General features: G+C 63.3%; 217 protein-coding genes, 11 tRNA genes and 6 pseudogenes (1 of these 234 cut by a window edge). 163 read left to right on the top strand and 71 right to left on the bottom strand.

All coding sequences use genetic code 11. The features are described from left to right. The 4 genes from KYK29_RS11760 to KYK29_RS11745 form a co-directional block, all read left to right on the top strand. A protein-coding gene (locus tag KYK29_RS11760) for a type I polyketide synthase (RefSeq protein WP_254691081.1) crosses the window boundary here: on the top strand, positions 1–1,565 show its 3' portion. The gene continues 5,824 nt to the left of window position 1, outside the view; 1,565 of the gene's 7,389 nt are visible here — the last part of the coding sequence; its start codon lies off the left edge, out of view; the stop codon is at positions 1,563–1,565. Then, the gene (locus tag KYK29_RS11755) at positions 1,562–2,956 is read left to right on the top strand and encodes an aminotransferase class I/II-fold pyridoxal phosphate-dependent enzyme (RefSeq protein WP_254691080.1); all 1,395 of its coding nucleotides are present in this window, start codon (positions 1,562–1,564) and stop codon (positions 2,954–2,956) included. The genes KYK29_RS11760 and KYK29_RS11755 overlap by 4 nt, the downstream gene beginning before the upstream one ends. A gap of 8 nt (positions 2,957–2,964) precedes the next feature. Next, positions 2,965–3,756 (top strand): SDR family NAD(P)-dependent oxidoreductase, encoded by a 792-nt coding sequence (locus KYK29_RS11750; RefSeq protein WP_254691079.1) that lies wholly within the window; start codon positions 2,965–2,967, stop codon positions 3,754–3,756. Positions 3,757–3,999: 243 nt separating this feature from the next. Further along, complete coding sequence (locus KYK29_RS11745; RefSeq protein ID WP_254691078.1) at positions 4,000–4,320, top strand: hypothetical protein; 321 nt, start codon at positions 4,000–4,002, stop codon at positions 4,318–4,320. Between the two features lie 91 nt (positions 4,321–4,411). Here KYK29_RS11745 and KYK29_RS11740 read toward each other — a convergent pair. Beyond that, positions 4,412–4,487 (bottom strand) — tRNA-Val (locus KYK29_RS11740). Between the two features lie 242 nt (positions 4,488–4,729). Here KYK29_RS11740 and KYK29_RS11735 point away from each other — a divergent pair. The 25 genes from KYK29_RS11735 (at position 4,730) to dnaE (ending at position 32,277) form a co-directional block, all read left to right on the top strand. After that, positions 4,730–4,806: transfer RNA gene (locus tag KYK29_RS11735), tRNA-Asp, on the top strand. Positions 4,807–4,851: 45 nt separating this feature from the next. Continuing rightward, positions 4,852–4,928: transfer RNA gene (locus tag KYK29_RS11730), tRNA-Asp, on the top strand. A 466-nt stretch (positions 4,929–5,394) separates the two neighbouring features. Further along, positions 5,395–5,760, top strand: coding sequence for an NADH-quinone oxidoreductase subunit A (locus KYK29_RS11725; RefSeq protein ID WP_254691077.1), 366 nt, complete (start codon positions 5,395–5,397; stop codon positions 5,758–5,760). Beyond that, positions 5,751–6,332 carry a NuoB/complex I 20 kDa subunit family protein gene (locus tag KYK29_RS11720; RefSeq protein ID WP_254691076.1) on the top strand — a complete coding sequence of 194 codons (582 nt, stop codon included), beginning with the start codon at positions 5,751–5,753 and terminating at the stop codon, positions 6,330–6,332. The genes KYK29_RS11725 and KYK29_RS11720 overlap by 10 nt, the downstream gene beginning before the upstream one ends. A gap of 17 nt (positions 6,333–6,349) precedes the next feature. Continuing rightward, positions 6,350–6,955 (top strand): NADH-quinone oxidoreductase subunit C, encoded by a 606-nt coding sequence (locus KYK29_RS11715; RefSeq protein WP_254691075.1) that lies wholly within the window; start codon positions 6,350–6,352, stop codon positions 6,953–6,955. A gap of 50 nt (positions 6,956–7,005) precedes the next feature. Beyond that, on the top strand, positions 7,006–8,196 hold the full coding sequence (locus KYK29_RS11710) for an NADH-quinone oxidoreductase subunit D (RefSeq protein ID WP_254691074.1): 1,191 nt from the start codon (positions 7,006–7,008) through the stop codon (positions 8,194–8,196). Continuing rightward, positions 8,196–8,438 (top strand): hypothetical protein, encoded by a 243-nt coding sequence (locus KYK29_RS11705; RefSeq protein ID WP_254691073.1) that lies wholly within the window; start codon positions 8,196–8,198, stop codon positions 8,436–8,438. The genes KYK29_RS11710 and KYK29_RS11705 overlap by 1 nt, the downstream gene beginning before the upstream one ends. Positions 8,439–8,454: 16 nt before the next feature. Continuing rightward, complete coding sequence (locus KYK29_RS11700; protein ID WP_254691072.1) at positions 8,455–9,558, top strand: NADH-quinone oxidoreductase subunit E; 1,104 nt, start codon at positions 8,455–8,457, stop codon at positions 9,556–9,558. 11 nt (positions 9,559–9,569) lie between these two features. Next, entirely contained in the window at positions 9,570–10,874 is a 1,305-nt protein-coding gene (nuoF, locus tag KYK29_RS11695; protein WP_254691071.1) for an NADH-quinone oxidoreductase subunit NuoF, read from the top strand. A 174-nt stretch (positions 10,875–11,048) separates the two neighbouring features. After that, the gene (nuoG, locus tag KYK29_RS11690) at positions 11,049–13,127 is read left to right on the top strand and encodes an NADH-quinone oxidoreductase subunit NuoG (protein ID WP_254691070.1); all 2,079 of its coding nucleotides are present in this window, start codon (positions 11,049–11,051) and stop codon (positions 13,125–13,127) included. Between the two features lie 20 nt (positions 13,128–13,147). Then, entirely contained in the window at positions 13,148–14,194 is a 1,047-nt protein-coding gene (gene nuoH, locus KYK29_RS11685) for an NADH-quinone oxidoreductase subunit NuoH (protein WP_254691069.1), read from the top strand. Positions 14,195–14,231: 37 nt separating this feature from the next. Continuing rightward, entirely contained in the window at positions 14,232–14,723 is a 492-nt protein-coding gene (gene nuoI / locus KYK29_RS11680) for an NADH-quinone oxidoreductase subunit NuoI (protein WP_254691068.1), read from the top strand. 115 nt (positions 14,724–14,838) lie between these two features. After that, entirely contained in the window at positions 14,839–15,453 is a 615-nt protein-coding gene (locus KYK29_RS11675; RefSeq protein WP_254691067.1) for an NADH-quinone oxidoreductase subunit J, read from the top strand. A 26-nt stretch (positions 15,454–15,479) separates the two neighbouring features. Continuing rightward, a complete protein-coding gene (nuoK, locus tag KYK29_RS11670; RefSeq protein ID WP_254691066.1) occupies positions 15,480–15,788 on the top strand; it encodes an NADH-quinone oxidoreductase subunit NuoK in 309 nt (102 codons plus the stop codon). Between the two features lie 7 nt (positions 15,789–15,795). After that, the gene (gene nuoL / locus KYK29_RS11665; RefSeq protein ID WP_254691065.1) at positions 15,796–17,793 is read left to right on the top strand and encodes an NADH-quinone oxidoreductase subunit L; all 1,998 of its coding nucleotides are present in this window, start codon (positions 15,796–15,798) and stop codon (positions 17,791–17,793) included. Beyond that, on the top strand, positions 17,793–19,304 hold the full coding sequence (locus KYK29_RS11660; protein ID WP_254691064.1) for an NADH-quinone oxidoreductase subunit M: 1,512 nt from the start codon (positions 17,793–17,795) through the stop codon (positions 19,302–19,304). The genes nuoL and KYK29_RS11660 overlap by 1 nt, the downstream gene beginning before the upstream one ends. A gap of 18 nt (positions 19,305–19,322) precedes the next feature. Further along, the gene (nuoN, locus tag KYK29_RS11655) at positions 19,323–20,765 is read left to right on the top strand and encodes an NADH-quinone oxidoreductase subunit NuoN (protein ID WP_254691063.1); all 1,443 of its coding nucleotides are present in this window, start codon (positions 19,323–19,325) and stop codon (positions 20,763–20,765) included. A 23-nt stretch (positions 20,766–20,788) separates the two neighbouring features. After that, positions 20,789–21,529, top strand: a complete 741-nt coding sequence (locus KYK29_RS11650; protein WP_254691062.1) for a biotin--[acetyl-CoA-carboxylase] ligase — start codon at positions 20,789–20,791, stop codon at positions 21,527–21,529. A gap of 15 nt (positions 21,530–21,544) precedes the next feature. After that, entirely contained in the window at positions 21,545–23,212 is a 1,668-nt protein-coding gene (locus KYK29_RS11645) for a ribonuclease J (RefSeq protein ID WP_254691061.1), read from the top strand. Between the two features lie 52 nt (positions 23,213–23,264). Further along, on the top strand, positions 23,265–23,669 hold the full coding sequence (gene mce, locus KYK29_RS11640; protein ID WP_254691060.1) for a methylmalonyl-CoA epimerase: 405 nt from the start codon (positions 23,265–23,267) through the stop codon (positions 23,667–23,669). 207 nt (positions 23,670–23,876) lie between these two features. Then, positions 23,877–24,146: a DUF1467 family protein gene (locus KYK29_RS11635; RefSeq protein WP_254691277.1), complete on the top strand. Its 270-nt coding sequence runs from the start codon at positions 23,877–23,879 to the stop codon at positions 24,144–24,146. Between the two features lie 696 nt (positions 24,147–24,842). After that, on the top strand, positions 24,843–26,171 hold the full coding sequence (gene proS, locus KYK29_RS11630) for a proline--tRNA ligase (RefSeq protein WP_254691059.1): 1,329 nt from the start codon (positions 24,843–24,845) through the stop codon (positions 26,169–26,171). 34 nt (positions 26,172–26,205) lie between these two features. After that, entirely contained in the window at positions 26,206–27,513 is a 1,308-nt protein-coding gene (locus tag KYK29_RS11625) for a lipoprotein-releasing ABC transporter permease subunit (protein ID WP_254691058.1), read from the top strand. A 13-nt stretch (positions 27,514–27,526) separates the two neighbouring features. Continuing rightward, positions 27,527–28,213, top strand: a complete 687-nt coding sequence (locus KYK29_RS11620) for an ABC transporter ATP-binding protein (protein ID WP_254691057.1) — start codon at positions 27,527–27,529, stop codon at positions 28,211–28,213. Between the two features lie 566 nt (positions 28,214–28,779). Beyond that, on the top strand, positions 28,780–32,277 hold the full coding sequence (gene dnaE, locus KYK29_RS11615) for a DNA polymerase III subunit alpha (RefSeq protein WP_254691056.1): 3,498 nt from the start codon (positions 28,780–28,782) through the stop codon (positions 32,275–32,277). Between the two features lie 29 nt (positions 32,278–32,306). On the opposite strand, the gene KYK29_RS11610 is transcribed toward dnaE, so the two are convergent. The 3 genes from KYK29_RS11610 to KYK29_RS11600 all read right to left on the bottom strand — a co-directional run bounded on the left by KYK29_RS11610 (position 32,307) and on the right by KYK29_RS11600 (position 35,449). Further along, the gene (locus KYK29_RS11610) at positions 32,307–33,611 is read right to left on the bottom strand and encodes a L,D-transpeptidase family protein (protein WP_254691055.1); all 1,305 of its coding nucleotides are present in this window, start codon (positions 33,609–33,611) and stop codon (positions 32,307–32,309) included. A 108-nt stretch (positions 33,612–33,719) separates the two neighbouring features. Further along, positions 33,720–35,033, bottom strand: coding sequence for a DNA polymerase IV (locus tag KYK29_RS11605; protein WP_254691054.1), 1,314 nt, complete (start codon positions 35,031–35,033; stop codon positions 33,720–33,722). A gap of 116 nt (positions 35,034–35,149) precedes the next feature. Continuing rightward, on the bottom strand, positions 35,150–35,449 hold the full coding sequence (locus tag KYK29_RS11600) for a DUF3572 domain-containing protein (protein ID WP_254691053.1): 300 nt from the start codon (positions 35,447–35,449) through the stop codon (positions 35,150–35,152). 142 nt (positions 35,450–35,591) lie between these two features. On the opposite strand from KYK29_RS11600, the gene KYK29_RS11595 reads away from it, so the two are divergent. Both KYK29_RS11595 and KYK29_RS11590 read left to right on the top strand, forming a co-directional pair. After that, positions 35,592–35,963 carry a response regulator gene (locus KYK29_RS11595; protein ID WP_065694149.1) on the top strand — a complete coding sequence of 124 codons (372 nt, stop codon included), beginning with the start codon at positions 35,592–35,594 and terminating at the stop codon, positions 35,961–35,963. Positions 35,964–35,979: 16 nt separating this feature from the next. Then, on the top strand, positions 35,980–37,401 hold the full coding sequence (locus KYK29_RS11590) for a PleD family two-component system response regulator (RefSeq protein WP_254691052.1): 1,422 nt from the start codon (positions 35,980–35,982) through the stop codon (positions 37,399–37,401). 671 nt (positions 37,402–38,072) lie between these two features. Here KYK29_RS11590 and rpmG read toward each other — a convergent pair. The 10 genes from rpmG to KYK29_RS11535 form a co-directional block, all read right to left on the bottom strand. Next, positions 38,073–38,240, bottom strand: a complete 168-nt coding sequence (rpmG, locus tag KYK29_RS11585; RefSeq protein ID WP_254691051.1) for a 50S ribosomal protein L33 — start codon at positions 38,238–38,240, stop codon at positions 38,073–38,075. 92 nt (positions 38,241–38,332) lie between these two features. After that, entirely contained in the window at positions 38,333–39,517 is a 1,185-nt protein-coding gene (locus KYK29_RS11580; protein WP_254691050.1) for an MFS transporter, read from the bottom strand. Positions 39,518–39,530: 13 nt separating this feature from the next. Beyond that, positions 39,531–40,190, bottom strand: coding sequence for an NUDIX hydrolase (locus KYK29_RS11575; RefSeq protein ID WP_254691049.1), 660 nt, complete (start codon positions 40,188–40,190; stop codon positions 39,531–39,533). Next, complete coding sequence (locus tag KYK29_RS11570; protein WP_254691048.1) at positions 40,187–40,657, bottom strand: DUF983 domain-containing protein; 471 nt, start codon at positions 40,655–40,657, stop codon at positions 40,187–40,189. Before KYK29_RS11570 ends, KYK29_RS11575 begins: the two co-directional genes overlap by 4 nt. 90 nt (positions 40,658–40,747) lie before the next feature. Then, positions 40,748–43,099 (bottom strand): ribonuclease R, encoded by a 2,352-nt coding sequence (gene rnr / locus KYK29_RS11565; RefSeq protein ID WP_254691047.1) that lies wholly within the window; start codon positions 43,097–43,099, stop codon positions 40,748–40,750. 4 nt (positions 43,100–43,103) lie between these two features. After that, positions 43,104–45,743, bottom strand: coding sequence for a type I DNA topoisomerase (gene topA, locus KYK29_RS11560; protein WP_254691046.1), 2,640 nt, complete (start codon positions 45,741–45,743; stop codon positions 43,104–43,106). Positions 45,744–46,185: 442 nt separating this feature from the next. Further along, complete coding sequence (gene dprA / locus KYK29_RS11550) at positions 46,186–47,337, bottom strand: DNA-processing protein DprA (RefSeq protein ID WP_254691044.1); 1,152 nt, start codon at positions 47,335–47,337, stop codon at positions 46,186–46,188. A 14-nt stretch (positions 47,338–47,351) separates the two neighbouring features. Next, a complete protein-coding gene (gene plsY / locus KYK29_RS11545; protein ID WP_254691043.1) occupies positions 47,352–47,966 on the bottom strand; it encodes a glycerol-3-phosphate 1-O-acyltransferase PlsY in 615 nt (204 codons plus the stop codon). Between the two features lie 52 nt (positions 47,967–48,018). Next, positions 48,019–49,311 carry a dihydroorotase gene (locus KYK29_RS11540; RefSeq protein ID WP_254691042.1) on the bottom strand — a complete coding sequence of 431 codons (1,293 nt, stop codon included), beginning with the start codon at positions 49,309–49,311 and terminating at the stop codon, positions 48,019–48,021. Next, a complete protein-coding gene (locus KYK29_RS11535; protein WP_254691041.1) occupies positions 49,308–50,249 on the bottom strand; it encodes an aspartate carbamoyltransferase catalytic subunit in 942 nt (313 codons plus the stop codon). Before KYK29_RS11535 ends, KYK29_RS11540 begins: the two co-directional genes overlap by 4 nt. A gap of 186 nt (positions 50,250–50,435) precedes the next feature. On the opposite strand from KYK29_RS11535, the gene KYK29_RS11530 reads away from it, so the two are divergent. The 3 genes from KYK29_RS11530 to KYK29_RS11520 all read left to right on the top strand — a co-directional run bounded on the left by KYK29_RS11530 (position 50,436) and on the right by KYK29_RS11520 (position 52,711). Next, positions 50,436–52,088, top strand: coding sequence for an acyl-CoA dehydrogenase family protein (locus tag KYK29_RS11530; RefSeq protein WP_254691040.1), 1,653 nt, complete (start codon positions 50,436–50,438; stop codon positions 52,086–52,088). A 144-nt stretch (positions 52,089–52,232) separates the two neighbouring features. Further along, positions 52,233–52,382 (top strand): hypothetical protein, encoded by a 150-nt coding sequence (locus KYK29_RS11525; protein WP_254691039.1) that lies wholly within the window; start codon positions 52,233–52,235, stop codon positions 52,380–52,382. Next, positions 52,379–52,711, top strand: a complete 333-nt coding sequence (locus KYK29_RS11520) for a DUF6105 family protein (RefSeq protein WP_254691038.1) — start codon at positions 52,379–52,381, stop codon at positions 52,709–52,711. Before KYK29_RS11525 ends, KYK29_RS11520 begins: the two co-directional genes overlap by 4 nt. Here the strand turns inward: KYK29_RS11520 and ruvX are convergent. Continuing rightward, positions 52,651–53,142 carry a Holliday junction resolvase RuvX gene (ruvX, locus tag KYK29_RS11515; RefSeq protein WP_254691037.1) on the bottom strand — a complete coding sequence of 164 codons (492 nt, stop codon included), beginning with the start codon at positions 53,140–53,142 and terminating at the stop codon, positions 52,651–52,653. The genes KYK29_RS11520 and ruvX overlap by 61 nt on opposite strands. A gap of 25 nt (positions 53,143–53,167) precedes the next feature. After that, a complete protein-coding gene (locus KYK29_RS11510; RefSeq protein ID WP_254691036.1) occupies positions 53,168–53,464 on the bottom strand; it encodes an alkylphosphonate utilization protein in 297 nt (98 codons plus the stop codon). A gap of 144 nt (positions 53,465–53,608) precedes the next feature. On the opposite strand from KYK29_RS11510, the gene KYK29_RS11505 reads away from it, so the two are divergent. From KYK29_RS11505 to KYK29_RS11470, 8 genes are all read left to right on the top strand, one after another. Then, positions 53,609–54,313, top strand: a complete 705-nt coding sequence (locus KYK29_RS11505) for a metal-dependent hydrolase (protein ID WP_254691035.1) — start codon at positions 53,609–53,611, stop codon at positions 54,311–54,313. Positions 54,314–54,417: 104 nt separating this feature from the next. After that, on the top strand, positions 54,418–54,705 hold the full coding sequence (gatC, locus tag KYK29_RS11500; protein WP_254691034.1) for an Asp-tRNA(Asn)/Glu-tRNA(Gln) amidotransferase subunit GatC: 288 nt from the start codon (positions 54,418–54,420) through the stop codon (positions 54,703–54,705). Positions 54,706–54,855: 150 nt separating this feature from the next. Then, positions 54,856–56,337: an Asp-tRNA(Asn)/Glu-tRNA(Gln) amidotransferase subunit GatA gene (gene gatA, locus KYK29_RS11495; RefSeq protein ID WP_254691033.1), complete on the top strand. Its 1,482-nt coding sequence runs from the start codon at positions 54,856–54,858 to the stop codon at positions 56,335–56,337. Between the two features lie 43 nt (positions 56,338–56,380). Next, positions 56,381–56,893, top strand: coding sequence for a GNAT family N-acetyltransferase (locus KYK29_RS11490; RefSeq protein ID WP_254691032.1), 513 nt, complete (start codon positions 56,381–56,383; stop codon positions 56,891–56,893). Positions 56,894–56,978: 85 nt separating this feature from the next. Then, a complete protein-coding gene (gene gatB, locus KYK29_RS11485) occupies positions 56,979–58,481 on the top strand; it encodes an Asp-tRNA(Asn)/Glu-tRNA(Gln) amidotransferase subunit GatB (protein ID WP_254691031.1) in 1,503 nt (500 codons plus the stop codon). A 63-nt stretch (positions 58,482–58,544) separates the two neighbouring features. Further along, on the top strand, positions 58,545–59,045 hold the full coding sequence (locus KYK29_RS11480) for a GNAT family N-acetyltransferase (protein WP_254691030.1): 501 nt from the start codon (positions 58,545–58,547) through the stop codon (positions 59,043–59,045). Between the two features lie 126 nt (positions 59,046–59,171). Then, positions 59,172–59,567, top strand: coding sequence for an NADH:ubiquinone oxidoreductase subunit NDUFA12 (locus tag KYK29_RS11475; RefSeq protein ID WP_254691029.1), 396 nt, complete (start codon positions 59,172–59,174; stop codon positions 59,565–59,567). A gap of 145 nt (positions 59,568–59,712) precedes the next feature. Further along, positions 59,713–60,084, top strand: coding sequence for a DUF2155 domain-containing protein (locus KYK29_RS11470; RefSeq protein WP_254691276.1), 372 nt, complete (start codon positions 59,713–59,715; stop codon positions 60,082–60,084). A 55-nt stretch (positions 60,085–60,139) separates the two neighbouring features. On the opposite strand, the gene aat is transcribed toward KYK29_RS11470, so the two are convergent. The 5 genes from aat to KYK29_RS11445 form a co-directional block, all read right to left on the bottom strand. Continuing rightward, complete coding sequence (aat, locus tag KYK29_RS11465; RefSeq protein ID WP_254691028.1) at positions 60,140–60,757, bottom strand: leucyl/phenylalanyl-tRNA--protein transferase; 618 nt, start codon at positions 60,755–60,757, stop codon at positions 60,140–60,142. A 15-nt stretch (positions 60,758–60,772) separates the two neighbouring features. Beyond that, positions 60,773–62,116, bottom strand: coding sequence for an acetyl-CoA carboxylase biotin carboxylase subunit (accC, locus tag KYK29_RS11460; protein WP_254691027.1), 1,344 nt, complete (start codon positions 62,114–62,116; stop codon positions 60,773–60,775). A 10-nt stretch (positions 62,117–62,126) separates the two neighbouring features. Then, a complete protein-coding gene (accB, locus tag KYK29_RS11455; RefSeq protein ID WP_254691026.1) occupies positions 62,127–62,591 on the bottom strand; it encodes an acetyl-CoA carboxylase biotin carboxyl carrier protein in 465 nt (154 codons plus the stop codon). Positions 62,592–62,614: 23 nt separating this feature from the next. Next, positions 62,615–63,055, bottom strand: a complete 441-nt coding sequence (aroQ, locus tag KYK29_RS11450; RefSeq protein WP_254691025.1) for a type II 3-dehydroquinate dehydratase — start codon at positions 63,053–63,055, stop codon at positions 62,615–62,617. A gap of 159 nt (positions 63,056–63,214) precedes the next feature. Beyond that, complete coding sequence (locus tag KYK29_RS11445; RefSeq protein WP_254691024.1) at positions 63,215–63,973, bottom strand: DsbA family protein; 759 nt, start codon at positions 63,971–63,973, stop codon at positions 63,215–63,217. A 274-nt stretch (positions 63,974–64,247) separates the two neighbouring features. Between KYK29_RS11445 and KYK29_RS11440 the strand changes: the two genes are divergently transcribed. Next, entirely contained in the window at positions 64,248–65,402 is a 1,155-nt protein-coding gene (locus tag KYK29_RS11440) for a pyridoxal phosphate-dependent aminotransferase (RefSeq protein WP_254691023.1), read from the top strand. Positions 65,403–65,480: 78 nt separating this feature from the next. Here KYK29_RS11440 and KYK29_RS11435 read toward each other — a convergent pair whose 3' ends face one another. After that, complete coding sequence (locus KYK29_RS11435; protein WP_254691022.1) at positions 65,481–68,483, bottom strand: ribonuclease E/G; 3,003 nt, start codon at positions 68,481–68,483, stop codon at positions 65,481–65,483. Between the two features lie 640 nt (positions 68,484–69,123). On the opposite strand from KYK29_RS11435, the gene KYK29_RS11430 reads away from it, so the two are divergent. The 3 genes from KYK29_RS11430 (at position 69,124) to prfB (ending at position 74,302) form a co-directional block, all read left to right on the top strand. Beyond that, positions 69,124–70,359 (top strand): N-acetylmuramoyl-L-alanine amidase, encoded by a 1,236-nt coding sequence (locus tag KYK29_RS11430; RefSeq protein ID WP_254691275.1) that lies wholly within the window; start codon positions 69,124–69,126, stop codon positions 70,357–70,359. Positions 70,360–70,617: 258 nt separating this feature from the next. Continuing rightward, positions 70,618–73,071: a penicillin-binding protein 1A gene (locus KYK29_RS11425; RefSeq protein ID WP_254691021.1), complete on the top strand. Its 2,454-nt coding sequence runs from the start codon at positions 70,618–70,620 to the stop codon at positions 73,069–73,071. Between the two features lie 99 nt (positions 73,072–73,170). Then, a protein-coding gene (prfB, locus tag KYK29_RS11420) for a peptide chain release factor 2 (protein WP_254691020.1) occupies positions 73,171–74,302 on the top strand; the annotation gives its coding sequence in 2 pieces (ribosomal slippage) (positions 73,171–73,239 and positions 73,241–74,302; 1,131 coding nt in all). An 89-nt stretch (positions 74,303–74,391) separates the two neighbouring features. Here the strand turns inward: prfB and KYK29_RS11415 are convergent. Together KYK29_RS11415 and KYK29_RS11410 are read right to left on the bottom strand one after the other, a co-directional pair. Continuing rightward, positions 74,392–74,874 carry a hypothetical protein gene (locus KYK29_RS11415; protein WP_254691274.1) on the bottom strand — a complete coding sequence of 161 codons (483 nt, stop codon included), beginning with the start codon at positions 74,872–74,874 and terminating at the stop codon, positions 74,392–74,394. A gap of 55 nt (positions 74,875–74,929) precedes the next feature. Then, complete coding sequence (locus KYK29_RS11410; RefSeq protein WP_254691019.1) at positions 74,930–75,703, bottom strand: NAD kinase; 774 nt, start codon at positions 75,701–75,703, stop codon at positions 74,930–74,932. A gap of 132 nt (positions 75,704–75,835) precedes the next feature. On the opposite strand from KYK29_RS11410, the gene KYK29_RS11405 reads away from it, so the two are divergent. After that, positions 75,836–76,087: a BON domain-containing protein gene (locus tag KYK29_RS11405; RefSeq protein WP_254691018.1), complete on the top strand. Its 252-nt coding sequence runs from the start codon at positions 75,836–75,838 to the stop codon at positions 76,085–76,087. 81 nt (positions 76,088–76,168) lie between these two features. Here KYK29_RS11405 and KYK29_RS11400 read toward each other — a convergent pair. Together KYK29_RS11400 and KYK29_RS11395 are read right to left on the bottom strand one after the other, a co-directional pair. Beyond that, positions 76,169–76,244, bottom strand: a tRNA-Thr gene (locus KYK29_RS11400). A 54-nt stretch (positions 76,245–76,298) separates the two neighbouring features. After that, positions 76,299–77,246: a LysR family transcriptional regulator gene (locus KYK29_RS11395; RefSeq protein ID WP_254691017.1), complete on the bottom strand. Its 948-nt coding sequence runs from the start codon at positions 77,244–77,246 to the stop codon at positions 76,299–76,301. A gap of 294 nt (positions 77,247–77,540) precedes the next feature. On the opposite strand from KYK29_RS11395, the gene KYK29_RS11390 reads away from it, so the two are divergent. Beyond that, entirely contained in the window at positions 77,541–78,164 is a 624-nt protein-coding gene (locus tag KYK29_RS11390) for an FMN-dependent NADH-azoreductase (protein ID WP_254691016.1), read from the top strand. Between the two features lie 75 nt (positions 78,165–78,239). On the opposite strand, the gene KYK29_RS11385 is transcribed toward KYK29_RS11390, so the two are convergent. After that, positions 78,240–79,124, bottom strand: a complete 885-nt coding sequence (locus tag KYK29_RS11385) for a TrmH family RNA methyltransferase (protein ID WP_254691015.1) — start codon at positions 79,122–79,124, stop codon at positions 78,240–78,242. A gap of 207 nt (positions 79,125–79,331) precedes the next feature. Here KYK29_RS11385 and KYK29_RS11380 point away from each other — a divergent pair. The 14 genes from KYK29_RS11380 (at position 79,332) to KYK29_RS11315 (ending at position 95,673) form a co-directional block, all read left to right on the top strand. Next, a tRNA-Tyr gene (locus tag KYK29_RS11380) sits at positions 79,332–79,416 on the top strand. 24 nt (positions 79,417–79,440) lie between these two features. Beyond that, positions 79,441–79,514, top strand: a tRNA-Gly gene (locus tag KYK29_RS11375). A 159-nt stretch (positions 79,515–79,673) separates the two neighbouring features. Continuing rightward, positions 79,674–79,958, top strand: a complete 285-nt coding sequence (locus KYK29_RS11370) for a hypothetical protein (RefSeq protein ID WP_254691014.1) — start codon at positions 79,674–79,676, stop codon at positions 79,956–79,958. A gap of 223 nt (positions 79,959–80,181) precedes the next feature. Further along, a complete protein-coding gene (tuf, locus tag KYK29_RS11365; protein WP_254691001.1) occupies positions 80,182–81,357 on the top strand; it encodes an elongation factor Tu in 1,176 nt (391 codons plus the stop codon). Positions 81,358–81,728: 371 nt separating this feature from the next. Continuing rightward, positions 81,729–81,804, top strand: a tRNA-Trp gene (locus KYK29_RS11360). A 189-nt stretch (positions 81,805–81,993) separates the two neighbouring features. Further along, positions 81,994–82,194 (top strand): preprotein translocase subunit SecE, encoded by a 201-nt coding sequence (secE, locus tag KYK29_RS11355; RefSeq protein WP_254691013.1) that lies wholly within the window; start codon positions 81,994–81,996, stop codon positions 82,192–82,194. Between the two features lie 16 nt (positions 82,195–82,210). After that, positions 82,211–82,741 (top strand): transcription termination/antitermination protein NusG, encoded by a 531-nt coding sequence (gene nusG, locus KYK29_RS11350; protein ID WP_254691012.1) that lies wholly within the window; start codon positions 82,211–82,213, stop codon positions 82,739–82,741. Between the two features lie 200 nt (positions 82,742–82,941). Continuing rightward, positions 82,942–83,373 (top strand): 50S ribosomal protein L11, encoded by a 432-nt coding sequence (gene rplK, locus KYK29_RS11345; RefSeq protein WP_254691011.1) that lies wholly within the window; start codon positions 82,942–82,944, stop codon positions 83,371–83,373. A gap of 2 nt (positions 83,374–83,375) precedes the next feature. After that, positions 83,376–84,074 carry a 50S ribosomal protein L1 gene (gene rplA, locus KYK29_RS11340; protein ID WP_254691010.1) on the top strand — a complete coding sequence of 233 codons (699 nt, stop codon included), beginning with the start codon at positions 83,376–83,378 and terminating at the stop codon, positions 84,072–84,074. Between the two features lie 341 nt (positions 84,075–84,415). Beyond that, positions 84,416–84,934, top strand: a complete 519-nt coding sequence (gene rplJ, locus KYK29_RS11335; RefSeq protein WP_254691009.1) for a 50S ribosomal protein L10 — start codon at positions 84,416–84,418, stop codon at positions 84,932–84,934. 60 nt (positions 84,935–84,994) lie between these two features. Further along, on the top strand, positions 84,995–85,372 hold the full coding sequence (gene rplL / locus KYK29_RS11330; protein ID WP_254691008.1) for a 50S ribosomal protein L7/L12: 378 nt from the start codon (positions 84,995–84,997) through the stop codon (positions 85,370–85,372). A 257-nt stretch (positions 85,373–85,629) separates the two neighbouring features. Continuing rightward, positions 85,630–89,772, top strand: a complete 4,143-nt coding sequence (rpoB, locus tag KYK29_RS11325) for a DNA-directed RNA polymerase subunit beta (protein ID WP_254691007.1) — start codon at positions 85,630–85,632, stop codon at positions 89,770–89,772. Positions 89,773–89,984: 212 nt separating this feature from the next. Next, a complete protein-coding gene (rpoC, locus tag KYK29_RS11320; protein ID WP_254691006.1) occupies positions 89,985–94,196 on the top strand; it encodes a DNA-directed RNA polymerase subunit beta' in 4,212 nt (1,403 codons plus the stop codon). A 106-nt stretch (positions 94,197–94,302) separates the two neighbouring features. Beyond that, on the top strand, positions 94,303–95,673 hold the full coding sequence (locus KYK29_RS11315; RefSeq protein ID WP_254691005.1) for an IS1182 family transposase: 1,371 nt from the start codon (positions 94,303–94,305) through the stop codon (positions 95,671–95,673). Positions 95,674–95,865: 192 nt separating this feature from the next. Here the strand turns inward: KYK29_RS11315 and KYK29_RS11310 are convergent, their stop codons facing one another. Beyond that, a complete protein-coding gene (locus KYK29_RS11310; RefSeq protein WP_254691004.1) occupies positions 95,866–96,165 on the bottom strand; it encodes a transcriptional regulator in 300 nt (99 codons plus the stop codon). Between the two features lie 560 nt (positions 96,166–96,725). Between KYK29_RS11310 and rpsL the strand changes: the two genes are divergently transcribed. The 31 genes from rpsL to rplQ all read left to right on the top strand — a co-directional run bounded on the left by rpsL (position 96,726) and on the right by rplQ (position 116,184). Continuing rightward, positions 96,726–97,097, top strand: a complete 372-nt coding sequence (gene rpsL, locus KYK29_RS11305; RefSeq protein ID WP_003507760.1) for a 30S ribosomal protein S12 — start codon at positions 96,726–96,728, stop codon at positions 97,095–97,097. A 55-nt stretch (positions 97,098–97,152) separates the two neighbouring features. Next, a complete protein-coding gene (rpsG, locus tag KYK29_RS11300; protein WP_254691003.1) occupies positions 97,153–97,623 on the top strand; it encodes a 30S ribosomal protein S7 in 471 nt (156 codons plus the stop codon). Between the two features lie 32 nt (positions 97,624–97,655). Continuing rightward, the gene (fusA, locus tag KYK29_RS11295; RefSeq protein WP_254691002.1) at positions 97,656–99,755 is read left to right on the top strand and encodes an elongation factor G; all 2,100 of its coding nucleotides are present in this window, start codon (positions 97,656–97,658) and stop codon (positions 99,753–99,755) included. Between the two features lie 66 nt (positions 99,756–99,821). Then, complete coding sequence (tuf, locus tag KYK29_RS11290; protein ID WP_254691001.1) at positions 99,822–100,997, top strand: elongation factor Tu; 1,176 nt, start codon at positions 99,822–99,824, stop codon at positions 100,995–100,997. 154 nt (positions 100,998–101,151) lie between these two features. Beyond that, positions 101,152–101,460, top strand: coding sequence for a 30S ribosomal protein S10 (rpsJ, locus tag KYK29_RS11285; protein WP_003507767.1), 309 nt, complete (start codon positions 101,152–101,154; stop codon positions 101,458–101,460). Positions 101,461–101,627: 167 nt separating this feature from the next. Then, positions 101,628–102,311 carry a 50S ribosomal protein L3 gene (gene rplC / locus KYK29_RS11280; RefSeq protein ID WP_254691000.1) on the top strand — a complete coding sequence of 228 codons (684 nt, stop codon included), beginning with the start codon at positions 101,628–101,630 and terminating at the stop codon, positions 102,309–102,311. 12 nt (positions 102,312–102,323) lie between these two features. Beyond that, positions 102,324–102,944: a 50S ribosomal protein L4 gene (gene rplD, locus KYK29_RS11275; RefSeq protein WP_254690999.1), complete on the top strand. Its 621-nt coding sequence runs from the start codon at positions 102,324–102,326 to the stop codon at positions 102,942–102,944. Continuing rightward, the gene (locus tag KYK29_RS11270) at positions 102,941–103,234 is read left to right on the top strand and encodes a 50S ribosomal protein L23 (protein WP_254690998.1); all 294 of its coding nucleotides are present in this window, start codon (positions 102,941–102,943) and stop codon (positions 103,232–103,234) included. The genes rplD and KYK29_RS11270 overlap by 4 nt, the downstream gene beginning before the upstream one ends. 38 nt (positions 103,235–103,272) lie before the next feature. Further along, positions 103,273–104,109: a 50S ribosomal protein L2 gene (rplB, locus tag KYK29_RS11265; protein WP_254690997.1), complete on the top strand. Its 837-nt coding sequence runs from the start codon at positions 103,273–103,275 to the stop codon at positions 104,107–104,109. Positions 104,110–104,124: 15 nt separating this feature from the next. After that, a complete protein-coding gene (rpsS, locus tag KYK29_RS11260; protein WP_254690996.1) occupies positions 104,125–104,403 on the top strand; it encodes a 30S ribosomal protein S19 in 279 nt (92 codons plus the stop codon). Positions 104,404–104,405: 2 nt separating this feature from the next. After that, positions 104,406–104,795 (top strand): 50S ribosomal protein L22, encoded by a 390-nt coding sequence (gene rplV / locus KYK29_RS11255; protein WP_254690995.1) that lies wholly within the window; start codon positions 104,406–104,408, stop codon positions 104,793–104,795. Further along, positions 104,795–105,526, top strand: a complete 732-nt coding sequence (gene rpsC / locus KYK29_RS11250; protein WP_254690994.1) for a 30S ribosomal protein S3 — start codon at positions 104,795–104,797, stop codon at positions 105,524–105,526. The genes rplV and rpsC overlap by 1 nt, the downstream gene beginning before the upstream one ends. A 38-nt stretch (positions 105,527–105,564) precedes the next feature. Then, the gene (gene rplP / locus KYK29_RS11245; RefSeq protein ID WP_254690993.1) at positions 105,565–105,978 is read left to right on the top strand and encodes a 50S ribosomal protein L16; all 414 of its coding nucleotides are present in this window, start codon (positions 105,565–105,567) and stop codon (positions 105,976–105,978) included. 12 nt (positions 105,979–105,990) lie between these two features. After that, positions 105,991–106,191 (top strand): 50S ribosomal protein L29, encoded by a 201-nt coding sequence (gene rpmC, locus KYK29_RS11240; RefSeq protein WP_254690992.1) that lies wholly within the window; start codon positions 105,991–105,993, stop codon positions 106,189–106,191. 12 nt (positions 106,192–106,203) lie between these two features. Further along, complete coding sequence (gene rpsQ / locus KYK29_RS11235) at positions 106,204–106,440, top strand: 30S ribosomal protein S17 (protein WP_254690991.1); 237 nt, start codon at positions 106,204–106,206, stop codon at positions 106,438–106,440. Between the two features lie 250 nt (positions 106,441–106,690). Further along, the gene (rplN, locus tag KYK29_RS11230; protein ID WP_006728677.1) at positions 106,691–107,059 is read left to right on the top strand and encodes a 50S ribosomal protein L14; all 369 of its coding nucleotides are present in this window, start codon (positions 106,691–106,693) and stop codon (positions 107,057–107,059) included. Positions 107,060–107,072: 13 nt separating this feature from the next. Further along, entirely contained in the window at positions 107,073–107,384 is a 312-nt protein-coding gene (gene rplX, locus KYK29_RS11225; RefSeq protein ID WP_254690990.1) for a 50S ribosomal protein L24, read from the top strand. Next, entirely contained in the window at positions 107,377–107,934 is a 558-nt protein-coding gene (gene rplE / locus KYK29_RS11220; protein ID WP_254690989.1) for a 50S ribosomal protein L5, read from the top strand. The genes rplX and rplE overlap by 8 nt, the downstream gene beginning before the upstream one ends. Positions 107,935–107,968: 34 nt before the next feature. Beyond that, positions 107,969–108,274: a 30S ribosomal protein S14 gene (gene rpsN, locus KYK29_RS11215; protein WP_254690988.1), complete on the top strand. Its 306-nt coding sequence runs from the start codon at positions 107,969–107,971 to the stop codon at positions 108,272–108,274. Between the two features lie 12 nt (positions 108,275–108,286). Further along, positions 108,287–108,685 carry a 30S ribosomal protein S8 gene (rpsH, locus tag KYK29_RS11210; protein ID WP_254690987.1) on the top strand — a complete coding sequence of 133 codons (399 nt, stop codon included), beginning with the start codon at positions 108,287–108,289 and terminating at the stop codon, positions 108,683–108,685. Positions 108,686–108,727: 42 nt separating this feature from the next. Further along, entirely contained in the window at positions 108,728–109,261 is a 534-nt protein-coding gene (rplF, locus tag KYK29_RS11205; RefSeq protein ID WP_254690986.1) for a 50S ribosomal protein L6, read from the top strand. Between the two features lie 12 nt (positions 109,262–109,273). Further along, positions 109,274–109,636: a 50S ribosomal protein L18 gene (gene rplR / locus KYK29_RS11200; RefSeq protein WP_254690985.1), complete on the top strand. Its 363-nt coding sequence runs from the start codon at positions 109,274–109,276 to the stop codon at positions 109,634–109,636. Positions 109,637–109,764: 128 nt separating this feature from the next. Then, positions 109,765–110,334, top strand: a complete 570-nt coding sequence (gene rpsE, locus KYK29_RS11195; RefSeq protein WP_254690984.1) for a 30S ribosomal protein S5 — start codon at positions 109,765–109,767, stop codon at positions 110,332–110,334. A gap of 13 nt (positions 110,335–110,347) precedes the next feature. Then, complete coding sequence (gene rpmD / locus KYK29_RS11190; RefSeq protein WP_254690983.1) at positions 110,348–110,551, top strand: 50S ribosomal protein L30; 204 nt, start codon at positions 110,348–110,350, stop codon at positions 110,549–110,551. A 13-nt stretch (positions 110,552–110,564) separates the two neighbouring features. Continuing rightward, positions 110,565–111,041, top strand: a complete 477-nt coding sequence (gene rplO, locus KYK29_RS11185; protein ID WP_254690982.1) for a 50S ribosomal protein L15 — start codon at positions 110,565–110,567, stop codon at positions 111,039–111,041. 310 nt (positions 111,042–111,351) lie between these two features. Beyond that, positions 111,352–112,692, top strand: coding sequence for a preprotein translocase subunit SecY (gene secY, locus KYK29_RS11180; protein WP_254690981.1), 1,341 nt, complete (start codon positions 111,352–111,354; stop codon positions 112,690–112,692). After that, positions 112,689–113,267: an adenylate kinase gene (locus KYK29_RS11175; protein ID WP_254690980.1), complete on the top strand. Its 579-nt coding sequence runs from the start codon at positions 112,689–112,691 to the stop codon at positions 113,265–113,267. The genes secY and KYK29_RS11175 overlap by 4 nt, the downstream gene beginning before the upstream one ends. Before the next feature lie 234 nt (positions 113,268–113,501). After that, positions 113,502–113,870 carry a 30S ribosomal protein S13 gene (gene rpsM / locus KYK29_RS11170; protein WP_254690979.1) on the top strand — a complete coding sequence of 123 codons (369 nt, stop codon included), beginning with the start codon at positions 113,502–113,504 and terminating at the stop codon, positions 113,868–113,870. A 251-nt stretch (positions 113,871–114,121) separates the two neighbouring features. Beyond that, entirely contained in the window at positions 114,122–114,511 is a 390-nt protein-coding gene (gene rpsK / locus KYK29_RS11165) for a 30S ribosomal protein S11 (protein ID WP_023513823.1), read from the top strand. 102 nt (positions 114,512–114,613) lie between these two features. Then, entirely contained in the window at positions 114,614–115,624 is a 1,011-nt protein-coding gene (locus KYK29_RS11160) for a DNA-directed RNA polymerase subunit alpha (RefSeq protein ID WP_254690978.1), read from the top strand. Positions 115,625–115,761: 137 nt separating this feature from the next. Further along, positions 115,762–116,184: a 50S ribosomal protein L17 gene (gene rplQ, locus KYK29_RS11155; RefSeq protein WP_254690977.1), complete on the top strand. Its 423-nt coding sequence runs from the start codon at positions 115,762–115,764 to the stop codon at positions 116,182–116,184. A gap of 105 nt (positions 116,185–116,289) precedes the next feature. Here the strand turns inward: rplQ and msrQ are convergent, their stop codons facing one another. Both msrQ and msrP read right to left on the bottom strand, forming a co-directional pair. Beyond that, complete coding sequence (msrQ, locus tag KYK29_RS11150; protein ID WP_254690976.1) at positions 116,290–116,934, bottom strand: protein-methionine-sulfoxide reductase heme-binding subunit MsrQ; 645 nt, start codon at positions 116,932–116,934, stop codon at positions 116,290–116,292. Continuing rightward, positions 116,934–117,869, bottom strand: coding sequence for a protein-methionine-sulfoxide reductase catalytic subunit MsrP (gene msrP, locus KYK29_RS11145; RefSeq protein WP_254690975.1), 936 nt, complete (start codon positions 117,867–117,869; stop codon positions 116,934–116,936). Before msrP ends, msrQ begins: the two co-directional genes overlap by 1 nt. Before the next feature lie 195 nt (positions 117,870–118,064). Between msrP and KYK29_RS11140 the strand changes: the two genes are divergently transcribed. Together KYK29_RS11140 and KYK29_RS11135 are read left to right on the top strand one after the other, a co-directional pair. Next, positions 118,065–119,465: a DegQ family serine endoprotease gene (locus tag KYK29_RS11140; protein ID WP_254690974.1), complete on the top strand. Its 1,401-nt coding sequence runs from the start codon at positions 118,065–118,067 to the stop codon at positions 119,463–119,465. Beyond that, complete coding sequence (locus KYK29_RS11135) at positions 119,462–120,769, top strand: replication-associated recombination protein A (RefSeq protein WP_254690973.1); 1,308 nt, start codon at positions 119,462–119,464, stop codon at positions 120,767–120,769. The genes KYK29_RS11140 and KYK29_RS11135 overlap by 4 nt, the downstream gene beginning before the upstream one ends. A gap of 207 nt (positions 120,770–120,976) precedes the next feature. On the opposite strand, the gene KYK29_RS11130 is transcribed toward KYK29_RS11135, so the two are convergent. From KYK29_RS11130 to KYK29_RS11105, 6 genes are all read right to left on the bottom strand, one after another. Further along, positions 120,977–121,618, bottom strand: coding sequence for an alpha/beta hydrolase family protein (locus KYK29_RS11130; RefSeq protein WP_254690972.1), 642 nt, complete (start codon positions 121,616–121,618; stop codon positions 120,977–120,979). Continuing rightward, complete coding sequence (locus KYK29_RS11125; protein ID WP_254690971.1) at positions 121,615–121,842, bottom strand: hypothetical protein; 228 nt, start codon at positions 121,840–121,842, stop codon at positions 121,615–121,617. Before KYK29_RS11125 ends, KYK29_RS11130 begins: the two co-directional genes overlap by 4 nt. A gap of 219 nt (positions 121,843–122,061) precedes the next feature. Then, complete coding sequence (locus tag KYK29_RS11120) at positions 122,062–125,868, bottom strand: vitamin B12-dependent ribonucleotide reductase (protein ID WP_254690970.1); 3,807 nt, start codon at positions 125,866–125,868, stop codon at positions 122,062–122,064. Between the two features lie 640 nt (positions 125,869–126,508). Continuing rightward, a complete protein-coding gene (gene gpt, locus KYK29_RS11115) occupies positions 126,509–127,006 on the bottom strand; it encodes a xanthine phosphoribosyltransferase (protein WP_254690969.1) in 498 nt (165 codons plus the stop codon). 212 nt (positions 127,007–127,218) lie between these two features. Next, entirely contained in the window at positions 127,219–128,061 is an 843-nt protein-coding gene (locus KYK29_RS11110; RefSeq protein ID WP_254690968.1) for a universal stress protein, read from the bottom strand. Positions 128,062–128,127: 66 nt separating this feature from the next. Next, entirely contained in the window at positions 128,128–128,883 is a 756-nt protein-coding gene (locus KYK29_RS11105; RefSeq protein WP_254690967.1) for a competence/damage-inducible protein A, read from the bottom strand. A 161-nt stretch (positions 128,884–129,044) separates the two neighbouring features. Between KYK29_RS11105 and wrbA the strand changes: the two genes are divergently transcribed. From wrbA to KYK29_RS11090, 3 genes are all read left to right on the top strand, one after another. Further along, positions 129,045–129,644 carry an NAD(P)H:quinone oxidoreductase type IV gene (gene wrbA, locus KYK29_RS11100; protein ID WP_254690966.1) on the top strand — a complete coding sequence of 200 codons (600 nt, stop codon included), beginning with the start codon at positions 129,045–129,047 and terminating at the stop codon, positions 129,642–129,644. 191 nt (positions 129,645–129,835) lie between these two features. Beyond that, a tRNA-Leu gene (locus KYK29_RS11095) sits at positions 129,836–129,921 on the top strand. A 425-nt stretch (positions 129,922–130,346) separates the two neighbouring features. Then, positions 130,347–131,369, top strand: coding sequence for a GNAT family N-acetyltransferase (locus KYK29_RS11090; RefSeq protein WP_254690965.1), 1,023 nt, complete (start codon positions 130,347–130,349; stop codon positions 131,367–131,369). A gap of 168 nt (positions 131,370–131,537) precedes the next feature. Here the strand turns inward: KYK29_RS11090 and KYK29_RS11085 are convergent, their stop codons facing one another. Beyond that, on the bottom strand, positions 131,538–132,119 hold the full coding sequence (locus KYK29_RS11085) for a hypothetical protein (protein WP_254690964.1): 582 nt from the start codon (positions 132,117–132,119) through the stop codon (positions 131,538–131,540). A gap of 69 nt (positions 132,120–132,188) precedes the next feature. Then, positions 132,189–133,643 (bottom strand): TrkH family potassium uptake protein, encoded by a 1,455-nt coding sequence (locus KYK29_RS11080; protein ID WP_254690963.1) that lies wholly within the window; start codon positions 133,641–133,643, stop codon positions 132,189–132,191. Positions 133,644–133,780: 137 nt separating this feature from the next. Here KYK29_RS11080 and ilvA point away from each other — a divergent pair, with 137 nt between their 5' ends. From ilvA to KYK29_RS11065, 3 genes are all read left to right on the top strand, one after another. Then, entirely contained in the window at positions 133,781–135,028 is a 1,248-nt protein-coding gene (gene ilvA / locus KYK29_RS11075) for a threonine ammonia-lyase (RefSeq protein ID WP_254690962.1), read from the top strand. A gap of 154 nt (positions 135,029–135,182) precedes the next feature. After that, positions 135,183–135,500, top strand: a complete 318-nt coding sequence (locus KYK29_RS11070; RefSeq protein ID WP_254690961.1) for an HlyU family transcriptional regulator — start codon at positions 135,183–135,185, stop codon at positions 135,498–135,500. 133 nt (positions 135,501–135,633) lie between these two features. Continuing rightward, on the top strand, positions 135,634–136,905 hold the full coding sequence (locus KYK29_RS11065; RefSeq protein ID WP_254690960.1) for a GGDEF domain-containing protein: 1,272 nt from the start codon (positions 135,634–135,636) through the stop codon (positions 136,903–136,905). 162 nt (positions 136,906–137,067) lie between these two features. On the opposite strand, the gene KYK29_RS11060 is transcribed toward KYK29_RS11065, so the two are convergent. The 6 genes from KYK29_RS11060 to KYK29_RS11035 all read right to left on the bottom strand — a co-directional run bounded on the left by KYK29_RS11060 (position 137,068) and on the right by KYK29_RS11035 (position 142,162). Then, entirely contained in the window at positions 137,068–138,090 is a 1,023-nt protein-coding gene (locus KYK29_RS11060) for an aminoglycoside phosphotransferase/kinase family protein (protein WP_254690959.1), read from the bottom strand. Between the two features lie 173 nt (positions 138,091–138,263). Continuing rightward, positions 138,264–138,815 carry an OmpA family protein gene (locus KYK29_RS11055; protein WP_254690958.1) on the bottom strand — a complete coding sequence of 184 codons (552 nt, stop codon included), beginning with the start codon at positions 138,813–138,815 and terminating at the stop codon, positions 138,264–138,266. Between the two features lie 97 nt (positions 138,816–138,912). Continuing rightward, complete coding sequence (locus KYK29_RS11050; protein WP_254690957.1) at positions 138,913–139,503, bottom strand: GNAT family N-acetyltransferase; 591 nt, start codon at positions 139,501–139,503, stop codon at positions 138,913–138,915. Continuing rightward, entirely contained in the window at positions 139,500–140,360 is an 861-nt protein-coding gene (gene sseA / locus KYK29_RS11045) for a 3-mercaptopyruvate sulfurtransferase (RefSeq protein WP_254690956.1), read from the bottom strand. The genes KYK29_RS11050 and sseA overlap by 4 nt, the downstream gene beginning before the upstream one ends. A gap of 11 nt (positions 140,361–140,371) precedes the next feature. Continuing rightward, a complete protein-coding gene (locus tag KYK29_RS11040; protein WP_254690955.1) occupies positions 140,372–141,115 on the bottom strand; it encodes an alanyl-tRNA editing protein in 744 nt (247 codons plus the stop codon). 6 nt (positions 141,116–141,121) lie between these two features. Continuing rightward, positions 141,122–142,162, bottom strand: coding sequence for a cysteine synthase A (locus KYK29_RS11035; protein ID WP_254690954.1), 1,041 nt, complete (start codon positions 142,160–142,162; stop codon positions 141,122–141,124). Positions 142,163–142,509: 347 nt separating this feature from the next. Here KYK29_RS11035 and KYK29_RS11030 point away from each other — a divergent pair, with 347 nt between their 5' ends. Beyond that, positions 142,510–142,719 carry a hypothetical protein gene (locus tag KYK29_RS11030; protein WP_254690953.1) on the top strand — a complete coding sequence of 70 codons (210 nt, stop codon included), beginning with the start codon at positions 142,510–142,512 and terminating at the stop codon, positions 142,717–142,719. A gap of 93 nt (positions 142,720–142,812) precedes the next feature. Here KYK29_RS11030 and KYK29_RS11025 read toward each other — a convergent pair. Then, a tRNA-Asn gene (locus KYK29_RS11025) sits at positions 142,813–142,887 on the bottom strand. 164 nt (positions 142,888–143,051) lie between these two features. Between KYK29_RS11025 and KYK29_RS11020 the strand changes: the two genes are divergently transcribed. The 3 genes from KYK29_RS11020 (at position 143,052) to KYK29_RS11010 (ending at position 144,093) form a co-directional block, all read left to right on the top strand. After that, entirely contained in the window at positions 143,052–143,333 is a 282-nt protein-coding gene (locus KYK29_RS11020; protein WP_254690952.1) for a hypothetical protein, read from the top strand. 81 nt (positions 143,334–143,414) lie between these two features. After that, positions 143,415–143,894, top strand: coding sequence for a DUF2938 domain-containing protein (locus KYK29_RS11015; RefSeq protein ID WP_254690951.1), 480 nt, complete (start codon positions 143,415–143,417; stop codon positions 143,892–143,894). A 125-nt stretch (positions 143,895–144,019) separates the two neighbouring features. Beyond that, positions 144,020–144,093 (top strand) — tRNA-Cys (locus KYK29_RS11010). Between the two features lie 104 nt (positions 144,094–144,197). Here the strand turns inward: KYK29_RS11010 and exbD are convergent. Both exbD and exbB read right to left on the bottom strand, forming a co-directional pair. After that, positions 144,198–144,629 (bottom strand): TonB system transport protein ExbD, encoded by a 432-nt coding sequence (exbD, locus tag KYK29_RS11005; RefSeq protein WP_254690950.1) that lies wholly within the window; start codon positions 144,627–144,629, stop codon positions 144,198–144,200. 4 nt (positions 144,630–144,633) lie between these two features. Next, a complete protein-coding gene (gene exbB, locus KYK29_RS11000) occupies positions 144,634–145,674 on the bottom strand; it encodes a tonB-system energizer ExbB (protein WP_254690949.1) in 1,041 nt (346 codons plus the stop codon). 310 nt (positions 145,675–145,984) lie between these two features. Here exbB and KYK29_RS10995 point away from each other — a divergent pair, with 310 nt between their 5' ends. From KYK29_RS10995 to exoR, 6 genes are all read left to right on the top strand, one after another. Beyond that, a complete protein-coding gene (locus KYK29_RS10995) occupies positions 145,985–146,635 on the top strand; it encodes a protein-L-isoaspartate O-methyltransferase family protein (RefSeq protein ID WP_254691273.1) in 651 nt (216 codons plus the stop codon). Between the two features lie 97 nt (positions 146,636–146,732). After that, positions 146,733–148,130, top strand: coding sequence for a TolC family outer membrane protein (locus KYK29_RS10990; protein ID WP_437437248.1), 1,398 nt, complete (start codon positions 146,733–146,735; stop codon positions 148,128–148,130). Positions 148,131–148,281: 151 nt separating this feature from the next. Then, complete coding sequence (locus KYK29_RS10985) at positions 148,282–148,986, top strand: PopZ family protein (RefSeq protein WP_254690948.1); 705 nt, start codon at positions 148,282–148,284, stop codon at positions 148,984–148,986. Positions 148,987–149,127: 141 nt separating this feature from the next. Further along, positions 149,128–151,971, top strand: coding sequence for a valine--tRNA ligase (locus KYK29_RS10980; RefSeq protein WP_254690947.1), 2,844 nt, complete (start codon positions 149,128–149,130; stop codon positions 151,969–151,971). Positions 151,972–152,237: 266 nt separating this feature from the next. Beyond that, a complete protein-coding gene (locus tag KYK29_RS10975; RefSeq protein ID WP_254690946.1) occupies positions 152,238–153,401 on the top strand; it encodes an outer membrane protein transport protein in 1,164 nt (387 codons plus the stop codon). Between the two features lie 339 nt (positions 153,402–153,740). After that, positions 153,741–154,541: an exopolysaccharide production regulator ExoR gene (gene exoR / locus KYK29_RS10970; RefSeq protein ID WP_254690945.1), complete on the top strand. Its 801-nt coding sequence runs from the start codon at positions 153,741–153,743 to the stop codon at positions 154,539–154,541. A 10-nt stretch (positions 154,542–154,551) separates the two neighbouring features. On the opposite strand, the gene xth is transcribed toward exoR, so the two are convergent. Together xth and erpA are read right to left on the bottom strand one after the other, a co-directional pair. Beyond that, on the bottom strand, positions 154,552–155,343 hold the full coding sequence (gene xth / locus KYK29_RS10965; protein WP_254691272.1) for an exodeoxyribonuclease III: 792 nt from the start codon (positions 155,341–155,343) through the stop codon (positions 154,552–154,554). 39 nt (positions 155,344–155,382) lie between these two features. Continuing rightward, positions 155,383–155,715 carry an iron-sulfur cluster insertion protein ErpA gene (erpA, locus tag KYK29_RS10960; protein WP_254690944.1) on the bottom strand — a complete coding sequence of 111 codons (333 nt, stop codon included), beginning with the start codon at positions 155,713–155,715 and terminating at the stop codon, positions 155,383–155,385. A 216-nt stretch (positions 155,716–155,931) separates the two neighbouring features. Between erpA and KYK29_RS10955 the strand changes: the two genes are divergently transcribed. The 15 genes from KYK29_RS10955 (at position 155,932) to KYK29_RS10885 (ending at position 172,985) form a co-directional block, all read left to right on the top strand. Then, positions 155,932–157,149, top strand: coding sequence for a deoxyguanosinetriphosphate triphosphohydrolase (locus KYK29_RS10955; protein ID WP_254690943.1), 1,218 nt, complete (start codon positions 155,932–155,934; stop codon positions 157,147–157,149). 68 nt (positions 157,150–157,217) lie between these two features. Continuing rightward, positions 157,218–158,978, top strand: coding sequence for an arginine--tRNA ligase (gene argS / locus KYK29_RS10950; protein ID WP_254690942.1), 1,761 nt, complete (start codon positions 157,218–157,220; stop codon positions 158,976–158,978). Positions 158,979–159,041: 63 nt separating this feature from the next. Continuing rightward, positions 159,042–161,981 carry an SPOR domain-containing protein gene (locus tag KYK29_RS10945; RefSeq protein WP_254690941.1) on the top strand — a complete coding sequence of 980 codons (2,940 nt, stop codon included), beginning with the start codon at positions 159,042–159,044 and terminating at the stop codon, positions 161,979–161,981. 151 nt (positions 161,982–162,132) lie between these two features. Beyond that, complete coding sequence (gene nagZ / locus KYK29_RS10940) at positions 162,133–163,152, top strand: beta-N-acetylhexosaminidase (protein ID WP_254690940.1); 1,020 nt, start codon at positions 162,133–162,135, stop codon at positions 163,150–163,152. Between the two features lie 171 nt (positions 163,153–163,323). After that, a complete protein-coding gene (locus KYK29_RS10935; protein WP_254691271.1) occupies positions 163,324–164,133 on the top strand; it encodes a segregation and condensation protein A in 810 nt (269 codons plus the stop codon). Then, complete coding sequence (gene scpB / locus KYK29_RS10930; RefSeq protein ID WP_437437247.1) at positions 164,105–164,839, top strand: SMC-Scp complex subunit ScpB; 735 nt, start codon at positions 164,105–164,107, stop codon at positions 164,837–164,839. Before KYK29_RS10935 ends, scpB begins: the two co-directional genes overlap by 29 nt. A gap of 59 nt (positions 164,840–164,898) precedes the next feature. Next, positions 164,899–166,011 (top strand): ABC transporter ATP-binding protein, encoded by a 1,113-nt coding sequence (locus KYK29_RS10925; protein WP_254690939.1) that lies wholly within the window; start codon positions 164,899–164,901, stop codon positions 166,009–166,011. A gap of 32 nt (positions 166,012–166,043) precedes the next feature. Then, a complete protein-coding gene (locus tag KYK29_RS10920; RefSeq protein WP_254690938.1) occupies positions 166,044–166,235 on the top strand; it encodes a twin-arginine translocase TatA/TatE family subunit in 192 nt (63 codons plus the stop codon). Positions 166,236–166,284: 49 nt separating this feature from the next. Continuing rightward, positions 166,285–166,968, top strand: a complete 684-nt coding sequence (gene tatB / locus KYK29_RS10915; protein ID WP_254690937.1) for a Sec-independent protein translocase protein TatB — start codon at positions 166,285–166,287, stop codon at positions 166,966–166,968. Next, a complete protein-coding gene (gene tatC / locus KYK29_RS10910; protein WP_254690936.1) occupies positions 166,965–167,801 on the top strand; it encodes a twin-arginine translocase subunit TatC in 837 nt (278 codons plus the stop codon). Before tatB ends, tatC begins: the two co-directional genes overlap by 4 nt. Positions 167,802–167,863: 62 nt before the next feature. Continuing rightward, positions 167,864–169,147, top strand: a complete 1,284-nt coding sequence (gene serS / locus KYK29_RS10905) for a serine--tRNA ligase (protein ID WP_254690935.1) — start codon at positions 167,864–167,866, stop codon at positions 169,145–169,147. Between the two features lie 21 nt (positions 169,148–169,168). Next, positions 169,169–169,939, top strand: coding sequence for a 5'/3'-nucleotidase SurE (gene surE, locus KYK29_RS10900; RefSeq protein WP_254690934.1), 771 nt, complete (start codon positions 169,169–169,171; stop codon positions 169,937–169,939). Continuing rightward, complete coding sequence (locus KYK29_RS10895) at positions 169,936–170,589, top strand: protein-L-isoaspartate(D-aspartate) O-methyltransferase (RefSeq protein WP_254690933.1); 654 nt, start codon at positions 169,936–169,938, stop codon at positions 170,587–170,589. The genes surE and KYK29_RS10895 overlap by 4 nt, the downstream gene beginning before the upstream one ends. Before the next feature lie 156 nt (positions 170,590–170,745). Then, on the top strand, positions 170,746–171,288 hold the full coding sequence (locus KYK29_RS10890; protein WP_254690932.1) for a hypothetical protein: 543 nt from the start codon (positions 170,746–170,748) through the stop codon (positions 171,286–171,288). 149 nt (positions 171,289–171,437) lie between these two features. Then, a complete protein-coding gene (locus KYK29_RS10885; RefSeq protein WP_254690931.1) occupies positions 171,438–172,985 on the top strand; it encodes a peptidoglycan DD-metalloendopeptidase family protein in 1,548 nt (515 codons plus the stop codon). A gap of 38 nt (positions 172,986–173,023) precedes the next feature. Here the strand turns inward: KYK29_RS10885 and KYK29_RS10880 are convergent, their stop codons facing one another. Next, positions 173,024–173,893 carry an ATP-binding protein gene (locus KYK29_RS10880; protein ID WP_254690930.1) on the bottom strand — a complete coding sequence of 290 codons (870 nt, stop codon included), beginning with the start codon at positions 173,891–173,893 and terminating at the stop codon, positions 173,024–173,026. A 176-nt stretch (positions 173,894–174,069) separates the two neighbouring features. Here KYK29_RS10880 and yajC point away from each other — a divergent pair, with 176 nt between their 5' ends. From yajC to KYK29_RS10855, 5 genes are all read left to right on the top strand, one after another. Further along, positions 174,070–174,402 (top strand): preprotein translocase subunit YajC, encoded by a 333-nt coding sequence (gene yajC, locus KYK29_RS10875; protein ID WP_254691269.1) that lies wholly within the window; start codon positions 174,070–174,072, stop codon positions 174,400–174,402. Between the two features lie 94 nt (positions 174,403–174,496). Beyond that, positions 174,497–176,989 (top strand): protein translocase subunit SecD, encoded by a 2,493-nt coding sequence (gene secD, locus KYK29_RS10870; RefSeq protein WP_254690929.1) that lies wholly within the window; start codon positions 174,497–174,499, stop codon positions 176,987–176,989. Next, positions 176,982–177,368 (top strand): Mth938-like domain-containing protein, encoded by a 387-nt coding sequence (locus KYK29_RS10865; protein ID WP_254690928.1) that lies wholly within the window; start codon positions 176,982–176,984, stop codon positions 177,366–177,368. Before secD ends, KYK29_RS10865 begins: the two co-directional genes overlap by 8 nt. Positions 177,369–177,386: 18 nt before the next feature. Next, entirely contained in the window at positions 177,387–178,244 is an 858-nt protein-coding gene (locus KYK29_RS10860) for a phytoene/squalene synthase family protein (RefSeq protein WP_254690927.1), read from the top strand. Positions 178,245–178,473: 229 nt separating this feature from the next. Further along, positions 178,474–178,896: a hypothetical protein gene (locus tag KYK29_RS10855; protein WP_254690926.1), complete on the top strand. Its 423-nt coding sequence runs from the start codon at positions 178,474–178,476 to the stop codon at positions 178,894–178,896. Positions 178,897–178,912: 16 nt separating this feature from the next. On the opposite strand, the gene trmFO is transcribed toward KYK29_RS10855, so the two are convergent. The 3 genes from trmFO to KYK29_RS10840 form a co-directional block, all read right to left on the bottom strand. Continuing rightward, positions 178,913–180,322 (bottom strand): methylenetetrahydrofolate--tRNA-(uracil(54)-C(5))-methyltransferase (FADH(2)-oxidizing) TrmFO, encoded by a 1,410-nt coding sequence (gene trmFO / locus KYK29_RS10850; RefSeq protein ID WP_254690925.1) that lies wholly within the window; start codon positions 180,320–180,322, stop codon positions 178,913–178,915. A gap of 131 nt (positions 180,323–180,453) precedes the next feature. Next, positions 180,454–180,597, bottom strand: a complete 144-nt coding sequence (locus KYK29_RS10845) for a DUF1127 domain-containing protein (protein WP_254690924.1) — start codon at positions 180,595–180,597, stop codon at positions 180,454–180,456. A 336-nt stretch (positions 180,598–180,933) separates the two neighbouring features. Then, complete coding sequence (locus KYK29_RS10840) at positions 180,934–181,077, bottom strand: DUF1127 domain-containing protein (protein ID WP_254690923.1); 144 nt, start codon at positions 181,075–181,077, stop codon at positions 180,934–180,936. A gap of 737 nt (positions 181,078–181,814) precedes the next feature. Here KYK29_RS10840 and KYK29_RS10835 point away from each other — a divergent pair. The 4 genes from KYK29_RS10835 (at position 181,815) to tig (ending at position 185,483) form a co-directional block, all read left to right on the top strand. Continuing rightward, positions 181,815–182,918 carry a DUF2157 domain-containing protein gene (locus KYK29_RS10835; protein ID WP_254690922.1) on the top strand — a complete coding sequence of 368 codons (1,104 nt, stop codon included), beginning with the start codon at positions 181,815–181,817 and terminating at the stop codon, positions 182,916–182,918. Between the two features lie 2 nt (positions 182,919–182,920). Then, positions 182,921–183,508, top strand: a complete 588-nt coding sequence (locus KYK29_RS10830) for a GDYXXLXY domain-containing protein (RefSeq protein ID WP_254690921.1) — start codon at positions 182,921–182,923, stop codon at positions 183,506–183,508. 131 nt (positions 183,509–183,639) lie between these two features. Further along, a tRNA-Leu gene (locus KYK29_RS10825) sits at positions 183,640–183,724 on the top strand. Between the two features lie 277 nt (positions 183,725–184,001). Beyond that, positions 184,002–185,483: a trigger factor gene (gene tig, locus KYK29_RS10820; RefSeq protein WP_254690920.1), complete on the top strand. Its 1,482-nt coding sequence runs from the start codon at positions 184,002–184,004 to the stop codon at positions 185,481–185,483. 99 nt (positions 185,484–185,582) lie between these two features. On the opposite strand, the gene sthA is transcribed toward tig, so the two are convergent. The 4 genes and pseudogenes from sthA to KYK29_RS10800 form a co-directional block, all read right to left on the bottom strand. Beyond that, positions 185,583–186,989 (bottom strand): Si-specific NAD(P)(+) transhydrogenase, encoded by a 1,407-nt coding sequence (gene sthA, locus KYK29_RS10815; RefSeq protein ID WP_254690919.1) that lies wholly within the window; start codon positions 186,987–186,989, stop codon positions 185,583–185,585. Between the two features lie 133 nt (positions 186,990–187,122). Further along, a pseudogene (locus KYK29_RS10810) lies at positions 187,123–187,287 on the bottom strand (JAB domain-containing protein); the annotation flags it as partial. Positions 187,288–187,390: 103 nt separating this feature from the next. Then, positions 187,391–187,618, bottom strand: coding sequence for a helix-turn-helix transcriptional regulator (locus KYK29_RS10805; protein WP_254690918.1), 228 nt, complete (start codon positions 187,616–187,618; stop codon positions 187,391–187,393). A gap of 265 nt (positions 187,619–187,883) precedes the next feature. Further along, positions 187,884–188,012: pseudogene (locus tag KYK29_RS10800) on the bottom strand (transposase); the annotation flags it as partial. 227 nt (positions 188,013–188,239) lie between these two features. On the opposite strand from KYK29_RS10800, the gene KYK29_RS10795 reads away from it, so the two are divergent. From KYK29_RS10795 to KYK29_RS10765, 7 genes are all read left to right on the top strand, one after another. Continuing rightward, positions 188,240–188,836, top strand: coding sequence for a TetR/AcrR family transcriptional regulator (locus KYK29_RS10795; protein ID WP_254690917.1), 597 nt, complete (start codon positions 188,240–188,242; stop codon positions 188,834–188,836). A 3-nt stretch (positions 188,837–188,839) separates the two neighbouring features. Next, complete coding sequence (locus KYK29_RS10790) at positions 188,840–189,985, top strand: efflux RND transporter periplasmic adaptor subunit (RefSeq protein ID WP_254690916.1); 1,146 nt, start codon at positions 188,840–188,842, stop codon at positions 189,983–189,985. After that, entirely contained in the window at positions 189,982–191,115 is a 1,134-nt protein-coding gene (locus tag KYK29_RS10785; RefSeq protein WP_254690915.1) for an ABC transporter permease, read from the top strand. Before KYK29_RS10790 ends, KYK29_RS10785 begins: the two co-directional genes overlap by 4 nt. A gap of 5 nt (positions 191,116–191,120) precedes the next feature. Then, a complete protein-coding gene (locus KYK29_RS10780; protein ID WP_254690914.1) occupies positions 191,121–191,813 on the top strand; it encodes an ABC transporter ATP-binding protein in 693 nt (230 codons plus the stop codon). Positions 191,814–191,827: 14 nt separating this feature from the next. Continuing rightward, entirely contained in the window at positions 191,828–192,208 is a 381-nt protein-coding gene (locus KYK29_RS10775; protein WP_254690913.1) for a hypothetical protein, read from the top strand. 416 nt (positions 192,209–192,624) lie between these two features. Next, the gene (locus KYK29_RS10770; RefSeq protein WP_254690912.1) at positions 192,625–193,320 is read left to right on the top strand and encodes a VIT1/CCC1 transporter family protein; all 696 of its coding nucleotides are present in this window, start codon (positions 192,625–192,627) and stop codon (positions 193,318–193,320) included. A 2-nt stretch (positions 193,321–193,322) separates the two neighbouring features. Beyond that, the gene (locus tag KYK29_RS10765) at positions 193,323–195,314 is read left to right on the top strand and encodes a heavy metal translocating P-type ATPase (protein WP_254690911.1); all 1,992 of its coding nucleotides are present in this window, start codon (positions 193,323–193,325) and stop codon (positions 195,312–195,314) included. A gap of 29 nt (positions 195,315–195,343) precedes the next feature. On the opposite strand, the gene KYK29_RS10760 is transcribed toward KYK29_RS10765, so the two are convergent. Beyond that, positions 195,344–196,603 carry an MgtC/SapB family protein gene (locus KYK29_RS10760; RefSeq protein WP_254690910.1) on the bottom strand — a complete coding sequence of 420 codons (1,260 nt, stop codon included), beginning with the start codon at positions 196,601–196,603 and terminating at the stop codon, positions 195,344–195,346. 384 nt (positions 196,604–196,987) lie between these two features. Here KYK29_RS10760 and KYK29_RS10755 point away from each other — a divergent pair, with 384 nt between their 5' ends. Next, positions 196,988–197,293: a PepSY domain-containing protein gene (locus tag KYK29_RS10755; RefSeq protein WP_367880989.1), complete on the top strand. Its 306-nt coding sequence runs from the start codon at positions 196,988–196,990 to the stop codon at positions 197,291–197,293. Positions 197,294–197,399: 106 nt separating this feature from the next. Here the strand turns inward: KYK29_RS10755 and KYK29_RS10750 are convergent, their stop codons facing one another. Beyond that, a complete protein-coding gene (locus KYK29_RS10750; RefSeq protein ID WP_254690909.1) occupies positions 197,400–198,731 on the bottom strand; it encodes a sensor histidine kinase in 1,332 nt (443 codons plus the stop codon). Then, on the bottom strand, positions 198,728–199,387 hold the full coding sequence (locus tag KYK29_RS10745; protein WP_254690908.1) for a response regulator transcription factor: 660 nt from the start codon (positions 199,385–199,387) through the stop codon (positions 198,728–198,730). Before KYK29_RS10745 ends, KYK29_RS10750 begins: the two co-directional genes overlap by 4 nt. Positions 199,388–199,529: 142 nt before the next feature. Between KYK29_RS10745 and KYK29_RS10740 the strand changes: the two genes are divergently transcribed. From KYK29_RS10740 to istB, 9 genes and pseudogenes are all read left to right on the top strand, one after another. Further along, a complete protein-coding gene (locus tag KYK29_RS10740; protein ID WP_254690907.1) occupies positions 199,530–199,925 on the top strand; it encodes a PepSY domain-containing protein in 396 nt (131 codons plus the stop codon). Positions 199,926–199,968: 43 nt separating this feature from the next. Further along, complete coding sequence (locus tag KYK29_RS10735) at positions 199,969–200,481, top strand: cytochrome b (protein ID WP_254690906.1); 513 nt, start codon at positions 199,969–199,971, stop codon at positions 200,479–200,481. Beyond that, positions 200,482–200,814, top strand: coding sequence for a DUF6920 family protein (locus KYK29_RS22570; protein WP_367880988.1), 333 nt, complete (start codon positions 200,482–200,484; stop codon positions 200,812–200,814). It begins immediately after the preceding gene. A gap of 263 nt (positions 200,815–201,077) precedes the next feature. Further along, positions 201,078–201,548: a DUF2271 domain-containing protein gene (locus KYK29_RS10730; protein ID WP_254690905.1), complete on the top strand. Its 471-nt coding sequence runs from the start codon at positions 201,078–201,080 to the stop codon at positions 201,546–201,548. 12 nt (positions 201,549–201,560) lie between these two features. Next, positions 201,561–203,767 (top strand): annotated as a pseudogene (locus KYK29_RS10725) (PepSY domain-containing protein). Next, positions 203,748–204,725 carry an FAD:protein FMN transferase gene (locus KYK29_RS10720; RefSeq protein WP_254690904.1) on the top strand — a complete coding sequence of 326 codons (978 nt, stop codon included), beginning with the start codon at positions 203,748–203,750 and terminating at the stop codon, positions 204,723–204,725. Before KYK29_RS10725 ends, KYK29_RS10720 begins: the two are co-directional and overlap by 20 nt. A gap of 108 nt (positions 204,726–204,833) precedes the next feature. Further along, a complete protein-coding gene (locus KYK29_RS10715; RefSeq protein WP_254690903.1) occupies positions 204,834–205,022 on the top strand; it encodes a hypothetical protein in 189 nt (62 codons plus the stop codon). 78 nt (positions 205,023–205,100) lie between these two features. Continuing rightward, positions 205,101–206,594: pseudogene (istA, locus tag KYK29_RS10710) on the top strand (IS21 family transposase). Beyond that, complete coding sequence (istB, locus tag KYK29_RS10705) at positions 206,591–207,361, top strand: IS21-like element helper ATPase IstB (protein ID WP_254690902.1); 771 nt, start codon at positions 206,591–206,593, stop codon at positions 207,359–207,361. The pseudogene istA and the gene istB overlap by 4 nt, the downstream one beginning before the upstream one ends. Positions 207,362–207,922: 561 nt before the next feature. On the opposite strand, the gene KYK29_RS10700 is transcribed toward istB, so the two are convergent. After that, complete coding sequence (locus tag KYK29_RS10700) at positions 207,923–208,153, bottom strand: helix-turn-helix domain-containing protein (protein ID WP_112670460.1); 231 nt, start codon at positions 208,151–208,153, stop codon at positions 207,923–207,925. Positions 208,154–208,466: 313 nt separating this feature from the next. Here KYK29_RS10700 and KYK29_RS10695 point away from each other — a divergent pair. From KYK29_RS10695 to KYK29_RS22490, 3 genes and pseudogenes are all read left to right on the top strand, one after another. Continuing rightward, positions 208,467–208,697: pseudogene (locus KYK29_RS10695) on the top strand (DUF3363 domain-containing protein); the annotation flags it as partial. Beyond that, positions 208,685–208,954 (top strand): autotransporter domain-containing protein, encoded by a 270-nt coding sequence (locus tag KYK29_RS10690; protein ID WP_112670219.1) that lies wholly within the window; start codon positions 208,685–208,687, stop codon positions 208,952–208,954. The pseudogene KYK29_RS10695 and the gene KYK29_RS10690, both read left to right, overlap by 13 nt. Positions 208,955–209,043: 89 nt before the next feature. After that, complete coding sequence (locus KYK29_RS22490; protein ID WP_281735983.1) at positions 209,044–209,172, top strand: hypothetical protein; 129 nt, start codon at positions 209,044–209,046, stop codon at positions 209,170–209,172. 276 nt (positions 209,173–209,448) lie between these two features. On the opposite strand, the gene KYK29_RS10685 is transcribed toward KYK29_RS22490, so the two are convergent. The 5 genes from KYK29_RS10685 to KYK29_RS10665 all read right to left on the bottom strand — a co-directional run bounded on the left by KYK29_RS10685 (position 209,449) and on the right by KYK29_RS10665 (position 214,040). Continuing rightward, a complete protein-coding gene (locus KYK29_RS10685; protein ID WP_254690901.1) occupies positions 209,449–210,102 on the bottom strand; it encodes a CPBP family intramembrane glutamic endopeptidase in 654 nt (217 codons plus the stop codon). Positions 210,103–210,116: 14 nt separating this feature from the next. Next, positions 210,117–210,404 (bottom strand): hypothetical protein, encoded by a 288-nt coding sequence (locus tag KYK29_RS10680; RefSeq protein WP_254690900.1) that lies wholly within the window; start codon positions 210,402–210,404, stop codon positions 210,117–210,119. Positions 210,405–210,646: 242 nt separating this feature from the next. Beyond that, a complete protein-coding gene (locus tag KYK29_RS10675) occupies positions 210,647–211,726 on the bottom strand; it encodes a response regulator (RefSeq protein ID WP_254690899.1) in 1,080 nt (359 codons plus the stop codon). Continuing rightward, entirely contained in the window at positions 211,723–213,504 is a 1,782-nt protein-coding gene (locus KYK29_RS10670; RefSeq protein ID WP_254690898.1) for a sensor histidine kinase, read from the bottom strand. Before KYK29_RS10670 ends, KYK29_RS10675 begins: the two co-directional genes overlap by 4 nt. Further along, on the bottom strand, positions 213,501–214,040 hold the full coding sequence (locus KYK29_RS10665; protein WP_254690897.1) for a putative pterin-binding protein: 540 nt from the start codon (positions 214,038–214,040) through the stop codon (positions 213,501–213,503). The genes KYK29_RS10670 and KYK29_RS10665 overlap by 4 nt, the downstream gene beginning before the upstream one ends. Before the next feature lie 207 nt (positions 214,041–214,247). Here KYK29_RS10665 and KYK29_RS10660 point away from each other — a divergent pair, with 207 nt between their 5' ends. From KYK29_RS10660 to KYK29_RS10625, 8 genes are all read left to right on the top strand, one after another. Beyond that, positions 214,248–214,586 carry a hypothetical protein gene (locus KYK29_RS10660; RefSeq protein WP_254690896.1) on the top strand — a complete coding sequence of 113 codons (339 nt, stop codon included), beginning with the start codon at positions 214,248–214,250 and terminating at the stop codon, positions 214,584–214,586. Between the two features lie 11 nt (positions 214,587–214,597). Then, positions 214,598–215,083 (top strand): hypothetical protein, encoded by a 486-nt coding sequence (locus tag KYK29_RS10655; protein WP_254690895.1) that lies wholly within the window; start codon positions 214,598–214,600, stop codon positions 215,081–215,083. Positions 215,084–215,512: 429 nt separating this feature from the next. Then, positions 215,513–219,889, top strand: a complete 4,377-nt coding sequence (locus KYK29_RS10650) for an autotransporter outer membrane beta-barrel domain-containing protein (RefSeq protein ID WP_254690894.1) — start codon at positions 215,513–215,515, stop codon at positions 219,887–219,889. Positions 219,890–219,963: 74 nt separating this feature from the next. After that, positions 219,964–220,311, top strand: a complete 348-nt coding sequence (locus KYK29_RS10645) for a hypothetical protein (protein ID WP_254690893.1) — start codon at positions 219,964–219,966, stop codon at positions 220,309–220,311. 9 nt (positions 220,312–220,320) lie between these two features. Next, positions 220,321–220,725: a globin family protein gene (locus tag KYK29_RS10640; protein ID WP_112670197.1), complete on the top strand. Its 405-nt coding sequence runs from the start codon at positions 220,321–220,323 to the stop codon at positions 220,723–220,725. A gap of 71 nt (positions 220,726–220,796) precedes the next feature. After that, complete coding sequence (locus tag KYK29_RS10635; protein ID WP_254690892.1) at positions 220,797–221,597, top strand: SapC family protein; 801 nt, start codon at positions 220,797–220,799, stop codon at positions 221,595–221,597. Continuing rightward, positions 221,594–222,250, top strand: a complete 657-nt coding sequence (locus tag KYK29_RS10630; protein WP_254690891.1) for an invasion associated locus B family protein — start codon at positions 221,594–221,596, stop codon at positions 222,248–222,250. Before KYK29_RS10635 ends, KYK29_RS10630 begins: the two co-directional genes overlap by 4 nt. Positions 222,251–222,269: 19 nt before the next feature. Then, the gene (locus KYK29_RS10625; protein ID WP_254690890.1) at positions 222,270–223,226 is read left to right on the top strand and encodes a LysR family transcriptional regulator; all 957 of its coding nucleotides are present in this window, start codon (positions 222,270–222,272) and stop codon (positions 223,224–223,226) included. On the opposite strand, the gene KYK29_RS10620 is transcribed toward KYK29_RS10625, so the two are convergent. The 5 genes and pseudogenes from KYK29_RS10620 to KYK29_RS10600 all read right to left on the bottom strand — a co-directional run. Beyond that, positions 223,159–223,395 carry a DUF2274 domain-containing protein gene (locus tag KYK29_RS10620; RefSeq protein ID WP_254690889.1) on the bottom strand — a complete coding sequence of 79 codons (237 nt, stop codon included), beginning with the start codon at positions 223,393–223,395 and terminating at the stop codon, positions 223,159–223,161. The two genes, KYK29_RS10625 and KYK29_RS10620, sit on opposite strands and share 68 nt — an antisense overlap. A 2-nt stretch (positions 223,396–223,397) precedes the next feature. Continuing rightward, positions 223,398–224,549, bottom strand: coding sequence for a TraB/TrbI/VirB10 family type IV secretion system protein (locus KYK29_RS10615; RefSeq protein ID WP_254690888.1), 1,152 nt, complete (start codon positions 224,547–224,549; stop codon positions 223,398–223,400). Then, positions 224,546–225,505 carry a P-type conjugative transfer protein TrbG gene (gene trbG / locus KYK29_RS10610; protein WP_254690887.1) on the bottom strand — a complete coding sequence of 320 codons (960 nt, stop codon included), beginning with the start codon at positions 225,503–225,505 and terminating at the stop codon, positions 224,546–224,548. Before trbG ends, KYK29_RS10615 begins: the two co-directional genes overlap by 4 nt. Beyond that, positions 225,502–226,191 carry a conjugal transfer protein TrbF gene (gene trbF, locus KYK29_RS10605; RefSeq protein WP_254690886.1) on the bottom strand — a complete coding sequence of 230 codons (690 nt, stop codon included), beginning with the start codon at positions 226,189–226,191 and terminating at the stop codon, positions 225,502–225,504. Before trbF ends, trbG begins: the two co-directional genes overlap by 4 nt. Next, positions 226,188–226,609: pseudogene (locus KYK29_RS10600) on the bottom strand (P-type conjugative transfer protein TrbL); the annotation flags it as partial. The pseudogene KYK29_RS10600 and the gene trbF, both read right to left, overlap by 4 nt.

Below are 226,609 nucleotides of genomic sequence, written 5' to 3'. Positions count from 1 at the left end.
TGTTTTCCGATGCGATGGAACGCAGCATCGAACTGGTGAAGCCGTTCGGCCGTTTCCTGGAACTCGGCAAGCGGGATTATTATGCCGACCGCAAGATCGGCCTCAGGCCGTTTCGCCGTAACGTCAGCTATTTCGGCATCGACGCCGACCAGTTGCCGCTGCATGCGCCGGAACTCACCCGCTCGATCTTCGAGGCGCTGGGCGAGCGTTTCGCGGCGGGCGAATTGCGGGCGCTGCCCTATCGCGCCTTCGACCACGGCGAGATCGCCGATGCGTTCCGGCTGATGCAGAATGCCGGCCATATCGGCAAGATCGTGCTCCTGCCGCCGAAGCCTGGCCGCGACGCGGTGGAGCGTGCGCCGGGAAGAGCGCTCTCCTTCCCGGCGACGGGGGTGCATGTCGTGGTGGGCGGCATCGGCGGATTCGGTCTTGCCGCCGCCGAATGGATCGTGGCGCGCGGCGCAAGGCGCATCGCGCTGGTGACCCGCCGCGGCGTTGCCGACGAGGAAACGCTTGCCGCCGTCAAGCGCTGGAATGAGGCGGGCGTCGCGTCCAGCCTGCATGCCTGCGATATCACCGATGCGCGGGCTCTCGATGGCCTGCTTTCGGCGTTGCGCCGCGAAGGCCCGATCGCCGGCGTCCTTCATGCGGCGATGGTGCTCGACGATGCCCTGCTGCCGAACCTGACGGAAGAACGGTTCCGCGCGGTCATCGACGTCAAGGCTCGCGGTGCGGACGCCCTCGACAAGGCGACGCGCGGCGACAAGCTCGACTATTTCATCCTGTTTTCCTCGGCGACGACGATGGTCGGCAATCCGGGACAGGGCAATTATGTCGCCGCGAACGGCTATCTGGAGGGACTTGCCCGCCGCCGCCGCGCGGAGGGACTGCCGGCGCTCGCCGTCGCGTTCGGCGCGATCTCGGACAAGGGCTATCTCTCGCGCAACGACGAGGTCAACGAACTGCTCGCCCGCCGTATCGGCAATACCGCGATGAAGGCTGCCACCGCGCTTGCCATGGTCGAGGCGCATATGCGCGCCGATCCCGGCACGGTGGAGGCCGGTGTTTTCGTCTGCTCGCCGATCGACTGGGCCGCGGCGCGAAATCTCGCCGTGGTCGGCACGCCGCTCTTCGAGGTGCTGCTGCGGCAGGCCGGAAGTGCCGGCAGCGGCGGAAGCGGCGAGACGATCGATCTTCTGGCGCTGGTCGCCGACAAGGGGGAGGCCGGGGCGCTGAGCGCCCTCTACCAGCTCGTCGCCTCGGAAATGGCGGCGATCCTGCGGGTGCCGGTCGATACGCTGTCGCGCGACAAGATTCTCAAGGATGTCGGTCTCGACAGTCTGATGGCCGTCGAACTCGGGCTCGGTTTCAAGGAAAAGACCGGATTCGATATTCCCCTGACGAGCGTGGGGGAGACGACGACCATCGAACATGTCGTGCGAAAGCTCTACGAAAAGGTTGCCCGTTCGAGCGGCGAGGATCAGGATGAGGACGATGTCGGCGATGTCGAGGCGCTCGCCGAACAGCATATGGGTTCCACGTCCAGAAGCTCCGGGGCACGATGACAGACAGGGATGAAATCTCGGCCGCCCGCATGGCGCGCGGCCGCAAGGAGGCGTTGCTGGAAAAGATGCGGGGCATCGCGCCCGGCGGTCTGCGCAACGGCGTGTCGCTCGGTCCCGCCGAGCGTTCCGTGCCGCGTTTCGAGGATCTGCCGGAATACAAGCAGGTCCGCATGCAGCAGATCGCCAGCGAGACCGTCGGCATCGGCAACCCGTTCTATCGCACCCACGATATCGCCGCCGGCGCGGTGACCCGGATCGACGACCGCGAGCTGATAAATTTCGCCTCCTACGACTATCTCGGCACCAACCGGCATCCCGCCGTCCACACGCAGGTGGTCGATGCGCTGGAACGTTACGGGGTTTCCGCCTCGGCAAGCCGCCTCGTTGCGGGCGAACGGCCGGTGCATGCGGAACTGGAGCAGCGAATCGCAGCCTTTTACGGCGTGGAGGCGGCCGTTGTCTTCGTCAGCGGCTATCTGACGAATGTGACCGCCATCAGCACGCTTCTCGGCCCGGAAGACCTCGTCATTCACGACGAGCTGATCCACAACAGCGCGCTTGCCGGCATCAAGCTGTCGGGTGCTGCGCGACGTTTCTTCCGTCACAACGACATGGCCCAGCTGGAGGAGCTGCTTGCCGGCTTCTCCGGCAAGTTCCGGCGTACGATGGTCATCGTCGAGGGGATCTACTCGATGGACGGTGACGTGGCCGATCTGCCGCGGCTGGCCGAGTTGCGCAAGCGCTTCGGCTTCTGGCTGATGGTGGACGAGGCGCATGCGCTCGGCGTTCTCGGCGCGACGGGGCGGGGCACCCATGAACATTTCGGCATAGACCCGACCGAGGTCGATATCTGGATGGGAACGCTGTCCAAGACCACGTCGAGCTGCGGCGGTTATGTGGCCGGCGGCGAGGCCTTGGCGACGGTGCTCAAGGCGGCGGCCGGCGGTTTCGTCTATAGCGTCGGCCTGCCGCCGGCGCTGGCCGCGGGGGCTTCGGCCAGCCTCGACCTTCTCGCCGCCGAACCGGAACGGGTGACGCGCCTTCGCGACAACGGCCGCCGGTTCCTGGAACTGGCGCGCGAAGCGGGGCTGGATACGGGCCTGAGCGAAGGCCATTCGGTGGTGCCCGTCATCGTCGGCGACTCGCTGCGCGCGGTGCGCCTGTCGAATGACCTGCTGGCCGCGGGCGTCAATGTTCTGCCGATCATTCACCCGGCCGTGCCCGAGGGGCAGGCGCGCCTGCGCTTTTTCATCACCAGCGAGCATACGCAGGAGCAGATCGGCAAGGCGGTGCGGCTGACGGCGGATATCCTCAAGACGCTCGAGCGGGAGAATTTCGGCATCGCCTCGGTCGATCCGGGAGTGATCGCCCGCCTTCTGTCCGGCCAGTAGTCGCAGCCATGCGGCACGTTCTCGTCACCGGCGGGTCGAGCGGCATAGGGCTGGCGATCGCATCCATTCTGCTTTCGCGCGGCGAGCGGGTGACGCTTCTGGCGCGCGACGGTGCGCGCCTTGCCGCCGCTGCGACATCGCTTGCCGCTGAGGCCGGCGGCTCCGAACGGATCCATACCGTCCAGGCGGACGTCACGGATGCGGCAAGCGTTGCCGCCGCCCTCGACGCCGCCGTTGCCCGAGCCGGGCCGGTGGAGGCGCTGGTCGCTTCGGCCGGCATTGTCGAGCCCGCGCTGTTCGACGCCCAGCCGGCCGTGGATTTCGAGCGTCAGATCGCCGTCAATCTGCTCGGCGTCGCAAACAGCGTGCGGGCGGTGCTGCCCGCCATGTACGGGAAGGGGAGCGGTCGCGTCGCCATCGTCTCCTCAGGCGCGGGACTGATCGGAATCCCGGGCTACAGCGCCTATTGCGCCTCGAAATTCGCCTTGCGGGGCTTTGCGGCGGCGCTGCGCGCCGAAGCCGCGCCGAGAGGCGTGACGGTCTCGATCAGTTTTCCCCCCGATACGGTGACGCCGCAATATGAACGCGAAATCCGGCAGCGTCCGCCGGAAGCGGCGGAACTCATGGGCCGGCTGCGGCCATGGCCGGCCGGGAAGGTGGGGCGGGCGATCGTTGGCGGCATGGATCGGGGCCGGCGCGAGGTCCACTTCGGTGTCGCCCTGCGCGTCGTCGGTTATTTCGGGCCGATGGTTTCCGCCTATTTCGACGTACGGCGCGGTCTTTCGCGCCGTTCACGCTGAAACCCGCAGCCGTCCGCGGTCAGTCCTGCATGGCCAGCAGGATGAGCGGGATGCTGGTCGCCAGCGTCATTCCGGTCAGCAGTGCGAGAAAGCGGGTGAACACATAGATTGCGAGCCGATCATGCATATCCGAACCCTCCTATCGACAGAACCGAGGATGACAGGGTTGTATTTTCCAAAGATTAACGTGAAAGCGCCCCGAAGGGTTGCATCGGCTCGACGCGAATCGGGGAGGATCCGGCAATGACGATCGACTGGATGTATATTCAGGACCACTTCGACTGGCTTGGCCATATGGTGGAGGGGCTGGTGATGGCCGGTGTTGTCATGCTGATCGCCCGGCCGCTCTATCGCTGGCGCGTGGCGGCGATCATCGGCCTCGCCTTCGCCATGGGGCATTTTCACGGCCGGGAGAAGCGTGATTACGAGGTGTCCGTCCACATGGCGCCGCCGCATCTCGACGGCTACCGCATGTGGGACTGGAATTTCGACCAGATGACCGATTTCTGGCCCACCGCCCTGTTGCTGATGGTCATCCTGTTCTTCGTCGCCAGGCGACGATGACGATCCGAACGGATCGCCTTGCGACGCCGGATGGACACCTGTCGGCATAACGACGCGGGGCGGAGGAACCGTATATCGATTTCGGGGGGAATGGTGGGCGATGACGGACTCGAACCGCCGACATCCTCGGTGTAAACGAGGCGCTCTACCAACTGAGCTAATCGCCCGCTCGACTTGGTGGCCGTGATCTATGCGGAACCGATTGAAACCGCAAGAGGCAAATGTAAAATATTTTGGCATTTTCGAGTGTTGGCGTGGAGATAGGCGGGACCGGGAAACATTTCGAACGCCTTCACGGATTTGTCTTGAAACCTGCTTGACACCCAATCGCGAACCCCGTAGTTAGCCGCTCATCGGGCGGTTCGGCCACCCGAGACGGATGCTTCGGCGTCCGGACGTTTTCGAGAGTGCGGGTGTAGCTCAGTCGGTTAGAGTGCCGGCCTGTCACGCCGGAGGTCGCGGGTTCGAGCCCCGTCACTCGCGCCATCTCGAAACGCCGGCGACGACGTCCAGCCCCACGGGGCGCAATGCGCGGGTGTAGCTCAGTCGGTTAGAGTGCCGGCCTGTCACGCCGGAGGTCGCGGGTTCGAGCCCCGTCACTCGCGCCATTTCAATGTTTGCCCCATATCCGTATGCTTGAAGGCATCTGCCTGTAATTCCGAAAGAAATGCGCCCCTCCCGCAGGCTCTGCCGATTCCCGGTGAAGGAGGCAAGGGAAGGGGCGGCGTCCGGTGTTCGGGCTGTGAAGGGCCGCATTCTGGCCGGCGACCTATGCTGAAACGGTATGTCTGCTATGCCCGCCGGATGGGGCCGGCGTTTGCGCATGGCAGGGAGGCGGACGGAGATACGTTTTCTGCCGCAGTATCGCGATTTTACGGCTCAAATGGCCTGTTCTTCCGGAATTTGGCCGAATTGTGCAAACAGTCTGGTGATTGCGGCGAAAGCCGGACTAAGTCTTGCACAGCGGCGCTCACTGCGCTAACCACTCGGGCGTTGCAACATACTTTTTTCGGCTTGCGGGCTTATCGACCATCGGTGTTTCGACCGTACCCACCGCGAGCAGGATGGACGCCAATGCTTGAACTTCTCGGATCCTATGTCCCGATCGCAATCTTCATCGGTATCGCGCTGGTCATCGGCCTTGCGCTGCTGATCGCGCCGTTCGCCGTCGCCCACAAGGCGCCCGACTCGGAAAAGCTGTCGGCCTACGAATGCGGCTTCAACGCGTTCGACGACGCGCGCATGAAGTTCGACATCCGTTTCTATCTGGTGTCGATCCTCTTCATCATCTTCGACCTCGAAGTGGCGTTCCTGTTCCCCTGGGCGGTTTCGTTCGGGGATATGGGCTGGTTCGGCTTCTGGTCCATGATGGTCTTCCTTTTCGTGCTGACCATCGGCTTTATCTATGAATGGAAGAAGGGAGCGCTCGAATGGGAGTAGCTCGATCCAACACGACGCTCGTCGCGCCGCAGCCGAAGGGGATCATCGATCCGCGCACCGGCAAGCCGGCCGGCAGCGATGACGCCTTCTTCGGCGGGATCAACGACGAACTCGCCGACAAGGGGTTTCTGGTCACCTCCACGGACGAGCTCATCACCTGGGCGCGCACCGGTTCGCTGATGTGGATGACGTTCGGTCTTGCCTGCTGTGCGGTCGAGATGATGCAGGTGTCCATGCCGCGTTACGACGTGGAGCGCTTCGGCTTCGCCCCGCGCGCCAGCCCGCGCCAGTCGGACGTGATGATCGTGGCGGGAACGCTGACGAACAAGATGGCCCCGGCCTTGCGCAAGGTCTATGACCAGATGCCGGAGCCGCGCTACGTCATCTCGATGGGGTCCTGCGCCAACGGCGGCGGCTACTATCACTATTCCTATTCGGTGGTGCGCGGCTGTGACCGCGTGGTGCCGGTCGACATCTATGTGCCGGGCTGTCCTCCCACGGCGGAAGCGCTGCTTTACGGCGTGCTTCTGCTGCAGAAGAAGATCCGCCGGACCGGCACGATCGAACGCTAGGGCAGGGGACCAAGGATATGAACGAAGCCCTTCAGGAGCTTTCCTCCCATATCAGCGAAGCGGCCTGCGGCCTCATTGTCTCCGCCTCCTTCGCGTTCGATGAACTGACGCTTCACACGGACGCCGCCCGGGTGGTCGATCTTCTGACCTTCCTGCGCGACGACGTCCAGTGCGGTTTCGTCAATCTGATCGATGTCTGCGGCGTCGACTGGCCGACCCGCCCGGAGCGTTTCGATGTCGTCTACCATCTGCTTTCGCCGCGCCTGAATCTCCGGGTCCGGGTGAAGCTTTCGACGAGCGAGGATGTTCCCGTGCCGTCGATTTTCGGGGTCTATCCCGGCGCCGACTGGTTCGAGCGCGAGGCCTACGACATGTACGGCATCCTGTTCACCGGGCATCCGGACCTGCGCCGTATCCTGACGGACTACGGTTTCGAGGGCTATCCCCTGCGCAAGGATTTTCCGACCACCGGTTTCGTCGAGGTGCGCTATGACGACGAGGTCAAGCGCGTGGTCTACGAACCCGTCGAACTGAAGCAGGAATTCCGCAACTTCGACTTCCTCTCGCCGTGGGAGGGCACGGACTACGTGCTTCCGGGCGACGAGAAGGCGAAGACGAACTGATTTTGGGTCGGGCGGGCCTCATCCGGGCGCCGACCTCTGGAGCAAGCGGTATGAACGAGCACAACGTTCGCAATTTCAACATCAACTTCGGGCCGCAGCACCCGGCGGCGCACGGCGTGCTGCGCCTCGTGCTCGAACTCGACGGCGAAATCGTCGAGCGCGTCGACCCGCATATCGGGCTCTTGCATCGCGGCACGGAAAAGCTGATCGAGACGAAGACCTATCTCCAGGCCGTGCCCTATTTCGACCGCCTCGACTATGTCGCGCCGATGAATCAGGAACATGCCTTCGCGCTGGCTGTCGAAAAGCTGACGGGCACGGAGGTTCCCATCCGCGGCCAGCTTATCCGCGTTCTCTATTCGGAGATCGGCCGGATCCTCTCGCATCTGCTCAACGTCACGACCCAGGCCATGGACGTCGGCGCGCTGACGCCGCCGCTCTGGGGCTTCGAGGAGCGCGAGAAGCTGATGGTGTTCTACGAGCGCGCCTGTGGCGCACGCATGCATGCGGCCTATTTCCGTCCCGGTGGCGTGCATCAGGACCTGCCGCACCAGCTCGTCGAGGATATCGGCAACTGGATCGATCCTTTCCTCAAGACCGTCGACGATATCGAGGTCCTGCTGACCGACAACCGCATCTTCAAGCAGCGCAACGTCGATATCGGCGTCGTGACGCTCGACGAGGCCTGGGCCTGGGGTTTCTCCGGCGTCATGGTGCGCGGCTCGGGCGCGGCCTGGGACCTGCGTCGCGCGCAGCCCTACGAGTGCTATTCGGAACTGGATTTCGATATTCCGATCGGCAAGAACGGCGACTGTTATGATCGCTACCTGATCCGCATCATCGAGATGCGCGAATCCGCGAAGATCATGCGCCAGTGCGTCGACCGCCTTCTTGGCGACGCCAGGGTGGGGCCGGTCTCCTCTCTCGACGGCAAGATGGTGCCCCCGAAGCGCGGCGACATGAAGCGCTCGATGGAGGCGCTGATCCATCACTTCAAGCTCTATACCGAGGGTTACCACGTGCCGGCCGGCGAGGTTTACGCGGCCGTGGAGGCGCCCAAGGGCGAATTCGGCGTCTATCTCGTGGCCGATGGCACCAACAAACCCTATCGCTGCAAGATCCGCGCGCCGGGCTATGCCCACTTGCAGGCCATGGACTTCATCTGTCGCGGGCACCAGCTCGCCGACGTATCGGCGATCCTGGGCTCCCTCGACATCGTGTTCGGTGAGGTGGACCGCTGATGCCGAAGCTGATCGCCGTCTTCACAGGAGCGCTTCTCGTCGCCTCTGCCGCCCATGCGCAGCAGTCGGGCAGCGATCCCGTGAACGCGTTTACGGTCGGCGAACTGGTCAGCCAGGGGTTCGAGATCAAGGCGGCTGCGCCGAACGGCAACCGCTATGTGGTATTCATGCAGAATGACAAGTCGGCCTACGCCTGCGAGTTCGTCACCGTGACGACGACGCGGTGCAGGCAGATCAACTGAGACAAGGCGCTACAGAATGTCCGTTCGTCGACTAGCCGAAGACAGTATCCAGCCCGCAGGCTTCGCCTTCAACGCGGAGAACGCCGCCTGGGCCGAGGCAACGATCAAGAAATATCCGGAGGGCCGCGAGCAATCCGCGGTCATTCCGCTCTTGATGCGCGCGCAGGAACAGGACGGCTGGGTCACGCGGGCGGCCATCGAGGCGATCGCCGATCTCCTCGGCATGGCCTATATCCGCGTTCTGGAGGTCGCGACCTTCTATACGCAGTTCCAGCTTGCTCCCGTCGGCACCCGCGCCCATGTGCAGGTTTGCGGCACGACGCCCTGCATGCTGCGCGGCGCGGAAGATCTCATCAATCTCTGCAAGAAGCGCATCCACCCCGATCCACTTCATCTCAACGAGGGGGGAACGCTCTCTTGGGAAGAGGTGGAATGTCAGGGCGCCTGCGTCAACGCGCCGATGGTGATGATTTTCAAGGACGCTTACGAGGACCTGACGCCGGAACAGCTCGAACATATCATCGACCGTTTCGAGGCCGGAAAAGGCGATGAAATCACGCCCGGCCCGCAGATCGACCGGATATACTCCGCGCCGGTCGGCGGCCCGACGACCCTGACGGACGCTGGCACGAAGAAGGCTCCCGCGAAGGCGAACGGCGGCGATCCCGCCATCGTCCCGCCGTCCAATGCGGCCAGGCCGAAGACGGATGCCGATGAGACCGACCCGACGCTGAAAACACCGGCGACGGCCAAAGCCGAGGCCGCGGCCAATGCCGAGGCGAAGGGGGACACCCGCGCCGAGGGCGGCGCGCAGGAGGCCCGCGAAAAGCCGTCGCTCGACGACAAGAACCGCCCCGCCGGCATCGCCCGGCCTGCCGCGATCGACGATCTGAAGCTGGTTTCCGGCATCGGCCCGAAGATCGAGGGTATCCTGCACGAACTCGGCATCTTCACCTTCGCGCAGATCGCCGCGTGGAAGAAGGCGGAGCGTGACTGGGTGGACGGCTATCTGAACTTCCGGGGCCGCATCGAGCGGGACGACTGGGTAAGGCAGGCCAAGGCGCTGGCCAAGGGCGGCGAAGCGGAATACATCCGCGTTTTCGGCAAGAAGCCGCGGTAACGAGGTGAACCATGCTTAAGGATCAGGATCGCATCTTCACCAATATCTATGGCCTGAAGGACAAATCCCTGAAGGGCGCGATGGCGCGCGGTCATTGGGACGGCACCAAGCAGCTCCTGGAGAAGGGCCGCGACTGGATCATCAACGAGGTCAAGGCGTCGGGCCTGCGCGGCCGCGGCGGCGCCGGCTTCCCGACCGGGCTGAAATGGTCCTTCATGCCGAAGGAAAGCGACGGCCGGCCGCACTATCTCGTGGTCAATGCCGACGAGTCCGAACCCGGCACCTGCAAGGACCGCGACATCATGCGCCACGATCCGCATACGCTGATCGAGGGCTGCGTCGTCGCCTCCTTCGCCATGGGCGCGCATGCCGCCTACATCTATGTGCGCGGCGAGTTCATCCGCGAGCGCGAGGCGCTCCAGGCGGCGATCGACGAATGTTATGACGCCGGTCTTCTCGGGAAGAACAACAAGCTCGGCTATGATATCGATATCGTCGTTCATCACGGTGCGGGCGCCTATATCTGCGGCGAGGAGACTGCGCTGCTCGAAAGCCTCGAAGGCAAGAAGGGCCAGCCGCGCCTGAAGCCGCCGTTCCCAGCCAACATGGGGCTCTACGGCTGCCCGACGACGGTCAACAACGTCGAATCGATTGCCGTGACGCCGACCATCCTGCGGCGCGGGGCGGCCTGGTACACCAGCTTCGGCCGGCAGAACAACCACGGCACCAAGCTCTATTCGATCTCCGGGCACGTCAATCGGCCCTGCACGGTCGAGGAGGCGATGTCCATCCCGTTCCACGAATTGATCGACAAGCATTGCGGCGGCATTCGCGGCGGCTGGGACAACCTGCTTGCCGTCATTCCGGGCGGCTCGTCGGTTCCCTGCGTTCCGGGCGCCGAGATGAAGGACGCGATCATGGACTATGACGGGCTGCGCGAGCTTGGCTCCGGCCTCGGCACCGCCGCCGTCATCGTCATGGACAAGTCGACCGATATCGTGAAGGCGATCTGGCGTATCTCGGCCTTCTACAAGCACGAGAGCTGCGGTCAGTGCACGCCGTGCCGCGAAGGCACCGGCTGGATGATGCGGGTGATGGAGCGGATGGTGAAGGGCAATGCGCAGAAGCGCGAGATCGACATGCTCTTTGCGGTCTCCAAGCAGATCGAGGGGCATACGATCTGCGCGCTCGGCGATGCCGCCGCCTGGCCGATCCAGGGCCTGATCCGGCATTTCCGTCCGGAGATGGAAAAGCGCATCGACCAGTATACCGCCAATGCCACGGCGCATGGCGCGGTGCTGGAGGCGGCGGAGTAAGACGCCGGTCATGGGCACAGGGGCGAAGCCCCAAGGTCATGGGCAGGGGTAAAGCCCCGGGGCCCGGCAGGAAAAAAGGTTTGGCGGCGGCGAAAGGGGATAGCCCCGATGCGCCGCCGGACAGAATGGCGCTGGCGAAACGCAGTGGTCTGCGCGGATAGCGGGAAAGCGGATATGGCAAAGCTGAAAGTCGACGGAAAAGAAATCGAAGTCCCGGATCACTTCACGCTGCTTCAGGCGTGCGAGGAGGCCGGCGCCGAGGTTCCGCGCTTCTGTTTCCACGAGCGGCTGTCGGTTGCCGGCAATTGCCGCATGTGCCTTGTGGAGGTGAAGGGCGGCCCGCCGAAGCCGGCGGCGTCCTGCGCCATGGGCGTGCGCGATCTCCGTCCCGGCCCGAACGGCGAACTGCCGGAAGTCTTCACGACCACGCCGATGGTCAAGAAGGCGCGCGAAGGCGTGATGGAGTTCCTGCTGATCAACCATCCGCTCGATTGCCCGATCTGCGATCAGGGCGGCGAATGCGACCTTCAGGACCAGGCGATGGCCTACGGTATCGACTCGTCGCGCTTCCACGAGAACAAGCGGGCGGTCGAGGACAAATATATCGGTCCGCTGGTCAAGACGATCATGACGCGCTGCATTCACTGCACGCGCTGCGTCCGCTTCACGACCGAAGTGGGGGGCATCACCGAGCTTGGCCTGATCGGCCGGGGCGAGGATGCCGAAATCACCACCTATCTCGAACAGGCGATGACCTCCGAATTGCAGGGCAACGTGGTCGATCTCTGCCCGGTCGGCGCGCTGACCTCCAAGCCGTTCGCCTTCACGGCCCGGCCGTGGGAACTGGTCAAGACCGAATCGATCGACGTCATGGACGCGGTCGGCTCCGCGATCCGCGTCGATACCCGTGGCCGCGAGGTCATGCGCGTCCTGCCGCGCATCAATGAGGAGATCAACGAAGAGTGGATCTCCGACAAGACGCGCTACATCTGGGACGGCCTGAAGACGCAGCGTCTGGACCGGCCATACGTCCGCAGGGACGGCCGCTTGCAGCCGTCGTCCTGGGCCGAAGCCTTCGGGGCGATCAAGGCCGCCGTCGCGGCGACGTCCGGCGACAGGATCGGCGCTATCGCCGGCGACCTCGCCTCGGTCGAGGAAATGTTCGCGCTGCGTGAACTGATGGGCGCTCTCGGTTCGAAGAACATCGATTGCCGCCAGGACGGAACCGCCCTGACGCCGGCGCTCGGCCGCGCCAGCTACATTTTCAATCCGACCATCGCCGGCATCGAGGACGCGGATGCGCTGCTCATCGTCGGCGCCAATCCGCGTATCGAGGCTGCGGTGCTCAACGCCCGTATCCGCAAGCGCTGGCGCATGGGCGGTTTCCCGATCGGCCTGATCGGCGAGCCGGGCGAACTGCGCTACAGTTACGATTATCTCGGCGCCGGTCCCGAAACGCTTTCCGGCCTTGTCGACGGTTCTCTCTCCTTCGCCGAGACGCTGAAGAAGGCCGAACGGCCGATGATCCTCGTCGGCCAGGGCGCGCTTGTCCGTCGCGACGGCGCTGCCGTCCTGTCGGCAGTCGCGCGGCTTGCCGAAAATGTCGGCGCCGTCACGGCGGACTGGAACGGCCTGGCTGTCCTGCATACGGCCGCCGCGCGCGTCGGCGGCCTCGATCTCGGCTTCGTGCCGGGAGAGGGGGGGCTTGCCGCGGCCGACATGCTGACGGGAACGGATGTCCTCTTCCTTCTGGGCGCGGACGAGATGGATTTCTCCGCCAAATCCGCCTTCACGGTCTACATCGGTTCGCATGGCGACAATGCCGCCCATGTGGCGGACGTCATCCTGCCCGGTGCGACCTATACGGAAAAGTCCGGCCTCTGGGTCAATACCGAAGGCCGCGTCCAGATGGGCAACCGCGCCGGCTTCGCGCCGGGCGACGCGCGCGAGGACTGGGCGATCGTCCGGGCGCTTTCCGATGTGCTCGGCAGAAAGCTTCCCTTCGATTCGCTTGCCGAACTTCGTGCGGCGCTCTATGCCGCGCATCCGCATTTTGCGGCCACCGACGAGATTGCGCCCGGCGATCCGGCCGATCTTTCCGCGCTTGCGAAAAAAGGCGGGAAGATGGACGATTCCGGGTTTGCGTCTCCCATCAAAGACTTCTATTTGACGAACCCGATAGCGCGCGCCTCCGCGGTCATGGCCGAATGCTCGGCGCTGGCCCGCAGCAGTTTCAAGGCCGCGGCGGAATGAGCGCGAGGGAATAAGGCATTATGGACGCTTTCATTTCGACCTACGTTTGGCCGGGCCTGATCATCGTCGCGCAGTCGCTGTTGCTGCTGGTCGCGTTGCTGGTCTTCATCGCCTACGTTCTTCTCGCCGACCGCAAGATCTGGGCGGCCGTCCAGCTTCGCCGCGGTCCGAACGTCGTCGGCCCCTGGGGGCTGTTCCAGTCCTTCGCGGACCTCTTGAAGTTCGTCTTCAAGGAACCGGTGATACCGGCCGGCGCCAACAAGACGATCTTCCTGCTTGCGCCGCTGGTCTCGGTGACGCTGGCGCTCGCCACCTGGGCGGTGGTTCCGCTCAACGAAGGCTGGGTGATCGCCAATATCAACGTCGGCATTCTCTATATCTTCGCCATCTCCTCGCTCGAGGTCTATGGCATCATCATGGGCGGCTGGGCGTCGAACTCGAAATATCCGTTCCTCGGGGCGTTGCGTTCGGCGGCGCAGATGGTGTCCTACGAAGTCTCGATCGGCTTCGTCATCGTCACCGTTCTTCTCTGCGTCGGCTCGCTGAACCTGACGGATATCGTCCTTTCGCAAAACGATGGTCTCGGCACCCGTCTCGGCCTGCCGCCGTCGTTCCTCGACTGGCACTGGCTGGCGCTGTTCCCGATGTTCATCGTGTTCTTCATCTCGGCGCTTGCCGAGACGAACCGGCCGCCCTTCGATCTGCCGGAAGCGGAATCCGAACTGGTTGCCGGCTTCATGGTGGAATACGGCTCGACCCCCTACATGATGTTCATGCTGGGCGAATATGCCGCCATCTGCCTGATGTGCGCGATGACCACCATCCTGTTTCTCGGCGGATGGCTGCCGCCGGTCGATTTCTGGCTCTTCAACTGGGTGCCGGGCATCGTCTGGTTCGTCCTCAAGTCGTCGATGGTGTTCTTCATGTTCGCTATGGTGAAGGCTTTCGTGCCGCGCTACCGCTACGACCAGCTCATGCGCCTCGGCTGGAAGGTCTTCCTGCCGCTGTCCATCGCCATGGTCGTGATCGTCGCATTCGTGCTGAAACTGACGGGGTGGTCCGCATGAGCGCCGGCCTGTCATTCAGCGGCATTGGAGTTTAAGCATGGCTAGTCTTTCGCAGGCCGTAAATTCGTTGTTCCTCAAGGAATTTGTCGCGGCGTTCGCCTTGTCGATGCGTTATTTCTTCCGCCCGAAGGCAACGCTGAACTATCCCTTCGAAAAGGGCCCGGTCTCGCCGCGGTTCCGGGGCGAGCACGCCCTGCGCCGGTATCCGAACGGCGAGGAGCGCTGCATCGCCTGCAAGCTCTGCGAGGCGATCTGTCCGGCTCAGGCGATCACCATCGAGGCCGGTCCGCGCCGTAACGACGGCACGCGGCGCACGGTGCGCTACGACATCGATATGGTGAAGTGCATCTATTGCGGCTTCTGCCAGGAGGCATGCCCGGTCGACGCCATTGTCGAGGGACCGAACTTTGAGTTCGCGACCGAGACGCGCGAGGAGCTTTACTACGACAAGCAGCGGCTGCTCGACAACGGCGACCGGTGGGAGCGGGAGATCGCCCGCAACATCGCTATGGATTCGCCCTACCGCTGATCGGCGGGGCGGCGCAACGGTTAGGCATGTGCCTGGTGGCGTAGGGCTGCCAGGCTTCGACGGGAAGGGCGCGCGAAGGCGCGGGTTCGCCCGGGGAAGACGAAAAGGCACCGATATGGGTCTGCAGGCTCTATTTTTCTATCTCTTCGCCTTCGTGGCGGTGGCGTCCGCCTTCATGGTGATTGCGGCCCGGAACCCGGTCTACTCCGTGCTGTTCCTGATCCTCACCTTCTTCAACGCAGCCGGGCTCTTCCTGCTGACCGGCGCCGAATTCCTGGCGATGATCCTGCTGGTCGTCTATGTCGGCGCGGTGGCGGTGCTCTTCCTCTTCGTGGTGATGATGCTCGACATCGACTTCGCCGCGCTGCGGGCCGGAGCTCTCGAATATGCGCCGGTCGGCGCGCTGGTCGGCATCATCCTGGCCGTCGAACTGCTGGTGGTGATCGGCGGCTCGACGCTTTCGCCGGAGATCGCCCGCAACTCGGCGATGCCGATCCCGCCGATCTCCGAACGCACCAATACGGCCGCCCTCGGCGACATTCTCTATACGCATTACATCTATTTCTTCCAGTTGGCGGGCCTCGTGCTGCTGGTCGCGATGATCGGCGCCATCGTGCTGACGTTGCGCCACCGCCCGAACATCAAGCGCCAGGACATTCCCAGGCAGGTCGCCCGCAGGCCGGCCGACGCCGTCGAGGTGGTCAAGGTCAAGCCGGGCCAGGGCATCTAAGGCAGGGCGGAGCAAGGATAAACATCATGGAAATCACCATTTCCCACTACCTCACCGTCAGCGCCATCCTCTTCATGCTCGGCGTGTTCGGAATTTTCCTGAACCGCAAGAACGTCATCGTCATCCTGATGTCGGTCGAATTGATCCTGCTGTCGGTCAATATCAACATGGTCGCGTTTTCCGCCTTCCTGAACGATATGGTCGGGCAGGTCTTCGCGCTGTTCATTCTGACCGTTGCGGCTGCGGAAGCGGCCATCGGTCTTGCAATACTCGTCGTCTTCTATCGTAACCGTGGTTCGATCGCCGTCGAAGACGTCAATATGATGAAGGGCTGATCGGGTCATGGATACCATCATCAAGGCAATCGTCTTCCTTCCGCTGATCGGCTTTCTCATCGCCGGTCTCGGCGGAAACGCCATCGGCGCGAAGGCGTCCGAATATGTCACCTCCGGCTTCATGATCGTCGCCAGCGTGCTGTCCTGGATCGTGTTCTTCCACGTCGCGCTCGGCGAAACGGAGATGATCAAGGTGAGCGTGCTGCGCTGGATCCAGTCCGGCGGCCTCGACGTCGAATGGGCCTTCCGGGTCGATACGCTGACGGCCGTCATGCTGGTCGTCGTCAACACGGTCTCGACGCTCGTCCACGTCTATTCGATCGGCTACATGCACCACGATCCGCATCGGCCGCGCTTCTTCGCCTATCTGTCGCTCTTCACCTTCGCCATGCTCATGCTGGTGACGTCGGACAACCTTCTTCAGATGTTCTTCGGCTGGGAAGGCGTCGGGCTGGCGTCCTATCTGCTGATCGGCTTCTGGTACAAGAAGCCGTCCGCCTGCGCCGCGGCGATGAAGGCCTTCATCGTCAACCGCGTCGGCGACTTCGGCTTTCTTCTCGGAATTTCCGCCATCTTCGTGCTGTTCGGCTCGATCAACCTCGAAACGATCTTCGCGACGGCCGCCACCTATCTGCCGGCCGAAGGGGCTGCGGACGCCGCCGATCCGGTGATCACGCTGTTCGGCCTGTCGCTGTCCAAATCGGGGGCGATCACCGGCGCATGCCTGCTGCTCTTCATGGGCGCGATGGGCAAGTCGGCGCAGTTCCTGCTGCACACCTGGCTGCCCGACGCCATGGAGGGGCCGACCCCGGTTTCGGCCCTGATCCATGCCGCGACCATGGTCACCGCCGGCGTCTTCCTCGTCGCCCGCATGTCGCCGATCTTCGAACTGTCGCAGGACGCCCTGGTGGTCGTCACGCTGATCGGCGCGATCACCGCCTTCTTCGCGGCGACGGTCGGCCTCGTGCAGAACGACATCAAGCGCGTCATCGCCTATTCGACCTGCTCGCAGCTCGGTTACATGTTCGTGGCGCTCGGCATCGGCGCCTACGGCGCGGCCGTCTTCCACCTGTTCACGCACGCCTTCTTCAAGGCGCTGCTGTTCCTGGGCGCAGGTTCGGTGATCCACGCCGTCGACGGCGAGCAGGACATGCGCCACATGGGCGGCCTCAGGAAGCATATCCCGGCCACCTTCTGGATGATGACGATCGGCACGCTGGCGCTGACCGGCGTCGGCATCCCGGGCACGGCCATCGGCTTCGCCGGCTTCTTCTCGAAGGACGCGATCATCGAGAGCGCCTTCGCCTCGCACAGCGCCGTGGCCGGTTTCGCCTTCACGCTGCTGGTGATCGCCGCGCTTTTCACCAGCTTCTATTCCTGGCGTCTGGTCTTCCTGACTTTCTTCGGAAAGCCGCGCGCCTCTGCGGATGTCATGCATCATGTGCATGAATCGCCGGCCGTCATGCTGGTGCCGCTCTACATTCTCGGCGTGGGCGCGGTGCTTGCAGGCGTCCTCTTCGTGGAATATTTCTACGGCCACGACTACGACGCATTCTGGCAGGGCGCTCTCTTCACGCTGCCCGACAACCATCTGGTTCACGAGTTCCACAATGTGCCGCTGTGGGTGAAATGGAGCCCCTTCGTCGCCATGGCGATCGGTTTCGTCACCGCCTGGTACATGTACATCCGTTCCCCGGAGACGCCGAAATATCTCGCCGGCCAGCACCGCGGCCTCTACCTCTTCCTGCTCAACAAGTGGTATTTCGACGAACTCTACGATTTTCTCTTCGTTCGTCAGGCCAAGCGGCTCGGCAGGTTCCTCTGGAAGAAGGGTGACGGCTCGATCATCGACGGCTTCGGCCCGAACGGGGTCGCCGCCCGGGTCATGGACGTTACCGGCCGCGTCGTTCGCCTTCAGACCGGTTATCTCTACCACTACGCCTTCGCGATGCTGCTCGGTATTGCAGCACTCGTTACCTGGATGATGCTCGGGAGTTCGATGTGATGACCGATTGGCCTATTCTTTCCGCGGTCACCTTTCTCCCGCTCGTCGGTGTGGCGCTTCTGCTGCTGACCCGCGAGGATAGCCCCTATGGGCGCCGCAATATCCTGAACGTCTCCCTGCTGACGACGGTTTTCACCTTCGTGCTGTCGCTCTTCATCTGGATCGGGTTCGACAATGCGGATCCGGGCTTCCAGATGGTCGAGAAGCACGCCTGGCTCGGCACGGGTATTTCCTACCATCTGGGCGTCGACGGCATCTCCATGCTGTTCGTCATCCTGTCGACCTTCCTCATGCCGTTCTGCGTCTTGGCGAGCTGGGAGACCGTCCGGACGCGCCTCAGGGAATACATGATCGCCTTCCTGCTGCTGGAAGTGTTCATGGTCGGCGTGTTCGTCTCGCTGGATATCGTGCTTTTCTACGTGTTCTTCGAAGCCGGTCTCATCCCGATGTTCATCATCATCGGCGTCTGGGGCGGCAAGGACCGCGTCTATGCGAGCTACAAGTTCTTCCTTTATACGCTGCTCGGATCGGTGCTGATGCTGCTCGCCATCATGGCGATGTACTGGCAGTCCGGAACGACCGATATCCGCGAATTGCTCGCCTATGACTTCCCGGCGAACATGCAGACCTGGCTATGGCTCGCTTTCTTCGCGTCCTTCGCGGTGAAGATGCCGATGTGGCCGGTGCATACCTGGCTTCCGGATGCGCACGTTCAGGCGCCGACGGCGGGGTCGGTCATCCTGGCCGGCGTGATGCTGAAGCTCGGCGGTTACGGCTTCATCCGTTTCTCGCTCGCCATGTTCCCGCTGGCGTCGGACTATTTCGCTCCCTTCGTCTTCGCGCTGTCGATCGTCGCCATCATCTACACCTCGCTGGTCGCGATGATGCAGGACGACATGAAGAAGCTGATCGCCTATTCGTCGGTCGCGCACATGGGCTATGTCACCATGGGGATTTTCGCGGCGAACGTTCAGGGCGTCCAGGGCGCGCTGTTCCAGATGCTGTCGCATGGCATCGTGTCCGGCGCGCTGTTCCTCTGCGTCGGCGTGATCTACGATCGCCTGCATACCCGCGAGATCGCGGCCTATGGCGGCCTCGTCAGCAATATGCCGAAATATGCGGTGGCTCTGATGGTCTTCACCATGGCGAACGTCGGCCTGCCGGGAACCTCGGGCTTCGTCGGCGAATTCATGACGCTGCTCGGCGTCTTCCGCGCCAACACCTGGGTCGCGCTCTTCGCCGCCACCGGCGTCATCCTGTCGGCGGCCTATGCGCTCTGGCTCTATCGCCGGGTGATCTTCGGCGGCCTGGAGAAGGAAAGCCTCAAGGCGCTTCTCGATCTTTCTCCGCGCGAGAAGCTGATCCTCTATCCGATGGTGATCCTGACGATCTTCTTCGGTGTCTATCCGGCGCCGGTGTTCGATGCCACGGCGGCTTCCGTCGATGCGTTGCTCAACCACTATTCCGCGGCTCTGCAGGCAGCGCAGTCCATTGCGCTTTCGGCGAACTGACGACGGGACTTGAAGAACATGACTGCTGATACAATCCTCGCCAGCCTTCAGCTCTCGACGCCGGAGATCATCCTCGCCGTCGGCGCCCTGGTCCTGCTGATGATCGGTGTTTTCTCGGGCGAGAGGTCCGGGACGACGGTTGCAGGCCTTGCGGTGGCGCTGCTTGTCATCTCCGGCCTCTGGCTGGTAACCGTGACGGGGGAGGGAGAAGCCTATGCGGGCGCCTTCGTCTCCGACCCCTTCGCCAAGTTCATGAAGGTGCTGGCGCTGATCGGCTCGATCACCGCCATGGTGATGACCGTCGGCAATGCGCGCTCCGACCAGCTCGACCAGTTCGAGTTCCCGGTGCTGATCGTGCTGGCCACGCTCGGCATGCTGCTGCTGATCTCGGCGAATGACCTGATCGCCCTTTACCTTTCGCTGGAGCTCCAGTCGCTCGCCCTCTACGTCGTGGCCGCCATCAATCGCGACAGCGTCCGCTCCACGGAGGCCGGCCTGAAGTATTTCGTGCTCGGCGCTCTTTCCTCCGGTCTCCTGCTTTACGGCATGTCGCTCGTCTACGGTTTCACGGGGCATACCGGCTTCCAGGAAATCGCCGCGGCGCTGACCGCCGAAGGGCGCTCGCTCGGCCTGGTCTTCGGTCTCGTCTTCGTGCTCGCCGGCTTGGCTTTCAAGATTTCCGCAGTGCCGTTCCACATGTGGACACCGGACGTCTACGAAGGCGCGCCGACCCCGGTCACGGCGTTCTTCTCCGCCGCGCCCAAGGTGGCGGCCATGGCCATGATGGTGCGCATCGTCATCGAGGCGTTCGAACCGATCGTCGCCGACTGGCAGCAGGTCATCGTTTTCATCTCGATCGCCTCGATGGTGCTGGGCGCCTTCGGTGCGATCGGTCAGCGCAACATCAAGCGCATGATGGCCTATTCCTCGATCGGCCACATGGGCTATGCGCTGGTGGGGCTGTCCAGCGGCTCGATGGCCGGCGTGCGCGGCGTTGCGCTCTATATGCTGGTCTATATGGTCATGACGCTCGGCGCCTTCGCGTGCATCATCGCCATGCGCCGCAAGGAGGGCGAGAGCGTCGAGAATATCGACGACCTCGCAGGCCTCGCCTCCACCAATCCCTTCATGGCGACGGCGATGACGGTGGTCATGTTCTCGCTGGCCGGCATTCCGCCGCTCGGCGGCTTCTTCGCCAAATACTTCGTGTTCATGGCGGCGATCGAGGCGCATCTCTATGCACTGGCCATCATCGGCGTGCTGGCCTCGGTGGTCGGCGCCTACTACTACCTGCGGGTGGTGAAGGTGATGTGGTTTGACGAGGCGGCCGGCGAGTTCGACCGCACGTCCGGCGAAATCAAGCTGGTTCTCGGGCTGAGCGCGCTGTTCCTCGCCGGTTATGTCGTCGTCGGCGGGCCGGTCGGGGCAGCGGCGGAAGCCGCAGCCAGGACGTTCTTTTGACCGCGCCGGAACGCGCGAGACGGATGTCGCTCGACGATTTCCGGCATGAGGCGCTCACCGACGTGGGCTCGACCAATACGGAATGCCTGGAGCGCGCCCGCAAGGGCGCGCTTTCCGGTCTCTGGATCACGGCGGAACGCCAGACCGGCGGCCGTGGCCGCCGCGGGCGGGCGTGGTCTTCCGAGCCCGGCAATCTCTATGCCTCCCTGCTCCTGATCGATCCTGCGCCGCCCGAGCGGCTCGGCTCCCTGCCGCTTGCCGTGGCCGTGGCGTTGCAGGCCGCGGTGTCGCGCGTCCTGCCGCTCGGTGCCCCGCCGGTCGTCATCAAGTGGCCGAACGACCTGCTGATCGAGCGGAGCAAGATCAGCGGCATTCTGATCGAGGGCGAAATCCTGCCGGACGGCCGTCAGGCGGTGGTGATCGGCTGCGGCATCAATATGGCGTTCGCGCCGGAAAACGGGCTTTACCCGCTGGCGCGGCTGCGCGACTTCGGCGCGAACGCGGCGCCTGAGGAGCTTTTCGCCCATCTCTTCCGCGATATGGCGGATGTGCTTGCGCTATGGGACGGCGGCCGCGGCGTCGCGGCGATCGTCGAGCGCTGGCGGGCGGCTGCGGGCGGGATCGGCGAGAAGATCGTTGTCAATCTGTCCGACCGCTCTATTTCCGGGCGTTTCGCGGGAATTGATGATACAGGACTCCTGACGCTCGAGCGGGATGGCGGAGGAACACAACTCATAGCCGCCGGCGACGTTTTCTTTACATAGGACAGATTGAACGTAATGACGAAGCAAGACGAACTCGTGTTCCTGCCGCTTGGTGGCGTCGGCGAAATCGGCATGAATCTGGCGCTTTACGGTTATGGCCCGAAGGCGAAGCGCCAATGGATCATGGTCGATTGCGGCGTGACCTTTCCCGGGCCGGAACTGCCGGGCGTCGACCTCGTTCTTCCCGATATCCGCTTTCTCGCGGAGGAGCGGAAAAATCTGAAGGGCATCGTGATCACCCATGCCCATGAAGATCATTACGGCGCGCTGAACGACCTTTGGCCCGGCCTGAACGTGCCCGTCTATGCTTCGCCGTTCACGGCCGGCATGCTGGAAGCCAAGCGCGATTACGAGCGCAGCCGCACGGAAATCCCCGTCACCATCTTCAAACAGGGCGACCGCATCAACCTCGGCCCGTTCGAGATCGAGGCCATCGGGGTCAATCACTCGATCCCCGAACCGATGTCGCTGGCGATCCGGACGCCGCTCGGCACGGTCGTCCATACCGGCGACTGGAAGATCGACCTCGATCCCTCGCTCGGGCCGTTGACGGACGAGCAGCGTTTCCGCCAGCTCGGCGAGGAGGGCGTTCTGGCCCTCGTTTGCGACAGCACCAACGCGGTGCGCGACGGGATTTCGCCTTCCGAACACGAGGTTTCGGAAAGCCTGCGTAAGGTTATCGAAGCCGCCGAGGGGCGGGTGGGGATCACCACCTTCTCCTCCAATGTGGGACGCATACGCTCTATCGCCCAGGCGGCGGAGGCCGCCGGCCGCGAAGTGCTGCTGCTCGGCAGTTCGATGAAGCGCGTCACTGCGGTTGCGCGCGATATCGGCCTGATGGAGGGGATCAAGCCTTTCATCGCCGAGGACGAGTTCAGCTATACGCCGCGAGACAAGATCGTCGTCATCCTGACGGGCAGCCAGGGCGAGCCGCGCGCCGCGCTTGCCAAGATCGCCCGCGACGAGATGCGCAATGTCGCCTTTTCCGATGGCGACACGATCATCTTTTCCTCGCGCGCCATTCCCGGCAACGAGAAGGCGATCAACGACATCCGGAACGGGCTTGTCGAACAGGGTATCCATGTGATCACCGACGCGGAGGCGCTGGTGCATGTGTCCGGCCACCCGCGCCGGAATGAGTTGCAGCAGATGTACGATTGGGTGCGGCCGAACATGGTTGTCCCGGTGCACGGGGAGGCGGTGCATCTGACCGCGCATGCGGAACTGGCCAGCCAATCCGGAATCGCGGACGTTCCTCGGGTCAGAAACGGCGATATGCTGAAGCTGGCGCCGGGCGCGCCGGAAGTGATCGACGAGGCGCCGCACGGGCGGATATTCAAGGACGGCCGTCTGATCGGTGATTATGACGAGATGGGCATCGGCGAGCGGCGTAAGCTTGCTTTCGTCGGTCATGTCGCCGTCCACGTCGTGCTCGACGGCCGTTACGATTTTCGCGACGATCCGGAGGTGGAGCCCTTTGGCCTGCCGCGGTTCGACGACGAGGGCGAGGATATGGCCGATACGCTCTACGACGCCGTTCTCGGAGCCGTGGAAAGCATTCCGCGCGCGCGCCGCAAGGATCTGGCGACGGTAAGGGAGGCGATCCGCCGCGCGGTCCGCTCCACCGCCAACGAGATCTGGGGTAAAAAGCCGATCGTCACGGTTTTCCTGACGAAAACCTGATGGCGGCCACCGGCTTCCGGCCGGGGCTGAAAATGGAAGGGGACCGGGAACGATGATCGGCAAGGTCAATCACATCGCTATCGCCGTTCCGGACCTTCCGGCGGCGGTCGCAATCTATCGCGATATGCTCGGGGCCCCGGTCTCCCAGCCGCAGCCGCTGCCCGATCATGGTGTAACCGTTGTTTTCGTGGAATTGCCGAATACAAAGGTGGAGCTTCTGGAGCCGCTTGGCGGGTCATCGCCCATCGCGGCCTTTCTGGAAAAGGCGCCGGCCGGGGGGATACATCATATCTGCTATGAAGTGGATGATATTCTCGCCGCTCGCGATCGCCTGGCGGCGGCCGGCGCACGCGTTCTGGGCGACGGCAATCCGAAGATCGGCGCGCACGGCAGGCCGGTCCTGTTCCTGCATCCCAAGGATTTTTGTGGCACGCTCATCGAACTGGAGCAGGTGTGACAGCAGGCCGCGCGCCCGGCCGGTTTGAACTGGCGCACCGGCTGGGCTAAAGCAACTTCCAGCCGACGCGTGATCGCTTCGGCGCCGGACGATGCGTTGAAAGCAGCAATCCGGAGCATTTTCCGTGAACCGGAGTCCGCGGAAAATATTCTGAAAGAAGCGGAGCCGACCGGCTGGCGTCCGGATCCCCGAGAGGACCATCAATCCATGCAGATTTTCTCCCATGTGGCCGTCTATTTCATCTTCTGGTGGCTTACTCTCTTCGCGGTCCTGCCCTTCGGCTTGCGCACCCAGGCGGAAGCTGACGATGTCGTGCCCGGCACGACCGAAAGTGCGCCGGCGCGTTTTCGCGGCAAGCGCGTGTTCGTCTGGACGACCGTCGTTTCGGCGGCGGTCTACCTGCTGTGGTATGTTCTCTCGGCACGTCTCGGTTACAATATCGACTCCATCCCGGAGTTCATCCCGCGGTTCGACTGACGCGGGGACACACGACCTTCCTGCCTGCGATGAGCATATCGTTCCTGCCGTCCCGGAAAATCGGGAACGGATATTGCGTGCGCGTGGGGAAGCCATGATGGCGCCGGCCCGGGCGCACAACGATGTCCGGCTTGTTGGAAAGCAAGGCGGGAACGGGGATCACGCGAATTGTGGCGGAATGCCGGTCCTGCGCGTCTTTGACGCATGGATTTATCGTCTGCACGAGATATAGGGGAGCGCCCAGGCAAAAGGCAAAAAAAAACAAGGCGTAAAGGCCTTGTTTTAAGGTATCGCGTGATCCATATCCGTTACCGGCGGCGGCGACTGAAGCGCGCCAAAGATCCAATCCTCCCAAGACTTGACCGCGAAATTGGCGGAAATTTGTCCATCCCGCCTATTTTGTGGGCTGAAACTAGCCCAAACTGTGGGCGTTGTCACCCGCTTTTTTGCAATTTTGCGACAGTGGAATAAAATTTTTTCGTTGACATGCCTGCGGCCATTGGTCTCTCCGCCGCCCGCTCCTGCCGTCTTCACGCAAGAGTGAAGGTTCCGCGCCGCCCCGGGGGCGGTCGCCCCGGTTTTCCGGCGCTGTGTTGCGGGTTTCCTTCCCGTGACGAAGCGTTTATGAACGCTTGAAAATCAACGTCAGTGCGCCGATTCCCCGGAAGCGGCAAACAGGTCAGTTCGGAACCCGTCATGCGCCTTTCCCGCTTCTTTTTGCCCATCCTCAAGGAAAATCCCAAGGAGGCCGAAATCGTCTCGCATCGGCTGATGCTGCGTGCGGGCATGATCAAGCAGCAATCCCAGGGCATCTACAGCTGGTTGCCGCTCGGCAAGCGCGTGCTGGACAAGGTGAACGCGGTCATTCGCGAGGAGCAGAACCGCTCCGGCGCTATCGAACTCCTGATGCCGACGCTGCAATCGGCGGAGCTTTGGCAGGAAAGCGGCCGCTACGACGCCTATGGCAAGGAGATGCTGCGCATCAAGGACCGTCAGGATCGCGCGATGCTCTACGGTCCGACGAACGAGGAGATGATCACCGACATCTTCCGCTCCTATGTGCGGTCCTACAAGGATCTCCCGCTCAATCTCTACCATATCCAGCTCAAGTTCCGTGACGAGATCCGCCCGCGCTTCGGCACGATGCGCTCGCGCGAGTTCCTGATGAAGGACGCCTATTCCTTCGACCTGAGCCGCGAAGGGGCCGAGCACGCCTATAACCGCATGTTCGCGGCCTATCTGCGCACCTTCTCGCGCCTTGGCCTTCAGGCCATTCCGATGCGCGCCGATACCGGCCCGATCGGCGGCAATCTCAGCCATGAATTCATCATTCTCGCCGATACCGGCGAGTCCGAGGTCTTCTGCCACAAGGATTTTCTCACGTTCGGCGTGCCGGGCGAGGATACCGACTTCGAGGATGTCGCCGGCCTTCAGGCGATCTTCGACAAATGGACCTCCCGCTACGCCGCGACGTCCGAAATGCACGATGCGGCGGCCTTCGAAGCCGTGCCGGAAGGCGATCGCGTCTCCGCCCGGGGCATCGAGGTCGGCCATATTTTCTATTTCGGCACGAAATATTCCGAAGTCATGGGCGCGAAGGTGCAGGGACCCGACGGCAAGGAGCATGCCGTCCACATGGGTTCCTACGGTATCGGGCCGACCCGCCTTGTTCCCGCCATCATCGAAGCATCGCATGACGAGAACGGGATTATCTGGCCGAAGGCGGTGGCCCCCTTCGACGTGACGGTGATCAACATGAAGACCGGTGACGCCGCCTGCGACGCGGCCTGTGAAAAGCTCTATGGCGCCTTGACCCGGGCCGGCATCGATACGCTCTATGACGATACCGACGAGCGGGCGGGCGCGAAATTCGCTACCGCCGATCTGATCGGCGTGCCGGTGCAGGTGATCGCGGGGCCCCGTTCCGTCGCCGCCGGCGAGATCGAGATCAAGGACCGCAAGACCGGCGCGCGCGAAACCCTGACCATCGAGGCGGCGATCAACCGCCTTGCCTCCGGCAATTGAGCGGGCGCAGGCGCGCCTTGTAACGGGAGAAACCATGGCTGACGCAGCGAGCGGTGATACCGCAGCCTCTTCGCAGGGTTTCGCGAAAAGCCGCCCGTTTTCCGCTTTCGAGCGCATGGTGGCCTGGCGCTACCTGCGCTCGCGGCGCAAGGAGGCGTTCATTTCGGTGATCGCCGGCTTTTCCTTCATCGGCATCATGCTGGGCGTGGCGACGCTCATCATCGTCATGGCGGTGATGAACGGCTTCCGGACCGAATTGATCTCGCGCATCCTCGGCATCAACGGCCATATGATCGTGCAGCCTATCGACAGCCCGCTCAACGATTACACGGCGCTTGCCGATCGGCTGTCGGCGGTGGCCGGCGTCAGGCTGGCCATCCCGCTGGTCGAGGGGCAGACGCTTGCCTCCGGAACGGCGGGGGCGGGGACCGGCGCGCTGGTGCGCGGCATCCGGCCTGACGATCTGGCCCGCCTGAAGACCGTCTCGGACCATATCAAGGACGGCGATCTCGTCGGCTTTGCCGCCGGATCCGGCGTCGCCATCGGCGCGCGCATGGCCGAGGCGCTGGGGCTTGGCGCCGGCGGGCAGATCACGCTGGTCGCACCCGACGGCGATGTGACGCCGCTCGGGGTCAATCCGCGCGTGAAGACCTATACGGTCTCGGCGATCTTCGAGATCGGCATGTCGGAATATGACGCCTCGATCATCTATATGCCGCTGGAGGAGGCGCAGCTCTATTTCAACAGCGAAGGCGTCGTGCAGTCGATCGAGCTTTTCATCGATAATCCCGACGCCGTCGATCAGTTGCGCCAGCCGGTCGAGGCCGCGGCGGAGCGGCAGGTCTTCATCACCGACTGGCGCCAGCGCAACCGCACCTTCTTCTCGGCGCTGGAGGTGGAGCGGAACGTCATGTTCATGATCCTGACGCTGATCGTGCTGGTGGCGGCGCTGAACATCATTTCCGGCCTCATCATGCTGGTGAAGGACAAGGGCAGCGATATCGCCATCCTGCGCACCATGGGGGCGACCTCCGGTTCGATCATGCGTATCTTCTTCATGACGGGAGCGGCCATCGGCACGGTCGGCACCTTCGCCGGCGTGCTGCTCGGCGTCGTCGTCTGCCTCAATGTCGAGTCGATCCGCCAGTTCTTCTCCTGGATTTCCGGAACGACGCTGTTCAATCCGGAACTCTATTTCCTGAGCCAGCTTCCCGCCGACATGAATGCCGGAGAGACGCTCTCCGTCGTCCTGATGGCGCTGGCGCTTTCCTTCCTTGCGACGATCTTCCCCGCCTGGCGCGCGTCCAAGCTCGATCCCGTCCAGGCGCTTCGCTACGAATAGGAACCCTCATCGAATGAACGCGCGCGTGGCATTGCAGCTTACCGGCATCGAACGGCATTACGGCCAGGGCGAGACGCTTCTCACCATTCTCAAGGGAGCGGACTTCACGCTGCGCAGCGGCGAGACCGTGGCGCTCGTCGCGCCATCGGGCACCGGCAAGTCGACCCTGCTGCACATCGCCGGTCTCCTGGAGAAGCCGGATGCCGGCGAGGTGCTGGTCAACGGTCATCCATGCGCCGGGCTTGGCGATGACGAGCGAACGGCGATCCGCCGCGGCGAGATCGGTTTCGTGTATCAGTTCCATCATCTGCTGCCGGAATTCAGCGCGCTTGAGAACATCATGATGCCGCAGCTCATCGCGGGCCTTTCCCGGGCCGAGGCCGAGGAGCGCGCGGCCCAGCTTCTCGATTACATGCGGATCGGTCATCGCGGGAGCCACCGTCCGGCGGAGCTTTCGGGCGGCGAGCAGCAACGCGTCGCCATCGCCCGCGCCGTCGCCAATGCGCCGCTGGTGCTGCTGGCCGACGAGCCGACGGGCAACCTCGACCCGGAAACGGCCGGCTATGTCTTCGAGGCACTGGAGGCGCTGGCGCGGCAATCGGGCCTTGCCGCCCTCATCGCCACCCATAACCACGAACTGGCCAGGCTGATGGACCGCCGGGTCACGCTCGAGGACGGCTCCATCCGCGAACTTCCGTAAGGATTTTCCGTGCGAAACCAGCGTATTGGCGCGGTTTCCGGATTCATTTCGAAAACAGGGCGATCGATAGGACGGCCATCCCCCTCGGCGAGACGGTCGCCGGGCGCTGTCGCACGCCTTTCACCTGCAACGGAATCTGGCCGCGTCTCGAATCGGCGCGTCATGCGTTCCCACAGCTTGCCTGCTTCCCCCGATCCTCGACGAGCCACATCGCCGCCGCTGGCGGTTCCGTTCCGCTGGCGCATAGCGCGCCGCCTCCAACCCGCCCGCCTGTCCTGACGGCGCGGAAAGGCGATTGACGAACGAACAAAAATAGAACATACTGAGAACATAGATAGAAAGGGAGCCGTTAATGACCGATTTTCTTCGTGATCTTGCAGCCTTCACCTCCATGGCCATGTTCGTCGCCAGCTTTTCCATGATCATCTTCGGGATGTGAGCCGCCGTGTGCGCCGCAACGCGCTTACCGGCTTGCGGCGTGGAAATCGGGGTCAACCGCGCCTGACCGCTGGACTTTGCCGTACCGAATCCGCTTAAGCTTCCCCTTCGTGTCGGAAGGAAGAAAAATGGCGGAAAAGGTGATCGGGGCGGTATCGGGGCAGGCGGCGCAGATGCCTCAGTTCGTGCACCTGCGGGTTCATTCGGCCTATTCGCTGCTCGAGGGCGCGCTGCCGATCAAGAAGATCATCGCCAAGGCGACGGCCGACGCCCAGCCGGCGATCGCCATCACCGACACCAACAATCTTTTTGCCGCGCTCGAATTCTCGCAGAAGGCGGCGGGCGAAGGCATTCAGCCGCTGATCGGCTGCCAGTTGTCGATCGACATGCAGGACGAGGGCGAAGGGGAGCGTCGCAGCCATCAGGCGCATCTGGCGAAACTGCCCTCCCTCGTGCTCCTGGCGGCAACCGGCGAGGGCTACGCCCGGCTCGTCGAACTGGTGAGCCGCGCCTATCTTCTGGGCGAGGGGACGCAATCGGCCCGGATTTCGTTGGGTTGGCTCGACGAGGTCGGCACGGAAGGGCTGATCGCCCTCACGGGCGCGGCCGGCGGGCCGGTCGACATGGCCTTTCACGCCGGCCATCCGGCGGCGGCGACGGCGCGGCTGCGCGCCCTGAAACGCCTTTTTGGCGACCGCCTCTATGTGGAATTGCAGCGGCACGGCCGTTACGACCGGCAGCACGAGCAGCGCATGGTGGACCTGGCCTATGCGGAGGAGGTGCCGCTGGTCGCCACCAACGAGCCCTTTTTCCCCGCGCCGGAGGATTACGAGGCGCATGACGCGCTGATGGCGGTCGCGCACAACGCCATGGTTTCCGACGACAGCCGCTTCCGGCTGTCGCCGGAGCACTATCTGAAAAGCCGCCGGGAAATGGCGGACCTCTTCGCGGACTTGCCGGAGGCGCTGGACAATACGGTGGAGATCGCGCAGCGCTGCTCCTTCGTGCTGGAGACGCGCAAGCCCATCCTGCCGCGCTTCACCGGCGCGACCGACGACGGCGAGGCGGCCGAACAGGCCGAGGTGGCGGAACTGCGCCGCCAGGCGGTGGAGGGACTGGAAAGCCGCATGAGCCTGCTCGGCCTTTCGCCCGGCTATACGCAAGAGGATTATCGCGAGCGGCTGGAGTTCGAACTCAGCGTCATCGAGCGCATGAAGTTCCCCGGTTATTTTCTCATCGTCGCCGACTTCATCAAATGGGCGAAACAGCACAATATCCCGGTCGGGCCGGGCCGTGGTTCCGGCGCGGGCTCGCTCGTCGCCTATGCGCTGACCATCACCGATGTCGACCCCTTGCGCTTCTCGCTGCTGTTCGAGCGCTTCCTCAACCCCGAGCGCGTCTCGATGCCGGACTTCGACATCGATTTCTGCCAGGAGCGCCGGGAAGAGGTGATCCGCTACGTGCAGGGCAAATACGGCCGCGAGCAGGTGGCGCAGATCATAACCTTCGGTTCCTTGCAGGCGCGCGCGGCGCTGCGCGACGTCGGCCGGGTGCTGGAAATGCCCTACGGTCAGGTCGACAAGATCTGCAAGCTCGTGCCGAACAATCCGGCCAATCCGACGCCGCTCCACAAGGCGATCGAGGAGGAGCCGAAGCTTCAGGAGGAAGCGGAAAAGGAGCCGGTCGTCGCGCGGCTGCTCGACATCGCCCAGAAGATCGAGGGGCTCTACCGTCACGCCTCGACGCATGCCGCCGGCATCGTGATCGGCGACCGCCCGCTGTCGCAGCTCGTGCCGATGTATCGGGATCCGCGATCCGACATGCCCGTCACCCAGTTCAACATGAAATGGGTCGAGCAGGCGGGACTGGTGAAATTCGACTTCCTCGGCCTCAAGACGCTGACGGTGCTGAAGACGGCCGTCGATTTCATCCGCAAGCGCGATATCGAAGTGACGCTGGAGAGCCTGCCGCTCGACGACCGGCTCACCTACGAGATGCTGTCGCGCGGCGAGACGGTCGGCGTGTTCCAGGTGGAAAGCGCCGGCATGCGCAAGGCGCTGATCGGCATGCGGCCGGACTGCATCGAGGATATCATCGCGCTGGTGGCGCTTTACCGGCCGGGGCCGATGGAGAACATCCCGGTCTACAACGCCCGCAAACACGGCGAGGAGGAGGTGGAGTCGATCCATCCGATGATCGATCACCTGCTCAAGGAGACGCAGGGCGTCATCGTCTATCAGGAACAGGTGATGCAGATCGCCCAGGTTCTCTCCGGTTATTCGCTCGGCGAGGCCGACCTGCTGCGCCGTGCGATGGGCAAGAAGATCAAGGCGGAGATGGACCAGCAGCGCGCGCGCTTCGTCGAAGGCGCCGTCAGGAACGGCGTCTCCAAGCCGCAGGCCGACCTGATCTTCGACCTGCTCGCCAAATTCGCCAACTACGGCTTCAACAAGTCGCATGCCGCCGCCTATGCCATCGTCTCCTATCAGACAGCCTATCTGAAGGCGCATTACCCGGTGGAGTTCCTCGCCGCGTCGATGACCTACGATATGTCGAACACCGACAAGCTGAACGATTTCCGGCAGGATGCCGGCCGTCTCGGTATTCAGGTCGTCCCGCCTTCGGTACAGACGTCCTTCGCCCATTTCGAGACCGGCGCGAGCTGCATCTATTATGCGCTCGCCGCCATCAAGGGCGTCGGCGAGGCGGCCGTCCAGCACATCGTCGACATGCGCGGCGACAAGCCCTTCGAAAGCCTGGAGGATTTCTGCCTGCGCATCGACCCGAAGTTCATCAACCGGCGGGTGTTTGAAAGCCTGATCGCCGCCGGCGCCTTCGACTGCTTCGGTCACGACCGGGCGGCGCTGGTCGCCGGTCTCGACCGGCTGCTCGGCTATGCCCAGCGCGCGCAGGAAAACAAGACGAGCGGCCAAAGCGATATGTTCGGGGCGGGAGCCGCCACCGGGCCGGAAGTGATCACCCTGCCGTCCTATACGCCATGGCTGGCGTCCGAAAAGCTGCATCGCGAATTCCAGGTCCTCGGCTTCTATCTTTCCGCCCATCCGCTCGATACCTATGCGACGATGCTCGCCAGGATGCGGGTGCAGACCTTCGCCGATTTCTCGGTGGCCGTGAAGCGCGGCGCGACGGCGGGGCGGCTTGCCGGAACGGTGACCTCGAAGCAGGAACGCAAGACCCGCACCGGCAACAAGATGGGCATCGTCGCCTTCTCGGACGCCTCCGGCCAGTTCGAGGCCGTGCTGTTTTCGGAGATGCTGCACCAGTATCGCGACCTGCTGGAACCCGGAAAATCGCTGGTGATGACGGTCCAGGCGGAAGAGCGGCCGGAAGGCATCGGCCTGCGCATCCAGACGCTGCGTTCGCTGGAGGAGGAATCACTGCAAAGCCAGAAGGCCTTGCGCGTCTATGTACGGGATTCCGGCCCGCTGCGCTCCATTTCGGCGCATCTCAACACCAAGGGCGACGGCCTCGTGTCCTTTATCGTCATCAAGGACAACGGCCAGCGGGAAATCGAGGTGGAACTCGGTGAACGATATCGTATTTCCAATGAAATCGCCGCCGCCATGCGTTCGGCGGCAGGCGTTCTGGACGTGGAACTGGTGTGACGGGCGCTGCCGGCCGGCCGGCGCAGGGGTCAGTTCACGGCGACGATCGACGATGCCTTCCGGCGCTTCTTGCCGGCCGGCGGCGTGGCGGCTTTTCCGGCAATCTCGCGGGTGACGGTGATAAAGTCGGTGCCCGCGCCGGTTTCCTGGCCGAGGCCGGTATCGGAGATCGACAGCGATGCGCCCTCGCTCAACAGGGCGGAAACGCGAATGCGGATGTCGGCCGGAATATCCAGCCTGTCCAGAACCGCCGCCAGCGCGTCCCCGGCTTCGGCATCGGCGGGCGTCTCGATGCCGAGGCGCTTCATCGTTGCGGGTGAAAGATCGTTTCGCAGCGTGACGCCGTACCAGTCGGCGCTGCCCTTGACGGTATCGACGTTGCGAGCCAGCAGGAAATGCGTGCCGAGCGCGATTTGCGGCGCATCGATGGTGAGGGGAACGTCGAGAACCGGCTCGAATTTCCGGCGGACGAGCAGGCGGCCGTGCGGCGGCATGCCTTTTCCGGCCCGTGCGTAGACGGCGGCGATCAGGTCCGGCGTGATCATGCCGTCCGCCTTGCGGTTTTCCGCCTCCTGGAAAGCACGGATCGCGGCACTTGTCCGCCGTCCGTGCAGACCGTCCGCCACGCCGGTCTCGTAACCGAGCGTGCTCAGCAGTGTTTGCAGTTCGCGCAGGCTCTCGCGTTCGCCGGCCCGGGTGATCAGGATGCGGACCGGTGCCTGCCGTTCCGGGTGGGCGGTCGGCTCCGGTTTGTCGGGCACATGGTTCGACATCGCGACCTCGACGCTTTCCTGACCTTCATCCGGGAAGGCGGGGCGAAGACTGGCGTCGGACAAGAGTTCCTGCTCGGGGGCGAGGGCGGCGGGTTCGAACAGCTTTGCGTGGGTGACGCGCTGCGGTGCGGTTTCCCGGTCGGTGACAAGCACATGGCCACCCCGTTGCGTCAGGTTGAAAAGCGTCTTTGCGAAATCGTGCGGCATACGCACGCAGCCGTGCGAGGCCGGATGGGCGGGAACGCTGCTGGATGCATGCAGGGCTATTCCCGACCAGGTCAGCCGCTGCATGAACGGCATCGGTGCATTGTTGTAGATATTGGAGAAATGCTTCCGCTTCTTTTCGAGGATGGAAAAGATACCGGTCGGCGTCGCATGGCCGGCCTTTCCCGTCGATACGCGGGAATGGGCCACGACGGTTGCGCCGTCATAGACCTTCAGTTCCTGCCGGTCGCGGGAGACCATGATCTGTAGCGGGCCTTCGAGTGTCGCGGCCAGCGCCGTGCTGGAGCCGAGCATCAGGGCAAGAAGGCCCATCCCCGTGACGAGGCGAAACGTCATGTCGTCCATCCGTACGCAATACAAAACGACCGCAACTGTGGCGCAACGGATTTAAGGAAGATTTTACAGGCCGATGGAAATGCACGCCCGATGCGGCCCTGCCGGACGTCACTTTTTCGTGAGGGTGGATATCTGCGGAGGAGGGCGTTTGCCGAATGTATAGCCGGTTTCCACGCTCGCCTTGCCGAATTTGTCGCGCAGCGTATTTACTGCGGCTTCGGCCGCCGCCCGGCGCGCCGCCTGCGGGTCGACGAGATCCGGAGGATCGGCGCGGGCCGGATCGGCCAGATCCGAGACGCCGATGCCCAGCAGGCGGAAGCGGGTGCCGTCCGTTTCCCGGCTGAGGAGTTCCACGCCGGTCCGGAAGATGCGGTCGGCGAGCATGGTCGGATCTTCGAGCTTGCGGTTGCGGGTCCGGGTCCGGAAGTCGGCTGTTTTCAGCTTCAGCACCACGGTCTGGCCGGCGATGCCGGACTTGCGCAGCCGTAGCGCCACCTTCTCGCTCAGCCGCCGCAGATGGATCACCAGTTCGTCCTGGCTGGAGATATCCTCGAGGAAGGTTATTTCGGCCGAAACGCTCTTTGCCGGTTCATCGGGATGGACCGCACGGTCGTCATCGCCGCGCGACAGATGATAGAGCCGCTTGCCCATGGAGCCGTAGCGGCGCATCAGGTCCGTTTCCTCCATGGTCTGCAATTGCCCGATGGTGCGGATGCCATCGCGCTCCAGCGTCTCGGCAAAGGCCTTTCCGACCCCCCAGATCATCCGCACGGACTTGTCCTGGAGAAAGGCGAGCGCCTCGGCCCGGCCGATCACGGAAAAACCGCGCGGTTTGCGCAGGTCCGACGCCACCTTGGCGAGGAACTTGCAATAGGAGAGGCCGATGGAGATCGTTATGCCGATCTCCTGCTCCACGCGCACGGCGAAGCGGGCAAGGACGCGGGCCGGCGGATCGTGGTGCAGGCGTTCCGTTCCCCTTAGTTCCAGAAAGGCTTCGTCGATGGACAGCGGTTGGACCAGCGGTGTCAGTTCCTGCATCATCGTTCGTATCTCGCGCCCGACGCGCGCGTATTTTTCCATGTTGGGCTTGATGACGATGGCGTCGGGGCAGGCTTCCAGCGCCTTGAACATCGGCATGGCGGAACGTACGCCCTGAATGCGCGCCACGTAGCAGGCCGTGGAAACCACGCCGCGCTTGCCGCCGCCGATGATCACCGGCTTGTCGGCCAGTTCCGGATTGTCGCGCTTCTCGATGGCGGCATAGAAGGCGTCGCAATCGATATGGGCCAGTGTCAGCGCATGAAGTTCGTCATGATAAAGCAGCCGCGGGCTGCCGCACGCCCGACACCGGCGCAAGCCGGAAACCTGCCCGGACAGGCAGTCGCGGCAAAAACCGTCAGGACGCGTTTCGTCGTTGCGCATGGCCGGAACAAATATTGAACATCGCGAACCTAACGCCTATGTTGATGAGTCTCAAGAGCGGCGCAAGGAGAAGCCGTGACGAATTGTTCATCGGTGAAATGGCGAATGCGGGTTTTTCAGCCGTCATGGATCGCCGGCGGCCCCATAAGCAGGCCATGCGCCTGCACGACGGTTTCGGGCGTGGTGCCGCTTGCCGCGCAGAAGGCCAGCAGCGTCGGCTCGTGGCCCATGAGGAAGTCGAGGAGGCCCGCCAGAAAACCGGGATCGTCCACCGCGGTGCGGACGTCGGAAGGCAGGACGCCGGTCAGGGCCAGGAAGCGCGAGAGCAGTTCCGGCTCGCCGGCAAGCCAGCCGAGAACCGCGATTGCCGTGGCCTCGGCCTCCTGGAGGCGTGATGTATCTTTTTGACGGTTCATATCCTCATCCAGGGAATTTTTACCATTTAATCAACCAAATGACGCTAGCGTCAGCGGTGATCGGGCCGGGTGATTTCGGCTTTTCGGCAACTTATCTGTCTGACAGAACGTTGCAAGCCGGAACAAGGGACGGGGACGAGCAATGCCGAAACAGGTAATGATTGTCGAGGACAACGAGCTGAACATGAAGCTCTTCCGGGATCTTATCGAAGCCTCCGGCTATACGACGATCCAGACGAGGAACGGGATGGAAGCCCTTGAACTGGCGCGCAAATATCGCCCGGACCTGATCCTCATGGACATCCAGCTTCCCGAGGTCTCCGGCCTCGAGGTCACCAAATGGCTGAAGGAAGACGACGAGCTTCACGTCATCCCGGTGATCGCGGTGACGGCCTTCGCGATGAAGGGCGATGAGGAGCGGATCCGGCAGGGCGGCTGCGAGGCCTATGTCTCCAAGCCGATCTCCGTCCCGAAATTCATTGAGACCATCAAGACCTATCTCGGCGACGCGTGATGCGGGGGCGGGGGGCATGACAGCACGAATTCTTGTCGTCGACGACATACCGGCCAATGTGAAACTGCTGGAAGCGCGGCTTCTCGCCGAGTATTTCGATGTCCTGACGGCCGATAACGGGCAGGCTGCCCTTTCGATCTGCGATAGCACGCAGGTCGATCTGATCCTGCTCGATATCATGATGCCGGGCATGGACGGTTTCGAAGTCTGCGAGCGGCTGAAGGGCAATCCGCGCACGGCGCATATCCCGGTTGTCATGGTGACGGCGCTCGACCAGCCTTCCGATCGGGTGCGGGGCCTCAAGGCCGGCGCCGACGACTTTCTCACCAAGCCGGTCAATGACCTGCAACTGCTGTCGCGTGTGAGAAGCCTCGTGCGTCTCAAGACGCTGTCCGACGAATTGCGCGTGCGCGCGGCGACGGCGCACACGCTTTCCATCGACCATGCGCTCGACGGCGCGATGGGTGACGAACCGGGCAACGTCCTGCTCGTCGACGGGCGCGGTTCCTCGCAGGAGCGGATCGTCCGCGCGCTGAGACCGATCGCCGAGGTCGCCTGCATGTCCGATCCGCAGGCGGCGCTGTTTCATGCAGCGGAAAGCAATTACGAACTGGTGATCGTCAATGCCAATTTCGAAGATTACGATCCGCTCAGGCTGTGCTCGCAGCTGCGCTCGCTGGAGCGGACCCGCTTCCTTCCGGTCCTGCTGATCGCCGAGCAGGGCGACGACCAGATGATCGTGCGGGCACTGGATCTCGGCGTCACGGACTATCTGGTGCGGCCGATCGATCCCAATGAGCTATTGGCGCGCAGCCTCGCGCAGCTCCGCCGCAAGCGCTACAATGATCGCCTGCGCGCGAGCGTCCGCGAATCGATCGAACTGGCGGTCACCGATGGCCTGACGGGGCTGCACAACCGCCGTTACCTCGATACGCATCTTAAGCTGCTGGTCGACCGCGCCTCCGCCCGTGGCCGTCCGCTGTCGATCTGCATGGCGGATATCGACCGCTTCAAGGCGGTGAACGATACCCACGGACATGACGCCGGCGACGCGGTGCTCAAGGACTTCGCCAATCGCGTTCGCTCTGCCGTGCGCGGGGCCGATCTCGCCTGCCGTTACGGCGGTGAGGAATTCGTGCTGGTGCTGCCCGACACATCGCCCGATATGGCGCTGGTCGTCGCCGAACGGTTGCGCGTGCTGGTGGAGGAACAGCCCTTTCTGCTGCCGGGAACGGCCGGGGCGCTGTCCGTCACGGCCTCGCTCGGGATCGCCACGCTCTCGCACGATGGCGACACGCCCGGCAGCCTGCTGAAGCGGGCGGATCTGGCTCTTTATGAAGCCAAGCGCAGCGGCCGTAACCGGGTGATCGCCGCATCCTTGCCGGTTTCCCACGAAATGGCGCTGGCCGCGCCGGCCTTATCCACAAGCGCGCGTTAATCTTCCACGAGCGGGCGGGGATCAGCCTGCACCTCAGGGATGCGTTTTCGGAACCGGCTTCGAGGCGGGTTGCCGACACGACGCACACTTTAGAGAAATTCCAGTATATTCAACCGGATGCACGCCCCGGTCTATCAGGAAAAGCGATCGGATTGCAGCCGGCGCGGCGATGATTGCGCCTGGCGGCGGTCTGGTGCGGTCGGACGCGTCCCGGTGCGTGCGGAGAAGGCCGGTCGCAATGGCTGGCAAAAATCATTGGCCGATTAACTATATGCTGGAGAACCCTCGCCCCGACAGTTAAGAAAACGTTGATTTTTTTTCCGTTTGGCGCGATGCTCCAAAAAAGGGCGAAAGAAAACCCTAATACAACCGGTTACCCCATGATGCTAGGTCCGCCGCATCTCCTGGGTCGTGGGGTCGGTCGGCTGGCTTCGAATACGCGGAATCCTCGTGCCGCCTTCGTGGCTGGTCGGCCCCCATTCGACGCCGCTCCCTTCGCCGGGGAGCGGCGTTTTCCATTTGCGCGGCGAACGTCGCGTGACGTCATTCTACCGATTCTGTGAAAACCGGGACTGCTAGCTTCGGCCTTCGGCGCATCTTCACGAATCACAAAAGAAAAAGGCGCCGGACGTTTCCGTCCTGCGCCTTTTCGAAAACCATTGGGTCAAGGATTACTTGATCTTGGCTTCCTTGAACTCGACGTGCTTCTTGACGACCGGATCATACTTGGTCTTGGTCATCTTTTCGGTCATCGTACGGCTGTTCTTGGAGGTCACGTAAAAGAAACCGGTGTCGGCCGTCGACAGCAGCTTGATCTTGATGGTGGTAGCCTTGGCCATGGTCGTTCTGCCTTTATGAAAAACGAAGCCGTGGGCAGCACTGCGAGCCACGGCTTAAATCTGGCCGGAAACTACAAATCACGTCCGAAAAGTCAAGCCTGTTTCGGCCGGAAAACCATGCGGCCGAGAGAAAGTAGCACATAAGCGCCGAAGAAGCCGGCAATCACCCAGGCGAAGCCGTCGTTACCCGCCATGTCCATGGCCGCGCCCATGGCTTGCGGCCCGATGACGGTGCCGACGGCGTAACAGAAGATGAAGGCGGCGTTCGCCGCAGCGAGATCGGCGCCGGACAGCCGCGCCCCGAGATGGCTGAGGCCGACCGTATAGAGGCCCGCCACGCATCCGCCCCAGAAGAACAGCACCACCGCCATGGTCAGCCAGCCCTGCGACAGTGTCGGCAACGCCAGTGCGCCGGCCAGCCCGATCACCGACAGGCCGGTCAGCATCCGCCGCCGGTCGCGTATGTGGTCGGAGAGCATGCCGAGCGGGATCTGGAAGACGACATTACCGAGGCCCATCACGGTGAGCAGCAAGGCCGCCTGTTGCTCGGTGAATCCGGCGCGGGTGGCGTAGATCGGCAGGAGCGCCATGCCGCCCACCGCAACCGCGCCGAAGACGAAGACCGCCGCCGTCGCTGTCGGAACGAGAAGGATGTAGCGCATGAAATGCAGCTGCGGTTTTTCCTCGATTCTCGGGCTCTCGCGCCGCGCGCCGAAAACCGGCGCGCAGGCGAGGAGGATGATGATGGCGCCCACGGCGAAGGGCAGGAAGCCGTCGCTGCCGAGCAGGGAGAAGAGCAGGGGGCCGGCGGCGAAGCCGAGTGCCAGAACGGTGGCGTATATGCCGAGCACGAACCCGCGCCGCGACGGCGGGGCGGCCGCGTTGATCCAGAACTCCGACAGGATGAAAAGCATCGAGGTCGCGCCGTGGAACAGGATGCGCAGGGGAAACCACAACCAGAAATTCTCGATGTAGTAGAAGCCGAGTCCGCTTATCGCCGAGACGAGAATGGCGGCGATCATCGTGGTGGCCGTGCCCCAGACATGGGCGATCCGGGCGGTGAAGGGCGCGGCGAGCATCGCCGCGATCCCGGCCATGGCGGAATTGACGCCGATCAGTGTGGAGGAGATGCCCCGCTTCTCCATGATGAGGGCGAGAAGGGGAAGGCCGAGGCCGATGGCGATGCCGACAGCCGAGATGGCGGATATCGCCGCGATGAGCGAGGGCCAGTGGATGGAGTCCGCTGCGCCGGATCCGCCGGAATGCGGCTTGGTCATGGAGCCTTGATCCTCAAAGGAGTTCCCGCAGGAAGCGTCCGCGCCGCGTGTGATAGAGCGGCGCCGGTCTTCCGAAGGGTAACGACGGATCTTCCTGAATGCTTTTTCGCAGCTCTTCAAGGATCATCAGGGTGATGTCCGGCATGTTTATGCCGCCATGGTCGAAAACATCCATCCAGCGGAGGTCTTCCAGTTCGTGGCTCGCCGTCGCGCTGGCGGGATCGACGTCGGCGTCATCGGTAAAAAGGGTGAAGAACCGGGTATCGTAGCGACGCGGATAACCGGCGGGGGTGATGGCGCGGGCGAGGAAACGCAAGCGCGAGAGATCCGGCCGGAAGGGAAGCGGGGTATCCGCTAGTTCTTGCGCGCCGACGCTGATTCCGGCTTCCTCGTAGAGTTCGCGCAGCGCCGCGACGCCGAGGGCGCGCAATCGCGCCGGAGAGCAGCGGGCGCCGGCGCGGCTGGCCAGCCGCTCGTGCGCCAGCGGATGCAGCGGCCCGGAAACGGGAACGAGCCGGTCCGTCGCGTCGCGACGGCCGCCGGGAAAGACATAGACGTCGGGCATGAAGACGTGACGGCTGCTGCGACGGCCGATGAGCACGCGCATGTCACCGCCCGTTCGATCGACCAGCAGCACGGAAGCGGCGTCCACCGGCCGGATGGCTGTCGTCATGCGGCGGAATCGTTGAGCGCCGCATTCTCGGACGCATTTTCCGGCCGTTGGTCGAAACCGTGCATTCTCATGGCCCATTGCAGGCCGATGACCCCTCCCTTGACGGGTTGGAGCATCAGGAGGGAAAGAATCAGCGTGATCGGCACCCATATGGCCAGATGCTGCCAGGTGCTGAGCGACCAGGTCAGGTCGGTCGCCATATAGGCGGCGACGACGACATGCCCCACAAGCGTGATGACGAGATAGGGCGGCAGGTCGTCGGCGCGCTGATGGGTGTAATCCTCGCCGCAGGCGGCGCAATGATGGACGGACTTCACATAGGCGCGGAAGAGGCGGCCGGTGCCGCAGGCCGGGCAACGGTTGAGCAGGCCACGCTTGATGGCCCGTCCGACGGGGCGCTCGTTGCGGATCGGCGCGTCCTCGCTGCCGAATTGCAGCGCATCTGCGGATACATCATTGGTTTGCATGGCCCTCTTCCTTCCTGCCGCCGGGGACCCGGCCTTTCTGTTCCTGCGGTTCCGGATGCAAAAGCGTTTCACACTTTTGCTGGAAATGCTCTAGCGTCTGCCGCGCGGCGCCCGGGTTCCTGCGTGCCGCCGCGGCCCATTCCGGTCCCGCCGGCCGGACTTGTGGAAGGAGCGCATGGCCGTCGGCATCTTGCGCCCCTCGCTGATCACGTCGAAACGAAGCGCACCGGCAAACGGAACCGCTTCGGCCAGCCGCACACGGACGTCGTCGCCGAGCCGGAAGCCCATGCCGGTCTTTTCTCCCGCCAGAGCCTGATGCGCCTCGTCGTAGATATAGTAATCGTTTCCTACGCTGGATATAGGCACGAAACCGTCCGCGCCATAGTCGGGCAAAGCGACAAAAAGTCCCGCCTTGGTGACGCCCGAAACGCGGCCGTCGAACTCCTCGCCGATGCGGCCGGCCAGATGATGGGCGATCAGCCGGTCGACGGTCTCCCGTTCGGCGGCCATCGCGCGCCGCTCGAAGGTGGATATCTCTGCGGCGATATCCTCCAGCCGGGCTTCCTCCTCCAGCGTCATGCCGCCTTCGCCGAGCCCCAGCGAGGACACCAGCGCCCGGTGCACGATGAGGTCGGCATAGCGGCGGATCGGCGAGGTGAAATGCGCGTATTTCATCAGGTTGAGGCCGAAATGACCGATATTCTCCGGCGTGTAGATCGCCTGGCTCTGGGAGCGCAGCACCATTTCCGAGACCATTTGCTCATAGGGCTTGCCCTTGGCCCTGGCGAGAATGCCGTTGAAATGATTGGAGCGGAGGTTGCCGCTCCTGATCATGGCGATCTCCAGCGTGTGGAGAAATTCCCTGAGCGTTTCCTGCTTGGCGAGCGAGGGGGCGTCATGGACGCGGTAGACCAGCGGCTGCCGGCGCGTTTCCAGCGTCTCGGCGGCGGCGACATTGGCCTGGATCATCATTTCCTCGATCAGCCGGTGCGCGTCGAGGCGGGGCGGCACGAAGACCCGGTCGACGGTGCCGTCGGACTTCAGCAGGAGCTTGCGCTCCGGCAGGTCGAGTTCCAGCGGCTGGCGGCGCGTGCGGCCGATGCCGAGAATGCGATAGGCCTCCCAAAGCGGCTTCAGCACCGTTTCGAGGATCGGGCCTGTCCTGTCGTTAGGCGCGCCGTCGATCGCCGCCTGCGCCTCTCCGTAGGAGAGCTTGACGGCGCTCTTCATCATGATGCGGTGGAAGCTGTGGCTTGCCTTGCGGCCGTCCTTCGAGAAGACCATGCGGACTGCCAGAGCCGGCCGGTCCACGCCTTCGCGAAGCGAGCAGAGGTCGTTTGAGATGCGCTCCGGCAGCATCGGCACGACGCGGTCGGGAAAATAGACGGAATTGCCGCGCTTCAGCGCTTCGCGGTCGAGCGCCGATCCCGGCCGCACGTAATAGCTGACGTCGGCGATGGCGACCGTGACGATCACGCCGCCCGGATTGTCGGGGGAGGGATCCGGTTCGGCATGCACGGCGTCGTCGTGATCCTTCGCATCGGCCGGGTCGATCGTGATGAGCGGCAGGCTGCGCCAGTCCTCGCGATGCGCCATGGAGGCGGAGCCGAGCGCTTCGGCTTCCTGCAATACCGTGTCGGGAAAGATGTAGGGAATGCCGTGGGAATGGATGGCGATCATCGAGAGCGCCTTTTCCGACGCCACCGATCCGATCACCGACTTGATCTGGGCGCGCGGAAGTCCGTAGCGCCCGATGCGAACGACGTCGATCTCCACCAGGTCGCCGTCCCTGGCGTCGGCGGTGAACGCGGGGTCCACGTCCATTTCCTGGCCGCGCCGGTCGATCGGCAGGATGCGTCCGCCGCCGCCCTCAAGCGGCCGATAGACGCCCATGCCGGCATTCTTGCGCTTGTCGAGAACTTTTATCACCCGCGCCGTATAGGCGGGGCCGCCGCGATCCCGGGCGGGAAATATCTTTGCCAGGATCCGGTCGCCGAGGCCGGCGACGGGCCCTTTGTCGCGCCGTCCGGCGGTGGGCTGGCGGATCGTCACGGCGGGGGCGACGCCGTTGTCCTCCGGCCATTCGGCTGGCCGGCCGACCAGTTCGCCGTCGACGTCTCGGGTGGTGATGTCGAGCACCGCGACCGGCGGCAACGCGCCCGGCCGGACCAGCGACTTGCGCCGCTTTTCAAGCAGGCCTTCCTCCTCGAAGGCTTTCAGCAGGGCCTTGAGTTCGACCCGGGCCTCGCCTTTCAGGCCGAAGGCCTTCGCAAGCTCGCGCTTGGACGCCTGTTCGGGATTGTCGGCGATGAACTTCAGCAGCACGTCGCGCGGCGGCACGACGCCGTGGATGATCGGCGGCCTGGCTTCCGTCGTTCTGTCGCGCCCCGCGCGGCCGGCCCTGTTTGCGTGTCCCGTCCGGTCGCGTGGAGGTCTCGTCATGTCGTCAGGCCTTTTTCGCCTTGGCGGCGGCCTTGGCCGGGGCTTTCGCCTTTGCCTTGGGTTTGGCGGCAGCCTTGGGTTTGGCGGCCTTGGCCGGGGCTTTCGCCTTGCCGCCCTTCGCGCTCTTGCCTGCCTTGGCGGCGATCAGCTCCAGGGCTTCCTCCAGCGTGACGCTGTCGACGTCCTTGCCCTTGGGCAGCGTCGCATTGACCTTGCCCCAGTTGGCATAGGGGCCGTAGCGGCCGTCGCGCAGCGTCACCGCTCCGCCGTCCGGATGGTCTCCGAGCGTTTTCAGCGCGGCCGGCGTGGAGCGGCCGCGGCCGCCGCCTTTCGACTGTTTGTCGGCGATCACCGAAACGGCGCGGTTGAGGCCGATCGAGAAGACGTCCTCGACGGTTTCCAGATTGGCGTAGCTGCCGTCATGAAGCAGGAAGGGCCCGTAGCGGCCGATGCTGGCGGAGATCATCTTGCCGCTCTCCGGATGCGCGCCGATATCGCGCGGCAGCGAAAGCAGAGCCACGGCTTTCTCATGGTCGATGCTTGCCGGTTCCCATCCCTTGGGCAGGCTCGCCCGTTTGGCCTCCTTGCCCTCGCCGCGCTGGACATAGGGACCGAAGCGGCCGGAGCGCAGCGTGATGTCTTCGCCGGTGTGCGGATCCTTGCCGAGGTTCTGCGGCTCGTTTGCCGCGCCGGCCTCGCCATCCGCCGAACCGTCGGCCGACAGCTGGCGGGTATAGTTGCATTCCGGATAATTGGAACAACCGACGAAGGCGCCGAACTTGCCGAGCTTGAGGGACAGCTTGCCGGTGCCGCAGACCTGGCAGAGACGCGGATCGGAGCCATCCTCTCGCTTGGGGAAGACGAGCGGGGCGAGCACCTCGTTGAGCGCGTCGAGCACATTGGTGACACGCAGTTCCTTGGTGTCTTCGATCTGGGCGAAGAAGTCCTTCCAGAAATCGCGCAGCACCTGCTTCCAGTCGAGTTCGCCCGCGGAAATCTTGTCGAGCTTCTCCTCCAGATCGGCGGTGAAATCATATTCGACGTAGCGGGTGAAGAAGCTTTCGAGGAAGGCGGTGACGAGCCGGCCCTTGGCTTCGGGAATGAGCTTGCGCTTGTCGATGGTGATATATTCGCGGTCGCGCAGGGTCGCGAGCGTCGCGGCGTAGGTCGACGGGCGGCCGATGCCGAGTTCTTCCATCTTCTTGATCAGCGAGGCTTCCGAATAGCGCGGCGGCGGTTCCGTGAAATGCTGTGTGGCGTTGATTTTGTCCTTGGCCAGCGCTTCCTTCGCGACGATCTCCGGCAGGCGGCCGTCCTCGTCGCCTTCGTCGGCCTGTTCGCCGTCTTCCTTCTGGTCCGTATAGGCGGCGATGAAGCCGTCGAAGCGAATGACCGAACCGGTGGCGCGCAGGCCGGCTTTCCGGCCGCCGTTGTCGGCATCGATCTCGACGGTCGTCCGCTCGATCTCGGCGGACGCCATCTGGCTGGCGATGGCGCGCTTCCAGACCAGATCGTAGAGCCGAAGCTGATCGGAATCGAGGAATCGCCTGACCTGATCCGGCGTGCGATCGAAGGAGGTCGGGCGGATCGCCTCATGGGCCTCCTGGGCGTTCTTCGCCTTGGTGGAGTAGAAGCGGGCCTTCTCCGGAACGTAGCGCGGGCCGAACTGCTCGGCCACCGCCTTGCGGGCGGCGTCGATCGCCTCGGGCGCCATCTGTACGCCGTCGGTTCGCATATAGGTGATGAGACCGACCGTCTCGCCGCCGATGTCGGTGCCCTCATAAAGGCGCTGGGCCACCTGCATGGTGCGTGAGGCGGAAAAGCCGAGCTTGGAGGACGCCGCCTGTTGCAGGGTGGAGGTGGTGAAGGGCGGTGCGGGGTTGCGCTTCGTCGGCTTCGCCTCGACGCTTTCGACGCGATAGACCGCGCCTTCCAGCAGGGCCTTCAGGCGGTTCGCTTCCTCGCCGTTGCCGATCGCCCGCGGCTGGAGCCGCTTTCCGTCGGCGGAGGTCAGGCGGGCCTCGAACAGGTCGCCGCGCGGCGTTTTCAGCAGCGCGGAAAGATTCCAGTATTCCTCCGAGACGAACCGTTCGATTTCCCCTTCGCGGTCGCAGACGAGGCGCAACGCGACCGACTGAACGCGCCCGGCCGAACGTGCGCCCGGCAGCTTGCGCCACAGGACCGGAGACAGGTTGAAGCCGACGAGATAATCGAGCGCCCGGCGGGCGAGATAGGCGTCCACCAATGCGATATCGATATCGCGCGGATTTCTCATCGCATCGAGAACGGCCGCCTTCGTGATGGCGTTGAAAACCACCCGCTTGACCGGCTTGTCGCCAAGGACGCGCTTCTTCTTCAGCAGGTCGAGCACATGCCAGGAGATCGCTTCGCCTTCGCGATCGGGGTCGGTTGCGAGGAAGAGGCCATCGGAGGATTTTACCGCGTCGGCGATTTCCTTCATCCGCTTGGCGGATGCGCTGTCGACCTCCCAGGACATGTCGAAGTCCTCGTCCGGGCGCACCGATCCGTTCTTGGCCGGCAGGTCGCGCACATGGCCGAAGGAGGCAAGCACCTTGTAGCCGGGGCCGAGATATTTGTTGATCGTCTTGGCCTTGGCAGGCGATTCCACAACTACAACATTCATCGCAATTCTCTGATGCCGGACGCCACAACCGGTCCGGGGAAGGCGGAAACAGGCGTTCCGCCGCTGGATCTCGATCCGACATGAACAGGGAAAGCGTTCGGGTCAAGGGGGAGGGGTGAAATAAGTCCTTTGCAACGGGCTGCAACTTATAAGGGTTGCATTGAAACTTGCAATTATAGATAAAGGATGTATCGTTTGTGCGGTGTGAAACGCAATCCATCAGGGTGGATTTTCAGACGATTCAACCGGGGGTGATATGAGCCAGAATAGGGTGAGGCCCGCTCCTCCTTCGTTCAGTGCTTCGGAAAACATAGCCTATGTACGCCAGATGCTCGGTGAATTGCGTAAGATCTGCCAGAACGAAGGAGCGGACATGTTGAGCTATCTCATCGAGATGGCCTATCTGGAGGCGGGGGAAATTCAGGCCGGCATAAAGCCCCTTTCAGTCCGGCGCGAGGGAAACCCGTCCGCCGGGATGCCGGTTCAGGCGGCCCGCAAGATCAAGCTCTAGCAGGACGAGATAGACGGTGGCCGCGGCAATTTCAGTCTCGCGGATGATGTCGTCTATCTCGGTCGGAACAGGCCCCAGTCCGCCTGCGATCCGCTCGCGCTCGTTGTCGGACGGCGGCAGGCTGAGGGCCGGGGTCTCGTTTTCCGGCGGTTCATCGGCCTGGGCCGGCGCGCCGAACAGATCGGGTTCGCAGAGCGGACGCAGGCTTTCCAGAACGTCCTCCGGTCTGGTGGTGATCGTCGCGCCGTCCTTGAGCAGGTTGTTGGTTCCCTCCGAGCGCGGATCGAGCGGCGAGCCCGGTACGGCAAAGACCAGCCGGCCGAAATCGGCGGCGTTGCGCGCGGTGATCAGCGAGCCGGAGCGCGCCGCCGCCTCGATCACCACGAGGCCGAGCGCTATGCCGGCGATCAGCCGGTTGCGGCGGGGAAAGTCCCGGGCGCGCGGCTCCCAGCCGAAGGGCATCTCGCTGATCGCCAGCCCCGGGCCGTCGACCATCTCTTCCAGAAGCGCGATGTTTTCGGGGGGATAGGGGCGGTCCAGTCCGCCCGCCATGGCGGCGATCGTCCCGGTGCTCAGGCTCGCCCTGTGCGCTGCCGCATCGATGCCGCGGGCAAGGCCCGAAACGATGACGAAGCCGCCGCGGCCGATATCGCGGGAAATCAGCCCGGCAAATTTCATGCCGGCGATCGAGGCGTTGCGTGCGCCGACCACGCCAACGGCCGGGGCGGTGGCCACACCGCGATCGCCCTTGACGGCGAGAAGCGGGGGCGCGCCGTGGATAAGCCGCAGGAACGGCGGATAGTCAGGCTCGCCGATCCCGACGAAAGCCGCGCCGTGGCGGCGGGCGGCGTCCATCTCCCGTTCCGCCTCGTCGAGGCCCGCCACGCGGATGCCGCGCCGTGCGCCGCCGCGCCGCGAGAGTTCCGGCAGCATCTCCAGCGCGGTTTCCGCGCTGCCGCAATGGTTGATGAGTTCCCGGAAGGTCGCCGGCCCGACGTTATCGCTGCGGATGAGACGCAGCCAGGCGATTTTCTGCCTCTCCGTCAGCGCAATGCCCCGTGTCCTTGCGCTGCGCTGATCCATGGCCGTCCCCGGGGCTATCCCCTGTCGCCGATCCTGCTCTCGTCGCCGGCAAGCAGGCGGCTGATGTTTTTCCGGTGTTTCCACCAGGTGATGAGGGTGAGAACCGCGAAAAGGAGTGCGGTCTTCTCGTTGCCCGTCAGCCACAATACAACCGGAGACGCTGCCGTTGCAACCAGGGCGGAAAGCGAGGAGTAGCGGCTGAGCCAGGCGACGCCGATCCAGATCGCGGCGAAGACGGCGGCGACCAGCGGTGCAAGGCCAAGCAGCAGGCCGACATAGGTCGCGACACCCTTTCCGCCCCTGAACCCGAGCCAGACGGGAAAGAGATGCCCGAGGAAAGCGGCGAGCCCGGCGGCAAGCCCGGCTTCAAGGCCCCAGCAAAGGCCGATCGCCGTCGCGGCGGTGCCCTTGAGGGCGTCCAGCAGAAGGGTTGCCGCCGCCAGCTTGCGGTTGCCGGTGCGCAGGACATTGGTCGCACCGATATTGCCGGAGCCGATCTTGCGCACATCGCCGAGCCCCGCCACGCGGGTCAGGATGAGCCCGAAGGGAATGGAGCCGAGCAGGTAGCCGAAGACAAGGGCGATGAACGTCGGCAGCGCCGCGAGCTGCCATGTGAAGATATCGGACACGTCGTTCCCCCAATCCGTCCATTCTGCGTTTGGCTGTCGTGGACCCGCTCGTTCAGCCCAGCGCGTACACCCGTTTGCCGCCAACATAGGTATGAACCGCGCGTCCCGTAAAGCGGGCGTCCTCGAAAGGCGTGTTCTTGGAACGGGACAGGATGGTGTCCTTCGTGGCGAGCCAGGGTTCTTCGAGGTCGATCAGCACGATATCGGCGGGTGCGCCGGGGCAAAGCCTTCCGGCGTCGAGCCCGAAGATCGTCGCCGGCCGGGTCGACAGCGCATTGATGAGGCGCATCAGCGGCACCTCGCCGCTGTGATATAGCCGCAACGCCGCCGCCAGCAGGCTTTCCAGCCCGATCGCCCCGTCCGCGGCATCCGCGAAGGGCAGGCGCTTGGTGTCGACATCCTGCGGGTCATGCGAGGAGACGATGATGTCGATTTCACCGCGCGCCAGCGCATCGACCATCGCCTTGCGGTCGTCCTCGCCGCGCAGCGGCGGCGAAAGCTTGAAGAAGGTGCGATATTCGCCGATGTCGTTTTCGTTGAGCGACAGGTGGTTGATGGAGATGCCGCAGGTGACGTTCGCGCCGCGCGCGCGGGCGATGCGTACGGCCTCCGCCGACTCGGGCACGGAGATCTGTGCGGCGTGATAGGCCGCGCCCGTGAGGCCGGCAAGGCGCAGGTCCCGCTCCAGCGGGATCAGTTCGGCCTCGCGCGGCGTGCCGGAAAGGCCGAGCCAGCTTGCCAGCAGCCCCTCGTTCATCACGCCGCCCGCGCCCAGGTGCCTGTCGCGCGTTTCGAGCGCGATCACGCCGTCGAACTCGCGGGCATAGGTCATGGCGCGGCGCAGCAGCTGCGCATTGTGGATGGCTTTGCGACCATTGGTGAAGGCGACGGCGCCGGCCGCCTTCAACAGACCGAACTCCGTCATTTCCTCGCCCGCAAGGCCCCTGGTGAGGGCGGCGGCCGGGTGGATATTGACGATGGCCTTGTCGCGCGCCGTCTTCAGCACGAATTCCACGAGCGCGATATCGTCGATCGCCGGCGCGGTGTCGGGCATCATGATGAAGGTGGTGACGCCGCCGGCGGCGGCGGCCCGCGAGGCCGATTCGATCGTCTCGCGATGCTCCGCGCCGGGCTCGCCGACGAAGACGCGTGCGTCGACCAGTCCGGGAGCGGCGACCAGCCCGGTGCAATCGACGATGTCCGCGCCTTCCGGCGCGCCCTGGTTCAAGGCGCCCGCCCCGGCGGCGGCGATCCGGCCGTTCTCGATGACGATGGCGCCCGCCTCGTCGAGATCGCGCGACGGGTCGAGGATGCGCAGGTTCCTGAGGACGGTCGTGCGGGTCATGCGCGAAGCTCCGGGTTACGGGAAAGGAGGAGTGTTTCCATCACCGCCATGCGCACCGCGACGCCCATTTCGACCTGCTGCTCGATCACGCTTTGCGGACCGTCGGCAATGTCGGAGGCAATCTCGACGCCGCGGTTCATGGGGCCGGGATGCATGACCAGCGCATCGTCCCTGGCCGCCTTCAGCTTCTCCGCGTCGAGGCCGTAGTAATGGAAATATTCGCGCACCGAAGGCACGAAGGCGCCGGACATGCGTTCGCGCTGGAGACGAAGCATCATGACGACGTCGGCGTCCTTCAGTCCCTCTTTCATGGAGTGGCAGACCTCCGCGCCCATCTGCGCGATCCCGCTTGGCAGGAGCGTGGCCGGGGCGACGACCCTGACCCGTGCGCCCATGGCGTTGAGCAGCAGGATATTGGAGCGGGCGACGCGCGAATGCAGCACGTCGCCGCAGATGGCGACGATGATGCGCGACAGCTTGCCCCGGGCGCGGCGGATCGTCAGCGCGTCGAGGAGCGCCTGGGTCGGGTGCTCGTGCTGGCCGTCGCCGGCGTTGACGACGGAACAGGAGACTTTCTGCGAAAGAAGCGCTGCCGCGCCGGCGGAGGAATGGCGCACCACCAGAACGTCCGGATGCATGGCGTTCAGGGTCATGGCGGTGTCGATCAGGGTCTCGCCCTTCTTCACCGAGGAATTGCCGACGGACATGTTCATCACGTCCGCGCCGAGCCGCTTGCCGGCCAGTTCGAACGAGGCCTGCGTGCGCGTCGAGGCTTCGAAGAACAGGTTGATCTGGGTGAGCCCGCGCAGCGTCGCGGTTTTCTTTTCGCGCTGACGGGAGATTTTGACCGCCTCGTCGGCGCGGTCGAGCAGGTGGGTGATTTCCTGCTCGGTCAGGCCCTTGATGCCGAGAAGGTGGCGATGCGGAAAGAGGTCCATCGGGGGCTCCGCCTCAACTGTCGTGGATATGCGGGCTCTCCATAGAACCTCGCCTTCGCCGCGGCAAGGTGAAGACGGCAGCTTTGCGACATTCCTGCTCCTTGCCCCACGCTTTTGTGAAGCCGGCGGGCGCGGGCGGGCGCGAGACCCGTTTCGCCGGCTGCGGATTTGGGCTAGAACCCCTTCATGACTCGCGACAGCCGCACCGAAAAGAAACTTGCCGATCTCAACCAGCCGCCGCTCTGGTCGGGCATCAACGCCTATCGTTCCGACCCGCTGGTGGTCGATGCGACCGACGCCATGCCCAAGTCCTTGCGCGACGATTTCGAGCTTATCGGCCGCTATGCGACATCGCCGGAGGCGCAGGAACTGGCGCGCATGGCCAATCAGGGCGTGCCGCAGCTTCGCACGCACGGGCCGCGCGGCGAGCGCATCGACGTGGTGGATTTCCATCCCGCATGGCATGCGCTGATGCGCCGGTCGATGGCGAACGGCCTGCATTCCTCGCTGTGGGAAAACCTTCCCGACGAACGGGGCAGGGCGCACAAGGCGCGCGCGGTGCGCTTCTATCTCACGGCGCAGCTCGAATGCGGCCACCTCTGCCCGCTGACCATGACCAGTGCGTCCGCCGCCGCGCTTTCGGCTTCGCCGCAGGTGCAGCGCGAGTGGGGCGTGAAGATCCTGTCGCGGAAATACGATTCGGCCAACAAGCCGGCCATGCAGAAGAGCGCCATCACCATCGGCATGGGGATGACCGAGAAGCAGGGCGGGACGGATGTGCGCGCCAATACGTCGACGGCCGAGCGCGTGAGCGAGGGCATCTACCGGCTGTCCGGGCACAAGTGGTTCATGTCGGCGCCGATGAGCGACGGTTTCGTCATGCTGGCGCAGACCCGCCAAGGCGTCGGCTGTTTCCTCGTGCCGCGTCTTCTGGAGGACGGCTCGACCAACGGCCTGCGTTTCCAGCGCCTGAAGGACAAGATCGGCAACCGTTCCAACGCCTCTTCCGAGGTCGAGTTCTCCGATACGTTCGGCTTCCTGCTCGGCGCGCCCGATGCCGGCGTCCGCACGATCCTCGACATGGTGACGCTGACGCGTCTCGACTGCGCGCTGGCTTCCGCCGGCATCATGCGGGCCTCGCTTGCCGAGGCGGTGCATCATACGCGCGGCCGCCAGGTTTTCGGCAGGGCGCTGGTCGCCCAGCCGATCATGACGCGCGTGCTGGCCGACATGGCGCTGGATGTCGCCGCCGCCACGGCGCTCGCCTTTCGCCTTGCCGAATCGTTCGACCGGGCGCGCGACAGCGCGGAGGAGGCGGCCTACGCCCGCATCATGACGCCGGTCACGAAATACTGGTGCTGCAAGATCGCCCCGGCGCTGATCTACGAGGCGATGGAATGCATCGGCGGCAGCGGCTATGTCGAGGAACGGCCGATCGCCCGCCACTATCGCGAGGCTCCCGTCAACGCCATCTGGGAAGGATCCGGCAACGTCATGGCGCTCGACGTCCTGCGCGTTCTTGGCCATGGCCGCGACCACTTCGATCAGCTTTTCGCCATGCTGGCGCGCGATCTCGGGCCGGCCGGAAAGAAGACGGTGGACGTCCTGCGGGCCGCGCTGTCGCTGTGCGAGCGCGACGAGGGCGCCGCGCGCCTGCTCGTCGAGCAGCTGGCGCTGGCGGCGGCGGCGGCGGAACTCTACCGGATCGGTGCCGGCCGGATCGCCGACGCCTTCCTCGAAACGCGGCTCGCCTCCGGCTGGCGCTCGACCTATGGCATGCTCGATTCGCGTTTCGATTCCGCCTATATCGTCGATCTTCTTTATCCGCCGGTCCGATAGATCCTCTTGCGGGGGTAGCGTCCGCAGCCGGCGGGCGTGTGGAAATTAACCTTAACGAATGGTTTACGTTGCGCCCGCGCGGTTAACGCGACACTCTTTCTTCACGTCACGCAACCCTGTGAAGAAAGTACCCGGATGGCCAGAATGGCCCGTATATCGGTCATGACGACCCTTTTCGCCTCTTTGGCGCTGGATATCACGGTGCCGCTCCTCGTTCTTTCGGCGGGGCTGGCGGTGAGCGCGGCGGTCTTCGTCGTCGGCGACTTCATGACGCTGAGCCGGAGGGCGGCATGAAGTGGTTCCTCTTCCTCTGGGCGATGCCGGTCGCCTTTCTGGGCGGCTGGTACGGCCTGTCCTATTACGACATGAACTTCGGCTTCTTCATGCTGACGCGCGAGACGCATGATCTGGTGTTTCGGATCTACGGCAATATTCTGGGCATCCCGCCGCAGGACCTGCCGCCGTTGGTCGCGCGCGCGATCGTCGTCGACAGTTTCCTGGTGCTCGGCCTCATCGTCTTCCGCCGTCGCCGGAAGATCGCCGCCTGGTGGCGGGAACGCCGTCAGGCGTCGTCGTCCTCGGCCGTCGCCGCGAGCAGGGACAGTCTGTCAAGCGCACCCTGAAGGATGAAGGAGGCGGCCGCCGAATCGATCCGCTCGGCCCGCTTCCTCCGCGATACGTCCATCTCGATCAGTGTGCGCTCGGCGGCGACCGTCGAAAGCCGCTCGTCCCAGAAGGTGAAGGGAATATCGGTCTTCTCCGCCATCGAGCGGACGAAGGCGCGGGTGGCCTGGACGCGCGGGCCGGAAGAGCCGTCCATATTGACCGGCAGGCCGATCACGAAGGCAACGATCCGTTCGCGGGCCGCAAAGGCCAGCAGGGCCTCGGCATCCTGCGTGAACTTCACCCGTTTCAGCACCGGCCGCGGTGTGGCGAGCCGCCGCCCGAGATCGGAAACCGACAGCCCGATGGTCTTGGTGCCGAGGTCGAGGCCGGCGATCGGTTGGCCGGGCCTAAGGACCCCGGCCAGTTCTTCCAGCGTCAGTGTCGTCATGAACGGAGCCTTGCGTGGACGAGGGTCAGCGCTTGCGCACGAATTCGGTGCGTAGCACCAGCCCCCTGATCGTATCATGGCGGCAGTCGATTTCCTCGGGATTGTCGGTGAGGCGTATCGAGCGGATCACCGTGCCCTGCTTCAGCGTCTGGCCGGCGCCCTTCACCTTCAGGTCCTTGACGAGGACCACCGAATCGCCGTCGGCAAGCGTGTTGCCGGCGGCGTCGCGCACCGTATTCTGCGCCGCGCGTTCGGCAGCGATTTCCGAAGCCGGGCGCCATTCGCCGGTCGCTTCGTCGTAAACATAGTCGTCGTCGCTCATGATCTCTCCTCACATGGTCGGCGGCGGCCGGCCGGGGCCGGCGTTGCTTGGTTTGGAACGTTCCGCTTATAACGATCCGGCCGCGGATGGAAACGCCCTTCGCCTGCTCTATAATGTCTCGCGAGGACAAACAGGAGACCATCCATGAAAATTACCTGGCTCGGCCATTCCGCCTTCCGCATCGAAACCGCGAAAGCCAGGATCCTGATCGATCCCTTCTTCACGGGCAATCCGGCCTTCGACGAATCGACCCGCAAGGATGCGGTGGCGGATCTGACGCATGTTCTGCTCACCCACGGCCATGGCGACCACGTCGGGGACACGATCCGGATCGCCGGGGAGACCGGCGCGACGGTGCTCGCCAATGCGGATCTGGCCGCCTGGCTCGGTTCGAAAGGGGTGGAGAACGTCGACATGGGCAATACCGGCGGCACGGTCCACTATGACGGATTTTCCACCACCTTCGTCAATGCGCTGCATTCTTCCGCCCAGATCACCGAGGACGGCGTCTCCCATTCGCTCGGCAACGCCAACGGCCTCGTGCTGCATATCGAGGACGAGCCGACGCTCTACCACATGGGCGATACCGATATCTTCTCCGATATGGGCCTGATCAACGAACTGCACCAGCCGGAGATCGGCCTCGTGCCGATCGGCGACCGCTTCACCATGGGCGGTGCGGTGGCGGCGCTCGCCTGCCAGCGCTTCTTCTCCTTCCGCACGATCATCCCCTGCCATTACGGCTCCTTCGGCATCATCGAGAAGACCGCCGACACATTCCTTGCCGCCATGGACGGGAATTCGTCGAAGGTGGAGGTTCCGCGCGTCGGAGATACGCTCCTGCGCTGAACCGGCAGAAAACGGAAGGGATGGCGCAATCCGGGCACTCCCCCGTTGCGCCCCCTCGGCTTGGTCAGTATAGCGGAGAGGAAATTTCCGATCGGAGACCATTCATGTCCGTAGATATCGACACCGTGAAACGCGTCGCGCGTCTTGCCCGCATCGCTGTCAGCGAGGAGGAGGCGAGCCGCATGACTGGCGAACTGAACGGCATCCTCGGCTTCGTCGAGCAGCTTTCCGAAGTGAATATCGAGGGCGTCGAGCCCATGACCTCGGTTATGCCCATGGCGATGCGGGAGCGCCGGGACGTCGTCGCCGACGGCGGAATTGCCGACGATATCGTCGCCAATGCGCCGGTTTCCGACCGCAACTTCTTCCTGGTTCCCAAGGTGGTCGAGTAAAGCGTCAAAACCGCCTCAAAGCATTTCCAGCAAAAGTGTGAAACGGTTTTGCGTCCGGAAATGCGGCTAAGACAAAGAGATGGAGCGGTTCTGCCGAACCTGTGAAAACCGGAACCGCTCCAGAGCCGACCGTATTCGAAAGAAGTCCCCATGACCGACCTCACCCGCCTGACCATCGCCGAAGCGCGCGAAAAACTTGCCGCAAGAGAGATCACCGCCGTCGAACTGACGGACGCCTATCTGGCCGCCATCGACAGCGCGAATGCATCGCTCAACGCCTATGTCGCCCCGACGCCCGAAAAGGCGCGGGAGATGGCGAAGGCTTCCGACGCCCGTATCGCCGCCGGCAAGGCGGGGGCGCTTGAGGGCATCCCGCTCGGCATCAAGGATCTGTTCGCCACCGAGGGCGTCCATACCCAGGCTTGCAGTCATATTCTCGACGGCTTCGAGCCGCGCTACGAATCGACCGTCACGCAGAACCTCTGGAACGACGGCGCGGTCATGCTCGGCAAGCTGAACATGGACGAATTCGCCATGGGGTCGTCCAACGAGACCTCCTATTACGGGCCTGTCCGCAACCCCTGGCGCGCTGCGGGTTCCGACGCCGATCTCGTGGCCGGCGGCTCCTCCGGCGGTTCGGCCGCCGCCGTCGCGGCCTTCCTCTGCGCCGGTGCGACGGCGACCGACACCGGCGGCTCCATCCGCCAGCCGGCCGCCTATACCGGCACTGTCGGCATCAAGCCGACCTACGGGCGCTGCTCGCGCTGGGGCATCGTCGCCTATGCCTCCTCCCTCGATCAGGCCGGGCCGATCGCCCGCGACGTGCGCGACGCGGCGATCCTGCTCAAGTCCATGGCGAGCGTCGACGAGAAGGACACGACCTCCGTCGATCTGCCCGTTCCCGATTACGAAGCCGCCATCGGCCAGTCGATCCGGGGCATGAAGATCGGCATTCCGAAGGAGTACCGTCTCGACGGCATGCCTGAGGAAATCGAGGCGCTCTGGCGTCAGGGCATCGCATGGCTGAAGGAGGCCGGGGCGGAAATCGTCGATATCTCGCTGCCGCATACGACCTACGCCCTGCCGACCTATTACATCATCTCGCCGGCGGAGGCATCGTCGAACCTCGCCCGTTACGACGGTGTGCGCTATGGTCTGCGCGTCGACGGCGACGATATCGTCGACATGTACGAAAAGACCCGCGCGGCGGGGTTCGGCATGGAGGTCAAGCGCCGGATCCTGATCGGCACCTATGTCCTTTCGGCGGGCTATTACGACGCTTATTACGTCCGTGCGCAAAAGGTCCGCACGCTGATCAAGCGCGATTTCGATCTCGCCTTCGCAGCGGGCGTCGATGCGATCCTGACGCCGGCGACGCCGTCGTCGGCCTTCGCCATCGCCGACGAGGCTCTCGCCGCCGATCCGGTGAAGATGTACCTGAACGATATCTTCACGGTGACCGTGAACATGGCCGGCCTGCCCGGCATTTCGGTTCCCGCCGGCCTCGACGGCAAGGGGCTGCCGCTCGGTCTTCAGCTGATCGGCCGGCCCTTCGGGGAGGAAACCCTTTTCCGGACGGCCCATGTCATCGAGCAGGCCGCCGGCCGCTTTTCTCCGGCGAAGTGGTGGTAGCAAAGCGCATCGGGGCCAGAGGGCGCCAGCGGGGTCCGGCGTCATGATCGTCACCCGCAACGCGCGCGCGGACGATGTTCCCCTGCTGGTCGCGATCGGCATTGCGGCCTGGGCGCAGGCCGCAGCCGGCGTTACCGACCTTGCGGCGTTGCGGGAAAACGCGCTGCTTGCCTTCCGCCGTTTTCTCGTCGATCACTGGTTGCAGGTCACCGTGGCCGAACAGTCGGGCGTGATCGCCGGCTGGGGCGCGCGCGAGGCGCTAGACGACGAGATCACCGATCTTTGGGTCGATCCAGGCCGGCAGGGCGCAGGGGTCGGCGGTGCGCTGCTCGGCGCGCTGGAGGCGGATATCGCGGCGGCCGGTCACGACGCCGTGCGCCTCCAGACCCATGCCCGCAACGAGGCCGCCGTCCGCTTCTTCCGCAATCGGGATTATCAGGTGCATTGGCTGTCGGTCGCGTGGTCCGCCCGTCTCGACCGGGATATCGAATCGATCGGCCTGCGCCGCTGGTTGCGCCAGGAGCGCACGGACGGATACGGACCCGGCGGCTTCTGAGACGGAGGGACCGGCAAAGCCTTGCACGCGCCGGCCATATGTTCTACCGAAGCAGGCAAATCCGAAGCTTTCCAAAGAGCATCCCATGACCCTCGTCGACGTCCGCACTCCCGATCCGAAACGTTTGATTCCCGGCGCAACTGGCGACTGGGAAGTGATCATCGGCATGGAGGTGCATGCGCAGGTTCTTTCCAGTTCCAAGCTTTTCTCCGGCGCGTCGACCGAATTCGGCAAGGCTCCCAACGCCAATGTCTCGCTGGTCGACGCCGCCATGCCCGGCATGCTGCCGGTCATCAACGAGGAATGCGTGAAACAGGCGGTGCGCACCGGTCTCGGCCTGAAGGCTGAGATCAATCATCGCTCGATCTTCGACCGCAAGAACTATTTTTATCCGGACCTGCCGCAGGGCTACCAGATTTCCCAGTTCAAGGACCCGATTGTCGGGGAGGGCAAGATCGTGATCTCGCTCGGCCCGGATCGTCAGGGGCACTTCGAGGATATCGAGATCGGCATCGAGCGGCTGCATCTGGAGCAGGACGCCGGCAAGTCGATGCACGACCAGCATCCGACGATGTCCTATGTCGATCTCAACCGGTCGGGCGTGGCGCTGATGGAGATCGTCTCCAAGCCGGATATGCGCTCGTCGGACGAGGCCAAGGCCTATATGACGAAGCTGCGCTCCATCGTGCGCTATCTCGGCACCTGCGACGGCAATATGGACGAAGGTTCCATGCGCGCCGACGTCAACGTCTCGGTGCGCCGTCCGGGCGAGCCCTTCGGCACGCGTTGCGAGATCAAGAACGTCAACTCCATCCGTTTCATCGGTCAGGCAATCGAATATGAAGCCCGCCGCCAGATCGGCATTCTGGAGGATGGCGGCGTCATCGATCAGGAAACCCGTCTTTTCGATCCCGGCAAGGGCGAGACGCGCTCCATGCGCTCGAAGGAAGACGCGCATGATTATCGGTATTTCCCCGATCCGGATCTCCTGCCGCTGGAATTCGACAATGAATTCGTCGGCAGGCTGCTTGCCGACCTGCCGGAACTGCCGGACGACAAGAAGACCCGCTTCGTCAAGGATCTCGGCCTTTCCGTCTATGACGCCTCGGTGCTCGTTTCGGAAAAGGCGATTGCCGACTATTACGAGGTCGTGGCCGCCGGACGCGACGGCAAGATTGCCGCCAACTGGGTTATCAACGACTTGCTGGGCGCCTTGAACAAAGACGGCAAAGCCATTGAAGAGACTCCGGTTTCCCCGGCCCAGCTCGGCGGTATCATCGACCTGATCAAGGACGGGACGATTTCAGGCAAGATCGCCAAGGATCTGTTCGAAATCGTCTGGAACGAGGGTGGCGACCCGGCAGCGATCGTCGAGGCGCGAGGCATGAAGCAGGTGACGGACACCGGCGCGATCGAAAAGGCGGTGGACGAGATCATCGCCGCCAACCCCGAACAGGTCGAGAAGGTCAAGGCGAAGCCGGCGCTTGCCGGCTGGTTCGTCGGCCAGGTGATGAAGGCGACGGGCGGAAAGGCCAATCCGCAGGCTGTCCAGACGCTCGTCAAGACCAAGCTCGGTATCGACGAGTAGCGGACGCCGGGCAAGCCTGCGGCGTGCTTTTCGCCGCAAGCCGCATCAACGAAAGGCCCTTCCATGTTCTTTGTCCGTACGGCGTCGCAACCCGATCTGGCGAAGGTCAGTGTGCTTCTGGCGGAGACATGGCACGCCAGTTACGATGCGCTTTACGGTGCGGAGAAGGTGAGCGCGGTCGTCGCCCGCTGGTATTCAGTGCCGGCGTTGAAAGCGCGGCTCGACCGGAAAGATGGAGAATTCGTCGTCGCCGACAACGGCGTCGAGATCACCGGCATGGGCTATGCCGCACCCTTGAAGGGCGAGGCGAAGACCATTTTCCTGCATCAGCTCTATGTGTCGCCAAAATACCAGAGGCAGGGGATCGGCCGGGACATCTTCGCGGAACTCGAAACCTGCTTTCCCGACGCCAGCGCCATGCGGTTGGAGGTCGATCCGCGCAACCCCGCAGCGATCGCCTTCTATATCGCCCACGGCTTCGTCAAGGTCGGAGAGGCGCGGCATAGCGTGGACGATTTTTCCGATGTGCCGCTACATGTATACGAAAAGCCGCTGGCCGTCTGAGAGGGGACGAAAAGGCGCGGGGGCAGGCGGCGGAAACGCTGGACATTCCGGACACGCCGCGCCATAAGCGGGGGAAATTCCGTCGCGGGTCCCGTGCCCGCGCGATCATGCCAAGGACACGCGCCCATGAGCCTTCTCACGCAGATCTTCACCTGGTGGAACGGTCAGACGATCGGGACCCGCTTCCATACCTGGCGTTTCGGAACCCGGGTCGGCCAGGACGAATTCGGCAACGTCTATTACCAGGGCGGCAAGGATTCCGAGGGGCGCACGCGCCGCTGGGTCGTTTATAAGGGCTATGCCGACGCCTCCGCCATCGCGGCCGAATGGCACGGCTGGATGCACCACCGCACGGACGTGCCGCCGGTCGATGAGCGCTACGAGGCGCGCGAGTGGCAGAAAGCGCATCGCCCCAATGCAACCGGAACCGCGCAGGCCTACCGTCCGCCGGGTTCCATCGCCGCCGCCGGCGAACGCCCGCGGGTGACCGGCGATTATAACGCCTGGACGCCGGGTAACTGACACCGATTTGGCCACATTTCGCCGGTAGCGCTGACAGCCCGGCGTCGCGTCGGTACGGATCGCAGGAGACGGCTTGATGACATTCGGGATTTCGCTGGTCAACGCCGGAAGACGGCTTCTTCCGGCCGTTCTCGCCGTGGCGGCGATGACCGCCCTGCCGGCGGTCTCGGATGCCGCGCGGATCGAGAATCCCGTCGCCGTCTTCTCCGGCATCGACAAGATCACGGGCCGCATCACCAGCTTCGACGTCTATGTCGGAGAAACGGTGCAGTTCGGCGCGCTTCAGGTCACGCCGCGCGTCTGCTACAGCCGCGACGATACGGAAGCGCAGAAGATCACCAGCTTTATCGAGGTCGACGAGATTACCCTCGACCGCAAGATCCGCCGCATCTTCACCGGCTGGATGTTCGCCGACAGCCCGGGCCTGAATGCGGTCGAGCACCCCGTCTATGACGTGTGGCTCACCGAATGCAAGGCAACGTCGGATGTGCCGCCGCCGGACGATACGGCGGAATAGGCGGGCTCTTTCTTTTCCGTAGACCCCGAGGGGCGATGACGCTGGTTGCCGCCGCTCAGAACGGCAGATGCGGCGAGGCGACCGCATTGGCCAGAAGATCCTCGTAATCGGCCTTCGGAACGTCGATGGCGCCGAACGTCTTGAGATGCTCGGTGGTGAACTGCGTGTCGAGCAGCCGGAATCCCCGCGCCTTCAGCCTTTCGACCAGATGGACGAGGCAGATCTTGGAGGCGTCGGTGCGGCGGGAAAACATGCTTTCCCCGAAGAATGCCGCGCCGAGCGACACGCCGTAAAGCCCGCCGACCAGTTCGTCGCCCTCGAAGGCCTCCACGGAATGCGCGTGGCCGAGGCGGTGCAGCGTGGAATAAAGCGATCTGATCGGCGTGTTGATCCAGGTCGTGGGACGGTTGGGCGCCGCCGCCGCGCAGGCGGCGATCACCGCGTCGAAGGCGGTGTCGAAGCGGATATCGAAAGGCTTCCGGCGGATCGTCCGGGCGAGGCTGCGGGGAACATGGAACCCGTCGAGCGGAATGATCCCGCGCATATCCGGATCGACCCAGAAGAGTTCCGGGTCGTCCGCCGAATCGGCCATCGGGAAGAGCCCGATGGAATAGGCGCGCAGCAGAAGCTCCGGCGTGATCTCCGGGTTCCGTCTGCGCCGCCGCCCTGCCATCGCGAGCCGACCTCCTCAGGCGCTGGTTCTGGCCAGATAGTCTTCCAGCCAGTGGATGTCATAGTCGCCGTTGGCGATGTCCTGATTGGCGATCAGGTCCTGAAACAGCGGCAGGGTCGTCTTGATGCCGTCGATGACGAATTCGTCGAGCACCCGCCGCAGCCGCATCATGCACTCGACGCGCGTGCGCCCGTGCACGATCAGCTTGCCGATGAGGCTGTCGTAATAGGGGGGGATGCGATAGCCCTGATAGGCGCCCGAATCGACACGCACGCCAAGCCCGCCCGGCGCATGGAAATGGGTGATCGTGCCCGGTGAGGGAACGAAGGTGCGCGGGTCTTCCGCATTGATGCGGCATTCGATGGCATGGCCGGAAAAGACCACATCCTCCTGGCGGACGGACAGGCCGGCGCCCGAAGCGACGCGGATCTGTTCATGCACCAGGTCGATGCCGGTGATGGCTTCGGTGATCGGATGCTCCACCTGCAGGCGGGTATTCATCTCGATGAAATAGAATTCGCCGTTCTCGTAGAGAAACTCGACCGTGCCGGCGCCGCGATACTTCAGCTTCTTCATGGCGTCGGCGCAGATCTGACCGATCCTCATGCGCTGTTCGACATTCAGGGCAGGGGAATTGGCTTCCTCCCAGACCTTCTGGTGGCGGCGCTGCAAGGAGCAGTCGCGTTCGCCGAGGTGGATGGCGTCGCCTTCGCCGTCACCGATCACCTGCACTTCGATATGGCGGGGCTTGCCGAGATATTTTTCCATGTAGACGGCATCGTTGCCGAAGGCGGCCAGCGCCTCGGAGCGGGCGGTGGAGACCGCTTCCTCCAGATCGGCTTCGGTTTTCGCCACCTTCATGCCGCGTCCGCCGCCGCCGGCGGTGGCCTTGATCAGCACGGGAAAGCCGATCTCCCGGGCGATCTCGAGCGCGTTTTCCGGCAGGACCTCGCCGTCGGAACCGGGCACCACGGGGATGCCGAGTTCCTCCGCCGTCTTCTTGGCGGTGATCTTGTCGCCCATGATGCGGATATGTTCGGCCGTCGGGCCGATGAAGGTGATGCCGTGGGCGTCGAGGATTTCGGCGAACTTGGCGTTTTCCGAAAGGAAGCCGTAGCCCGGATGCACGGCGTCGGCGCCGGTGATCTCGCAGGCCGCGACGATCTGATGGATGTTGAGATAGCTTTCGCGCGACGGCGGCGGGCCGATGCAGACGCTTTCGTCGGCAAGGCGGACGTGCATGGCGTCGGCGTCGGCCGTCGAATGCACGGCAACCGTGGCGATGCCCAGCTCCTTGCAGGCCCGAAGGACCCGGAGCGCGATCTCGCCGCGATTGGCAATGAGGATTTTGGAGATCATCTGTCCCGCCTTATTCGATAACAATCATCGGCTCGCCGTATTCGACCGGAGCGGCGTCCTCGATCAGGATCTCCGTGACCTTGCCCGAGCGCGGCGCGGGAATCTGGTTCATGGTCTTCATGGCTTCGATGATGAGGATGGTTTGCCCCTCCTTGACGATCGAGCCGACTTCCACGAAGGAACGGGCGCCGGGAGCCGGAGCGAGATAGGCGGTGCCCACCATCGGCGCGGTCACGGCGTTCTTGTTGTTGCGGGCGTCGGCTGCGGGGACGGCGGCCGGTGCGGCTGCGGCCGGCGGCGGGGCGGCGAAGGAAGCGGTCACGGGCGCCTGCATGTATTGCGGCGTGCCGGCGCGGGAGACGCGGATGCGCAGATCGTCCTGCTCCACTTCGATTTCGGTCAGGTCGGTCTCGTTGAGGATATTGGCGAGATCGCGGATCAGGACCTGATCGATGCCTTGTTTCTTGTCAGCCATGGGAAATGAGCCTCTTGTTCTTGTTATCGCGTGATGGATGAAAGCGCCTGGAGCGCAAGGATGTAGCTATGCGCGCCGAAGCCGCAGATGACACCCCTGACCGCCGGCGCGATCATCGATCTGTGACGGAATTCCTCGCGGGCGTGCACATTGGAAAGGTGCACTTCGATCACCGGTACGCCCACGGCGCGGATGGCGTCGTGCAGCGCGACGGACGTGTGCGTATAGGCGGCGGCATTGATGGCGACGCCGATGGCGTTGTCTCCAGCCTCATGGATCCAGCCGATGAGGTCGCCCTCGTGGTTCGACTGGCGGAAATCGACGGCGAAACCCAGTTTCTCTCCTTCGGTCCGGCAAAGCGCCTCGATATCGGCAAGGGTCTGGCTTCCATAGATGCCGGGTTCGCGTTTGCCGAGCGCGTTCAGATTGGGACCGTTGAGCACGAAGACGGTGGAGGATACCATTCGAAATTCCGCAAGCTGGATAGACGATTACCTATAGACCGGTGGTTCCCGCAGGGAAAGCCCCAAGCGTGCGGCGGCGTCGCGTGCCGACGCGGTCTGTCCACAAGTGGCGGCCACCTGCGCCCGCTCCGGCGGGGCCGGGTGGAATTGTGCCGACGTTCAGCAGCTCGCCTCGCCGCAGGCCCGGATATTGGCGATCTTTTCCTCCAGTTCCTCGGCGCCGACCGCCCCGAAGACCGTCTCGCGGCCGATGACATAGGACGGCGTGCCGGTGATGCCGAGGTCGTTGGCGAGCGAATAGGCCTCGCGTACGGCGTCGTCATGCGGTCTTTCCTGCATCGTCTTGCGGATCTCCGCTTCGTCGAGACCTAGGCCGACGGCCACCGCAATCGAGCTTTCCTCCGAGGCGCGGCCTTCGCTGCCCAGGAGGGCGCGATGAAACGCGCCGTATTTTTCCGGCGCGATGTCGCGAACGGCGGCGCTGACCTTGTGGGCGGCAAGCGAATCGGGGCCGAGAATCGGCAGTTCCTTCAGCACGAAGCGGACGTTCTTGTCCTTCTTCAGGATTTCCTCCATGTCGGAGAGCGCCCGCTTGCAGTAGCCGCAGTTGTAGTCGAAGAACTCGACGACGGTAACGTCGCCGTCGGGATTTCCAAGAGCGATATCGTGATCCGAAGCGAAGATCGCCTTCTGGTTGTCGGCAATGCTCTGCCCGGCCTTGGCCAGTTGCTCCTGCTGCTGTTTGTGTTGCAGGGCCTCCTGCGCCTCGAGCAGGATTTCCGGGTTTTCCAGAATGTATTCGCGGATGAAGTCGCCCATTTCCTTCTTTTGCATGTCGTCGAGCGCGAGCGCGGGAAGGGGGGCTGCGGCGGCGATGGAGAGCGCGGCGGAGACCGTCAGCAATGTCCGGAAATTCATGTCTTACCTGTCCTCGACGAGTAGCGTTGCGTCCAACTGTCATTTCGCCCCGGTGACGTCAATCCGGGCGCTGGCGTTTCCGCAACCTTAGAAGCGCGAGGGTGCAAACGATAGGGCAAAAGCGGCGGATTTTCGACCGATGCGGGTCATCGGGGAGGAGGGCGGCGAAGAGGGCGGCAGCGGCGACACTTGATCTTGCCCCCGTCCTTGCCGCAAAACCACCGCACGCTTTCGCCCGGTCTCCTTCCGGGCGCGACTTCGAAACGGAACGGATATGATGAGACTTTCAAAACGCGGCGCCGTCGAGCCCTTCCACGCAATGGACGTACTGGCGGAGGCGACGAAGCGGCGGGCGGCGGGCCGGCCGGTCATTTCGATGGCGGTGGGCCAGCCGGTCCATTCCGCGCCGCAGGTTGCGCTTCAAGCCGCGCGCGCGGCGCTTGACCACGGACGTATCGGCTATACGGATGCGCTCGGACTGCTGTCGTTGCGGCGCGCCATCGCCGGTTTCTACCGCGCCAGGCACGGTATCGAGATCGATCCCGGCCGCATCGCGATCACGACCGGTTCCTCTGCCGGCTTCAACCTTGCTTTTCTCGCCCTGTTCGATGCGGGCGACCGCGTGGCGATCGCCCGGCCGGGCTATCCGGCCTATCGCAATATACTGGCCGCGCTCGGCATCGAGACGGTGGAGATCGAGGTGAATGCCGAAAACGGCTTCACGCTGACGCCCGAGGCGCTCGAAAAGGCCGCCGCCGACCATGGCCGTATCCACGGTGTGTTGCTGGCAAGTCCCGCCAACCCGACCGGCACCGTGACACGCCGGGAAAACCTTGCCGCGCTCTCAGGCTATTGCCGCAATAACGACATCGCCTTCATCTCCGATGAGATCTATCACGGCCTTACCTTCGTCGGTGAAGAAGCGACGGCGCTCTCCTTCGGCGAGGACGCCGTGGTGATCAATTCCTTCTCGAAATATTATTGCATGACCGGGTGGCGCATCGGCTGGATGGTGCTGCCGGCGGCGCTGGTGCGGTCCGTCGAACGGATTGCCCAGAGCCTCTATATCTCCGCGCCGGAACTGTCGCAGATCGCGGCCGAGGCGGCGCTCGGGGCGGCCGGGGAACTCGATGTCCATCGCGACGCCTATCGACGCAATCGCGATCTTCTCGCCGAGCGCCTGCCGGTGCTGGGCTTCACCGTCGCCTCGCCGATGGACGGCGCGTTCTACGCCTATGTCAACGTTGCCCGCTTCACCAATGACAGCATGGACTTTGCCCGCCGGATGCTGGCGGAAATCGATGTCGCGGCCACCCCCGGCCTCGATTTCGACCCGGGCGACGGTCACCATGCGCTGCGCTTTTCCTATGCCGGTTCCCATGAGGAAATGAACGAGGCGGTCGACCGTATCGCAGCCTGGCTGCGCTGATCTCGTCCGGCCGGACGACAGAAAAAGGCCCGCCGATGGGTATCGGCGGGCCTTTCTGCTGTCTGCGTGTCGCCTGCCTCAGAAGAAGCCGCGACGCTGCCACCATCCGCCGCGCTTCGGCTTCTCCGGTTCTGCGTCCGGCTCGGCTTTCTGCTCGGCGGACGAGGTCACCACCGGTTCCGATGCAATCTGCGAGATGTCGCGATTGGCGCGGACGGGCTTCTGCGGCTCGTCGAGAGCGGCGGCTGCCGTCTCGACATCCGGCTCGACCGGCGCGGCTTCGCCTTCCAGCGCCTGTTCGATGACAGGCTCCGGCGCAGCCTCGATCTCGGCGCGCGCGACGGCGTCGGTCGCCGTTTCCTCGGTCACGGCCTTGCGGCTGCGACGAGGGCGCTTCGGCTTGGCCTCCGCCTCGGCTGCCGGAGCGTCGGCGGCGGCTTCGCCGGCGGGAGCATCGCTTGCTGGAGTCCCGGTGGCGGCTTGCGGCTGCTCTTGCGCAATCTCCCCGTCGATCGCCGGCTCGCTGTCCCCGGCGGGGGCTTCGTTCCCGTCGGCGTCCGCGGTGTCGTCGGAGCTCCCGTTTTCCCCGGAGTCAGCGTCGTCGGCTTCCGCCGTCATCTCGTCTTCCGGCCGGTTGCGGCGGCCGCCACGCTTGCCGCGGCGGCGGCGCTTGCGACGGGGCTCGTCGGTTTCGGAGCCGTTGGCGGATGCGTCCTCGCCATTGTCGTCTTCGCCATCCGTGCTTTCGTCGTCGTCCAGCGTATCGACGTCACCGGCCTGCTCGCCACCGAAGGAGGCGGTATCGGCGCCGTCGTCACCGTCGCGTCCGCGTCCGCGACGACGCCGGCGCCGCTTGCGCTTGCGACCGTTGTCGTCGCCGTTGCCATTGCCATTGCCGGAGGCCTGCGCCGCCGGCCGGGCTTCGGCCTCTTCCTCGTCGATCTCTTCCTCGAACACGACGTCGTCGTCTTCCGGTTCAGGTTCGAAATGGACGATCTGCTCGATCTTGACCGGATTTTCCACCGGCTCGCCCCGATCCACGGCGAAATGCTGCGCGCCGACATGCGCGTCCGCCTCGATGATGATCTGGACGCCGAACCGGGCCTCGTAGTCGGTGATCGTGCCGCGCTTGTGGTTAAGCAGGTAGAGCGCGATATCCGGCGTGGTGCGGACCGTGATGTTATGGGTGGTGTTCTTGAGCAGATATTCCTCGATGCCGCGCAACACATGCAGCGCAACGGAAGACTGCGAGCGGATATGACCCGTGCCGTTGCAGTGGGGGCAGGTCTGCATCGTCGATTCGAGCACCGAGGCGCGAATGCGCTGGCGCGACATTTCGAGCAGGCCGAAATGCGAGATGCGGCCGACCTGGATGCGGGCGCGGTCGTTCTTGAGGTGATCCTTGAGGCGCTTCTCGACCGCACGGTTGTTGCGCTTCTCCTCCATATCGATGAAGTCGATGACGACAAGGCCGGCGAGGTCGCGCAGCCGGAGCTGGCGCGCCACTTCTTCCGCGGCTTCGAGGTTCGTCTGGAGGGCGGTCTCCTCGATGGACTGCTCGCGCGTCGAGCGGCCGGAGTTGACGTCGATCGCGACGAGCGCCTCGGTCTGGTTGATGATGAGGTAGCCGCCGGATTTCAGCGTCACCTGCGGTTGCAGCATGCGATCGAGCTGCGCCTCGATGCCGGAGCGCGAGAAGATCGGATGGACGTCGCGATAGGGCTGCACGACCTTCGCATGGCTCGGCATCAGCATGCGCATGAAAGCTTTCGCTTCCTTGTAGCCTTCCTCGCCGGCCACGACGATTTCGCCGATGTCCTTGTTATAGAGGTCGCGGATCGACCGCTTGATGAGCGAGCCTTCCTCATAGACGAGGCACGGCGCGGTCGAATTCAGCGTCAGCGTGCGGACGTTTTCCCACAGGCGCATGAGATATTCGAAGTCGCGCTTGATCTCGACCTTGGTGCGGTTGGCGCCGGCGGTGCGAAGGATCACGCCCATGCCCTGCGGAACCTCGAGGCTGCGGGCGATCTCCTTGAGACGCTTGCGGTCCTGCACATTGGTGATCTTGCGGGAAATGCCGCCGCCGCGCGCCGTGTTCGGCATGAGCACCGAATAGCGGCCGGCAAGCGAAAGATAGGTGGTCAGCGCCGCGCCCTTGTTGCCGCGCTCTTCCTTGGCGACCTGCACGAGCAGGATCTGGCGGCGCTTGATGACTTCCTGGATGCGGTACTGCTTGCGCGGCTTGCGCACCACGCGGTCCGGAACCTCTTCCATCGCGTCTTCCGCGCCGACGGATTCGATGACTTCCTTTTCGTCGCCGCCGTGATCGTGATCATCGTCGTCGCTGTCGTCGTCATCGCCATTGTCGTCTGCCGGTTCGCGCGGCCCGGCGGGTTCGGAAATCTCGTCCGTGTCCACGGCGGCGGCCATCGCCCCGCCGGGTGTTTCGTCGTCGCTGCCGCCTTCCGACGCCGGCGCGCTTTCGGTGGCCTCGGGCGCATCTTCGACCTTCGCCTTGGCCCGGCGGGTGCGGCGCGGCTTCTTCGCCGGCTCTTCCACGGACGGCGCGACCTCGGCCTCGGCCTCGGCAGGCGACGCCTCCGCCGCGCTTTCGGCCGCTGTCTCGGAGACTGCGGCTGCCGGTTCTGCCGGTTCTGCCGGAAGTTCCTCCGCTACGGGAGCAGCAGCCTCGACGGCGGCGGGCCCGGCCGTTTCGGCGTGAGCGCCTGCATCGTCATCGGAAACGTCCGTTCCGGTTTCCACCGGTTCGATATCGTCGTCGTGACGATGCTCTTCCGCCTCGGCCTTCAACAGGGCCTGACGATCGGCAAGCGGGATCTGGTAATAGTCGGGATGGATTTCCGCGAAGGCCAGGAAGCCGTGGCGGTTGCCGCCGTAATCGACGAAGGCCGCCTGAAGCGACGGTTCGACGCGTGTCACCTTGGCGAGATAGATATTGCCGCGGATCTGCTTCTTGTATTGGGATTCGAAGTCGAATTCTTCTATGCGGTTCCCGCGTACGACGACAACGCGCGTCTCCTCGGCGTGAGACGCGTCGATAAGCATTTTTTCTGCCATTTAGATTGTGCTCCTCGACGCAAGCGCATTCCGTCTGGCGAAAGGTCCCCCGAAAGGGACGAGCCGGAACGATAAGGGGCTGCGTCGAATAAATAAGTTCCCGCCGGGCACGGATGCGCCAGCAGCGACCAGACCGAAGCAGGGGCGAAAGCCGCCCGGCATCTGCTACCGTCTGGATAAAGCCGCTGTGACAACATCAACGTCCACGCGAAAATGCCAATGCCATAGACCTGTCCGGTCCGATGAAGTTGCCCCGGAAAGGGGCGGGCGGCGGAAAACCGCCCTGACTGTTCCGGCCACCGCCGGATTACGCGATTCAATCGGCTGGAAGAAAGCGGTTCGACGGCGGATGAAGGCCCGTTTCGGCGCCAAGTCCCGGGGAAGGTGGCGTCCCGAGGAAGGTGGCTGCCTGGTCGGACGATTCTATCCCGTCCAATCTTTCTTTCCGGACATGTTTTTATGGCCTATATGTCACAATGGCAAGGGAAAAGCCAAAGGTGTCATAATATTGATGAATTTGCTCCGATGTTTGTGGCGCGCCGGTCCGGCGACGACCGGTTAACCATAGGGGCGCATTCGCGGGCGTTGTCGCGCGTCGCGTCGCGCCATCTCCACCTTTTCGAACGGGCTTGACGTGCTGATGATATTCCCTCCGACCGGTCTTCTGCGCCGCGCCGCCGTTGCGGTCTTCGTCTGGCTGTTGTGCTGGGGAACGGTCTTTGCCGCCGCGCCGGAGGCGGACCGGCCGCTGCTGGCGTTCGCCGCGCGTGTCGCCGGCGACGATGCCCGCACGCGGCTCGTCATTGATTTCGACAGGAAGCCGGACTTCCAGGTGCATTACGTCGCCAATCCGTATCGGGTGCTGGTCGATCTGCCGGAAACCGATTTCGCGATGGAGGAAGACCAGCTGGCGGCGCGCGGCATCTTTGCCGATATACGCTACGGCACGATGGCCGCCGGTCGCTCGCGGATCGTGCTGACGGCGGAACGACCCGTAGCCGTCGCGCTCGCCGAGGTGCAGCAGGAGGATGGAGCCTCGACCTTCCGCCTGGTGATCGACGCGGCGATCGTCACCGACCAGGTCTTCCAGGAACATCTCGACAAACAGACATGGCGCAAGGCGGAGGCGGCGGCGCAGGAGACCGCGCCGCTGATGCTGCCCGCAGCCGGGGCGAATCGGGGACCCTTCGTCGTCGCCGTCGACGCCGGCCACGGCGGCATCGACAATGGCGCGACCGGCGCTTCCAGCAAGACGGTGGAAAAGGACATCACGCTGGCCTTTGCCCGCAAACTTGCCGACGCGTTGAATGCCCTTCCCGACACCCGCGCCGTCCTCACCCGCGACAAGGATGAATTCCTGTCGCTTTCCCAGCGCGTGCAGCTTGCGCGCAGCGAGGGGGCGAACCTGCTTGTCTCGGTTCACGCCGACACCCTGCGCCAGAAGGATATCCGCGGCGCGACGGTCTACACCATTTCCGACAAGGCATCGGACAGTCTCGCCGCCCGTCTTGCGGAGCGCGAGAACCTTTCGGACCAGATCGCCGGCATCTCGCTCGACAGCGAGCCGGCGGAGGTCGCCGATATCCTGATCGATCTCGCCCGCCGCGAGACGCAGGCCTTTTCCATCAGCGTCGCCCGCGAGGTGGTGCGCACCTTCGAAGGCGAGGTGCTGCTGATCAACAACCCCCATCGTCACGCCGGTTTCCGGGTGTTGACCGCGCCGGATGTGCCCTCGGTGTTGCTGGAACTCGGTTTCCTCTCGAACAAGGAGGACGAGAAGCTTCTGGTCGATCCCGACTGGCAGAAAAAGGTGGCCGGTCTCATCGCCAAGGCGGTCGAGCGCTACCGCCTGTCCGTCGTGTCGAATGGCGGCTGAGCGGGGCGGCGACGGACCTTCCCGTCTTTGCCGCGCTGTGCTGGAAAAGTGACAACCGGCGCCATTGTGCGGTGGTCAGGGGCCGACGCTTGCGCTAAGCCCTATTTTCCTCACATTCCGAACGCTAGACGGGTGTGAAAATCGATAGATGAGTCTATGACGTCGAGCGTTTCGGCGGGGCATGTCTGCCGGCTTGAGGGCAGGCCCGGCGGCAATGTTCACCATAATCACTATATTTAAGGCATCGGTACGCGGCTCATGGTCAGATTGATTGGATATTTTTTCGGGATCGGCGCAGTTTTCTTCCTCGTCGTTGCGGGGGCGGTCGCGCTTTATCTCGGAAGTGTCGCAAAGGACCTGCCCGACTACGAGGTGCTGAACAATTACGCGCCGCCGGTGACGACACGGGTCCATGCCGGCAACGGCGCGCTGATGGCCGAATATGCGCGTGAACGCCGCCTCTATCTGCCTATCCAGGCCATCCCGGATCGGGTGAAGGCCGCTTTCCTTTCGGCCGAGGACAAGAATTTCTACCAGCATCCCGGCGTCGATGTGACCGGCCTGTTCCGCGCCATCGTGGTCAATATCCAGAACATGGGTTCGGGCCGCCGCCCGGTCGGCGCTTCGACGATCACCCAGCAGGTCGCCAAGAATTTCCTCCTGACCTCCGACCAGACCATCGACCGCAAGGTCAAGGAGGCGATCCTCTCCTTCCGCATCGAACAGGCCTATTCCAAGGATCGCATCCTCGAACTCTATCTGAACGAGATCTTCTTCGGGCTGAATTCCTACGGCATCGCCGGGGCCGCGCTCACCTATTTCGACAAGTCCGTCACCGAGCTTTCGCTGGCCGAGACGGCCTATCTCGCCGCCTTGCCGAAGGGACCGTCGAACTACCATCCGTTCCGCCGTGTCGAGGCGGCGATCGAGCGCCGCAACTGGGTGATCGACCGGATGACGGAGAACGGCTACGTTTCGGCGAGCGAGGGCGCGGACGCCAAGAAACAGCCGCTCGGCGTCACCCCCCGTCATCGCGGCTCCTATCTCTTCGCATCCGAATTCTTCGCGGAGGAGGTTCGCCGCCAGATCATCGAGCGTTATGGCGACAATGCGCTTTACGAGGGCGGGCTTTCGGTGCGTACGTCGCTTGATCCCCGTCTCCAGGTGGCCGCGCGCAAGACCCTCCAGCGGGGGCTGCTGAATTACGACGAGCGGCGCGGCTTCCACGGCCCGATCGAGACGATCGAGATCGGTGGCGACTGGGGCGTGGAGCTTGCAAAGGTCAACGCCTATTCGGACGTGCCGGAATGGAAGCTCGCCGCCGTTCTTGCGGTGGACGACCGGGGGGTCGACATCGGACTCCAGCCCCGCAAGGAGGCTTCGGGCAAGGTCGTGGCGGATCGGGTGACCGGCCGCATCGACGCCAAGAACATGACCTGGGCCTACCGCTCGGCCAAGGGGGACCGCAAGACGACGAAAACGCCGGTCGGCGTGCTGAATGCCGGCGATGTGGTCTATGTCGAGCCGACGAACGACGGGGAGGGCTCCTATCGTCTGCGTCAGCCGCCGAAGGTTCAGGGCGGCCTCGTCGCCATGGACCCGCATACGGGGCGTGTCCTCGCCATGGTCGGCGGTTTTTCCTTCGCGCAGTCGGAGTTCAACCGCGCGACCCAGGCGATGCGTCAACCGGGTTCGTCTTTCAAGCCCTTCGTCTACGCCGCCGCGCTCGACAACGGCTATACGCCGGCCTCCGTGGTGATGGATGCGCCTTTCGAGATCGTTTCGGGCGGTCAGGTCTGGCGGCCGCAGAACTACGGCGGCGGCTCGGCCGGCCCCTCGACGCTGCGGCTCGGCATCGAGCGTTCGCGCAACCTCATGACGGTCCGGCTCGCCAACGACATGGGCATGAACCTCGTCGCCGAATATGCGGAGCGCTTCGGTATCTACGACAAGATGCTGCCGGTTCTCGCCATGTCGCTCGGCTCGGGCGAAACGACGGTGCTGCGGATGGTGTCGGCCTATTCCGTGCTGGCCAATGGCGGCAAGCAGATCAAGCCGTCGCTGATCGACCGCATCCAGGACCGCTACGGCAAGACGATCTTCCGCCATGAGGAGCGGGCCTGCGAGAATTGCAACGCCAACGACTGGGAGCACCAGGAAGAGCCGGTGCTGATCGACAACCGCGAACAGGTCCTCGATCCGATGACGGCCTATCAGATCACCTCCATGATGGAGGGCGCCGTCACCCGCGGTACGGCCGCCGGCAAGATCAAGGTCGATCGCCCGGTTGCCGGCAAGACCGGCACGACCAACGATGAGAAGGACGCCTGGTTCGTCGGTTATACGCCGGATCTCGTCGCGGGCCTCTATCTTGGTTTCGACAGTCCCGCGCCGCTCGGTCGCGGCGCCACGGGCGGCTCGCTCGCCGCACCGATCTTCAACGAGTTCCTGCAACTGGCGGTCGAAGGCACCAGGCCGACGAAATTCATCATCCCCGAGGGGATGAAGCTCATTCCCGTCAATCGCAAGACGGGCATGCAGGCCGAGGCGGGCGACCCGGATACGATCATGGAAGCCTTCAAGCCCGGCACCGGCCCGGCGGACATCTTCTCGGTCATCGGCGGCGACGATTACGCCACGCCGGAGGAAATCCTGCGCAATTCGCCCCAGGCCAATCAGGCGATCACCGGCGGCAGCGGCGGCCTGTTCTGACCGCTTTCCATTGTTTTGCGGGCGGACACGGGGCTTTACATCCGCGTCCGCCCTGACTATTTCACGGCCACCCGAAAATCAGCAGCGAAGAAAGCGGACATGCGAGCGGAAATCGAGAATGTCGTCGACGAAATCAAGCAGGCCATAAGCCTGCTGAGGAGGCATCTTTGACTGGGACCAGGCGATAAGACGACTGGACTGGTTGAACAACAAGGCCGAGGATCCCAACCTGTGGAACGACCCGCAGGAGGCGCAGAAGCTGATGCGCGAGCGTCAGCAGCTCGACGAGGGCATCGCCGGCGTCAAGGCGATCGAGCAGCAGCTCAGGGATAATATCGAACTCATCGGGCTCGGTGAGGAAGAGGGCGACGACGATATCGTCTCGGAAGCCGAGGAAGCGCTGAAGGCGCTCAGGACCGAGGCCGCGCGCAAGCAGGTCGAGGCCATGCTTTCCGGCGAGGCCGACGGCAACGATACCTATCTTGAAGTCCATTCCGGCGCCGGCGGCACCGAAAGCCAGGACTGGGCGAACATGCTGCTGCGCATGTACACCCGCTGGGCGGAGCGCTCCGGTTTCAAGGTGGAACTGCTGGAAGTCCACGACGGAGAAGAGGCCGGCATCAAGTCGGCGACGATCCTCGTCAAGGGGCATAACGCCTATGGCTGGCTGAAGACCGAATCGGGCGTGCACCGGCTGGTGCGTATCTCGCCCTATGACAGCAATGCCCGCCGCCACACGTCGTTTTCCTCGATCTGGATCTATCCGGTGGTCGACGATTCGATCAATGTCGAGGTTAACGAGAGCGATTGCCGCATCGATACCTACCGCTCGTCCGGCGCGGGTGGCCAGCACGTCAATACGACCGATTCGGCGGTGCGCATCACGCATATTCCGACGGGAATCGTCGTCGCCTGCCAGCAGGAACGCTCCCAGCACAAGAACCGGGCCAAGGCCTGGGACATGCTGCGCGCGCGCCTTTACGAGGCGGAACTGAAGAAGCGCGAGGAAGCGGCCAACGCCGAATCGGCCTCGAAGACCGATATCGGCTGGGGCCACCAGATTCGTTCCTATGTGCTTCAGCCGTACCAGCTCGTGAAGGACCTGCGCACCGGTGTCGAAAGCACTGCGCCGTCCGACGTTCTGGATGGAGATCTGGACGAGTTCATGGAAGCCGCCCTGGCGCATCGCGTCAACGGCGGCAGCGGCGCCGCGGTCGACGACCTGGCCTGATCTCGCTCCAGACCGAACGACAGGCGGGCGCTTCGGCGCCCGTTTGCATTTCGGGAGCGCCGGTCTCCCCGGACGGAAATCCCGTCCGTTCAGTTGGTCGCCCGCTCGACCCGGATCTCGCCGAGATCGTCGATCAGCACGGTCCAGCTTTCCGGCTCGACCGTTTGCGGATCCGTCTTGAGATAGACGGTGGCGAAGAGCCCGGCCTGCCGGGTGATGCCGGTGGAATTCTCCGGACGGATATCCGTGACATAGGGCTTCATGGCCGAAAACTCCTCCAGCACGGTGGAGGAGGTGATGGACGGCCCTTCGGGCGTCGCCTCGATCTGCTGGAGATGCACTTCAGCCGTGCCGTCCGGCTGGCGTTCGGCGATGAGCTTGTAATAGCCGCGCCGCATCGCCGATGGCTGATCGGCTTCGCTCTCGCCATCCGTCTCGTCCGGCTCCTCCCAGAAGCCGGTGCTGACGACGAAGATGACGGATGCCGGCACGGGGGAATTCTCCTGCGCCGTCGCCGGGGCGGAGAGGACGGGCAGGGCGGCAAGCGCGGCAAGCAGCAGGAGACGGATCATGGCGGAACGGACTTTCTCGTCGGGTCGGCAGGAGCGGCGGGCTGCCGCCATGGCTTCAATGATCGAATTGTTCGGCAAGAATACGATCCGACCAGGAATGATCCGGATCCGACAGGATCCGGGCTTCGGTATCGCGCGATTCGGCGATATGGACGCTGGTCACGGATTTCACTTCCGTATTGTCGGCAACGGCGTTGACCGGCCGTTTCTCCGCCTCCAGCACTTCGATGTCTACGGTCACCTTGTTGGGCAGCAGCGCGCCGCGCCAGCGGCGCGGACGGAACGGGCTGACCGGCGTCATGGCGAGCAGCGGTGCTTCCAGCGGCAGGATCGGGCCGTGCGCGGAGAGATTATAGGCGGTCGAGCCCGCGGGAGTGGCCAGCAGCAGGCCGTCGCAGATGAGTTCCTCCAGACGCACCCGCCCGTCGACGCTCACGCGCAGCTTGGCGGCCTGATAGGACTGCCGGAACACATAGATCTCGTTGATCGCCAGCGCGCGCCGCCTCTGGCCGCTGACGTCCTCCGTGATCATTTCCAGCGGACGGAACGCATTTTCGATGGACCCGGCGATGCGCTCCAGGAGGTTCGTGCTGTCATAACGGTTCATCAGGAAGCCGACGGAGCCGCGATTCATGCCGTAGACGGGCTTGCCGGAATTCATGGTGGTATGCAGCGTCTGCAGCATGAAGCCGTCGCCGCCGAGCGCCACGATGATATCGGCCTGCTCGGGATCGGCATTGCCGTAGATGCCGATCAGTTCCTGCCGGGCTTCCTGCGCTTCGTACGTCTGGGAGGCGACGAAGGAAATGGATTTGAAGTCTCGCGTCATCCCGCCGGTCCGCATCCTCTTGCAAGCGTCGCCTGTCCCGGCGGATCATGCGGAGATATTCGCCATTTGCAACAGGAACTTAGTTCCGCCCATCGGCATTCTCCCTGAAACAATAAAATTCGGGAGGGCACGATGAGCGGAGCCGGTTATCCGGGCGGGCCGTTTGGCGCTCGCGGCGACGGGCTCAGGGCGTCCCTCGTCGCGGCCATCGCCTATGATCCGATCTGTTCCGGCTCGCGGATCGAAGTTTCACTGGAGCCGCAAGCGGTTGTCCTGTCCGGTTTCGCCACGCCGGAAGCCGCGCAGAGGGCGCGGGAGATCGTTCTGTCCATCGTCGGACCGATCTCGATCTGGGATCGCATGATCTGGCTTCATCCGCCCTGAGAACGCAACCGGTGCGACGGTTTCCCTGACAGCCAAAGCGAGGCTGCCGGTTGCGATAAGTCTCTGAAACCAGGGAATTTTTGGTGCCCCCACCAGGACTCGAACCCGGGACCCCCTGATTACAAATCAGGTGCTCTACCAACTGAGCTATAAGGGCGCTCCGACAGGGAGTTATCATAAATCGGGCGGCTGTAAAGGGAAAAAGGCCGGGTCAGATGGACCAGTCGGCCGACAGCAGCGAGGCGACGGCCATTTCCTGGCAGCGTTGCATGGAGCGGGGCAGATATTTGGCGAGGTAGTCGATCAGCGCCCGCACCGCCGGCAGCATGCCGTGCCGGGACGTGAAAACCGCATGGACCGTCGCCTCGGTCGAGGACCATTCCGGCAGGACCGGCGAAAGCAGCCCGGCGCGAAAGCCCCGTTCGACGATGATGTCCGGCAACAGCGCAAGGCCGATACCGGCGACGGCGGCGCGCTCCAGAATGGTGAAATCCGAACAGGTGAGCACGGGATCGTGCGGAATGTCGCGGGCCTCGCCATCCGCGTTGACGAGCGTCCAGGTCGGCTTCGACCTGTTTTCCTGCATGGAGAGCGTGGGCAGGCGGGAGATCGCATCGAAGGTGACAGGGCCATGTCGATCGAGGAACTGCGGGCTTGCGGCCAGATAGCGGCGCGTCCCGCCAAAGCGGCGCACCACCAGCGACTGGTCCATCTCGTAGCCCTCGCGCACCCGCAGCGCGATGTCGATCCTCTCCTCGATGAGATCCACCGGCCGGCCGGTGACGATGACGGACAGCCTGACTTGCGGATGGCTCTTCATGAAGGCCGGCAGGATATCCGCCACCGCCGGCGCGAAACCCGGCGGCACGGCGATGCGGACCGTACCGGTCGGCTCGGCCTTCGCCACCGCCACCACCGCTTCGGCCGCCTCGACGCCCGCCAGCACCGCCTCGCAGCGTTCGTAGAAGGCCTGGCCGACATCCGTGATGTTCAGCTTGCGCGTGGAGCGCTCGATGAGCCGCACGCCAAGGCGCTGTTCCAGCGTCGCGATCCGCTTGCTGATCCTCGACTTCGGTATGCCGAGCGCCTTGGCCGCCGCCGTGAAGCCATGATGGCGCACCACGGCTGCATAAAGCGCAAGATCGTTGAGGTCCTGCATGTCCGGTCTCCTGTTCGGCCCGTCTCAGAGCGCCTGACAAAACCTCATGGGATCGGCTGGCCGGTTCTTCTCGTCGCCCGCCGTGTCGTCAATCCTCAGCCGATGCCTCCGGCATCGACGGCGGTCGGGTCCTTGCAGGCGAACGAAAATCCTTCGGCTATTCTCCGCCCGGAGGTTTTGTCAGCTACTCTTATTGTTTCCTGTAGGAAACGGTCAATTGGATATTTGCCGTCTTATAATGCGATTGTTTTTGTAACATATGCGGTGCACCACAACCCAAAACAGGTGCATTTCATGAAGACCCTCCATATCGATTCCGGAATTCTCGGAGAAAACTCCGTGTCCCGCCGCCTTACTGCAGCGGCGGTGGCGCAGTTGCGCGCGGAGAATTCCGAAATGACCGTCCTCTATCGGGATCTCGTCGCCCGTCCGCTTGCCCATTTGTCGGGTACGCACCTCGCTGCGGCCAACGCGCCGGCGGCGGAGGTGGACGCGGACACGGCGGCCGATGTCGCCGAAAGCCATGCCGTGCTTGAGGAGTTCCTGGCGGCGGATACGATCGTCATCGGCGCCCCCATGTATAATTTCTCCCTGCCGAGCCAGCTCAAGGCGTGGATCGACCGCATCGCCGTCGCCGGAAAGACCTTCCGCTATACGGCGGACGGGCCGGAGGGGCTGGCGAAGGGCAAGCGGGTGATCATCCTTTCCACCCGTGGCGGCCTTTACAGCGTCGGCCCGGCCTCCGCGATGGACCATCAGGAGAGCTACCTTCGCACGGTTTTCGGCTTCATCGGGATCGATGACGTGCAGATCGTGCGCGCTGAGGGGTTGAACCTGAGCGCCGATTCGAAACTGGCGGCGATTTCCGAGGCCGAGCGCGTCATCTCGGGCGCCGAACCCATGAAGCAGACCGGCTGATCGCCGGTCGGGCGGCGATGTGGCCGGACAGGCCGCTCCGTCCCGTGGGCCGATCCGCCTTGCGCGCGGGTCGTCTCAGCCGGTGGCTTCCGCCAGGAAACGGCGCGAGGCGTAAAGGGCGATCGCCGCCGCATTCGAGACGTTGAGGGACTTGATGGCGCCCGGCATGTCGAGCCGGGCGAGCGCCTTGCAGGTCGCGCGCGTCTTCTGGCGCAGGCCCTTGCCCTCCGAGCCCATGACGAGGGCGATTCGCTTGCCCGAAAGCGTGCCTTCGAGCGGCGCCGGCCCTTCCGAATCGAGCCCGACGGTCAGGAAGCCGAGCCGGTGGAGTTCCTCCAGCGCTTCGGCCAGATTGGTGATCTGGATATAGGGAATGAGTTCCAGCGCGCCGGAGGCCGTCTTGGCGAGCACGCCCGATTCGGCCGGTGAGTGGCGTTGCGTCGTGATGACCCCGCCGGCGTTGAAGGCGACAGCCGAGCGCATGATGGCGCCGACGTTGTGCGGGTCGGTCACCTGGTCGAGGACGAGGAGCAGGGGGCTGTCCTTCAGCGCCTCCAGCCGGCGAACGGGCAGGGGGCGCGTTTCCAGCATCACTCCCTGATGGATCGCCTCGGGACCGAGCGCCCGGTCGAGATCCGACGGCAAGACGCTTTCGACCGGATAGGGCAGCGTTGCGGGATCGGGCAGGCCGAGCCGCTGGGCGGCATTCAGCGTCACCGAAAGGCGGAGGATCTCGCGCTCGGGATTGTCGAGCGCCGCCCGGACCGTATGCAGCCCGTAGAGGCGCACCTCATCGGCAGCGACGGCCGGCGCCTTCCAGTTTTCTGCCTGCTTGCGGCGGCGGTCGTCCCGGGGCGTGGGAATCTCGCCGCGTTCGCGCCGCTGGTCGCGGTACGTACGGCGCAGCTTGGCGTAATGGGTGTCCTTGGCGGAGCGGCCGCCGGTCTCGTCCTTGCTCATGCAGACCTTATAACGGTCCTTGCGGGCGGCGCAAATGCCGACATGCGCCGGCGCTGTCGCCGCTTTGTGTTTTTCCCATATTTTTCCGTAGCCTCGTGTTGACAGGATGATTTCGTCCGGTCATATACCGCGCCAGATCGAAGACACCGGGGCTCACGGCAGCGGCTCTTCCGATCGATGCCTGGTCGCTTGGTCCCGACGAAATATGGAGGGATGCCCGAGTGGTTAAAGGGGACGGACTGTAAATCCGTTGGCTTCGCCTACGTTGGTTCAAATCCAACTCCCTCCACCATTTCGTCAGCAGGATCAAAGACCCGCGGGTATAGCTCAATGGTAGAGCAGCAGCCTTCCAAGCTGAATACGCGGGTTCGATTCCCGCTACCCGCTCCAACAAACTCCCTTCTTGTCGCTGCTATCCATCCCGTCGTCGGGCGATGGTTTTTCCGCAGGGGCGATGATAGGCTTTTGCGTCTATCGTCCTGATCGGTCCATGCTTGCGGAACCATTTGTCCACGCGCGGAGTTGCTGGCGATCTGACAGGAGAAACGGATGCGACAGATCGGAAACCTCTTGCTTCTCGCGGGTGCCCTCATGCTCGCCGGCTGTGTGGCGTCGACGTCCTCGCCGGTTCTGGAGCCGATCCCGGGAAGCATCACCTATAATGGCCAGCCCCGCACGAAGCTGACGAAATCCCCCGTCGGCAGCACGTTCGAGCATCGTTTCACCGCTCCTGTCGGGCGGGAGTATGTCGAGCGCTACCGGATTCGTCCGGATCGGTCGCTGGAGATCATTTCCCGGCGCCGGATTGATATCATCCCCGGTTTCTACCGCTAGAGGGCAGGGGCGCCGGTCCTGCCGGGCGGCCGTGTTTCGCCGGGGTGTCGCCCCGGGAAAGCGATTCGGAAGCGTGGTGTTTTGGAAAATCCGGCCCGACGCCACGCGTTTGCGGCGGATTTTCCCGCGCATTAAGGCTTGCGCATTCTTTTCGAAAGCCTTAAACGGCTGCCAAACCGGAAAGGCCGGTTAGCCTATTGTTCGTTCACAGGAATTAAAAGACATGGCAAAAGGTAAATTCGAGCGCACGAAGCCTCACGTAAACATCGGCACGATCGGCCACGTCGACCATGGCAAGACGTCGACGACGGCTGCGATCACGAAGTTCTTCGGCGAGTTCAAGGCGTATGAGCAGATCGACGCAGCGCCGGAAGAGAAGGCTCGCGGGATCACGATTTCGACGTCGCACGTCGAATACGAGACGCCGAACCGCCACTATGCGCATGTCGACTGCCCCGGCCACGCCGACTATGTGAAGAACATGATCACCGGCGCGGCGCAGATGGACGGCGCGATCCTGGTGGTTTCGGCCGCCGACGGCCCGATGCCGCAGACGCGCGAGCACATTCTCCTGGCCCGCCAGGTCGGCGTTCCGGCGATCGTGGTGTTCCTGAACAAGGTCGACCAGGTCGACGACGCCGAGCTTCTGGAGCTTGTCGAGCTCGAGGTTCGCGAACTGCTGTCGTCCTACGAATTCCCGGGCGACGACGTTCCGATCATCAAGGGTTCGGCGCTTGCCGCGCTTGAAGGCTCGAACAAGGAAATCGGCGAAGACGCGATCCGCGCGCTGATGGCGGCCGTCGACGAATACATCCCGACGCCGGAGCGTCCGATCGACCAGCCGTTCCTGATGCCGATCGAGGACGTGTTCTCGATCTCGGGCCGCGGCACGGTTGTGACGGGCCGCGTCGAGCGTGGCATCGTCAAGGTCGGCGAGGAAATCGAGATCGTCGGTATCCGTCCGACGACGAAGACGACCTGCACGGGCGTCGAGATGTTCCGCAAGCTGCTCGACCAGGGCCAGGCCGGCGACAACATCGGCGCGCTGCTTCGCGGCGTCGGCCGTGAAGGCGTCGAGCGCGGGCAGATCCTGTGCAAGCCGGGTTCGGTCAAGCCGCACAAGAAGTTCAAGGCGGAAGCCTACATCCTGACGAAGGAAGAAGGCGGCCGTCATACGCCGTTCTTCACGAACTACCGTCCGCAGTTCTACTTCCGCACGACGGACGTGACGGGGATCGTTACGCTTCCGGAAGGCACGGAAATGGTGATGCCGGGCGACAACGTGACGGTCGACGTGGAGCTGATCGTTCCGATCGCGATGGAAGAAAAGCTGCGCTTCGCCATCCGCGAAGGCGGCCGCACCGTCGGCGCCGGCATCGTCGCTTCGATCGTCGAGTGACGATCGAAGTGCGGTGATGCCGCACGTCTGCCGACGGAAACAGGAATGTGCAAATGGCGCGTGAGCGCGATTTGCACGCGGCGCCGGCATCGTCGCTTCGATCGTCGAGTAAGCAGCAGGCCGGCTAAGGCCGCTGTTACGAACAAGGCCCCTGCGGGAAACCGCGGGGGCTTTTTTATATTCCTTCCGGTTTCCGGGGGCCGCGAAAAGACGGGGCAGGGGAGCGCTTCCGGGTGTTGGTCCGGGCCTTTGCCGAAAGGACTGACTTATTACGGAAAATGCGCGTTTCGCACTTGCCAAGCGCCGCGGCGCGCCGTAAAGACGCCATGCCTTGGCTGGCGGCGGCGGTTCGTCTTCTCCGGTCTGGTCATAGGGGTATAGCTCAGTTGGTAGAGCGGCGGTCTCCAAAACCGCAGGTCGGGGGTTCGAGCCCCTCTGCCCCTGCCATCCGGCCGGTCAGCGCGGGAAGCGTGCAGCGGCGGTCGACGTGGCATGGCGGAAGCATCCGCCTAAATTCATGAAAAGCCCGGTTGCCCCTTGTGGAAATACGAATCGGGCTTTATGTAGGGCACAACAGACACGCGGTGCGTGGGGCTGAGATTTCAGCTTTACGCGCCGTAATGGCGTGGGCATTCAATGGCATCTAAAACGAATCCGATAGCGTTTCTCCAGCAGGTTCGCTCTGAAACGTCGAAAGTGACCTGGCCGTCGCGGCGTGAGACGATGATCTCCACCATCATGGTTCTGGTCATGGCTTTTCTCGCCGCGCTGTTTTTCTTTGCGTCGGACCAGTTGATCGGCTGGGTGATCGGGCTCGTCCTGAACGTCGGCGCGTGATTGGTTGGAGATGAACATGGCTTCGCGTTGGTACATCGTCCACGCCTATTCGAATTTCGAGAAGAAGGTCGCCGAGGATATCGAGAACAAGGCCCGCCAGAAGGGTCTCGATCATCTCTTCGAGAAGATTCTCGTTCCGACCGAGAAGGTCGTCGAGATCCGTCGCGGCCGCAAGGTGGATTCCGAGCGCAAGTTCTTCCCCGGCTACGTGCTGGTGCGGGCGAACCTGACGGATGAGGTCTATCACTTGATCAAGACCACGCCGCGCGTCACGGGTTTCCTCGGTTCGGACAACAAGCCGGTTCCGATCCCGGATTCGGAAGCCGAGCGTATCCTGTCGCAGGTCCAGGACGGCGTCGAGCGGCCGAAGCCCTCGGTCTCCTTCGAGATCGGAGAGCAGGTCCGGGTGTCCGACGGTCCCTTCGCCTCATTCAACGGCATCGTTCAGGATGTCGACGAGGAGCGTTCGCGGCTCAAGGTGGAGGTGTCGATCTTCGGTCGCGCCACGCCCGTGGAATTGGAATACAGCCAGGTCGAGAAGACCTGATCCGCTGGTGGGCGGCGCTATGGCGCCGCCGCCGGGAATTCGGCGTCTCCGGGCGCCGGTGGCGGTGATCCGCCAATCGCGTGGAAGGCCGGGCGACCTTCAAGCCGGGCGTGCCGGCCGTACCACGCAACCGCAGCCGCCGGCCTTCTGGTCGGCATCGAGGGCCGGGCGACCGGCCGCACAGTGAAAGGCAGAGAGAAATGGCTAAGAAAGTAGCAGGCCAGCTCAAGCTGCAGGTAAACGCCGGCGCGGCAAATCCGTCGCCGCCGATCGGACCTGCGCTCGGTCAGCGTGGCATCAACATCATGGAATTCTGCAAGGCGTTCAATGCCGCCACGCAGGAAATGGAAAAGGGAATGCCGATCCCGGTCGTCATCACCTATTACCAGGACAAGTCCTTCACCTTCATCATGAAGCAGCCGCCGATGACGTATCTGCTGAAGAAGGAAGCGAAGATCCAGTCCGGCTCGAAGACGCCGGGCAAGGGCGCGGCGATCGGCACGATCACCAGGGCCCAGGTCAAGACGATCGCCGAAGCAAAGATGAAGGATCTCAACGCCGCCGATATCGAAGGCGCAATGGCGATGGTCGAGGGCTCCGCCCGCGCCATGGGCCTGGAAGTGGTAGGTTGACCATGGCCAAAATCGCAAAGCGTATTCAGAAGACCCGTGAAGGCGTGGATCCGGTCAGGCTCTACGACATTTCCGAGGCTATCGCGCTCGTCAAGGAACGCGCCACCGCCAAGTTCGATGAAACCGTCGAAGTCGCCATGAACCTCGGGGTTGACCCGCGCCATGCCGACCAGATGGTTCGCGGCGTCGTCAATCTGCCGAACGGCACGGGCCGCGACGTTCGCGTCGCCGTTTTCGCCCGTGGCGCCAAGGCGGACGAAGCCAAGGCTGCCGGCGCGGATATCGTCGGTGCGGAAGACCTGCTCGAAATCGTCCAGGGCGGCAAGATCGATTTCGATCGTTGCATCGCCACGCCGGACATGATGCCGCTGGTCGGTCGTCTCGGCAAGGTTCTCGGCCCCCGCGGCATGATGCCGAACCCGAAGGTCGGCACGGTGACCATGGATGTCGCCGGCGCCGTCAAGGCGTCCAAGGGCGGCGCCGTCGAGTTCCGCGTCGAGAAGGCCGGTATCGTCCATGCGGGCGTCGGCAAGGCTTCCTTCGACGCCAAGGCGCTTGAAGAGAACATCAAGGCTTTCGCCGATGCCGTCATCAAGGCGAAGCCGACCGGCGCGAAGGGCAACTACGTCAAGCGTGTCGCCATTTCGTCCACGATGGGACCGGGCGTCAAGATCGACCTGGCGACGCTCACCGTCGCCTGATCGTGGTCCGGCCCCGACCGGAGCACGTATAGAATTCCCGGCCTTCGGGCCGGGGATTTCCGGGGCAACCCGGAACTCCTGTCCGAGATTGCAGGTGGTTATCCCTTAATCACTTTGCCTGCATGAGACGGGTAAGACCCGCAATTCAGGCGTCGGATGACGCGGAATTCGGTTCGAACCTACCTTGCCTTGTGCCGCGGCTTTGCAGAAAGCCGAGCGCGAGGGGACAGGATCCTCGAGCGTCGCTCGGGATCTTCCGATCAGGCGGATCCCTGGCGGCAAAGGCAAACCCGGCAGGTCCCCCGTGAGTTTTCACGGATCCTGCCAACTGGAGATAGGCAGTGGAAAGAGCGGAAAAACGCGAATTCGTCACGGAGCTGAACGGGGTCTTCAAGGCTTCCGGCTCGGTTGTCGTGGCCCGCTATGCCGGTATCACCGTTTCGCAGATGAACGATCTTCGTTCGAAGATGCGTGCTGCGGGCGGTACCGTCAAGGTCGCGAAGAACCGCCTGGCCAAAATCGCCCTTCAGGGTACGGAGTCGGAAGGGATGTCTGATCTCTTCCAGGGTCAGACGCTGATCGCTTACAGCGACGACCCGATCACGGCTCCCAAGGTTGCCATGGATTTCGCCAAGACCAACGACAAGCTCGTTGTTCTCGGCGGCGCCATGGGCTCGACCACGCTCGACGCGGAAGCTGTCAAGTCGCTTGCGACGCTGCCTTCGCTCGACGAGCTTCGCGCAAAGCTTCTGGGCCTGCTTGCAGCCCCGGCAACGCGCGTCGCCACGGTCACGGCCGCACCGGCAAGCCAGCTTGCCCGCGTGTTCGCAGCCTACGCCAAGAAGGACGAAGCCGCTTGAGGCGGTTTTTCGCTGTAAATCAGAAATACCAGTTCGAACCGAATATAAGGACTTAAGAAAATGGCTGATCTCGCAAAGATCGTTGAAGAACTCTCGTCGCTGACCGTTCTGGAAGCTGCTGAGCTTTCCAAGCTTCTCGAAGAGAAGTGGGGCGTTTCGGCTGCTGCTCCGGTCGCCGTTGCCGCTGCTGGCGGTGGCGCTGCTCCGGCTGCTGCCGAAGAAGAAAAGACCGAGTTCGACGTTATCCTGGTGGACGCTGGCGCCAACAAGATCAACGTCATCAAGGAAGTCCGCGCCATCACCGGTCTTGGCCTCAAGGAAGCCAAGGATCTCGTCGAAGGCGCGCCGAAGGCGGTCAAGGAAGCTGTTTCCAAGGCCGAAGCCGCTGACCTCAAGAAGAAGCTTGAGGACGCCGGCGCCAAGGTCGACGTCAAGTAATACCGGAATGCGCTGGGGGAGGGCTTCGGTCCTCTCCCTTCGACGCTTCCAGCGAACTGATTACCCAAAAGCCGCGAAAACCGGCTTTTGGGTAATGGGTTCTTCAAGAGGATGGTCTTCCGCCAGGCGAATGTGGCAATCCGGCCCGTCGCCCGGCTGGCGAGACGAGTTTGAACCAACCCATTGATCGACGGGATCGCCTGGCCAGCGAACCCCGTCCGTTGCAGGCCCGGATGCAAAAATTTGAAGGAGCGACGATGGCTCAGACCCTTTCGTTTAACGGTCGCAGGCGCGTACGCAAGTTTTTTGGTAAAATCCCCGAAGTCGCGGAGATGCCGAACCTCATCGAGGTTCAGAAGGCGTCCTACGACCAGTTCCTGATGGTTGAAGAGCCCGCCGGCGGACGTCCGGACGAGGGCCTTCAGTCGGTTTTCAAGTCGGTTTTCCCGATCACCGACTTTTCCGGCGCATCCATGCTGGAATTCGTTTCCTACGAGTTCGAACAGCCGAAGTTCGACGTCGAGGAATGCCGCCAGCGCGACCTGACCTACGCCGCTCCCCTCAAGGTGACGCTGCGCCTCATCGTGTTCGATATCGACGAGGATACGGGCGCGAAGTCCGTCAAGGACATCAAGGAGCAGAACGTCTACATGGGCGACATGCCGCTCATGACGGACAACGGCACCTTTATCGTCAATGGCACCGAGCGCGTCATCGTCTCGCAGATGCACCGTTCGCCGGGCGTTTTCTTCGATCACGACAAGGGCAAGAGCCATTCCTCCGGCAAGCTGCTCTTTGCCGCCCGCGTCATCCCCTATCGCGGCTCCTGGCTGGACATCGAGTTCGACGCCAAGGACATCGTGCATGCCCGCATCGACCGCCGCCGCAAGATCCCCGCGACGTCGCTGCTGATGGCGCTCGGCATGGACGGCGAGGAAATCCTCTCGACCTTCTATACGCAGTCGCTCTACGAGCGTGACGGCGAAGGCTGGCGCGTTCCCTTCAACGCGGATGCGCTGAAGGGCCAGAAGGCCATTTCCGATCTCATCGACGCCGACACCGGCGAAGTGGTCGTCGAATCCGGCAAGAAGCTCACGCCGCGCCTGCTGCGCCAGCTCTCCGAGAAGGGCCTGAAGGCTCTCAAGGCGACCGACGACGACCTTTACGGCAACTATCTGGCGGAAGACCTCGTCAACAGCGAGACCGGCGAGGTCTACCTCGAAGCCGGCGACGAAATCGACGAGAAGACGCTGCCGGTCATTCTGACGGGCGGCCTCACGCAGCTTCCGATCCTCGATATCGACCATATCAATATCGGCGCCTACATCCGCAACACACTTGCCGCCGACAAGAACCAGAATCGTCAGGACGCGCTGTTCGACATCTACCGCGTCATGCGTCCGGGCGAGCCGCCGACCATGGAATCGGCGGAAGCCATGTTCAACACGCTGTTCTTCGATCCGGAGCGCTACGATCTTTCGGCCGTCGGCCGGGTGAAGATGAACATGCGTCTGGATGTCGACGCCGCGGACACCGTCCGCACGCTTCGCAAGGAGGATATTCTTGCGGTCGTGCGGATGCTGGTCGACCTGCGTGACGGCAAGGGCGAGATCGACGACATCGACAACCTCGGCAACCGGCGCGTGCGTTCGGTCGGCGAGCTGATGGAAAACCAGTATCGTCTCGGCCTCCTGCGCATGGAGCGCGCGATCAAGGAACGCATGTCCTCGATCGAGATCGACACGGTCATGCCGCAGGACCTGATCAATGCGAAGCCGGCGGCCGCCGCCGTGCGGGAGTTCTTCGGCTCCTCGCAGCTTTCGCAGTTCATGGACCAGGTGAACCCGCTTTCGGAAATCACCCACAAGCGCCGTCTTTCGGCTCTCGGCCCGGGCGGTCTGACCCGTGAGCGCGCAGGCTTCGAAGTCCGCGACGTTCACCCGACCCACTACGGCCGCATTTGCCCGATCGAGACGCCGGAAGGCCCGAACATCGGCCTGATCAACTCGCTTGCAACCTTCGCCCGCGTCAACAAGTACGGCTTCATCGAAAGCCCGTACCGCAAGATCGACGAGGGCAGGGTGACGAACGACGTGGTCTATCTCTCCGCCATGGAAGAGGCCAAGTACCATGTCGCGCAGGCCAACTCGATCCTGAACGACGACGGCTCCTTCGCCGAGGAATTCGTCGTCTGCCGGCACTCCGGCGAAGTCATGCTGGCGCCGCGCGACCAGATCAACCTGATGGACGTTTCGCCGAAGCAGCTCGTTTCGGTCGCGGCGGCGCTCATTCCGTTCCTTGAGAACGACGACGCCAACCGCGCGCTCATGGGGTCGAACATGCAGCGTCAGGCCGTCCCGCTCCTGCGGGCGGAAGCCCCCTTCGTCGGCACCGGCATGGAGCCGGTCGTGGCCCGCGATTCGGGCGCGGCGATCGCCGCCCGCCGCGGCGGCGTCGTCGACCAGGTCGATGCGACCCGTATCGTTATCCGCGCCACCGAGGACCTCGACCCGTCGAAGTCCGGCGTCGATATCTATCGCTTGCAGAAGTTCCAGCGTTCCAACCAGAACACCTGCGTCAACCAGCGCCCGCTGCTCAACGTCGGCGACGTGATCAACAAGGGTGACATCATCGCGGACGGTCCGTCGACCGACCTCGGCGACCTGGCGCTCGGCCGCAACGCGCTGGTCGCGTTCATGCCGTGGAACGGCTACAACTACGAGGACTCGATCCTTCTGTCCGAGCGCATCGTGAGTGATGACGTCTTCACCTCGATCCATATCGAGGAGTTCGAGGTCATGGCCCGCGACACCAAGCTCGGACCGGAGGAAATCACGCGCGACATTCCGAACGTTTCGGAAGAAGCGCTGAAGAACCTCGATGAAGCGGGCATCGTCTATATCGGCGCGGAAGTGCAGCCGGGTGACATTCTCGTCGGCAAGATCACGCCGAAGGGCGAAAGTCCGATGACGCCGGAAGAAAAGCTTCTGCGCGCCATCTTCGGCGAAAAGGCCTCCGACGTGCGCGACACGTCCATGCGCATGCCGCCCGGCACCTTCGGCACGATCGTCGAGGTTCGCGTCTTCAACCGCCACGGCGTGGAGAAGGACGAACGCGCGATGGCGATCGAGCGCGAGGAGATCGAGCGTCTGGCGAAGGACCGGGACGACGAGCAGGCGATCCTCGACCGTAACGTCTACGGCCGTCTGATCGACATGCTGCGCGGCCATGTTGCCGTCGCCGGCCCCAAGGGCTTCAAGAAGGGCACGGAACTGTCCAACGCCGTCGTCTCCGAATATCCCCGCTCGCAGTGGTGGATGTTCGCCGTCGAGGACGAGAAGGTCCAGGGCGAGATCGAGGCGCTTCGCGGCCAGTACGACGAATCCAAGTCGCGCCTTGAGCAGCGCTTCATGGACAAGGTCGAGAAGGTCCAGCGTGGCGACGAGATGCCTCCGGGCGTCATGAAGATGGTCAAGGTCTTCGTTGCCGTCAAACGCAAGATCCAGCCCGGCGACAAGATGGCCGGCCGTCACGGCAACAAGGGCGTCGTCTCCCGCATCGTTCCGGTCGAGGACATGCCGTTCCTTGAAGACGGCACCCATGTCGATGTCGTTCTCAATCCGCTCGGCGTGCCGTCACGCATGAACGTCGGCCAGATTCTGGAGACGCACCTCGGCTGGGCCTGCGCCGGCATGGGCAGGCAGATCGGCGAGATGCTCGACGCCTATAAGGCGGGTGGCGACATCAAGCCGCTGCGCGAGACGCTGGATCACGTCATGGGTTCGGGCGCCAAGGGCGAGCCGATCAAGGACTATGACGACGACTCCATCCTTCGCCTTGCGGAACAGACCCGCGGCGGCGTTTCGATCGCCACTCCGGTCTTCGACGGCGCCATCGAGAAGGACGTCAACGAGATGCTCGAGATCGCCGGCCTCAATGTCACCGGCCAGTCGACGCTCTATGACGGCCGCACCGGCGACGCCTTCGACCGCCAGGTCACGGTCGGCTACATCTACATGCTGAAGCTGAACCACCTCGTGGACGACAAGATCCATGCCCGTTCGATCGGTCCCTACTCGCTCGTTACCCAGCAGCCGCTGGGCGGCAAGGCGCAGTTCGGCGGCCAGCGCTTCGGGGAAATGGAGGTCTGGGCGCTCGAAGCCTACGGCGCCGCCTACACGTTGCAGGAAATGCTGACCGTGAAGTCGGACGACGTGGCGGGCCGCACCAAGGTCTATGAGGCGATCGTTCGTGGCGACGACACGTTCGAGGCGGGCATTCCGGAGAGCTTCAACGTTCTCGTCAAGGAAATGCGCTCCCTCGGCCTGTCGGTCGAACTCGAGAACTCCAAGGTCGACCAGGCGGCGGAAGCCGGCCAGCTTCCCGACGCGGCGGAATAAGCCTGACTAGGGTGCGCGCCCGAAAGGCGCGCACCGTTTCCGCCTCCGCCAGATCATCGGCGCGGGGCGGCTCATCCGTTTCAGGCAGCCTTGCGGCACCCGGGTATCGCCGCAATCGCTTGCTAGGAGCAATTCCAGGAAAAGTGCGTAGCGGTTTTCCGTCCGGAATTGCGTCAGACAAAAGAGGGCTTAGGCCCACGAAGGAGATAGGCATGAACCAAGAGGTCATGAACCTTTTCAACCCGCAGGTGCCTGCGCAGACGTTCGATTCCATCCGGATCTCGATCGCGTCTCCCGAGAAGATTCTTTCCTGGTCCTATGGTGAGATCAAGAAGCCGGAGACGATCAACTACCGCACGTTCAAGCCGGAACGCGACGGTCTCTTCTGCGCCCGCATCTTCGGCCCGATCAAGGACTACGAGTGCCTGTGCGGCAAGTACAAGCGCATGAAGTACAAGGGCATCATCTGCGAAAAGTGCGGCGTCGAAGTCACGCTGTCGCGCGTTCGCCGCGAGCGCATGGGCCATATCGAACTGGCCGCGCCCGTCGCCCATATCTGGTTCCTGAAGTCGCTGCCGTCGCGCATCGCGACGCTGCTCGACATGACGCTGAAGGATGTCGAGCGGGTTCTCTATTTCGAGAACTACATCGTCACGGAGCCGGGCCTGACCGCGCTCAAGGAGAACCAGCTTCTCTCCGAAGAAGAATATATGATCGCCGTCGACGAATACGGCGAGGACCAGTTCACGGCGATGATCGGCGCCGAGGCCATCTATGAGATGCTGGCCTCGATGCAGCTCGACAAGATCGCCGGCGATCTGCGTGCGGAGCTTGCCGACACGACGTCCGAACTGAAGCAGAAGAAGCTGATGAAGCGGCTGAAGATCGTCGAGAACTTCATCGATTCCGGCAATCGTCCCGAGTGGATGATCATGAAGGTCGTTCCGGTGATCCCGCCGGACCTGCGCCCGCTGGTTCCCCTGGACGGCGGCCGCTTCGCCACGTCGGACCTCAACGATCTCTACCGCCGCGTCATCAACCGCAACAATCGTCTGAAGCGGCTGATCGAACTGCGCGCGCCGGGCATCATCATCCGCAACGAGAAGCGCATGCTTCAGGAATCGGTTGATGCGCTCTTCGACAACGGCCGCCGCGGCCGCGTCATCACCGGCGCCAACAAGCGCCCGCTGAAGTCGTTGTCCGATATGCTCAAGGGCAAGCAGGGCCGCTTCCGCCAGAACCTGCTCGGCAAGCGCGTCGATTACTCCGGCCGTTCGGTCATCGTGACCGGTCCCGAGCTGAAGCTGCATCAGTGCGGCCTGCCCAAGAAGATGGCGCTCGAGCTGTTCAAGCCGTTCATCTACGCCCGCCTCGACGCGAAGGGTTTCTCCTCGACCGTCAAGCAGGCCAAGAAGCTGGTCGAGAAGGAAAAGCCGGAAGTCTGGGATATCCTCGACGAGGTGATCCGGGAACATCCGGTGCTGCTCAACCGTGCGCCGACGCTGCACCGCCTGGGCATCCAGGCCTTCGAACCGATCCTGGTGGAAGGCAAGGCGATCCAGCTGCACCCGCTCGTCTGCACGGCCTTCAACGCCGACTTCGACGGCGACCAGATGGCCGTTCACGTTCCGCTTTCGCTGGAAGCGCAGCTTGAAGCCCGCGTGCTGATGATGTCGACGAACAACATCCTGCATCCGGCGAACGGCGCACCGATCATCGTGCCGTCGCAGGACATGGTGCTCGGCCTCTACTACCTGTCGATCATGAACCAGAACGAGCCAGGCGAGGGCATGGCCTTCTCCGACATGGGCGAATTGCACCACGCGCTGGAAAACAAGATCGTCACGCTGCATTCGAAGATCAAGGGCCGCTACAAGACCGTGGACGCCGAGGGCAAGCCCGTTTCCGGCATCTACGAGACGACGCCCGGCCGCATGATCATCGGCGAGCTTCTGCCGCGCGACCCGAACGTTCCGTTCGATGTCTGCAACCAGGAGATGACCAAGAAGAACATCTCCAAGATGATCGACACGGTCTACCGCCATTGCGGCCAGAAGGACACGGTCATCTTCTGCGACCGCATCATGCAGCTCGGCTTCACCAATGCCTGCAAGGCCGGCATCTCCTTCGGCAAGGATGACATGGTCATTCCGGACGCCAAGGCGAAGATCGTCGGGGATACCGAAAATCTGGTGAAGGAATACGAGCAGCAGTACAACGACGGCCTGATCACCCAGGGCGAGAAGTACAACAAGGTCGTCGACGCCTGGGGCAAGGCCACCGAGAAGGTCGCGGAAGAAATGATGGCCCGCATCAAGGCCGTCGAATTCGACCCCGAGACCGGCCGCCAGAAGCCGATGAACTCGATCTATATGATGTCGCACTCCGGCGCCCGCGGTTCTCCGAACCAGATGCGCCAGCTCGGCGGCATGCGCGGCCTGATGGCCAAGCCCTCGGGCGAGATCATCGAGACGCCGATCATCTCGAACTTCAAGGAAGGCCTGACCGTGAACGAGTACTTCAACTCGACGCACGGCGCCCGCAAGGGTCTGGCGGACACCGCCTTGAAGACTGCGAACTCGGGTTACCTGACCCGCCGTCTCGTCGACGTCGCGCAGGACTGCATCGTCACGCATGTCGATTGCGGCACCGAGCGGGGCCTCACCATGACGGCGATCGTCGACGCCGGCCAGGTGGTGGCGTCGATCGGCCAGCGCGTGCTCGGCCGTACGGCTCTCGACGACATCCTGCATCCGATTTCGGGCGAGCTGATCGCTCCGGCCGGCAAGATGATCGAAGAGGCGCAGGTCGTCGAAATCGAGAAGGCCGGCATCCAGTCGGTCCGGATCCGTTCGGCGCTGACCTGCGAGATCCAGACGGGCGTTTGCGGCGTCTGCTACGGCCGCGACCTTGCGCGCGGCACGCCGGTCAATATCGGCGAGGCTGTCGGCGTCATCGCCGCGCAGTCCATCGGCGAGCCGGGCACCCAGCTCACCATGCGCACCTTCCACCTGGGCGGCACGGCGACCGTGGTCGACCAGTCGTTCCTGGAAGCCTCCTACGAGGGGACGGTGCAGATCAAGAACCGCAACATGCTGCGCAACTCCGACGGCGTGCTCGTGGCGATGGGCCGTAACATGGCGGTCCAGATCCTCGACGAGCGTGGCGTGGAGCGGTCCTCGCAGCGCGTCGCCTATGGTTCGAAGATCTTCGTCGACGACGGCGATACGGTGAAGCGCGGCCAGCGACTGGCCGAGTGGGACCCCTATACCCGCCCGATGATGACGGAAGTGGAAGGCACCGTGGAATTCGAGGACGTCGTCGACGGTATCTCGGTTCTGGAGACCACGGACGAATCCACCGGCATCACCAAGCGTTCGGTCATCGACTGGCGCTCGACGCCGCGCGGCGCCGATCTCAAGCCGGCGATCGTCATCAAGGACAAGAGCGGCGCGGTCGCCAAGCTGGCGCGTGGCGGTGAAGCCCGCTTCCTGCTGTCGGTCGACGCCATTCTGTCGGTCGAGCCGGGCCACAAGGTCTCGCAGGGCGACGTGCTGGCCCGTTCGCCGCTGGAAAGCGCCAAGACCAAGGACATCACCGGCGGTCTGCCGCGTGTTGCCGAACTGTTCGAGGCACGCCGTCCGAAGGATCATGCGGTCATCGCCGAAATCGATGGCACGGTTCGCTTCGGTCGCGACTACAAGAACAAGCGGCGTATCGCGATCGAGCCGGCGGAAGACGGTGTCGAACCGGTCGAGTACCTGATTCCGAAGGGCAAGCCCTTCCATCTTCAGGACGGCGACTACATCGAGAAGGGCGACTATATCCTCGACGGCAACCCCGCGCCGCACGACATCCTGGCGATCAAGGGCGTGGAAGCGCTGGCTTCCTACCTCGTCAACGAGATCCAGGAAGTCTACCGGTTGCAGGGCGTGGTGATCAACGACAAGCACATCGAGGTGATCGTTCGCCAGATGTTGCAGAAGGTCGAGATCACGGATGCCGGCGATTCGACGTATATCGTCGGCGACAATGTCGACCGCATCGAACTGGATGACGTCAACGACGCTCTGATCGAGGAAGGCAAGAAGCCGGCCGTCGGCGATCCCGTCCTGCTCGGCATCACGAAGGCATCGCTCCAGACCCCGTCGTTCATCTCGGCGGCGTCCTTCCAGGAGACCACGAAGGTTCTCACGGAAGCTGCGATTGCCGGCAAGACCGACGGTCTTCAGGGCCTCAAGGAGAACGTCATCGTCGGCCGCCTGATTCCGGCCGGAACCGGTGGCACCATGACCCAGATCCGCCGGATCGCCACGGCGCGCGACGAGATGATCCTCGACGAGCGCCGCAAGTCGACCGGCGCGGGCGTCGCCACCCCGATGCTGGCGGAACTGGCCGGCAGCGAGAATGCGCCGGCCGAATAGGCCGGAGCGATCTTCCGACAAATGAAAAAGCCGCCCGACAAAACCGGGCGGCTCAGACTGCTGACAAACCCCTAGCTTTGGCTAGGGGTTTTTGATTCACTGGGTCATGTTGAAGAAACCCAGCCCCGCACAGACCGCTCTCGAGATGGTGACACTCGATGGTTTGGTGCCGAAGGATCATCTGCTTCGCAAGATCGACGCGGTGATCGATTTTTCGTTCATTCATGATCGGGTTGCGGGGCTCTATTGCGCCGACAATGGTCGTCCGCCGCTCGATCCGACCTTGATGTTCAAGGCTTTGTTCATCGGCTATTTGTTTGGCATCCGCTCGGAGCGCCAGTTGGTGCGCGAGATCGAGGTCAATGTTGCCTATCGCTGGTTTCTGCGCATGAAGTTGACGGATCGGGTGTTCGACGCCTCGACCCTGTCGCAAAACCGTCGCCGCCGCTTCAACGACACGGATGTGGTGCAGGACTTCTTCGATCACATCGTCGAACAGGCGATCCGCCACGGGCTGGTGGATGGCCAGGTGCTTTATACGGATTCGACCCATCTGAAGGTGAATGCCAACAAGGGCAAATATGATCTGCAGATAATCGAAAAGTCTTGCTCGGACTATTGGGCCGATCTTGACCGGGCGATCGAGGCCGAGCGGGCGCTGCATGGCCAAAAGCCGTTGAAGGAGAAGGAGCGCGAAGCTGAGGTCAAGGAAACCAAGGTGTCGCGCACTGATCCCGATGCCGGCTACATGGTGCGCGAGGGCAAGCCGAAAGGGTTTTTCTACCTCGATCACCGCACCGTCGATGGCCGCCATGCGATCATCACCGACACATATGTCACGCCAGCCAATGTGCATGACTCGATCGTCTATCTCGACCGGCTGGACCGACAGCGCCAACGCTTCGCCTTCGATGTTCAGGCCGTCGGGCTTGATGCAGGCTATGCCACGTCCGGCATTGCCAAGGGGCTGGAGGATCGCGCTATCCTTGGCGTCACCGGCTACCGTAACCCGACGCCACCGCGTCCCGGCATGATGCGCAAATCAAAGTTCGTCTATGAGGGTCAGCAAGATGGCTATGTCTGCCCACAAGGTCAGTTGCTCCCCTACGCCACCACCGACCGCAACGGCTATCGCCACTATCGCTCAGACCCAAAGATCTGCCGCGATTGCCCGCTGCTCGCCTCCTGCACCTCAAACGCCGCCGCAACCCGCACCATTACCCGCCATGTATGGTCTGACGCCCGCGAGCGCACTGATGCGCATCGGCTGACACCTTGGGGCAAGGCGATCTACAAACGCAGAAAAGAGACGGTGGAACGCTCCTTTGCCGATGCCAAGCAGCTTCACGGGCATCGCTATGCCCGTTTCCGAAGTCTGACCCGGGTCGCGTGCCAGTGCCTGCTGGCCGCCGCCGCTCAGAACATCAAGAAAATCGCCCTGGCGCTCACCAAAGCACCGAAGCCCGGCCTCGCTTGAGGCCCAAACCATCTGCCATCCAAAAACAGCACGACATTCCACTCAAGAATATCAGCCTAAAACAAAACCCCGCCAAACATGACGGGGTTTGTCAGCAGTCTGAGCCGCCCGACAAAACCGGGCGGCTTTTTGTTTATGCGTGCGCTCGATGCCGGCGGGGCGGAGAGCTCGGGGAGCCGGGGGAGGCCGTCATCACGCGAAGCGGATGATCGCCACTTCGCCTTCGAGCGCGCCGCGATAGGCCGAGGCATGGGGCTCGTCTTCCGGCACTTCGGTGAGCGTGCCGATCTGGTCGAGGTCGGCTTCGAGGAAACCTTCCTCGGAGAGCGCGTTCAGCGCCTCGCGTACGGCGGTGTCGTCGTCAGGGGCGCTCAGCATGACATGGATATCGATGCCTTCCTCGTCCCCGTCGCGTTCATAGGCCTTGCCGATGATGATGAAGACCATCGGCTCGTCGGACGTGCTGTTGTCATTATGGGCATTGGCCGCCATGGGCGTCTCCTTCGGGGCAGAATTTACGGGTCTCTATACAGGGCAGGGGAGGCCAACCCAACCGATAAATTTCCGCGGAGCTTTCCGGCCGTCGGGGAATCGTTGCCCGGCCCATGCATCCCGATTGATTCTGTCTATACGGCCTGTTAAGATTTCGATGTTCCGACGGAGTGTCGGCGATGCGGTATCCGGCGTCGAACAGGGGGCTGAAAGCCCTACGCCTCAGGGCGTCCGGCCGGATGCGAGCAAGTTTCTTTCGTCGCTCCCCTTGACGTTTAACCCTTAAGCCAGTAGACCGCACGCCATCAGAGCCTATGTGAGGCTGGCTGGTTCGGAACGACTCGTTCTGGAGTTCGCCTCAAACAGGGTTCGACGCACGTTGGAAACATGACTGCTGCACGCATGACGCGGTTGATGTCGCGTCCTCTGCCTAATCGGGCCATTCGCCGTGTGCGGATCGGCCTCGTTTTGCGCATGGAGACGAGCGTGTCGCAGTTGCCGGTGACGGCATACATTCGCCCGCAAGGGTAACGAGACAAGATTTACCAAGGGATGGTTCTATGCCTACCGTAAACCAGTTGATCCGCAAGCCGCGCCAGGCGCAGGTAAAGCGCAACAAGGTTCCTGCCCTGCAGGAAAACCCGCAGAAGCGCGGCGTTTGCACCCGCGTCTACACGACGACCCCGAAGAAGCCGAACTCGGCCCTGCGCAAGGTCGCAAAGATCCGTCTGACCAATGGTTTCGAAGTCATCGGTTACATCCCGGGTGAAGGCCACAACCTTCAGGAGCACTCCGTGGTGATGATCCGCGGCGGCCGCGTCAAGGACCTTCCGGGTGTCCGTTATCATATCATCCGTGGCGTCCTCGATACGCAGGGTGTGAAGAACCGCAAGCAGCGCCGCTCCAAGTACGGTGCGAAGCGTCCGAAGTAATATTGTAACCGGCGCCATTCCGCCGGCCAGTCCATTCAAGTGAGAGACGATTAATATGTCCCGTCGCCATAGAGCAGAAAAGCGCGAGATCAATCCGGACCCGAAGTTCGGCGACCTCGTAGTCACCAAGTTCATGAACGCCATCATGCTGGACGGCAAGAAGTCCGTCGCCGAGTCGATCGTCTACGGCGCTTTCGACGTCGTGCAGGGCAAGGCGAAGCAGGATCCGCTCGGGGTGTTTCACTCTGCTCTCGACAACGTCGCACCGCATGTCGAAGTGCGCTCGCGTCGTGTCGGCGGCGCCACCTATCAGGTTCCGGTCGATGTTCGTCCCGAGCGTCGTCAGGCCCTCGCCATCCGCTGGCTGATCGCGGCTGCGCGCAAGCGTAACGAAACAACCATGGTCGAGCGCCTTTCCGGCGAACTCATGGATGCGTCGAACAATCGCGGCAGCGCGGTCAAGAAGCGGGAAGACACGCACAAGATGGCTGACGCCAACCGTGCGTTCTCGCATTACCGCTGGTAACCGAAACTAGACGTCTCGAAAGGAGTCCCTTCATGACTCGCGAATACAAGATCGAAGACTACCGAAATTTCGGTATCATGGCGCATATCGACGCCGGCAAGACCACGACGACCGAGCGTATCCTCTATTACACCGGCAAGTCCCACAAGATGGGCGAGACGCATGACGGTGCGGCCACCATGGACTGGATGGCGCAGGAGCAGGAACGCGGCATCACGATCACGTCGGCCGCCACCACGACCTTCTGGAAGGGCCGTGACGGCAGGATGCGCCGTTTCAACATCATCGACACCCCCGGCCACGTCGACTTCACGATTGAAGTCGAACGCAGCCTGCGTGTTCTCGACGGCGCGATCGCGCTGCTCGATTCGAACGCCGGCGTGGAGCCCCAGACGGAAACCGTCTGGCGTCAGGCCGAGAAGTATCATGTTCCGCGCATGATCTTCTGCAACAAGATGGACAAGACGGGCGCCGATTTCTTCCGCTGCCTCAGCATGATCAAGTCGCGTCTCGGTGCGATTCCGGTCGCCATGCAGCTGCCGATCGGCGCTGAAAGCGAATTCAAGGGCGTCGTCGATCTCATCGAGATGAACGCACTCATCTGGCACGACGAAGCGCTCGGCTCGCAGTGGGACGTTGTCGATATCCCGGAAGACATGAAGGCGCTTGCCGAGGAATACCGCGAGAAGCTGATCGAGACCGTCGTCGAGTTGGACGAGGCCGCGATGGAGGCCTATCTGGAAGGCAACTATCCGGATAACGACAAGATTCGCGAACTTGTCCGCCGCGGCACGATCGACGTGAAGTTCCATCCGGTTTATTGCGGTACGGCCTTCAAGAACAAGGGCGTCCAGCCGCTTCTCGATGCGGTTGTCGACTTCCTGCCGTCGCCGGCCGATATCCCTGCGATCAAGGGCATCGACGTCAAGACGGAAGCCGAGATCGAGCGTCATCCGGACGACAACGAGCCGGTTTCCCTGCTCGCCTTCAAGATCATGAACGACCCCTTCGTCGGTTCGCTCACCTTCTGCCGCATCTATTCCGGCAAGCTCGAAAAGGGCTCGTCGCTGATGAACACGGTGAAGGAGAAGCGCGAGCGCGTCGGCCGCATGCTGCAGATGCACTCGTCCTCGCGCGAGGATATCGAGGAAGCCTTCGCCGGCGACATCGTCGCTCTTGCGGGCCTCAAGGAAACCACCACGGGCGACACGCTCTGCGATCCGCTGAAGCCGGTCATCCTCGAGCGCATGGAATTCCCCGAGCCGGTCATCCAGATCGCGATCGAGCCGAAGTCCAAGGGCGACCAGGAAAAGATGGGCCTCGCGCTCAACCGCCTGGCAGCCGAAGACCCGTCGTTCCGCGTCAAGACCGACGAGGAATCCGGCCAGACGATCATCGCCGGCATGGGCGAGCTTCATCTCGACATTCTCGTCGACCGCATGCGTCGCGAGTTCAAGGTCGAGGCGAACATCGGCGCGCCGCAGGTCGCCTATCGCGAAACGATCACGCGGAACTGCGAAGAAGACTATACGCACAAGAAGCAGACCGGCGGTACCGGACAGTTCGCGCGCGTCAAGATCATCTTCGAACCGAACCCGGAAGGTGAAGACTTCAAGTTCGAGTCCAAGATCGTCGGCGGCGCTATTCCGAAGGAATACATTCCCGGTGTCCAGAAGGGCATCGAAAGTGTCCTGTCTTCGGGTCCGCTGGCCGGCTTCCCGATGCTCGGCGTCAAGGCGACGCTCATCGACGGTGCCTTCCACGACGTCGACTCCTCGGTGCTCGCGTTTGAAATCGCCTCCCGCGCCTGCTTCCGTGAAGCGGCGAAGAAGGCCGGCGCGCAGCTCCTCGAGCCGATGATGAAGGTCGAGGTGGTAACGCCGGAAGATTACGTCGGCGACGTTATCGGCGACCTGAACTCGCGTCGCGGCCAGATCCAGGGCCAGGAAAGCCGCGGCATTGCCGTGGTCATCTCCGCCCATGTGCCGCTGGCGAACATGTTCAAGTATGTCGACAGCCTGCGCTCGATGTCGCAGGGGCGCGCCCAGTATTCGATGGTCTTCGACCATTACGCGCCGGTCCCGACGAACGTCGCGGCGGAAATCCAGGCAAAGTACTCCGGTCAGAAGTGACCGGGGTGCAGCCCGAACAAGGTTGAATGAATTCCCGCGAGCGGGACAAGCAACGGAGAGCCGGAAATGGCAAAAGGTAAATTCGAGCGCACGAAGCCTCACGTAAACATCGGCACGATCGGCCACGTCGACCATGGCAAGACGTCGACGACGGCTGCGATCACGAAGTTCTTCGGCGAGTTCAAGGCGTATGAGCAGATCGACGCAGCGCCGGAAGAGAAGGCTCGCGGGATCACGATTTCGACGTCGCACGTCGAATACGAGACGCCGAACCGCCACTATGCGCATGTCGACTGCCCCGGCCACGCCGACTATGTGAAGAACATGATCACCGGCGCGGCGCAGATGGACGGCGCGATCCTGGTGGTTTCGGCCGCCGACGGCCCGATGCCGCAGACGCGCGAGCACATTCTCCTGGCCCGCCAGGTCGGCGTTCCGGCGATCGTGGTGTTCCTGAACAAGGTCGACCAGGTCGACGACGCCGAGCTTCTGGAGCTTGTCGAGCTCGAGGTTCGCGAACTGCTGTCGTCCTACGAATTCCCGGGCGACGACGTTCCGATCATCAAGGGTTCGGCGCTTGCCGCGCTTGAAGGCTCGAACAAGGAAATCGGCGAAGACGCGATCCGCGCGCTGATGGCGGCCGTCGACGAATACATCCCGACGCCGGAGCGTCCGATCGACCAGCCGTTCCTGATGCCGATCGAGGACGTGTTCTCGATCTCGGGCCGCGGCACGGTTGTGACGGGCCGCGTCGAGCGTGGCATCGTCAAGGTCGGCGAGGAAATCGAGATCGTCGGTATCCGTCCGACGACGAAGACGACCTGCACGGGCGTCGAGATGTTCCGCAAGCTGCTCGACCAGGGCCAGGCCGGCGACAACATCGGCGCGCTGCTTCGCGGCGTCGGCCGTGAAGGCGTCGAGCGCGGGCAGATCCTGTGCAAGCCGGGTTCGGTCAAGCCGCACAAGAAGTTCAAGGCGGAAGCCTACATCCTGACGAAGGAAGAAGGCGGCCGTCATACGCCGTTCTTCACGAACTACCGTCCGCAGTTCTACTTCCGCACGACGGACGTGACGGGGATCGTTACGCTTCCGGAAGGCACGGAAATGGTGATGCCGGGCGACAACGTGACGGTCGACGTGGAGCTGATCGTTCCGATCGCGATGGAAGAAAAGCTGCGCTTCGCCATCCGCGAAGGCGGCCGCACCGTCGGCGCCGGCATCGTCGCTTCGATCGTCGAGTAAGCAGCAGGCCGACTAAGGCCGCTGTTAAGGGCAGGGACGGGGCAACCCGTCCCTCCGATCTTTGAAAAGATGGCGGATTGGTCGAACATCAATTGAGTTTCCACGCGCATTCCGTTATGGGAAGCGCCAGAATCACGAATAAGGACAAGTCGTAATGAACGGCCAGAACATCCGCATCCGCCTCAAGGCGTTTGACCACCGGATTCTTGACGCCTCCACGCGTGAAATCGTGTCGACGGCGAAGCGCACCGGCGCCAGCGTCCGCGGCCCCGTGCCGCTGCCGACGCGAATTGAAAAGTTCACGGTCAACCGGTCGCCCCACGTCGACAAGAAGAGCCGTGAACAGTTCGAGATGCGCACGCACAAGCGCCTGCTCGACATCGTAGATCCGACCCCGCAGACCGTCGACGCCCTGATGAAGCTCGACCTTGCGGCCGGTGTAGACGTAGAGATCAAACTCTAAGTCCGGCGAAAGCCGAAATAACAAGGAAGGTACGTGGCGTTAAGCCGACGTCTTCCAAAAACGGGAAACCCGGAGGCTTCTTGCCGACGTGGAATCCTTAAACCAGAGGCATGACGGGCTCCCGGCATCGACGGGATCTCCGGCAGGACTTCTAAGAGGATTGAACCATGCGTTCAGGTGTTATTGCACAGAAAGTAGGAATGACCCGCGTCTACAACGACGCAGGAGAACACATTCCCGTAACGGTTTTGCGACTGGACAACTGCCAGGTTCTGGCCCAGCGCACCGAGGAAAAGAACGGTTACACGGCCGTTCAGCTCGGCGCCGGCTCGTCCAAGGTCAAGAACACGGCGAAGGCCCTTCGCGGCCAGTTCGCCGCCGCCAGCGTCGAGCCCAAGGCGAAGATCGTTGAATTCCGCGTGTCTTCGGACAACCTCATCGAGGTCGGTTCGGAGCTGACCGCCGGCCATTTCATCGCCGGTCAGTATGTTGACGTCACGGGCACGACGATCGGTAAGGGCTTCGCCGGCGCCATGAAGCGTCACAATTTCGGCGGCCTGCACGCGTCTCACGGCGTTTCCATCTCGCACCGTTCGCATGGTTCGACCGGCTCCAACCAGGATCCGGGTCGTGTCTGGAAGGGCAAGCGCATGGCCGGCCATATGGGCCAGACCCGCGTCACCACCCAGAATCTCGAAGTCGTGTCCACTGACGAGGAGCGTGGTCTCATTCTCGTCAAGGGCGCGGTTCCCGGTTCCAAGGGTTCCTGGATCGTCGTTCGCGACGCCATCAAGTCCGGCATTCCCGCCGACGCTCCGCGTCCGGCTGGCGTCCGTGCCGCAGCCAAGTAAGGGAGCCTGATCATGGATCTCAAAGTCACGACCCTCGAGGGGAAGGACGCCGGCAAGGTCTCCCTTTCCGACGCGATTTTCGGCCTGGAGCCGCGCGAAGACATCATTGCCCGCGTTGTGCGCTGGCAGCTCGCCAAGAAGCAGCAGGGCACCCACAAGTCCAAGGGCCGTTCGGAAATCTCCCGGACCGGCGCGAAGATGTACAAGCAGAAGGGCACCGGCCGCGCCCGGCACCATTCCGCTCGCGCTCCGCAGTTCCGCGGCGGTGGCACCGCACACGGTCCGGTCGTCCGCAGCCACGCGCACGATCTGCCCAAGCAGGTTCGCGCGCTCGGCCTGCGCCACGCGCTTTCGGCCAAGCTGAAGGCTGACGAGCTGATCATCGTCGACGATCTCGTCGCCAGCGAAGCCAAGACCAAGGCGCTTGTCGGCACCTTCGCGTCGCTCGGCCTCACGAACGCTCTTTTCATCGGCGGCGCCGAACTGGATGGCAACTTCCAGCTCGCAGCCCGGAACATCCCGAACGTGGACGTTCTGCCGATCCAGGGCATCAATGTTTACGATATCCTGCGCCGCGGCAAGCTCGTGCTGTCCAAGGCGGCTGTAGAGGCTCTGGAGGAGCGGTTCAAATGACGGATCTTCGCCACTACGATGTGATCGTCTCACCGGCGATCACCGAAAAGTCGACGCTGGTCTCCGAACAGAACCAGGTCATCTTCAACGTCGCCAAGCGCGCTTCCAAGCCGGAAATCAAGGCTGCGGTGGAAGCTCTCTTCGGCGTCAAGGTCACGGCCGTCAACACGCTGCTCCGCAAGGGCAAGGTCAAGCGTTTCCGCGGCTTCTCCGGCCGGCAGGCAGATGTCAAGAAGGCGATCGTCACCCTTGCTGACGGTCAGACCATCGACGTCTCCACCGGACTCTGATCAGGCCAGCCGGCGAAAGACCGAAAGGGAACAAGAAAATGGCATTGAGACATTTCAATCCGACCTCTCCGAGCCAGCGTCAGCTGGTCATCGTCGACCGGTCGAGCCTCCACAAGGGCAAGCCCGTCAAGGCCCTGACCGAAGGCCTGTCGTCCAAGGGCGGACGCAACAACATGGGTCGCATGACCGTTCGCTTCCGTGGCGGCGGGCACAAGCGGACCTATCGCCTGATCGACTTCAAGCGTCGCAAGTTCGGCGTCGAAGGCACGATCGAGCGGCTTGAGTACGACCCGAACCGCAGCGCCTTCATCGCGCTCGTCACCTATGCCGACGGCGAACAGGCCTATATCCTGGCGCCGCAGCGCGTGGCGGCCGGTGACAAGGTGATCGCATCCGACAAGGCGGTCGACGTCAAGCCGGGCAACGCGATGCCGCTGCAATACGTCCCGGTCGGCTCGATCGTTCACAACGTCGAGATGAAGCCGGGCAAGGGCGGCCAGATCGCCCGTTCGGCCGGCACCTTCGTCCAGCTCGTCGGTCGTGACCAGGGGATGGCGATCCTTCGCCTGAACTCGGGTGAGCAGCGTCTGGTTCACAGCGCTTGCCTTGCGACGATCGGCGCGGTATCGAACCCGGAACACGGCAATATCAACGATGGCAAGGCCGGTCGTTCGCGCTGGCGCGGCAAGCGTCCGCATGTTCGCGGCGTCGTCATGAACCCGGTCGACCACCCGCACGGCGGTGGTGAAGGCCGCACCTCGGGCGGCCGCCATCCGGTCACCCCCTGGGGCAAGCCGACCAAGGGCAAGCGCACCCGTTCGAACAAGTCGACCGACAAGTTCATCATGCGTTCGCGCCATCAGCGTAAGAAATAAGAGAGGTAGTCAGGAATGGCTCGTTCAGTATGGAAAGGCCCGTTTGTTGACGGCTATCTTCTCAAGAAGGCTGAGAAGGTTCGCGAAGGCGGTCGCAACGAGGTTATCAAGACCTGGAGCCGTCGCTCCACGATCCTGCCGCAGTTCGTAGGTCTCACCTTCGGCGTCTACAACGGCAGCAAGCACATCCCGGTGGCCGTCAACGAAGACATGATCGGCCACAAGCTAGGTGAATTCGCTCCGACCCGGACCTATTACGGTCACGGTGCGGACAAGAAGGCGAAGAGGAAGTAACGATGGGCAAGGCAAAAGCCGAACGTCGGCTGAAGGATAACGAGGCGCAGGCCATTGCGCGCACGATCCGCGTCAGCCCCCAGAAGCTCAACCTGGTTGCCGCGCTGATCCGCGGCAAGAAGGTCGATCGCGCTCTGGCAGAACTCGAGTTTTCTCGCAAGCGGATCGCCGTCACGGTGAAGAAGACGCTTGAATCCGCAATCGCCAACGCCGAGAACAACCATGATCTCGACGTCGATTCGCTGGTCGTGGCGGAAGCCTACGTCGGCAAGTCGATCGTCATGAAGCGTTTCCAAGCTCGCGGCCGCGGCCGCGCGTCGCGGGTCGAGAAGCCTTTCTCGCACCTGACGATCGTCGTCCGTGAAGTCGAAGCCAAAGGGGAGGCCGCATAATGGGCCAGAAGATTAATCCGATCGGGTTCCGCCTCGGCATCAACCGCACATGGGACAGCCGCTGGTTCGCTGATAACGCCGAATACGGCCAGCTTCTTCATGAAGACCTGAAGATCCGCAAGTTCGTTCAGGACGAGCTGAAGCAGGCCGGCATCTCCAAGGTGGTCATCGAGCGTCCGCACAAGAAGTGCCGCATCACGATCCACTCGGCGCGCCCGGGCCTGATCATCGGCAAGAAGGGCGCCGACATCGAGAAGCTTCGCAAGAAGCTTGCCGAAATGACGCGTTCGGAAACGCACCTCAACATCGTCGAGGTGCGCAAGCCGGAAACCGACGCCACGCTGGTCGCCCAGTCGATCGCCCAGCAGCTTGAGCGTCGCGTTGCGTTCCGCCGCGCCATGAAGCGCGCCGTTCAGTCGGCCATGCGTCTTGGCGCCGAAGGCATCAGGATCACCTGCGCCGGTCGTCTCGGCGGTGCGGAAATCGCCCGTACGGAATGGTACCGTGAAGGCCGCGTTCCGCTGCATACGCTGCGTGCCGATATCGACTACGGCACGGCCGAAGCGGAAACCGCTTTCGGCATCTGCGGCATCAAGGTCTGGATCTTCAAGGGTGAAATCCTTGAGCACGATCCGATGGCCTCCGAACGTCGCGCAAGCGAAAGTGACAACCAGGGCGCCGGTGGCCGTGATCGCGAACGCGATCGTGATCGTCGTCGCGAAAACGCGTAACCGTCGCGTTTGGCAGCCAATATCGGAGAAGTAAAAAAATGTTGCAGCCAAAGCGTACAAAGTACCGCAAGCAGTTCAAGGGCCGCATCAAGGGCGTCGCCAAGGGCGGATCTGATCTCGCTTTCGGCGAGTTCGGTCTGAAGGCTCAGGAGCCGAACCGCGTCAATGCGCGCGAGATCGAGGCGGCCCGCCGCGCGATCACCCGCTACATGAAGCGTGCCGGCCGCGTCTGGATCCGCGTGTTTCCCGACGTGCCGGTCACCTCGAAGCCCACTGAAGTGCGTATGGGCAAGGGCAAGGGGTCGGTCGATTACTGGGCCTGCAAGGTCAAGCCCGGCCGGATGATGTTCGAGATCGACGGCGTTTCCGAAGAGATCGCCCGTGAGGCGCTGCGCCTCGGCTCGGCCAAGCTCTCGGTCAAGACGCGCTTCGTACAGCGCATTGCAGAGTAAGGGGCAGTAGCGATGAAAGCCGCAGACGTTCGGGCGCTCAGCGCCGACCAGCTCAAGGAAGAGCTTGCCAAGCTGAAGAAAGAGCAGTTCAATCTGCGCTTCCAGAAGGCGACCGGCCAGCTCGAGAAGACCTCGCGCATCAACGAAGTTCGCAAGGACATCGCGCGCGTCAAGACCATTGCCCGCCAGAAGGCGGCAGAAGCCAAGGCTTAAAGGAAGAAGAATATGCCGAAACGCATTCTGCAGGGCACCGTAGTCAGCGACAAGAACGACAAGACCGTTGTCGTTCGCGTCGAACGCCGCTTTGCGCATCCCCTCCTTCAGAAGACCGTTCGCCGGTCGAAGAAGTACAAGGCGCACGACGAAGCCAACCAGTTCAAGGTCGGCGACGTCGTTTCCATCCAGGAATGCGCGCCGATTTCCAAGGACAAGCGCTGGGTCGTCGTATCGGCCCAGGCTTAATTTCAGACGGATTTGCGGCCGGCCCTTGCGTCTGGCGTGGAAATCTGTATGAAGCAGCGCAAGGACGCTCGGAATCACGAGCGTTCTTTTGCTTTGAGCGCAGGGAAGGTCCGGCGGGAAACCGTCGCGGAAACCACCTTGGCACCACCATCCCGCGCGAAAAAGATGAATTTTCATAGGCTGGAACAGGGGGCCCCCTTTGCCATGAGGGCGGCCCAACCGGTCCGGTAAAACAAGAAGGCGACCTGACATGATTCAGATGCAGACTAACCTCGACGTCGCGGATAATTCCGGCGCACGTCGTGTCATGTGCATCAAGGTGCTGGGCGGCTCCAAGCGCAAGTACGCTTCGATCGGCGATATCATCGTCGTCTCGATCAAGGAAGCGATCCCGCGTGGCCGCGTGAAGAAGGGTGATGTGATGAAGGCGGTGGTCGTGCGTACCGCCAAGGACATCCGTCGCGCTGACGGCAGCGTCATCCGTTTCGACAACAATGCTGCCGTTCTGATCGACAACAAGAAAGAGCCCATCGGCACCCGTATCTTCGGACCGGTTCCGCGCGAGCTTCGCGCCAAGAACCATATGAAGATCATCTCGCTGGCTCCGGAAGTACTCTAAAGGAGCGATGGCTATGCAAAAGATTCGTAAAGGCGACAAGGTCGTCGTACTCGCCGGCAAGGACAAGGGTCGCTCGGGTGAAGTCGTTCAGGTCATGCCGAAGGACGACCAGGCGCTCGTTCGCGGCATCAACCTGGTGAAGCGTCACCAGCGCCAGACGCAGAACCAGGAAGCCGGTATCATCACCAAGGAAGCTCCGATCCATCTTTCCAACCTGGCGATCGCCGACCCCAAGGACGGCAAGCCGACCCGCGTCGGTTTCAAGATCGAGGGCGACAAGAAGGTTCGTGTGGCAAAGCGTTCGGGAGTGTCGATCGATGGCTGAGGCAAAGTATGAGCCGCGTCTCAAGAAAGAATACAACGAACGCATTCGCCAGGCGCTGAGGGAGCAGTTCTCTTACGCCAACGAGATGCAGATCCCGAAGGTCGAGAAGATCGTCATCAACATGGGCGTCGGCGAAGCCACGGGCGACTCCAAGAAGCCTGCGGTTGCCGCTGCGGACCTCGCGGCGATTTCCGGCCAGAAGCCGGTCATCACGCGCGCCCGCAACTCCATCGCCGGCTTCAAGCTGCGCGAAGGCATGCCGATCGGCGCCAAGGTCACCCTGCGCGGCGTTCGCATGTATGAATTTCTGGATCGCCTCGTGAATATCGCGCTGCCCCGTGTACGCGACTTCCGTGGTCTGAACCCGAAGTCCTTCGATGGCCGTGGCAACTTCGCCATGGGCATCAAGGAGCACATTGTGTTCCCGGAGATCAACTACGACAAGGTTGATCAGATGTGGGGCATGGACATCATCGTTTGCACGACGGCACCGACGGACGACGAAGCGCGGGCTCTCCTGAAAGAGCTCAACTTCCCGTTCCGCCAGTGATCCGTAACGACAAGCGTAAAGAAGGATAACTGTTATGGCGAAAACGAGCGCAGTTGAAAAGAACAAGCGCCGCCGCAAGCTGGTTGCCAATCAGGCGCCCAAGCGCGCCGCCCTGAAGGCGGTCATTCAGAACCAGGCTCTTCCGCTTGAAGAGCGCTTCAAGGCGACCTTGAAGCTTGCCGCCCTGCCGCGCAACGGCTCCAAGACCCGCATCCGTAACCGGTGCGAGGTTTCCGGCCGTCCGCGCGCCTATTATCGCAAACTCAAGATGTCGCGTATTGCGCTTCGCGAACTCGGCAATCTCGGCAAGGTGCCGGGCATCGTCAAGTCGAGCTGGTAAGGAGACGGGCACATGGCAATGACTGATCCCCTGGGCGATATGCTCACCCGTATCCGCAACGGTGCTTCCCGCCGCAAGTCGAGCGTTTCCACGCCGGCATCCAAGCTGCGCGCCCGTGTTCTCGATGTCCTTCAGGCCGAAGGCTACATCCGCGGCTATTCCGAGGTCGAATTCGACAACGGCAAATCCGAGCTGAGCATCGAACTCAAGTACTACGAAGGCACATCGGTGATCCGCAAGATCGACCGTGTCTCCAAGCCGGGCCGCCGGGTCTATGTCTCGGTGAAGTCCATTCCGCAGGTCGCGAACGGCCTTGGCATCACCATCCTTTCGACCCCGAAGGGCGTGATGGCCGATCATCAGGCGCGCGAACAGAACGTTGGTGGCGAGGTTCTTTGCTCCGTCTTCTAAGGCGAGGCAGGGATCTTCATAACGAACAGACAGGATTGAAACATGTCTCGTATCGGTAAAAGGCCCGTTCCGGTTCCCGCTGGCGTTACCGCGACCATCGACGGTCGGAAGGTTATCGCGAAGGGCCCGAAGGGCGAACTCTTCTTCGTCGCTAATGACGAAGTCTCCGTGAAGCTCGAGGACAACGCCGTTGTCGTCGAGCCGATCAACCAGTCCAAGGACGCACGTTCGAAGTGGGGCATGTCCCGCACGATGATCGAGGGTATCCTGAAGGGCGTGAAGGACGGTTTCGAACGCAAGCTCGAAATCAGCGGCGTCGGCTATCGTGCCTCGATGCAGGGCAAGAACCTGCAACTGGCGCTCGGTTTCAGCCACGACGTCGTGTATGAAGCGCCGGAAGGCATCACGATCGCGGTCCCGAAGCCGACGGAAATCGTCGTGTCCGGTATCAACAAGCAGCAGGTCGGCCAGGTCGCCGCGGAAATCCGCGATTATCGTCGCCCCGAGCCTTACAAGGGCAAGGGTGTGAAGTACGCGGAAGAACGTATCGTCCGCAAGGAAGGCAAGAAGAAGTAAGGATCACGCGAAATGGCTAGCAAGAAAGACGCTCTCGCACGCCGCGCCAACCGCGTGCGCCGTTCCCTCAAGGCGGTCGCCAATGGCCGTCCGCGCCTGTCGGTTCATCGCTCGTCGAAGAACATCTACGTACAGGTCATCGACGATGCGGCCGGCAAGACGCTGGCGGCCGCTTCCACGCTGGAAAGCGATCTGCGCTCGTCGCTGAAGACGGGCGCCGATACGGCGGCAGCCGCCGCCGTTGGCAAGCTCATCGCGGAACGGGCCGTCAAGGCCGGCGTCAAGGAGGTCGTTTTCGACCGTGGCGCCTTCCTCTATCACGGTCGCGTCAAGGCTCTCGCCGAGGCCGCTCGTGAAGGTGGGCTGAGCTTCTGATCCGATAGCACGGGCGCTGCGAGCGCCCGCGCCCGGTTCAGCAGGATTTCCGTCGCTTCCGTTCGAGGAACGGGGGCAACATCCGTCAATCTGCCGATTGCACCCGGAAAAGAAAAAGGAAAAGGACAATGGCACAGGAAAGGCGCGGTTCGCGTGAGGACCGCCAGAACCGCGAAGAGCGCGACAGCGAATTCGTCGACAAGCTCGTCGCAATCAATCGCGTGGCCAAGGTCGTCAAGGGCGGCCGTCGTTTCGGCTTCGCAGCTCTCGTCGTCGTCGGCGATCAGAAGGGCCGCGTCGGTTTCGGCCACGGCAAGGCGCGTGAAGTTCCGGAAGCGATCCGGAAGGCCACGGAATCCGCCAAGCGGGACCTGATCTTCGTTCCGTTGCGCTCCGGCCGCACGCTGCACCATGACGTGCACGGCCGCCACGGCGCCGGCAAGGTCCTGCTGCGCACGGCCAAGGCCGGTACCGGCATCATCGCAGGCGGCCCGATGCGCGCTGTCTTCGAAACGCTGGGCATGCAGGACGTGGTCGCCAAGTCGACCGGTTCGTCGAACCCGTACAACATGATTCGCGCGACGTTCGACGCGCTGAAGAACCAGATGCACCCGAAGGACATCGCGGCGCAGCGCGGCCTCAAGTACGCCACGCTTCAGGCTCGCCGTGCCTCGGCCGGCATCGGCTCCGAAGAGTAAGGGAGACTGAGCAATGGCCAAGAAGGAAACCGTCAAGAAGACGATCACCGTCGAACAGATCGGCAGCCCGATCCGTCGTCCGGCCGTTCAGCGCCAGACGCTGGTCGGCCTCGGTCTCAACAAGATGCACCGGGTGCGTACGCTGGAAGACACGCCGTCTGTCCGCGGCATGATCCGGGCCGTCCAGCACCTCGTTCGCGTCGTCGACGGGAAGTGAGGGAGTAAAGATCATGAAGCTTAATGAAATCAAGGACAACGAAGGCGCCTCGAAGAGCCGCAAGCGTGTCGGCCGTGGTATCGGCTCGGGCCTCGGCAAGACCGGCGGCCGCGGCGTGAAGGGGCAGAAGTCCCGTTCCGGCGTCGCGATCAACGGCTTTGAAGGCGGCCAGATGCCGATCTATCGCCGCCTGCCGAAGCGCGGCTTCAAGAACATCTTCGCCACCGACTTCGTTACCGTTTCGCTCGGTCGGGTCCAGGCGGCGATCGATGCCGGCAAGCTCGACGGCAAGGCGACGGTCGATGCGGCGGCGCTCAAGGCCGCCGGTGTCATTCGTCGCGAGAAGGATGGCGTGCGTATCCTGTCGGATGGCGAACTGAAGACGAAGGTGGCTTTCGAAGTCGCCGGAGCCTCCAGGCCGGCGATCGAGAAGATCGAAAAGGCCGGCGCCTCCATCAAGTTGCTGGCTGCGGCCGCCGCGGCGGAATAATCCACGAAATCGTCGCCCGGTGTGCTTCACACCGGGCGATTTTGCTCCCATATGTGAGCCTCACGAGGGCAGGGCGCGAATCGCCCCGCTCACCCGGAAGAAAAGCCAGTGTGAGGCCGGGATTGCTTGACAATCCGCGTTTTAACCGGTTTAGGCTCCATCCGCCTGAAGCGCCGCCACGGTCTTCCGGCATGACGAATTTCTAGCGTCGGTTTTTGGCCCGTTTCAGGGCCGCGTGCCGACGCCAACGGATCAGCCAATCCGGAGCAGGCCGCCAGTCGCCGCCGGATCGGCTTCGCGGAGACAATGCATGGCTTCGGCAGCGGAACAACTCGCCTCTAATCTGAACTTTTCGACCTTCGCGAAGGCGGAAGACCTGAAGAAGCGCCTCTGGTTCACACTGGGAGCGCTGCTGGTCTATCGGCTCGGGACCTATATCCCCCTGCCTGGCCTCAATCCGGAAGCCTTCGCCCAGGCCTTTCAGGGGCAGGCCGGCGGTATTCTCGGCCTCTTCAACATGTTCGCCGGCGGCGCCGTCGAGCGCATGGCGATCTTCGCGCTCGGCATCATGCCCTATATCTCCGCGTCGATCATCGTGCAGCTCATGACCTCCGTCGTGCCTTCGCTGGAGGCGCTGAAGAAGGAGGGCGAGCAGGGCCGCAAGATCATCAACCAGTACACGCGCTACGGCACGGTGCTGCTGGGCGCGCTCCAGGCCTACGGCATCGCGATCGGTCTGGAAAGCGGCGCCGGCATGGTCAACGATCCGGGCTGGTTCTTCCGTATTTCGACCGTCCTCTCGCTTCTCGGCGGCACGATGTTCCTGATGTGGCTGGGAGAGCAGATCACCTCCCGCGGCATCGGCAACGGCATCTCGCTGATCATTTTTGCCGGCATCGTCGCCGCGCTGCCGAGCGCGCTGGCCGGTACGCTTGAGCTTGGCCGCACGGGCGCCCTTTCGTTCGGCGTCATCGTTGCGGTCGTCGTGATGGCGATCGGCGTCATCGGATTGATCGTCTTCGTCGAACGGGCGCAGCGCCGTCTGCTGATCCAGTATCCGAAGCGCCAGGTCGGCAACCGCATGTTCCAGGGCGACACGTCGCATCTGCCGCTGAAACTCAACACTTCGGGCGTCATCCCGGCGATCTTCGCATCGTCGCTGCTCCTGCTGCCCGCGACGCTTGCCGGATTCTCCAATACGTCGGAACTTCCGGACTGGGCGACCTCCATCGTTGCAGCGCTCGGCCACGGTCAGCCGCTCTACATGGTGTTCTACGGCGGGATGATCGCTTTCTTCGCCTTCTTCTATACGGCTATCGTCTTCAATCCGAAGGACACGGCCGATAACCTGAAGAAGCACGGCGGCTTCATCCCGGGTATCCGTCCGGGCGAACGCACCGCCGAATATATCGACTATGTACTAACCCGCATCACGACCGTCGGCGCGCTTTATCTCGTGTTCGTCTGTATCCTTCCGGAAATCCTCATCGCGCAAACCGGTGTGCCCTTCTACCTTGGTGGTACTTCGCTTTTGATCGTTGTCAGTGTGACCCTGGATACGGTAGCACAGATACAGGGCCACCTGATCGCCCAGCAGTACGAGGGATTGATCAAGAAGTCGAAGCTGCGCGGAGGAAAGAGGGGACGATGAGACTGATATTCTTAGGACCGCCGGGTGCTGGCAAGGGGACGCAAGCCAGGTACCTGACGGAGAAGCACGGCATTCCGCAGCTTTCGACGGGGGACATGCTGCGCGCGGCGGTCGCCGCCGGCACGGACGTGGGCAAGCGCGCCAAGGCCGTGATGGATGCCGGCCAGCTGGTATCGGACGAGATCGTCAACGAGATCGTATCGGACCGGATCGGTTCGCCGGATTGTTCCGGTGGCTTCATTCTCGACGGTTACCCGCGAACGGTTCCGCAGGCCGAGGCGCTGGATTCGATTCTCGCCGGCAAGGGGATCGCGCTTGATGCGGTCGTCGAACTGAAGGTCGATCAGGAAGCGCTCGTCGCGCGTATGGAGAACCGGGTGGCCGAAACGGTGGCTGCCGGCGGAACCGTTCGTTCCGACGACAACCCGGAGGCCTTCAAGCGTCGCCTGACGGAATATCGCGAAAAGACAGCACCGCTTTCGGCCTATTACGCCATGACCGGCAAGCTGCGTACCGTGGACGGAATGGCGGATGTCGATACAGTTACGGCGGAAATCGCCGCAATTTTGAAATAGACGCGCGCGTCTGACCAAAAAGAACCGGCCGGGAGTTGACTTTTTCGGCCGATTCCCCTTAAGACAGCCCCAACTCGCGACACTCATGGGTGACCGGTGCGGATTTCTTGTGAACGAAATCCGGGATCGGTTTATGTGTGCTGTGTTCCGAATGTCGGCAGAACATGCGGCGAAAGCCGTATCGAACGAAAAATACCACTTGCCGGATGGCAACTGGAAGCAAGGAGAACAGGCGTGGCACGTATCGCTGGCGTCAACATCCCGACCGCGAAGCGCGTCGTAATCGCACTCCGCTACATTCACGGGATCGGCCCGAAATTCGCACAGGAAATCGTCGAGAAGGTCGGTATCCCGGCTGATCGCCGCGTGCATGAACTCACGGACGCGGAAATCCTCCAGATCCGCGAAGCCATCGACCGCGACTACCAGGTCGAAGGCGACCTGCGTCGCGAGACCTCGATGAACATCAAGCGTCTGATGGATCTCGGCTGCTACCGTGGTCTGCGCCACCGTCGCAACCTGCCGGTTCGCGGTCAGCGCACGCATACCAACGCCCGCACCCGCAAGGGACCGGCGAAGGCTATTGCAGGCAAGAAGAAGTAATTTCCCGGCAACGGGGAAGGGGAGGCTGGCGCGAGGCGCCGGCCTCTTTTGAGTTTCGAGCGGAGCCTTTCGTCGCCTCGGCGGCGGAGGACGGGCTCCGGTCGGTGGAGCTGCTGGTGCTACGGCAGTGACGATATCGCCGCGCAGATGCCTTCGGGCCTCGGCGCAATCTGTTCAGGGCAAGGGATCGGATCCCGCCCGGTGGAGCCGCTGGAACTACGGCGGTGCAGAGATCAACGAAAGGACTACCCATGGCCAAGGAAGCCGCACGCGTCCGCCGTCGCGAACGCAAGAACATCACGTCGGGCGTCGCACACGTCAATTCCTCGTTCAACAACACGATGATCACCATCACGGACGCGCAGGGCAATGCGATCGCCTGGTCGTCGGCCGGCGCCAAGGGCTTCAAGGGCTCGCGCAAGTCGACCCCCTTCGCTGCCCAGATCGCCGCCGAGGATTGCGCCAAGAAGGCCCAGGAACACGGCATGAAGTCGCTGGAAGTCGAGGTTTGCGGTCCGGGTTCCGGCCGTGAATCGGCGCTTCGCGCTCTTCAGGCTGCCGGCTTCATGATCACCTCGATCCGCGACGTCACTCCGATCCCGCACAACGGCTGCCGTCCGCGCAAGAAGCGCCGCGTCTAACCGTCGGAATCGAACCGCCGCGGCGGCCCTTTGGGGCTGTCGCGGATCTTCAGGGCTCGGCCGCCACGATTGGATGGTGGCGGCGAACGGAAGGCAAGACATATGATCCAGAAGAACTGGCAGGAACTGATCAAGCCGAACAAGGTCGATTTCTCCTCCTCCGGCCGCACCAAGGCAAGCCTTGTCGCGGAACCGCTGGAGCGGGGCTTCGGCCTGACGCTCGGTAACGCGCTGCGTCGCGTTCTCCTGTCGTCGCTGCGTGGCGCGGCTGTGACCGCCGTGCAGATCGACGGCGTGCTGCATGAGTTTTCCTCCATCCCCGGCGTGCGGGAAGATGTGACGGACATCGTGCTGAACATCAAGGAAATCGCCATCAAGATGGATGGCGACGATGCCAAGCGCATGGTCGTGCGCAAGCAGGGCCCGGGCGTCGTCACCGCCGGCGATATCCAGACGGTCGGCGACATCGAGATCCTGAACCCCGATCACGTCATCTGCACCCTCGACGAGGGCGCGGAAATCCGCATGGAGTTCACGGTCAACAACGGCAAGGGCTATGTGCCGGCCGAGCGCAACCGGGCCGAAGACGCGCCGATCGGCCTCATCCCGGTCGACAGCCTCTATTCGCCGGTCAAAAAGGTCTCCTACAAGGTGGAAAACACCCGTGAAGGCCAGGTTCTCGACTACGACAAGCTGACGATGTCCATCGAGACCAACGGATCCGTCACCGGTGAGGATGCGATCGCTTTCGCAGCCCGTATCCTTCAGGACCAGCTGTCGGTCTTCGTCAATTTCGACGAGCCGCAGAAGGAAGTCGAGGAAGAATCGGTCACCGAACTGGCGTTCAACCCGGCCCTTCTCAAGAAGGTCGACGAGCTGGAGCTTTCCGTCCGCTCGGCGAACTGCCTCAAGAACGACAATATCGTCTATATCGGCGACCTCATTCAGAAGACCGAAGCCGAAATGCTTCGGACTCCGAACTTCGGTCGCAAGTCGCTGAACGAGATCAAGGAAGTTCTCGCCTCCATGGGGCTGCATCTGGGCATGGAAGTGCCCGCATGGCCGCCGGAGAACATCGAGGATCTCGCAAAGCGTTACGAAGACCAGTACTGAAGCCCCTTGCGCCCCGAAAAAGGGGCGCGGGAGCCGGCCTCAGCAAAGAAACAGCATGTGTCGCGTGCCTCCCGAGCGGAGACGGACATAGGCACCATCAAACGGCAGGCCCTGCCTGCAAGTGAAGGAGACCAGAGATGCGCCACCAGAACGCCGGCCGCAAGCTCAACCGAACCGCCAGCCACCGCAAGGCGATGTTCGCCAATATGGCGGCCTCGCTCATCGAGCATGAGCAGATCGTCACCACCCTGCCGAAGGCGAAGGAAATCCGTCCGATCGTCGAGAAGCTCGTCACCCTCGGCAAGCGCGGCGATCTGCATGCCCGCCGTCAGGCGATCGCGCAGATCCGCGATGTTGCCGTCGTTTCGAAGCTGTTCGATACGATCGCGACCCGCTACGCCACGCGTAACGGCGGCTACCTGCGCATCATGAAGGCAGGTTTCCGCACCGGCGACAACGCGCCGCTCGCCGTTATCGAATTCGTCGATCGCGACGTCTCGGCCAAGGGCGCGAAGGACCACGCGCGCAAGGAAGCGGAAGAGCAGAGCGAAGCCGCCTGATTTTCAGCCGGAAATCAATATCGAAGGGCCGGGAGAGCGATCTTCCGGCCCTTTCGTTTGTGCCTGTTTCAGGGGGGCGGTTTCGGATCGCGCATCCGGAGCGAATCATGCCTTGCTGAATTGCCGCCTGCTTTCGCTTCCCCGCTTCCAGCGATTGAAGCGCCGCCGGATCGGGCGCCAGGCAACAAGCAGTGCGACCAGGGCGATATAGGCCATCTGCTCCGGCCCGACGACCTTCACGGACAGGGCGAAATGCAGCGCGCCCGCGGCCGCGACGACGTAGGCGAGCCGGTGCAGCTTGCCCCAGCGGGGACCGAGCCTGCGGATCGACCAGTTGTTGGAGGTCACGGCGAGGGGAATGAGCAGGAGGAAGCCCGTCATGCCGATGGTGATGAACGGGCGCTTTGCGATATCGGCGAGAATAGCGGGAAAGTCGAGATACTGGTCGAGCAGCATATAGGTCAGGAAATGCATCAGCACATACCAGAAGGCGGTGAGGCCGAGAGCGCGGCGGTAGCGTAGCCAGTTGATGCCGAGAAGATCGCGTATCGGCGTGATCGCCAGCGTGGCGATCAGGAAGCGTAGCGCCCACAGACCGAGAAGATGCTCGAATTCCTTGACCGGATTGCCCGGCAACCGGCCCGTAGCACCCAGATAGAAGCCGTAGACCGCCGGAATGAAGGCCACGACATAGAGCAGCCAGACGGAGGCGGCATGATACTTGCGGGGCAGGGCGGGCAGGCGCTGCATCAGAAATCGGCCTTCAGGTCCATGCCGGCATAAAGGCCGGCCACCTCGTCGGCATAGCCGTTGAAGGGCAGGGTGGGGCGCCGGTTAGCGCCGAAAAATCCACCCTCGCCGATCCGGTTTTCCGTGGCCTGGCTCCAGCGCGGATGATCGACCTTCGGATTGACGTTGGCGTAGAAGCCGTATTCGTCCGGTGCGGCGAGATTCCAGGTGGAGGGCGGCTTGCGGTCGGTCAGGGTGATCCTCACGATCGACTTGATGCCCTTGAAGCCGTATTTCCACGGCACCACCAGTCGGATCGGCGCGCCGTTCTGGTTGGGCAGCGTCTTGCCGTAAAGGCCGACGGCGAGAAGGGTCAGCGGGTGGCGTGCCTCGTCGAGCCGCAATCCTTCCACATAGGGCCACGGCAGCGGCTGGAAGAAGCCGGATTGCCCGGGCATTTCCGCTTTACGGACGATGGTCTCGAAGGCGACATATTTCGCGTCTCCCAGCGGCTCGACCTTGTCGAGCAGTGCGGCCAGCGGAAAGCCGTCCCAGGGGATGACCATCGACCATGCCTCCACGCAGCGCATGCGGTATATGCGTTCTTCCAGCGGGAAGGCCAGCAGGTCCTCGAGGCCGAAGGTCTTCGGCCGGGTGACGAGGCCGTCGATGGTCAGGCTCCAGGGATCCGGCTTGAAATCACCGGAATTGGCCTTCGGATCTTCCTTCCCCATGCCGAATTCGTAGAAGTTGTTATAGCCGGTCACATCCTTTTCCGGCGTCAGCTTCTCGTTGGCTATCGGATTTCCGGCGGTCACGGAGAGCGGTGCGGAAAACGCCGGAGAGGCGGTGGCGACCGCACCTGCGGCAGCGGCCAGAAACGTCCGGCGATCGAGATAACAGGCTTCCGGAGTGATCTCGGAGGCTGGAACGGAGGATGGGCGATAGAGGGGCATGGCGCTTTGCCTTGATGTCGAAACGGATCGAAGCAGGAACGCATCAACAAGACCAGAGTTTCCACAGCGGCGGAAGGGTCTCCGCAACCACATTTTCGTGCGTGCCGCGTGACGCGGCGTGAGGACCGGCCGGGTTTGCCTTTTCGGCCTTGAACTCCTATCTGATCGGAGCGCAGAAACGCCAGGAGCCTCGTCATGCCGCTTACCCGTCTTCGCCTTGCCGCCTCATTCATGCTGGCGTTGGTCCTTGCCGCGCCGGCCGCGGCGCAGGAACAACAGGTCGTTCCCCAGTCGCGCCTGGAAATGCAGCTTTCCTTCGCCCCGCTGGTCAAGCAGGTTTCGAACACGGTGGTGAACGTCTATGCGGAGCGCGTGGTCGAGCGCCGCTCGATCTTCGACGGCGATCCCTTTTTCGAGGAGTTTTTCGGCCAGCGCATGCCGAATCGCACGGAGAAGCAATCATCGCTCGGTTCCGGCGTGATCGTCGGTGCAAGCGGCATCGTCGTCACCAACAACCATGTCATTCAGGGCGCCGATGACATCAAGGTGGCGCTTGCCGACGGCCGCGAATTCGAAAGCACGGTTATCCTGAAGGACGAGCGAGTGGACCTTGCCGTCCTGAAGATCAAGTCCAGGGAAACGTTCGATGTGCTGCCGCTCGGCGACAGCGACGCCGTGCAGGTGGGCGATCTGGTGCTGGCCATCGGCAATCCTTTCGGCGTTGGCCAGACGGTGACGAGCGGCATCGTTTCGGCGCTGGCGCGCAATCAGGTCCGTTCCGGCGATTTCGGCTTCTTCATCCAGACGGATGCCGCCATCAATCCGGGTAATTCCGGTGGTGCGCTCGTCGACATGAATGGTGCGCTGATCGGCATCAATACGGCGATCTTTTCGCGCGGCGGCGGCTCGAACGGCGTTGGCTTCGCCATACCGGCCAATCTCGTCAAGGTCTTCGTCGCCAGCGCCGAAAGCGGCGGAACCAGTTTCGACCGGCCGTTCGTCGGCGCGACCTTCGATGCGGTGACCTCCGACGTCGCCGAGGCGTTGGGCCTGCCGAAGGCGCGCGGCGCGCTTGTTTCAAAGGTTCTGTCCGGCGGTCCGGCCGAGAAGGCCGGCCTCAAACCGGGACAGGTCGTGCTTGCCGTCAACGGCATTCCCGTGGAGCATCCGGACGCGCTTGGCTATCGGCTGACCACTGTCGGCATCGGCGGCACGGTGCGCCTCACCGTCAGTTCCGGCGGCAAGGAGGAGGAGATCAGCCTTCTCCTCGACCGTGCGCCGGAATCGACGCCGCGTGACGAACGGCTGATGGAGGGGCGAAACCCGTTCGCCGGCGCGGTCGTTGCCAATCTTTCGCCGCGCATTGCGGAGGAACTGCGCATGCCGGCAAGCGCCGTGGGCGTGGTGGTGATGGAGGTCAACCGGGGCTCGCCGGCCGCGCGAATCGGCTTGCAGCCGCGCGATATCATCGTGGAGTTGAATGGCACCGAGGTCGCCTCGACCGCCACGCTTGCGACCCTCGTCGAGGAAAATCCGGCCATCTGGCGCGTCGAGATCGAGCGCGGCGGCAAGCGCATCCGACAGTTCTTCCGATGAGCGATCTGTTCGCGCCCCATGAGCCGGAGGGCATGGCGGCGAAGCGGCCGCTTGCCGACCGGCTGCGTCCGCAGACTCTGAAGGAGGTTTCCGGCCAGGAGCATCTGACCGGACCGGACGGCGTGCTCTCGCGGATGATCGAGGCGGGATCGCTTGGCTCGATGATTTTCTGGGGCCCGCCCGGTACGGGCAAGACCACGGTGGCGCGGTTGCTCTCCGGCGAGACGGGGCTCGCCTTCGAGCAGATATCGGCGATCTTCTCCGGGGTTGCGGATCTCAAGAAAGTCTTCGAGGCGGCCCGTCAGCGCCGCATGGGCGGACGGCAGACATTGCTTTTCGTCGATGAGATCCACCGTTTCAACCGGGCGCAGCAGGATAGTTTCCTGCCGGTGATGGAGGACGGCACCATCGTTCTCGTCGGAGCGACGACGGAAAACCCGTCCTTCGAACTCAATGCCGCGCTGCTTTCCCGCGCCCGTGTCCTCACGTTCAAGCCGCATGACGAGGAGAGCCTGGAAGAACTTCTGAAGCGCGCCGAGGCGGCGGAGGCGCGGTCGCTGCCGCTCGATCCGGAAGCGCGGCTTTCGCTGTTGCGCATGGCCGACGGCGACGGACGCGCCATCCTGACACTGGCGGAGGAAGTCTGGCGCGCCGCGCGGCCCGACGAGACCTTCGGTCAGGACGAGCTGTTCCGCATCGTCCAGCGCCGTGCGCCGGTCTACGACAAGGGGCAGGACGGCCATTACAATCTGATTTCCGCGCTGCATAAATCCGTGCGCGGATCGGATCCCGATGCGGCCCTCTATTATCTCGCGCGGATGCTGGACGCCGGGGAAGATCCGCTGTTCATCGGCCGCCGGCTGGTGCGCATGGCGGTGGAGGATATCGGGCTTGCCGATCCCCAGGCGCTCGCCGTCTGCAATGCGGCGAAGGACGCCTATGATTTCCTCGGCTCGCCGGAAGGCGAGCTGGCGCTGGCGCAGGCCTGCGTCTATATCGCCACCGCGCCGAAGTCGAACGCCGTCTATACCGCCTACAAATCGGCCATGCGGGCGGCCAAGGAGCATGGCTCGCTGCTGCCGCCCAAGCATATCCTCAATGCGCCGACCAAGCTGATGAAGAGCGAAGGCTATAACGAGGGCTATCGCTACGATCACGACGAGCCGGACGCTTTTTCCGGCCAGGATTATTTCCCCGAGAAAATGGGCCGCAAGACTTTCTACGATCCGCCGGAGCGCGGTTTCGAGCGTGAGCTTCGCAAGCGGCTGGACTGGTGGGCGAAACTGCGCCGCGAGCGCGGCTGACGCGCCCGCCGGATTGTTCGAAGAGGCTCGGCGATTGAGGAAAACTTCATTTCCGTCAATGTCTTGAGAGTGGATTCCGAATCAATCTGTCAACCGGATGAATCGGTTTGTAAGCAAGCTCATCCTCTTTGGATCCTACGGCGATCAAGTCCTGATGCCGGGTCTTCATAGTCTCGACCGGGTGTTTCCATCCGGCGGCCGGATGCGTCAACGTTCCAGAGCGTCCGTCCAGCGCCTTACCGTGACCGCCATCGTCGCCAGATGGTCGGCGGCCGTGAAACCGGAGATGCGTTTGCGCGGTTTCAGGTCATGGTCGCCGTCCTCCAGCCAGAGAATACGGATCGATGCGGACAATCCGTAACCTGCCACCTCTTCGCGGGTGCCGAAGGGATCGCGGCTTCCCTGGTAAATCAGCGTCGGGGTGCGAAGCGTCGCCAGATGGGCCGTCCGAAGCTGCGCGGGTTTTGCCGGCGGATGGAAAGGATACCCGAGGCAGAGCAGTCCTTTCACGCGTCCGCGGGCATGCAGGTCGTCGGCGATCATGCTCGCCACACGTCCGCCCATCGACTTGCCGCCGATGACCAGCGGCCCCTGCGCCTTCAGTGCGTCGATGGCGGCGTAAAATTCCGGAGCCAATGTCTCGGCTCTGGGCGGCGGCCGGTGGCCGCCGTCGCTGCGGCGCGCGGCCATATAGCCGAATTCGAAACGGGCCACCCGCAGGCCCTCGGCGGCAAGGGCTGTCGTGGCGGCGTTCATCGCCGGCGAATCCATCGGCGCGCCGCTGCCGTGGGCGAGAAGCAGAGTGACCTGCGCATCGGCGGGGCCGTCGAAAAGCAGGGGCGGGTTCATTCCTGCTTTACAGGCTCTTGTGGCGCGCCCTTGCCGGAGCCGCTGCGTTCCTGCCCGGTGCGATGATCCTTCACGTCGCCCGGCGCAATCGGGTCGCTTGCCGGAAAGGTTTCCTCCAGCGCTTCCTCCAGATAATCGTCCTGCTCGGCGGCGGCGCTTTTTCGCTGCTGCCGCGCGCGTTCCTTTTCCAGTGAGGCTCTGGGGCTGTCTTTCTCGGTCGGCATGATCGCATTCCTTCCTGTGACGGCTGAAGCATATCTCCCGAAAGTGGGGATAAGCACATGCATTGCAACAGCGACTTTACCTCGCCGGGCGTGTCATTATACACGAGCGCCGCCGGTTTGCCGTGTGCCCGGCCGACGCCCGATGCAAGCCTGTGAAAGCCGAAAGGCCCCGGCGCTGTCCGCCGGGGCCTCTTTTTCGTTATCTGGCTGCTGATGGGCTCAGCTGCAACCACTTGTCGCGCCGCAGGTATCGCACTTCTCGCAGGTGCCGTTGCGCACCATCGTGAAGTTCTGGCACTCGGAGCACATGTTGCCCGTGTAGCCCTGGGCGATGGAGCGGATGCGGCGCTCGTTCTCCACCTTCTTGGCTTCGGCCTTGGCGCTTGCGGCGTCGGCTGCGGCCTTGTCGGAGAAAAGGGCGGTCACGCTCTGCTCCGGCGTCGGTGCCGCCTCTGCGACCTCGTCGGCGGGAATCGCCCGCTCTTCGTAATCGCGCTTGAAGGCGAGGATCTCCGACGGGCTGGCGGCAACGGCCGGTTCCAGCTTGCGGGCCGCGCCGCCGGCAAACGAGGTTACGTTCGCCGTCAAGCCCGCCATGGCGGGAGCGGCGGTCGCCGAGCCCTTCGGTTCGCCGAGTTGCCTGTCCATGCCGCCGCCCTGGACGAGGGTTGGCTTGTAGCCGCGCGTCCAGCCGGTGGAGATCAGGTTGGTCTTGCCTTCCTGTACGCCCTTGCCGAGCGCGGTGTTGGAGAAATCGGAGATATCGACATGGGCAAGATCGTGACGGCCGAGATAGGAAACGGCAAGCTCGCGGAAGACATAGTCGATGATCGATGTCGCGTTCTTGATCGCGTCATTGCCCTGGACCATTCCGGCCGGCTCGAACTTGGTGAAGGTGAAGGCCTCCACATATTCTTCCAGCGGCACGCCGTATTGCAGGCCAAGCGAGATGGCGATGGCGAAATTGTTCATCATCGCGCGGAAGGCGGCGCCTTCCTTGTGCATGTCGATGAAGATCTCGCCGAGGCGGCCGTCGCCGAACTCGCCGGTGCGCAGATAGACCTTGTGCCCGCCGATCAGCGCCTTCTGGGTATAGCCCTGACGGCGGTTCGGCAATTTCTCGCGTTCGCGCACCAGGCGTTCGACGACCTTCTCGATGACCTTCTCCGTCACCGTCACCGCCTGGGCGGCTGCGGGCGCGGCGGCCAGTTCCTCGATGGCGTCCTCGTCGTCCTCATCCTCGATCAGCGAGGCGTTGAGCGGCTGCGACAGCTTGGAGCCGTCGCGGTAGAGCGCATTGGCCTTGAGGCCCAGCTTCCACGACAGCATATAGGCGTTCTTGCAGTCCTCGACGGCCGCCTCGTTCGGCATGTTGATCGTCTTGGAGATCGCGCCCGAGATGAACGGCTGGGCGGCGGCCATCATGCGGATGTGGCTTTCGACCGAGAGATAGCGCTTGCCGATCTTGCCGCAGGGGTTGGCGCAATCGAAGACCGGCAGGTGCTCGGGCTTGAGGAACGGTGCGCCCTCGAGCGTCATGGCGCCGCAAATGTGGATATTGGCAGCTTCGATGTCCTTCCGGGAGAAACCGATGTGCTCCAGAAGATTGAAGGACAGGTCGGAAAGCTGCTCGTCGGAAACCTTCAGGGTTTCCTTGAGGAAATCGGCGCCGAGCGACCACTGGTTGAAGGCGAACTTGATGTCGAAGGCCGATTTCAGGCCGACGTTGAGAGCTTCGATCTTCTCATCGGTGAAACCTTTGGCCTTCAGCGTCGAAGGGTTGATCGCCGGTGCCTGGTTCAGGTTGCCGTGCCCGACGGCATAAGCCTCGATCTCGGCGATCTGGCTTTCCGAATAACCGAGCGTGCGCAGCGCCTCCGGCACGGCGCGGTTGATGATCTTGAAATAGCCGCCGCCGGCGAGCTTCTTGAACTTGACCAGTGCGAAGTCCGGTTCGATGCCCGTGGTGTCGCAATCCATGACGAGGCCGATCGTGCCGGTCGGCGCGATGACCGTGGTCTGGGCATTGCGATAGCCGTTCTTTTCGCCGAGCTTGACGGCCTTGTCCCAGGCGGCCTTGGCGTGTTCGATCAGATCCGGGTCCGAGCAATCGGCATGGACGAGGGCGACCGGGTTCACCGACAGCGCTTCGTATCCTGCGGCCTCGCCATGCGCCGCGCGACGATGGTTGCGCATGACGCGCAGCATGTTGTCGCGGTTCGGCGCAAAGCCGGGGAAGGGACCGAGTTCGCCGGCCATCTCGGCCGAAGTCGCATAGGCGACCCCCGTCATGATGGCGGTGAGCGCACCGGCGATGGCGCGGCCCTCGGCCGAATCATAGGGAATGCCGGAGGACATCAGCAGGCCGCCGATATTGGCGTAGCCGAGGCCGAGCGTCCGGTACTCGTAGGAGAGTTCGGCGATCTGGCGCGACGGGAACTGCGCCATCATCACCGAGACCTCGAGCACGACGGTCCACAGCCGCACGGCGTGTTCGTAAGCAGCGATATCGATCCTCTTCGTCGCCGGATCCTTGAATTGCAGGAGGTTCAGCGATGCGAGGTTGCAGGCCGTGTCGTCGAGGAACATGTATTCCGAGCACGGGTTCGACGCGCGGATGGGGCCGGCCGCCGGGCAGGTGTGCCAGTCGTTCATCGTGGTGTTGAAGTGGAGCCCGGGATCGGCCGAAGCCCAGGCCGCGTAGGAAATCTGTTCCCACAGGTCGCGGGCTTTCAGCGTCTTCATCACCTTGCCGTCCTTGCGGGCGGTCAGGTTCCAGTCGCCATCGGTCTCGACGGCGCGCAGGAAGTCGTCCTTGAGCGATACGGAGTTGTTGGAGTTCTGCCCGGAGACGGTGAGATAGGCTTCCGAATCCCAGTCCGTGTCGTAGGTCTTGAACTCGATCTCCTTGTAGCCCTGACGGGCGAACTGGATGACCCGCTTGACGTAGCTCTCGGGAACCTGATTCTTCTTGGCCGCGCGGATCTCGCGCTTCAGCGCCGGATTCTCCGCCGGATCGTAGCATTTGTCGCCGTCGGCCGAGCAATTGATGCAGGCCTTCATGATCGCCTTGAGATGGCCGGCGACGATCTTCGAGCCGGTGACGAGGGCCGCCACCTTCTGCTCTTCCTTGACCTTCCAGTTGATGTAATCCTCGATGTCCGGATGGTCGATGTCAACCACCACCATCTTGGCGGCGCGGCGCGTCGTGCCGCCGGACTTGATGGCGCCGGCCGCCCGGTCGCCGATCTTCAGGAAGCTCATGAGGCCGGAGGAGCGGCCGCCGCCGGAAAGCTTCTCGCCTTCGCCGCGCAGATGCGAGAAATTGGAGCCGGTGCCGGAGCCGTATTTGAACAGACGCGCTTCGCGCACCCACAAGTCCATGATGCCGTTCTCGTTGACGAGATCGTCCTCGACGGACTGGATGAAGCAGGCATGCGGCTGCGGATGCTCATAGGCCGACTTGGACTTCGTGAGCTTGCCGGTGAAGGGGTCGACATAGAAATGCCCCTGACCGGGACCGTCGATGCCATAGGCCCAGTGCAGGCCGGTATTGAACCACTGCGGGCTGTTGGGCGCGACGCGCTGGGTGGCGAGCATATAGGCCAGTTCGTCCTTGAAGGCGCTGGCGTCTTCTTCGGATGCGAAATAGCGGCCCTTCCAGCCCCAGTAGGCCCAGGTGCCGGCGAGACGGTCGAAGACCTGCCGGGCATCGGTTTCCGAGCCATAGCGCTCGTCTTCGGGCAGCGCCTTGAGCGCCTCGGTATCGGGAACGGAGCGCCACAGGAAGGAAGGAACGTCGTTTTCCTCGACCTTCTTCAGGCGGGCCGGAACGCCGGCCTTGCGGAAATATTTCTGGGCGAGAATGTCGGCGGCCACCTGCGAGAACTGCGCCGGCACGTCGATATCGGCCAGACGGAAGACGATGGATCCGTCGGGATTACGGATTTCGCTGGTCGCCTTGCGGAATTCGATCTCCGCGTAAGCCGACTGGCCAGACTTGGTGAAACGACGTTCTATGCGCATGGTCCGTTGTCCTCTGCTGCCGCATTCCGCCCTTGCACAGGGCACAATATCCTCGTCCGGCCGCATTGCCGCAGCCAGGCTCTTCTCATTCCGTGCGGGAAACCCGATCTTGTCGAGAGACCCTGTATATTGATGAAAGCCTGGCTGCAAATACTAAATATAGTATCAACAGCCGATTTTTCCAGTACCGCAGGGTTGTGCCGACGATCAAAAAAAGCGCAAAAAAGCCTCAGGCCACGAGGGGATTATCCGTCCCGCCGCCCGCGCATGGAATGCGATTTCCTGAAGGAGGATCCGGCCTCGTTACTTTCCGGTCCAATCGCCGCTGCAACTTGCAAATCATTAACGCTATAGGGGGCGATTCCGTCAAGGGGTGGTTTGTGACGGATATTTGTCCGCTATATATTGTGTCGGCAGGCTGTGGAAAGCGGGGACATCCCGGGAGCCCTGTAAAATCAGCGGCTTCGGGCCGGAACCTGTTTTCCGGCATGAAAGACAGGGAGAAAAGCCGGGAAAAATCGATGCAGGATGGCGACGGGGCTTGCGCTGCGCAACGCTCTTTCCGCCGCCGTCGCGGCGGAAAGGCGAATCGCCGGGACCTGCTCCGGCAGCCCGGAAACCGGTCACACGAAAGAGGACGTCAGCTGCGCGGACCGGTCGCAATGGGCTCCTGATAGGTGAAGCCGAGATCCCATGGAAAATAGATCCAGGTGTCCTGACTGACCTCGGTGACGAAGGTGTCGACCATCGGCCGCCCCTTCGGCTTGGCATAGACCGCGGCGAAATGGGCTTTCGGCAGCATGGCGCGCACCATCGCGGCCGTCTTGCCCGTGTCGGTGAGGTCGTCGACGATCAGGACGCCGTCGCCGCCGTCGGTGCGCAACGCGGGCGTGATTTCCTTGAGCACCTGCATGTCGCCCTGCGATACATAATCATGGTAGGAGGCGACGCAGACGGTCTCGATCAGCCGGACATTCAGTTCGCGGGCGATGATGGCCGCCGGCACCAGGCCGCCGCGGGTGATGCAGACGATGGCGCGCCATGTCCGGCCGTTGTCGGCAAGCCGCCAGGCCAGCGCGCGGGCGTCGCGGTGAAATTGATCCCAGGATACGGGAAAGGCCTTGTCGGGGAGGGACATTCGGAAAGCTCCTGATCTTGCACGCAAAGAGAGATGTTTCTCTTAGAGCATCTGCGCCTTGGGGCGAAAGATGGAAACGCCGGCCGCTATGGCCTTGTAGCAAGGAAAATCCGGCCGCAGGCGCTTGCGGCGGGTCGAATCAGGAAAATCACCCCGCTGCAAGCATCGGGGTGATGTGCGATCGGGCGGCTATCGCGGCCGGAAGCCGATTCTCAGCGGGACATCAGCACCGGAACCGGGGCGTCGCGCATCATCGCGCTGGTCACGCCGCCGAACAGCCGCTGGCGCAGGCGCGAATGGCTGTAGGCTCCCATGACGATGAGGCTGGCGCCGGTCTCGGCGGCGCGAAGGTTGATGACCTCCGCGATGGAGCGGTTTCCGGCCGCCTCCGACGCGATGCTGACCTCTATTCCATGCCGCGACAGGCTGGTGGCGATATCCGTGCCGAACAGTTCGGCCGGTTGCAGCCGGGCCTCATGGGGATCGACGCCGAAGACTTCCACCTGGCGGGCGGAAAGCAGGAAGGGCAGGGCATCGTAGGTCGCCCGCGCCGATTCGCGTGAGCCGTTCCAGGCGACCAGCACCCGCTCCGTCGACTGCGGTCCTGCCGGTGCGTTGGAGACGAGGTAAAGCGGCCGGCCGCTTTCGTAGAGAAGATCCTCGATATCGGCACGGGTCGGGCCGTCGAGATCGGAAACGAACTGGCTGGCGATCACCAGGTCCGCGCCGCGCGCGCTTTCGATCACCCCGGCGGATGCGTAGCCGGCGGTGCCGGTGAAAAGGCGCCATTCGTAGGAAATATCGTCTCGCGCGCAAAGATCGCGGAAGATTTTCTCGACATCTCTCGATTGCTGGCGCGCGCGCTCCTGCAGGGCGGTCACGGCGTTGGGATCCGGATACTCCATCGGGGCGATCATCGTGATGATGAGCGGCACTTCGGCGTGGATGCCGATTACATGGCCGCCGCTTTCACGGGCGAGCGCCAGGGCGTGTTCGGTGACTTTTGCAGCGTCCCGCGCGGTGCTCAGTACCGCGACGATGGTCTTGTAGCTCATGTCGGCCTCCTGTTGCAGTTCTTGTCGAAGGGTGGACCCTCCGCCGGCTACGGGCCTTGATCGGAATCAAATGCCGGCCTTTGCCGCGGCGATCTCGGCGATCATCGCCATGATATCACGCTCGGCCGCATCGGCCGGGCTTTCCTCAGCGCTCCTGATGACGATCTCCGTGGAAAAACGCCCGCTTTCGAAGCGAGGATAGGAGCCGATGCTGGTCTCGGGATGCTTTTTCTGGATGGCGGCGAGCGGCGTGCCGATATCGCCTTCGCCGAAGGGGGAGGCGACGCTGCGGGAAAGCATCGGCCGGCCGCCTTCGAGATGCGGGACGACGGTGCCGAGCATGGCCGTGAAGACCTGCGGCACGCCGGCCATCACATAGACATTGCCGATATGGAAGCCGGGGGCCGTCGAGACGGGGTTTTCGATGTGGCGTGCGCCCTCCGGCATCCGCGCCATGCGCTGGCGGGCCTCGTTGAATTCCATGTCGCGCCGCGCATACATCGCGGCCAGAAGGTCCATCGCCAGCGGGTCGTGGATGCAGGACACGCCGAAGGCACGCGCCACCGCGTCGGCCGTGATGTCGTCGTGGGTCGGGCCGATTCCGCCGGAGGTGAAGACGTAATCGTAGCGTCCGCGCAGCGCATTCAGCGCCTCGACGATCGCCGCCTCCTCGTCGCCGACGATGCGGACTTCCTTAAGGTCGATGCCGGCAAGAAACAGCATGTCGGCGAGCTGGCCGATGTTCTTGTCCTTGGTGCGGCCCGAAAGAAGCTCGTCGCCGATGGCGAGCATGGCGGCCGTTGCGGTTCGGGTGGAATTCATGCTTTGTTTTCCTGCATCTGGAAGAAGTCTCTCCCATGCACCGTCAACACGGGGTGAACAGTCTGTCATCCGGCCGCCGGATGGCCAGGCAGCCGTAAAGTGCTACATCCATGCCATAGCCGCAATCAAGCGGAAAGGGCTCGTCGAAACAGGAGACAATAATGGCAAAAGTGCTGGTTCTTTACTATTCGGCCTATGGGCATATCGAGGCCATGGCCTATGCGGCCGCCGAGGGCGCAAAATCGGCCGGCGCCGAGGTGACGGTCAAGCGCGTCCCCGAACTCGTGCCGGAAGCGGTCGCCAAGGCGTCCTATTACAAGATGGACCAGGAAGCGCCCGTGGCCACTGTCGACGAACTGCCCGAGTATGACGCGATCATCGTCGGCGCCGGCACGCGCTTCGGCACGGTCGCCTCGCAGATGCGCAATTTCTGGGACCAGACGGGCGGCCTCTGGGCGGCCGGAAAGCTGGTCGGCAAGGTCGGCTCGGTCTTCACCTCCTCCGCCACCCAGCACGGCGGCCAGGAATCGACCATCCTGGGCTTCATCCCCACCCTCATGCACCACGGCCTCGTGGTGGTCGGCCTGCCCTATGCCTTCCAGGGCCAGATGGGCGTGGAAGAAGTCAAGGGCGGCTCGCCCTATGGCGCATCCACCATCACCGACGGCGACGGCTCCCGCCAGCCTTCGCAGGTCGAACTGGAAGCCGCGCGCTACCAGGGCGCTCATGTCGCCCGCATCGCGGCCAAGCTTTCGGCCTGATCCTCTGAGGGCCGAGGGAGGGGAGCGGCCGGCGTCAGGGCCGCACCCTTCCCACCTTCGCCCCGGCCGTCTTTTCAAGGTGGCCGTTTCCGCGTTGTGAAGACGCAAATCTCCCCCTTGCATTTTTCTTCCCGCGCGTCGAAAACGGCTTGCGCGCGGACGGGCAAGACCGGCGATCGCGCAAAATCCGTGGCCGCTTGCCGAAACTGGTAGACGGAAGGCACTTAAAATGCCTCGGGCTTCGCCCGTGTGGGTTCGAGTCCCACAGCGGCCACCATCTCACCACTCCATGTCATCGCATCCCATCCCGCGCCCTCCTGAAAGATGGGCGTTTTCATGCCTTATCTTTGCGTTGTTTCCCATTTGTTCTCGTCGCATCCTATTGTTTCGCAGGCATGTTTGTGGGCACATTGACGATAAGCGTGAAGCAATGGGCCAAGCAGCACGCAAGCGATGCGCCGACAGCCCTGGGGGATGCGGCCATCCTTCTCAATTGCGGCCGAAGCGCTCGAAGGAAAGACAGGAGCGTTGCTGGTTCGCTTCGGGTCCGAAGCGCTTATTTAATATACAATCCGCATTCATTTCTAGAACTGTCAAGAAATCATCGACCATTGACAGCGGTTCATGTCGAATTCGGACCCTGTTATGCTGGAGTTAAATCGTTCATTGTGAGATTTCAGACAACGTGAATCGAGAGTAGACATGGTGCAACTTTCGGATACAGCGTTTTCTACACCTGTTTCTCCGGCGCCTCGGGAGACATGGCGAGATATCCATGCGCAGGACCCATTCGCGACGACATTCCAGTCACCGCAATGGATGTTGGCTGCGGTCTCTGATGGCCACTACACGGATGCAAGCCGGTTATACTCGACGCCGGAGGGGAGCGCCGTTCTGCCCCTTGCAGAAGCGCGTCTTCTGTCCGTGAAAACCTCTCTGGCTTCGATGCCACACGGTCTTGGGGCATCCGGCTTGATTTCCGATGCCCCCCTTTCCGTGCCTTTCGTCCGCTCTGTTATCGATGACCTGATGCGCCTGCCGCATTGGCGGATCGCGATCAGGCCGAATGCATTGCAAGCGGATGTATGGGAAGCGGCGATGCCTTCCGCATGGAGAAAGGTCAAGCGGCAGACCCACATCCTTGATCTGCAGCAGGGATACGATTTCTGGTGGGCCAATCAGATCGGTCAGCGCAAGCGGGGAAAGATCAGGAAAGCGGTCCGTGAGGGTGTCGCGGTGGAATACGGAAATTCCCCCGATTTCGTCCGTCGTTACTATGATCTCTATCTGCGCTGGACGGAGAACAGGGCGGCGAAACGTCGGCTCCCGCTCCGGCTTGCCCGATGGCTCGCCGTGCGCCGGGAGCCCCTGTGGAAATTCCGCGCGACAGCCGGAATGCTTGGAGACGATCTGCGCATCTACATCGCCTCCTATAAGGGGCGTGATGCCGCAGCGGCGGTATTTCTCGCGGCGGGGCGAAGTGCGATTTATTGGCGTGGCGCCAGCGATACCAGCATCGGTTTCGCATGTAACGATCTTCTCCAAAGCGAAATGATCAAACAAGCTTGCCTGCTGGGCTGCACCTTTTACCACCTGGGCGAATCCGGCGGTGTTGCTTCGCTTATCGAATTCAAGGAAAGTCTCGGAGCGCATCCCTATGATTACGCCGAATATGTCTATGACCGAACTCCCCGGCTCCTGAACATCGCCCGGTTGGGAAGATGAGCATCGACAGTGCCCGCTATGATTCATGCGTGCGCTTTTGCGGGCATAATGGAAGTTGGCACGGAGAGGATCCTCGCATTGCGAGGGGGCCGATCGCATCGGTTCGACGGACGCAGCACCACCGCATTCCGGCTATTGTTTTCCACCGGAGCCGTCGCCCCGGTATCGTCAGGGAACGATGCTGAAAGGCTGTTCGGCGAGCGCGACCGCGCCGCTTGCCGCATCGCGGAAGCGATAGCGCAGCAGATAGTCGCCGGCAGGCGGATTGGTGAGATTGAGGGTTAGCCGCGCGAAAACCTCCTGATTGCGCACGCTGCCGCGGAAATCGAAGGAGCCGAAGGCCTTGTGTTCGGCAAGAAGCGCGCCCTTGCCGTCGAGCAGTTCGAGGTCCACCGTGAACTGCGCTTCAAGCTTGTCGTCGCCGGCGGGCTTCCAGGTCAATCCGACCGGTTCGACATAGGAGATGATCGGCTCGCTGTTCCTGAAGCGGTTGTCGGGGCGCTCCTCGTACATGCCGTAGCCTTCCGGCGGCGTGGCGACGAAAACCGCCTTGCCGATCGAGAAGGGCAGGGTGGCGGCGAAGGCGTCGAACGCCTTGCGGATCGTCTCATGCGCGCCGACCGTATCGCCTGCCGCCGCCTGCTCCTCGGCCTTTTGCGCCGCTTCGGCGAGTGGCCCGGCGGCGGCGGGACAGGCGATTGCAAGCGCCGCCGCAACGAGCATGGCAAACCGGAACCTGGGTGCGGACATGCGCTCTCTCTCTCCACCACTGATCGGTGAAAGATGCGAAGAAGCATGGCCGCAGTCAAGGATTGCCGGTCAGCTCTTCCAGAAGAGCGGTGTCAGGACGACGAGGACCGTGAGAATTTCCAGCCGGCCGAGCACCATCAGGAAGGACAGGATGTAGAGCGCGGCGTCATCGAAGATCGCGAAGGTGCCTGCCGGGCCGATGGCCTCCGTCACGCCCGGCCCGACGTTGGAAAGCGCCGTGGTGGAGGCCGATATCGCCGTCATGACGTCATAGCCGAGAAGGCCGAGCGCGAGCGCGCCGAATGCGGCAAGCGCGATGAAGGTAAGGAAGAACAGGAAGACCCCGCGCTGCACGTCGGCGTCGACGGTCTTGCTTCCGTAGCGCACCGCGTGGATGCCGTCGGGATAGATCAGCCGATGGAGGCCGGTACGCAGGAAATTGATCAGGACGATGATGCGATAGGCCTTGATGCCGCCCGAGGTCGAGCCGGAACAGCCGCCCATGAAGGTGGCGATGAAGGCGAGCGCGACGATGAACGGCCCCCATTGCGTATAGTCGTCGCTGGCGAAACCGGTGGTCGAGAGGATCGACGAGACGGTGAAGAAGGAATGGGCGAGGGCTTCATGGAACTCGACGCCGTTGTGAAGGCGCAGATAGAGGCTCGCGGCGATGGCGAACACCAGGAGATAGCCGAGGAAGACCCGGATCTGCGGATCGGAGAGCAGGTCGAACCGCCGCCGCACGACGAACAGGATCAGCACCGAGAACGGCAGGCTGCTGAGCGTCATGAAGAAGGTGGCGGCCCAGAGCAGCGGCAGGCTCTTGTAATGGGCGAAGGAGGCGTCATGGGTGGACAGGCCGCCGGTGGCCACCGTCGACATGGCGTGGTTGAGCGCATCGAAACGGCTCATGCCGAGCGTGGCGTAGGTGACGGCGCAGACCAGCGTGATGGTCACATAGATGGCAAGGAACGCCCGCGTGTAGCTGGCGATCCTCGCGAAGGGCTTGTCGCCGGTTTCCGACGATTCCAGCTTGAAGAAGGACATGCCGCCGACCCGCAGGTAGGGCATGACGAACAGGCCGAGCGCCAGGATGCCGACGCCGCCGAGCCAGTGCAGGAGAGACCGCCACATCAGAATGCCAGGCGGCGCACGGTCGAGCCCGACGATGACGGTGGCACCCGTCGTGCTGATGGCCGAGGCGGATTCGAACAGCGCCTCGGCGAAGGTCAGTTTCAGCGACGACAGCCACAGCGGCAGCGCGCCCACCAGGCAGGCGACGATCCACAGGAGATTGACGACGAGAAAGCCCAGCCGCTTGTTGAAGGGCGGCGGGCCGGCGCGGGTGGCGGCCGCCGTGGTCAGCGACAATCCGCCCACCATGAAGGCGCACAGCAGAAAGACCTCGGCGTTGCGGCTGCCGTAGTAAATGTCGACGAAGGCGGGCACGAGCATCGCCAGCGCAAGATAGATTCCGCTGATTGCGGCTATATGGATGGCGGACCGGTAGATCGTCGCGTTCAACGGTTCTTGTCCTGCTTCCGGTCCGGCTTTCCGGCCTGTGGCTGTCTTGTGCGCTCGCGAAAGGGACGGGTAGTATCCGCCGATGCAATATGCAATAGCCTCTGCATTGTTCAAACTCAAGGATGGCTTCGAAGGGCATGAAACCAGATGTCGACGCCGCCCGTGACGCCTTGCGCGGGCTTTTTCCCGAGACTCCCCTGCAACTCAACGAACACCTTTCCGCCCGTTATCAGGCGGAAATCTATCTGAAGCGCGAAGATCTCTCGCCGGTGCGCTCCTACAAGATCCGCGGGGCGTTCAATTTCTTCCGCAAGGTGCTGGCGCAGCCGGAAGGTCCGCGCAGCTTCGTCTGCGCCTCGGCCGGCAACCATGCGCAGGGCTTCGCCTTCGTCTGCCGCCACTTCGGTGTCGAGGGCGTCGTCTTCATGCCGGTGACGACACCGCAGCAGAAGATCGACAAGACCCGCATGTTCGGCGGGGATTTCGTGAAGATCCGCCTGATCGGCGACTTCTTCGATCAATGCTACCAGGCCGCCCGCGATCACGCGGCCGAAACCGGCGCCCTGATGGTGCCGCCGTTCGACCATGCCGACATCATCGAGGGACAGGCCACGGTCGCCGCCGAGATCGTGACGCAGCTCGGTCCCGGCAGGACGCCGGATCTGGTCGTCCTTCCCGTCGGCGGCGGCGGGCTTGCAGCCGGCGTTACCGGCTATCTGGAGCGCGAGGTCGACGCCGGACGCTTCCTGTTCTGCGAGCCTCTTGGTGCTGCAAGCCTGAAGCGAAGCCTTGAGAACGGCGGCATGGTGACGCTCGAGCAGGTGGATAATTTCGTCGATGGCGCGGCCGTCGGCCGGATCGGCGATCTCAATTTCGCGGCGCTTTCCCGCTTTTCCGCCGATCAGGTGATGCTGCTGTCGGAAAATGCGGTCTGCGTGACGATGATCGACATGCTGAACGTCGAGGGCGTCGTTCTGGAGCCGGCCGGAGCGCTGTCGCTGGCGGCGCTCGAAGCGATCGGCCCGGAAGGGCTGCGGGGAAAGACGGTGGTCGCGGTCGTTTCCGGCGGAAACTTCGACTTCGAACGCCTGCCGGACGTCAAGGAGCGCGCCATGCGCCACGCCGGGCTGAAGAAATATTTCATTCTCCGGCTGGCCCAGCGGCCGGGCGCGCTGCGCGACTTTCTCAACCTGCTCGGCCCCGACGACGACATCGCCCGCTTCGAATATCTGAAGAAGTCCGCCCGCAATTTCGGCTCTATCCTGATCGGCATCGAGACGAAAGTGCCGGAGAATTTCCTGGCGCTTGCGAAGGCGTTCGACGGAGCGGGCCTGCGTTATCAGGACATTACCGACAACGAGATTCTCGCCAACCTGATTATCTGAGCCGCCCGATCCCCGTCGGGACTTGGACGGCGGCGCGGCCTGTGGTAGAAAAATTCTTGCAGGAGCGCGATGCGGTTTTGCATTCGGATTAAAGAAAAACAAGGAGATAGCGTCTTGGCTTCCCGGGAAGATCGAAGACGCTCAGGAAACGCTCATGGCTTCGTTCTTTTCCAGACTGTTCGGCCGCAACAGCGGCGATCCGACGCCCCCCGCCAAGGTGCAGGAGGAAAGCGAAGCCTATAACGACCTCCTCCTCGTCGCCACGCCGATCAAGGAAGGCAGCCAGTACCGCCTTTCCGGACGCATCGAGAAGCAGGAGGGCGACCGGCTTTTGAGCCGCCGGTTCATCCGCGCCGATCTCTTCACCTCGCAGGACGATACCGTGGCGGCCGCCTTCCGCAAGGCCCGCCAGATCGTCGACCAGACGGGGCCGTCGCTGTTTTCCGATGGCGCCGATGACCGGCAGGTCTGAGGCTCTTCGCCGCCGCTCTCAATTCCCGCCGCTCTCAATTCCCGATGGCTTCGGCGCAATTGTCTGCTATAGCACAGGCATAGCGGGCCTCGTCCCATAGGGGTCCGGAGACGAAGTCGCATGCGGGTCGACGATGCAGATTGAAAACCTTGTTCTTCTCATGGTGGAGGCGGTTTTCTATTTCGTCTTCATGGCCGCGATCCTGCACATGCGCCACCGGATCGGAATTGGCGTTTTCGTGGCGACGCTCGGGGTCATGCATTTCCTCGAGACCTATCTTGCCGCCGTCTTCTATATCCAGCTTCCGTTCGGCGTGATCTCGCCGGGGTCGTCCGTGCTGTTTTCCGGCAAGCTGATGCTCATCCTGCTGCTTTACGTGAAGGAGGACGCCGCCGTTGTCCGCGCGCCGATCTACGGCCTGCTGGCGGGCAATTTCCTGACCGTCGGGCTCAGCCAGTTCCTGCGCCATCACGAGACGATCGGCGCGGTGCCGGGCCGTCTGGCCGATCTCGCCTTCGTCGACGAGATGGGCTGGCTGATGCTGTGGGGCACCGTGCTGCTCTATATCGATTCCATCGCCATCATCCTTCTGTACGAGCGGCTCGGCCGGCGTTTGCGCGGCAATATGGCGGCGCGCTTCCTGCTCTCCGGCGTGGCTGTGCTCACCTTCGACCAGATCGGTTTCTATACGGCGCTGCACCTGATCAACGGCGTGTCGCTGAAGGTCTTCTGGGGCGGCTGGATCGCCAAGATGCTGGCGGCGGTCCTTTTCGCCGTCATGATCTCCACCTATCTGCGCTTTTCCCGTCTTTCGCCCGCCGAGGCTTCGGCGCGGCCGATTGCCGATATTTTCAACGATCTGACGTTCCGCGAGCGGTACGAGGATTTGCTCGACCGCTCGGGCCGCGACGCGCTGACCGGGGTGCTCGACCGCAGCCGGCTGGAAACCGAGGCGGAACGGGTGCTGACGGCGGCGCGGACCGCCGGCCGGCCGGTTGCGCTGCTGATGGTCGATGCTGACGATTTCAAGGAGGTGAACGATCGCTTCGGCCATCTGGCCGGCGATACCGCGCTGCGACAGATCGCCGACTGCCTCGCGAAAACCGTCCGTGAGCAAGATCTGCTCTTTCGCTTCGGAGGGGAGGAGTTCCTGATTCTCTGCGACAATCTCTCGCCGGAAGCCGCATTTGCGCGCGCCGAGGTCCTGCGCCAGACGGTGGCGGACGCCCTGCGGCGACCCGACGGCCTGCCGATCACCGTCAGCATCGGCGTCGCCGCCGGTCCGGCCGATGGAAAGGCTCTGGCAGACCTCATCGCCGTCGCCGATGCGCGGCTCTATAGGGCTAAGAAGGGCGGACGCAACCGTGTGGTGGCGGCCGATGAAATCCTTCCCTCGGCGCTTTAAAGCATTTCCAGCAAAAGTGCGCAGCGGTTTTGCGTCCGGAAATGCGGTTGGAACAAAGAGCATTTCCAGCAAAAGTGCGTAGCGGTTCTGCGTCCGGAGATGCGGTTGGAACAAAGAGCATTTCCAGCAAAAGTGCGCAGCGGTTTTGCGTCCGGAAATGCCTTACGGAAGATCGGCCTCGCAGCGCTCGATCAGGCTGATCGGATCGATGCCCGGATCCGTTGCGGCCACCGTGGCGAGCCGGTGGCTGACATGGAGGTAGCGACTGTAGCGCTTCTCCGTATCGTGGATGACCCGGGCGTAGGCCGCTCGCTTCTGCGCCAGCGTTTCCCGCATCGAGGGTGGGGCGAGCGCCTGCCGGAAAGCCGCGATGCGGTCTCTTCGCCATGTCCTTTGCAGCTTGTCCTTGCGGCCGAGCGCCAGCCGCGCCGCAGCCGCGAAGAGGAGGTCCGCGCCATGTTCCTCCCAGATGGCCTTGAGACGGGGTGGACTGGCCGCCAGATAGGCGGTGAGCAGGGCCTGTCGTTGCCGTCTTTGCCGACAAAACGGGCGAAGCAGCGTCGCGGCCAGTTCGATGCCCGAAAGGTCATAGGCGAGCATTTCGTAGTCGATAAGGCTTATGGCGCCATCCGGGGTCTTCAGGATATTCTTGGCGTAGAGATCGCCATGGGTCAGCTGGGTGCCGGGCAGGGCGCGAAGGCGGATGAAGCTTTCCTCGATCCAGCGGTTTTGCGCCGGCGTGAGCACCCGGGCCTGACGGCTGGTAAAGGATGCATGGGGCAGGCGTGGATGCGTACGGTCGAAAAGGGCGCGATAGGGCGTTCCCTCAAGCGTATTGAGCCGCGCCATGGTTGCGCCGAGCGCCGCCAGGGCAGCGTCTTCGGCATCTTCGGCCAGAATGTTTCCGGGAAGATAGGCAAAGGCCAGCCAGTGGCCATAGCGCAGGGTTTCGCGCCACGTCCGGGTTCCGGTACAGATGGTTTGTACGGAAATCCCCGCCCGATGGAGGCGGTCGATCGTGTTCTCGAAATCGATCGCGCCGCGCTTTGTGCGAAAGTGTTGCAGCACATATTTCACACCGTTTATCGCGATGATCCGTTTGTGAAGTCCCGGCCGTCCGCCCTCAAGCAGCACCTGTGCCTCGGGGCCGAGCATGTCCTCCAGGCGGGGAAGGTGGCTGGTCATGAAAAGCGGACGTTTCCTGCTGCGCGGAAGGCCGATCGTTTTGGAGCGGCTGGAAGATTTCGGCTTTTATGCCTCATTCGGGCGTGCGGTTCCAGCCGCCCTTGCCGTGATGAAAAGCCGTGGAACGCAAGAGGCGTTCCACGGCTTCGAGCCGTGGCCGTATCGGACTGCCGTCAGCGTACGAACTCATCGATGCGGCGAAGCGTGACGCGGCGATTGCGCCATTCCTCGTTCTGCGTCTGGACGAGCAGATATTCCTCGCCGTAACCGACCGTTTCCAGCGCGCGGGAGGGGACGCCGTATTCCCGAACGAGAATCCGCTTCAGCGATTCGGCGCGGCGCTCCGAAAGCGCCAGATTGGCGGCTGCGGTGCCGACCGCATCGGTGTGGCCCTCGATCAGGAAGACCGCACGGCGACGGCGGCGCAGGATCTGCTCCATGGCGCGGCCGATCTGGCGCACCTTTGGATATTCGGAACGCGGGATTTCAGCGGAGGCGAAGGCAAAGTTGATCGACTGGATGTCGATCGACGGCGCCTGACGGCGAAGATCCGGCCGCCGCTTCAATTCGCGTACGGTCACCCGCTCGCTGTCGCGCATCCGGCGAGCGGGCGCGGCGTCCAGCCGACGCATGATCATGTCCTCCGAAGGGGTGGCCTGCGCCAGGGCGAGACCCGGCGTGGCGAAGGTCGCGGCAAGGGCGGTCAGGAAGGTGCGGCGCTGCATGAGGATGTCTCCTTTTCCCGGGATTACTGTTGCCGGGAAATTGTCACGATCGATCTGAAGGAAAGATGAACCGCCCGTTAGGCGGCATTCACAATGCTTAACGCCCGGGCGCAGGCATCAGGCAGTCGCGTTTGGCAAGCGCCAGAAGTTCCGTGTCGGACAGCGGCGTCAACCGGCTTTCCTCGGTGCCGACCGGTGAAAAACCGAACATCTGATAGAGTTGCAGGGCTCTGGGATGATCCAGATTGTTGGTGGTGACCCGCACCCGCTGCGGCGCGGAGGTCCAGGCCGCGTAAAGCGCCTGCAAAAGGAACCACTTGCCGATTCCAAGGCCGAGCGTTTGTTCGAACAGGCCGAAATGCGACAGTTCCACCACCGCGTCGTCGAGCTTCTGCAGTTCGAAGAAGCCACCCGGCGCGCCGTCGACATAAAGGACGGTAATGCTGTTGCGCGTGTCGTGGAGCGTCGCGGCGAGCGTTTCGTCATCCATCCGCAGCCGGTCGACCCAATGCCAGCGCCCGCCCACCTGACGATAGAGGAAACGGTAGAAGGCGAGCGGGATTGCCGGGGCGGACAGGAGCGCCGTGTGTATGTTGGCGGGAACCGGCAGGCTCTGTCTGGGCGGCGCCGTCATCTCGAGCGCGGTGATATGAACGGCGATCGGTGCGATGGAGGCCTTCTTCGTCATGGTCCGGATTTCCCGGTGGCGACCGGCGTGTCCGGCCGGCCGCCCCATTCGGCCCAGGAGCCGTCGTAAAGCGAATGGTCCTCATGGCCGAGAGATTGCAGCGCCAGAGTGATGATCGCCGCGGTGACGCCGGAACCGCAACTCGTCACCACCGGCCGCGAGAGATCGATCCCGGCCTCCTCGAAAGCCCGGCGCAGGCCCGGCAGGTCCTTGAACCGGCCGTCCGTCGAAAAGCTGCCGGACGGCATGTTGCGGGCGCCCGGCATGTGGCCGGAGCGCATGCCGGCGCGCGGCTCCGGCTCCTCGCCGGAAAACCGTCCGGCGCCGCGCGCGTCCGCCACCTGTTTTGCGCCGGTCGAGACGATGCCGCGCATTTCCTCGAAGCTCGTGAGGGCGAGGGAGTTGAAGTCCGTGTGGAAGACGGCGGGTGCTGGCTCCGGCAGGTCGGTCTCCAGCGGCCGCCCGTCTTTTTTCCAGCCGTCGAGGCCGCCGTCCAGAACGAAGACGTTCTGCGCGCCCATGAGGCGAAAGAGCCACCAGACCCGGGGGGCGGAGAAGAAGCCCGGTCCGTCATGGACGACGATCGTGTCGCTTGCGGAAATGCCGAGCTTGCCTATTTCGGTCGCGAAGAATTCAGGCGAGGGGACGGTATGCGGCAGGCCGCTCGAATGATCGGCGATCGCGTCCTGATCGAAGAAGACCGCGCCCGGTATATGGCCGGAGGCATATTCGGCCGCGCCGTTGCGGTTGTGCGCCGGGAGATACCAGGAGGCGTCGACGACCCGGAAGGACGGCGCGCCGAGCTGCTTTTGCAGCCAGTCGGCGTCCACCACGAAGCTGCTTTTCTCGCTTGCCATTAGCCTTCTCCTCAAGCGGGAGAACCGGGCGTGCCGAAGCGGATGCGCAGGCGGCGGTTCTCCTTGCCCTTCTTTTCGATCTTGGCGATATGGATGGCCCCGACTTCCTGCGTCTCGGTGACATGGGTGCCGCCGCAGGGCTGGCTGTCCACCGAGGAGCCTTCGCCGATGCAGACGAGGCTGACGCGCCCGAGGCCTTTGGGTGGGCGGACATTCTTCGATTTCACGATGTCCGGATTGGCCGCGAGTTCCTCGTCGGTGATCCAGCGCAGGAAGACGGGATGGTTTTCCTCCACGAGCTTCATCAGCTTCGCGGTCACCTCGTCCTTGTCGATGGTCTCGCTCATGTCGAAGTCGACGCGGCTGTCGTCTTCGCCGACGGCCGCGCCGGTGATCGGATAGGGGCAGACGACGGACAGCAGGTGACAGGCCGTGTGCATGCGCATCAGCCGGTAGCGCCGCGCCCAGTCGATATGGGCGACCACCGTTTCGCCGACGGCGGGAAGCGGTGCGCCTTCCTGCGGTCGATGGACGATCACATCCTTGGTCGCGCCGGTGACGGCCGGCCCGAGCGCGATGCGCGATCCGTCGGCGCGTTCGAGAAAACCCGTGTCGCCCGGCTGGCCGCCGGAGGTGGCGTAAAAGCAGGTCTGGTCGAGTTCGATGCCGCCGTCCTCGTGGACGGCGGTCACCACCGCCTCGCATGTCGAAAGATAGAAGTCTTCGCGGAAAAGGGCGGTGGTGGCGTGTGACATGAAGACCTATTCGACCGGCAGATAGGGGACCTTGATCCCCGAGCCCGTCTTCAGCCAGCCGGGAACGGGCAGGCCTTTCGAATCGAGGAAGTCCGCGTTGAAAAGTTTGGACTGGTAGCGGTTAGCATAATCGCAGAGAATCGTCACGATCGTGTGTCCGGGGCCGAGGTCCTTCGCCAGCCGGATCGCCCCTGCGATATTGATGCCGGAGGAGCCGCCGACGGCGATCCCTTCCTTCTCGATCAGTTCGAAGACCAGCGGCACGGCCTCCGAATCGGGGATCTGATAGGAGTAATCCGGGGTGAAGCCTTCTAGATTGGCGGTGATGCGGCCCTGGCCGATGCCCTCCGTGATGGAGCTTCCGGACGCCTTGAGTTCGCCGCTCGTGTAATAGCTGTGGAGCGCGGCGCCGTCGGGATCGGCAAGCGCGATCTTGATGGCCGGGTTCTTTGCCCTGAGCCCTGCCGCGACGCCGGCCAGTGTGCCGCCGGAGCCGACCGCCGAGACGAAGCCGTCCACCTTGCCCTGCGTATCGCGCCAGATTTCCGGGGCGGTGGTCTCGATGTGGGCGTCGCGGTTGGCGACATTGTCGAACTGATTGGCCCAGATCGCGCCGTTCGGCTCGCTCCTGGCTAGTTCCTCGGCAAGCCGGCCGGAAAGTTTGACGTAATTGTTGGGATTCTTGTAGGGAGCCGCCGGAACCTCCACCAGTTCCGCGCCGAGCAGGCGCAGGGCGTCCTTCTTCTCCTGGCTCTGGGTTTCCGGAATGACGATGACCGTGCGGTAGCCGAGCGCCCGGGCGACGAGAGCAAGCCCGATGCCGGTATTGCCCGCCGTACCCTCGACGATGACGCCGCCGGGACGAAGCGCTCCGGAGCGCTCCGCCGCCCGGATGATCCACAGCGCCGCCCGGTCCTTCACGGACTGGCCGGGATTGAGGAATTCCGCCTTGCCGAGAATTTCGCAGCCGGTCGCCTCCGATGCGGCGTTGAGCCGGATCAGGGGCGTGTTGCCGATTGCCTCCAGAACGGACGGAAGAACTGTCATGGAATCCGAGCCTCGCGCTTTCGATGGGAGATGATGAGACGTCTTTTCGGCCCGCACTCCGGACTTGGCAAGGAATAGCATTTCTTTCGAGGCGGAAACGAGAGGAATATTTCGCGGAAGCGCTCCTGCGGTCCCGCATGGCGTCTGCGGGTAGGGCGCCTATCATCGAACGGTCGCGATTGCCGGTTATCCTGTCCTGAGCGGGCGAGTCGCGTCGCCTGCGAGTGCAGCGTCGGGGACGATGTCGGGCTTAACCGAACGTTAACGCGTATGGTTAACGTTGTGTCTACGGCGCACGGGAACCGATCGGTTGCCGGCCCGTTTCAACGAAGTGGTGGAGGCGCATCATGATTTTCGGTTTCATCCGGAACCTGTTTCAGGCAAGCGAAGATGAATTCGTCACGGGAACCTATCCCGACGGCGCGGTCGGCACGCCCGAAAAGGATCGCTCCCTCCATGCCGCCGTCCGGCGCCGTCCCCGCCGCCCGTTGCGCGAGGAAGGCGACTACGCCCGGATTCGCGCCGCCGGCCAGACGGGCGCCGGAATGACGGCCTGATATTTCCGAAGCCGGGCGGTCAGGGCGCAATCCCGCTGTCCGACACGCCGAAATGAAAAAGGGTCGCGCCTTTCGACGCAACCCTTTGAAAACTGGCTCCCCGGGTCGGATTCGAACCGACGACCTATCGATTAACAGTCGAGTGCTCTACCGCTGAGCTACCAGGGATCATCCGCTCGCTGCGGAGTGAGCGCGTAATACAAATGCCCGATCGATTTGCCAAGCGCTTTTTGAAAAAAATGCGCGAAATTATTGATTGATTGTGGAAAAGCCCCCAATTGGGAAGGGGAATGCCGGAAATCCGATGGTTCCCGGTGAAAAGCAGGTGATCCATGGCAAAGAGGGAAAACAGGGCGGGCTTCGGCGTCGATTTCCGTACGCGGGAGATCGTGCTCGGGACATTCCGCATCAGGCTGCCGGAATCGCGCTGGATGCGCACGGTCATCGGTATCCTGCTCGTCGTCGGCGGCCTGCTGGGCTTCCTGCCGGTGCTCGGCTTCTGGATGCTGCCTCTCGGCCTTCTCGTCCTGTCGCATGATTCCGCCTATGTCCGCCGGCAGCGCCGCCGCCTCGCCGTCTGGTGGGCAAGCCGTAAGCTCCGCCGCTCATCCTGATATCCGATATCCGATGGATTGCATTGGTGTTCCGGTCCTGCTCTAAAAAGCCGGAAAGATCGGGGCGCAAAGGGGATGCGGATGACGGATGTGCTGGTGAAGGGTGTCGCCATGGGAATCGGCGGGACGCTCCTCATGGATATATGGGCGGTCGTCCTGTGGAAGGTCTTCCACCAGGCAAGGCCCAACTGGAGGCCCGTCGGGCGCTGGTTCGGGCACCTTGCCAGGGGCCGGGTGTTTCATGAGGATATCGGCAAGGCCGAGGCCTTCCGGCACGAGAATGCACTCGGTTGGGGCGGGCATTACGCGGTCGGCATCCTTTACGGCGTTCTTCTGGCGCTTCTGGCGGGACCGGACTGGCTTGCCGCCCCGACGTTCCTGCCGGCGTGGATCCTCGGTATCGTCACGGTGGGGGCGGGCTGGTTCCTGTTGCAGCCGGGGCTGGGGATCGGGATCGCCGCCGCCAGACTGCCGAACGCCAACAAGGTGCGGGCGCTCAATCTCGTCGCCCATACGGTCTTCGCTCTCGGGCTCTACGCCACTGCTCTCTTGATGCGCTGAGGAGGGTTTTTCAGGAGCGGGCGGGTGGCGGGCGCAAAAAAGACGGCAATGCCGCCGCAAGCCTATTGCACCTGGGCCTAATTCGTTCTAAACGCCCGGCACCACTCGCTTTTAAGCAAACGGACGGCCTCGTGGCGGAGTGGTTACGCAGAGGACTGCAAATCCTTGCACCCGAGTTCGATTCTCGGCGAGGCCTCCAATTTTCCCATCAGGACAGGACGACGGACCCGCAATCGGTGGTTTCGTCCCCGCAATCGGCGGCTTTGTCCAAGCGACGGCCGCAGGCTGCGGCCGCCGGAAACATCATTGCGCGGGCGCGCCTTCGAGGCCGACAAGCGCGATTTTCGCATAGCCGGCCGAACGCAGCAGGTTCATGACATCCATGACGTCGCCATAGGCGACCGACTTGTCGGCGCGCAGCAGGATGCGTGTTTCCTTGTCGCCTTCCGTCACGGCGTCCAGCTCGGGTCCGAAACCGGCCCGCGAGATTTCGCCATTGCCGATGGAAACGCTGAGATCCTTCTTCACGGTCATGAAGACAGGCTTGTCTTCCCGCGGTGTCGGCTGCGCGACGGAGGAGGGCAGGTCGACATTGATGTCGACCGTCGCCAGCGGCGCGGCGACCATGAAGATGATCAGCAGCACGAGCATGACGTCGATGAAGGGCGTGACGTTGATCTCGCTGTTTTCCGCCAGATCGTCGTCGCCGCCTTTGTCCCGGATATTCGCGGCCATGGCGTCACCCGACCTTTGCGACCGCTGGCCGCTCGCCGGCGCGGCCGGAAGCAAGCTGGTAGCGATGCACGTCGAGATCGCGGCTCACCAGTCGCTCGATCGCGGCGGAGGAATCGGCAAGGCTCTGTCGGTAGCCGGTGATGGCGCGGACCAGGAAGTTGTAGATCACCACGGCCGGGATGGCGGCCACGAGGCCGATCGCGGTGGCAAGCAGTGCCTCGGCGATGCCGGGGGCTACGATGGCGAGGTTTGTCGTCTGCGCCCTGGAGATCCCGATGAACGAATTCATGATGCCCCAGACCGTTCCGAAAAGCCCGACGAAGGGGGCTGTGGAACCGATGGTGGCGAGGATCCCGGTTCCCTTGGCGACGCGCCGTCCGGCGCTCGCTTCGATACGCGACAGGCGCGAGGCGACGCGTTCCTTGACGCCGTCGTCCGAAACATGGCCGAGCACAGCCTGTGATGCGCGCATCTCCTCGCGCGCGGCTCGGGCCATAAGGCCCACCGTGCCGTGATCGCCGCCGAGCGCGGCTTCGCCGTCCTCCAGGCCGCGGGCGTGGTTGAGCGCATGCAGGGCGCGCCTGGCGGCGCGGCCGGCGGCGGCAAGTTCGGCGAGTTTGGCGAGCAGCACCGTCCAGGTGACGACGGATGCAAAGGCAAGGCCGATCATCACGGCCTTGACGACGATATCCGCCGCCATGAACATGCCCCAGGGCGACAGATCATGCGGCAGGTCGGCCTGCCGTTCGGGCGCGTCCGCTACGATCGTTCCGGCCGGCATGTCCTCCGTCTCCGCGCTCTCCTCGTCCTGGATCTCGTCGGCCGCAGCATCCATTTCGGCGGCGGGCTCGGATGGCATGACGGTGTCGGCCCCGGAAGCCTCGCTTCCCGCCGGCGCAGCGCCGTCGGTCATCGGGGTTGCGGGCTCGGTCAAGGCGGGGCGCTCGTCCGTTCCGGCCGGAACCTCGGCGTCCTGGGCGTTTGCAGCATGGGACGCAAGCGCCAGAAGGGTAAGGGCGAATAGCAGTCGAAACCGTTTAAACACGGTAAAATCCTCTTGCATGATACTGTTTGCAAAAGACCGCCCGGGCAGCAGCCTTCAGGCGCGCCTGCCTCGTGCAGGCGTCGAAACCGGGTCTTTCCATACGACAAGGCGGTCGGACAAGGCAAGGATATGTTGACTATTTAATTCATGATATTGCGCCTGATTGACTGGAAAACGCGGTTTTTCCACGCAATCCGTGAGCGGCTATGGACACCCGGGCTGAAACCGAACTAAGAGAATCGCGACATATCCGGCATCTGCATCCGGTCATCGCGCCGGACGGAGCCGCTTTTCGACAGGGCAAGAGATGATAAACTACACCGCAGCGCGCACGAAGATGGTGGACAACCAGATCCGCACGACGGACGTGACTTCCCACGGGGTGCTGGAAGCCTTCCTGACGGTTGCACGCGAAGAGTTCGTTCCGGCCGCGCTAAGGCCGCTCGCGTATATCGATAATGACATCCAGCTTGCGGCCGGTCGCTACCTGATGGAGCCGTCGCCGCTTGCCAAGCTCATCCAGCTCGCCGCTGTCGAGGCGGACGACGTGGTGCTGGAGGTCGGTGCCGGCACCGGCTACGCCTCAGCGATCCTGTCACGGCTGGCAAGCTCCGTCGTGGCGCTGGAAAGCGACGCCGCGCTTGCCGCTGTCGCGACGGAAACGCTGACCCGCCTCGGCTACGACAATGTGGCGGTGGTGAGCGGCGATCTCGAGCAGGGCTACGGCGCGGAAGCGCCTTACGACGTCATTTTCGTGCATGGCGCGGTGGAATATGTGCCGGAAGCGCTTTTCGACCAGCTACGCGACGGTGGCCGGCTGGTCGTCGTCGAAGGCGTCGGCAATGCCTCGCAGGCCCGCCTTTATATCAAGGAAGGCGGCAGGACGTCGGAGCGAAACGTGTTCAATACCTCCGTCAAGCCTTTGCCGGGCTTCCGCAAGGTGAAGGAATTCGTGTTCTAGCAGCGGTGGCCCGGGGCTTGGCCTTGCCGGAACGGAAAGATCGGCTTTTCAAAGCGCGCGGCTATAGCGGCGGGGTGCGCGAGGTTCGGAGTATCTCGTGGTGTCCACTCTTCGCAGAACGCTCCTTGCCCTGATCGTTGCGCCCGCCTGCCTCGCCTTGCCCCAGGCGGCGGCGGGCGAGACGCTTTCCGGTGCGATGGCCAAGGCCTACCGCAACAATCCCGATCTCAACGCCGCGCGCGCGGCGCTCCGGGCGATCGACGAGAATGTCACCATCGCCAAGGCGGCCATGCGGCCGCAGGTTTCCGGAGTGGCGCAGGCGCAGTCACGGCAGACGACCCTCGACAAGGCGCCCCGCGATATTTTCGGATTTCGCGGCGCGCGCCGGACAGAGGAATTCACCTCCAGCTTCGGCGTGACCGTCACCCAGCAGATTTTTGATGGATTCCAGGCGCTGAACCGCGTGCGGTCGGCCGAAGCGAATGTGCTGGCCAATCGCGAGGCGTTGCGGGCGAACGAGATATCGATCCTGCTCGCCGCCGTCGAATCCTATGCCAATATCGCCCGCGACCAGCAGATTGTATCGATCCGCAAGCAGAATATTTCCTTCCTCAACGAGCAGCTCAAGGCGGCGAGGGCGCGTCTGGAGGTGGGCGAGGGGACGCGCACCGACGTCAGCCTTGCAGAGGCGGAGCTTGCCGCGGCGAAGGCGCTGCTCACCACGGCCGTCTCCCAGCTCAGGCAGAGCGAGGCCGCCTATGTGCAGATCGTCGGCGAGGCGCCGCGGGATATCCGGCAGCCGTCGCCGGCCAGCCGGGCGATGCCCGCCACGCTCGACCAGGCCGTCGCCACGGGCCTGCGGGAAAATCCGGCCATCCTTGCGGCGGAGCGGGGCGTCGACGCCGCCGGCTATGACGTGAAGACGGCGGAAGGCACGATGCTGCCGGGCGTGGTGCTGCAAGGCGATCTCTACCGGGCCGAAAACCAGGGGCCTTCCAGCGATAATGTGATGGGCGCGGTTTCCGCCCGCATCGTCGTTCCGATCTATCAGGGCGGCGCGGAATACGGCCAGATCCGGCGGGCCAAGGAACAACTCGGACAGAGCCGCATGCTCGTCGATTCCGCGCGGATGGGTGTCCGGCGCGATATCGTGTCGGCGCATGCCCAATATGAGGCGTCGCAGGCGGCGACGGTTGCGACGCGCGCGCAGATCGGGGCGGCGAAGATGGCGCTCGATGGCGTCATCGAGGAACGAAACGTCGGCCAGCGCACCACGCTCGACGTGCTCAGCGCGCAGCAGACGGTGCTGGACGCGCGCGAAAGTCTTGTCGCCTCGCAGCGCAACGCGGTGGTCGCAAGCTATGCGCTGCTCGCCGCGACCGGCCGGCTCACCGTCAGCAGCCAGGGCCTGAATGTGGCCGAATACCGGGCCGAGGAGCATTACGAGGCGGTCAAGGATCGCTGGTTCGGCCTCAGGACCGTCGACACGCGCTGACGATGCGTCTTGGAAGTTTCAATAAATCTGTGCATCACTTTAACGAACTGATTCGTGGCGATTTAGTTGGCCGCGCGAGTCGCCTACGGTTGGCGCTGATGCGGCCGGCCCATGCAGGTCCGTCCGGATTCCGCAGAAAACGGGGATAGAAATGGCTCAGCCAAATGTAGCGCGTGAACCGTCCATGGATGAAATCCTGGCGTCCATTCGCCGGATCATCGAAAGCAACGAGGCGCAGCCCGAATTCGTCGCCGAGGTGCGGGCGGAAAGCAGCTTCCCGATGATTCGCGGCGGCAAGGATGATCTTCTCGACGATCCGGCCATCGTCGAGGCCTTCCATGAGCGGGAGACGCAACCCGTTGCGGATATTGAACCGCTGCACCGTCCCGAGCCGTCCATGGAAACGTCGACGCCGCAGCCGGCGCTGTCGCTTGCCGATGTCGCCGCGCGCGTGCGCGCCGCCTCCGAGCGACAGATGGCGAGCCGGCTGCAATCGCAGGATCATCCTGCGGCAACCGTCACGCCGGCCGAGCCTGCCGCCGATGCCGAACCCGACCTTGGCTCCGGGGAGCCTTCCGTTCCCGAAAATTCCATCGCTGTGGATCTTGCCGCGCCGGAAGAGGCATCGGGCGACGCCGTCGCCCTGATTTCGCCTGCGGCGGGCGAGCGGGTCGCGCAATCGTTCGGCGCGCTTGCGGAGGCCCTGGACGCCGGCTCCCGCCGCTCCTTCGACGAAATCGCTCAGGATATGCTGCGCCCGATGCTTCAGGAATGGCTCGACGACAACCTGCCGACGCTCGTCGAGCGTCTGGTGCGGGAGGAAATCGAGCGGGTGGCGCGCGGCCCGCGCCGCTGATCTTCTCCGCCGCTTCGGCAAAATCGGAACGTTTCAGCGCCGCGCCGGTTTCCGGGGCGGCGTTTTAACTGATATTGTTGACTTCAATCCGCCCATCCGGTTTACGTGATCTTCACAACCAACAGCAGGCCCACCACGAAAATGCTTGAAAAAAACTATGATTCCGCAGCCGTCGAGCCCCGTATCGCCAGGATGTGGGAAGACGCCGACGCGTTTCGTGCCGGTGCGGGGGTGAAGCCCGGCGCAGAGACATTCTGCATCGTCATCCCCCCGCCGAACGTGACCGGCTCCCTGCACATGGGCCATGCGCTCAACAATACGTTGCAGGACATCATGGTCCGCTTCGAGCGCATGTGCGGCAAGGATGTGCTTTGGCAGCCCGGGATGGACCATGCGGGCATCGCGACCCAGATGGTCGTGGAGCGCAAGCTTGCCGCTGAAAAGCAGCCCGGACGCCGCGAGATGGGCCGCGCCGCCTTCGTCGAGAAGATCTGGGAGTGGAAGGCGGAATCGGGCGGCCTGATCTTCAATCAGCTGAAGCGCCTCGGCGCCTCCTGTGACTGGTCGCGGGAGCGCTTCACCATGGATGAAGGGCTGTCGGAAGCGGTTCTCGAAGTCTTCGTCTCGCTTTACAAGGAAGGCCTGATCTACAAGGACAAGCGGCTGGTCAACTGGGACCCGAAGCTCTTGACGGCGATCTCGGATCTCGAGGTCGAACAGGTCGAGGTCAACGGCAATCTCTGGCATCTGCGCTACCCGCTGGAGCCGGGCGTCACCTACGAGCATCCGGTCGCCTTCGACGACGACGGCATACCGACGGAATTCGAGACGCGGGACTATCTCGTCGTCGCGACGACCCGCCCGGAGACCATGCTGGGCGATACCGGCATCGCCGTGAACCCGGAAGACGAGCGCTACACGTCGATCGTCGGCAAGCATGTCATCCTGCCGATCGTCGGCCGGAAGATTCCGATCGTCGCTGACGAATATCCGGATCCGGCCGCCGGCACGGGCGCCGTCAAGATGACGCCCGCTCATGACTTCAACGATTTCGAGGTCGGGCGGCGGCACGACCTGCCCGCCGTCAACGTGCTGACCGTCGACGGGCGGATCGCCATCGTCGAGAACGAGGAATTCCTCGAAGGCCTCACGCCGACCGGGATGCAGCTCGAGCTCTGGGACCAGCTCGAAGGCATGGACCGTTTCGAGGCGCGCAAGCTCGTCGTCAAGGTCTTCGAGGAAGGCGGCTTCCTCGATGCGGTCGAGCCGCACAAGCACACGGTGCCGCATGGCGATCGCGGCGGCGTTCCGATCGAGCCGCGCCTGACGGAACAATGGTATGTCGACGCCAAGACGCTCGCCGGACCGGCGATCGCCTCCGTTCGCGAGGGCCGCACCAACTTCGTCCCGAAGAACTGGGAAAAGACCTATTTCGAATGGATGGAGAATATCCAGCCCTGGTGCGTTTCGCGCCAGCTCTGGTGGGGACACCGGATTCCCGCCTGGTACGGCCCGGACGGGCAGGTCTTCGTCGAGAAGACCGAGGAAGAGGCGCTGCACGCCGCCATCCAGCACTATATCTCCCACGAGGGGCCGTGGAAGGCATGGGTCGAGGAGAAGCTCGAGAATTTCGCGCCCGGCGACATCTTGACCCGGGACGAGGACGTTCTCGACACATGGTTCTCCTCCGCGCTCTGGCCGTTCTCGACGCTCGGCTGGCCGGAAAAGACCCCCGAACTGGAAAGATATTACCAGACTGACGTTCTCGTCACGGGCTTCGACATCATCTTCTTCTGGGTGGCCCGCATGATGATGATGGGCCTGCACTTCATGAAGGACGAATACGGCGAACCGGTCGAACCGTTCCACACGGTCTATGTGCACGCGCTGGTGCGCGACAAGAACGGGCAGAAGATGTCGAAGTCGAAAGGCAACGTCATCGACCCGCTCGACCTGATCGACGAATACGGCGCGGATGCGCTGCGCTTCACGCTGGCGATCATGGCCGCGCAGGGCCGCGACGTGAAACTCGACCCGTCCCGCATCGCCGGCTATCGGAATTTCGGCACCAAATTGTGGAACGCCACGCGCTTCGCCGAGATGAACGGGGTCGCCGCCGATCCGAAATTCGTGCCGGAAACGGCATCGCTGACGATCAACCGCTGGATTCTCACGGAGCTTGCCCGCACCGCGCGCGATGTCACCGAGGCGATCGAGACCTACCGCTTCAACGATGCCGCAGGATCGCTCTATCGCTTCATCTGGAATCAGTTCTGTGACTGGTATCTTGAGTTCCTGAAGCCGGTGTTCGGCGGGGAGGACGAGGCGGCCAAGGCGGAATCGCAGGCCTGCGCCGCCTATGTGCTGGAGGAGACCTATAAGCTCCTGCACCCCTTCATGCCCTTCATGACGGAAGAACTCTGGGCGCAGACGGCGGGCGCGGGCAAGGAGCGCGACACGCCGATCTGCCTTGCCGAATGGCCGTCACCTGCCTATGGCGACGATGCGGCCGCTGACGAGATCAACTGGCTGGTCGATCTCGTTTCGGGCCTCCGTTCGGTCCGCTCGGAGATGAACGTTCCGCCGAGCGCGATGGCGCCGCTGGTCGTCGTCGATGCCAATGCGCTGACGAAGGCGCGGCTCGAGACGCATGATTCCGCGATACGCCGGCTTGCCCGTGTCGAGGAAATCCGTCTTGCGGACGCCGCCCCGAAGGGCGCCGCGCAGATCGTCGTCGGCGAGGCGACCGCCTGCCTGCCGCTCGGCAATCTGATCGACCTGTCGGCGGAGAAGGCGCGGCTGGAAAAAGCGATCGGCAAGGCGAAGGCCGAGGCGGACCGCATCCAGGGCAAGCTTTCGAACGAGAAATTCGTCGCCAATGCCAGGCCGGAACTGGTGGAGGCGGAGCGCGAGCGCTTTGCGGAACTGGAACGGCAGCTTGCAAGCCTGGCCATCGCGCTTTCCCGGGTCAGCGAAGCCGGCTGAGCTTTCGCAGGGTGAATGTGAAAAACCGCGCCGACGTCCGGCGCGGTTTTCTTTTGTCCGGCCGAAAACGCCCCTGTGTCCAAAAGGTGACGATCACCACATTCCATACAATGAACCTCTAATGTTTGCGGATAATTAACGATGACTGGAGAGGTTGGGGGCGACATGCCGAAAATGGCTCTGGAGCGCGTCGCGACAGGCTTTTGAGCGTGCTCTGAATTCTTGCCGGCGTGATCCGGCAGCCATTGGAATGCGACGGAGAAGCCATGGGCACCACGATCTTGAAGACAGGGCTTGCCGGCGCTGCGGCGCTGACGCTCATGGCGACGACGGCCGAAGCGGGCGGCTTCGGGAGGGGCGAGGCGGACACGGACCTTCTCTATCAGGAGGGAAGCGGCGCAATTCACGTCAAGGGTGTCTATGTCGCACCGCGGCGCGGTTATGCGACCGTCGACGGCAAGGCCAGCAACGACGACAGTCATCTCGACAATTATTTCGTGCCGAGCATTGGCGTGATGGCGCGGATGTCGGACAACCTTGCCTGTGCGGGCACTTACACGCAGCCCTTCGGCGCTTCCTCGACCTATGGCCCCGATGCGCAGGCCGCGGATATCCTGCATTCGGGAAGCGGCAACGCCACGCTGGAGGCGGGCTTCCGGACACGGGAATACGGCCTCACCTGTTCGGTCGGCCTCGATCTTGAAAAGGGACGGTTCTCCTTTCTCGGCGGGATCTTCCACCAGAGCTTCGATTACAAGGAAGTGTCGAAATACGGTACGCTCCGCCTGGCGGACGACAGCGAGATCGGCTATCGGCTCGGCGCGGCCTACGAGATTCCCGAAATCGCGCTGCGGGCCGACATCCTCTATCGCTCGCAGATCGACCACAAGGGCAGCGGCTCCTTCACGATCAGCGCCGATGGCGCCGGGATCTTCGGCGCGCCCGAAGGATACCAGCTTGCCGCGAGCGGCTGGGGCAGTCTGCCGCAATCCGTCAGGGTCGGGCTGCAAAGCGGTATTGCGCCGGGCTGGGTCGCCTTCGGCGCCGTCAAATGGACGGACTGGAGCGTGTTGCCGGCACTGAACTATACGATCGCCGGGCTGGGAGCGCTGGAAAAGAATTTCAATTTCCGGGACGGCTGGACGATTACCGGCGGTATCGGCCATACGTTCACGGATACCGTTTCCGGCGCGGTCAGCGTGACCTGGGATCGGGGTGTGGGGACCGGCGCGGATATCCTTACGGATACCTGGACGCTCGGCCTCGGAACGGCGATCAAGAGCGGTCCCGGTGAATTCCGCATCGGCGGAGCGGTCACCTATCTGACGTCGGGTTCGCAGGTCTATGGACCGTCCCTTGCCGATTACGATGCGACGGTCGGGGGCGACTTTGCCTATGGCGCCAGCATTTCCTACCTTTTGAAATTTTGATGCTGATGCTCTCGTGCTCCGGTCGTCTTGGTTAACGACTGGTTGACGATGCGGCGGACAGATGGGGAAACAACAGGGTCGTCCGCCCGATGTGATGGAAAGGCAACACATTCTCTTCGAGAGTTTGCTACACCCGCTTGCGGCATGTGCGGTGTCCATTTCCCGCCACAAACGGGGCGCAGCAAGAAGGTCCACGGGCCAGGCGGAATTCCGCAAGGCCAGGAAGAGATGAGACAGCCGATGCCGTCATTGCCGGAACGACCGCGAACCTTGCACAGGCTGCATGCATTTCGCAGGTTTCAACGGCACGCATGCGACGGGAACGGGAACGAAGAAGTGATGCCCAGGTCCGAGTTTATGTCGATAAGAGTCCTTGTATTCGGGGTTTGTCTGTCGTTATCCGGGGGAATTGCCGGTTCCGCTCTCGCCTTCGATCCCCAGGCCGGCGTGACCAAGGAAAGCGGTCCTTTCGACCTCTTCAAATTCGGCTTCTTCTCCTACAAGGAAGGCCGCAAGAACGACGCCATCGAGGCCTATCGCTATGCGGCGGAGAAGGGTCATACCGGCTCCCGCTGGGCGCTCGCCAATATGTATGCCGATGGCGACGGTGTACCGGAAAACGATCTCGAAGCCTTCAGGATTTATAGCGATATCGCACGGGCCGGCGTCGAGCCCGGTTCGGAAGACACCGGCTATTTCGCCAATGCTCTCATTGCGCTTGCAAGCTATTATCGTCGCGGCATTCCCGACAGTCCCGTCAAGATCGACCTGTCGCAGGCCCGCCAGCTCTATTTCCAGGCGGCGTCGGCTTTCGGCGTTCCCGAGGCGCAGTTCCAGCTGGCCCGCATGATGCTGGCGGGCGAGGGCGGCAATACCAGCGCCCATCAGGCCAAGAAGTGGCTCAATCGCGCGCGCAACAACGGCCATGCCGGCGCCATGGGCCTGTTCGGCAGCATTCTTTTCCAGGAAGGCCAGGCCACCCGTGGGCTCGCTTTCATGACGGCGGCGCTCGATCATTGCTTGCCGAAGGATTGCGGCTGGCTGCAATCCATGCAGGAAGACGCCTTCTCGGTTGCAAGCGAACAGGACCGCCGCGCCGGTGTGTCGCTGGCTCAGAACATCCGTTTCAGTCCGGAATAGGTTTCGCCGCTCAGGCCGCGAAATCCAGGATCGCCACCACCGGAACGTGATCCGAGGGCTTTTCCCAGTTGCGGACATGCTTTTCCACATCCGTCGAGACAAGCCGGTCCGAGGCTTCCGCCGACAGCATCAGATGATCGATGCGGATGCCGTTGTTTTTCGGCCAGCAGCCCGCCTGATAATCCCAGAAGGTATAGAGTGGAACGGCGTCGCTGGAAGCGCGCACCGCGTCGGTCAGGCCGAGGTTTTCCAGGCGGCGGAAGGCTTGTCGTGTCGGCGGCAGGTAGAGCGCGTCCTTCTCCCAGACCTTGACGTCCCAGCAGTCGTGCGGTTCGGGAATGACGTTATAGTCGCCGGCCAGCACCAGCGGCTCCTCCAGCGCCAGCCGATCGGCAGCAAACGCGACGAGCCGGTCCATCCAGCGCAGCTTGTAGGGGTATTTTACCGGATCGCCCGCCGGGTTGCCGTTCGGCAGATAGATGGAGCAGACGCGGATCACGCCGCCATCGACGGAAAAGACACCCTCGATGAAGCGGGACTGCTCGTCCGTATCCTCGCCCGGCAGGCCGCGCGTGATCTCGTCGGGGCGGATTTTCGAAAGCAGGGCGACGCCGTTGAAACCCTTCTGGCCGTGCGTCTCCACATGGTAGCCGAGCGCCTCGATCTCGCTGCGCGGAAAACCCTCGTCCACGGTCTTGATTTCCTGAAGCGCGACGATGTCAGGATTGGATTCCTTCAGCCATGCGATGAGGCTGTCGATGCGCGCGCGCACGCCGTTGATGTTCCAGGTGGCAATCTTCATCGGCATGGCATTTCCGTATTTCGTGTCTTCGTCCGCGGATCAGATCGAGAAGCTGGTGCCGCAGCCGCAATTGGCGATCGCATTGGGATTGCGGATCTGGAAGGACTGGCCGAGCAGGTTGTCGACGAAGTCGATCTCCGAGCCGTCCATATAGACGAGGGAAAGCTGGTCGATCAGCACCTTGGCCTGACCTTTCTCCAGCACGAGGTCGTCATCCTGCTGGTCTTCGACCAGATCGAATTTGTAGGAAAAGCCGGAGCAGCCGCCACCCTCGACGGATACGCGCAACGCCTGCTTTTCCGGCGAGGCGCCGAGAATAGCGGTGATGCGGCGGGCGGCCGCGTCGGAGATGGAGATCGTCGTGTTGCTCATACCTGCCTCCTTCCGGGACCGGCCCGGAGAGAATCATCTGGACGCACCGGGCGCAATACCGCCCGCTCTCGACCGGCCGGCTGCGGAAATGCCTCCATAAACCGATGAAGGCGTTGTGGTTTTCCGTTTTCCTTGCCGCCGGCCTTGTCGCTGTGCACACTATAGGTATGAAGGCATCAAGGCCGCGTCAATGGGCGGCGCGAATGCGGTGAACGAATGACAGTCGACCTTTACGCCCTTGGCTTCGGCGCCGGCCAGCGGGCGTCCTTCGCATCGGACCCCTGGGCGAGCCGGGGGCGGCTCGTCGCCGAGAGGGCAAGCCCCACCCGTTCCGACTTCCAGCGCGATCGCGACCGCATCGTCCATACCACCGCCTTTCGCCGGCTCAAGCACAAGACCCAGGTCTTCATCGCCGCCGACGGCGATCACTACCGCACGCGCCTGACCCATACGATCGAGGTCGCGCAGATCGCCCGGGCGCTCGCGCGCGCCCTGAAGCTCGACGAGGATCTGGCGGAAGGCGTGGCGCTGGTGCATGATTTCGGCCATACGCCTTTCGGTCATACCGGCGAAGACGCCCTGCACGAGGTGCTGGAGCCCTTCGGCGGTTTCGATCACAATGCGCAGTCGTTGCGCATCGTCACCAAGCTGGAGCGGCGCTACGCCGACTTCGATGGCCTCAACCTCACCTGGGAAAGCCTGGAGGGGCTCGTCAAGCACAACGGTCCGCTGCTTTCTCCGACGGGCGAGGGGACGCGCGGGCTCGTACCGCAGCCGATTCTCGATTATTGCGCGCTGCACGATCTCGAACTGTCGAGCTTCGCCAGCCTGGAGGCGCAGGTGGCGGCGATCGCCGACGACATCGCCTATAATACCCATGACATCGACGACGGCCTGCGTTCGGGCTACCTCACCTTCGAAATGCTGGAGGAGGTGCCTTTCCTCGCCGGCCTGATGGGCGAGGTGCGGGCGCGCTATCCGGGCCTCGAGGCGCCGCGCTTCACGCATGAGATTATGCGCCGGCAGATCACCGCCATGGTCGAGGATGTCATTGCTTATGCCCAGCGGGCCATCGAGGAGGTGCGGCCGGAAACGGTTCATGACGTGCGCCGTGCCGGACGCACGCTTGCGACCTTCTCGAAGGAGATGGCGGTGACCGACCGGCAGATCAAGAAAATGCTGTTCTCGCGGATCTATCGTCATCCCGAGGTGATGCGCGTGCGCGCCAATGCCGCGTCGATCGTTACCGACCTTTATCACGCCTATATGGACGATCCGCAGCTCATGCGAGGCCACTACTGGGTGGACCGGATTTCCAGCATGCCGGAATCGGCGCGTGCACGCCATGTCGGCGATTACCTTGCCGGAATGACCGATAATTACGCGGTCGATACCCATCGGCGTCTGTTTGACCATACCCCCGAATTACGATAGTCAGCCGCCGACCCGAACTTCTACGCGCGGATGCCATGAAGGTCTCCGGCCGCGAGCGGATGGATGATATGAACCTTTTTACAGATTTCGATAGCAGGATCAAAGGTGTACTCGAACGGCTTGAAGTCGTACGTGAGAAACGCGGAGATCTTGACTTCTCGCGCATCAGCGTCGAGCCGCCGCGTGACGCAAGTCATGGCGATGTCGCGACCAATGCCGCGATGGTTCTTGCCAAGCCGCTCGGTCTCAACCCGCGCGCGCTTGCCGATCTCGTGGTCGCCGAACTTGGCCGGGATCCGGAGATCGCCGAGGTCGGGGTTGCGGGGCCGGGCTTCATCAACGTGCGTCTCTCTGTCGGCTATTGGCGGCGGCTGCTTGCCACGATGGTGAAGGCCGGGACTGATTACGGCCGCAGCACCCTTGGCGCCGGCCGCAAGGTCAATGTCGAATATGTCTCGGCCAATCCGACCGGGCCCATGCACGTCGGCCATTGCCGCGGCGCCGTGGTGGGCGACGCGCTCGCCAACCTGCTCGCCTTCGCCGGCTATGCGGTCACGAAGGAATATTACATCAACGATGCCGGCTCGCAGATCGACGTTCTGGCGCGGTCTGTCTTCCTGCGCTATCGCGAGGCGCTGGGCGAGACGGTGGGCGATATCCCTTCAGGACTCTATCCCGGTGACTATCTGGTTCCCGTCGGCGAGGCGCTGGCCGACGAATATGGCACCAGCCTGCGGGGCATGTCGGAAGCCCAGTGGCTGCCCATCGTCAAGGACAAGGCCATCGATGCCATGATGGCGATGATTCGCGAGGATCTTGCCGCGCTCAACGTCACCCACGACGTCTTCTTCTCCGAGCGCTCCCTGCACGCCGGCAACGGCGCGACGATCCGCACGGCCATCAACGACCTGACCTTCAAGGGGCATGTCTACAAGGGCGTTCTGCCGCCGCCGAAGGGGCAGCTTCCCGAAGACTGGGAGGATCGCGAGCAGACGCTGTTCCGCTCGACGGAGGTCGGCGACGATATCGACCGTCCGCTGATCAAGTCGGATGGTTCCTATACCTATTTCGCCGCCGACGTCGCCTATTTCAAGGACAAGTTCGAGCGCGGCTTCGATGAGATGATCTATGTGCTGGGTGCCGACCACGGCGGCTACGTCAAGCGGCTGGAAGCGCTCGCCCGCGCCGTTTCCGAAGGCAAGGTCAAGCTTACGGTTCTCCTCTGCCAGCTGGTGAAGCTGTTCCGGGACGGCGAACCGGTGAAGATGTCGAAGCGGTCGGGAGATTTCGTGACGCTGCGCGACGTGGTCGATGAAGTCGGCCGCGATCCCGTGCGCTTCATGATGCTCTATCGCAAGAGCAGCGAGCCGCTTGATTTCGATTTCGCCAAGGTCACCGAGCACTCGAAGGACAATCCGGTCTTCTACGTGCAATATGCCCATGCGCGTTGCATGTCGGTGTTCCGGCAGGCTGCGGAGGCCTTTCCGGATCTCGACATCGATGCGCTCGATCTTGCCGGCGCAATCGGTGACAATATCGGTGATCCGAGTGAATTGCAGTTGCTTGCGAAGCTCGCAGAATATCCCCGTGTCATCGAAGCAGCGGCGCAGGCGCAGGAGCCGCATCGCATCGCATTCTACCTCTACGATCTTGCCGGTGCTTTCCACGGACACTGGAACAAAGGCAAGGAACAACCGGAATTACGGTTTGTTAACGATAAAAATAGAGAATTGACCATCGCCAGACTCGGGCTGGTGCACGTTGTCGCTTCCGTTCTCAAGTCGGGCCTGTCGGTTACAGGTACCGCAGCCCCGGATGAAATGCGCTGACGTCACCATTTGCCCACAATAAGCTGGCAACTCGTCTATGTTAGCCTGTGAGTGGGAAGTAGTATGGCAGACAAGAACTTCGCCCGAAGCGGAACCGGTAATGCGGGCATCCTTGCGGACGATGATCCGCTGAGTGAGCTTGCCCGGCTGGTCGGCCACGATGTCCTTCCGGTCCAGCCCGTGGTCCGCCATCCGTCCGTTGCGGCGGGTGCGCCTGTCGCAGGCCAGGGCAACCCCGTGCTGGCGCTCGAAGATGAATTGTTGCGCGCATTCGATCTCTACGATGCGCCCCGCCACGTTCCGGCGGAGCCTGTGGAGCCCGAGCTTTCTCAGGCCGAGCCGGTATCCTCGTGGCCGGAGCCGGAACTGGCCGATCCCGTGCCGGTTCGGCCGGAAGCGGCCCCGGCCGCTCCTGCCGTCGAGCCCGCCGGGACCGTTTTCGGCGCAAACGACGATCCTTCCCTCGAAGGCGATCTTCTGGCCGATGAGGCCGAGGCTTCGCTTTACGACGCGCCATCGGTCGACGCCGTCTGGCAGGAAGAGCCCCCTCAGACCGGGAACCGGTCCGAGCCGCTTTTCGATCTGCCGGTTCAGGAGACGCCTGCGCCTTTCGTCGAGCCCGCGCCCGAGGCCCAGCCGGCGCAGCAGGAAGCCCCTGTTTTTCTCGGGTTGCAGCCGGTCGACGCAGAGACCGCAGCCCCGGACGGTGCGACGGACTTCTCCGCGCCGGACGTCGATCTGGAGCGCGAGTTGGAGCTGTCGATCGGTGACGATTTTGAAGTTTCCGACACCGCTCACTTTGTCGAACCGGCGCTTTTGGCGGAAGCCGGGCCGGTGGCGGCCGCTTATGAACCGGTTCCGGAGGTCTTGTCGTCGCCCGAGATGGCCGCTCCGCCTTTTGCCGCGGATAGCGGCTACGCGAAGGCCGAGCCGAGGTTCGTGGAGGAAATGCCCTTCGATACGCCGGAAGCCCATGCCCGCGAAATGGCCGAGGCCGAAGCGCGCTGGCAGGATGCCGACGATGCGGGCGATCCCTCCTTCCATGCCGAGCAGGCCTATGACGTGGCGCCGGTCGCGGCAAGCCTCGCCGTCGAGGACGATCTGCTGGCCGAGGTCGAACGTTATCCGGTTCCCGAGGCCCGGCCGCAATCCGTGGCCACGCCGCTGCTTGTAGAGCCCGCCGCGCCGCGCGATGCTCCGCCGGCGTCTCCGATCTTCAGCCGCGCCACGCCCGTCGCCAACCGGTCTGTCGAACGGAAGGAGCCGGCCGCCGCGCCGGCGTCGGTCGCCCCTGAAACGGTCGGGACGGCCATGCAGCCGCCGCTTGCTCCGGCTGCGGAGCCGGAAATCGAAATCGACGCTTTCGAACTCGACCTTTCGGATATCGAATTCGACCTCGAAGCGCCCGCGGCCGTTCCGGCCGAACCTGTTCGAGCCGATGCGGTTCACACGCCGGAGCCTGTCGTCCGGCGCGAACCCGCCGTGGCGGTTCCCGTTGCCGCCTATATGGCGCCGACGCAGCAGCCGGAGGCCGGTGACGGGGAGTTGCCCTTCGATCCGACGATGATCGCCGAGACCGATGAGACCATGGTGCCGGTGACGGATCTGGATGTGCCGCAGCTTCCGGTGATCGAAAAGGAAAAGCCGCGTGCTCAGGACGCGGATTACGATTTCGACATCGATGCCGAGATGGCGCAGCTTTTCGCCGCACCCGAAGCGCCGAAGGCCGCCGGAACCGAGCCTGCCGCCGAGGGTCCCACCGCGCCGGTCATTGCGGAAGTCGACGATTTCGAACGGGCGCTGGAAGAGGATTTCCGCCGCTCTCTCAACCAGCCGGAACGCACCGCCATTCCGGTGGACCCCGGCCAGCCGGGAACGCATTACACCGGTGACGGCTATGCCGAGGATCAGCCCCGTTCGCGCCGGGGACTGTTGCTTGCCGCATCGGTGGCGGTGCTTGCGGTTCTCGCCGGCGGCGGCGTCTATGCGCTGATGTCGGGTGGCGGCGGGGTGTCCGGTTCCGGCGAGCCGCGCGTCATTCTCGCCGACAAGGATCCCGTCAAGATCGTCCCGGAGGAACGGGGCGGCAAGACCGTTCCCAATCAGGACAAGGCCGTCTACGATCGTGTCGCCGGAGATTCCGACGCGACACCGCAACAGGAGCAACTCGTCACCTCGACCGAGGTGCCGGTCGACGTCGTGCAGCGCACGCTCTCTCCCGAGGCGCTGCCGTTCGACGGCCCCGACGATCTCGAGGCCTTGGCGTCGGATGACAACGAGCGCCTGCTGCCGGGTGTCGATGAGCCGGAGACGGCCCTGTCGCGGACGGATGCGGAACAGTCGCCGCTGGTTTCCCCGCGCAGGGTGAAGACGATGATCGTCAAGCCGGACGGCACGCTGGTGGCGCGCGAGGATCCGGTCGAGGAGCCGCAACTGGCGGATGGCGGCGAGGCCGCTGCAGACGAGCCGCCGCGTGACATGCAGGTGGCTGCGCAGGGCGCATCCCCGCGTTCGACGCTTGCCGAGCCTGCGTCCACGGACGAAATTGCGCCGGTCCGCACCGTCCAGACCACTGCGATCGGTGCGAACGACGTCGCGGCCGCCTCCGGCGACAGGGCGCCGATCCCCAATACCCGGCCCACCGACCAGCCGGTCAATGTCGTCGGCACGGTGACGCAGCGCGGCAATGTTACCGGCACGGAGACCGCCGCCGCCGCTCCGGCGGACACGGCGCAGCCGGAGCCGCCGGTCGCCAACCCGGGCGGTTATGTCATCCAGATCGCGTCGCTGCCCTCCGAGGCGGAGGCGAAAAAGAGCTACGACACGCTTTCGGCGCGCTATGCCGGCGTTATCGGCGGCCGCGGCGTGGATATCCGCAAGGCGGAGATCGCAAATCGGGGCACCTATTATCGGGTACGCATTCCTGCCGGCTCGCGCGAGGAGGCCAATGTGCTCTGCGAGCGCTACAAGGGGGCTGGCGGAAGCTGCCTCGTGACCCGCTGAAAACGCAAAGGACCAGCGGTTCGGTTCGGAAAGGCGCGGGGGGTCTCTCCCGCGCCTTGTTCTTTCGAGGCCGATCGCTCTTGCCTCCTTGCGGAGATATGATCCCCGCCGCGCCATCGCCTTTTCCCGTCAAATCTCTATGATTCCGATCATGAGCGAATCGAAATCCTTTATCTCGGGCTGCAAGGGCCTGACCCTCACGCAGGACGAGAAGTCCTTCTTCCGCAACGAGCGGCCCTGGGGCTTCATCCTGTTCGGCCGCAATATCGGCGAACCCGCGCAGATCGCCGACCTGACGGCCGAAATGCGCGACTGTGTCGGCGCGGGCAGCGATATTCCCGTCCTGATCGATCAGGAAGGCGGCCGCGTACAGCGCATCCGGCCGCCCCATGCGCCGCAATATCCGAATGCGGCGGCGCTTGGAGCGATCTGGCGGGAGGATGCGGAAAAGGGGCTCCGCGCCGCCTGGCTGATGTCGCGGCTGCACGCCTTCGACCTCCTGCGTCTCGGCGTGAATGTCGATTGCCTGCCGGTGCTCGACGTCGCCGTCCCGGGCGTCCACGATGTGATCGGCAATCGGGCCTACGGTCAGGACGCGGATATCGTCTCCGCGATGGGCAAGGCGGCGGCGGAAGGCCTGAAGGCCGGCGGACTGCTGCCGGTGATGAAGCATATGCCCGGCCATGGCCGCACCACGGTCGATTCGCATCACGATCTGCCCGTCGTCACGGCCGCGCTCGCGGATCTGGAAGCCTGCGATTTCGTGCCGTTCCGCAGGATGAACGACGAGTTGATGGCGATGTCCGCGCATATCGTCTTCACCGCCGTCGATGCCGACAGTCCGGCGACCACCTCGCAGAAGGTGGTGCGGGAAATCATCCGCGGCCATATCGGTTTCGACGGGCTGCTGATGTCGGATGACGTCTCGATGAACGCGCTGCGGGGCGATATCGCCGAGAGGGCGCGCGGAATTATTGCGGCCGGGCTCGATATCGTCTTGCATTGCCATGGCATCATGGAGGAAATGATCGCGGTCACGGAAAACGTGCCGCCGCTTGCCGGCGACAGCCTGCGCCGTGCCAATGCGGTGCGGGCGGGCTTCCCGACACCGGATGACGCGGACGAGCAGGCGCTGCGCGAGGAATTCGGCGCGCTGGTCGCGGTGGCCTAGAGCATTTCCAGCCGAAACGGGATTGTTTCGGCGCCTAAGAATGCGGAAAACTGGGTCGGTGGGCGCGTTTCCCGCGCTCCAGGGGATAAAAAAGGCACGGCGCCGAAAGGACGAGGATTGCAGGAAACGGGAGCCACGCTGCAAACGGGATCGCGCGCCACCGGGACGCCGATGGATGAGCTTTGGCAGGACGCGGCGGAGACGCGCGGGCTGCATGAGGAAAGCCTCGTCGTGGACCTTGCCGGCTTCGAGGGGCCGCTCGATCTGTTGCTGCATCTGGCGCGCACGCAGAAGGTCGACCTGGCGCGCATCTCGGTGCTGGCGCTCGCCGAACAATACCTGGTTTTCATCGAGCGGGCGCGGCGCATCCGCATCGAACTTGCCGCCGACTATCTCGTCATGGCGGCCTGGCTTGCCTATCTCAAGTCGCGCCTGCTGATTCCCCGGCAGCCGAAGGACGAGGGGCCGTCGGGCGAGGAGATGGCGGCGAGCCTTGCATTCCGGCTGAAGCGGCTGGAAGCCATGCGCGACGCGGCGACGCGGCTCATCAATCGCAATCGGCTTGGACGCGACGTCTTCCCGCGCGGCATGCCGGAGCATATCCCGGTCGAGCGTCGCACGGCGCTCGACGCCTCGCTGTTCGATCTCGTCAGCGCCTATGCGGCGTTGCGGCAGCGGCAGGCGATCACGCAGGTGACGATCGAGAGGCGCACGGTCTGGTCGCTGGCCGACGCGCGCGCGATCCTCGCAAACCTGGTCGGGATGGTGGATGAGCAGGAATGGACGGCGCTCGACAGCTTCCTGCTGCGCTATCTCGCCGATCCGGCGGAGCGCGCAACCGCCCTTGCAAGCGCCTTCGCCGCGACTTTGGAACTGGTGCGGGAAGGGCGCCTCGAACTGCGGCAGGACGGTGTTTTCCAGCCGATCTACCTCAGGCGCGGTCCCCGCGCGGATGAACGGGAGGACGAGGAGCGTGATTGAGCAGGAAGGCGACGGCACGGCCGGGGCCGGCGAGGCGACGGTGGTCGACCCGCGCCGGCTGCATGAGGCGGCGCGGATCGCCGAGGCGCTGGTATTCGCATCCACCGGCCCGGTCTCCATCGCCTATATCGCGGAGCGGCTGCCGCGCGGGGTCGACCCGATCCACGTCATGCGGGCGCTCAAGGGGCTTTACGCCGGGCGTGGCGTCAATCTCGTGCAGGTGGACGACCATTGGGCCTTCCGCACAGCGCCCGATCTTTCCTTCGTCATCCGCACGGACGAGAAGGAGGTGCGCAAATTGTCGCGCGCCGCGCTGGAGGTGCTGTCGATCATCGCCTATCACCAACCGGTGACCCGCGCCGAGATCGAGGACATTCGCGGCGTACAGACCTCCAGGGGCACGCTCGACGTGTTGATGGAGGCGGGATGGGTTCGTTTTCGCGGCCGGCGGCGTTCGCCGGGCCGCCCGGTCACCTTCGGCACGACGCGGGACTTCCTCGATCATTTCGGCCTCGAGGAACTGCGGGACCTGCCCGGACTGGAGGAGCTGAAGGGGGCGGGCCTGCTGTCCGGCCGTATCCCGCCGACGTTTCAGGTGCCCCTTCCGCTCGGCGATGACGAGCTTGCCGAGGACGAAGATCCGATCACCGAGGCCGATATCGAGGAATTCGGACTCTTGACACCGGGCGGAAAAGAAGACGAATAGGCGAAGCTTTTGTGAGGACGGCAAGACCGGCGGCGTTGCCCGCCGGCAGGAAGACGGCAATGATTTCGGATCCGGTGGGCTCCAGCGATATCGGGACGAGAAGCGCATCGGCCGTGACCTTCGCGGCCCGGCTGGTGTTCGAGGATATCCATCACCGCTATCACAACAGGGAAACCGTCCGCGGCATCTCGCTGACGGCCGAGCCGGGCGAGGTGCTTTGCCTGCTCGGTCCTTCCGGCTCGGGAAAGACGACGCTGCTGCGGATTGCCGCAGGCATCGAGGCGCAGACCTCCGGCCGCATCCTGATGAATGACCGGGAAATTGCCGGTCCTGCCGTTTTCCTGCCGCCCGAGCGGCGCGGCGTCGGCCTGATGTTCCAGGATTTCGCGCTGTTTCCGCATATGTGCGTTCTTGACAATGTGCGCTTCGGGCTGACCGCGCTGCCGCGCGCGGCTGCGGAGACGGAGGCGCAACGGGCGCTCGAACGGGTCGGCCTTGCCCATTACGCCCGGAAATTCCCGCATGAGCTGTCGGGAGGCGAGCAGCAGCGGGTGGCGCTTGCGCGGGCCCTTGCGCCGCGCCCGTCGGTGCTTTTGATGGACGAGCCGTTTTCGGGGCTCGATTCGCGGCTGAAGGATTCCATCCGCGCCGATACGCTGACGATCCTGCGCCAGACACGTGCCAGCGCCATTGTCGTCACGCATGATGCCGAGGAAGCCATGCGGATGGGGGACCGGATCGCGCTCTTGCGCGACGGGCGGCTCGTGCAGGTGGGGACGGCGGAAGAACTCTATCTGCGGCCGAAAGACCTGTTCGCGGCGGCGTTCTTTTCGGAGATAAACGAGTTTCCGGGCCATGTTCGCGGCGGCGTCGTCGAAACTCCGGTGGGCAATGTGGACGGCAGCGGTTTTGCCGACGGCCGGACGGTGCGGGTGGCCGTGCGCCTTTCGGGCTTGCGGATTCTCGAGACTGGCGGAACAGTGCCGGCGCGCATATTGTCGCGGCGGTTCCTGGGGGTGGTGGAGCTTCTGACGCTGGCGATTCCGGGAACGGAAGCGCCGATCCATGCACGCGTGCGCGCCGATCAGATCCGTGCCGGATTGCGTGACGTGACGCTTTCCGTTAACGAGCGAGACATTCTCGTATTTGAAAAACACGACCGAACATCTTAAATCGAGATAACGCGTCGAAAGGGAGTCGCAAAATGGGTTCTTTCAGCATCTGGCATTGGCTGATCGTTCTGGTGGTGGTGCTGCTGCTGTTTGGCCGCGGCAAGATTCCGGAACTGATGGGCGATGTCGCCAAGGGCATCAAGAGCTTCAAGAAGGGCATGTCGGATGACGAGCCTGCCGATACGACGAAGACGGTCGATCACAAGGCAGACGAGATCAAGTGATCTGTCTCGGACGGCGGACGGGCCTTGCGGCCGGTAAGGACTGAACTTCATGCTTGATGTCGGCTGGACCGAGATACTTGTCATCGCCATCGTGCTGATCATCGTCGTGGGTCCGAAGGATCTGCCGCAGATGCTGCGGACCTTCGGCCACATGGTCAGCAAGATGCGCAGCATGGCGGGCGAATTCCGGCAGCAATTCGATGAGGCCTTGCGCGAGGCCGATCTGGACGACGTGCGCAAGACGATCGCCGATGCCCAGAAGCTCAACCCCATGAACACGATCCGCGACGCGGTGAATCCGCTTCGTCAGGTCGGTGACGAGATCAAGGCCGATCTCCAGAAGGCGACGAGCAGCGTTCCGTCGCCTGCGAAGGCGGCCGAGCCTGCGCCGGAGGACGCCGGAGAGGCAGGGGCCGTACCTGCTGCGGCCGGCAAGCCCGTCTCCCCGGAGCCGGTTGCCGCCGAACCCCTGAAGAAGGGGCCGGCCGGCAAGACGGCGTCTACGAAGCCTTCCGTGGCGGCAAAGCCGCGCAAGCGCGCCGCACCCGCAGGGTCTGCACCGGCATCGACGGCGAAGGCCGGCACGAAGGCGGCATCGGGCAAGGTCTCGACGGGCAAGGCCGCAACCGGAACGAGGCGGGCTTCCGCATCCGGGAGCGCGGCAACGAAACCCGGCAAGGCCTCATCCGCCAAGAGTGGCGGCAAGGCCGGGAAGGACAAGGACGAGGCATGAGCGGCGACATTCAAGACAAGCCCCAGCCGCTGATCGAGCATCTGATCGAACTGCGCCAACGCCTGCTTTGGGCCGTCGGCGCATTCTTCGTGGCCTTCCTCGTCTGCTTCTATTTCGCCAAGCAGCTTTTCAACCTGCTGGTGCTGCCGTTTAAATGGGCGGTCGGCTGGGCCGGGCTTTCCCACCGCAACATCGAACTGATCTACACCGCGCCGCAGGAATTCTTCTTCACGCAGATCAAGGTGGCGATGTTCGGCGCGCTGGTCATCGCCTTTCCGGTGATCGCCCAGCAGATCTATAAATTCGTGGCCCCCGGCCTCTACAAGAACGAGCGCGCGGCCTTCCTGCCGTTTCTGGTGGCCTCGCCGATCCTGTTCCTGATCGGCGCCGCACTGGTCTATTTCTTCTTCACGCCCATGGTGATGTGGTTCTTCCTCGCCATGGAGCAGGGCGGCGGCGAAGGGCAGGTGTCGATCCAGCTCCTGCCCAAGGTTTCCGAATATCTCAGCCTGATCATGTCGCTGATCTTCGCCTTCGGGCTGGTGTTCCAGCTTCCGGTGATCTCGTCGCTTCTCGTGCGCGCCGGCTTCATCGACACGCAGGCGCTGATCTCCAAGCGCAAATATGCGATCGTCATCGCCTTCGTGGTGGCGGCGGTCCTGACGCCGCCCGATCCGATTTCCCAGATCGGCCTTGCGCTGCCGGCTATCCTTCTCTACGAGATTTCAATCTATACGGCCCGATTCATCGAACGGCAGCGGGCCCGCGACCGGGCCGCGAAAGACGCGGAAAACGAGGTCGCTGCGACGCCGGGCGAGGCCGACAAGGCCTGACCCGGTGTTGCCGCGCTGCCGGGCGAAAGTGGGCCCCGGTTCACACGACGCCTGGAACGAAAATGCTTGATATCAAATGGATCCGTGACAACGCCGATGCCCTCGACGCCGCTCTCGCCAAGCGCGGCGCAAGCCCGCTCGCCCGTTTTCTGATCGATCTCGACGAGAAGCGCCGCACCGTCATCCAGAAGGCGCAGGACATGCAATCGCGCCGCAACGCCGCCTCCAAGGAGATCGGCGCGGCCATGGCCGGAGGCAACGCCGATCTCGCCGGAAAACTGAAGGCGGAGGTCGCCGATCTCAAGAACCTGCTGCCGGCGGCCGAGGACGAGGAACGCCAGGTCACGGCGGAGCTTAACGACGCCCTGTCGCGCATTCCCAATATCCCCTTCGACGACGTGCCGGTCGGCAAGGACGAGACGGACAATGTCGAGAAACTGAAGTGGGGAGAAAAGCCAGGCTGGGGCCATAAACCGCACGAGCACTACGAGATCGGCGAAGCGCTTGGTCTCATGGACGCCGAAGCGGCGGCGCGGATCGCCGGCGCGCGCTTCACGGTTCTCAAGGGCCAGCTCGCGCGCCTCGAACGGGCGCTCGGCCAGTTCATGATCGATCTGCACACGCAGGAGCATGGCTATACGGAAACGCATGTGCCGCTGCTCGTGCGCGACGACGCCATGTATGGCACCGGCCAGCTTCCGAAATTTTCCGAGGACCTGTTCCGCACGACCGATGGCCGCTGGCTGATTCCGACGGCGGAGGTCTCGCTGACCAATCTGGCGCGCGAGCAGATCCTCGATCAGGAGGAACTGCCGCTGCGCTTCACCGCGCTGACGCCGTGCTTCCGCTCGGAAGCGGGATCGGCCGGGCGCGACACGCGCGGCATGCTCCGCCAGCATCAGTTCATGAAATGCGAACTGGTTTCGATCACCGATGCGGAAAGCTCGGTTGACGAACTGGAGCGCATGACCGACTGCGCGCAGGAAGTGCTGAAGCGGCTCGGCCTGCATTACCGCATGGTGACGCTATGCACCGGCGACATGGGCTTCGGCGCGCGTAAGACCTACGACATCGAGGTCTGGCTGCCGGGACAGGACACCTATCGCGAGATTTCGTCCTGCTCGGTCTGCGGTGATTTCCAGGCGCGGCGCATGAATGCGCGCTATCGCGGCAAGGACGACAAGACGCCGAGATTCGTCCATACGCTCAACGGATCGGGAACGGCTGTCGGCCGCGCGCTGATCGCCGTGATGGAGAATTATCTGGAGGCGGACGGTTCGATCACCGTCCCTGACGCATTGCTGCCCTATATGGGCGGACTGAAGAAGATCGAGAAGGCTGTCTGACGCGGCGCCGGCGGAGATGAAATGCGCATTCTTCTGACCAACGACGACGGCATTCACGCCGAGGGAATCGCGGTGCTGGAGCGGATCGCCCGCACGCTGACCGACGACGTCTGGATCGTCGCGCCGGAAACGGATCAGAGCGGGCTTGCGCATTCGCTATCGCTCTCGGAGCCGCTGCGCTTGCGCAAGGTTGCGGATCGCCATTTCGCGTTGCGCGGAACGCCGACGGATTGCGTCATCATGGGCGTGCGCGAGGTTCTCGACAAGAAGCCGGACCTCGTGCTTTCCGGCGTCAACGTCGGCGCCAATGTGGCCGACGACGTGACCTATTCGGGCACGATCGCCGGCGCGATCGAGGGAACCCTCCAGGGTATACGCTCCATCGCGCTCAGCCAGGCCTGCGAGCACGCCGCCGGCCGTCTCGTTCCCTGGGAGGTGGCCGAAAGCTATGCTCCGCGCCTCATCCGCCAGTTGATAGAGGTCGATCTGCCGGACGGCACCTTCTTCAATCTCAACTTCCCGAACTGCGCGGCTTCCGAACTGCGGGGGATCAATGTCACCAGTCAGGGCAAGCTCGATTTCGGCCTGTCCATCGACAAGCGGGCGGACGGCCGCGGCCATCCCTACTATTGGCTGCGCTTCGGCGAGAGGAATGGCGACTTTCGCGCCGGAACCGACATCCATGCGCTGAAGAACCGCCGTATCTCCATTACGCCGCTGAAGCTCGATCTCACCGATTACGCCGTGTTGGACCGGGTGCAGGCGACCTTGAGCAGCGAGGTCGACGATTGAACGGACGGCTGATCGAGAAAGAAGGATTTGCCGCGCTTGCGCTACGGCTGCGCGGAGAGGGTATCAACAACCTCGATCTTCTTACGGCCGTCGAGCAGACGCCCCGCACGCTGTTCGCGCCGCTGCAATTCACCAGTGAAGCCTATTCGAGCCGGACGCTGCCGCTCGACTGCGGATCCTTCATGGAAGGCGTCGACCTGGCGGTGCGTCTTTTGCATATCCTCGATCTCAAGGCAGGCCAGCGCGTGCTCGAGGTCGGGACCGGCAGCGGTTTCACGGCCGCTGTCATGGGACGGCTCACGGAGCGGGTGTTGAGCGTCGACCGCTACCGGACCCTCGTTGCCGGTGCGCAGCAGGGGCTGGAGAAGGCGGGCGTGCGCAACGTCATCGTCCGTCAGGCGGACGGGAGCAACGGCTTGCAGGGCGAGGGCACCTTCGACCGCATCTTCGTGACGGCCGCCTTTCCGGCCCTGCCGCGCTTTTTCGCCGAACAGCTCGTATCCGGCGGCATGCTGGTTGCGCCCGTCATGGTGAGCGACACCGAATGCCGCATGCTGAAACTGGTGAAGACCGGCAGTCGCTTCGATCGCGAGGATCTTTTTTCCGTTCCCTATCAGCCGATCGTGGAACATATCGCACAGGCGCTCTGATCCTTCGTCTTCCGCCTCACGGTCATAAAGGTTAATTTTTCATTAACTGGCGCAAGCTTCGCGCAAGCCTCGATCCCTATCGTCGAAAAAGATTATTTTCCACGCTGAACGCCGGACAAGAAGGCTTGGATCCGGCCGTTTCGACGGAGATGGATAATGCACGTCTCAAACAGGATCGCGAGCGGCTCGACCAGCGACACGCCTGGCAACCTGGCGGCAAAAGCGGCTGGCAAGGCGGTCGAGGAAGATGGCGAGAGCGGCTCGTCCGCGCAACTCTCGGGAGGAAGCTACGATCCTTCTGCGCTCGTCTTCCTGTCGGTGGACGCCTTGCTCGTGCTCAGCGCCTCGCAGAACGAGACCGGTCGGCCCGGAACGGCGCGTCACGGCGATTTCGATGCGGCAGCGCTTGCAACGCTCGAATACGAATCCTTCGGCCATTTCCTGGACGAGGGCAATCGCACCGCCTATTACCGGGCCTATCTCGATTACCATGACGGCATGCCGCCGGCAGAACTTCCGGCTGAACGGCGCGTGGAAACCCCGTTTGACGAGGCTGTCGTCCGCCAGACGACGGCCACCGACCGCCACGCCACGCCCATCGCCGCGATCCTCCATCCGGCAGGCCCGGCCGGGGAAACCCCTTCGCGTCCTGCCGGCGGCATATCGCGCGCAACGACGATGTATGCGCTCGGTTTCTGAGGGGCGCCATCGGTCTGGCATCCGTGCCGAGACGCATCATGGTTATCAATTGTTCAAAAATCCGGCCGGATAGGCCGACTTTAACCGGCCAGTAACTCTAACGCGCTTTAATCGTCCCATGTTTAGTGGTGTATCGGTTGGGTTTGGACATGCGTAAGAGTGTATCGCCGCGTCATGGTAGGACAGGACTCCGTCTCCTCGTGGTGGCCTTGCTGGCCGGTGCTGCGACAGGATGCAGTTCCGACGTCTCGCGGTTCGACGGGCTCTTCTCGCGCTCCGGATCGGATGCGATGACCACCGGTTCCATTCCCCGGCGATCCTATTCCGGCGGTGACTCGGTTCCGAGCCAGAATGTCGGTAATGACGGGCAATACGCTGCTACGGCTCCCTCCTATTCCTACGGTCAGGACACCATCAGCCGCGAACCGGTCAATGCGTCCACCGACGGCGGATCCGGCGCGCGGTTTGCGACCACGCCCATGTCGGTGGAGCGTTCCAATCTGGCCGCCCCGGGCGCGGCCGCGAGCCGTGATGTCGCGATAGCCCAGCCAATGCCGCAGCGCCGGGCCGAAACGCCCGGCAACGCCGATACGCTCACGACAGGCACCGTCGGCAAGGCGAAGGCCGGCTGGTCGACGAACAATGCGCCGGTCGTGATGTTACGGCAGGGTGAGAGCCTCAAGACGCTCTCCAACCGCTACGGCGTGCCGGAAAAGGAAATTCTCGCGGCAAACGGCCTGAAAAAGGCGGCCGACGCCGAACCCGGCCAGCGGATCGTCATTCCCACGTTCAGCACGACGGACAGCGTCGCCAGGGCGAGCGCGGACGGCACGCTGAAGGTCGACGGCAAGCCGCCGGCGCCGGAGCGCAAGAGCGAGCAGAATGTCGCGATCCTGCCGGGCGCATCGAACCGCGAGAAACAGAAGCCGGACAGCGGCAATGCGTCCTCCAATGTTGCCACGGCCGGACAGGGCAAGCCGGGCGACGGGACTTTCTACGAAGTGCAGCCCGGCGACTCGCTGACCCGCATCGCCGGCAAGACGGGCGTTTCCATCGATGCGCTCAAGAAGGCGAATGGAATGGAAACCGCTTCGATCCGAATCGGCCAGAAACTGGTGATCCCGGCAGGAGGCTCGGCTCCGGCTCCGGCTTCTGCCGCGGCGGCGGACAAGACGGTTACCGCCTCCGTACCGGCGGACAGCAAGCCGAAGGATACCGCGGCGAAGAAACCGGAAAGCTACCAGCCCCCGGTCAAGACCGTCTCCATCTCCGAGGCGACGGCAAAATCCGACGTCACGGAAGACGCTCCGGAATCCAGCGGCATCGGCAAATACCGCTGGCCGGTGCGCGGGGCGGTCATCGCCGGCTACGGCGCGAATGTCGGCGGCAACCGCAATGACGGCATCGATATCGCCGTTCCGGAGGGAACGCCTGTCAAGGCGGCGGAAAACGGCGTCGTCATCTACGCCGGCAGCAGCCTGAAGGAACTCGGCAATGCGGTGCTGGTCCGCCATGACGACGGAACCGTGACGGTCTATGGCCATGCCTCGGAACTTTCGGTGCAGCGCGGCCAGAAGATCCAGCGGGGACAGACGGTCGCCACGTCCGGCATGAGCGGAAACGCGACCCGCCCGAAGCTCCATTTCGAAGTGCGCAAGAACGCAACGCCGGTCAATCCGATGACCTATCTGCAATAAGAGCACCTGACGAAAGCCCCGGAAAACCGGGGCTTTTGTCATTTTGTCAGGGGTTTTTCGAGACGACCGGCGAGATCCTGGATGAATTGCCAGGCGACGCGTCCGGAGCGCGAACCGCGGGTGGTCGACCATTCCAGCGCTTCGGCGTGAAGCTGTTCGACCGGAATGCCGAGATCGAAGTGCCGGGCATAGGCCTCGATCATCTCCAGATATTCCTGCTGGCTGCATTTGTAGAAGCCGAGCCAGAGGCCGAAACGGTCGGAGAGCGAGACCTTCTCCTCCACCGCTTCCGACGGATTTATGGCGGTCGACTGCTCGTTCTCCATCATGTCGCGCGGCAACAGGTGGCGGCGATTGGACGTGGCGTAAAGAACGACGTTGTCGGGCCGGCCTTCGATGCCGCCGTCGAGCGCCGCCTTGAGCGACTTATAGGACGTGTCGTCATGGTCGAAGGAGAGATCGTCGCAGAAGACGATGACCGGAAAGGATGCCTCCTTGAGGATTTCCATCAGCGTCGGCAGCGTCGCGATATCCTCGCGGTGCACCTCGACGAGCTTGAGGCCGCTTTCGCTTTCCTTGGCGGCGAGCGCATGCACGGCCTTGACGAGCGAGGACTTGCCCATGCCGCGCGCGCCCCAGAGCAGCACATTGTTGGCCGGCAGGCCGCGCGCGAAACGCAGCGTGTTGTCGATAAGGATATCGCGAACATGATCGACGCCCTGAATCAGCGCGATCTCGATGCGGTTCGGCCGTTTGACGGGCTGGAGATGCTGGTTGGCCGGCGCCCAAACGAAGCAGTCGGCCGCATCCCAGTCGTTGACGGCGGGGGCGGGGCCGGCGATGCGCTCGACGGCGGCGTTCAGCCGGGCGATCTCCGCCAGCAGCCGCGTGATATGTTCGTCCTGCAAGGTCTTCCTCCTGTATTGCCCGCCGGGTAGCATGTCCGGGCGGTCGTGGGGAAGGGGAAAGCGTTTGAAAACCACGGCTTTCCGGCACGCGTGTGTTGCAATCGGCCCCTGCTTGCCTATATTCCGGCAACCGAAACGGCCTCGGCCAGACGATCAACGATCTCCAGGAGTATATGATGTTCATAACCGAGGCTTTCGCCCAGACGGCACCCGGCGGAGCGGCCGGCGGCGCCGACATTCTCATGTCGGTTCTTCCGTTCCTGCTGATTTTCGTGGTGATGTACTTCCTCATCATCCGCCCGCAGCGCGCGGCCATGAAGCGCCGCGAGGAACTTCTGAAAAATATCCGTCGCGGCGATCAGGTCGTGGCCGGCGGTCTTCTGGGCCGCGTGACGAAGGTCGTCGATGATGGCGAACTGGAAGTGGAAATCGCGGAAGGCGTGAAGGTTCGCGTTGTGCGCAGCGGCGTCAGCGAGGTCCGCGTCAAGGGCGAGCCCGTCAAGGAATAAGTCCGATCTCCCGTCCGGCTGCGGCGCAGGCTGCGGCCGGTCGGAAACCGTCAGGTTTTCAACCGGCGCCGGCGCCAGGTTAGTCGAGACCGCGATGCAGAAAACCGCCCGCTGGCAAACTCCGTTCTATTGGCTCGTCCTCGTGGCGGGCCTTGCTGTTCTTCTGCCCTCGCTGCTGCCGGGAAATCTCGCAGGCGCACTCCATTCCCGCCGGCTCCAGCCCGGTCTCGATCTCGTCGGCGGTTCGCGCCTGACCCTTGAAGTCTCCCGCGCCGATGTGGCGGCGGACCAACTGCAAGCGGCGGTCGCGAAGACCGGCAGGACACTGCGGGCTGCCGGCATTCCCTACGCCGGCCTTTACGGTGCGGACGGCGCGGTGAGCGTCACGGTGACGGCGGCGGACCAGACGACGGCCGCGCAGGAAACGCTGGCGGCCGGCGGCATCGGTACGGTGAGCCAAAGCGCGCCCGGCCAGTTCCGCGTCGCACTGCCCGCAAGCGCGATCGATGCGGCGGTGCACGAGGCGGCCGTCCTTTCCCTCGACGCCGTACGCCGCCGGATCGAGACGCTGGCGATCCCCGATCTCTCCGTGGAGCGACGGTCTGGCGACCGCCTCGCGATCTCGATGCCGGGTCTTGCCGATCCGCAGCGGGTCAAGGACCTGCTCGCGCAGCGAGGGCAGCTCTCCGCTCATCTGGTCGATACGCGCATGCCGGCCAATAAGGCGATCGAACAAGGCGCGCCGGAGGGGACGGAGGTCCTCTATTCGACCGGTGAGCCGCCCGTCGGCTATCTTCTCGCTCGCGATGCGCTCTTCACCGTTGCCGATATCGCATCGGCCGTGCCGGCGATCGGTGGCGGACCCGGCATCGATTTCCGCCTGAATCCGGAAGCGGCCGCAAGGCTGGAAACCTTCACCCGCGACAATCCCGGCAGGTCGATCGCCATCGTGCTTGACGACCAGGTGATCTCGACCGCCGACGTGCGCGGCGTCAACGCGGATGGAACCGGCACGCTGACCGGCGACTTCGACGCGGAGGGCGCGGCCAATCTGGCGCGCGTCGTTGCCAGCGGCGCGCTTCCCGCATCGCTGACGATCATCGAGGAGCGCTCCATCGAGCCCGTGCTCGGCAAGGCGTCCGTCGGCTCCGTCGTGCTGGCGGTGGTCGCCGCGGTGCTTGCCGTGGTGGCGGTCATGGTCGTCTTTTACGGCGCACTCGGGTTGATCGCCTCGCTTTCGTTGATCTTCAACCTTGTGCTCATCTTCGCGGTGCTCACGCTCGCCGGCGCGCCGCTCTCGCTTTCGATGATCGCCGGCATCGTTCTGTCGGTCGGCGTGGCGGTCGATGCCGCCGTGCTCATCTTCGAGCGGATTCGCGAGGAGTTGAAGGGCGGACGCTCGCTTGCGCAGGCGCTCGACGGCGGATTCGGCCGCGCCCGGGCCACGGTGCTCGATGCCGGGGCGACCATGCTGATCGCCGTCGCCGTCCTGTTCTTCCTGTCCGCCCCCCCGGTGCAGGCTTTCGCGCAGGCGGTCGGGGTCGGCCTTCTCGCCACGCTGTTCACGACCTTCGGGCCGACGCAGGCCATGGTGCGCGCCTGGCTTCGCCGCAAGGGTGCGGATCATCTGCCGAAAGGCGTTCGCTCGGGCCTGTTCGACCGTCTCAACCTGCGCTTCATGGCGGTGCGCAACCTCGTCTTCCTGCTGGTGGCCGTCTGCTCGCTTGCCGTCGCCGGCCTGCTCGTTTCGGGAAAACTCGGTCTCGGCATCGATTTCACCGGTGGCGCGGCGCTGGAGGTGCAGGCCAAGGCGGGAACGGCGGATCTCGACGGCATCGCGGCGACACTTTCCGATACGGGACTGGACGTGCTGAGCGTCGAGCGGCATGGCCCCGCCTCGCGCGCCCTCGTGCGGCTCGCGGCGCAGGGCGAAGGCGAAAACGCCGAACAGACCGCGGTGCTGGTGGCGCGCGGCGAACTGGAGGACGACTACGATCTGCGGCGCGTGGACGTGGTAGGCCCCGCCATCTCCGGCGAATTGATCCGGGCGGCCACCCTCGGCCTGGGGGTCGGCCTGCTGGCGCTGGTCGCTTATATATGGGTGCGTTTCGAATGGCATTTCGCCATCGGGGCGATCATTTCACTCGCCCATGACGTTTTCTTCATGCTTGGCTTCCTCGCGCTTGCCGGCATCGAGTTCAACATCGGCGCGGTGGCGGCGATCCTCATGGTCGCCGGCTATTCGCTCAATGATACGATGGTCGTCTATGATCGCATCCGCGAGAACCTGCGGCTTTTCCGCCGCATGCCGCTGCCCATCCTGATCGACGACGCGATCAACAGGACGCTGTCGCGCACCATGCTGACGTCGATCACCACGCTGCTGGCGCTTGCCGCACTCGCGGCGTTCGGCGGCGAGGCCGTACGGACATTCGCGCTGACGCTTCTCGTCGGGGTCGCGATCGGGACGCTCTCCTCGATCTATATCGCCGGTCCCATTCTCATCCTGTTCCGGCTTCGGCCGGAGACCTATCGCCCGGGCAAGGGTGGCAAGGGCGCAACGGAGGCTTCAGTGTCGCATGGCTAGGGGTATAGAAATCCGGGACGCGCATTTTCCGGGTCGCGCGCCCATCGACGCCTATGGCAATGGCGGCTTCCGTTTCGCCGACATGTCGCATCGCGGCTCCATCCTCTGTCTGCCCTCGGGCATTCACGGCTGGGCTGTCGCAGCGGATGAACCCCTGACGGTTGCCGCCTTGCAGCGTGTGCTTGACGAAGCGGAGCAGATCGAGGTGCTGCTGGTGGGAACCGGGATGGAAATCCGGCCGCTGTCGGCGGAAATCCGCGCCGCGCTGAAGCAGCGCGGCGTCCGGTCCGATCCCATGAGCACGGGGGCGGCCGTCCGGACGTTCAATGTTCTGCTGGCGGAAAACCGGGCGGTCGCCGCCGCCCTCGTGGCCGTTTGAAGGAAAGACGGTTGCACCGTGACCGATGACAGACAGACCCATTACGCGCATTGCCTTGCGACATTGCGCGACACGGATCGCGACCGTTATCTCGCCTGCCTGCTTGCGCCCGCCGACAGGCGCGGCGCGCTTGCCGCCCTCTATGCCTTCCATGCGGAGATCGCGCGGGTGCGCGAGATCGCGCGCGAGCCGCTTCCCGGCGAAATCCGCCTGCAATGGTGGCGCGAGATGCTGGAAGGCAAGGGCAGGGGGGAAGCCATGGCCAATCCGCTCGCCGCCGGCCTTGTCGATTGTATCGAGGAAAATCGTCTTCCGGTCGGGGTGCTCCTCGATATGATCGAGGCCCGCATCTTCGATCTTTATGACGATCCGATGGAAAGCCGCTCCGCGCTGGAGGGCTATGCCGGCGAGACGGCCTCGGCGCTGATCCAGCTTGCAAGCCTCGTGCTCGATCCGGCGAAGGCGGCGGCCTCCGCCGTCGCGGCCGGCCATGCCGGCGTTGCCCAGACCGTGGCGGGGCTGCTTCTGCTCCTGCCGCTGCATCGCCGGCGCGGACAGGTCTATCTGCCCGCCGATCTCCTGTCGGCGACCGGCCTGTCGCGCGAAGCGCTGCTTTCCGGCAGCGACCGCCCCGCCGCGGCGCGGGCCGTCGAGGCTTTCGTCGGCTTCGGCCGCGACCATCTTGCAAAGGCGAAAGCGGCGGCGGGAACCGTTTCCCCCGGTAATTTTCCCGCCTTCCTGCCGGTTGCGCTCGTATCCGCTATTTTCGAACGGGCGGAACAGGCCGGAGCGGATACGCTCGATGTGTCGCTGCAATCGCCCCAGTGGCGTCGGCAGTGGCGCCTGTGGCGGGCGGCGCGCAGCGGGCGATTCTGATTACGAGAAGCGCGAAGCGGTTTTCCGCTCGCATCCCGCTTTGTCTCCTTGGACGCGATTTCGCGGCGTTCAGACCGATCCGGATCGAACGCATCGCGATCTGGAATATTCCGGCGGATGACGGTTTTGTAATCAGCGTCGTAAAACTGGCGCAAGCCTCGATCGATAGATGCTAGAATAGGCGGCGTTTCTGCCGCGGGCCGTTTCGCCCCTTGAGGAAAGTCGTGTCATGCTGTGGACCGTCGTTGCTCTTTGCCTGATCGTCGCTGTGGTGGTCCTGCAACTCCGCTTGCGCAGCCGCCGCCGCGCCGTCGACGGCGGCGAGGAGACCGGGGCCGCCATTCTTGAATTCGGCCGCGCTTTTCCGGGTGAAGCGATCCGCGCCGTCGTTTCCACGGCGGACGGGCGCGTTATTTTCCTGCGGTTGCATGATGGAAAGGCCGGCTGCATGCGTGCTGGCAGCCATCATTTCACCTGTCATCTGATCGAACCCGGCACGGTTCATGTCGAGGCGGTCGACGAGCGACGTCTGTCGGTCGCTTTCGCCAATCGGGGTTTCGAAGGCGGCGTCTTCGAGTTCCGCACGGCAGGGGATGCGGCGGAAGTGTCGCTGTGGCTGCTCGGCAGCTTCATGGCGCGGCCTGCGGATTGAGCCTGCGTTTCCTGCGTCAGAGGCCGAGCCAGCGGGCGCAGTCGGCAAGCGCGCGGGCGGCTGTCGCCTGCTTCTTGGCGAGCGCCTTGTCCTTTCCACGGAAGCGCTTCATTCCTTCCGGCTTGGTGATCACACCTGCTTCCAGCGGCGGAAACAGACCGAAATTGATATTCATCGGCTGGAAGGAGCGCTTGCCCGGCTCGTCGTCGGAAATGATATGGCCGCCGGTGATATGGCCGAGCAGCGCTCCGAAAGCCGTCGTTTCCGGCGGTAGCGCGGGCGTCTCGCCCTGGCGTTCCGCGACGGCGAAACGGCCCGCCAGAAGCCCGATGCCGGCGCTCTCCACATAGCCTTCGCAACCGGTGATCTGCCCTGCGAAACGAAGACCCGGTCGCCCCTTCAGGGTGAGCGTACGATCGAGCAGTGCCGGGGAGTTGATATAGGTGTTGCGATGGAGACCGCCGAGACGGGCGAATTCGGCATCTTCAAGCCCGGGGATCAGCCGGAAGATTTCCGCCTGCGCTCCATATTTCAGCTTCGTCTGGAAACCGACCATATTGTAGAGCGTGCCAAGGGCGTTGTCCTGGCGAAGTTGCACGACCGCATAGGGCTTGACCGTGGGATTGTGCGCGTTGGTGAGGCCCATCGGCTTCATCGGCCCGTGGCGCAGCGTCTCGCGTCCGCGTTGGGCCATGACTTCGATCGGCAGGCAGCCATCGAAATAGGGCGTGCCCTCCCACTCCTTGAAGCCTGTCGTGTCGCCGGCAAGCAGTGCGTCGATGAAGGTATTGTACTGCGCTTCGTCCAGCGGGCAGTTGATATAGTCCTTGCCCGTTCCGCCCGGCCCGACCTTGTCGTAGCGCGATTGATTCCAGCAGACGGACATGTCGATGCTGTGCGTGTGGATGATCGGCGCTATGGCGTCGAAGAACGCGAGCGAATCGGCGCCGGTGCGCTCCTGGATCGCCGCCGCCAGCGACGGCGCCGTAAGCGGGCCGGTGGCGATGATCGCCTGGTCCCAGTCTTCCGGCGGCAGGCCGGTCACCTCTTCGCGCGAGATGCTGATCAGCGGATGGGCTTCAAGCGCGGCGGTGACGGCGGCGGAAAAGCCTTCGCGGTCGACGGCGAGCGCGCCGCCGGCGGGAACCTGGTTGGCGTCCGCCGCCTGCATGATGAGCGAGCCCGCAAGCCGCATCTCCGCATGCAGGACGCCGACGGCGTTGCTGGTGGCGTCATCGGAGCGGAAGGAGTTGGAACAGACGAGTTCCGCAAGGCCGTCCGTCTTGTGCGCATCCGTGCCGCGCACGCCGCGCATCTCGTGAAGGACCACGGGAAGTCCGCTGCGGGCGATCTGCCATGCGGCTTCCGAGCCGGCAAGCCCGCCGCCGATGACATGGACAGGTTTTTGGGAAGGGGTATTCGTCATGTCGGGGTGGTTACCACGATGGCGTCGGACTTTCCATCTCCCGGAATCAAAAACGGCACCGGTGGGTGCCGTTTGAAGCATCCTTCGCGCATTTCCGCTTCGGGCCGCAGCGTCGAATTTCGACGGCGGTCTTAGCGGAAGGAGCGGGAAGCGATGTCGCGGATGTCGTGGCGGGTCAGGCCGATGTCCGACAGAGCGTGGTTCGACAGGTTGCCGAGCTCGTTCAGGGTGCGGCGGTAGCTGATCCAGTTCTTGGCGATGCGAATGGGGTTCATGACAGGTCTCCTCGGAAAGTTGGACCGGTCTTCAGGCGCACCGGTCGTTGATGTCTATCTACCTCAAACAGGCGCTTAAATGCAGTGCAAAATAAATACATCTGCCATGCATTTGTGCATAAGAAGGATCGAAAAAGAGGCAGCGTCTGCGGGTGCCTGCCGATGGCCGGAAAGCGGCATTATTTCAGCGGTTTGCGCCATCTTGACGAAAGACTGTCGCTATCCCGCCGAGTGGCGCGTGTCGCATTGTGCGATGCAGCATAATCCGACAAAAAAGAAACGCCTCCCGGGCGGACCCGGCAGGCGTTTGAGGAGGCCTTCGATGAGGCTGGATACTTACTTGACGGCGTTGCGTGCGACGTAGGGAATGTCGCTGCGGCCAATGCCGAGGTCATTGAGTTCACGGTCGGTCATGCGGCCGAGTTCGTTGACGGTCTGACGGTACTTGCGCCAGTTGTTGAAAGAACGTGCAATGTTCATGGTTCTACCCTTTCCTGATCGGCTCCCGTTCCGGGCGCCGCGCCTTTGCTTTCGATGATTGACATATAGGCTTTCGCACGAAAAAAGACAGCGATATTGCAGCAGATCAGCTATGCGTTTTACGCATGTCAAGCAGAAATTCAGGCAAAATTCGGGCTAAAATTCGGGCATAAAGCCACAAGTCTGAAGATTGCCCAGAGTCGCCTCGACGGGGAGTGCCGGTGAAGCGGGTTCCCCATGCGTTGTACGCATAACCATGCTGTCGGGATGAGAGGCGTCCGCCAAAGCAACAACGCCCGCCGGGGGAGGAGGTCCGGCGGGCGTCGTTCAGGGTGATTGGCAACCGGGAGGAGAAGTGTTGCCAATCGTATCGCGGCAGCGCTGGGAGGAGGAGGGCGCTGCGGCGAATTTCAGTCGATACCCGTTTCCGGCCATCGGGTCTTCCGGCATCATGCCGCGGACGACCGCTCCGTTTGCCTTGACCTTCGCTGGAACGAAACGCCGCGCCGGATGCAAGGCCGGATCAACATCGATCCGTTGCCCTTCTTATAGAACGGGAAGCGGGATTTGTGCAGTGCAATATGGGCATGGTTGCCATGCGCTTGACGCATGCCATGTTCTTCTCCTGTCCGAAAGCAACGAAGAGGGGATAAGGATGCCATGCCCCGCTTGCCCGCTGGCGAATTTCTCCCGGGCCTGTATCGTTCGTTCCGGCAGGATCGAAGACAGGATCGACGATGTATAGAAGCTGGCTTGAACGCGACCTGAAGCGCTGGACGACGCAGGGTCTCCTTGACGGATCGGTGTCCGACCGCCTGCTGGAGGAATATGATTCACGCGAAAGCGCGTTCAGTCTCGGCCGCACGTTGATCATCATCGCCGCGCTGCTGGTGGCGACGGCAATCCTGCTGCTGGTGGCGTCGAACTGGGAGGCGATCCCGCGCAGCCTGCGGCTTTTCGGTATCGTGCTGGTGATCTGGGTCGCCTATGGCCTGGGCGCGGTCTTGCAGACGCGCGGCTTCGAGCGGACCGCAGCGGCTCTCCTCGTTGTCGGAACGCTTGCTTTTGGCGGGGCGATTTCGCTTGTCGGGCAGATGTATCATCTTTCCGGCGATGCGGCGCAGGCCATGCTTGTCTGGTTTGCCGGCGCGGTGACGGCCGCCGCGCTCTTCCGATCGGCTGCGCTGACCACCGTTGCGGGCTTTCTCGCCTTCGTGGTCGCCGGCGCGGATGGATGGCCGGCCCCGTCCCTCGCCGGGGGGCCGCTGCTCTGGCTCATGCCGCTGATGGCGGTGGCGGTGATCCTGCTGGTTCGCTATACCGGCGCGCGGCGAACCCGTCATCTCGCCTATCTGTTGCTCGTCACCTGGCTGGCCATCGTTTACGGCGAATATGAGTGGCTCTCCACGGCGCTCGCCATCGCCGCAGGCGGCGCTCTCGCCTATCTGGCCGCCGCCTTGCCGCAATCGCCGTTGCATCCGCTGGCCCGCAGCGCCGGCGCGGCACCGGCATTCTACGCCTATCTCGTCTTGCTTCTCGGTCTTCTGGCGTTGCATGCGGAATATGACGACGCCGGTGGTCGCCTGTTGATCGGCATCGTCACATTGGCCGTTTCGCTGGCCGGCATCGCCTTTTCCGGCCGTGACAACGGCGCGGTGCGCTATCTTGCGTATCTGGCCTTCGCGCTTGAAGTCCTCTATCTGGCGTCCGCCACTGTCGGCTCCATTCTCGGCACCTCGGGTTTCTTCCTGATGGCGGGTGTCGTCGTCGCCCTGATCGCCTGGGCGGTCGTTGTGCTGGAGCGCCGTTTTGCCGGCGGCAAGAGGCGAACGGGAGCCTGATCATGACCATTGCACGCTTTCGCTTCCCGCCGCTTTCCGCCGCCATGATCGTGGCTGCCCTGCAAACGGCGGTGCTCGGCTATATGGTGGAGGGGCGGGCGACGATCCTGCGCAATGGCGCAGAAATCCGCCTGAAGACCCAGCCGGTCGACCCCCGCGACCTTCTGCGCGGCGACTATGTGACGCTCTCCTATCCGATTTCGGTCATTCCGGCCGCCATCGTGACGGGAGAAAAGCCCCGGGAAAGCGGGCGTGCCCGGCTGTGGGTGCGGGTAAGGCCGGGTGACGGCGGCGACTTCGAGGCGACGGAGGCAAGCTTTGCCCATCTTCGCGCGGAGGAAGGCAGCGTCGTTCTGCGCACGCTTCCCTTCATCTATCATGGTGGAGCCGAAGGCCGGATTCCCGACAGGCTGTTCGTCCGTTATGGAATCGAGCGCTATTACGTGCCGGAAGGCGAGGGCCGGGTGCTGGAGGAGGCGCACAACCAGCAGGCGCTGGAGGTCGAGGTCCGCGTTTCCACCGGTGGAACGCCGCAGATCGCCCGCATCCTCCTGCGCGGCGAGCCGGTCTATGACGAACCGCTTTATTGAACGGGCGCGGAATACCCGATTTTCCCGCATTTCCCCTTTGAACCGCCTGAAACCGATGATATAGAGACGCCGCGCTCGGGCAGCGTTGCGGCGGATCGGCTTGCCGGCGTCGGCGCGACAGTTTCTGGGGCGCGGGTATGGTGAAATTGGTAGACACGCCAGATTTAGGTTCTGGTGCCGCAAGGCGTGGGAGTTCAAGTCTCTCTACCCGCACCAGAGCCGCAGAAACGCCGAAAGACGGTTTCGCGGCGTGGAGCATCGTTGCATGATCCGGCCAATCGGCAGGATTGAAGGGGCCATGCGGCGGTTTCTTGGTTCTACAGCGTCCTTTGCGCGCCGGAAATGGCGAGCGGCGCTGGAGAAAGCGCCATTTTGCTTGCCAAAAGGCGACCGAATTCAGTAAAGCCACTGCCGGCAAATGGACCCGGCGGGGTGCTCGCCATAGAACCGGACGGCCGGTTGAGTACCGCCAACTCGAAATAAAGGTTTGAACATGCAGGTTATCGAAACGCTCGCTGAAGGGCTGAAGCGCGAAATCAAGGTCGTCATCCCGGCCAAGGACATGGAAGCTCAGATGAACGAGCGTCTTGAGGACATGAAGGACCGTGTCCGCATCAACGGCTTCCGTCCGGGCAAGGTGCCCTTCACGCATCTCAAGAAGATGTACGGCAAGTCGGTCATGGCGGAACTCGTCAACGAGATCATCCGCGATCGGCCGTCGTCGATCCTGTCCGGGCGCGAGGAGAAGTCCGCGACGCAGCCGGAAATCGCGATGACGGAAGATCAGGACGAGGCGGAGAAGATTCTTGCCGCCGAAGCCGATTTCGAGTTCACCCTGTCCTACGAAGTCATCCCGGCCATCGAGCTGAAGGATAATTCCGGCATTTCCGTCACCCGTGAAGTGGTCGAGATCGACGACAAGGAAGTCGACGAGCAGATCCTGAAGATCGCCGAAAGCGCCCGGACCTACGAGAGCAAGAAGGGCAAGGCCGCCGAAGGCGACCGCGTCACCCTGGACTACCTCGGCAAGGTCGACGGCGAAGCCTTCGACGGCGGCAAGGACGAAGACGCGGAACTGGTCATCGGCTCCAAGCGCTTCATCCCCGGTTTCGAAGAGCAGCTCGCCGGCCTCAAGGCAGGCGACGAGAAGGTCATCACCGTCACCTTCCCCGCCGATTATCCGGCCGCGCATCTTGCCGGCAAGGACGCCACCTTCGACATCACGGTCAAGGACGTCGCCGCCCCGGCCGCTCTGGAAATCAACGACGATCTCGCCACGAAGCTCGGCCTCGAATCCGCCGACAAGCTGCGTGAAGTCGTTCGCGGGCAGATCGAAAGCCAGTATGGCGCAATGACGCGCCAGAAGGTCAAGCGCCAGATCCTCGACCAGCTTGACGAGATGTACAAGTTCGACACGCCGCAGCGGCTGGTCGATGCGGAATTCGAGAATATCTGGCGTCAAATCAACACCGATCTGGAACAGTCCGGCAAGACCTTCGCCGATGAGGACACGACGGAAGAAGAAGCCCGCGAGGAATATCGCAAGCTGGCCGAACGCCGCGTCCGCCTGGGCCTCGTTCTTTCCGAAATCGGCGAAAAGGCCGGCGTCGAGGTGAGCGACGAGGAAATGCAGCGCTCGCTGTTCGAACAGCTCCGCCAGTTCCCCGGCCAGGAAAAGGAGATCATCGAGTATTTCCAGAAGACCCCCGGCGCCGCCGCCTCGCTGCGCGCTCCGATCTTCGAGGAAAAGGTCGTCGATCACCTGCTGAGCGAGATCAAGGTTTCCGACAAGACGGTTTCCAAGGAAGAACTGATGGCCGACGACGAGGCCGAGACCTCCGAAAAGGAAACCAAGAAGGCCGCCCCGAAGAAGAAGGCCGCCGCCAAGGCTGAAGAAACAGCCGAAGGCGAGGAAGCCGCTCCGAAGAAGAAGGCCGCTCCGAAGAAGAAGGCTGCCGAGGACAACGCCGAGTAATCGGCGCTTCCGGGTCGCAGAAAGAAAAACCGCCCGCAGCGAAGGTTGCGGGCGGTTTCTTTTTCGGATGTGAGCGGGTCGCTACAGGCGGCTGCCTCCTCATCCCATCTGGAAGGGGTCGCCCATGCGGTTCCAGGCGTCGAGGCCGGCGATCTTGTAGGCTTCGGCCAGCGTCGGATAGTTGAAGGTGTTCTCGACGAAATATTCCACGGTTCCCTTGAGGTTCAGGACCGCCTGGCCGATGTGGACCAGTTCCGTGGCGCCTTCCCCGACGATGTGGACGCCAAGCAGCCGCCGGGTCTTCAGCGAGAAGATCATCTTGAGAAGCCCTGCATCGAGTCCCATGATGTGGCCGCGCGAGGTCTCGCGGAAGCGGGCGATGCCGCATTCATAGGGGATGCCGCGCTCCTTCACTTCCTCTTCGGTCAGGCCGCAGGTGGAGATTTCCGGCACGGCATAGATGCCGTAGGGAAAATATTTCGGCGGCTCCTTGGCGATCGCTCCGATGGCGACGCGGGCGGCGATGCGGCCCTGCTCCATGGAAGTCGAGGCGAGGCTTGGAAAACCGACGACGTCGCCAGCCGCATAGATATGCGGAACGTCGGTCTGGAAGGTTTCCGGGTCGACATTGAGTCGGCCGCGCGAATCGGCCGTAAGCCCCGCAGCCGGAAGGTTCAGGCTGTCGGTCGCTCCCACCCGTCCGGCGGCATAGAGCACCATGTCGGAAACGACGCGACGACCGTTATCGAGCGTGATGCAGCATTTTCCGTTGTCGAGCTTTTCGACGCTCTCCGCCAGTTGCCCGAGAATCAGCTTCATGCTGCGGTCGCGAAGCTGGTAGATGAAGTCTTCGACGATCTCCCTGTCAATGAAGTCGAGAATGGCCGGCTTCGGGTCGATGACGGTCACTTGCAGGTCGAGCGCGCTGAATATGGTGGCATATTCGATGCCGATGACGCCCGCGCCGATCACCGCGATGGATCGCGGCAGATCGCGGATATCCAGAAGCTCGTCGCTGTCCAGGACGCTCACGCCGTCGAAGGGGATATTTTCCGGACGATAGGGTTTGGTGCCGACCGCAAGCATGATGCTCTTGCCGGTGACATGCAGCGTTTCGCCATCGTCCTTGTGGATTTCCAGCGTATCCGGCGTCACGAAGCTCGCCTTGCCACGAATATGCTGCACGCGGTTGCGGGCGAACTGATGCTCCAGAACCTCGACCTCGTGATCAAGGGTGATCAGCAGCCGGCGGCGCAGGTCGTCGGCGCTGATTTCCTGCTTCACCCGATAGGCGCGGCCATAGAAGCCGCGCTCGCGCCAGCCGGAAAGATTGAGCGCGGTTTCACGGAGCGTCTTGGAGGGAATGGTGCCGGTATGCACCGAGACGCCTCCGACCCGCTTGCCCTGCTCGATCACCAGAACGGAGCGCCCGAGCTTGGCGGCCTGGATGGCGCCGCGCCGGCCTGCCGGTCCGCTGCCGACGACGATGAGATCGTATTCCTGCATAGTGTGGTCCCAGTGCTTGCGGGCGGAAACGGGCTTTTTGCAGCCGGCGTTCCGCTCCTGGAGGCTTGCGTCAACCGCATATCGCACGAAAGCGTTTCAGCTCGATGAAGCCGCCGCCTTCGATGCTTCGATTTCACATGAGTCTCAATCCCTTGAGGCTGGCATGGCCATCCTTGCCGATGATGATGTGGTCATGCACCGTTATGCCAAGCGGGCGCGCCGTATCGACGATCGTTTTCGTCATATCGATGTCGGCCCGCGACGGCGTCGGATCGCCGGAGGGGTGGTTGTGGATCATTCCACCGAATTCCGTATCACATTGATACTACAGATATTTTTCTGGGATTCCGTGAAGGTGGTGCCGGGGAATGGGGCATGTTCCCAATGACCAATCGTGATCATCACAGCTGATCACCCGTGAGTTCAGTGAGTCGCCTTGATGCGCGGCAACTCACTCTATTCTTTTCGTCCCACGCCTCAAGCTCGTCGATCGGATAGAGGACGGCTTTGCCAATCTTAACGAACGACGGGCCGATCTTCATCGCCCGCCAGTTCCGAAGCGTTCCAACCGAGACGCCGCCGCGATAGCGTTCCGAGACTTCCTCCGGGGTAAGAAATTTGTTGTCCAATGTTAGCCTCCTTCGGTCGACAACGTGGTGTCGCTCATTCGATGGTCATCGAGCGCGAGGCTAGTTCCCTGAGTGCAATGTCACCCGAAGTCACCGTTGGGCTTGCCTGTTATTGGTCGCTCACGCTGTTGCACGAACGACCATGCAGCGCTGAGGGAAATCGGGGAAGCCTGATTTGATCCTCGTAGGGAGCACGGACAATCAGGGTTAGATATAGGCCGGTCGAGCGACCGGGCTCGGCGATCCCGAGTTAAAAATTGCCCATACTGACCTGGTTCGGGAGCACGTCGAACTGCTGCCTCAGCTCGACGATTGTTTTCTCGCCCCTCACGGCTGCAAGGGCCACCTTCGCCTTGAAAGCCGGCGTGTGGTTCCGCCGCAGTCGTTTCGCCATGGTCTCTCCTATCGCGGCCATCACGCCGCCTTTAGGCAGAAACTCCACTTATCCAACCTGTCCAGTTTTCCCGAACCTGCTCTCTACACCTGTCGTCAACTATACCCCATAGCGAGCAGCGCATACGGACCTCTTGGCTAGTGATTCATACAGGGTCGCTTGCGATTGACATAGCGTAAGGGTCTATCATATTAGTTAGTGTCTGATAACTAACAATAGGGAAATCTATGCGCAAGCGGGCGGAGCTTCGCAAGGCCGAGATCGTCGCCGCCCTCCTGGGATTGGCTGACAGCATCGGGCCGGACCGTGTGACGACCGGAGCGGTGGCGTCGTCGATCGGCATCACCCAGGCGGCGCTGTTCAGGCATTTCCCGACCAAGGACACGCTTTGGCAGACTGTGGCCGAGCATGTGGCCGAAGGTCTGGAGGAGGCATGGGACGACGCATTGGGCCATGGCGATGAGCCTATCGCCAGGTTGCGTGCCCTGATTGCCGCGCAGTTTGCGCAGATCGCCGCCACCCCCGCACTTCCCATGCTGCTGTTCTCGCGCGAGCTGAATGTCACCAATGCGGAGCTGCGCGCCACGTTCAACAGCACGCTCAAGGCTTTTCACCGCCTGCTCGCGCGCGAGGTCAGTACGGGACAGGAAGCAGGGGTTCTGCGGGGCGATGTCATGCCGGACGATGTGGCGGTGCTGCTGACGTCGCTCGTGCAGGGTGTGGCGATCCGCTGGGCGCTCGGCGCGCGCGATTTCGACCTGCGCGAAGAGGGGTTGCGGCTGTTCGACGTGCAATGCCGCCTTCTGGCTGCAAGGGGAGAATAGGCGATGCAGCGCGTCTGGCTTTCGGGCATTGTTCTGGCCTTGGCTGTCGGAGCAGGCTTTCTGTTCTTCACCGAACGGCCGCTGGCGGTGACGGTCGTTCGACCTGAACGCGATGTAGCCCTTCGCATCTACGGGCTCGGCACCGTCGAGGCGCGGATCTTGAGCCGCGTCGGCTTCGAGGTGGGTGCAGCCCTGACCTCTCTCGCCGCCGATGCCGGGGACAGCGTGATCCGGGGACAGGAGCTGGCCGTCCTTCACTCTGCCGAGCAGGAGGCGCGGGTGGCGCGCGCCCATGCAGCAGTGGCGGCCAATGAGGCCAATCTCGCCAAGGCCGATGCCGCAGTCGTGCGCGCCCGCGCGATGCTCGCGGAGCGCGAGACGGCGAATCGTCGTCAGCAGGGGCTGGTGCAGCGCGACGTCGCCTCGGCCCAGCGCGCCGAGGAAGCACAGCGCGACGAGGACGTGGCGCGCGCCGATCTGGCGGTCGCGGAAGCGGACCTGGCGGTGATCCGGGCGCAAGGTGCGGATGCCGCCGCAGCCCTGCGACAGGAGGAAGCCATTCTCGCCCATCACCGGCTGGTCGCACCCTACGATGCGCTGGTCGTCGCCCGCCACGCGGAGCCGGGCACGGTGGTGAAGGCGGGCGATCCGATCTTCACGCTGATCGACCCGGCCACCATCTGGATTCAAGCCTATGTCGACGAGGAGCGCGCCGGCCAGCTTGCCCTTGGCAAGCCGGGCACGATCCGGCTGCGGTCGCAGCCGTCGGCCGAGTTCCACGGCACCATCGTCCGCATCGGCATCGAAAGCGACCGGGTGAACGAGGAACGCCGCGTCTGGCTGACCTGCACCGACTGTCCCGCCGAGATGTTTCTGGGCGAGCAGGCCGAGGTACGTATCACTACCGGCAGCCGGGAAAGCGCGCTTATGGTTCCCGAGGTGGCGATCACCGGCTTCGACGGCCATCGCGGCGCGGTGTGGACGGTGCAGGACGGCCGCCTCGCGCGGGCGCAACTGACCTTCGGCGCCCGCGACGATCGCGGCCGTGTCGAAGTTGCGGGCGGTCTGTCCGAAGGGGCGGCGATCGTCGCCCGACCGCCGAAGGACGTGGCCGAGGGCAGACGTGCCCGCCCCGAGGATACGCCATGAACCTTGCGCTCAAGGACATCCGCCACGGTCTGTTCCGCTTCGTCCTCACCTGCTTCGGACTGGGGCTGCTGATGACCGTCGTGCTGGCGATGATCGGCATCTACAACGGCCTCGTTTCGGACGCGCTGGCGGTGGTGAAGGCGCCGGCGGCCGATGTCTGGGTGGTGGAGGCCGGAACCAAGGGGCCGTTCGCGGAGGCGTCCAGCATCCCAGCCGATACGCGCGATGCGGTGGCGAGGATGCCCGGCGTCGCCGAGGCCGGTGCGGTCAACTACCAGAACGTCGAGGCGCCGCATGCCGGGCGCACGCTCAGGCTCTACGTCGTCGGCTACGAGCCGGGCCGGCCCGGCGGACCGCAGCGAATCGCCGAGGGGCGCGGCATCGGCGCCGGCCATTTCGAGCTGGTCGCCGACCGCAAGACCGGCCTTCTGCCCGGCGAGACGATCCGGCTCGGGCGCAACCGCTTCGCCGTGGTCGGACTGGTCGACGGCGCGATGAACTCGGGCGGCGACCCGGCGGTCTACGTGACGCTCGCCGACGCGATGGCGCTCCAGACTGAACTGGACCCGGCCGCCCAGCGGGTGCAGGCGGCGCGCGGGGCGGTTTCCGTCAAGTCCGCATCGGTGGCGGCCGTCATCGCCCGCATGGCGCCCGGCGCCGATGTCGATCTGTTGACCGCCACCGTGCGCCAGTGGAAGCACCTCGCCGCCCTGACCCAGGTCGAACAGGAGGAATTGCTGCTCGTTTCCGTGGTGGACAAGGCGCGCCGCCAGATCGGGCTGTTCCTCGGCATCCTACTCTCCGTCAGCGCCGTGGTGATCGCGCTCATCATCTACACGATGACGATGGAGAAGCTGAAGCAGATCGCCACGCTGAAGTTGATCGGCGCCCCCGACCGCACCATCGTCGCGCTGATCGTGCAGCAGGCGTTGATCCTCGGCGCCTCGGGCTGGGCGATCGGCCTGATGCTGATCCTTAGCGTGAAGGACTACTTTCCCCGCCGCGTGGTGCTGGAGCCGTTCAACGTCATGGTCCTTGCCGGCATCATCGCCGCCGTCTGCCTGCTGTCCTCGGCGCTCGGCGTGCGGGCGGCGATGAAGGTCGACCCGGCCACAGCGCTCGGGAGCTGACCGACATGGCGCTCGGCGACATTCTCATAGAAGTCTCGAACGTGGCCAAGCATTTCGGCGAGGGCGAGACCCGCGTCGACGCCTTACGCGCGGTCGACCTTACCGTGCGCGCCGGCGAGGTGATCGCGCTGCTCGGACCTTCGGGCTCGGGCAAGACGACGCTGCTCAACATCATCGGCTGCATCCTCGCCCCCTCGGCGGGACGGGTGGTGCTCGACGGCGAGCCAGTGTTCGACGGCAGATGGCTGCGCCGCGACCTGAGACGTCTCAGGCTCGACAAGATCGGCTTCATCTTCCAGGCGCACAACCTGCTGCCGTTCCTGACTGCCGAGGAGAACGTCGCGGTCGTGCTCGACCTTGCCGGCCTTCACGCTGAGGAAGGCCGGGTGCGGGCGCGCGAATTGCTGGACTATCTGGAAGTCGGCCACCGCGCAAAGGTCAAACCTGCACTCCTTTCCGGCGGCGAGGCGCAGCGCGTAGCGATCGCTCGCGCGCTCGCCAACCGTCCCCGCATCATCCTCGCCGACGAGCCCACCGCCGCGCTCGACGGCGCGCGGGCCGGGCTTGTGATGGACCTGATGCGCAAGCTCGCCGTCGAGCAGGAAGCCTGCATCGTCACCGTCACCCACGACGAAAAGATCTTCGACCGTTTCGACCGCCTGATCCACCTGCGCGACGGCCGTCTCGCCGACGCCTGACCCGGAGCCGCTCCATGCCCGCAAGACGATCCCGCGCCCTTACCATCGCCGCCGCCGTCGCGGCGATCTTCGGCCTGCTGACAATCGTCTCGGGTGGCAGGGCGCTGTTCGGCAGCGTGGACATGGGGGCTGTTGTACCCTTCGTGCTGTGGTTCAATTTCGTTGCGGGATTTGCCTATGTCCTCGCCGGGGTCGGCCTGTGGCGCGGCACGAACTGGGCGCCGATGCTGTCGCTCGCCATCGCCGTGACAACGGCGGCCGTCTTCGCCGCCTTTCTCTGGCATGTCGGCTCCGGCGGCGCGTGGGAGGCGCGCACCATGGGTGCGATGGTCCTGCGCACCGGCATCTGGATCGTCATCGCGACACTTGCGCTGCGGTCTAAAAAAGCTGCCTGACGATTTCCCTGCCCAGCCAGCGTCGGCGGCCGAGGCCGTGACCGCACCAGCCAGGAGCCTGAAATGAAGCGTTTTGCCGATCGACCTGTCGCTGGTCCGCTCAGTGGTCACTGTTCTCGGCCTGGCAGCGGCCGCAGCCGGCAGGTGGTTCCCCTACAACGGCCTCGGCGTGCCAGATCTTCCGGGATTGGCGCTCGTCGATATGATGGTCGGGCGCTTCAAACGCCAGCACGCTCTATGGATGACGTCTTGCAGATTAGAATAAATCTAACATATTGATCAATCTCAATGTCCATGCCACATATTTAGAATAGTTCTAATATGGATGTCGGGCAATCGATCGGCCACGCTTTCACGAGCGTCCGTAGAATGGGCGGTGCCTCGGGGCCGACCGATCGCACACTGGAACAAATTCTATGCGCACTTTACACAAAGAGAATCATCTTATCGAACGTATCGGTTGGCTTCGGGCGGCGGTGCTTGGGGCCAATGACGGGTTGATCTCGACGTCGAGCCTTATCGTCGGCGTGGCGGCGGCGACCGCCGGCCCTCACGAGGTCCTTGTGGCGGGCGTTGCCGGGCTGGTGGCCGGAGCCATGTCAATGGCGGCCGGCGAATATGTCTCGGTCAGCTCACAGGCCGACACGGAAGAAGCCGACATGGCGCGCGAGCGCCGCGAACTGGCCACGCAGCCGGAGGCGGAACTAGCCGAACTCGCTGCGATCTACGAGCAGCGCGGCGTCGCGCCGGATCTCGCCCTTGAGGTGGCTAAGCAAATGATGGCGAAGGACGCATTCGAGGCGCATGCGCGCGACGAACTCGGACTGTCGAGCCATGTGATGGCGCGGCCCGTCCAGGCGGCCTTCACATCCGCGGCGACCTTTTCCGTGGGCGCGGCGCTGCCGCTGGTCGTGGCGCTGCTCGCGCCGGCGGGAGCGGTCGTATGGGCAGTGTCCATCGCCTGTCTCGTCGGGCTTGCCGCGCTCGGGGCGGTTGGTGCGAGCGCGGGCGGCGCCGGCATCTGGAAACCGACTGTTCGGGTCGTCTTCTGGGGCGCGGTGGCCATGGCGTCGACAGCGGCCATCGGCGCCCTTATCGGCCGGGCGGTCTGATCATGAGACGCCTGTCGTTAGATATCCCGATGCTGATGTCGCTCCTGACAGTGCTGGGCATGATCCTGGCGACGGTCGGGACCTGGCCGCCAGCCGAGGCACTTGGTGTCCTGCGGTGGCCGGGACTGGCGCTCGTCTATGCCGCCGGCGGGCTTCCCGCCGCGTGGACGGCCCTGTCAGCGCTGTGGCGGCAGCATATCCTCGACATCGACCTCCTGATGGTGGTCGCCGCGATCGCCGCAGCGATCGTCGGCGCGCCGTTCGAAGGTGCCGTGCTGCTGACGCTGTTCAGCGTGTCGACGACGCTCGAACACCAGGCGCTCGGGCGCGCGCGCCGCGCGGTCGAAGCCCTGATGGCGCTGCGCCCCGAGACGGCGTTCCGCAAGAACGCCGACGGTGCGGTCACGGAGGTTCCCGCCGCGGAGCTTGCCGTCGGCGACGTGGTGATCCTGCGGCCGGGCGCCCGGGTGCCTGCCGACGGCGTCATCCTGCAAGGGCGCGGCGGCATCGACGAGGCCAACATCACCGGCGAATCCATGCCCGTCTCCAAGGAGCCGGGCCAGCAGGTGTTCGAAGCCACCGTCAATCTCGACGGCATCCTGGAAGTGACGATAGCGAGAACGATCGGCGACAGCACGATCGCGCGCATGATCCGGCTGGTCACCGAGGCCCAGGAGGCGAAAGCGCCGTCCGAACGGTTCAGCGCCTGGTTTGGCCAGCGTTATACCGTCGCGGTCCTCATCGGCGCGGTTCTCGCCTTCGCCGTCTTTTACTGGCTCGGCCGCGATTGGGAGCAGGCGCTCTACAAGGCCGCGACGCTGCTGGTCGCGGCCAGCCCCTGTGCGATCGTCATATCGGTGCCGGCGGCGATCCTGTCGGCGCTCTCGGCGGCGGCGCGGGGCGGCGTTCTGTTCAAGGGCGGCGGCGCGCTCGAAATGCTGGCGGCCGTCGATACCTTCGCCTTCGACAAGACAGGCACGCTGACCAACGGCCGTGCGCAGGTGACGCGGATCATTACGCTGGACGGTGAGGATCGGCGCTTCCTGTCCCTGCTGGCGGGGCTCGAAGCCCATTCCGAGCATCACATCGCCGCAGCGATCCGCCGCGAGGCAGTTATACACGGGATCGAACCGGCGCAAGTCATGGATGTCAGCTCCCGTCCCAGCGCCGGAATCGTCGGGCAGGACGAGGTTGGCCCTGTCTGGGCCGGAAATTCTTATCTCGCCGGGGAAATGGATGCGTCCACCGATCGCGCCGAATTCCGTGAACTGGAGGAGAACGCGCAAACTGTCATCTATCTGGGGCGAGGATCGACCATTCTGGGTGCCGTCAGCGTGGCGGACGAGGCGAGGGTGAGTTCCGCTCCGGCGCTCGCCGCCCTACGCGCCGGCGGCGTGCGCCGCATCTTTATGATGACCGGCGACCGTCGCCCGGTGGCCCTGCGCATCGGTGCGGAACTCGGCCTCGGCCCAGACGAGATCCACGCCGAAATGCTGCCACAGGACAAGGTGCGCCAAATCGGTGAACTGGCGGAACGCGGCAAAGTCGCATTCGTCGGCGACGGCGTGAACGACGCGGCCGCCCTTGCGCGGGCCGATGTGGGCATCGCCATGGGTGCGGCCGGTTCGGATGTCGCCCTTCAGGCGGCCGATGTGGCGCTGCTGTCGGAAGACATGAAGAAACTGGCGGAGGCGCACCGGCTGGCGCGGCGCACCGCCTCTGTCATCCGGCAGAACCTCACTGTCGCGATTGGCGCCATGCTGGTGCTCGTCACGAGCGGGCTGTTCTTTGATCTGCCGCTGCCGCTGGCGGTGGTCGGGCATGAAGGCGGGACCGTGCTGGTCGTCCTGAACGGCTTGCGCCTGCTCTCGGACCATATCCGGCGGAACGCGGACGAGGTAACGCCTAAGCGCCGCACACCGGAGGAACGAAACGTTTCGGCGTCTGTTCCAAAAGTGCCAGGCGAAGTCCATGACAGCCTCCAGGCGTCGTAAGGGGAAATGCGGTCCGACAGCCCTGGAAATCAAGCGAGTTTCAGCGACGCCACTATGCCCGCAGCAACCCCGAGCGTGCTGACGGCTCCCACGCGAACCCCGAGTTTGTAGCCGCCAAGCCATGCGGCCAGGACGGCCTTGGCGAGCGAATTCACACCGACCGCGACCAGGATCGCCTGGGCCGCAAGCTTCGGCTCGATCGTCTGTAGAGACATTCGCGCCATGGAGATCGAGATCGCATCGACATCCGCTATCCCCGAGATCGCGGCCGTCGCGAAGATGCCCGCGTTTCCGAACGATTGTTGAAGCAATTGCGAGATCAACATGACGGCGGTGATGAGCGCGCCCATCTTGATGGCCGGCGCCAGTTCGAGCGGATTGGTGATCTTCAATTCCGGCTGTTCCGTGGCGCCGCTACTTTGGAGAAGCAGAAGCCCAGCCCCGAGAACAAGGACGCCGCCGCCAATGAGGAGCGGCCATTGGAGGTGCGGCAGCAGGGACGGATTGAGCGCGGTGGCGATGATCGCAACGCGCGCGATCATGACCACCCCTGCAAGGAGCACTCCGCCGGAAAGTAGAGCGGCGGCTTCGCTGCGGCGCCGAGCCAGGGCCGCCAGTGTCGCGGTCGTGGCCGTTGAAGATGCGAGCCCCCCTGCGACCGCCGCCGTGAGCACGCCCAGCCGGTCCCCGAATACGCGAACGGCGACGTATCCGGCAAAGGACACGGCCGCGATCAGGATCGTAAGCAGCCAGATTTCATACGGATTGATCGCGTTCCACGGATCGATCGGCCGATTTGGCAGGACCGGCAACAGCAGAAACGTCATAGCCAGAAGCGTCAAGCCCGAGCGGATTTCGCTCCAGCTCAACGATGCGACCCAACGGTGCAACTGATCGCGCAGCGCCAGCAGCACGGCCGTCGCGACGGCGCCGGCGACGGCGGCCGCCACATCGCCCACGACGGCGAGGGCGCCAAGCAGGAAGGTCGACATGCCAGCGATCACGGAGGTCGCGCTGTAGTTTCGCTCGGCCTGCGCCTCCAGCCAGTGAAACGTGGCGAAAGCCCCTGTGAACCCCAGAAAAGCCAAGCCGATGATGGCGGCCGAGTCGAATTGCTGCGCCAGCGCGCCGGCGACGCCGCCGATCAACCCCGAAAGCGCGAAGGTGCGCAATCCCGCCGCACGTTGATGGTCTTCGTCATTTCTGGTGCGCCAGCCGCGCTCGAGACCGATCAGCAAGCCGATCGATAGCGAAACCGCCAGGCGGCTGAGAAGGGCGTCCCCGTCCATGATTTGCTGGCACACTCCCGCGAAAGACCAATTTCATCTGGTGGTACCATTCGGGAGCCCATGACGCTTCGAAAGGAACCAGTGTATCTATCGGACAACGAACAGCGATTTACAATCACGCCCGAAAGGCTGGCCCAGTTCTTGTCAAGGTTCGAGATGCCCGCGTTTTCGCCGCATCGCCGGTGTTGCATTACCCGTCGACAGAGGATTATCCCCAAAGCCATCCTTCAGGTCACTTGGTGCGCTGAGCCCATTGTCGGTATCGACTGCCACGCGGCCTCGCTGACTGGAAGCTGACAGGAATTATCATCGTTCTTCAGGAGCCCATCAGCAAGGCGTTGCATGATTGCACGCGTAGATGAGGGCAACTGAGGAGTTGGAACCATGAAAAAGTCTTTCACGATGCTTGCATTGCTGGTGATGCTGCCGGCTGGCGCCGCCCTTGCTGGCGAGGCATGCGATGTATCGCCCGAAAAGAGGCAATCGTTCGAAGCGCTGGCGAAGCTTGCCAGCGACTTCGAATGGACCATTGACAGGATGAAGATCGACGACGGCTGTTACGAGCTTCGGGTGACCGATGCCAGCGGCAACATCCTCAAGGTCAAAGTCGACCCGGCGACCCTGGAGGTTGTTGATGGAAAGGTCAAACGCCTCGGTGACGATGGGGGTGCGCCACGGAAGGAGAAATAGGGCCACGCGTAGTCGAGACGCGTCCGGACGGTCGGCAAAGGCATTCATTCCGAGGCGTGCGTGCCTTCGCCGTATCTGGGCTAACGGGAGCAGGCTGCTGGTTGCGCTATTGCTTGCCGGAGAAAAATACGGCCGCGAAACCGTCCCGCCGCCCCTCTATCGGCGAGATCAGATCAAGCCTGCCGCCCGTGCCAGCGGCGATCGTTTTGGCGATGGCCAAGCCGAGACCCGCGCCGTCCGCATCTGACTGGCCCCGCTCGAAAGGCTCGGACAGTCGGGCAAGCGTCTCCGCCGGCACGGCCGGACCGGCATTCGTGACTTGCAGGGTGCCCTCAGCCGATAGCGCGACGCTGACAGGCTCCTTCGGGTCGCCATGCTTCAGGGCGTTTTCAATGAGGTTGCGCGCCAGAACGGCGAAGGCGTCCGGATCGATATTGGCGGATACCGGATTGTCGGGAAGCATCAGCTCGACCCGACCGGCGCCAGGGGTGTGTTCGCCGAACTCGCTGACGACCATGCGCAGGATGACTGCGATGTCGACAGGCTTCTCCGCCAGCAGGCGGCCGCCCTCGGCCCTTGCAAGCTGCATCAGCTTTTCGGTCAGCCGGGAAAGACGCCGCAGGGCAGTTTCCATGTCGCGCGCGTGTTCGCGGGTCGTGTCATCGGTAGCCTCGATGATCATCCTTTGCGCTTGTGCCAGTGCAGCCGCGACCGGCGTTCGTAGTTCATGGGCGGATTTCGCCGCCAGCGTGCGTTCCGCCTGCAATGTCCGTTTCAGGCGTTCAAGAAGCCGGTTCACCGAATGAGCGACTGGTTCCACCTCGGAAGGCAGGTTGTCGGCTTTGACCGGAGCAAGATCGCCGCCGCCGCGCGCCTCGATCTGTGATCGGAAAGCCCGGACGGGAGTCATCGACAGCCGAACGATGAGCCAGACACCGAGGAGGCTGAGGGGAACGATAATGCCGAGTGGCAGGGCGAGATCCAGTGAGGCGTGTTCTGCCGCCATTCGCCGATGAGAAAGCGGTTCGGCGACGGTGATCGTGAGGCTGCCTTGCAGCGCGGCGTCGGAATAGAGCCGATGGGTTTGCGTATCGGTGAAGCCCATTCCCGAGAATGGCGGAAAAACCGCCAGATCCGCATTGTGCGAGCTGAGTAGAACCTTGCCCGCTTCGTCACGTACGACATAGGTGAAGTATTCGTCATGCTGACGCAGCGTCGCCACGCGCTGCTCCGAATCGTCGGCATCACGCCCGAGGATTTCGAGCGCCGCAAGCGGCAGTATCCGTTGCGCGGTTTCCTCGAGTGCGCTGTCGAAGACTTCGTTCATCTCATTGTGCAGCCTGCAACCCGTAACCACGGCGGCGACTGCCCAAAGCACCGTCATGCCGAGGCCGAGCCATAGCGAAAGCCGCCATTGCAGGCTTTTCGGGCGTTTCATCGCGCGCTTCCGAGACGATAACCGATGCCGCGAACCGTATCGATGACAGTATGCCCCAGCTTTTTGCGCAGCCGACTGACATGGACCTCGATCGTGTTGCTCTCCACTTCGGCACCGAACGCATAGAGCCGGTCCTCGAGCTGGGCCTTGGTCAGCGCGACGCCCGGCCGTTGCAGGAAGGTCTCGAACAGCGCCCATTCCCGTCCGGTCAGTTCGACGGAGCGCCCGCCGCGCTTCACGGTTTTGGCGGCAAGATCGACGCACAGGTCGCCGATCTCGATGAGGGGATTGGGATTGCCGCTGTAGCGCCGCGCTACGGCGTTCAAACGCGACGATAACTCCGAAAGATCGAAGGGCTTGATCATGTAATCGTCGGCGCCGGCGTCGAGTCCTTCGATGCGGTCGGAAATCTGGTCCAGCGCCGTCAGGATGATGACCGGCGTCACACTTCCTGCGGCACGCAGTTTTCGCAGGAAGCCGACACCCAGCCCGTCGGGAAGCATCAGGTCCAGCATGATGAGGTCGTAGGCCGCGCTATCGAGATGCTCGCGCGCGGCGTCGAGCCGGTTCACCCAATCGACGGAATGGCTGGCGGCGATGTGATCGCGAACGGCCTTGCCGAGGATCGCATCGTCTTCAACGAGCAAGACTCTCATCTTTGGATCGGTTCCCCTTTCTGTTGTTTTTCTACGGTTTGAACCTGTCGGTTTGCTGAAGGGGTGCCAGCCGCTGCTTCAGCGATTCGTCAGCATAACCTGCCATAGTTGTGGCTATATCACGTTGATCGGGAACAATCAGATGATGAAGCAGATGGTGGCGGCAATCCTCGTTCTGACGTTGGCCGGGTTAGGAACCGCAAGGGCGGACGACGATTGCCACGTTCCGATGGAGCAGTGGCAGCCGCGCGAGGCGGTGCAGACGATGGCGGCTGGGCGGGGCTGGACCGTCACCCGGATCAAGATCGACGACGGCTGCTACGAAATCCGCGGAACCGATGAAGGAGGTCGCCCCTTCAAAGCCAAGATCGACCCTGCGACGCTCGAAATCGTCAAGCTGCGCTACAAGGATCGGGATGACGACCATCACGGAGCAAAGCGCCAACGGACGCAGGGCATCGAGCCGGAAACCGCCGGCGAAGCGTCTGCGGACGGCCTGCTCGGGACGAATACGCGGCCAAAGGCTGTCGTGAAATAAGCCGCCGCACTTTCGCTCCGGCGCATCTCAAGGAGACCTCAATATGCCCGACAAGCCGCATCGCTATTCGGCGAGCATGATCGTCATCCACTGGCTAACCGCCCTTCTGGTGCTCGGCGCCTGGTTCACGGCCGAGGGCGGTCGCAAGATCGCCGAGAACCCGCCCCTGCTGCACTTTTCGCTCGGGCTTGCGGTGCTCGCCCTGATGTTGCCCCGGCTAGTCCTGCGGGTGGCCGGCCGCACGCCCGAAGCCGATGCGCAAGGTTGGCTCGCGGCTGCCGCGAAGGCCGGGCACGCGGTGCTCTACCTGTTCTTGATCGCGCTGCCGATCACTGGCTGGTACACGGCTTCACGCATGGGTGTCTCAGTATCGTTCTTCGGCTTGCAGCTTCCTGCGCTCACCGCGCCCGTTCAGGGGCGCCCCGGCCTGATCGCCGAATTGCATGAGAATGCCGGAACCATCATCCTCATCCTCGCCGGACTGCACGCCCTGATGGCCATCTGGCACCAGTTCGTCCTGCGCGATGGCACGCTGCGGCGCATGTCCCTGCGTTGAGTGTTTCCGATTGAAGCCTGCGATAAACAAGCCGCCAGGGTCCCCGCCGCCATTGCCTACGGTGTCGGGGATCTTGCCGAGCGCCTGGGCGCTCGAGAAGAGTTTGTGGACGAAACGGTTCGGCTGACGCAAACGGGCTCGATGCGGTTCGGAGCCCATCAGGCATTCCGGCCGTTCTCCGCCAGGCAAACAATCCGGCTAAGCCAATGCGGATTCCACTGGCAAGCCAGGACCGTCCCCTTTGGCTTGATCAGGATTACGGACGCCTTCTCGGATGGAACTCCGGCACTTGAGGCAACGGCACTTGGCCTTATTCCGCTTGCCCACGGCTAGACCAATACCAGCGCAACTTCAGATTTCGCGTCCGCGACAAACACCGAGCATGGCGTTCGCTAGGAACACGACCGCTGACCTGACCACCGATCTGCGGTTTTGTTCTTTCTAGGCGTTTGGTATTTCATCGCTTCCTGACGAAACACTGAAGCAAAAATATTTTTGCTGTCAGGTGATGCTCAGGTGGCCTTGCCAGAGTGGGGCGCCGGATCTCGAACCAATTGGTTATCCGCGATCCGCTTCTCTGGAAAAGGCAGATCGGCATGAAATCCATTTTTGCGGCACTGGCGCTGACGACGGCGCTGACCCTTCCTGGCCTCGCGATGGCCCGTCCCATCACGGTGACGACCACATTGAACCAGTATGGCGGAGACGGGGCCTATCTCGCCTTCTATGTCACCGATCCACAGGGGAAGTACGCAGGCACGGTCTGGGTCGCCGGGGGCAAGTCGAAATATTACGGGCACCTGTCGGCTTGGTATCGTGCGACGGGCGGTAATCCCTCCGGGATTGATGGTATCACCGGCGCCAGCGTTGGTGCTGGGCGCACGCTGGAAATCTCGCTCGACCTGGCCGATGCGCTATTCGACGCGGGCTATACGCTGCATGTCGATGCCGCCGTGGAAGACATGCGCGACAGCCCGAACGACGTAGCGATCCCGCTGACGAGTGACGGCGCAGGGACGCCCGCGCGTGGCCGGCTCTATGTCGCCTCGCTCGCCTATTCCCGCTAGGCGGTGAACGGTATGTCTCGTCTCATTCACCGCTGGCCGGGGCTCATCGCCGGGCTTCTGCTTCTGGTGCTCAGCCTTAGCGGCGCAGCCCTCTCGATTTTCCCGGCCGTCGAGCGCCTGTCTTCGCCGCAGGCCACGGCGGCGGTGTCCGTCGCCGATGTGGCGGGGCGCATCCAGGCCGCCCATCCCGAACTAGAACAGATACGGCGAGCGCCGTCGGGCCGGATCACTGCCTATTGGTTCGAGAACGGCGCCGCACAGGCGGCGATGATCGATCCGGTGACAGGGCAAAGCATCGCATCTGCCGATCCGCATCCGGTCGAACGCTGGCTGACGAACCTGCATCGGTCGCTGGTTCTTGGAGATGGCGGCCGCATGGTGACAGCCGCAGGCGCGGCCGCAATGATGATGCTGGCGATTTCCGGAGTGGTGCTTGTCGCGCGCCGGGCCGGAGGCTGGCAGCGTTGGTTCTCGCCGATGCGCGGCCCGCTTTCCGGAAGGCTGCATGTCGAGATCGCACGGCTGGCAGTCGCCGGATTGTTGCTGTCCTCAGCCACGGCCCTGTGGATGACGGCCTCGACCTTCGATCTTTTGCCGGATGAAGCCGCATCTCCGATTGCGCAGACGGATGCGAGCGGTCGAACGGGCATGGCTGTCGCAGACATGGCCGCCCTTCGGGCCATACCCGTCGCCGAATTGCGCAGCCTGTCGTTTCCCACGCCAGATGATGCGGGCGCTGTCTTCACGCTGAAAACCGATCAAGGAACCGGCTACATCGATCAGGGCGATGGCAAGCTCCTGGCATGGACCGATCTTACCGGATGGCAGCTAGTCTCAGAAACGATCTACATGCTGCACACCGGACAAGGAGCGGCCACATTGGGGCTGGTTCTCGGACTGATGGCGCTCGGCGTTCCGGTCATGGCTGCGACGGGCTTCATCCTGTGGCTTGCCGTTTGGCGCGGGCGACCTCGCATTCGCGGCAATGTTCCTGCCAGCCGTGCCGAGACGATCCTGCTGGTCGGCAGCGAGAGCGGCACCACTTGGGGATTTGCGGCAACGCTTCATGCGGTGCTCTCCAAGGCAGGCCAGACTGTCCACGCTGTCCCGATGTCCGCCTTCGATCCCGCGCGCTACGGGCGGGCCAGGCGTATCCTTATCCTTGCTGCCACCTATGGCGATGGCGATGCCCCTGCCTCTGCTAAAGGGTTCCTCGAACGCATGAACGCTCTTGCCGCCGCTCCGGCGATCCCCATGGCTGTGCTTGGCTTCGGCGACCGCAGCTTTCCCGGCTATTGCGCCTATGCGCGAGCCGTTACCGAAACCGCGGAGCGTAAAGGCTGGGAGACGCTCATTCCCTTCGACACGGTGGACCGGCAGTCACCACAGGATTTCGCCCGTTGGGGCCGCTCATTGGGCGCGGCGACAGGTCTCGACCTCGATCTCGTCCATCAGCCGGTACAACCCGCCTCCATCGATCTGACGCTCGTCTCGCGCCGCGACTATGGCGCCGAGGTGCAGGCTCCCACGGTCATCCTGCGATTTGCCTTGCCACAGGCTGCGCTCTGGCAGCGGCTTGTCGGCTGCGCGCCCGGCAATTTTGTCGCCGGCGATCTGCTTGGCATCTGCCCGAAGGTTCGGCTGTTCCCAGGTTCTATTCGCTGGCTTCGGGCCGCCGCGACGGCTTCGTCGAGATCGTCGTGAAGAAGCATCCGGCCGGCTTGTGCTCGGGTCAACTCTACGAACTGAGGCCCGGCGATCGGATCAGGGGCTTCGTTCGGCGCAATCCCGGCTTCCATGCCGGAACCACGCGCAGGCCGCTGATCCTGATCGGAGCCGGAACGGGGATCGGTCCTCTTGCGGGCTTCGTGCGCGCCAATGCACGATGCCGGCCGGTTTATCTATTTTTCGGCATGCGCCATCCCGACAGCGATTTTCTCTATCGCGAGGATTTTGCGAACTGGCAAGCAGAAGGGCGCCTCTGGCGGATCGTGCCGGCCTGCTCGCGCGGGCGAAACCCTCGTTACGTCCAGGATGGTCTGCGCCATGAGGCGACAGAGATCGTGCGTCTCGTGCGCGAAGGCGCTCGGATCATGGTCTGCGGCGGCCGGGATATGGCGGCTGGTGTTTCCACAGCGCTCGGCGACATTCTTGCCCCGATGGGGCTGACGCCGAGCTTGCTGAAGGCGCAGGGACGCTATGTTGAAGACATCTACTGAACAGAAACGGCTCTCAATGAACGGACCGACGATGGATACACGCTGGTCGGCGTCTTTCTATGCGCCGGATGGCCTTGACTCGGAAGCGGTCCGGCAGGCGTTGCAAGCCGCCGTGAGTGAAGTCGACACGCAAATGTCGACCTGGAATCCGAACAGCGATCTCATGCGCTTGAATGCTGGCCGTCCCGGTGCGTGGATAAGCGTTCCGCCCTGCCTGGTGGAAGTGCTGCGGCTCGCCTTCGATATCGGCCGCGCCTCGGGCGGTGCGTTTGATGTCGGCGTCGGTGCGGCTGTGCGTGCATGGGGATTCGGTCCGGAAGCGGTCGACGAGGCCCGAATTCGAAAGGCGCTCGAAATGCCGCATCCGCCCGCCCATGAGATCGTGGAGCTGGATGTCGACGGTGGAAGGGTGCGAAGATTGGCACCTGTGGACCTCGACCTCAATGGTATCGCCAAGGGGTACGGCGTGGACAGGCTGGCCGAGGTGCTGCACGGCTTCGGCATCGCTTCAGGTCTGGTCGGGATTGATGGCGAGATGCGCGCGTTCGGCCTGCATCCCGCCGGTGAGCCGTGGGTGATCGCTGTCGAGGCGCCCGATCCCGACCGCCGCGCTCCGCATTCGATCCTTGCCTTGCAGGACGCAGCAGTCGCAACCTCCGGCGACTACCGGCATTGGCTCATGGCCGGAGGCCGACGATTGTCGCACACGATGAACCCGCGCCGCGGGGCACCCCTACCTGAACCGCCGGCCTCCGTCACCGTCATCGCGCGAACCTGCGCAGAAGCCGATGCTTGGGCTACGGCTCTGATGGTCCTCGGCCCGAAAGCTGGAACGCAGCTTGCCGAGCGCGAGCGTCTGAATGCACTATTTTTATCGCGTGGTGCCGAAAGCACACTTCAGTCCACAGCGGTTGGATCGATATTCGACCCTTCCCATGATCATGGTGACGCTCACTAGCACCGGCGCGCAGCTCAAGCCACGGTTGTCGCTCAAGAATCTGCGGGAATATCTCAATCGCTACATCTACCTGCCGCACCTGAAAGAGTAGGACGTACTGGTGAAGGCGTGCAGGCGACGATCAGCGGCATGCTGCTCGGTCCTTTCGCCTATGCCGAGCGGTGGGGTGAGAAGACGGGCATCTACCTGGGGCTTGCGATCGAACGTGCGAGTAACGCGCCCCTGGTCATCGACAGCGACAGCACCATCAAACTGAGAGCGGCGGTGCAAAATTCGACCACGGTAGCGGCGGGATAGTCCTGCTGCGGGCGGCGTAAAAGTCGTCCACTTTTTCCCTTTTCTGCGCGGCGCAGGGAGGGACGAGGGATCTACACCGTGGAATTATATCTGAAGGTTCGCGTGGCTTGCGACGGGGGGATGAGCCAGCGCGAGGCGTCTAGGCATTTTGGCATCTCGCGCGACACGGTTCGCAAGATGATGGCGTATTCGGTTCCGCCTGGCTATCGGCGGCAGGCTCCGGTGCGACGCCCGAAGCTGGACGCGTTCATCGCAATCATTGATCAATGGCTTGACACGGACCGGGCGGTCCCGCGCAAACAGCGCCATACGGCCAGGCGGGTGTTTGATCGGTTGCGGGACGAGCACGGGTTTGCCGGCGGCTACACGATCGTCAAGGACTACATGCGCGATCGGGAGCGGCGCGGCCAGGAGATGTTCGTGCCGCTGGCGCATCCTGCCGGGCATGGACAGGCGGACTTTGGCGAGGCCGTAGTCATTATCGGCGGGGTGGAGCAGAAGGCGCACTTCTTTGTGCTCGACCTGCCGCACAGTGACGCCTGCTATGTCCGCGCCTATCCTGCGGCGGTGGCGGAGGCCTGAGTGGATGGTCATGTGCATGCGTTCGCCTTCTTCGGCGTCGTGCCGCAGTCGATCGTCTACGACAACGACCGCTGTCTGGCGGCGAAGATTCTGCCCGACGGCACGCGGAAGCGGGCGGCGCTGTTCAGCGGCTTCCTGTCCCACTACCTGATCCGGGATCGCTATGGCCGGCCCGGCAAGGGCAACGACAAGGGCAGCGTCGAAGGACTTGTCGGCTATGCCCGGCGCAACTTCATGGTGCCGATCCCGCGCTTTGCATCGTGGGACGAGTTCAACCTGTGGCTCGAGGAGCAGTGCCGCAAGCGCCAGGGTGACCGGCTGCGCGGCGAGAGCGAGACGATCGGCGAACGGCTGCAACGCGATCTGGCAGCGATGCGCCCGCTGCCGGCATCGCCCTTCGAAGCCTGCGACCAGGCCAGCGGTCGGGTCTCCTCGCAGGCGCTGGTGCGCTACAGGACCAACGACTACTCCGTTCCGGTCGCCTTCGGCCACCAGGACGTCTGGATCCGTGGCTATGTAGACGAGGTGGTGATCGGCTGCGGCGGTGAGCCCATTGCCCGTCATCCGCGCAGCTATGAGCGCGAAGAGGTTGTCTTCGATCCGCTGCATTACCTGCCGCTGATCGAGCAGAAGATCAACGCGCTCGACCAGGCTGCTCCGCTGCAGGGCTGGGAACTGCCGGAGGCGTTCACGACACTGCGCCGCCTCATGGAAGCGCGGATGGGCAAACAGGGCCGGCGTGCCTATGTGCAGGTGCTGCGCCTGCTGGAAAGCTTCGATCTGGCCGATCTGCATGCGGCCGTGAAGCAGGCGCTGCATCTGGGCGCCATCAGCTTCGATGCCGTGAAGCACCTGGTCCTGTGCCGGGCCGAGCGCAGGCCGCCCAGGCTGGATCTCGACATCTATCCCTATCTGCCCAGAGCCACTGTCGAGAAGACTTCGGCCAAGGCCTATATGCGGCTGCTGGACCGCGAGGAGGAGCCGGCATGAGTAGCGATGCTCCCGAACTCCTGCTCGCTCATCACCTCAAGACCTTGAAGCTGCCGACCTTCCTGCGCGAGCATCAGAAGCTTGCCCGGCAATGCGCGGTCGAGGGAGTGGATCATGTTCGCTACCTTGCCCGGCTGGTCGAGCTGGAACTGATCGATCGGGAACGCAGGATGGTCGAGCGTCGCATCAAGGCTGCGAAGTTCCCGGCCGCCAAAAGCCTCGACAGCTTCGACTTCGCCGCCATCCCGAAGCTCAACAAGATGCTGGTGCTGGAACTGGCGCGCTGCGAATGGATCGAGCGCCGCGAGAACGTCATCGCGCTCGGACCCAGCGGGACGGGCAAGACCCATGTCGCAATCGGCCTCGGTCTGGCAGCCTGCCAGAAGGGATTGTCCGCGGGCTTCACCACGGCCGCCGCGCTCGTCAGTGAGATGATGGAGGCGCGCGACGAACGTCGCCTTCTACGCTTCCAGAAGCAGATGGCCGGCTACAAGCTGCTCATCATCGACGAGTTGGGCTTCGTGCCGCTGTCGAAGACCGGAGCGGAACTGCTGTTCGAACTGATCTCGCAGCGTTACGAACGTGGATCGACGCTGATAACCAGCAATCTGCCCTTCGACGAATGGACGGAAACGTTCGGCTCCGAGCGCCTAACCGGCGCGCTCCTCGACCGCCTGACCCATCACGTCAGCATCCTCGAGATGAATGGCGACAGCTATCGCCTCGCCCAGAGCCGGGCCCGAAAAACCGCCAGCACTCACCCATAAGATCGCCGACGCCGCCAGCGGGAAACTCTGGTCGGGCTACGCCCTCCCGACGTTCCCCGCTGGCGGCGCCAAGTGGCCTACTTTTGCGCCGCCCAATGGCCGACTTTTGCTCCGCCGTTGACAGACAAGCAGGAGACGACCGGTGCCGCGTCCCTCACCATCGACGAGGTTTTTCTGCTTCCTGGTTTGTTTAACGCACTTCAGCGCGCGACGAATGTCTGTATCTGTAATGCTCGGCATTGCTCGCTCCCGCGATCTGAAGCGGTTTTCCCGCCCTTATGGTGACTGGGAGCTGGTGTCGGCAAGTGGGATCGGTTGGTGTTCCTCTCCCCCGAAAACCACCCTGAATTTGCCGCAGTATCCGGGAATACGACAAGCAAGAAAATGATTGTTACTCAGTGTGATAGGGCGGGAAGCTACGTGACCAAAATAGGCCTTCTGGGGTTCTTGGACATCGTCCCACGAAACCAATTATGATATTGAATTTCCAATATATTTAAGGTTCTTCGATGGAGGTGGTGCCGGTAATTGGGGTATGTATTGTGTGAGCCACTGTGATCGTCACGTTTGCTCACCGTCGCTCCCCTTGAGTCGTCTTGCAGCACGGCAACGAATCTTATTCGCTTCGTCCCAGGCATCAAGCTCGACGATTGGGTAGAGTACTGCCTTGCCGATCTTCACGAAGGATGGCCCGATTTTCATCGCCCGCCAATTGCGCAGGGTGCCTATAGACACCTCCCCGCGATAGCGTTCCGCTACTTCTTCGGCAGTGAGAAATTTTCCGTCAGACATCCGTCCTCCTATGATTGGCGTGAGCTTGCCAATCTTCTGTTGATGGCGGAGCCCGAGGCGGTCTGTCGAAGGAATCGCGATCATGATCGGACCCGCCTATGTGCATTGGCTCACGCTGCTACACGAGCGACCATGTCGTGACAGCCTTCCAGCGGGAAGAGTATTTCGGTCGTAGTAGGGTCTGCGGCTATCGGCGGTTAAAAATCGGCGGGTCAGTCATCATCTTGGAGATCGATTTCCATCAGCGTCAGGCAAACCCGGATTCGCGAGGACCGGACTTGTACGGGTTCGAGTCCCGTCGTCCGCACCATCTTTGATCCCGCTTCCGAATCGGGACATCCGGCAGATCGGCGCGGACGGCGCAACCTGGCTCGACCGCCGGCTGGTCTCGGCCGAGACATCAGATCTCGCGCCGTCAGGCTTCGGCCAGCAGGTACGCGAGGGGATGGACCGTCGCCGTGAGCATCATATCGACCGGGGCGACGCGGCCCGCCAGCCCAATGGCGGCATCGCCTATCGACGGCCTTCGATATCGGCGTCTCGACGCTAACGGCCAAGGGCACACTGGGTTGGCGTCATGCCTTCGGTGATGTGCCCCCGTTCTCGACGATGCGTTTTGTCGGCGACAGCCATGCCGCAACGATCGCCGGAGTGCCTATCGCCCGCGATGCGGCGGTGATCGAAGCCGGGCTCGACTATGCCATTATGCCGGGCGCCACCCTCGGCGTCAGCTATGGCGGCCAGTTCGGCTCCGGCCTCACCGATCAGTCCGTCGAGGCCAACTTCAACGACAGGTTCTGACGCGAAGTCCCGCTGCAATGGCTCGCGCCCACAAAAGGGCGAGGACCAACCCAACAGGAGATCCAAAACAAGGATAGGATGTAACCGATATGAAAAAGCAAATTGCGTTTGCCTTTATTTTCGCTGCCGGAGCATTGCTCCTGCCGACCTCCGGCATCGCGAAAGTGGTCAAGCTGGATGGGACGCGCGACCAGGTCAGGGCCGCGTGCAAGGAGTAAGGTGGGCGGGTGATCGAATCTCCGACGACCACAATCTGCATGAACGATGACAAGGGCACCGCGGTGGAGTGCGACAACGACGGAAAATGTTTCGGCACGGCCCCCCGCGGCCAGATCGGAAACAAGACTTTGCTCAAGAATGGCGAAACGACGTCGACCAAGTCGCAGTTAGGACGAGCATGCCGGGAAATGGTGCGGTGCGAGCGGCCGTCCCGTGACCAACGGGGTTTCCCTATCGATTTTGGCGTGCATGCCATCCGTCACGACTGGCGTTTTCTACGCGTTCGACGCCAAGTTATTAAGGAAGTGGGCGAGCATGCCGCCCATTACCGAGCGGCTTTTGTACGCGGCATAGCCGAATGCAAGACCCAGCAGGAAGATGGAAAATGCACCGCCGACGGGCCGTATTATATTCTCCGTCAGAGTTCCCATGAAATACCAGCCGGGTACGTGCATACCAACGAACATGAGTGAGGAAATCATATTGGCCATCCAAAATGGAATGGCTTTTTGAAGGTTCCCCAGCAAGGCGCCGCGGGCCAAAAACTCTTCAAAAGTTGGCGCGACGAAAAGAGCGCTGAAAAGTGGAATACTCCACGCATTCGGCAAAAGCTGCCTGCCGTCGAGATATGCGGGCACAAATCCAGTCAGCGCAATAGCAAGGCCTATCCCGCCGCCCCACGCAAGAACGCTTTTCCAATTTGCCAGATTGAGAGTCTCTTTAAGCGTCCGTCCGGAGAGGCGACAAAGCCAAAGAGCTGGCAGTATCCAAATCAATGCCTTTGCTGTTGTCCACCACGCGAAACTACACGCACCGATCGCGAGGCAAGGAAAAGCTTCATCAATGATGGAAATCTTGAGCACCCACGCCAACGTCCAGGCAAGCATAATGCCTGCATAGGCGAGTACGGTTTGATTGGCGGAGTTCATGAACCCTCAGTTCATCAATCTACCGACAGCGGCCCTTTGCGGCCTGTGGTGGTTCCGTCGGGATTTAGCCCATACTTCCGATAGAATGCTGCCTGATCCTTCGCGAGCTGGGCATCCATTCTGGCATCGGCCTGGCGTCGTTGGGCTTCACGCATGGCAAGGCCGGCAGGTGTGGTCACCAGACTGGCGGCTCCCGTCGGATCCCACGCAGCAGGCATGCTCATGACCGCCTGCGCGGCTCCCACTGCAGCAGCTTCTGCGTTGAGCTGCTTTTCGAGAGCACGTGTCTCGTCGGAAAACATTGGATTATCGAAACTCGACTTGGTGGGAGTGCTCTGGCAGGCCGCAAGCGCAGCAAGGCTCATTATCCCCATAACGGCTCGCGATACCGATAAGGCATTCAAGGCTGCCCGCGTTAAATTCGCGCCATCTGTTTCGAATCCGGACCGTTTCGTTCGCATAGTCGCACCCTGCTGATTTGTCCGGACGGTGCTAACATAGCCAACTGGCAGACGCCCCCTCTGAACACAGGGGCCCCCGATCTTCAATTGCTGAGCGAAAGCGGAACCGTCGCCCTGATCAGCAAGGCGATGAGATCTGCCTGGCGGTGGGTATGGGTCTTCTGGAACAGGTTTTGTAGGTGGAAGGTGATGGTGGTCGGCTTGACGCCGAACTCTTCTCCTATCTCCTCAAGCCGTTTTCCGGCGACCAGCGCGGCTGCCAGTCTTGCTTCGGCCGAGGTGCAGCCGAACAGGGACGCCAGAACTTCGGCGGATATATCTGCCTGGCTGTCTGGATCAATGACGAGTGCAATGGCGTGGCGGACGTTGCTGCCGGGAAGGCTGATCGAGGAGAGTTGCAGGACAAGGGGATGGCCTTCTTCCCGGTCTACCGCGACAGTCTGACTGGTGCCAACATTCTGCAGAACAGCGGCAAGCGCGCCTTTCAGGGATTGGGATGATTTCGCAAGATGGGCGCTGAGGCCAGCCGATGTCAGGGAAAGTCCGTCTGACCTGGCGATCAACTGTCTCCCAGCTTCGTTGATCATGCGGACCTCGCCGGTTTCCTCGATGAGGAAAATGCCGATCGCGAGCCGATCCAGTGCCGCCGCCAATGCCGCCAGCTCGACCTCGCCGTCCCGCACCGCCTGCTCGATCATCTGCTGCTGCTGGCGCTGCAAATCGGCAAGGAGCGACTGGCGGACACGATCAACGAGGCGCAACCGCGATCTAATCGTTGCTAGGAGGTCGTCATAGTCGACAGGCTTGACCAGATAGTCGTCCGCGCCGGCATTCTTGCCGTGCAGCACATCGGCTCTGTCAGCCAACGCCGTCAGGAATATGAAGGGCACCTCGGCAAGGTCAGGTCTGTCGGCCCTGAGCTTCGCCATCAGCTCGTATCCTCCGAGCTCGGGCATGGTGATATCGCACAAGATTGCATCCGGCTGCTCGGTTTCCAGCTTGTGAAGTGCCTCCCGTCCGTCTCCTGCCTCAATGACCCGATAACCGGCCGCGACGAGCTCCTCGACGAGGTCGCAACGAAGATCGGCTTCATCTTCGACACACAGAATTGTCCTCTTACGATCAGTATCCTGGTTCGCGCTGACGATATGATCCGGGTTCATGCTGCTAACGTTTCCTCTTTCGGAATTCTAAGGACAAAGGTCGAGCCGCCGCCTTCGCGCTGGAAGGCCGCCACATCGCCGCCGTGCATCCGAGCTATAGTGCGTGCCACATGCAGACCAATGCCGGTTCCTTCGACACCGACCGCGGTTTTTGCACGAAAGAACCGATCAAACAGGTTGTCGCGCTCGTCTTCCGGGAAGCCGACGCCGCGATCACTGACCTTTATCTCGATCCATCGCTCATCCACGTCAGCCCTGATATCGATTGGCTCCGGTGGAGATGAATACTTGACGGCATTGGAAATGAGATTCGCGACCACCTGTTCGATCAGTAGTGGGTCACAGGATACCCAGTCGGAAAGCTGATCCAGTTCGATTCTAAATTGTCGGTTGGGTGTGGTTTCTTTCTGGCGATCGCAGGCTTCGACGATGAGCTTGCCGAGATCGCAGCGGCGGGCGGCGAAATCGATTTCCCCCGCATCCAGCTTGGTGGCGTTGAGGGTGCTGGAAACGAGCCGGGTCAGGCGCAGGATCGCCATTCTGATTTTACCGGCGCGCTCGCGAATTTCCTCTTCGCTCATATCCTTGCCCCGGCGGATCATGCGCTGGGCACTTGAATCCACGATGGAAAGCGGTGTTCGGAATTGATGCGACACCATCGACACGAAGCCTTTGTAAAGCTCGCGCAGCCTCGTCTCTCGCTCCAGCGATTCCTCCAGATCCCTGGTGCGCTCCTTTACGGTCGCCTCAAGTTGATCACGGTGTTCGACCAACTGCATTCTCGCAAGATGCGTATCGGTCACATCGCGAATGAAGAGAATGCCGCCGACGATAGCCCTCCCCGACCAGACCGGATAAGTGAATTTCTCGACGTAGCGGTTTCCAGTTGGGATCGGGTGAGCCGGCATGTGAAGGCTCTGGCCGACTAACGTGTCGCGCATCATGTTCAGGATCACATGCCCCTCCGGCAGCCGGTATGCGTCCTTAATTAGCTGACCAATGACATCGGCATCGCTGGGGGCGGGAAACATCTCGCCCATCACAGAGTTCCAGTGTGTGCACCGGCCATCCATATCGAAGGCGATCACTCCATCGCCGCTCGATTCCAGAAGCAGGTTCGAGAAATCCCGATCCCTCCGCAAAGCGTCCTCGGCTTTGGCGGCGGTACGCAGGCTGGCCAGAAGACGCGCGACGATGAAAACGCCGCAACCGAGAATGAGCAGGATTGCAATAATGGCTTCCCACAGCACAGAAGAATAACGGTCCCGCTGCGTGCCGATATTGTCTCGCTCCGCGAGGAACACGCGAGTGGAAGCGGCCTTGAGCTTGCCTGCATCAGTCCGCAATCCGTCCAACAGCGATTGCGGAAGCGCGCCCTCCTGCATGATGACAGCCTGCAACGATTTATCGAAGGTCATCAGATTGAGGCGGGCCGATTCGATGACACCATCCTCTTTCGCGTCCGCCAACGCCCGTCCAAGTGTCCCGTGGGAGACAACATCCAGGCGGCTGATCGCAAGGTCTATCTGAAGCTGAAGTCTTTCCGCGTGCTCGGGCTGTCTTGCGCCGTTGTTCCAATCATACGCGTCCATAATCAGGCGCTGCTCCTCATCGTGAGCCTGAAACAATGCGTAGAGCAGGCTTTCACCGGAGCCGGTGGCAAGTTCGGTTTCGGTTTGAATCAAACGATGCAATGCGAAGACCAGCAGCACAGCGCATGCGGTCACGATTAAACCCGTTATGCCTGCTATGGTCCGTTTCTTTCCCGCGATGCTCATTCAACCTCGATTCTGGTAAGTTGCCAGACCCAGCGGGCGTCATGGCGTTCATCCTGGATTCGCGGGTTGCCGTCGCGTGGATAGACAACCCATATCGGTCCCTTGTCGCGGCGCGTCAGTGGCTTGCCGTCCATGCGCATGGCAAGCAATGCGCCATGCTCGATGGCTTCGGAGAACGGAGAGGCGATTTCGTACTCGTTCAAGGCCACAGCGCGAAGCCTTTGCGCATCCCTTACGCCGAGGAAATCGAACAGGTCCGACATCAGCACGCCTTCAAAGGCCTTTTTTCCGTCCGTCCACGGGGTCGATGTTTCAATACGATGTTGCGGTAAAGCGGCGAGCATCGCCTCATCGAAAAGTGCGCTATTGGTATGGTTGGACTTTCCGAGTTCGCCAGTGACGGTGAGGAGCACCGGCCCGGCTGGGGTGGCCAGGTCGTTCGCAAAAGCAGCCGTAACCATAACGATGATGGAAAGCCATGTGCCCACGCCGCGGAGCAACAGGCCGGCGCAATGGAAGTATCGGGACTGTTTCATTGTAATCGATCCCTCCGAATAGGTTGCAGCTCCAGGAAGTTACCATCACTGACGTTCTATCCTTAGAAAAAACTTCCGCCCCCTCTGAACAGATGGGGCGGCGCCTGATTTTTCGTCCTAGAGGCGATGTGGAAATTCAACCGACGGCCAAGTGACGGCTCCGACCGGGGCGCTCAGCCGATGCCGTTCAAGAAATCAGGGAAAAGCATGAGACTCATTGCAATTGTGAGCGTGGTTGCGCTCGTGCTGGCTGGTTGCAGCCAGACAACAGCTCCAACGAGCACGACATCGGCCGCGAGCAAGCCATCCGCGCGTGCGGTTGGTCAGCAGAAGGCCGCAGCGCGCAAACGCGACGCGTGCGAAGAAGCCGTGCGGGGACAGACCAACGCGGCGATGCTGGGCAGCGCCCTTGGCATGGTGGGCGGCCTCGGCGGCTTTGCCGGACGCGGTGGTGCGATTGCCGGCCAGGTTGCATCTACCGGCGGCAGCATGATCGCCCAGAGCCAGGCCAACAACGCGCGCGCCAGCATGCAGGACTGCTACTGATGGCCGGGAGCTTGTTTTTCAGAGCGGCCATCGCCGCCGCAATCGTCCTCGGTCTTTCGGCCACCAACGCCGCTGCGCTCGAAAAGCGGGAGGCCGAAGCTGTCATCACCATTCTGGAGCGTCTTTCGTCCGAGACCCGAAAAACGGTTTTCTATGATGAGGACGCCGCGCAGGAATGGTTCGAGATCGATGACGAATCTTCCCAGTTGATCCCGGCTGCCGGTTTTAGCGAGACAAGCTGGAAAGCTGCCTTTGATCAGACCATGACCGGCTTCATCGCTTCGATCCCGCAGGCCGAGCTTGAACAGATGATGGAAGAGTTCGCCGACAAGCTCGGCGAACTCGGCAAGATGACGCCAGAGCAGAAGAAGGCGGCGACCGAAATGCTCCGCGCCCAGATGGGAAATTTCGAGGCCATTCGCGAGAAAGGGGCGCCATATCGCAATGTCGTCGCTCCGTATTCCGAGCGCTTGAAGCGCCTTTCAAAATCGGAATAGCGGCAAACGCGATATGGAGTTGCGCGCATACGATAAGCAGCCAGCCCGGAAACAATAATCCTCCCCGGCAATAGAATGTCCGACCAACGGACGCACTTTGAAGAACTTGTTACGGCGGGAGAAGAGTCTCCCGCCGTTTTTGTTTTCGGAAGCGAAATCTACTCCAGAGCAATATTTTTTTCGATACCCCCCTGTGAACGAATGGGGTGATCGGAAGGCGGACTTGCTACGCCGTTCAAAATTTGAACGGAGGTTTGCAGGCAATGCTGGTTTCGAATTCCCGAGCGAAAATGAAATCGCCATCCAGAAAGACGATGGACCGGATGATCTGTTTTCCGGCTGGGCACCTTGTTTCCGTCACGCTGTATCGCATCGCTCCCCGGCCGAACCGCGCCGCCTGAAATTTCCAAATAACTTGAGAGTAGCACCATGGTAAGCACCATCCGCGCAGCGCGTTCCGTTGCATTCACCCGTAAAAGCCGTCTTCTTTGCGCGACCGCGCTGATGAGTGTTCTGTTGCCGCTTGCCTCGGCACAGGCGCAGCAGGTGTTGCGCTATACCAGCACGGGCACCTACGACGACGACGTCGTCCTTGGGAGGAGTGGTACCGCGACGGTCACCACGGCGGAGGATACTGTTGCTACCTGGACCGGAAATCTGAATTTTGACATTGCCGGGCAAGTTTTCGTCGGCGACCTCTATGAGGATAACGGGACAATCGTCTTTGCACCTGAAAGCGTCTCAGGTGACAGCAGTGGCACCAGGCTCGTATTGAGAGCAGGAACCATGCGCCTGGGTAGCGATGCCGCACGCGACTACTTCGCGAATCAAAGTACCATTGCAGTTCTCTATCAGGGGGTTTTCGACCTATTTGGTCGCGATGAGGCGGCCGCGTTCTTTCTTGTCGATCAAGGGGGGCGGGTCACCAACACCGTTGCTGGAACGACATCGACTCTCGCGGTACGCGGCGGGTTTCTGTGGGGAGGTGTGGAGGATGGCGAAGGCATCGTTCGCATTCACAAGAGCGGTGCCGGGAATCTTAGCGTCGCCGCTGAAAATACATATTCTGGCGGAACTGAAATATCTGGCGGCACCGTCGAGTTGACACATGCAAACGGGTTGGGGACCGGTGCCATCGAATTCACGGCAGATGGATCCCAGGCGCCGGAGTTGGCGATCGGCAGCCATCTGCCGATGACGGTTGCGAATGACGTCATTCTCTCAGGTGCGGCTGGCGCGGCGATTGCTGTTGGTGAGGATACCTTTGCTACGCTGGCTGGCAACATCTCGGGTTCCGGGCCCCTGATCAAAACTAACGATGGGACGCTGATACTCACCGGGCAGAACACCTATACCGGCGACACCGTTGTGCAAGCGGGTACGCTGGTGGTCAGTGGCGGCGATGCTATAGCCGATACCGGGGATGTTGACGTCTGGAGCGGCGCGACCCTGCGGGTGGCGCAGAGCGAGACTTTCGACCGGCTCACCGTAAACAACGGTGCGAATCTCGAGATCAATACGGGCGCCACGCTTACAGTTGGTGTGTTTGGCGGCGATTCATCAATCAACGGGATTCACACGACGGGAGGCGGCATCCTCCACAAGCTTGGCGCGGGAACTTTGACCCTGAGCGAGAACAATACTCGGTCGGGCAACACGATTGTTCAGGGTGGCAGGGTGAGCGTGGGCGCCGACTGGGCCTTCGGAATCGGTCGGGATGTGATCTTCAGGCGGCCAGCAGAGAGCCACAGCGTTCTTGAGTTGGCGGCGGATGATCTGACCATCGCGCAGAATTTGCAGCTCGAAGACAGGATCATCCTCGATGCTGCCGGAAGCGGAATCTTGGCCGGTGTCATAAGTGGACACAACCACACCATCACCAAGGTGGGCCGTGGCACAGTGAGCCTGACTGGAGAAAGCCTCGACGCGCCCGGCGCAAGAGTGAGCGAGGGCGGCCTTTCCTTCGACGGTAACTATAGCGGCGATGTCGATGTGGAATTCGGTGCCACCGTCACCGGCTCGGGCCGCATCGGCGGCGACGTTGAGATCGCCGATGGCGGGCGGCTGTACGGACAGCATGACCGCACGCTGACGATGGGCAGCCTGACGCTCAACGAAAATTCCGACGTCGAAATTCTGGTCGGCGCACCGGGCACGACGGCATTCTTCGAGGTCGAAGGCGATCTCACGCTCGACGGGCGGCTCACCATTGCAGATGGCACGGGCGATTTCGGTCAGGGCGTCTATCGTCTGTTCAACTATGGCGGTGATCTCACCGACAACGGCATGGAAGTCGTCGGCGTGCCCGATGGCAGCCAGTACGGCATCGGCGATATCGAGATCCAGACGGCCATCGACAAGCAGGTCAACGTCGTCGTCGGCGGAACGCCCGGGCCTGGCCCCGATCCGCGTCCGGGTACCCTGTTCTGGGATGGATACCACACCACTGCGGATGGCGAGATCTCCGGCGGATATGGCGTGTGGCGCAACGGCACGACCAACTGGACGACCACGAACGGTGATGCCAACCACGACTGGGGTGGACGCTTCGCCGTCTTCCAGGGCGAGCCGGGAACGGTCACCGTCGACGGCTCCGATGGCGACATTTCCGTCGCCGGCATGCAGTTCGCCATCGACGGTTATCGTGTCGAGGGAGACCCCATCACGATGACCGAAGCGGAGACGACCATCCGTGTCGGTGACGGCTCGCAGATGGGCGCTGACTACGTCGCAACAATTGCCTCCGATCTGCGCGGCAATGGTGCTCTCGTCAAGGACGATCTGGGTACCCTGATCCTGACCGGCAATAACAGCTACCGCGGCGACACCATCGTGCGGAATGGCACGCTGGTCGGCAACACGCAGAGCATCAGGAACGACATCGCCAACAACGGCCATGTCGTGTTCGATCAGGCTGACGACGGCGTGTTCGCGGGCGATATCTATGGCCGTGGCACCATGGAGAAGACCGGGGCGGGTACGCTGACCCTGTCCGGTCGCAGCGCTCTCGACTGGACTATTGATGATGGCGGGCTGGTGTCCAGAACCGACCTGTTCGGCGGGAATGTTCAGATCAACAGCTTAACCTTCATGCGATTCGAGCAGAATGCCAGCGGCACCTATGGCGGCGTGATTTCTGGACAAGGAGAATTCAACGTCGCCGTAGCCGATGGGAGCTTCCTGCGCCTGACGGGGGATAGTTCGGGCTTCTCCGGTTATACCACAGTGGACAGTGGCGGGTTGATAGTGGACGGCAGTCTCGGAGGCATGGGTTTGACGATGTACGAAGGCACCGTTCTCGCCGGCAGCGGCACGGTTCGAGGCGACGTCAGCATAATGTTCGGCTCGACGCTGGCTCCTGGAACCGGCATTGGCACGCTGACGATCGGAGGCAATCTGGATCTTCACGAAGGCTCGATCTATCAGGTCGACGTCAACAGGGACGGCGAGTCGGACCTCGTCGACGTTTCGGGAACGGCGACGGTTGATGGCAGCTCTGTCCGTGTCGTTGCTGGAACAGGCAACTATGCAGCCTCCACACAGTATACGATCCTTACAGCGGATGGCGGCGTCAACGGCTCTTTCACCGGCGTGACGTCGAACCTTGCCTTCCTCGATCCCTCGCTCAGCTATGACGACAACAACGTCTATCTGACGATGACGCGCAACGGCACCACGTTCGAGAACGTTGGCCAGACACGCAACCAGATCGCGACGGGCGGCGGTGTGGAAAGCCTTGAGGCCGGCAATGCCGTCTACGACGCCGTGCTCAACCTTTCGGCCGAACAGGCTCGTTACGCCTTCGACCAGCTTTCGGGCGAGATCCATGCGTCTGCCAAGACGGCGCTTATCGAGGATAGCCGGTTCCTTCGTAACGCAGTCAATGATCGCCTACGCGCCGCTTTTGACGGCGTGGGTGCGTCAGGCTCTGCGGTCACCTATGAAAACGGAGTGCCGCAGCCGGTTGCCGCGAACACTGATGGGTTCGCTGTCTGGGGACAAGGCTTCGGTTCTTGGGGCCACACATCCGGTGACGGCAACGCGGCGCGCCTCAACCGCTCGACCGGCGGCTTCTTCGTCGGTGCGGACGCTCCGGTCTTCGACACGTGGCGCTTCGGCGCGGTCGCCGGTTACAGCCAGACGAGCTTCAATGCCAAGGATCGCCATTCGTCCAGTTCGAGCGACAATTACCATGTCGGCCTCTATGGTGGCAAGGCCTGGGGCGATCTCGCATTCCGGTCGGGCGCGGCCTACACCTGGCACGACATCTCAACCAGCCGCAGCGTTGCCTTCCCCGGCTTCAGCGAAAGCCTCAAGGGAGATTATAACGCTGGTACGGCGCAGGTCTTCGGCGAGCTTGCCTACGGGTTCAATTTCGGGGCCACGCGCTTCGAGCCATTCGCCAACCTTGCCTATGTGAACCTGCATACCGGTGGCTTCCGCGAGACCGGCGGGGCTGCGGCCCTCAGCAGCGGCTCGTCGAGTACCGATACGACCTTCACCACGCTCGGCCTGCGCGGTTCGACGAGCTTCGATCTGAATGGAGCTTCAGTCACGGCCAAGGGGATGGTCGGCTGGCGTCATGCCTTCGACGATGTGACGCCAACCTCGACCCATCGCTTCGTCGGCGGCGGTAACGCCTTCACGGTGGCGGGTGTTCCGGTTGCGCGCGATGCTGCCGTAATCGAGGCTGGTCTCGACTTCGCGCTGACGCCATCCGCAGTGATCGGCGTTACCTATGGCGGGCAGTTCGGCTCCGGTATCGTCGATCAGTCCTTCAAGGCCAACTTCAGCGCGAAGTTCTGAGTTCCTGGCCCCGTTTGGTGACGCCTGATTTGGCGTCACCCATCTACTCGGATCGCCGTGAGGGGAGTTGTTCCATGGCTAAATTATCAGGTGCTCGACGCAACGAGGATGAGCAAGACGATCTCGTTATAATTGCCTTTTTCCAGGTCATCGCATTTGCTTCGGTGTGGTTCATGTCTGGCATCTATATCGGTCGGCCAGTTCATAGTCTCGTCCTCGACGCGTTTTGTGGAGTGGGGTTTGTTATCGCACTGCTTGCGGCCTACGCCTCGCTCAGCGCGCGATTGAACCGTCTCGAGCAGCAGATATCGAATGGGCGCGATCCGCAGGAAGCCGATCGTTCCTCACTTATCAGCTTCGACGACGGGCTGTTCGATTCGAGCCTCGCTGGATCTTCATCCTCTAAAGCGGGTCGATCCTGAGGTGACCAAATGGAGGAACGCACCATTTCCCTCATCCAGTCGAGCCTTGATGGCCTCGGTCCGATCAGCCAGAACGTTGAGAACTTGTTTCACAAGCGCCTGATCGACTCCTATCCCGAGGTCTACCGGCTCTTCTTCATGGACATCGAGCCAGAGGATCGGCGTCTGGTGCATCTGCTTGGTTATATTTCTAGCCATATGCGGCACACCGGGGCGATTGCGGCAACAGTGAGAATTCTCGCACAGTCTAACAAAGTATTCCGGTTGATCGAGATGCATTACGAAGCGCTAGCAGAGACGTTGATCTGGACCTTGCGGCGCAGTCTCAACGACAGTTTCACGATCGAAGTGGAGCGGGCCTGGATGGGCGCTCTCTGGGGCACTTCCCGAGTAAGGACGATGGTGGTCGCGTAAAGCCGACAGCCCGATAGCCCCGGGGTACGAACTACCGACGAAAGTTTAATATAAAAGGCGCCACGCGCCGGGTGAGCAAGATTTTGACAGCAGACAAGAATGTTTCTTCCGAGAAGGGTCGCCTTCCGCTCTTTTATAAGGATCCCGTGGTTCTCCGCTTCGAGGAGCATGGCGAAGTCGGCATTACGGCTACGGCGAATTTCGGCTTTGCGCGCGAAGCCGTCGCCATTCCGCTCTGCGTAAGTGAGTTCGCCATCGCCATGCGGCACTACCCGATCGTCTTCGCCATGGAAGAGAGTGCTCCGCCGATTGCATTGGTCGGGGTGCGCCGTGACGACAATCTCTTCGTCGCGCATGATGGGAATTGGCATCCCGGCGCTTACGTCCCGGCCTATGTCCGTCGCTATCCCTTCATCGCTACTGAGTCCCAGGACAGGACCCGGCAATTTCTGGGCATTGATCGGGGTAGTGACCGCTTCGTCGCGCATGCCGCCACTCATCACGATGCGGAGCGGCTCTTTCACGTTGATGGCGAAGCAAGCACGACAGCCCAGTCGGCCATGGCCTTCTGCAATGCCTATCACGCCGATCACGCCGCCACGATCGCCTTCGGTCGGGCGCTGATAGAAGCGAAGCTGCTTTCGCCGTACCACGCGCGGTTCCAGCTTCCCGATGGCCCGCAGCATCAGATCAACGGTTTCCAGTCCATCGATGAGCAGGCGTTTCGGGCGTTGCCCGCCAACGCCGTCGCCGACTGGCACGCCAAGGGCTGGCTCGATCTAGTGACCCTGCAACTGGCATCGCAGCGAAGCTTCCAGAACCTCCTCGACCTCAACGCGCAGCGCGCTAACGAACGAAAGGCGCTCGCATGATGAGCAAGAAGATCCTCGGCATTTCCTCTGTCGCAGCCGCCGCGGTCGCGGCTGCCGCCGTTGCCATCTACGCCGTACCGAGTGGGGCGCAGTCCTCGTCCGGGTCGGACACCCTGTTCACCTCGTCCAATGCCGATCCCGCCCCGCAGCGCTTCGAGCTGGCTCAGGCACAGACGGGAGGTCAGACGGGCGGCGCGGCCGCATCCACCCTACCGGGCGGCGCATCGTCTCTCAACGAGACCTACAAGGACTGGCGCGTTGCCTGCATCCAGCAGGGCACGACGAAGCGCTGTGCCTTGTCGCAGCAGCAGGCCCAGCAGAACGGTCAGCGCGTGCTCGCGATCGAGCTCAACGCGCCGAGCGGCAACACCGTCACCGGCACACTCATCCTCCCGTTCGGTCTCGCGCTGGACGCCGGCGTGGTCTTCCAGATCGACGACAAGCCGGCGATGGCGCCGGTGCGTTTCCGCACCTGCGTTCCGGCCGGTTGCCTCGTCAATGTGAGCTTCGACACCCCGACCTTGGTGGCGCTGCGCGCCGGTGCGGTCCTCAAGATCAAAGCGACGGCGGACGGCGGCGCGGCCGCTCCGTTCTCGATCTCGTTGCAGGGCTTTGGCACCGCCCTCGACCGCGTGGCGGCCCTCGCGCGCTGAGAGGCAGGCACCCATAGAGATGAATGTTCGACAGCTACGCTATTTTGTAGCGGCCCTTGAATTTGGGAGCTTCCGAAAAGCGGGCGCCGCCCTTGGGGTACAGGAATCGAGCGTCAGCCGCCGCATCCGCGATTTGGAAGACAATCTCGGATCGGCGCTGTTTCATCGCCATAGTGGAGGCGTGCTGCCGACGATCGCCGGTCAGCGGCTGTTGCCGCGGGCACGCAAGGTTCTGCGCTATGTCAGCGAAGGTGCCGAGATCGTGGATGCGGTTGGCCGTGTGAAGGACGGCCATCTTCGCATCGGCATCTTCTCGTCCCTGGCGTCGGGCTTCCTGCAGGAGCTGTTGAGATCGTTTCACGAGCAGTATGAGGGCGTCCAGCTACAGGTGCTGGACGGCAATCCGGCCGAGCATGTCGCGGCCATCCGGCAATTCAGGCTCGACATCGCCTTTCTGACGGGCACGCAGGAATGGCCACAATGCGAGGCCGATCATCTGTGGGACGAGCGTGTGTTCGTGGTGCTGCCGGAATCGCACGCGCTGGCCGGGAAGGACGAAGTGAGCTGGCACGAGATCGTCCACGAGAAGTTCATTGTGATGGAAGCGGCGCCCGGCCAGGAAATCCACGACTATCTCGTGAAGCATGTCAGCAGCCTCGGACACCACCCGCGTATCGAGCCGCAGTTCGTCGGCCGCGACAATCTGCTGACCATGGTTGGGCTGGGTGCCGGGCTTACACTGACCAGCGAGGCGACGATCGCCACGCAGATACCGGGCATCTGCTATCGGCCCATTGAAGGAGAGATTCTGCCCTTCAATGGGGTGTGGTCGCCGAAGAACGATAATCCGGCGCTCCGACGCTTCATCAGCATCGCCAAGGTGCAGTCGAAGCGCCAGGCTATGACGGCTATGAACCGGCCTTACCCGCCGCCAACTGGCGGCGGGCCTTTGCAAAGCCGCGATCGGTGGCAATGAAGCGTTCGAGCATCGGCACGATCAGCTTCATGGGATCGGTGGCAGGCTGGCCCGTCTCACCGGCCAGGACGGCGGCATAGGCGACAAGATCGCGGTGGAGCTCGGCGGGCAGCTCCACCGTCGCCTTGACGGGCTTGTCGTCGACGATGGGGCCGAGTTTCAGCTTCATGTTCAACTCCTGTAGGGTTCGAGCACGAGATCGCGCGTGACGATGACGCGGACCGGGAAGCCCGGCCGAATGGTCAGCGTCGGCGCGACGTTGAGCTGGCGGCGGACGATCTGCTGGCCGGCATCGTTGATGGTGTCCTGCCCGCCGCTGCGGATCGCGCGCAGAAGCCGGTTCTCATCGTTCACGGCAAGCTCGGCGCCGACGCCGAGCAATGTCGAAAGCGCGGCGGCCTTGGCAAGATCCCACCAGTGGTAATCGACGCCATCCTCAAGGCCGGCATACCCTTGAGTGTCGGCGCCCGGCTGGCGCTCAAGAACGATGGAGCGTCCGTTCGGCATAATGAGGCGGTTCCAAACCAGCAAGACTCGGCGCTGACCGAACTGGACGCTGTTGTCGTACTGGCCGATGATCCGCGTCCCTTGGGGCACGAGGAGGACGCGCCCGGTCGGGCTGTCATAGATGTTCTCCGTCACCTGCGCCGTGATCTGGCCGGGAAGATCGGAACGGATGCCCGTGATGAGCGCGGCCGAGATGACCGCGCCGGCCTGAAGCACGAAGGGCGATGCGGGAGCCGTGACGCGATCAGACGAGGTTGTCCGGCGATCGACGGGACCATTGAGGAAGGCAAGCTGCTTGTCCTGCGCCGTCGGCTGGCTGGCTTGTCCAGGCAGGTCGAGTCCGGCGAGTCCCGGCGTCGGCATTCCCGTCGATCCGGCAGGCGCAGGCGATCCGCCGCGCGCCTGGAAGAAGACTGTGCTGGTGCGGGCGGCTTCCTCCTCGGCGCGGCGGCGCTGCTCTGCCTCGTCGACGCCGGGCGTTGGCACGATCGGTGGCGCAACGGGCTGGCCGGCATTTTGCGCGCTCAAGATGGGGCCGCCGAGATCGCCGGGCAGCGCCGGGCCGAGGATCGGGCCGGTGTAGTCGCGGGGCAGTCCGGCAAGGCCATCGGTGGGCTGGCGGTTGGCGGTGGGGTAGAGCTCCTGACCGTCATTGCCGGGGCCGCGGCTTTGAAGCGCATAGATCAGCGCGCCGCCGATGCCGATCAGGGCGACGGCCGCGACGCTGGCGAGCATCTTGCGCGAGAGGCGCGTCACGCGCGGCGCTTCGGCGCGCAGGCGCATCGGAGCGGCGTTGGGTTGTTTGGTCTCACTCATGATTGCGGCCTCCCGTCGGTGCGGACGATCCTGACGGTCCGCTGCTTGTCGCCCGCGCCAAGGCGCAGCTCGGCCGCGCCGAACAGGCGATCGACGATCAGGATGTGTTGATAGATGCGGGTGTTGGCGATCTGGGCTTCGCCTTCCGGGCCGATGACGAAGATCGGCGGCATTTCGCCTTGGACGATGCCACGCGGGAATTCGACGTACACCCGGCGGCCGTCGTCATAGACGGCAACGGGTTTCCATGGCGGATTGTTGCCGTCGGTTAGGCTGTAGCGATAATTGCGCGCGGCGACGGCCGGAATGACCGGCGTTGCTGGAACGGCCTGACGCCCGCCGCCTGCCGGCTGCGGATAGGCCCAGGCGACCGAAGGCATGTAGGGCTTCTCGCCGGAGCGCAGCTCCAGCATGTAGGTGCGCCGGTCGGTCGTCACGATAAGGTTCGTGGTAATGTCGGGCCTGGTCGGCTTGACGAGGATGTGGACGCGGCGCGTCACGCCCGATCCGCTCTCGGTATCGCCGATGATCCAGCGGGCGGTGTCGCCCGCCGCGATCGGCCCGGCGCCGGTCAGGCTCTCGCCGGGCTCCAACGCGATATTGGTGATCTGCCCCGGCGCGGCATAGACCTGATAAAGCGCGCCTTCCGACCACGGATAAACCTGGATGGCGTTGAAGTAGCCCTCGCGGCGTGGCTGCACACGGGCGGCGGCATTGGCATTTTCGACTCGCCCGGTCGGCGTCGCCGCGGCCGTGCCGCCGCGTGCGACGGTCCAGGCCGGCGGAATATGCACCGGCTTCGGCCGATCATCGGTGATAGCGGCTGGGACAGCGGGCAGCGGCGGCACGCTCGCATCGTAGCTGATTTCGGGGGGCTTGAAGGTGGCACAACCTCCGAGAGCCGTCGCGGACAACAACATCAGGACGGCGGTGGATTTACGGATTGTCGGGATCATTGGCTCAGCTCCCGCGACCAGTTAATGGCGTTGACATAGATGCCGAGCGGATTGGCTTTCAGGCGTTCGGCGTCTCGGGGCGGCTGGAGGGCGATGGTCAAGATCGCCGTCCACCGCTCCGTCGTCGCGAGCTTGCCATCCTCGTAACGGCGCTCGGCCCAGGCGACGCGGAAGCTGTCGGCCGAGGCGCGGATGACGCTGGAGACCTCGACGGCGATCTGCTGCTTGCCGACCTTGACGAACGGATCGTTGGTGCGGGCATAGTCGTTGAGCGCACCCGCACCGCGATCGGTTGTCCACTCATAGGCGCGAAGCCAGTTCTGGCGGACGATGACCGGATCGGCGGGGATGCTCCTGACCTGCTCGATGAAGCGGGCGAGATGCCAGGCGATCTGCGGATCGGTCGGGCGATAGTCGGCACTGGCCGGCGCGATGCTCTGCGCCTGACCGAGCTTGTCGACCTGCACCACCCACGGCACGACGGTCCCGCGCGCCGACTGGATGACCAGTGCTGCGGCAAAGCCGGCCGCGAGGAACAGCGAGCCGAAGGCCATGTAGCGCCAGTTCTTGGCCTGCACGCGGGCGGAGCCGATGCGTTCGTCCCAGACCTGCGCGGCCTTCTGGTAAGGCGTCTCGGGTTCGGGCGTCTTGCCGTAATGCACGGCGGGCCTTTTGAAGATGTTCATGAGCGGTCGCTTTCGGAAAGGTTGATGGAGGAGCCGGAGCCGTGGCTGTCGCCGGACTTGACGGCATGGGCGGCGGCGCTGACGCCGTGAGAAAGGTGCTGGCTGCGCTTCATGCGCTTGGCCCAATCGGGAGCGCCGCCCGCCGCGGCTGTCGGCGTGGACGCAGCCTCGGCGGCTTCACCGCCGACCGTTCCCATGGTCGAGGAGCCGCCAGTCACGCCGAAGCCGGCCTTGGCGCCATCGGAGAAGCTGGATTTCATGCTCTCGGAGGCGCGCGCCACGGCGCGCTTCAGCGGCGAGACGGCGGCCGAGCCTGTGGCGCGGGCGACACCGCCCATGCCGGAGGCGAGGCCAGCCGCGCCCGACTGCCCCATGGAGCCGAGCGAATAGGCCGCCGCTGCGCCGCCGGCCGCGGTCG

Origin of the sequence: Shinella daejeonensis (assembly GCF_024281235.1) — a bacterium.
In the GTDB taxonomy this organism is placed as follows: domain Bacteria; phylum Pseudomonadota; class Alphaproteobacteria; order Rhizobiales; family Rhizobiaceae; genus Shinella; species Shinella daejeonensis.
This window is presented reverse-complemented; position numbering and strand designations above follow the sequence as displayed.

Bases quoted from the DNA above. Each gene is read 5' to 3' on its own strand.
- KYK29_RS11055 (WP_254690958.1), bottom strand. From the start codon at position 138,815: ATGCAGCGCCGCACCTTCCTGACCGCCCTTGCCGCGACCTTCGCCACG.
- nuoH (WP_254691069.1), top strand. From the start codon at position 13,148: ATGGACGCTTTCATTTCGACCTACGTTTGGCCGGGCCTGATCATCGTC.
- rpsJ (WP_003507767.1), top strand. From the start codon at position 101,152: ATGAACGGCCAGAACATCCGCATCCGCCTCAAGGCGTTTGACCACCGG.
- KYK29_RS10740 (WP_254690907.1), top strand. From the start codon at position 199,530: ATGATGAAGCAGATGGTGGCGGCAATCCTCGTTCTGACGTTGGCCGGG.
- KYK29_RS10660 (WP_254690896.1), top strand. From the start codon at position 214,248: ATGAGACTCATTGCAATTGTGAGCGTGGTTGCGCTCGTGCTGGCTGGT.
- KYK29_RS10735 (WP_254690906.1), top strand. From the start codon at position 199,969: ATGCCCGACAAGCCGCATCGCTATTCGGCGAGCATGATCGTCATCCAC.
- KYK29_RS11160 (WP_254690978.1), top strand. From the start codon at position 114,614: ATGATCCAGAAGAACTGGCAGGAACTGATCAAGCCGAACAAGGTCGAT.
- KYK29_RS10945 (WP_254690941.1), top strand. From the start codon at position 159,042: ATGGCAGACAAGAACTTCGCCCGAAGCGGAACCGGTAATGCGGGCATC.
- KYK29_RS11490 (WP_254691032.1), top strand. From the start codon at position 56,381: ATGATCGTCACCCGCAACGCGCGCGCGGACGATGTTCCCCTGCTGGTC.
- KYK29_RS11510 (WP_254691036.1), bottom strand. From the start codon at position 53,464: ATGAGCGACGACGACTATGTTTACGACGAAGCGACCGGCGAATGGCGC.
- KYK29_RS11505 (WP_254691035.1), top strand. From the start codon at position 53,609: ATGAAAATTACCTGGCTCGGCCATTCCGCCTTCCGCATCGAAACCGCG.
- KYK29_RS11060 (WP_254690959.1), bottom strand. From the start codon at position 138,090: ATGACCAGCCACCTTCCCCGCCTGGAGGACATGCTCGGCCCCGAGGCA.
- msrQ (WP_254690976.1), bottom strand. From the start codon at position 116,934: ATGCAGCGCCTGCCCGCCCTGCCCCGCAAGTATCATGCCGCCTCCGTC.
- KYK29_RS10775 (WP_254690913.1), top strand. From the start codon at position 191,828: ATGCCCGCAAGACGATCCCGCGCCCTTACCATCGCCGCCGCCGTCGCG.
- rplV (WP_254690995.1), top strand. From the start codon at position 104,406: ATGGGCAAGGCAAAAGCCGAACGTCGGCTGAAGGATAACGAGGCGCAG.
- KYK29_RS11370 (WP_254691014.1), top strand. From the start codon at position 79,674: ATGCGACAGATCGGAAACCTCTTGCTTCTCGCGGGTGCCCTCATGCTC.
- tig (WP_254690920.1), top strand. From the start codon at position 184,002: ATGCAGGTTATCGAAACGCTCGCTGAAGGGCTGAAGCGCGAAATCAAG.
- istB (WP_254690902.1), top strand. From the start codon at position 206,591: ATGAGTAGCGATGCTCCCGAACTCCTGCTCGCTCATCACCTCAAGACC.
- KYK29_RS11270 (WP_254690998.1), top strand. From the start codon at position 102,941: ATGACGGATCTTCGCCACTACGATGTGATCGTCTCACCGGCGATCACC.
- KYK29_RS11580 (WP_254691050.1), bottom strand. From the start codon at position 39,517: ATGACCAAGCCGCATTCCGGCGGATCCGGCGCAGCGGACTCCATCCAC.
- trmFO (WP_254690925.1), bottom strand. From the start codon at position 180,322: ATGACGAATACCCCTTCCCAAAAACCTGTCCATGTCATCGGCGGCGGG.
- rpsL (WP_003507760.1), top strand. From the start codon at position 96,726: ATGCCTACCGTAAACCAGTTGATCCGCAAGCCGCGCCAGGCGCAGGTA.
- rpmG (WP_254691051.1), bottom strand. From the start codon at position 38,240: ATGGCCAAGGCTACCACCATCAAGATCAAGCTGCTGTCGACGGCCGAC.
- rplR (WP_254690985.1), top strand. From the start codon at position 109,274: ATGGCTAGCAAGAAAGACGCTCTCGCACGCCGCGCCAACCGCGTGCGC.
- KYK29_RS11650 (WP_254691062.1), top strand. From the start codon at position 20,789: ATGTCGCTCGACGATTTCCGGCATGAGGCGCTCACCGACGTGGGCTCG.
- rplE (WP_254690989.1), top strand. From the start codon at position 107,377: ATGGCTGAGGCAAAGTATGAGCCGCGTCTCAAGAAAGAATACAACGAA.
- KYK29_RS11470 (WP_254691276.1), top strand. From the start codon at position 59,713: ATGACCGCCCTGCCGGCGGTCTCGGATGCCGCGCGGATCGAGAATCCC.
- KYK29_RS11110 (WP_254690968.1), bottom strand. From the start codon at position 128,061: ATGAGCTACAAGACCATCGTCGCGGTACTGAGCACCGCGCGGGACGCT.
- msrP (WP_254690975.1), bottom strand. From the start codon at position 117,869: ATGCCCCTCTATCGCCCATCCTCCGTTCCAGCCTCCGAGATCACTCCG.
- rpsC (WP_254690994.1), top strand. From the start codon at position 104,795: ATGGGCCAGAAGATTAATCCGATCGGGTTCCGCCTCGGCATCAACCGC.
- rpsK (WP_023513823.1), top strand. From the start codon at position 114,122: ATGGCCAAGGAAGCCGCACGCGTCCGCCGTCGCGAACGCAAGAACATC.
- KYK29_RS10625 (WP_254690890.1), top strand. From the start codon at position 222,270: ATGAATGTTCGACAGCTACGCTATTTTGTAGCGGCCCTTGAATTTGGG.
- rplL (WP_254691008.1), top strand. From the start codon at position 84,995: ATGGCTGATCTCGCAAAGATCGTTGAAGAACTCTCGTCGCTGACCGTT.
- rplK (WP_254691011.1), top strand. From the start codon at position 82,942: ATGGCTAAGAAAGTAGCAGGCCAGCTCAAGCTGCAGGTAAACGCCGGC.
- KYK29_RS11425 (WP_254691021.1), top strand. From the start codon at position 70,618: ATGGTCAGATTGATTGGATATTTTTTCGGGATCGGCGCAGTTTTCTTC.
- KYK29_RS11440 (WP_254691023.1), top strand. From the start codon at position 64,248: ATGATGAGACTTTCAAAACGCGGCGCCGTCGAGCCCTTCCACGCAATG.
- KYK29_RS10885 (WP_254690931.1), top strand. From the start codon at position 171,438: ATGCGTAAGAGTGTATCGCCGCGTCATGGTAGGACAGGACTCCGTCTC.
- rplF (WP_254690986.1), top strand. From the start codon at position 108,728: ATGTCTCGTATCGGTAAAAGGCCCGTTCCGGTTCCCGCTGGCGTTACC.
- KYK29_RS10665 (WP_254690897.1), bottom strand. From the start codon at position 214,040: ATGAAACAGTCCCGATACTTCCATTGCGCCGGCCTGTTGCTCCGCGGC.
- KYK29_RS11390 (WP_254691016.1), top strand. From the start codon at position 77,541: ATGAAGACCCTCCATATCGATTCCGGAATTCTCGGAGAAAACTCCGTG.
- KYK29_RS11020 (WP_254690952.1), top strand. From the start codon at position 143,052: ATGGCAAAGAGGGAAAACAGGGCGGGCTTCGGCGTCGATTTCCGTACG.
- KYK29_RS10645 (WP_254690893.1), top strand. From the start codon at position 219,964: ATGGCTAAATTATCAGGTGCTCGACGCAACGAGGATGAGCAAGACGAT.
- aroQ (WP_254691025.1), bottom strand. From the start codon at position 63,055: ATGGTATCCTCCACCGTCTTCGTGCTCAACGGTCCCAATCTGAACGCG.
- secD (WP_254690929.1), top strand. From the start codon at position 174,497: ATGCAGAAAACCGCCCGCTGGCAAACTCCGTTCTATTGGCTCGTCCTC.
- rplC (WP_254691000.1), top strand. From the start codon at position 101,628: ATGCGTTCAGGTGTTATTGCACAGAAAGTAGGAATGACCCGCGTCTAC.
- KYK29_RS10780 (WP_254690914.1), top strand. From the start codon at position 191,121: ATGGCGCTCGGCGACATTCTCATAGAAGTCTCGAACGTGGCCAAGCAT.
- argS (WP_254690942.1), top strand. From the start codon at position 157,218: ATGAACCTTTTTACAGATTTCGATAGCAGGATCAAAGGTGTACTCGAA.
- KYK29_RS11520 (WP_254691038.1), top strand. From the start codon at position 52,379: ATGAAGTGGTTCCTCTTCCTCTGGGCGATGCCGGTCGCCTTTCTGGGC.
- rpsH (WP_254690987.1), top strand. From the start codon at position 108,287: ATGGCAATGACTGATCCCCTGGGCGATATGCTCACCCGTATCCGCAAC.
- nusG (WP_254691012.1), top strand. From the start codon at position 82,211: ATGGCTTCGCGTTGGTACATCGTCCACGCCTATTCGAATTTCGAGAAG.
- KYK29_RS11130 (WP_254690972.1), bottom strand. From the start codon at position 121,618: ATGAACCCGCCCCTGCTTTTCGACGGCCCCGCCGATGCGCAGGTCACT.
- KYK29_RS10985 (WP_254690948.1), top strand. From the start codon at position 148,282: ATGGCTCAGCCAAATGTAGCGCGTGAACCGTCCATGGATGAAATCCTG.
- scpB (WP_437437247.1), top strand. From the start codon at position 164,105: ATGAACGGGAGGACGAGGAGCGTGATTGAGCAGGAAGGCGACGGCACG.
- KYK29_RS10830 (WP_254690921.1), top strand. From the start codon at position 182,921: ATGACCATTGCACGCTTTCGCTTCCCGCCGCTTTCCGCCGCCATGATC.
- KYK29_RS10755 (WP_367880989.1), top strand. From the start codon at position 196,988: ATGAAAAAGTCTTTCACGATGCTTGCATTGCTGGTGATGCTGCCGGCT.
- KYK29_RS11435 (WP_254691022.1), bottom strand. From the start codon at position 68,483: ATGGCAGAAAAAATGCTTATCGACGCGTCTCACGCCGAGGAGACGCGC.
- KYK29_RS11715 (WP_254691075.1), top strand. From the start codon at position 6,350: ATGAACGAAGCCCTTCAGGAGCTTTCCTCCCATATCAGCGAAGCGGCC.
- secE (WP_254691013.1), top strand. From the start codon at position 81,994: ATGGCATCTAAAACGAATCCGATAGCGTTTCTCCAGCAGGTTCGCTCT.
- rpsG (WP_254691003.1), top strand. From the start codon at position 97,153: ATGTCCCGTCGCCATAGAGCAGAAAAGCGCGAGATCAATCCGGACCCG.
- yajC (WP_254691269.1), top strand. From the start codon at position 174,070: ATGTTCATAACCGAGGCTTTCGCCCAGACGGCACCCGGCGGAGCGGCC.
- exbD (WP_254690950.1), bottom strand. From the start codon at position 144,629: ATGGCCGCGAATATCCGGGACAAAGGCGGCGACGACGATCTGGCGGAA.
- KYK29_RS11635 (WP_254691277.1), top strand. From the start codon at position 23,877: ATGCAGATTTTCTCCCATGTGGCCGTCTATTTCATCTTCTGGTGGCTT.
- KYK29_RS11090 (WP_254690965.1), top strand. From the start codon at position 130,347: ATGGTGCAACTTTCGGATACAGCGTTTTCTACACCTGTTTCTCCGGCG.
- KYK29_RS11575 (WP_254691049.1), bottom strand. From the start codon at position 40,190: ATGACGACAGCCATCCGGCCGGTGGACGCCGCTTCCGTGCTGCTGGTC.
- erpA (WP_254690944.1), bottom strand. From the start codon at position 155,715: ATGAGCAACACGACGATCTCCATCTCCGACGCGGCCGCCCGCCGCATC.
- KYK29_RS10935 (WP_254691271.1), top strand. From the start codon at position 163,324: ATGGATGAGCTTTGGCAGGACGCGGCGGAGACGCGCGGGCTGCATGAG.
- KYK29_RS11410 (WP_254691019.1), bottom strand. From the start codon at position 75,703: ATGACGCGAGACTTCAAATCCATTTCCTTCGTCGCCTCCCAGACGTAC.
- KYK29_RS10640 (WP_112670197.1), top strand. From the start codon at position 220,321: ATGGAGGAACGCACCATTTCCCTCATCCAGTCGAGCCTTGATGGCCTC.
- KYK29_RS10760 (WP_254690910.1), bottom strand. From the start codon at position 196,603: ATGGACGGGGACGCCCTTCTCAGCCGCCTGGCGGTTTCGCTATCGATC.
- KYK29_RS10670 (WP_254690898.1), bottom strand. From the start codon at position 213,504: ATGAGCATCGCGGGAAAGAAACGGACCATAGCAGGCATAACGGGTTTA.
- KYK29_RS10845 (WP_254690924.1), bottom strand. From the start codon at position 180,597: ATGAACCCCATTCGCATCGCCAAGAACTGGATCAGCTACCGCCGCACC.
- serS (WP_254690935.1), top strand. From the start codon at position 167,864: ATGCTTGATATCAAATGGATCCGTGACAACGCCGATGCCCTCGACGCC.
- gatA (WP_254691033.1), top strand. From the start codon at position 54,856: ATGACCGACCTCACCCGCCTGACCATCGCCGAAGCGCGCGAAAAACTT.
- aat (WP_254691028.1), bottom strand. From the start codon at position 60,757: ATGGCAGGGCGGCGGCGCAGACGGAACCCGGAGATCACGCCGGAGCTT.
- rplB (WP_254690997.1), top strand. From the start codon at position 103,273: ATGGCATTGAGACATTTCAATCCGACCTCTCCGAGCCAGCGTCAGCTG.
- KYK29_RS11535 (WP_254691041.1), bottom strand. From the start codon at position 50,249: ATGGACCTCTTTCCGCATCGCCACCTTCTCGGCATCAAGGGCCTGACC.
- KYK29_RS11310 (WP_254691004.1), bottom strand. From the start codon at position 96,165: ATGGCGGCCAATGCCCATAATGACAACAGCACGTCCGACGAGCCGATG.
- rpsN (WP_254690988.1), top strand. From the start codon at position 107,969: ATGGCGAAAACGAGCGCAGTTGAAAAGAACAAGCGCCGCCGCAAGCTG.
- rplA (WP_254691010.1), top strand. From the start codon at position 83,376: ATGGCCAAAATCGCAAAGCGTATTCAGAAGACCCGTGAAGGCGTGGAT.
- KYK29_RS10785 (WP_254690915.1), top strand. From the start codon at position 189,982: ATGAACCTTGCGCTCAAGGACATCCGCCACGGTCTGTTCCGCTTCGTC.
- rpmC (WP_254690992.1), top strand. From the start codon at position 105,991: ATGAAAGCCGCAGACGTTCGGGCGCTCAGCGCCGACCAGCTCAAGGAA.
- KYK29_RS11750 (WP_254691079.1), top strand. From the start codon at position 2,965: ATGCGGCACGTTCTCGTCACCGGCGGGTCGAGCGGCATAGGGCTGGCG.
- KYK29_RS10650 (WP_254690894.1), top strand. From the start codon at position 215,513: ATGGTAAGCACCATCCGCGCAGCGCGTTCCGTTGCATTCACCCGTAAA.
- KYK29_RS11525 (WP_254691039.1), top strand. From the start codon at position 52,233: ATGGCCCGTATATCGGTCATGACGACCCTTTTCGCCTCTTTGGCGCTG.
- topA (WP_254691046.1), bottom strand. From the start codon at position 45,743: ATGAATGTTGTAGTTGTGGAATCGCCTGCCAAGGCCAAGACGATCAAC.
- KYK29_RS10980 (WP_254690947.1), top strand. From the start codon at position 149,128: ATGCTTGAAAAAAACTATGATTCCGCAGCCGTCGAGCCCCGTATCGCC.
- KYK29_RS11140 (WP_254690974.1), top strand. From the start codon at position 118,065: ATGCCGCTTACCCGTCTTCGCCTTGCCGCCTCATTCATGCTGGCGTTG.
- KYK29_RS11705 (WP_254691073.1), top strand. From the start codon at position 8,196: ATGCCGAAGCTGATCGCCGTCTTCACAGGAGCGCTTCTCGTCGCCTCT.
- KYK29_RS10615 (WP_254690888.1), bottom strand. From the start codon at position 224,549: ATGAGTGAGACCAAACAACCCAACGCCGCTCCGATGCGCCTGCGCGCC.
- secY (WP_254690981.1), top strand. From the start codon at position 111,352: ATGGCTTCGGCAGCGGAACAACTCGCCTCTAATCTGAACTTTTCGACC.
- rplD (WP_254690999.1), top strand. From the start codon at position 102,324: ATGGATCTCAAAGTCACGACCCTCGAGGGGAAGGACGCCGGCAAGGTC.
- KYK29_RS11175 (WP_254690980.1), top strand. From the start codon at position 112,689: ATGAGACTGATATTCTTAGGACCGCCGGGTGCTGGCAAGGGGACGCAA.
- KYK29_RS11405 (WP_254691018.1), top strand. From the start codon at position 75,836: ATGAGCGGAGCCGGTTATCCGGGCGGGCCGTTTGGCGCTCGCGGCGAC.
- KYK29_RS11480 (WP_254691030.1), top strand. From the start codon at position 58,545: ATGTTCTTTGTCCGTACGGCGTCGCAACCCGATCTGGCGAAGGTCAGT.
- KYK29_RS10890 (WP_254690932.1), top strand. From the start codon at position 170,746: ATGCACGTCTCAAACAGGATCGCGAGCGGCTCGACCAGCGACACGCCT.
- KYK29_RS11595 (WP_065694149.1), top strand. From the start codon at position 35,592: ATGCCGAAACAGGTAATGATTGTCGAGGACAACGAGCTGAACATGAAG.
- KYK29_RS10925 (WP_254690939.1), top strand. From the start codon at position 164,899: ATGATTTCGGATCCGGTGGGCTCCAGCGATATCGGGACGAGAAGCGCA.
- gatC (WP_254691034.1), top strand. From the start codon at position 54,418: ATGTCCGTAGATATCGACACCGTGAAACGCGTCGCGCGTCTTGCCCGC.
- KYK29_RS10680 (WP_254690900.1), bottom strand. From the start codon at position 210,404: ATGTTTTCCGACGAGACACGTGCTCTCGAAAAGCAGCTCAACGCAGAA.
- KYK29_RS11050 (WP_254690957.1), bottom strand. From the start codon at position 139,503: ATGACGAAGAAGGCCTCCATCGCACCGATCGCCGTTCATATCACCGCG.
- KYK29_RS11745 (WP_254691078.1), top strand. From the start codon at position 4,000: ATGACGATCGACTGGATGTATATTCAGGACCACTTCGACTGGCTTGGC.
- nuoN (WP_254691063.1), top strand. From the start codon at position 19,323: ATGACTGCTGATACAATCCTCGCCAGCCTTCAGCTCTCGACGCCGGAG.
- rplP (WP_254690993.1), top strand. From the start codon at position 105,565: ATGTTGCAGCCAAAGCGTACAAAGTACCGCAAGCAGTTCAAGGGCCGC.
- KYK29_RS11605 (WP_254691054.1), bottom strand. From the start codon at position 35,033: ATGCGCAACGACGAAACGCGTCCTGACGGTTTTTGCCGCGACTGCCTG.
- KYK29_RS10920 (WP_254690938.1), top strand. From the start codon at position 166,044: ATGGGTTCTTTCAGCATCTGGCATTGGCTGATCGTTCTGGTGGTGGTG.
- nuoI (WP_254691068.1), top strand. From the start codon at position 14,232: ATGGCTAGTCTTTCGCAGGCCGTAAATTCGTTGTTCCTCAAGGAATTT.
- KYK29_RS10720 (WP_254690904.1), top strand. From the start codon at position 203,748: ATGTTGAAGACATCTACTGAACAGAAACGGCTCTCAATGAACGGACCG.
- KYK29_RS10700 (WP_112670460.1), bottom strand. From the start codon at position 208,153: ATGTCTGACGGAAAATTTCTCACTGCCGAAGAAGTAGCGGAACGCTAT.
- KYK29_RS10630 (WP_254690891.1), top strand. From the start codon at position 221,594: ATGATGAGCAAGAAGATCCTCGGCATTTCCTCTGTCGCAGCCGCCGCG.
- KYK29_RS11530 (WP_254691040.1), top strand. From the start codon at position 50,436: ATGACTCGCGACAGCCGCACCGAAAAGAAACTTGCCGATCTCAACCAG.
- KYK29_RS10770 (WP_254690912.1), top strand. From the start codon at position 192,625: ATGCGCACTTTACACAAAGAGAATCATCTTATCGAACGTATCGGTTGG.
- ilvA (WP_254690962.1), top strand. From the start codon at position 133,781: ATGAAACCAGATGTCGACGCCGCCCGTGACGCCTTGCGCGGGCTTTTT.
- KYK29_RS11430 (WP_254691275.1), top strand. From the start codon at position 69,124: ATGATATTCCCTCCGACCGGTCTTCTGCGCCGCGCCGCCGTTGCGGTC.
- KYK29_RS10855 (WP_254690926.1), top strand. From the start codon at position 178,474: ATGCTGTGGACCGTCGTTGCTCTTTGCCTGATCGTCGCTGTGGTGGTC.
- KYK29_RS10795 (WP_254690917.1), top strand. From the start codon at position 188,240: ATGCGCAAGCGGGCGGAGCTTCGCAAGGCCGAGATCGTCGCCGCCCTC.
- KYK29_RS10975 (WP_254690946.1), top strand. From the start codon at position 152,238: ATGGGCACCACGATCTTGAAGACAGGGCTTGCCGGCGCTGCGGCGCTG.
- tatC (WP_254690936.1), top strand. From the start codon at position 166,965: ATGAGCGGCGACATTCAAGACAAGCCCCAGCCGCTGATCGAGCATCTG.
- KYK29_RS10765 (WP_254690911.1), top strand. From the start codon at position 193,323: ATGAGACGCCTGTCGTTAGATATCCCGATGCTGATGTCGCTCCTGACA.
- KYK29_RS10620 (WP_254690889.1), bottom strand. From the start codon at position 223,395: ATGAAGCTGAAACTCGGCCCCATCGTCGACGACAAGCCCGTCAAGGCG.
- KYK29_RS11700 (WP_254691072.1), top strand. From the start codon at position 8,455: ATGTCCGTTCGTCGACTAGCCGAAGACAGTATCCAGCCCGCAGGCTTC.
- sthA (WP_254690919.1), bottom strand. From the start codon at position 186,989: ATGCAGGAATACGATCTCATCGTCGTCGGCAGCGGACCGGCAGGCCGG.
- proS (WP_254691059.1), top strand. From the start codon at position 24,843: ATGCGCCTTTCCCGCTTCTTTTTGCCCATCCTCAAGGAAAATCCCAAG.
- rpsS (WP_254690996.1), top strand. From the start codon at position 104,125: ATGGCTCGTTCAGTATGGAAAGGCCCGTTTGTTGACGGCTATCTTCTC.
- KYK29_RS22490 (WP_281735983.1), top strand. From the start codon at position 209,044: ATGAAAAAGCAAATTGCGTTTGCCTTTATTTTCGCTGCCGGAGCATTG.
- dprA (WP_254691044.1), bottom strand. From the start codon at position 47,337: ATGGATCAGCGCAGCGCAAGGACACGGGGCATTGCGCTGACGGAGAGG.
- KYK29_RS10730 (WP_254690905.1), top strand. From the start codon at position 201,078: ATGAAATCCATTTTTGCGGCACTGGCGCTGACGACGGCGCTGACCCTT.
- KYK29_RS11620 (WP_254691057.1), top strand. From the start codon at position 27,527: ATGAACGCGCGCGTGGCATTGCAGCTTACCGGCATCGAACGGCATTAC.
- rplQ (WP_254690977.1), top strand. From the start codon at position 115,762: ATGCGCCACCAGAACGCCGGCCGCAAGCTCAACCGAACCGCCAGCCAC.
- KYK29_RS10865 (WP_254690928.1), top strand. From the start codon at position 176,982: ATGGCTAGGGGTATAGAAATCCGGGACGCGCATTTTCCGGGTCGCGCG.
- KYK29_RS10750 (WP_254690909.1), bottom strand. From the start codon at position 198,731: ATGAAACGCCCGAAAAGCCTGCAATGGCGGCTTTCGCTATGGCTCGGC.
- KYK29_RS10790 (WP_254690916.1), top strand. From the start codon at position 188,840: ATGCAGCGCGTCTGGCTTTCGGGCATTGTTCTGGCCTTGGCTGTCGGA.
- KYK29_RS10675 (WP_254690899.1), bottom strand. From the start codon at position 211,726: ATGAACCCGGATCATATCGTCAGCGCGAACCAGGATACTGATCGTAAG.
- rpmD (WP_254690983.1), top strand. From the start codon at position 110,348: ATGGCCAAGAAGGAAACCGTCAAGAAGACGATCACCGTCGAACAGATC.
- KYK29_RS10835 (WP_254690922.1), top strand. From the start codon at position 181,815: ATGTATAGAAGCTGGCTTGAACGCGACCTGAAGCGCTGGACGACGCAG.
- accB (WP_254691026.1), bottom strand. From the start codon at position 62,591: ATGGCTGACAAGAAACAAGGCATCGATCAGGTCCTGATCCGCGATCTC.
- gpt (WP_254690969.1), bottom strand. From the start codon at position 127,006: ATGTCCCTCCCCGACAAGGCCTTTCCCGTATCCTGGGATCAATTTCAC.
- KYK29_RS11015 (WP_254690951.1), top strand. From the start codon at position 143,415: ATGACGGATGTGCTGGTGAAGGGTGTCGCCATGGGAATCGGCGGGACG.
- KYK29_RS11645 (WP_254691061.1), top strand. From the start codon at position 21,545: ATGACGAAGCAAGACGAACTCGTGTTCCTGCCGCTTGGTGGCGTCGGC.
- rpsE (WP_254690984.1), top strand. From the start codon at position 109,765: ATGGCACAGGAAAGGCGCGGTTCGCGTGAGGACCGCCAGAACCGCGAA.
- KYK29_RS11625 (WP_254691058.1), top strand. From the start codon at position 26,206: ATGGCTGACGCAGCGAGCGGTGATACCGCAGCCTCTTCGCAGGGTTTC.
- ruvX (WP_254691037.1), bottom strand. From the start codon at position 53,142: ATGACGACACTGACGCTGGAAGAACTGGCCGGGGTCCTTAGGCCCGGC.
- xth (WP_254691272.1), bottom strand. From the start codon at position 155,343: ATGAAGATTGCCACCTGGAACATCAACGGCGTGCGCGCGCGCATCGAC.
- KYK29_RS11710 (WP_254691074.1), top strand. From the start codon at position 7,006: ATGAACGAGCACAACGTTCGCAATTTCAACATCAACTTCGGGCCGCAG.
- rpoB (WP_254691007.1), top strand. From the start codon at position 85,630: ATGGCTCAGACCCTTTCGTTTAACGGTCGCAGGCGCGTACGCAAGTTT.
- KYK29_RS11120 (WP_254690970.1), bottom strand. From the start codon at position 125,868: ATGCGCATAGAACGTCGTTTCACCAAGTCTGGCCAGTCGGCTTACGCG.
- KYK29_RS11385 (WP_254691015.1), bottom strand. From the start codon at position 79,124: ATGAGCAAGGACGAGACCGGCGGCCGCTCCGCCAAGGACACCCATTAC.
- fusA (WP_254691002.1), top strand. From the start codon at position 97,656: ATGACTCGCGAATACAAGATCGAAGACTACCGAAATTTCGGTATCATG.
- KYK29_RS10955 (WP_254690943.1), top strand. From the start codon at position 155,932: ATGACAGTCGACCTTTACGCCCTTGGCTTCGGCGCCGGCCAGCGGGCG.
- KYK29_RS11590 (WP_254691052.1), top strand. From the start codon at position 35,980: ATGACAGCACGAATTCTTGTCGTCGACGACATACCGGCCAATGTGAAA.
- KYK29_RS10685 (WP_254690901.1), bottom strand. From the start codon at position 210,102: ATGAACTCCGCCAATCAAACCGTACTCGCCTATGCAGGCATTATGCTT.
- tatB (WP_254690937.1), top strand. From the start codon at position 166,285: ATGCTTGATGTCGGCTGGACCGAGATACTTGTCATCGCCATCGTGCTG.
- KYK29_RS11315 (WP_254691005.1), top strand. From the start codon at position 94,303: ATGTTGAAGAAACCCAGCCCCGCACAGACCGCTCTCGAGATGGTGACA.
- KYK29_RS11125 (WP_254690971.1), bottom strand. From the start codon at position 121,842: ATGCCGACCGAGAAAGACAGCCCCAGAGCCTCACTGGAAAAGGAACGC.
- sseA (WP_254690956.1), bottom strand. From the start codon at position 140,360: ATGGCAAGCGAGAAAAGCAGCTTCGTGGTGGACGCCGACTGGCTGCAA.
- KYK29_RS11610 (WP_254691055.1), bottom strand. From the start codon at position 33,611: ATGACGTTTCGCCTCGTCACGGGGATGGGCCTTCTTGCCCTGATGCTC.
- KYK29_RS11085 (WP_254690964.1), bottom strand. From the start codon at position 132,119: ATGTCCGCACCCAGGTTCCGGTTTGCCATGCTCGTTGCGGCGGCGCTT.
- KYK29_RS11415 (WP_254691274.1), bottom strand. From the start codon at position 74,874: ATGATCCGTCTCCTGCTGCTTGCCGCGCTTGCCGCCCTGCCCGTCCTC.
- trbF (WP_254690886.1), bottom strand. From the start codon at position 226,191: ATGAACATCTTCAAAAGGCCCGCCGTGCATTACGGCAAGACGCCCGAA.
- dnaE (WP_254691056.1), top strand. From the start codon at position 28,780: ATGGCGGAAAAGGTGATCGGGGCGGTATCGGGGCAGGCGGCGCAGATG.
- KYK29_RS11660 (WP_254691064.1), top strand. From the start codon at position 17,793: ATGACCGATTGGCCTATTCTTTCCGCGGTCACCTTTCTCCCGCTCGTC.
- KYK29_RS11040 (WP_254690955.1), bottom strand. From the start codon at position 141,115: ATGTCACACGCCACCACCGCCCTTTTCCGCGAAGACTTCTATCTTTCG.
- KYK29_RS11135 (WP_254690973.1), top strand. From the start codon at position 119,462: ATGAGCGATCTGTTCGCGCCCCATGAGCCGGAGGGCATGGCGGCGAAG.
- KYK29_RS11720 (WP_254691076.1), top strand. From the start codon at position 5,751: ATGGGAGTAGCTCGATCCAACACGACGCTCGTCGCGCCGCAGCCGAAG.
- KYK29_RS11540 (WP_254691042.1), bottom strand. From the start codon at position 49,311: ATGACCCGCACGACCGTCCTCAGGAACCTGCGCATCCTCGACCCGTCG.
- tuf (WP_254691001.1), top strand. From the start codon at position 80,182: ATGGCAAAAGGTAAATTCGAGCGCACGAAGCCTCACGTAAACATCGGC.
- rpoC (WP_254691006.1), top strand. From the start codon at position 89,985: ATGAACCAAGAGGTCATGAACCTTTTCAACCCGCAGGTGCCTGCGCAG.
- mce (WP_254691060.1), top strand. From the start codon at position 23,265: ATGATCGGCAAGGTCAATCACATCGCTATCGCCGTTCCGGACCTTCCG.
- KYK29_RS11065 (WP_254690960.1), top strand. From the start codon at position 135,634: ATGCAGATTGAAAACCTTGTTCTTCTCATGGTGGAGGCGGTTTTCTAT.
- KYK29_RS11675 (WP_254691067.1), top strand. From the start codon at position 14,839: ATGGGTCTGCAGGCTCTATTTTTCTATCTCTTCGCCTTCGTGGCGGTG.
- nuoK (WP_254691066.1), top strand. From the start codon at position 15,480: ATGGAAATCACCATTTCCCACTACCTCACCGTCAGCGCCATCCTCTTC.
- KYK29_RS11035 (WP_254690954.1), bottom strand. From the start codon at position 142,162: ATGACAGTTCTTCCGTCCGTTCTGGAGGCAATCGGCAACACGCCCCTG.
- exoR (WP_254690945.1), top strand. From the start codon at position 153,741: ATGCCCAGGTCCGAGTTTATGTCGATAAGAGTCCTTGTATTCGGGGTT.
- rnr (WP_254691047.1), bottom strand. From the start codon at position 43,099: ATGACGAGACCTCCACGCGACCGGACGGGACACGCAAACAGGGCCGGC.
- KYK29_RS10840 (WP_254690923.1), bottom strand. From the start codon at position 181,077: ATGAACATTGCACGTTCTTTCAACAACTGGCGCAAGTACCGTCAGACC.
- KYK29_RS11070 (WP_254690961.1), top strand. From the start codon at position 135,183: ATGGCTTCGTTCTTTTCCAGACTGTTCGGCCGCAACAGCGGCGATCCG.
- KYK29_RS11395 (WP_254691017.1), bottom strand. From the start codon at position 77,246: ATGCAGGACCTCAACGATCTTGCGCTTTATGCAGCCGTGGTGCGCCAT.
- wrbA (WP_254690966.1), top strand. From the start codon at position 129,045: ATGGCAAAAGTGCTGGTTCTTTACTATTCGGCCTATGGGCATATCGAG.
- KYK29_RS11570 (WP_254691048.1), bottom strand. From the start codon at position 40,657: ATGCAAACCAATGATGTATCCGCAGATGCGCTGCAATTCGGCAGCGAG.
- rplN (WP_006728677.1), top strand. From the start codon at position 106,691: ATGATTCAGATGCAGACTAACCTCGACGTCGCGGATAATTCCGGCGCA.
- surE (WP_254690934.1), top strand. From the start codon at position 169,169: ATGCGCATTCTTCTGACCAACGACGACGGCATTCACGCCGAGGGAATC.
- KYK29_RS11600 (WP_254691053.1), bottom strand. From the start codon at position 35,449: ATGAACCGTCAAAAAGATACATCACGCCTCCAGGAGGCCGAGGCCACG.
- KYK29_RS11475 (WP_254691029.1), top strand. From the start codon at position 59,172: ATGAGCCTTCTCACGCAGATCTTCACCTGGTGGAACGGTCAGACGATC.
- KYK29_RS11725 (WP_254691077.1), top strand. From the start codon at position 5,395: ATGCTTGAACTTCTCGGATCCTATGTCCCGATCGCAATCTTCATCGGT.
- KYK29_RS11030 (WP_254690953.1), top strand. From the start codon at position 142,510: ATGATTTTCGGTTTCATCCGGAACCTGTTTCAGGCAAGCGAAGATGAA.
- nuoG (WP_254691070.1), top strand. From the start codon at position 11,049: ATGGCAAAGCTGAAAGTCGACGGAAAAGAAATCGAAGTCCCGGATCAC.
- KYK29_RS11755 (WP_254691080.1), top strand. From the start codon at position 1,562: ATGACAGACAGGGATGAAATCTCGGCCGCCCGCATGGCGCGCGGCCGC.
- KYK29_RS11105 (WP_254690967.1), bottom strand. From the start codon at position 128,883: ATGAATTCCACCCGAACCGCAACGGCCGCCATGCTCGCCATCGGCGAC.
- KYK29_RS11445 (WP_254691024.1), bottom strand. From the start codon at position 63,973: ATGAATTTCCGGACATTGCTGACGGTCTCCGCCGCGCTCTCCATCGCC.
- nuoF (WP_254691071.1), top strand. From the start codon at position 9,570: ATGCTTAAGGATCAGGATCGCATCTTCACCAATATCTATGGCCTGAAG.
- rpsQ (WP_254690991.1), top strand. From the start codon at position 106,204: ATGCCGAAACGCATTCTGCAGGGCACCGTAGTCAGCGACAAGAACGAC.
- rplO (WP_254690982.1), top strand. From the start codon at position 110,565: ATGAAGCTTAATGAAATCAAGGACAACGAAGGCGCCTCGAAGAGCCGC.
- trbG (WP_254690887.1), bottom strand. From the start codon at position 225,505: ATGATCCCGACAATCCGTAAATCCACCGCCGTCCTGATGTTGTTGTCC.
- nagZ (WP_254690940.1), top strand. From the start codon at position 162,133: ATGAGCGAATCGAAATCCTTTATCTCGGGCTGCAAGGGCCTGACCCTC.
- tuf (WP_254691001.1), top strand. From the start codon at position 99,822: ATGGCAAAAGGTAAATTCGAGCGCACGAAGCCTCACGTAAACATCGGC.
- rplX (WP_254690990.1), top strand. From the start codon at position 107,073: ATGCAAAAGATTCGTAAAGGCGACAAGGTCGTCGTACTCGCCGGCAAG.
- nuoL (WP_254691065.1), top strand. From the start codon at position 15,796: ATGGATACCATCATCAAGGCAATCGTCTTCCTTCCGCTGATCGGCTTT.
- KYK29_RS10745 (WP_254690908.1), bottom strand. From the start codon at position 199,387: ATGAGAGTCTTGCTCGTTGAAGACGATGCGATCCTCGGCAAGGCCGTT.
- accC (WP_254691027.1), bottom strand. From the start codon at position 62,116: ATGATCTCCAAAATCCTCATTGCCAATCGCGGCGAGATCGCGCTCCGG.
- gatB (WP_254691031.1), top strand. From the start codon at position 56,979: ATGACCCTCGTCGACGTCCGCACTCCCGATCCGAAACGTTTGATTCCC.